At 39.6% G+C, this 230,686-nt stretch carries 208 protein-coding genes, 4 tRNA genes, 3 rRNA genes, 1 other RNA gene and 1 pseudogene (2 of these 217 only partly in view); 142 read left to right on the top strand and 75 right to left on the bottom strand.

Translation table 11 applies throughout. From position 1 onward, the window contains the following. The 25 genes in view from rplP to nusB are tightly spaced (at most 43 nt apart) and all read left to right on the top strand, a layout consistent with a single transcriptional unit that may run on beyond the window. Positions 1 to 13: the final stretch of a 50S ribosomal protein L16 gene (rplP, locus tag Arg41_RS02485; RefSeq protein WP_092342221.1), read on the top strand. The gene continues 413 nt to the left of window position 1, outside the view; only the last 13 of its 426 coding nucleotides appear in the window; its start codon lies off the left edge, out of view; its stop codon occupies positions 11 to 13. Continuing rightward, positions 3 to 194, top strand: a complete 192-nt coding sequence (rpmC, locus tag Arg41_RS02490; RefSeq protein WP_092342223.1) for a 50S ribosomal protein L29 — start codon at positions 3 to 5, stop codon at positions 192 to 194. The genes rplP and rpmC overlap by 11 nt, the downstream gene beginning before the upstream one ends. 16 nt (positions 195 to 210) lie before the next feature. Then, positions 211 to 480, top strand: a complete 270-nt coding sequence (gene rpsQ / locus Arg41_RS02495) for a 30S ribosomal protein S17 (RefSeq protein WP_092342345.1) — start codon at positions 211 to 213, stop codon at positions 478 to 480. A 22-nt stretch (positions 481 to 502) separates the two neighbouring features. After that, a complete protein-coding gene (gene rplN / locus Arg41_RS02500; RefSeq protein WP_092342225.1) occupies positions 503 to 871 on the top strand; it encodes a 50S ribosomal protein L14 in 369 nt (122 codons plus the stop codon). Between the two features lie 43 nt (positions 872 to 914). After that, positions 915 to 1,229 (top strand): 50S ribosomal protein L24, encoded by a 315-nt coding sequence (gene rplX, locus Arg41_RS02505; RefSeq protein ID WP_092342227.1) that lies wholly within the window; start codon positions 915 to 917, stop codon positions 1,227 to 1,229. 35 nt (positions 1,230 to 1,264) lie between these two features. Further along, positions 1,265 to 1,804 (top strand): 50S ribosomal protein L5, encoded by a 540-nt coding sequence (rplE, locus tag Arg41_RS02510; protein ID WP_092342347.1) that lies wholly within the window; start codon positions 1,265 to 1,267, stop codon positions 1,802 to 1,804. 5 nt (positions 1,805 to 1,809) lie between these two features. Continuing rightward, complete coding sequence (gene rpsN, locus Arg41_RS02515; RefSeq protein ID WP_092342229.1) at positions 1,810 to 2,115, top strand: 30S ribosomal protein S14; 306 nt, start codon at positions 1,810 to 1,812, stop codon at positions 2,113 to 2,115. Positions 2,116 to 2,132: 17 nt separating this feature from the next. Continuing rightward, entirely contained in the window at positions 2,133 to 2,531 is a 399-nt protein-coding gene (rpsH, locus tag Arg41_RS02520; RefSeq protein WP_092342231.1) for a 30S ribosomal protein S8, read from the top strand. A gap of 31 nt (positions 2,532 to 2,562) precedes the next feature. Next, positions 2,563 to 3,096 (top strand): 50S ribosomal protein L6, encoded by a 534-nt coding sequence (rplF, locus tag Arg41_RS02525; RefSeq protein WP_092342233.1) that lies wholly within the window; start codon positions 2,563 to 2,565, stop codon positions 3,094 to 3,096. A gap of 39 nt (positions 3,097 to 3,135) precedes the next feature. Then, the gene (rplR, locus tag Arg41_RS02530) at positions 3,136 to 3,489 is read left to right on the top strand and encodes a 50S ribosomal protein L18 (protein ID WP_092342349.1); all 354 of its coding nucleotides are present in this window, start codon (positions 3,136 to 3,138) and stop codon (positions 3,487 to 3,489) included. A 15-nt stretch (positions 3,490 to 3,504) separates the two neighbouring features. Further along, the gene (gene rpsE, locus Arg41_RS02535; RefSeq protein WP_092342235.1) at positions 3,505 to 4,029 is read left to right on the top strand and encodes a 30S ribosomal protein S5; all 525 of its coding nucleotides are present in this window, start codon (positions 3,505 to 3,507) and stop codon (positions 4,027 to 4,029) included. A gap of 5 nt (positions 4,030 to 4,034) precedes the next feature. Continuing rightward, positions 4,035 to 4,232, top strand: coding sequence for a 50S ribosomal protein L30 (gene rpmD / locus Arg41_RS02540; RefSeq protein ID WP_092342237.1), 198 nt, complete (start codon positions 4,035 to 4,037; stop codon positions 4,230 to 4,232). A gap of 5 nt (positions 4,233 to 4,237) precedes the next feature. Then, positions 4,238 to 4,666: a 50S ribosomal protein L15 gene (gene rplO / locus Arg41_RS02545; protein ID WP_092342240.1), complete on the top strand. Its 429-nt coding sequence runs from the start codon at positions 4,238 to 4,240 to the stop codon at positions 4,664 to 4,666. A 31-nt stretch (positions 4,667 to 4,697) separates the two neighbouring features. Beyond that, entirely contained in the window at positions 4,698 to 5,996 is a 1,299-nt protein-coding gene (gene secY, locus Arg41_RS02550) for a preprotein translocase subunit SecY (protein ID WP_092342242.1), read from the top strand. 7 nt (positions 5,997 to 6,003) lie between these two features. After that, positions 6,004 to 6,222, top strand: coding sequence for a translation initiation factor IF-1 (infA, locus tag Arg41_RS02555; RefSeq protein WP_092342244.1), 219 nt, complete (start codon positions 6,004 to 6,006; stop codon positions 6,220 to 6,222). A gap of 29 nt (positions 6,223 to 6,251) precedes the next feature. Beyond that, positions 6,252 to 6,365, top strand: coding sequence for a 50S ribosomal protein L36 (gene rpmJ, locus Arg41_RS02560; protein WP_092342246.1), 114 nt, complete (start codon positions 6,252 to 6,254; stop codon positions 6,363 to 6,365). Between the two features lie 15 nt (positions 6,366 to 6,380). Beyond that, positions 6,381 to 6,737, top strand: coding sequence for a 30S ribosomal protein S13 (gene rpsM / locus Arg41_RS02565; protein WP_092342248.1), 357 nt, complete (start codon positions 6,381 to 6,383; stop codon positions 6,735 to 6,737). Positions 6,738 to 6,766: 29 nt separating this feature from the next. Then, positions 6,767 to 7,162: a 30S ribosomal protein S11 gene (gene rpsK, locus Arg41_RS02570; protein WP_092342250.1), complete on the top strand. Its 396-nt coding sequence runs from the start codon at positions 6,767 to 6,769 to the stop codon at positions 7,160 to 7,162. A gap of 14 nt (positions 7,163 to 7,176) precedes the next feature. Next, complete coding sequence (gene rpsD, locus Arg41_RS02575; RefSeq protein ID WP_092342252.1) at positions 7,177 to 7,803, top strand: 30S ribosomal protein S4; 627 nt, start codon at positions 7,177 to 7,179, stop codon at positions 7,801 to 7,803. Between the two features lie 33 nt (positions 7,804 to 7,836). Next, on the top strand, positions 7,837 to 8,817 hold the full coding sequence (locus Arg41_RS02580) for a DNA-directed RNA polymerase subunit alpha (RefSeq protein ID WP_092342254.1): 981 nt from the start codon (positions 7,837 to 7,839) through the stop codon (positions 8,815 to 8,817). A 28-nt stretch (positions 8,818 to 8,845) separates the two neighbouring features. Continuing rightward, a complete protein-coding gene (gene rplQ / locus Arg41_RS02585) occupies positions 8,846 to 9,217 on the top strand; it encodes a 50S ribosomal protein L17 (protein ID WP_092342256.1) in 372 nt (123 codons plus the stop codon). A 42-nt stretch (positions 9,218 to 9,259) separates the two neighbouring features. Continuing rightward, entirely contained in the window at positions 9,260 to 9,904 is a 645-nt protein-coding gene (locus tag Arg41_RS02590; RefSeq protein WP_092490450.1) for a riboflavin synthase, read from the top strand. Beyond that, entirely contained in the window at positions 9,904 to 10,920 is a 1,017-nt protein-coding gene (gene ribB / locus Arg41_RS02595; protein ID WP_092342260.1) for a 3,4-dihydroxy-2-butanone-4-phosphate synthase, read from the top strand. The genes Arg41_RS02590 and ribB overlap by 1 nt, the downstream gene beginning before the upstream one ends. Then, complete coding sequence (gene ribH, locus Arg41_RS02600) at positions 10,892 to 11,434, top strand: 6,7-dimethyl-8-ribityllumazine synthase (protein WP_092342262.1); 543 nt, start codon at positions 10,892 to 10,894, stop codon at positions 11,432 to 11,434. The genes ribB and ribH overlap by 29 nt, the downstream gene beginning before the upstream one ends. A gap of 10 nt (positions 11,435 to 11,444) precedes the next feature. Continuing rightward, positions 11,445 to 11,918, top strand: a complete 474-nt coding sequence (nusB, locus tag Arg41_RS02605) for a transcription antitermination factor NusB (RefSeq protein ID WP_092490451.1) — start codon at positions 11,445 to 11,447, stop codon at positions 11,916 to 11,918. 11 nt (positions 11,919 to 11,929) lie between these two features. Here nusB and ffh read toward each other — a convergent pair whose 3' ends face one another. Together ffh and Arg41_RS02615 are read right to left on the bottom strand one after the other, a co-directional pair. Beyond that, complete coding sequence (ffh, locus tag Arg41_RS02610; protein WP_092342266.1) at positions 11,930 to 13,276, bottom strand: signal recognition particle protein; 1,347 nt, start codon at positions 13,274 to 13,276, stop codon at positions 11,930 to 11,932. A gap of 35 nt (positions 13,277 to 13,311) precedes the next feature. Beyond that, positions 13,312 to 14,451, bottom strand: a complete 1,140-nt coding sequence (locus Arg41_RS02615) for a class I SAM-dependent methyltransferase (RefSeq protein ID WP_092342268.1) — start codon at positions 14,449 to 14,451, stop codon at positions 13,312 to 13,314. A gap of 23 nt (positions 14,452 to 14,474) precedes the next feature. Between Arg41_RS02615 and ttcA the strand changes: the two genes are divergently transcribed. From ttcA to Arg41_RS02645, 6 genes are read left to right on the top strand one after another with little or no spacing between them, the layout of a single operon-like run. Then, entirely contained in the window at positions 14,475 to 15,332 is an 858-nt protein-coding gene (ttcA, locus tag Arg41_RS02620; protein ID WP_092342270.1) for a tRNA 2-thiocytidine(32) synthetase TtcA, read from the top strand. 25 nt (positions 15,333 to 15,357) lie between these two features. Next, positions 15,358 to 16,533 carry an efflux RND transporter periplasmic adaptor subunit gene (locus tag Arg41_RS02625; RefSeq protein ID WP_092342272.1) on the top strand — a complete coding sequence of 392 codons (1,176 nt, stop codon included), beginning with the start codon at positions 15,358 to 15,360 and terminating at the stop codon, positions 16,531 to 16,533. Between the two features lie 2 nt (positions 16,534 to 16,535). Then, positions 16,536 to 19,649, top strand: coding sequence for an efflux RND transporter permease subunit (locus Arg41_RS02630; protein ID WP_092342275.1), 3,114 nt, complete (start codon positions 16,536 to 16,538; stop codon positions 19,647 to 19,649). Positions 19,650 to 19,667: 18 nt separating this feature from the next. Next, positions 19,668 to 20,327 carry a protein-L-isoaspartate O-methyltransferase family protein gene (locus Arg41_RS02635; RefSeq protein ID WP_092342277.1) on the top strand — a complete coding sequence of 220 codons (660 nt, stop codon included), beginning with the start codon at positions 19,668 to 19,670 and terminating at the stop codon, positions 20,325 to 20,327. A gap of 15 nt (positions 20,328 to 20,342) precedes the next feature. Continuing rightward, the gene (locus tag Arg41_RS02640) at positions 20,343 to 20,669 is read left to right on the top strand and encodes a rhodanese-like domain-containing protein (RefSeq protein ID WP_092342279.1); all 327 of its coding nucleotides are present in this window, start codon (positions 20,343 to 20,345) and stop codon (positions 20,667 to 20,669) included. After that, the gene (locus Arg41_RS02645; RefSeq protein ID WP_092486822.1) at positions 20,666 to 22,063 is read left to right on the top strand and encodes a TolC family protein; all 1,398 of its coding nucleotides are present in this window, start codon (positions 20,666 to 20,668) and stop codon (positions 22,061 to 22,063) included. The genes Arg41_RS02640 and Arg41_RS02645 overlap by 4 nt, the downstream gene beginning before the upstream one ends. Before the next feature lie 26 nt (positions 22,064 to 22,089). Here the strand turns inward: Arg41_RS02645 and Arg41_RS02650 are convergent, their stop codons facing one another. The 8 genes from Arg41_RS02650 to Arg41_RS02685 all read right to left on the bottom strand — a co-directional run bounded on the left by Arg41_RS02650 (position 22,090) and on the right by Arg41_RS02685 (position 31,090). Then, positions 22,090 to 22,863, bottom strand: a complete 774-nt coding sequence (locus Arg41_RS02650; protein ID WP_092342283.1) for a hypothetical protein — start codon at positions 22,861 to 22,863, stop codon at positions 22,090 to 22,092. A gap of 1,851 nt (positions 22,864 to 24,714) precedes the next feature. Then, on the bottom strand, positions 24,715 to 25,224 hold the full coding sequence (locus tag Arg41_RS02655; RefSeq protein WP_092342285.1) for a hypothetical protein: 510 nt from the start codon (positions 25,222 to 25,224) through the stop codon (positions 24,715 to 24,717). Positions 25,225 to 26,111: 887 nt separating this feature from the next. Next, positions 26,112 to 26,657 (bottom strand): hypothetical protein, encoded by a 546-nt coding sequence (locus Arg41_RS02660; protein ID WP_092490452.1) that lies wholly within the window; start codon positions 26,655 to 26,657, stop codon positions 26,112 to 26,114. Between the two features lie 305 nt (positions 26,658 to 26,962). After that, positions 26,963 to 27,556 carry a hypothetical protein gene (locus Arg41_RS02665; protein WP_092342290.1) on the bottom strand — a complete coding sequence of 198 codons (594 nt, stop codon included), beginning with the start codon at positions 27,554 to 27,556 and terminating at the stop codon, positions 26,963 to 26,965. A gap of 197 nt (positions 27,557 to 27,753) precedes the next feature. Continuing rightward, positions 27,754 to 28,197, bottom strand: a complete 444-nt coding sequence (locus tag Arg41_RS02670; RefSeq protein ID WP_092490453.1) for a hypothetical protein — start codon at positions 28,195 to 28,197, stop codon at positions 27,754 to 27,756. 246 nt (positions 28,198 to 28,443) lie between these two features. Further along, positions 28,444 to 29,034 (bottom strand): hypothetical protein, encoded by a 591-nt coding sequence (locus Arg41_RS02675; RefSeq protein WP_092342294.1) that lies wholly within the window; start codon positions 29,032 to 29,034, stop codon positions 28,444 to 28,446. Between the two features lie 647 nt (positions 29,035 to 29,681). Then, complete coding sequence (locus Arg41_RS02680; protein WP_092490454.1) at positions 29,682 to 30,296, bottom strand: hypothetical protein; 615 nt, start codon at positions 30,294 to 30,296, stop codon at positions 29,682 to 29,684. Between the two features lie 245 nt (positions 30,297 to 30,541). After that, positions 30,542 to 31,090 (bottom strand): hypothetical protein, encoded by a 549-nt coding sequence (locus Arg41_RS02685; RefSeq protein ID WP_092342318.1) that lies wholly within the window; start codon positions 31,088 to 31,090, stop codon positions 30,542 to 30,544. A 159-nt stretch (positions 31,091 to 31,249) separates the two neighbouring features. On the opposite strand from Arg41_RS02685, the gene Arg41_RS02690 reads away from it, so the two are divergent. Next, complete coding sequence (locus tag Arg41_RS02690; protein WP_092342320.1) at positions 31,250 to 31,474, top strand: hypothetical protein; 225 nt, start codon at positions 31,250 to 31,252, stop codon at positions 31,472 to 31,474. Positions 31,475 to 31,620: 146 nt separating this feature from the next. On the opposite strand, the gene gshB is transcribed toward Arg41_RS02690, so the two are convergent. From gshB to Arg41_RS02715, 5 genes are all read right to left on the bottom strand, one after another. Beyond that, the gene (gene gshB, locus Arg41_RS02695; protein WP_092342322.1) at positions 31,621 to 32,553 is read right to left on the bottom strand and encodes a glutathione synthase; all 933 of its coding nucleotides are present in this window, start codon (positions 32,551 to 32,553) and stop codon (positions 31,621 to 31,623) included. 2 nt (positions 32,554 to 32,555) lie between these two features. Then, entirely contained in the window at positions 32,556 to 33,236 is a 681-nt protein-coding gene (locus Arg41_RS02700; RefSeq protein WP_092342324.1) for a tetratricopeptide repeat protein, read from the bottom strand. 94 nt (positions 33,237 to 33,330) lie between these two features. Continuing rightward, the gene (ccsB, locus tag Arg41_RS02705; protein ID WP_092342326.1) at positions 33,331 to 34,467 is read right to left on the bottom strand and encodes a c-type cytochrome biogenesis protein CcsB; all 1,137 of its coding nucleotides are present in this window, start codon (positions 34,465 to 34,467) and stop codon (positions 33,331 to 33,333) included. Then, entirely contained in the window at positions 34,455 to 36,431 is a 1,977-nt protein-coding gene (locus tag Arg41_RS02710) for a cytochrome c biogenesis ResB family protein (protein WP_092342328.1), read from the bottom strand. Before Arg41_RS02710 ends, ccsB begins: the two co-directional genes overlap by 13 nt. Before the next feature lie 66 nt (positions 36,432 to 36,497). Next, the gene (locus Arg41_RS02715) at positions 36,498 to 37,202 is read right to left on the bottom strand and encodes a c-type cytochrome (RefSeq protein WP_092342330.1); all 705 of its coding nucleotides are present in this window, start codon (positions 37,200 to 37,202) and stop codon (positions 36,498 to 36,500) included. A gap of 114 nt (positions 37,203 to 37,316) precedes the next feature. Between Arg41_RS02715 and yihA the strand changes: the two genes are divergently transcribed. Together yihA and hemB are read left to right on the top strand one after the other, a co-directional pair. Continuing rightward, entirely contained in the window at positions 37,317 to 37,910 is a 594-nt protein-coding gene (gene yihA / locus Arg41_RS02720) for a ribosome biogenesis GTP-binding protein YihA/YsxC (RefSeq protein WP_157722242.1), read from the top strand. 15 nt (positions 37,911 to 37,925) lie between these two features. Continuing rightward, on the top strand, positions 37,926 to 38,942 hold the full coding sequence (hemB, locus tag Arg41_RS02725; RefSeq protein WP_092342333.1) for a porphobilinogen synthase: 1,017 nt from the start codon (positions 37,926 to 37,928) through the stop codon (positions 38,940 to 38,942). Here the strand turns inward: hemB and Arg41_RS02730 are convergent. Further along, a complete protein-coding gene (locus Arg41_RS02730; RefSeq protein WP_092342335.1) occupies positions 38,900 to 40,039 on the bottom strand; it encodes an anhydro-N-acetylmuramic acid kinase in 1,140 nt (379 codons plus the stop codon). The two genes, hemB and Arg41_RS02730, sit on opposite strands and share 43 nt — an antisense overlap. 29 nt (positions 40,040 to 40,068) lie before the next feature. Here Arg41_RS02730 and tyrS point away from each other — a divergent pair, with 29 nt between their 5' ends. After that, positions 40,069 to 41,274 (top strand): tyrosine--tRNA ligase, encoded by a 1,206-nt coding sequence (gene tyrS / locus Arg41_RS02735; protein WP_242641378.1) that lies wholly within the window; start codon positions 40,069 to 40,071, stop codon positions 41,272 to 41,274. 26 nt (positions 41,275 to 41,300) lie between these two features. Further along, complete coding sequence (gene dusA, locus Arg41_RS02740; RefSeq protein ID WP_092342337.1) at positions 41,301 to 42,293, top strand: tRNA dihydrouridine(20/20a) synthase DusA; 993 nt, start codon at positions 41,301 to 41,303, stop codon at positions 42,291 to 42,293. On the opposite strand, the gene Arg41_RS02745 is transcribed toward dusA, so the two are convergent. The 3 genes from Arg41_RS02745 to glyQ are packed head-to-tail and all read right to left on the bottom strand — an operon-like array spanning position 42,285 to position 46,022. Continuing rightward, positions 42,285 to 43,040: a lysophospholipid acyltransferase family protein gene (locus Arg41_RS02745; RefSeq protein WP_092342339.1), complete on the bottom strand. Its 756-nt coding sequence runs from the start codon at positions 43,038 to 43,040 to the stop codon at positions 42,285 to 42,287. The two genes, dusA and Arg41_RS02745, sit on opposite strands and share 9 nt — an antisense overlap. Before the next feature lie 16 nt (positions 43,041 to 43,056). After that, on the bottom strand, positions 43,057 to 45,120 hold the full coding sequence (gene glyS / locus Arg41_RS02750) for a glycine--tRNA ligase subunit beta (protein WP_092342341.1): 2,064 nt from the start codon (positions 45,118 to 45,120) through the stop codon (positions 43,057 to 43,059). 2 nt (positions 45,121 to 45,122) lie between these two features. Next, positions 45,123 to 46,022 (bottom strand): glycine--tRNA ligase subunit alpha, encoded by a 900-nt coding sequence (gene glyQ, locus Arg41_RS02755; protein WP_092342343.1) that lies wholly within the window; start codon positions 46,020 to 46,022, stop codon positions 45,123 to 45,125. Positions 46,023 to 46,452: 430 nt separating this feature from the next. Here glyQ and Arg41_RS02760 point away from each other — a divergent pair. The 11 genes from Arg41_RS02760 (at position 46,453) to Arg41_RS02805 (ending at position 60,178) form a co-directional block, all read left to right on the top strand. Continuing rightward, a 16S ribosomal RNA gene (locus Arg41_RS02760) occupies positions 46,453 to 47,991 on the top strand. 82 nt (positions 47,992 to 48,073) lie between these two features. Then, a tRNA-Ile gene (locus Arg41_RS02765) sits at positions 48,074 to 48,150 on the top strand. Then, positions 48,115 to 48,273: a hypothetical protein gene (locus Arg41_RS07870; protein WP_157722243.1), complete on the top strand. Its 159-nt coding sequence runs from the start codon at positions 48,115 to 48,117 to the stop codon at positions 48,271 to 48,273. The genes Arg41_RS02765 and Arg41_RS07870 overlap by 36 nt, the downstream gene beginning before the upstream one ends. A 68-nt stretch (positions 48,274 to 48,341) precedes the next feature. Continuing rightward, a 23S ribosomal RNA gene (locus tag Arg41_RS02770) occupies positions 48,342 to 51,234 on the top strand. Between the two features lie 66 nt (positions 51,235 to 51,300). Beyond that, a 5S ribosomal RNA gene (gene rrf, locus Arg41_RS02775) occupies positions 51,301 to 51,413 on the top strand. The 16S, 23S and 5S rRNA genes sit together here with 1 tRNA gene alongside, the layout of an rRNA operon. Positions 51,414 to 51,715: 302 nt before the next feature. Then, a complete protein-coding gene (locus Arg41_RS02780) occupies positions 51,716 to 54,136 on the top strand; it encodes an acyl-CoA dehydrogenase (RefSeq protein WP_092490455.1) in 2,421 nt (806 codons plus the stop codon). A 24-nt stretch (positions 54,137 to 54,160) separates the two neighbouring features. Beyond that, entirely contained in the window at positions 54,161 to 55,447 is a 1,287-nt protein-coding gene (locus Arg41_RS02785; protein WP_092342841.1) for an acetyl-CoA C-acetyltransferase, read from the top strand. Beyond that, entirely contained in the window at positions 55,444 to 57,414 is a 1,971-nt protein-coding gene (locus tag Arg41_RS02790; protein WP_092490456.1) for a 3-hydroxyacyl-CoA dehydrogenase NAD-binding domain-containing protein, read from the top strand. The genes Arg41_RS02785 and Arg41_RS02790 overlap by 4 nt, the downstream gene beginning before the upstream one ends. 32 nt (positions 57,415 to 57,446) lie before the next feature. Then, entirely contained in the window at positions 57,447 to 58,895 is a 1,449-nt protein-coding gene (locus tag Arg41_RS02795; protein WP_092342843.1) for an OmpP1/FadL family transporter, read from the top strand. Beyond that, positions 58,885 to 59,337, top strand: a complete 453-nt coding sequence (locus Arg41_RS02800) for a rhodanese-like domain-containing protein (protein ID WP_242641379.1) — start codon at positions 58,885 to 58,887, stop codon at positions 59,335 to 59,337. Before Arg41_RS02795 ends, Arg41_RS02800 begins: the two co-directional genes overlap by 11 nt. Beyond that, entirely contained in the window at positions 59,330 to 60,178 is an 849-nt protein-coding gene (locus Arg41_RS02805; RefSeq protein ID WP_242641380.1) for a 3-hydroxyacyl-CoA dehydrogenase NAD-binding domain-containing protein, read from the top strand. The genes Arg41_RS02800 and Arg41_RS02805 overlap by 8 nt, the downstream gene beginning before the upstream one ends. Before the next feature lie 6 nt (positions 60,179 to 60,184). On the opposite strand, the gene Arg41_RS02810 is transcribed toward Arg41_RS02805, so the two are convergent. Further along, positions 60,185 to 60,261, bottom strand: a tRNA-Met gene (locus Arg41_RS02810). A 47-nt stretch (positions 60,262 to 60,308) separates the two neighbouring features. Next, positions 60,309 to 60,400, bottom strand: a tRNA-Ser gene (locus Arg41_RS02815). A 64-nt stretch (positions 60,401 to 60,464) separates the two neighbouring features. Here Arg41_RS02815 and Arg41_RS02820 point away from each other — a divergent pair. Then, the gene (locus Arg41_RS02820; protein WP_092342845.1) at positions 60,465 to 61,469 is read left to right on the top strand and encodes a threonine ammonia-lyase; all 1,005 of its coding nucleotides are present in this window, start codon (positions 60,465 to 60,467) and stop codon (positions 61,467 to 61,469) included. Here the strand turns inward: Arg41_RS02820 and glnA are convergent. Beyond that, a complete protein-coding gene (gene glnA, locus Arg41_RS02825) occupies positions 61,417 to 62,829 on the bottom strand; it encodes a type I glutamate--ammonia ligase (RefSeq protein ID WP_092342846.1) in 1,413 nt (470 codons plus the stop codon). The two genes, Arg41_RS02820 and glnA, sit on opposite strands and share 53 nt — an antisense overlap. Before the next feature lie 234 nt (positions 62,830 to 63,063). Between glnA and Arg41_RS02830 the strand changes: the two genes are divergently transcribed. Then, complete coding sequence (locus Arg41_RS02830) at positions 63,064 to 64,248, top strand: hypothetical protein (RefSeq protein WP_092490458.1); 1,185 nt, start codon at positions 63,064 to 63,066, stop codon at positions 64,246 to 64,248. Between the two features lie 4 nt (positions 64,249 to 64,252). Here the strand turns inward: Arg41_RS02830 and Arg41_RS02835 are convergent, their stop codons facing one another. From Arg41_RS02835 to Arg41_RS02865, 7 genes are all read right to left on the bottom strand, one after another. Next, positions 64,253 to 65,188 (bottom strand): type IV secretion system protein, encoded by a 936-nt coding sequence (locus Arg41_RS02835; RefSeq protein WP_092342848.1) that lies wholly within the window; start codon positions 65,186 to 65,188, stop codon positions 64,253 to 64,255. Next, complete coding sequence (locus tag Arg41_RS02840; protein WP_092342849.1) at positions 65,185 to 65,994, bottom strand: hypothetical protein; 810 nt, start codon at positions 65,992 to 65,994, stop codon at positions 65,185 to 65,187. The genes Arg41_RS02835 and Arg41_RS02840 overlap by 4 nt, the downstream gene beginning before the upstream one ends. Next, positions 65,976 to 68,501: a VirB4 family type IV secretion system protein gene (locus Arg41_RS02845; protein WP_092342850.1), complete on the bottom strand. Its 2,526-nt coding sequence runs from the start codon at positions 68,499 to 68,501 to the stop codon at positions 65,976 to 65,978. Before Arg41_RS02845 ends, Arg41_RS02840 begins: the two co-directional genes overlap by 19 nt. After that, positions 68,495 to 68,806, bottom strand: coding sequence for a VirB3 family type IV secretion system protein (locus Arg41_RS08500; protein WP_092342851.1), 312 nt, complete (start codon positions 68,804 to 68,806; stop codon positions 68,495 to 68,497). The genes Arg41_RS02845 and Arg41_RS08500 overlap by 7 nt, the downstream gene beginning before the upstream one ends. After that, a complete protein-coding gene (locus Arg41_RS02855; RefSeq protein WP_092342852.1) occupies positions 68,800 to 69,099 on the bottom strand; it encodes a hypothetical protein in 300 nt (99 codons plus the stop codon). The genes Arg41_RS08500 and Arg41_RS02855 overlap by 7 nt, the downstream gene beginning before the upstream one ends. A 139-nt stretch (positions 69,100 to 69,238) precedes the next feature. Continuing rightward, entirely contained in the window at positions 69,239 to 70,189 is a 951-nt protein-coding gene (locus Arg41_RS02860) for a CpaF/VirB11 family protein (RefSeq protein ID WP_092342853.1), read from the bottom strand. 46 nt (positions 70,190 to 70,235) lie between these two features. After that, positions 70,236 to 72,230, bottom strand: coding sequence for a bifunctional diguanylate cyclase/phosphodiesterase (locus tag Arg41_RS02865; protein WP_092486759.1), 1,995 nt, complete (start codon positions 72,228 to 72,230; stop codon positions 70,236 to 70,238). Positions 72,231 to 72,379: 149 nt separating this feature from the next. Between Arg41_RS02865 and dnaX the strand changes: the two genes are divergently transcribed. The 3 genes from dnaX (at position 72,380) to recR (ending at position 75,095) form a co-directional block, all read left to right on the top strand. Next, positions 72,380 to 73,981, top strand: coding sequence for a DNA polymerase III subunit gamma/tau (dnaX, locus tag Arg41_RS02870; RefSeq protein WP_092342855.1), 1,602 nt, complete (start codon positions 72,380 to 72,382; stop codon positions 73,979 to 73,981). Between the two features lie 104 nt (positions 73,982 to 74,085). Then, complete coding sequence (locus Arg41_RS02875) at positions 74,086 to 74,409, top strand: YbaB/EbfC family nucleoid-associated protein (protein ID WP_092342856.1); 324 nt, start codon at positions 74,086 to 74,088, stop codon at positions 74,407 to 74,409. A 35-nt stretch (positions 74,410 to 74,444) separates the two neighbouring features. Continuing rightward, positions 74,445 to 75,095, top strand: coding sequence for a recombination mediator RecR (gene recR / locus Arg41_RS02880; protein WP_092342857.1), 651 nt, complete (start codon positions 74,445 to 74,447; stop codon positions 75,093 to 75,095). Positions 75,096 to 75,111: 16 nt separating this feature from the next. Here recR and Arg41_RS02885 read toward each other — a convergent pair whose 3' ends face one another. Further along, positions 75,112 to 75,402 (bottom strand): hypothetical protein, encoded by a 291-nt coding sequence (locus Arg41_RS02885; protein WP_092342858.1) that lies wholly within the window; start codon positions 75,400 to 75,402, stop codon positions 75,112 to 75,114. A gap of 190 nt (positions 75,403 to 75,592) precedes the next feature. Here Arg41_RS02885 and rplM point away from each other — a divergent pair, with 190 nt between their 5' ends. The 4 genes from rplM to erpA are packed head-to-tail and all read left to right on the top strand — an operon-like array spanning position 75,593 to position 77,399. Next, positions 75,593 to 76,015, top strand: coding sequence for a 50S ribosomal protein L13 (gene rplM, locus Arg41_RS02890; protein ID WP_092342859.1), 423 nt, complete (start codon positions 75,593 to 75,595; stop codon positions 76,013 to 76,015). Positions 76,016 to 76,048: 33 nt separating this feature from the next. Next, a complete protein-coding gene (gene rpsI / locus Arg41_RS02895; RefSeq protein ID WP_092342860.1) occupies positions 76,049 to 76,441 on the top strand; it encodes a 30S ribosomal protein S9 in 393 nt (130 codons plus the stop codon). Then, positions 76,441 to 77,016 carry a hypothetical protein gene (locus Arg41_RS02900; protein WP_092342861.1) on the top strand — a complete coding sequence of 192 codons (576 nt, stop codon included), beginning with the start codon at positions 76,441 to 76,443 and terminating at the stop codon, positions 77,014 to 77,016. The genes rpsI and Arg41_RS02900 overlap by 1 nt, the downstream gene beginning before the upstream one ends. Positions 77,017 to 77,054: 38 nt before the next feature. Then, on the top strand, positions 77,055 to 77,399 hold the full coding sequence (gene erpA, locus Arg41_RS02905) for an iron-sulfur cluster insertion protein ErpA (protein ID WP_092342862.1): 345 nt from the start codon (positions 77,055 to 77,057) through the stop codon (positions 77,397 to 77,399). Here the strand turns inward: erpA and gshA are convergent. Then, on the bottom strand, positions 77,392 to 78,672 hold the full coding sequence (gene gshA / locus Arg41_RS02910) for a glutamate--cysteine ligase (protein ID WP_092490459.1): 1,281 nt from the start codon (positions 78,670 to 78,672) through the stop codon (positions 77,392 to 77,394). The genes erpA and gshA overlap by 8 nt on opposite strands. Before the next feature lie 79 nt (positions 78,673 to 78,751). Here gshA and Arg41_RS02915 point away from each other — a divergent pair, with 79 nt between their 5' ends. Then, complete coding sequence (locus tag Arg41_RS02915; RefSeq protein WP_242641381.1) at positions 78,752 to 80,356, top strand: ABC-F family ATPase; 1,605 nt, start codon at positions 78,752 to 78,754, stop codon at positions 80,354 to 80,356. 57 nt (positions 80,357 to 80,413) lie between these two features. Here Arg41_RS02915 and hslU read toward each other — a convergent pair whose 3' ends face one another. From hslU to rpiA, 6 genes are read right to left on the bottom strand one after another with little or no spacing between them, the layout of a single operon-like run. Continuing rightward, complete coding sequence (gene hslU / locus Arg41_RS02920; protein WP_092342864.1) at positions 80,414 to 81,751, bottom strand: ATP-dependent protease ATPase subunit HslU; 1,338 nt, start codon at positions 81,749 to 81,751, stop codon at positions 80,414 to 80,416. 38 nt (positions 81,752 to 81,789) lie between these two features. After that, positions 81,790 to 82,323, bottom strand: a complete 534-nt coding sequence (gene hslV, locus Arg41_RS02925; protein ID WP_092342865.1) for an ATP-dependent protease subunit HslV — start codon at positions 82,321 to 82,323, stop codon at positions 81,790 to 81,792. A 33-nt stretch (positions 82,324 to 82,356) separates the two neighbouring features. After that, a complete protein-coding gene (locus Arg41_RS02930; protein ID WP_092342866.1) occupies positions 82,357 to 83,256 on the bottom strand; it encodes a phosphoribosylaminoimidazolesuccinocarboxamide synthase in 900 nt (299 codons plus the stop codon). A 42-nt stretch (positions 83,257 to 83,298) separates the two neighbouring features. Further along, positions 83,299 to 84,330: a class II fructose-bisphosphate aldolase gene (fba, locus tag Arg41_RS02935; protein WP_242641382.1), complete on the bottom strand. Its 1,032-nt coding sequence runs from the start codon at positions 84,328 to 84,330 to the stop codon at positions 83,299 to 83,301. A 41-nt stretch (positions 84,331 to 84,371) separates the two neighbouring features. Next, positions 84,372 to 85,091 (bottom strand): phosphate signaling complex protein PhoU, encoded by a 720-nt coding sequence (gene phoU, locus Arg41_RS02940; RefSeq protein ID WP_092342867.1) that lies wholly within the window; start codon positions 85,089 to 85,091, stop codon positions 84,372 to 84,374. 30 nt (positions 85,092 to 85,121) lie between these two features. Beyond that, a complete protein-coding gene (rpiA, locus tag Arg41_RS02945; protein WP_092342970.1) occupies positions 85,122 to 85,790 on the bottom strand; it encodes a ribose-5-phosphate isomerase RpiA in 669 nt (222 codons plus the stop codon). 237 nt (positions 85,791 to 86,027) lie between these two features. Here rpiA and nadC point away from each other — a divergent pair, with 237 nt between their 5' ends. Both nadC and nadA read left to right on the top strand, forming a co-directional pair. Beyond that, positions 86,028 to 86,876 (top strand): carboxylating nicotinate-nucleotide diphosphorylase, encoded by an 849-nt coding sequence (gene nadC / locus Arg41_RS02950; protein ID WP_092342868.1) that lies wholly within the window; start codon positions 86,028 to 86,030, stop codon positions 86,874 to 86,876. 10 nt (positions 86,877 to 86,886) lie between these two features. Then, positions 86,887 to 87,903 (top strand): quinolinate synthase NadA, encoded by a 1,017-nt coding sequence (gene nadA, locus Arg41_RS02955; protein ID WP_092342869.1) that lies wholly within the window; start codon positions 86,887 to 86,889, stop codon positions 87,901 to 87,903. Here nadA and Arg41_RS02960 read toward each other — a convergent pair. Further along, on the bottom strand, positions 87,890 to 89,269 hold the full coding sequence (locus Arg41_RS02960) for a DNA recombination protein RmuC (protein ID WP_092342870.1): 1,380 nt from the start codon (positions 89,267 to 89,269) through the stop codon (positions 87,890 to 87,892). The two genes, nadA and Arg41_RS02960, sit on opposite strands and share 14 nt — an antisense overlap. A gap of 7 nt (positions 89,270 to 89,276) precedes the next feature. Here Arg41_RS02960 and rnpB point away from each other — a divergent pair. The 8 genes from rnpB (at position 89,277) to aspS (ending at position 97,777) form a co-directional block, all read left to right on the top strand. Then, positions 89,277 to 89,622: RNase P RNA component class A (gene rnpB / locus Arg41_RS02965), an RNA gene on the top strand. A 102-nt stretch (positions 89,623 to 89,724) separates the two neighbouring features. Next, entirely contained in the window at positions 89,725 to 90,987 is a 1,263-nt protein-coding gene (locus tag Arg41_RS02970) for a CNNM domain-containing protein (RefSeq protein WP_172792658.1), read from the top strand. Positions 90,988 to 91,055: 68 nt separating this feature from the next. Then, positions 91,056 to 92,756, top strand: coding sequence for a type IV-A pilus assembly ATPase PilB (pilB, locus tag Arg41_RS02975; RefSeq protein ID WP_092342872.1), 1,701 nt, complete (start codon positions 91,056 to 91,058; stop codon positions 92,754 to 92,756). Between the two features lie 28 nt (positions 92,757 to 92,784). Further along, entirely contained in the window at positions 92,785 to 94,005 is a 1,221-nt protein-coding gene (locus tag Arg41_RS02980) for a type II secretion system F family protein (protein WP_092342873.1), read from the top strand. Between the two features lie 2 nt (positions 94,006 to 94,007). Beyond that, positions 94,008 to 94,895 (top strand): prepilin peptidase, encoded by an 888-nt coding sequence (locus Arg41_RS02985; RefSeq protein WP_092342874.1) that lies wholly within the window; start codon positions 94,008 to 94,010, stop codon positions 94,893 to 94,895. A gap of 52 nt (positions 94,896 to 94,947) precedes the next feature. Continuing rightward, on the top strand, positions 94,948 to 95,316 hold the full coding sequence (locus Arg41_RS02990; RefSeq protein WP_092342875.1) for an FmdB family zinc ribbon protein: 369 nt from the start codon (positions 94,948 to 94,950) through the stop codon (positions 95,314 to 95,316). A gap of 29 nt (positions 95,317 to 95,345) precedes the next feature. Beyond that, complete coding sequence (locus Arg41_RS02995; protein ID WP_092342876.1) at positions 95,346 to 95,960, top strand: DUF502 domain-containing protein; 615 nt, start codon at positions 95,346 to 95,348, stop codon at positions 95,958 to 95,960. Positions 95,961 to 96,007: 47 nt separating this feature from the next. After that, on the top strand, positions 96,008 to 97,777 hold the full coding sequence (gene aspS, locus Arg41_RS03000; protein WP_092490460.1) for an aspartate--tRNA ligase: 1,770 nt from the start codon (positions 96,008 to 96,010) through the stop codon (positions 97,775 to 97,777). A 28-nt stretch (positions 97,778 to 97,805) separates the two neighbouring features. On the opposite strand, the gene lgt is transcribed toward aspS, so the two are convergent. After that, positions 97,806 to 98,606 (bottom strand): prolipoprotein diacylglyceryl transferase, encoded by an 801-nt coding sequence (lgt, locus tag Arg41_RS03005; protein WP_092342878.1) that lies wholly within the window; start codon positions 98,604 to 98,606, stop codon positions 97,806 to 97,808. 91 nt (positions 98,607 to 98,697) lie between these two features. Between lgt and Arg41_RS03010 the strand changes: the two genes are divergently transcribed. After that, positions 98,698 to 99,309 carry a glycerol-3-phosphate acyltransferase gene (locus tag Arg41_RS03010; protein ID WP_157722248.1) on the top strand — a complete coding sequence of 204 codons (612 nt, stop codon included), beginning with the start codon at positions 98,698 to 98,700 and terminating at the stop codon, positions 99,307 to 99,309. Between the two features lie 18 nt (positions 99,310 to 99,327). Here the strand turns inward: Arg41_RS03010 and Arg41_RS03015 are convergent, their stop codons facing one another. Both Arg41_RS03015 and Arg41_RS03020 read right to left on the bottom strand, forming a co-directional pair. Next, positions 99,328 to 101,865 (bottom strand): bifunctional diguanylate cyclase/phosphodiesterase, encoded by a 2,538-nt coding sequence (locus Arg41_RS03015; protein WP_172792659.1) that lies wholly within the window; start codon positions 101,863 to 101,865, stop codon positions 99,328 to 99,330. A 258-nt stretch (positions 101,866 to 102,123) separates the two neighbouring features. Then, a complete protein-coding gene (locus tag Arg41_RS03020) occupies positions 102,124 to 102,822 on the bottom strand; it encodes a bifunctional hydroxymethylpyrimidine kinase/phosphomethylpyrimidine kinase (protein WP_092342881.1) in 699 nt (232 codons plus the stop codon). A gap of 62 nt (positions 102,823 to 102,884) precedes the next feature. Here Arg41_RS03020 and Arg41_RS03025 point away from each other — a divergent pair, with 62 nt between their 5' ends. Genes Arg41_RS03025 through hemL form a run of 3 tightly spaced genes read left to right on the top strand, consistent with a single transcriptional unit; the run spans position 102,885 to position 107,410 of the window. Continuing rightward, the gene (locus Arg41_RS03025; RefSeq protein ID WP_092342882.1) at positions 102,885 to 103,865 is read left to right on the top strand and encodes an alcohol dehydrogenase catalytic domain-containing protein; all 981 of its coding nucleotides are present in this window, start codon (positions 102,885 to 102,887) and stop codon (positions 103,863 to 103,865) included. A gap of 14 nt (positions 103,866 to 103,879) precedes the next feature. Then, complete coding sequence (locus tag Arg41_RS03030; protein WP_092342883.1) at positions 103,880 to 106,078, top strand: RelA/SpoT family protein; 2,199 nt, start codon at positions 103,880 to 103,882, stop codon at positions 106,076 to 106,078. A gap of 54 nt (positions 106,079 to 106,132) precedes the next feature. Further along, positions 106,133 to 107,410: a glutamate-1-semialdehyde 2,1-aminomutase gene (hemL, locus tag Arg41_RS03035; RefSeq protein ID WP_242641384.1), complete on the top strand. Its 1,278-nt coding sequence runs from the start codon at positions 106,133 to 106,135 to the stop codon at positions 107,408 to 107,410. Here hemL and Arg41_RS03040 read toward each other — a convergent pair. The 3 genes from Arg41_RS03040 to cutA form a co-directional block, all read right to left on the bottom strand. Then, the gene (locus Arg41_RS03040) at positions 107,384 to 107,980 is read right to left on the bottom strand and encodes a hypothetical protein (RefSeq protein WP_092342885.1); all 597 of its coding nucleotides are present in this window, start codon (positions 107,978 to 107,980) and stop codon (positions 107,384 to 107,386) included. The genes hemL and Arg41_RS03040 overlap by 27 nt on opposite strands. Positions 107,981 to 108,147: 167 nt before the next feature. After that, positions 108,148 to 109,938, bottom strand: a complete 1,791-nt coding sequence (dsbD, locus tag Arg41_RS03045; protein WP_092342886.1) for a protein-disulfide reductase DsbD — start codon at positions 109,936 to 109,938, stop codon at positions 108,148 to 108,150. Further along, positions 109,935 to 110,645 carry a divalent cation tolerance protein CutA gene (gene cutA / locus Arg41_RS03050; protein ID WP_092342887.1) on the bottom strand — a complete coding sequence of 237 codons (711 nt, stop codon included), beginning with the start codon at positions 110,643 to 110,645 and terminating at the stop codon, positions 109,935 to 109,937. The genes dsbD and cutA overlap by 4 nt, the downstream gene beginning before the upstream one ends. Before the next feature lie 47 nt (positions 110,646 to 110,692). Here cutA and rsmH point away from each other — a divergent pair, with 47 nt between their 5' ends. The 15 genes from rsmH (at position 110,693) to Arg41_RS03125 (ending at position 127,968) form a co-directional block, all read left to right on the top strand. Continuing rightward, positions 110,693 to 111,616: a 16S rRNA (cytosine(1402)-N(4))-methyltransferase RsmH gene (gene rsmH / locus Arg41_RS03055; protein ID WP_157722249.1), complete on the top strand. Its 924-nt coding sequence runs from the start codon at positions 110,693 to 110,695 to the stop codon at positions 111,614 to 111,616. Between the two features lie 4 nt (positions 111,617 to 111,620). Next, on the top strand, positions 111,621 to 111,899 hold the full coding sequence (gene ftsL, locus Arg41_RS03060) for a cell division protein FtsL (protein WP_157722250.1): 279 nt from the start codon (positions 111,621 to 111,623) through the stop codon (positions 111,897 to 111,899). Positions 111,900 to 111,901: 2 nt separating this feature from the next. Continuing rightward, positions 111,902 to 113,626 (top strand): peptidoglycan D,D-transpeptidase FtsI family protein, encoded by a 1,725-nt coding sequence (locus tag Arg41_RS03065; protein WP_092342890.1) that lies wholly within the window; start codon positions 111,902 to 111,904, stop codon positions 113,624 to 113,626. A gap of 9 nt (positions 113,627 to 113,635) precedes the next feature. Continuing rightward, entirely contained in the window at positions 113,636 to 115,108 is a 1,473-nt protein-coding gene (locus Arg41_RS03070; RefSeq protein WP_092486404.1) for a UDP-N-acetylmuramoyl-L-alanyl-D-glutamate--2,6-diaminopimelate ligase, read from the top strand. Further along, a complete protein-coding gene (locus Arg41_RS03075; protein ID WP_092342892.1) occupies positions 115,108 to 116,487 on the top strand; it encodes a UDP-N-acetylmuramoyl-tripeptide--D-alanyl-D-alanine ligase in 1,380 nt (459 codons plus the stop codon). Before Arg41_RS03070 ends, Arg41_RS03075 begins: the two co-directional genes overlap by 1 nt. Further along, entirely contained in the window at positions 116,487 to 117,557 is a 1,071-nt protein-coding gene (mraY, locus tag Arg41_RS03080; protein ID WP_092490461.1) for a phospho-N-acetylmuramoyl-pentapeptide-transferase, read from the top strand. Before Arg41_RS03075 ends, mraY begins: the two co-directional genes overlap by 1 nt. Positions 117,558 to 117,569: 12 nt before the next feature. After that, on the top strand, positions 117,570 to 118,985 hold the full coding sequence (gene murD / locus Arg41_RS03085) for a UDP-N-acetylmuramoyl-L-alanine--D-glutamate ligase (protein ID WP_092342894.1): 1,416 nt from the start codon (positions 117,570 to 117,572) through the stop codon (positions 118,983 to 118,985). Further along, positions 118,969 to 120,126, top strand: coding sequence for a putative lipid II flippase FtsW (gene ftsW / locus Arg41_RS03090; protein WP_092342895.1), 1,158 nt, complete (start codon positions 118,969 to 118,971; stop codon positions 120,124 to 120,126). The genes murD and ftsW overlap by 17 nt, the downstream gene beginning before the upstream one ends. Beyond that, a complete protein-coding gene (gene murG / locus Arg41_RS03095) occupies positions 120,123 to 121,196 on the top strand; it encodes an undecaprenyldiphospho-muramoylpentapeptide beta-N-acetylglucosaminyltransferase (protein WP_157722251.1) in 1,074 nt (357 codons plus the stop codon). Before ftsW ends, murG begins: the two co-directional genes overlap by 4 nt. A gap of 365 nt (positions 121,197 to 121,561) precedes the next feature. Beyond that, positions 121,562 to 122,965, top strand: coding sequence for a UDP-N-acetylmuramate--L-alanine ligase (murC, locus tag Arg41_RS03100; protein WP_092342897.1), 1,404 nt, complete (start codon positions 121,562 to 121,564; stop codon positions 122,963 to 122,965). Beyond that, positions 122,952 to 123,890 (top strand): D-alanine--D-alanine ligase, encoded by a 939-nt coding sequence (locus Arg41_RS03105; protein WP_092342898.1) that lies wholly within the window; start codon positions 122,952 to 122,954, stop codon positions 123,888 to 123,890. The genes murC and Arg41_RS03105 overlap by 14 nt, the downstream gene beginning before the upstream one ends. After that, positions 123,880 to 124,620, top strand: a complete 741-nt coding sequence (locus Arg41_RS03110; RefSeq protein ID WP_092342899.1) for a cell division protein FtsQ/DivIB — start codon at positions 123,880 to 123,882, stop codon at positions 124,618 to 124,620. The genes Arg41_RS03105 and Arg41_RS03110 overlap by 11 nt, the downstream gene beginning before the upstream one ends. Next, on the top strand, positions 124,617 to 125,867 hold the full coding sequence (gene ftsA, locus Arg41_RS03115; RefSeq protein WP_092342900.1) for a cell division protein FtsA: 1,251 nt from the start codon (positions 124,617 to 124,619) through the stop codon (positions 125,865 to 125,867). The genes Arg41_RS03110 and ftsA overlap by 4 nt, the downstream gene beginning before the upstream one ends. A 22-nt stretch (positions 125,868 to 125,889) precedes the next feature. Further along, positions 125,890 to 127,056 (top strand): cell division protein FtsZ, encoded by a 1,167-nt coding sequence (gene ftsZ / locus Arg41_RS03120; protein ID WP_092342901.1) that lies wholly within the window; start codon positions 125,890 to 125,892, stop codon positions 127,054 to 127,056. Between the two features lie 45 nt (positions 127,057 to 127,101). Further along, positions 127,102 to 127,968 (top strand): methyltransferase domain-containing protein, encoded by an 867-nt coding sequence (locus Arg41_RS03125; protein WP_092342902.1) that lies wholly within the window; start codon positions 127,102 to 127,104, stop codon positions 127,966 to 127,968. Positions 127,969 to 127,992: 24 nt separating this feature from the next. Here the strand turns inward: Arg41_RS03125 and Arg41_RS03130 are convergent, their stop codons facing one another. After that, on the bottom strand, positions 127,993 to 128,556 hold the full coding sequence (locus Arg41_RS03130; RefSeq protein ID WP_092342903.1) for a hypothetical protein: 564 nt from the start codon (positions 128,554 to 128,556) through the stop codon (positions 127,993 to 127,995). Between the two features lie 68 nt (positions 128,557 to 128,624). Next, positions 128,625 to 129,398, bottom strand: a complete 774-nt coding sequence (locus tag Arg41_RS03135; protein ID WP_092342904.1) for an enoyl-CoA hydratase-related protein — start codon at positions 129,396 to 129,398, stop codon at positions 128,625 to 128,627. A gap of 280 nt (positions 129,399 to 129,678) precedes the next feature. Here Arg41_RS03135 and Arg41_RS03140 point away from each other — a divergent pair, with 280 nt between their 5' ends. Further along, positions 129,679 to 131,637, top strand: a complete 1,959-nt coding sequence (locus Arg41_RS03140; RefSeq protein ID WP_092342905.1) for a monovalent cation:proton antiporter family protein — start codon at positions 129,679 to 129,681, stop codon at positions 131,635 to 131,637. A 9-nt stretch (positions 131,638 to 131,646) separates the two neighbouring features. Here Arg41_RS03140 and Arg41_RS03145 read toward each other — a convergent pair whose 3' ends face one another. Further along, positions 131,647 to 133,698 (bottom strand): M3 family metallopeptidase, encoded by a 2,052-nt coding sequence (locus tag Arg41_RS03145; protein ID WP_092342906.1) that lies wholly within the window; start codon positions 133,696 to 133,698, stop codon positions 131,647 to 131,649. Between the two features lie 56 nt (positions 133,699 to 133,754). On the opposite strand from Arg41_RS03145, the gene rpe reads away from it, so the two are divergent. From rpe to coq7, 3 genes are all read left to right on the top strand, one after another. Next, positions 133,755 to 134,432, top strand: coding sequence for a ribulose-phosphate 3-epimerase (gene rpe, locus Arg41_RS03150; protein WP_092342907.1), 678 nt, complete (start codon positions 133,755 to 133,757; stop codon positions 134,430 to 134,432). A gap of 296 nt (positions 134,433 to 134,728) precedes the next feature. Next, positions 134,729 to 135,910 (top strand): porin, encoded by a 1,182-nt coding sequence (locus tag Arg41_RS03155; protein WP_092342908.1) that lies wholly within the window; start codon positions 134,729 to 134,731, stop codon positions 135,908 to 135,910. 63 nt (positions 135,911 to 135,973) lie between these two features. After that, on the top strand, positions 135,974 to 136,591 hold the full coding sequence (coq7, locus tag Arg41_RS03160) for a 2-polyprenyl-3-methyl-6-methoxy-1,4-benzoquinone monooxygenase (protein ID WP_092342909.1): 618 nt from the start codon (positions 135,974 to 135,976) through the stop codon (positions 136,589 to 136,591). Positions 136,592 to 136,593: 2 nt separating this feature from the next. Here coq7 and recJ read toward each other — a convergent pair whose 3' ends face one another. From recJ to purT, 5 genes are read right to left on the bottom strand one after another with little or no spacing between them, the layout of a single operon-like run. Continuing rightward, a complete protein-coding gene (recJ, locus tag Arg41_RS03165) occupies positions 136,594 to 138,285 on the bottom strand; it encodes a single-stranded-DNA-specific exonuclease RecJ (RefSeq protein ID WP_092342910.1) in 1,692 nt (563 codons plus the stop codon). Between the two features lie 17 nt (positions 138,286 to 138,302). Beyond that, the gene (locus Arg41_RS03170) at positions 138,303 to 139,232 is read right to left on the bottom strand and encodes a hypothetical protein (RefSeq protein ID WP_139057333.1); all 930 of its coding nucleotides are present in this window, start codon (positions 139,230 to 139,232) and stop codon (positions 138,303 to 138,305) included. Further along, entirely contained in the window at positions 139,222 to 139,899 is a 678-nt protein-coding gene (locus Arg41_RS03175) for an ABC transporter ATP-binding protein (RefSeq protein ID WP_092342912.1), read from the bottom strand. Before Arg41_RS03175 ends, Arg41_RS03170 begins: the two co-directional genes overlap by 11 nt. Positions 139,900 to 139,902: 3 nt before the next feature. After that, positions 139,903 to 141,183: a lipoprotein-releasing ABC transporter permease subunit gene (locus tag Arg41_RS03180; protein WP_092342913.1), complete on the bottom strand. Its 1,281-nt coding sequence runs from the start codon at positions 141,181 to 141,183 to the stop codon at positions 139,903 to 139,905. Positions 141,184 to 141,222: 39 nt separating this feature from the next. Beyond that, positions 141,223 to 142,416, bottom strand: a complete 1,194-nt coding sequence (purT, locus tag Arg41_RS03185) for a formate-dependent phosphoribosylglycinamide formyltransferase (protein ID WP_092342914.1) — start codon at positions 142,414 to 142,416, stop codon at positions 141,223 to 141,225. 371 nt (positions 142,417 to 142,787) lie between these two features. Between purT and Arg41_RS03195 the strand changes: the two genes are divergently transcribed. From Arg41_RS03195 to Arg41_RS03205, 3 genes are all read left to right on the top strand, one after another. Then, a complete protein-coding gene (locus Arg41_RS03195) occupies positions 142,788 to 144,608 on the top strand; it encodes an SGNH/GDSL hydrolase family protein (RefSeq protein ID WP_157722253.1) in 1,821 nt (606 codons plus the stop codon). Between the two features lie 5 nt (positions 144,609 to 144,613). Further along, complete coding sequence (locus Arg41_RS03200) at positions 144,614 to 145,243, top strand: alpha/beta hydrolase (RefSeq protein ID WP_092342917.1); 630 nt, start codon at positions 144,614 to 144,616, stop codon at positions 145,241 to 145,243. 165 nt (positions 145,244 to 145,408) lie between these two features. After that, positions 145,409 to 145,789 (top strand): hypothetical protein, encoded by a 381-nt coding sequence (locus Arg41_RS03205; protein WP_157722254.1) that lies wholly within the window; start codon positions 145,409 to 145,411, stop codon positions 145,787 to 145,789. Here Arg41_RS03205 and Arg41_RS03210 read toward each other — a convergent pair. Continuing rightward, entirely contained in the window at positions 145,770 to 146,621 is an 852-nt protein-coding gene (locus Arg41_RS03210) for a haloacid dehalogenase-like hydrolase (protein ID WP_092342919.1), read from the bottom strand. The two genes, Arg41_RS03205 and Arg41_RS03210, sit on opposite strands and share 20 nt — an antisense overlap. Before the next feature lie 137 nt (positions 146,622 to 146,758). Here Arg41_RS03210 and Arg41_RS03215 point away from each other — a divergent pair, with 137 nt between their 5' ends. The 6 genes from Arg41_RS03215 (at position 146,759) to Arg41_RS08320 (ending at position 151,608) form a co-directional block, all read left to right on the top strand. After that, the gene (locus tag Arg41_RS03215) at positions 146,759 to 147,688 is read left to right on the top strand and encodes a TrbG/VirB9 family P-type conjugative transfer protein (RefSeq protein WP_092342920.1); all 930 of its coding nucleotides are present in this window, start codon (positions 146,759 to 146,761) and stop codon (positions 147,686 to 147,688) included. Continuing rightward, positions 147,685 to 148,668 (top strand): TraB/TrbI/VirB10 family type IV secretion system protein, encoded by a 984-nt coding sequence (locus tag Arg41_RS03220; protein ID WP_092342921.1) that lies wholly within the window; start codon positions 147,685 to 147,687, stop codon positions 148,666 to 148,668. Before Arg41_RS03215 ends, Arg41_RS03220 begins: the two co-directional genes overlap by 4 nt. Positions 148,669 to 148,737: 69 nt before the next feature. Further along, positions 148,738 to 149,184 (top strand): type IV pilin protein, encoded by a 447-nt coding sequence (locus Arg41_RS03225; protein WP_092342922.1) that lies wholly within the window; start codon positions 148,738 to 148,740, stop codon positions 149,182 to 149,184. Between the two features lie 82 nt (positions 149,185 to 149,266). Continuing rightward, positions 149,267 to 149,905 (top strand): hypothetical protein, encoded by a 639-nt coding sequence (locus Arg41_RS03230; protein WP_092342923.1) that lies wholly within the window; start codon positions 149,267 to 149,269, stop codon positions 149,903 to 149,905. A 16-nt stretch (positions 149,906 to 149,921) separates the two neighbouring features. Further along, complete coding sequence (locus Arg41_RS03235; RefSeq protein ID WP_092486413.1) at positions 149,922 to 151,247, top strand: hypothetical protein; 1,326 nt, start codon at positions 149,922 to 149,924, stop codon at positions 151,245 to 151,247. Beyond that, positions 151,219 to 151,608: a hypothetical protein gene (locus tag Arg41_RS08320; RefSeq protein ID WP_092342925.1), complete on the top strand. Its 390-nt coding sequence runs from the start codon at positions 151,219 to 151,221 to the stop codon at positions 151,606 to 151,608. The genes Arg41_RS03235 and Arg41_RS08320 overlap by 29 nt, the downstream gene beginning before the upstream one ends. 65 nt (positions 151,609 to 151,673) lie before the next feature. Here the strand turns inward: Arg41_RS08320 and Arg41_RS08505 are convergent. After that, positions 151,674 to 151,754: pseudogene (locus tag Arg41_RS08505) on the bottom strand (type II secretion system protein); the annotation flags it as partial. Between the two features lie 117 nt (positions 151,755 to 151,871). Between Arg41_RS08505 and Arg41_RS03245 the strand changes: the two are divergent. After that, the gene (locus Arg41_RS03245; protein ID WP_092342926.1) at positions 151,872 to 152,576 is read left to right on the top strand and encodes a hypothetical protein; all 705 of its coding nucleotides are present in this window, start codon (positions 151,872 to 151,874) and stop codon (positions 152,574 to 152,576) included. A 10-nt stretch (positions 152,577 to 152,586) separates the two neighbouring features. Further along, complete coding sequence (locus Arg41_RS03250; RefSeq protein ID WP_092342927.1) at positions 152,587 to 153,732, top strand: hypothetical protein; 1,146 nt, start codon at positions 152,587 to 152,589, stop codon at positions 153,730 to 153,732. On the opposite strand, the gene Arg41_RS03255 is transcribed toward Arg41_RS03250, so the two are convergent. The 8 genes from Arg41_RS03255 to Arg41_RS03290 form a co-directional block, all read right to left on the bottom strand. Then, complete coding sequence (locus Arg41_RS03255) at positions 153,723 to 155,678, bottom strand: APC family permease (RefSeq protein ID WP_092342928.1); 1,956 nt, start codon at positions 155,676 to 155,678, stop codon at positions 153,723 to 153,725. The genes Arg41_RS03250 and Arg41_RS03255 overlap by 10 nt on opposite strands. A gap of 10 nt (positions 155,679 to 155,688) precedes the next feature. Continuing rightward, a complete protein-coding gene (ubiA, locus tag Arg41_RS03260) occupies positions 155,689 to 156,570 on the bottom strand; it encodes a 4-hydroxybenzoate octaprenyltransferase (protein WP_092342929.1) in 882 nt (293 codons plus the stop codon). Next, positions 156,552 to 158,615, bottom strand: a complete 2,064-nt coding sequence (gene recG / locus Arg41_RS03265) for an ATP-dependent DNA helicase RecG (protein ID WP_092486419.1) — start codon at positions 158,613 to 158,615, stop codon at positions 156,552 to 156,554. The genes ubiA and recG overlap by 19 nt, the downstream gene beginning before the upstream one ends. 32 nt (positions 158,616 to 158,647) lie before the next feature. Next, on the bottom strand, positions 158,648 to 159,025 hold the full coding sequence (locus Arg41_RS03270) for a RidA family protein (protein ID WP_092342931.1): 378 nt from the start codon (positions 159,023 to 159,025) through the stop codon (positions 158,648 to 158,650). Beyond that, positions 159,009 to 160,133 carry an RCC1 domain-containing protein gene (locus tag Arg41_RS03275; RefSeq protein WP_092342932.1) on the bottom strand — a complete coding sequence of 375 codons (1,125 nt, stop codon included), beginning with the start codon at positions 160,131 to 160,133 and terminating at the stop codon, positions 159,009 to 159,011. Before Arg41_RS03275 ends, Arg41_RS03270 begins: the two co-directional genes overlap by 17 nt. Before the next feature lie 66 nt (positions 160,134 to 160,199). Continuing rightward, positions 160,200 to 161,696: an L-aspartate oxidase gene (gene nadB, locus Arg41_RS03280; protein ID WP_242641386.1), complete on the bottom strand. Its 1,497-nt coding sequence runs from the start codon at positions 161,694 to 161,696 to the stop codon at positions 160,200 to 160,202. 42 nt (positions 161,697 to 161,738) lie between these two features. After that, a complete protein-coding gene (locus Arg41_RS03285; protein WP_141663174.1) occupies positions 161,739 to 162,725 on the bottom strand; it encodes a S49 family peptidase in 987 nt (328 codons plus the stop codon). Then, the gene (locus tag Arg41_RS03290; protein ID WP_092486426.1) at positions 162,706 to 163,704 is read right to left on the bottom strand and encodes an RluA family pseudouridine synthase; all 999 of its coding nucleotides are present in this window, start codon (positions 163,702 to 163,704) and stop codon (positions 162,706 to 162,708) included. Before Arg41_RS03290 ends, Arg41_RS03285 begins: the two co-directional genes overlap by 20 nt. Positions 163,705 to 163,902: 198 nt before the next feature. Between Arg41_RS03290 and Arg41_RS07880 the strand changes: the two genes are divergently transcribed. Beyond that, positions 163,903 to 164,187 (top strand): hypothetical protein, encoded by a 285-nt coding sequence (locus Arg41_RS07880; protein WP_141663175.1) that lies wholly within the window; start codon positions 163,903 to 163,905, stop codon positions 164,185 to 164,187. Beyond that, the gene (locus Arg41_RS03295) at positions 164,087 to 166,720 is read left to right on the top strand and encodes an Rne/Rng family ribonuclease (RefSeq protein ID WP_092490773.1); all 2,634 of its coding nucleotides are present in this window, start codon (positions 164,087 to 164,089) and stop codon (positions 166,718 to 166,720) included. Before Arg41_RS07880 ends, Arg41_RS03295 begins: the two co-directional genes overlap by 101 nt. 17 nt (positions 166,721 to 166,737) lie before the next feature. On the opposite strand, the gene Arg41_RS03300 is transcribed toward Arg41_RS03295, so the two are convergent. From Arg41_RS03300 to Arg41_RS03320, 5 genes are read right to left on the bottom strand one after another with little or no spacing between them, the layout of a single operon-like run. Further along, positions 166,738 to 167,475, bottom strand: a complete 738-nt coding sequence (locus Arg41_RS03300) for an ABC transporter ATP-binding protein (RefSeq protein WP_092342936.1) — start codon at positions 167,473 to 167,475, stop codon at positions 166,738 to 166,740. Next, a complete protein-coding gene (locus Arg41_RS03305) occupies positions 167,456 to 168,232 on the bottom strand; it encodes an ABC transporter ATP-binding protein (RefSeq protein WP_092342937.1) in 777 nt (258 codons plus the stop codon). Before Arg41_RS03305 ends, Arg41_RS03300 begins: the two co-directional genes overlap by 20 nt. Next, on the bottom strand, positions 168,229 to 169,311 hold the full coding sequence (locus tag Arg41_RS03310) for a branched-chain amino acid ABC transporter permease (RefSeq protein ID WP_092342938.1): 1,083 nt from the start codon (positions 169,309 to 169,311) through the stop codon (positions 168,229 to 168,231). The genes Arg41_RS03305 and Arg41_RS03310 overlap by 4 nt, the downstream gene beginning before the upstream one ends. Positions 169,312 to 169,313: 2 nt before the next feature. Continuing rightward, a complete protein-coding gene (locus tag Arg41_RS03315; RefSeq protein WP_092342939.1) occupies positions 169,314 to 170,243 on the bottom strand; it encodes a branched-chain amino acid ABC transporter permease in 930 nt (309 codons plus the stop codon). 14 nt (positions 170,244 to 170,257) lie between these two features. Then, positions 170,258 to 171,556 carry a branched-chain amino acid ABC transporter substrate-binding protein gene (locus tag Arg41_RS03320; protein WP_092490464.1) on the bottom strand — a complete coding sequence of 433 codons (1,299 nt, stop codon included), beginning with the start codon at positions 171,554 to 171,556 and terminating at the stop codon, positions 170,258 to 170,260. A gap of 106 nt (positions 171,557 to 171,662) precedes the next feature. Here Arg41_RS03320 and Arg41_RS03325 point away from each other — a divergent pair, with 106 nt between their 5' ends. The 15 genes from Arg41_RS03325 to Arg41_RS03395 all read left to right on the top strand — a co-directional run bounded on the left by Arg41_RS03325 (position 171,663) and on the right by Arg41_RS03395 (position 192,486). Then, on the top strand, positions 171,663 to 172,970 hold the full coding sequence (locus tag Arg41_RS03325) for a hypothetical protein (RefSeq protein ID WP_157722256.1): 1,308 nt from the start codon (positions 171,663 to 171,665) through the stop codon (positions 172,968 to 172,970). 21 nt (positions 172,971 to 172,991) lie between these two features. Further along, the gene (locus Arg41_RS03330; RefSeq protein ID WP_092342942.1) at positions 172,992 to 177,080 is read left to right on the top strand and encodes a YhdP family phospholipid transporter; all 4,089 of its coding nucleotides are present in this window, start codon (positions 172,992 to 172,994) and stop codon (positions 177,078 to 177,080) included. A 13-nt stretch (positions 177,081 to 177,093) separates the two neighbouring features. Beyond that, positions 177,094 to 177,885 carry a nitrilase-related carbon-nitrogen hydrolase gene (locus tag Arg41_RS03335; RefSeq protein ID WP_092342943.1) on the top strand — a complete coding sequence of 264 codons (792 nt, stop codon included), beginning with the start codon at positions 177,094 to 177,096 and terminating at the stop codon, positions 177,883 to 177,885. A gap of 42 nt (positions 177,886 to 177,927) precedes the next feature. Continuing rightward, on the top strand, positions 177,928 to 179,373 hold the full coding sequence (gene tldD / locus Arg41_RS03340) for a metalloprotease TldD (RefSeq protein ID WP_092342944.1): 1,446 nt from the start codon (positions 177,928 to 177,930) through the stop codon (positions 179,371 to 179,373). A gap of 188 nt (positions 179,374 to 179,561) precedes the next feature. Beyond that, the gene (locus tag Arg41_RS03345) at positions 179,562 to 179,855 is read left to right on the top strand and encodes a co-chaperone GroES (RefSeq protein WP_092342972.1); all 294 of its coding nucleotides are present in this window, start codon (positions 179,562 to 179,564) and stop codon (positions 179,853 to 179,855) included. Positions 179,856 to 179,893: 38 nt separating this feature from the next. After that, positions 179,894 to 181,564, top strand: a complete 1,671-nt coding sequence (gene groL / locus Arg41_RS03350; protein ID WP_092342945.1) for a chaperonin GroEL — start codon at positions 179,894 to 179,896, stop codon at positions 181,562 to 181,564. Positions 181,565 to 181,846: 282 nt separating this feature from the next. Beyond that, positions 181,847 to 181,919, top strand: a tRNA-Phe gene (locus Arg41_RS03355). Positions 181,920 to 182,000: 81 nt separating this feature from the next. After that, positions 182,001 to 183,173: an ADP-forming succinate--CoA ligase subunit beta gene (gene sucC, locus Arg41_RS03360; protein ID WP_092342946.1), complete on the top strand. Its 1,173-nt coding sequence runs from the start codon at positions 182,001 to 182,003 to the stop codon at positions 183,171 to 183,173. Positions 183,174 to 183,192: 19 nt separating this feature from the next. Continuing rightward, positions 183,193 to 184,074, top strand: coding sequence for a succinate--CoA ligase subunit alpha (gene sucD / locus Arg41_RS03365; RefSeq protein WP_092342947.1), 882 nt, complete (start codon positions 183,193 to 183,195; stop codon positions 184,072 to 184,074). A gap of 90 nt (positions 184,075 to 184,164) precedes the next feature. Then, positions 184,165 to 184,845 carry a YjbE family putative metal transport protein gene (locus tag Arg41_RS03370; RefSeq protein ID WP_092342948.1) on the top strand — a complete coding sequence of 227 codons (681 nt, stop codon included), beginning with the start codon at positions 184,165 to 184,167 and terminating at the stop codon, positions 184,843 to 184,845. A 15-nt stretch (positions 184,846 to 184,860) separates the two neighbouring features. Further along, the gene (locus Arg41_RS03375) at positions 184,861 to 185,649 is read left to right on the top strand and encodes an FHA domain-containing protein (RefSeq protein ID WP_092342949.1); all 789 of its coding nucleotides are present in this window, start codon (positions 184,861 to 184,863) and stop codon (positions 185,647 to 185,649) included. A gap of 76 nt (positions 185,650 to 185,725) precedes the next feature. Further along, complete coding sequence (gene grpE / locus Arg41_RS03380; RefSeq protein ID WP_157722257.1) at positions 185,726 to 186,253, top strand: nucleotide exchange factor GrpE; 528 nt, start codon at positions 185,726 to 185,728, stop codon at positions 186,251 to 186,253. A gap of 80 nt (positions 186,254 to 186,333) precedes the next feature. Further along, complete coding sequence (gene dnaK / locus Arg41_RS03385; RefSeq protein ID WP_092342951.1) at positions 186,334 to 188,289, top strand: molecular chaperone DnaK; 1,956 nt, start codon at positions 186,334 to 186,336, stop codon at positions 188,287 to 188,289. Positions 188,290 to 188,363: 74 nt separating this feature from the next. Further along, positions 188,364 to 189,488, top strand: coding sequence for a molecular chaperone DnaJ (gene dnaJ, locus Arg41_RS03390; protein WP_092342952.1), 1,125 nt, complete (start codon positions 188,364 to 188,366; stop codon positions 189,486 to 189,488). 106 nt (positions 189,489 to 189,594) lie between these two features. Beyond that, a complete protein-coding gene (locus Arg41_RS03395; protein WP_092342953.1) occupies positions 189,595 to 192,486 on the top strand; it encodes a hypothetical protein in 2,892 nt (963 codons plus the stop codon). A 42-nt stretch (positions 192,487 to 192,528) separates the two neighbouring features. Here the strand turns inward: Arg41_RS03395 and Arg41_RS03400 are convergent, their stop codons facing one another. Beyond that, a complete protein-coding gene (locus Arg41_RS03400) occupies positions 192,529 to 193,344 on the bottom strand; it encodes a UDP-2,3-diacylglucosamine diphosphatase (RefSeq protein WP_092342954.1) in 816 nt (271 codons plus the stop codon). Positions 193,345 to 193,626: 282 nt separating this feature from the next. On the opposite strand from Arg41_RS03400, the gene cysS reads away from it, so the two are divergent. The 3 genes from cysS to bktB are packed head-to-tail and all read left to right on the top strand — an operon-like array spanning position 193,627 to position 197,108. Continuing rightward, positions 193,627 to 195,006, top strand: a complete 1,380-nt coding sequence (cysS, locus tag Arg41_RS03405) for a cysteine--tRNA ligase (RefSeq protein WP_092342955.1) — start codon at positions 193,627 to 193,629, stop codon at positions 195,004 to 195,006. Beyond that, positions 195,003 to 195,908 (top strand): RsmB/NOP family class I SAM-dependent RNA methyltransferase, encoded by a 906-nt coding sequence (locus tag Arg41_RS03410; RefSeq protein WP_092342956.1) that lies wholly within the window; start codon positions 195,003 to 195,005, stop codon positions 195,906 to 195,908. Before cysS ends, Arg41_RS03410 begins: the two co-directional genes overlap by 4 nt. A 15-nt stretch (positions 195,909 to 195,923) precedes the next feature. Further along, positions 195,924 to 197,108: a beta-ketothiolase BktB gene (gene bktB, locus Arg41_RS03415; RefSeq protein ID WP_242641389.1), complete on the top strand. Its 1,185-nt coding sequence runs from the start codon at positions 195,924 to 195,926 to the stop codon at positions 197,106 to 197,108. On the opposite strand, the gene Arg41_RS03420 is transcribed toward bktB, so the two are convergent. The 4 genes from Arg41_RS03420 to Arg41_RS03435 are packed head-to-tail and all read right to left on the bottom strand — an operon-like array spanning position 197,089 to position 201,585. Further along, positions 197,089 to 198,546 carry an O-antigen ligase family protein gene (locus Arg41_RS03420; RefSeq protein ID WP_242641390.1) on the bottom strand — a complete coding sequence of 486 codons (1,458 nt, stop codon included), beginning with the start codon at positions 198,544 to 198,546 and terminating at the stop codon, positions 197,089 to 197,091. The two genes, bktB and Arg41_RS03420, sit on opposite strands and share 20 nt — an antisense overlap. A gap of 40 nt (positions 198,547 to 198,586) precedes the next feature. Beyond that, positions 198,587 to 199,354, bottom strand: coding sequence for a 16S rRNA (adenine(1518)-N(6)/adenine(1519)-N(6))-dimethyltransferase RsmA (rsmA, locus tag Arg41_RS03425; protein WP_092342958.1), 768 nt, complete (start codon positions 199,352 to 199,354; stop codon positions 198,587 to 198,589). After that, on the bottom strand, positions 199,341 to 200,330 hold the full coding sequence (pdxA, locus tag Arg41_RS03430) for a 4-hydroxythreonine-4-phosphate dehydrogenase PdxA (protein WP_092342959.1): 990 nt from the start codon (positions 200,328 to 200,330) through the stop codon (positions 199,341 to 199,343). The genes rsmA and pdxA overlap by 14 nt, the downstream gene beginning before the upstream one ends. Next, positions 200,323 to 201,585, bottom strand: a complete 1,263-nt coding sequence (locus Arg41_RS03435) for a peptidylprolyl isomerase (RefSeq protein WP_172792662.1) — start codon at positions 201,583 to 201,585, stop codon at positions 200,323 to 200,325. Before Arg41_RS03435 ends, pdxA begins: the two co-directional genes overlap by 8 nt. Before the next feature lie 311 nt (positions 201,586 to 201,896). On the opposite strand from Arg41_RS03435, the gene Arg41_RS03440 reads away from it, so the two are divergent. The 19 genes from Arg41_RS03440 to Arg41_RS03530 all read left to right on the top strand — a co-directional run bounded on the left by Arg41_RS03440 (position 201,897) and on the right by Arg41_RS03530 (position 223,277). Further along, the gene (locus tag Arg41_RS03440) at positions 201,897 to 202,766 is read left to right on the top strand and encodes a hypothetical protein (RefSeq protein ID WP_092342961.1); all 870 of its coding nucleotides are present in this window, start codon (positions 201,897 to 201,899) and stop codon (positions 202,764 to 202,766) included. 40 nt (positions 202,767 to 202,806) lie between these two features. Continuing rightward, positions 202,807 to 203,712: a hypothetical protein gene (locus Arg41_RS03445; protein ID WP_092486715.1), complete on the top strand. Its 906-nt coding sequence runs from the start codon at positions 202,807 to 202,809 to the stop codon at positions 203,710 to 203,712. Positions 203,713 to 204,470: 758 nt separating this feature from the next. After that, a complete protein-coding gene (locus Arg41_RS03450; protein ID WP_092342963.1) occupies positions 204,471 to 205,256 on the top strand; it encodes a hypothetical protein in 786 nt (261 codons plus the stop codon). A 156-nt stretch (positions 205,257 to 205,412) separates the two neighbouring features. After that, complete coding sequence (locus Arg41_RS03455; protein WP_092490467.1) at positions 205,413 to 205,733, top strand: hypothetical protein; 321 nt, start codon at positions 205,413 to 205,415, stop codon at positions 205,731 to 205,733. A gap of 241 nt (positions 205,734 to 205,974) precedes the next feature. Continuing rightward, the gene (locus Arg41_RS03460; protein WP_092490468.1) at positions 205,975 to 206,847 is read left to right on the top strand and encodes a hypothetical protein; all 873 of its coding nucleotides are present in this window, start codon (positions 205,975 to 205,977) and stop codon (positions 206,845 to 206,847) included. A gap of 356 nt (positions 206,848 to 207,203) precedes the next feature. Next, on the top strand, positions 207,204 to 207,455 hold the full coding sequence (locus Arg41_RS03465) for a hypothetical protein (protein WP_092490469.1): 252 nt from the start codon (positions 207,204 to 207,206) through the stop codon (positions 207,453 to 207,455). A gap of 241 nt (positions 207,456 to 207,696) precedes the next feature. Continuing rightward, complete coding sequence (locus Arg41_RS03470; protein ID WP_092490470.1) at positions 207,697 to 208,623, top strand: hypothetical protein; 927 nt, start codon at positions 207,697 to 207,699, stop codon at positions 208,621 to 208,623. Positions 208,624 to 208,806: 183 nt separating this feature from the next. Then, entirely contained in the window at positions 208,807 to 209,529 is a 723-nt protein-coding gene (locus Arg41_RS03475; RefSeq protein WP_092490471.1) for a hypothetical protein, read from the top strand. Positions 209,530 to 209,803: 274 nt separating this feature from the next. After that, positions 209,804 to 210,484 (top strand): hypothetical protein, encoded by a 681-nt coding sequence (locus Arg41_RS03480; RefSeq protein ID WP_092490472.1) that lies wholly within the window; start codon positions 209,804 to 209,806, stop codon positions 210,482 to 210,484. A gap of 961 nt (positions 210,485 to 211,445) precedes the next feature. Further along, a complete protein-coding gene (locus tag Arg41_RS03485; RefSeq protein WP_092490473.1) occupies positions 211,446 to 212,327 on the top strand; it encodes a hypothetical protein in 882 nt (293 codons plus the stop codon). Between the two features lie 137 nt (positions 212,328 to 212,464). Next, the gene (locus Arg41_RS03490; protein WP_092490474.1) at positions 212,465 to 213,295 is read left to right on the top strand and encodes a hypothetical protein; all 831 of its coding nucleotides are present in this window, start codon (positions 212,465 to 212,467) and stop codon (positions 213,293 to 213,295) included. Between the two features lie 680 nt (positions 213,296 to 213,975). Continuing rightward, complete coding sequence (locus Arg41_RS03495) at positions 213,976 to 214,896, top strand: hypothetical protein (protein WP_092490475.1); 921 nt, start codon at positions 213,976 to 213,978, stop codon at positions 214,894 to 214,896. 107 nt (positions 214,897 to 215,003) lie between these two features. Then, entirely contained in the window at positions 215,004 to 215,855 is an 852-nt protein-coding gene (locus Arg41_RS03500; RefSeq protein WP_092490476.1) for a hypothetical protein, read from the top strand. A gap of 606 nt (positions 215,856 to 216,461) precedes the next feature. After that, positions 216,462 to 216,647 (top strand): hypothetical protein, encoded by a 186-nt coding sequence (locus tag Arg41_RS03505; RefSeq protein ID WP_092343709.1) that lies wholly within the window; start codon positions 216,462 to 216,464, stop codon positions 216,645 to 216,647. A gap of 1,303 nt (positions 216,648 to 217,950) precedes the next feature. After that, positions 217,951 to 218,928, top strand: coding sequence for a hypothetical protein (locus Arg41_RS03510; RefSeq protein WP_092343710.1), 978 nt, complete (start codon positions 217,951 to 217,953; stop codon positions 218,926 to 218,928). Between the two features lie 55 nt (positions 218,929 to 218,983). After that, positions 218,984 to 219,919, top strand: a complete 936-nt coding sequence (locus Arg41_RS03515; RefSeq protein WP_092343711.1) for a hypothetical protein — start codon at positions 218,984 to 218,986, stop codon at positions 219,917 to 219,919. Positions 219,920 to 220,258: 339 nt separating this feature from the next. Beyond that, a complete protein-coding gene (locus tag Arg41_RS03520) occupies positions 220,259 to 221,272 on the top strand; it encodes an aminoglycoside phosphotransferase family protein (protein WP_092343712.1) in 1,014 nt (337 codons plus the stop codon). Between the two features lies 1 nt (position 221,273). Continuing rightward, positions 221,274 to 221,969, top strand: a complete 696-nt coding sequence (locus Arg41_RS03525; RefSeq protein ID WP_092343713.1) for a nucleotidyltransferase family protein — start codon at positions 221,274 to 221,276, stop codon at positions 221,967 to 221,969. 570 nt (positions 221,970 to 222,539) lie between these two features. Continuing rightward, on the top strand, positions 222,540 to 223,277 hold the full coding sequence (locus Arg41_RS03530) for a hypothetical protein (protein WP_092490477.1): 738 nt from the start codon (positions 222,540 to 222,542) through the stop codon (positions 223,275 to 223,277). Positions 223,278 to 223,325: 48 nt separating this feature from the next. Here Arg41_RS03530 and Arg41_RS03535 read toward each other — a convergent pair whose 3' ends face one another. Beyond that, positions 223,326 to 224,642, bottom strand: a complete 1,317-nt coding sequence (locus tag Arg41_RS03535) for a coiled-coil domain-containing protein (protein ID WP_092490478.1) — start codon at positions 224,640 to 224,642, stop codon at positions 223,326 to 223,328. A 1,280-nt stretch (positions 224,643 to 225,922) separates the two neighbouring features. On the opposite strand from Arg41_RS03535, the gene Arg41_RS03540 reads away from it, so the two are divergent. After that, positions 225,923 to 226,249, top strand: a complete 327-nt coding sequence (locus Arg41_RS03540) for a hypothetical protein (RefSeq protein ID WP_092490479.1) — start codon at positions 225,923 to 225,925, stop codon at positions 226,247 to 226,249. Between the two features lie 990 nt (positions 226,250 to 227,239). Next, the gene (locus Arg41_RS03545; RefSeq protein ID WP_092490480.1) at positions 227,240 to 229,057 is read left to right on the top strand and encodes a hypothetical protein; all 1,818 of its coding nucleotides are present in this window, start codon (positions 227,240 to 227,242) and stop codon (positions 229,055 to 229,057) included. Between the two features lie 708 nt (positions 229,058 to 229,765). Here Arg41_RS03545 and Arg41_RS03550 read toward each other — a convergent pair. Together Arg41_RS03550 and Arg41_RS03555 are read right to left on the bottom strand one after the other, a co-directional pair. After that, entirely contained in the window at positions 229,766 to 230,431 is a 666-nt protein-coding gene (locus Arg41_RS03550; protein ID WP_092490481.1) for a hypothetical protein, read from the bottom strand. Between the two features lie 151 nt (positions 230,432 to 230,582). Beyond that, a protein-coding gene (locus Arg41_RS03555) for a hypothetical protein (protein ID WP_092490482.1) crosses the window boundary here: on the bottom strand, positions 230,583 to 230,686 show its final stretch. 784 nt of this gene lie beyond the right edge of the window; only the last 104 of its 888 coding nucleotides appear in the window; its start codon lies beyond the right edge, outside the window; it ends in the stop codon at positions 230,583 to 230,585.

Consider the following 230,686-nt stretch of genomic DNA (forward strand, 5'->3'; position numbering starts at 1 on the left):
AAGTGAGGGCTAGTGAGTTGCGTGAGAAGACAGAGGAAGAATTGCGGGAAGAGCTGGAGTCTCTGTTCAAGCTTCTTTTGTCTTTGAATATGAAGAAAGCTTTGGGATATTCTGGTTCTTTAGATGTTAGAACTGTTAGATGTGATATTGCTAGGGTTAAGTTAGTTTTGTCCGAGAGGGGAATTTCCGTTTAGGGGGTAGATTGTGTCTATGGAAAGTGTTGCTGTTTCTCCTACGGCTCGTTCCTTGATTGGTCGAGTTGTTAGTGACAAGATGATGAAGACTGTTATTGTTCTTGTGGAGCGTCGTGTTCGTCACGTTGTGTATGGCAAGATCGTTACTCGTTCCAAAAAGTACCATGTTAGGGATGATAGTTTTTCGGCAAAAGAAGGCGATGTTGTTGAGATATCTGAGTGTCGTCCTCTTGCAAAGACGGTTTCTTGGCGGGTTACTCGCTTGTTGGGTAAAGCTAGGCGGTAGTTTTGATTTATGGGGTTTTTTTATGATTCAGTCTGAGTCGTTGCTTGGTGTTGCTGACAACACGGGGGCAAAGAAGGTTCTTTGCATAAAGGTTCTTGGCGGTTCTAAGCGTCGCTATGCTCGTGTTGGTGATATCATTAAGGTTAGTGTGAAGGATGCTGCTCCTCGCGGTCGTGTTAGCAAGGGTGATGTTTGTTTTGCGGTTGTCGTTCGTACTTCTCAGGCAGTGAGGCGCAATGATGGTTCATCGATTCGTTTTGATGATAATGCAGCTGTTTTGTTGAACTCCAAGTTGGAGCCCATAGGCACTCGTATATTTGGTCCGGTGACTAGAGAATTAAGAACGGAAAAGTTTATGAAGATAGTTTCTTTGGCTCCTGAAGTTATATAGATTAGATGTTATATAGATTTGGATTCCAGAGCGGAGATTTTTTGTGAGAAAAATTATTAAGGGTGACACGGTTGTGGTAATATCTGGTTCCGCTAAGGGACGTAGGGGTGAGGTTTTGGCTGTGTTGGATGGCAAGAAGGTTTTGGTTCAAGGGGTTAATGTTTGTAAAAAACACATGAAGCCCAATCCTGCTAAGAATGAAATGGGTGGGATTATTTCTAAAGAGATGCCGATAGACATTTCCAACGTTGCTCTTTTTTGTGAGCGAGACGGTCGTTCTTACCCTGTTGGTTTCGTTTTCTCTGAAGGTAAGAAAAAGAGAGTTTTCAAGATAGCTGGAGAACGTTTGCCAGTTTAAATTTTTTGGAGTTGGATTTTTTTGGGGTTTTTGATATGTCTAGATTGATGAGACATTACAGGGAGGAAGTTGTTCCGGCGCTTGTGAAGAAATTTTCTTACTCTGGAGTGATGGAAGTTCCGAGGATCGTCAAAATTACGCTGAACATGGGTGTTTCCGAGGCGGTTGCTGATAAGAAGGTTATTGAACATGCGGTTGGTGACATGTCCCGCATTGCTGGTCAGAAGCCTGTGGTTACGAAGGCAAAAAAATCCATAGCGACCTACAAGATAAGGCAAGGTCAGCCTATAGGTTGTATGGTTACTCTGCGTGGTTGTCGGATGTATGAATTTTTGGATCGTTTGGTGAGTGTTGCGTTGCCACGTGTTCGTGATTTTCGTGGGTTAAGTTCTCGCTCTTTTGATGGTCGGGGTAATTATTCTTTGGGTGTTAGGGAGCAGATCGTTTTTCCTGAAATTGAGTATGATAAGATCGATGCGCTTAGGGGACTTGATATTTGCATTACTACTACGGCCAAGAGTGATGAAGAAGCTAGGGCTCTTCTAGATTGTTTTAACTTTCCTTTTAGGTCTTGATAGAAATGGCAAAATTGTCTTTGAAAAATCGTGAGAAAAAACGTTCGGCTGTTGTTTCTCGCTACCTTGAAAAACGTCGTCTTTTGGCATCTCGTATTTCCGATCAAGCTTTGTCTTTGGAAGAGAGAATGCAAGCTCGATTGCAGCTTCAATCTTTACCTCGCAATTCTAGTCCTGTTAGGTTGAGACGGCGTTGTTTTTTGACTGGGCGTCCCCGTGGTGTTTTTCGTAAATTTGGTTTGTGTCGTAACAAATTGAGAGAAATGGCAGCTAGGGGTGAAATACCTGGTCTTGTTAAGGCTAGTTGGTAATTCTCTGGGGGATGATGATGAGTTTAAGTGATCCTGTTGCGGATATGTTGACGAGGATTCGTAATGCCCATATGGCTAAGAAGTTGAGCGTTGAGGTAGTGTCTTCTCGTTTGATTAAGAGTATCGCCTCTGTTCTACTGGGAGATGGCTATATCGAGTCCTATGAGGCTTTTTCTCCCCGTAAGGGTGTTGAGTACCTGAGGATATTTTTGAAGTACTACGCAGGATTTCCGGTTATTAGTACGATATCTCGTGTTTCTCGCCCTGGTTTGCGGGCTTATGCTTCCAAGAGTTCTTTACCTGACGTGGTTAATGGGTTGGGTGTAGCTATAATGACTACTTCTAGTGGTGTTATGACTAACAAGGAAGCGAAAAAGAGAGGCATTGGTGGTGAAGTCATTTGCTTTGTTTCGTAGTTTATTTTCGATTTATTAGGGTTGGGATTTCATGTCGAGGGTTGCTAAGAGTCCTATTAAGTTGCCTGCCGGAGTTTCGGTTGAATTGACTGCCGGGAGTGTAGAGGTTAGGGGACCAGGTGGTGTGCTTAGGTTTTCCAGGTCTCATCTTGTTGAGGTTGTCTTGGAGGATGGGGTTCTAAGATTTAGGCCCTTGGGTGCTAGCAAGTTTGCTATCGCTCTGTCTGGTACCACCAGGGCTATTGTGAATAACATGGTGATAGGTACCACAAAAGGTTTTGAGAAAAAGCTCGTTTTGTTCGGTACGGGGTATCGTGTATCCCTTCAGGGGAGTGCGTTGAATCTTTCTTTGGGCTATTCCCATCCTGTTATTTATGAAATTCCCCAGGGGATAGTTGCTAAGGTTTTGACGCCTACAGAGCTGATTGTTTCAGGAATAGATAAGCAGTTAGTTGGCTTGACGGCTGCTAATATTCGTTCTTTTCGATCTCCTGATCCTTATAAAGGCAAGGGTGTTCGTTATGCTGATGAAGTAGTTGTTTTGAAAGAAGTTAAGAAGAAGTGATGGTGTTTGTGTGTTTTGCTTAGAGGGTTTTCTATGGTCCTGAACAAGAGTAAAAGGCGGTTGGTGCGAGCTAGAGCTACTCGTGTTAGAATTGTTCTCTCAGGTATGCCTCGGTTGAGTGTTTTTCGCTCCAACAAGCATATTTATGCTCAGCTTATATCTTCCTGCGGTACTTCAACTATAGCTAGTGCTTCTTCTTTGGATAAGTCTTTTAAGGATCGTTCTCCTGCTGCTTCTGGGATTGGGTCTGCGTCTCTGGTTGGTGTGCTCATTGCTGAGAAAGCTGTGGCAGCGGGTGTTACTGTGGTTGCGTTTGATCGCTCGGGTTACAAGTATCATGGTAAGGTTAAGGCTTTGGCTGATGCGGCCCGTTCTGCTGGTTTGACTTTTTGATTGGAGCTGGTTTGTATGGCGGTTAGAGATAAGGGGCATAAAAAGTCCTCTGATGATAAGTCTGATTCTTTTCGTGAGAAGATGATTTCTGTCAATAGAGTTACTAAAGTTGTCAAAGGTGGTCGTATATTGAGTTTTGCTGCGCTTACCGTTGTTGGAGATGGGGACGGTGGTGTTGGTATTGGTAAAGGCAAAGCTAGGGAAGTTCCAGTTGCTGTCCAAAAAGCTATAAATGAAGCAAAAAGAAGCATGGTCAGGGTCCCTTTGAAAGATGGTACTTTGCAGCATGTTTTGAAGGGTAAGTATTGTGCTTCTCGTGTTGTTATGTTGCCTGCTCCGCAGGGATCTGGTGTTATTGCCGGTGGTGCTATGAGAGCTGTTTTTGAGGTGATGGGAGTTACAAATGTCATAGCTAAGTGCTATGGTTCCACCAATCCTTATAATGTAGTTCGTGCTACTGTTAACGCGTTAATCAATATGACTACTCCCTATGAAGTTGCGGCTAAGCGGGGAAAAACTGTTGAAGAGATATTGGAGTAGGTGGTATGAGCACCAAAGAAAAGAAGTTATTGGTGAGGTTGGTTAGAAGTTTGATAGGTGTACGTTCTTCTCACAGGAGCACTGTTCGCTGTTTGGGCTTGAATAAGTTGGGTTCTTCTCGTGAGTTTTTGGATACCCCGACAGTTAGGGGTATGGTTGATCGTGTTTCTTATTTAGTTGACTGTAGCGAGTTTGAGGGTTAGTTAAAATGTTTTTAAATCAGTTGAAGCCTGGCTGTGGTTCCAGGTCAGCTAAGAGGCGCGTTGGGCGTGGCATTGGTTCTGGTCTCGGTAAAACTTGTGGGCGTGGCCATAAAGGTCAGCATGCTAGGGCTGGTGGTTATCACAAAGTTGGGTTTGAGGGGGGGCAGATGCCTTTGCAGAGAAGGCTTCCCAAAAGAGGATTTAGGTCCCCGCAGTATTCTGCTAGGTTTCATGCTAGCTTACGCTTAACTCAGTTGGTGGCTTTTGCTGGAAGTGTTGTTGATATAAATTTTCTGAAGGAAGCTGGATTGATTTCTCCTTTGGTTAAGACGGTGAAGGTGTTTTTGGATGCTCCTGTCGGAGAGTATATCCAGTGCGATGGTCTTTTGTTGACAAGCGGTGTTCGTGCACATTTGGATTCTTTGAAGACTTAGTTACTATTGTTGAATTTTTTTGGGATGTACCATGGATGGCGTTCGTCGCTATGCTGATCTTAGGGGCAGGATACTTTTCTTGTTAGGTGCTTTGATTGTCTACAGGATAGGTGCTCATGTTCCTGTTCCCGGTATTGATGTTGCCAGGTTGTCTCATCTTTTCAAGAGTCAATCCCATGGTTTGTTGGCGATGTTTAATGTTTTTTCTGGAGGAGCTCTTCAGAGGTTTACGGTTTTTGCCTTGGGTATAGTTCCATACATATCGGCTTCTATTATTGTTCAGCTGTTGAGTGTTGCTGTTCCTCACCTTGATGCATTGAGGAAGGAAGGTGAGGTTGGTCGTCGGAAGATTACGCAGTACACCAGGTTTGCTACTGTTGGTTTGGGTTTTTTTCAGGGCGTAGGTATAGCAGTTGCCTTGGATGCTAATAATCTTTCTTTGAGGCCTGGTTTGTCTTTCGTTTTGATGACAGCGCTCACTCTGGTTTCTGGGACCATGTTTTTGATGTGGTTGGGAGAGCAGATAACCGAGAGGGGTTTGGGTAACGGTGTTTCCATAATTATTTTTGCTGGTATAGCATCGGGTCTTCCTAACTCGCTCAGCAAGTTGTTAACTATGGTACGTTTGGGGCAAATTTCTCCTCTTTTTGCTCTTTTTATCTGCTTCTTGGTATTTTTTGTAACTGCTGTTGTTGTTTTTGTCGAGCGTGGTCAAAGGCGTATTCCGGTTCAGTATGCTAAGAGGCAGTCGTCTGGTCAGGTCTATTCTGCCCAGTCTTCGCACTTGCCACTGAAGGTGAATATGAGTGGGGTGGTTCCGCCGTTGTTTGCTTCATCGGTGATTCTTTTTCCAACTACTTTGATATCTTGGTTTAGTTCTAGCCGGCATATTTACTGGTTGAGGGATTTGGCTTCGTCTCTCTCTCCTGGCCAGCCTTTACATTTCGTGGTTTATGGTGTTGCTGTTGTGTTTTTTTGTTTTTTTTACACGGCTCTTGTTTTTGATCCTAAGGAGACAGCTGACAATTTGAAAAGGGGGGGGGCTTTTGTTCCGGGGATTCGTCCTGGAGAGCACACAGCGCAGTATTTTGAGAAAGTGATTCTAAGGTTGACTCTTGTTGGCTCTGTGTACATTACTTTGGTTTGTTTGTTGCCTGAGTTTCTGAATATTAAGTGGGGAATTCCGTTTTATTTCGGAGGGACTTCTCTTTTGATAGTGGTTGTTGTGACCATGGATTTCATAGCTCAGCTTCAGGCCTATTTAATGACGCATCATTACGAGAGTTTGTTGAAAAAGTCTAATTTTAAGGGCGGCGCTTACATGCGTTAGTTTGTGAATGGCTAAGGAAGATTTTATAGAGATGCAAGGCGAAGTTATTGAAACTTTGCCCAACGCAACCTTCAGGGTTAAGCTGGAGAATGGTCACGTTGTTTTGGGCCATATTTCCGGGAAGATGAGGATGCACTACATAAGGATTCTTCCTGGGGACAAAGTTACTGTTCAACTTACTCCGTATGACTTGACTCGTGCTAGAATTGTATTTCGTGTCAAGTAGTTGTATGGGGTTACTCTTGGGAGTTGTTTATGAAGGTTAGAGCTTCTGTTAAGGCTATGTGTCGTCACTGTAAGTTTGTTAGACGGCGTGGTGTTTTGCGAATTATTTGTAAAGATGCTCGCCACAAGCAGCGTCAGGGTTGATGTTAGGATATTAGTATGGCACGTATAGCAGGGATTAATATACCGGGTAATAAGCATGTTTTTATTGCCTTGACTTCTATTTATGGGGTTGGTGTTTCCAGGGCTCGTTTGTTGTGTAGTTTGGCTGGAATTGATGAGTCTAAGAAAGTAAAAGACTTGATGGAGCACGAGCTCGGTAGTATACGGGAGCAATTGTCTAAATTTACAATTGAGGGAAGCTTGCGTCGAGAGGTTTCCATGAACATCAAGAGGTTGATGGATCTTTCGTGCTATCGAGGGTTGCGTCACAGGAAAGGTCTTCCCGTTCGAGGTCAAAGAACAAGGACGAATGCTAGGACTCGTAAGGGGCCTCGTCGTCAGATGCAGAAGTAATATAATGTATGTGATCGGAATGTATCTATATGGTTAAGACAAGTGGTTCTTCAAAGGTTAAGAGGAAGGTTAAGAAAGCAGTTACGGACGGTATAGTTCACGTGCATGCTTCTTTTAATAACACAATTATTACTGTTGCTGATCGTCAGGGGAATGTTTTGAGTTGGTGTTCTTCTGGTGGGTCGGGTTTTAAGGGTTCTCGTAAGAGTACTCCTTTTGCTGCTCAGGTAGCTGCGGAGAAGGCAGGTCGTCAAGCCCAAGAGTTTGGTTTGAAAAATGTAGAAGTTCGGGTAAAAGGGCCTGGGCCTGGTAGAGAATCTGCTGTCAGGGCTTTGAATGCTGTTGGTTACAAGATTACTGCGATTTCTGACGTGACTCCTATTCCTCATAATGGTTGTCGTCCGACGAAGCGTCGCAGAATTTAGTCAGGGAGTTGGATGTGGCTAGGTATATAGGTCCTAAATGTCGCTTGTCTCGTAGGGAAGGCAAGGACTTGTTTCTTAAGAGTGCTCGTAGGTCTCTCGATAGCAAGTGTAAAAAGTTGGATGTTCGTCCAGGGCAGCATGGCTCTAAGCCTTCTCGACTTTCTGACTATGCATTGCAATTGAGGGAGAAGCAAAAGCTTCGTCGCATGTATTGTGTTCGTGAGAAGCAGTTCCGTAGGTATTTTGAGATGGCGCATGGTAAAAAGGGGAACACCGGCGAGCATTTGATCTCTTTTTTGGAATCTCGTTTAGATAATGTGGTTTACAGAATGGGGTTTGCCTCGACTCGTGTTGAGGCACGTCAAGTGGTTTCCCATAAGGCGATTCTTGTTAATGGTAAGTCCGTTAATGTTCCTTCCTATCAAGTTAAGCCAAATGATGTTGTTTCGGTGCGTGATAAAGCCCGTAAGCAGGCTCGTATACATGAATCTATGGAGCTGTTGCTTTCTGGTGGGGGGATTCCTGAGTGGGTCTCAGTTGATGCCAAGAAGTTTGAGGGGATTTTTAAGTCTACTCCTGACAGGTCAGATATTTTGGCTGATGTTAATGAGCAGTTAGTTGTTGAGTTGTACTCAAGGTAGATTACTTCGATTGGTTGTGTCTAAGGAGTTTCCATGCAAGATAGTGGTTTGCTGAAGCCAAGGATTGTGGAGGTGGTGATGCTCTCACCTACTAAGGGTAGAGTCACCATGGAGCCGTTTGAGCGGGGTTACGGCCATACTTTGGGCAATGCTCTTCGGCGAGTTCTTATTTCGTCTATGACGGGTTTTGCAGCTACGGAGGTTTCTATTTCGGGGGTATTACACGAGTATTCGACCATTGACGGTGTTCGTGAAGATGTCATTGACATATTGCTGAATTTGAAGGAAGTGGTTTTTAAGCTCCATTCTCGTAATGAGGCTGTCCTTTCAATTCGTAAGTCTGGGGAAGGTTATGTCACGGCATCTGACATAGAGCTTAGTCATGATGTAACTGTGGTTAATAAGGACGCTGTTATCGCTAGCTTGAGTGCTGGTGGTAAATTAGAGATGCAGGTAAAGGTTGAGCGTGGTCGAGGTTACGTTCCCGCTTCTTTGCGTCGTCAGAAAGAAGAGGCTAAGAGGGTTGGAAAAATTTTGCTGGATGCCTCTTTTAGTCCTGTTAAAAAAGTTTCTTACTCTGTTGAGGCAGCGCGTGTCGAGCAGCGTACCGACCTCGACAAATTGATTCTTGAGATTGAGACCAATGGATCTATTAATCCCGACCAGGCTGTTCGTGAGGCGGCAAGAGTTCTTATTGATCAGTTGGCCACTTTTGCTGATTTAGAGGGTGCCAAGTCGGTTATGGAGGTTCCAAAAGTTCCGGCAATTGATCCTTTGTTGTTGCGTCCTGTGGATGATCTTGAACTGACGGTTCGTTCGGCTAATTGTTTGAAGGCTGAAAATATTTATTATATTGGTGATCTTGTTCAGAGAAGTGAGAATGAGCTTTTGCGCACTCCTAACCTGGGACGTAAGTCTCTTATGGAGATTAAGGAAGTTCTTGCCGATTATGGTCTGTCGCTAGGTATGAAGGTGGAGGCGTGGCCCCCGGTTGGCGTTAATAAGAGTGTATAGCTAATGTTTTGTCGGAGGGTGATTTTTTATGCGGCACTGTAAGTCTAACAAGAAGTTGAATCGGACTAGTAGTCACAGGCGTGCGATGTTTCGCAATATGGCTTCTTCGCTACTTAATCATGAGCGTTTGGTAACAACTTTACCTAAAGCTAAGGAGCTTCGTAGAGTTGTAGAGCCTTTGATTACCAGGGGTAAGAAGGATACCTTGGGTAATCGTAGGTTGGTTTTTGACCGCCTTCGTGATCGTGATGTTGTCTGTAAGCTTTTTGGTGTGTTGGGACCTCGTTATCTTGATCGCCCTGGTGGGTATGTGAGAGTTTTAAAAAGAGGTTTTCGTAAAGGAGACGGGGCTCCTATGGCCTATGTTGAGCTTGTTGATTCTTCTGTTTCAGCCTCCTAGATTTTGCATTCCACTGCAATGTTTTCCTTCTGAGGGGTGTCTATGTTTACCGGTATAATATCCGGGGTTGGACGTGTGATTAGTGTTTGTCCAAAATCCTCAGGGGCTTCTGTATTCGTTGAATTATGCCGGGATCGTAGCTCCGGTTTTGATCTTTCCCTTGTTTCTGTCGGGGATAGTGTGTGTGTTTCTGGTGTTTGTTTGACCGTTGTTTCTGTTACAGATGCTGGCTGTGGTTTTGATGTGTCAGCGGAGACTTTGTCGTGCACCTGCTTACTTGATGTGACCGGAGCGTTGGTTAATTTGGAAACCTCGTTGAGGCCCTCTTCGCTTGTAGGGGGGCATTTTGTTTATGGCCATGTCGATTGCGTTGGTAAGATAGTTGTGTGGCGCTCCGTTTGTGACTCCCAAGAAATGGTTGTTTCAATCCCCCCTTTATTTGCACCTTACATTGCTAGGAAGTGTTCCATTGCTGTCGATGGAATCAGTTTGACTGTGAATGGTGTTGAGGATGGTGTTGAGGATGTACGTTTCAGTGTAAACTTGATTCCTCATACTCTTTCTCATACAACGTCATCTAATTTTGATCTCTCTACGTCTGTTAATGTAGAAGTTGATATGATGGCTAGGTATGCCTCGCGTTGTGCTGAGGTATTTTTGAACTGTTCAAGAAATAACGGTGTTTGATGCCAGTTTCTTCTATTCAGGAAGTTCTGTCTGATTTTTCTGCAGGAAAGATGGTCATCATAGTGGACGATATGTTCCGCGAAAATGAGGGTGATCTTGTTGTTGCAGCAGACTATGTTACTCCTGAAATAATTAATTTTATGGCTACTTATGGTAAGGGTTTGATTTGTATGCCTTTATCTGCCAGTATTTGTGATCGATTGAATTTTTATCCTATGGTTGAGACAGCTCCCCGGGGGCTGACTGCTTTTACTGTGACTATAGATGCAGCAGAGGGAATTACTACCGGAGTGTCTGCTTATGATAGAGCAATAACTGCGTCTAAGGTTGTCGATGTCAATGCCGTTCCGGAGGACTTTAGACGCCCCGGACATATGTTTCCGTTGCGTGCTCATAGAGGTGGCGTTCTTATGCGTTCGGGACATACTGAGGCAAGTGTTGATTTGTGTTGCGCTGCTGGATTGACTTCCGCGGCGGTTATTTGTGAAATCCTAAATGATGATGGCTCCATGTCTAGGTTGCCTGAACTGGAGGAGCTTTCAAGTTTTCATGGCCTTAAAATAGGATTTGTTGAAGATTTGGTGGATTTTAGATTAAAAAATGAGGAAATTTTGTGTTTTGCTGGAGAGATTTCTCTGGGAGATGGTATTTGTGTAAGACAGTATAGCGATGAAGTTGATGGGTGTGTCTGGTGCCTGGTATATCGAGATTTCCAGAAGTCTAATTCTTTGACTATTGATAAGAATTTCTTTGGGGAAATTTTTTGTGATGGTGATGTTCGTGGCACTATTGTAAATTGCATGAAAAATTCTTCTCCAGAGCCAGGAATGGTTGGTGTTTTTCGTTTGATTGTTGCTGTAAAAGGTGGTTTGGCCTTTAAGGATTTAGTGATGATGTCATCCTTTCAGGTTGTTTTTAAGAGAACAGTTACTGCTTTGTCTTTTATTGCTACTGATATTGGGACTGTTGCTCCATGTTTGTCTATTGATGACTGGAAATCGTGCTTCGGTTTTTGATGAATTTAACTTGATTCTTGCTTTTTGCTGGAGGTTTATGTCGGAGCGTAATTTTATTCGCGCTGAGGTTCCGTTTGATGTTTCTGATCTTAATTTGGTTGTCGGCGTGGTTACCAGTCGCTTCAATTCTGATATTACTTTGCCACTTAGAGATAAGTGTGTAGATAGACTGCTCTCTAGAGGTGTTTCGACATCCTGCCTGGTTCATGCCGATGTTCCCGGATCGCTGGAGATTTCTTATGCCCTTTCATTGATCGCTGCTCGTCAATTTCCTCTAGATGTTATGGTGGCTATAGGGTGCGTTATTCGTGGAGATACTTTTCATTTTGATGTTGTAGCTATGCAGAGTTCTTCTTCTATTTACCGTGTCCAGGAAGCTCAGGGAGTTCCTGTTGTGAATGGCATTTTGACTACTGATAACTTTCAGCAGGCTTCCGATAGAATTTCCCGTGGTGATGATTTTGCTGATTGTGCCATAGAAATGGCTTTTCTTCGTCGCTTCTTTAGTTCTTAGGTACAGACTTATGTCAGAATCGTCGTCGACTGCTGCTCCAAGACCAAGGAAACCAGGATTGTCCGGTAGGTCTCGTTCACGGGTGTGCGTGATGAAGTGCTTTTATCAGTACTTTCTAGGTGAGGATTCTTTTAAGGGAAATTATTCTGATCTGAGGAGCTTTTTGGATAGTGATATTGATTATTTGAGATGTAATAAGGACTACTTTGAAGTTTTGTTTTCAGGTGTTTGTGATCACCTAGAAAAAATTTTGGAATGCCTGATCAAATATCTTGATCGGCCCGTGTCTTCTGTTACACCAATAGAGATTTCCATATTGGTCGTGTCAGTCTTTGAGCTCTTATATGAAAGAAATGTTCCTGCTCCGGTAGTGATAAATGAAGGCATAGAATTGGCAAAGGTTTATGGCGGTACCGATGGCTACAAGTACGTCAATAACGTACTGGACAAAGTCTTTTCAGATGTGAAGGCCGGTCTAATGTAGCAAATTTACGCTTATCTGTTGAATTTTTTTATTCCCCCCATAAGCCTCTCTAGTCCATTTTCTCCTCCTTTTTTGATTTGTTTGAATACCTTTTGCGTTTTCTCAAACTGGGACAAGAGTTTGTTTACTTCTTGGACTGTGGTTCCTGCACCGGATGCAATTCTCCTTTTTCTGGATGATTTTAATATTTCCGGTGTTTTTCGTTCTTGTGCTGTCATGGAATCAATGATTCCCAAGGATATTTTGACAGTTTTGGCCGTTTGCGGGATTTGTTGCGCCGCTATAGAGGATATTTCTTTGGGGAGTTTATCAATAAACCCAGGAACAGAACTTATGGTTCGTATTTGCTCTAGCTGAGCACGAAAATCTGTCATGTCAAACCTTTTCTTAGATTTTTTGGGTGTGTTTTTTTTCTCCAGGCGACTTTTTTCTGCTTTGCGCGCGTATTCAACAAGAGAGACTACATCACCCATCCCAAGAATGCGGGAAGCCATTCTCTCTGGATAAAATTCTTCCAATCCGTCTAATTTTTCCGAAGTCCCGCAAAACTTTATAGGAACACCAACCGTATCCCATACCGATAAAGCCGCTCCCCCTCTGGTATCTCCATCCAATTTTGTGACGATAGCTCCTGTAATTTTTACTGCTTCCTTAAAGGCGAGAGATGTGCTAACTGCATCCTGACCTAACATGCTGTCAATCACAATAAACGTTTCGACCGGTGAAAGAATTTCTTCTAGCTCGGTTAGTTCATTGAGCATAGGTTTATCTACGGAAGTTCTTCCTGCTGTATCGAAAATTATCAGATCGTATGCTTTTTTATTCGCGTGAGTAAGCGCAGATCTTGCTATATTTTGCGGTGATTTTTCTGAAGATTCATAGAAATCTACAGAAAGCTGTTCTGCTAAAATTCTTAACTGATCTATTGCTGCCGGTCGATAAACGTCTCCACTCGAAATTAGAACTTTCTTCTTGCTTGAGTCCTGGATAAATTTTGCTAATTTTCCTGCTGTGGTGGTTTTTCCAGAGCCTTGGAGCCCAGTAAGAAGGACGGTTGCCGGAGGCGGTGCGTTAAGATTAAGTTCAGATTTTGCACTTCCAAAAAGGTCTGTGAGCTCCTTATGTACTATGCCGATGAAGGCTTGGGCAGGAGTCAAACTGGAAATTACGCGCTCACCAATGGACTTCGTCTTGACACTGTCTATAAATTTTTTCAGTGTAACTAAGGAAACGTCGGCGTCCACCAATGCTACCCGAACCTCGCGGAGAGCATCTTCTATGTTTTTTTCTGATATTTTGGCCTGGCCACTCAGAGTTTTATGGATCTCGTGAAAACGGGAAATAAGTTGGTCAAACATGATTTGCAACCCCCTAGATGATTTGGGAACCTATCCTACAGTCTATATGATCTATCTCCAGCTGAAAATGATGGGAGGTCAAGGTCCAAATTTTTTTCCCATGTTATTATTTTAAATAACTCACCCATTTCATGGGGGCTGGTTAAAATTTGCAGGCATTGTGCGTCTTTTGGGTTATTTATGCTGAAGATGTTAGCGCTAGATTGCAACAAATTTACTAGAAATTGACCTTGGGATATGTATCCGCATAGGGTTAATCCTAGTCGGTGTGCTGTTTGTGCAAGTAAGGAAAAATTTACATGACAAGAGATGTCTTGTGATCCTACGTTGGCAAGCAAGTTGTCGTGTGCAAGATGTTGGTGATGGCACATTAAGGTTCCACGTGAACGTGAGGGCATGTAGTAAACAGATGCCTCAAAACCGTAATCTATCAACTGTAGTATGCCCTTATCTAGGTGTTCGGCGACTTTTTCAAAAAATAACTGTGCTTGAGGGTGGATTTCACTTTCGTAAGGCAAGCTTTCCTGTTCTTTTAGGTAGGCGTGTATTTCATTTGCTTGTTGTTGCAGCAGTTTATCAGGACCTGAGTGATCTAGTAGACGCCATTTGAACACAAGTTGGTTGTTATGGTCGATTGTAATGCCGGAACGCCATATCTGATCATTTGTCCACCTAAGTAGTTCGCAGGGAATAGCATCAATGATTTCATTGCCAAAAATTATGCCCTGCGAGCAAGATGGGGGGAGAGAGTCTATCCATTTTATTTGTGACGCCATATTATTACTCAGTCGGTTTTTTATGTTTTTTTCCTGTATGTTTTTTAGATGAGGTGATATTTCATATATCTTGTAGTTTCTCAGAGGGATTCCTCTACGTTCTATTTCACTGCAAATTGTGCAGGCAAGTGATCCATCTCCAGCACCTAGTTCTGTGATGTCGCAGGTTTCACTGCGAAGAAGGGGTTCCCATTGAGTTATTAGTGCTTGGCCTAGATGACAGGATAGAGTTGGAGCAGTGAAAAAATCCCCTGTTTTTCCGAATGGTTGGATAGTTTGGGAGTTGTAGTACCCCAATCCATTCTCATAAAGTGCCATTTCCATGAAAGTGGAAAAAGGTATCCAAATATCGGAATTGTTTTTGATGGTCGATATTATCTTTTTAACCAAAGGATTCATGAGATTAAATTAGAAGAGGTGGTATGAGTGAATTATTATGTAAGCAAAAACGAGAGCATATTAAACTTGAAAAAAGAATTCGTCGCCAGATCGGACAGGCGATAAATGACTTTTCCATGATCGAAAACGGTGATCGTGTCATGGTATGTCTTTCAGGAGGAAAAGACAGCTACACTTTGCTCGATATTCTGTTGAAGCTTTCTCATATATCACCTATCAAATTCGATATTATAGCTGTAAATGTTGATCAAGGTCATCCAGGTTTTCCAAAAGATACTTTGCCTAACTATGTTGCTTCCCTGGGAGTGCCTTTTCACTGTGAGTACCAGAACACACTTGATGTTGTTAATCGTGTCCTACGACCACAAGATACTAAATGCTCACTGTGTTCGCGATTGCGTAGAGGTATCTTGTACCGCTTAGCAGATGAGCTGGAAGTTAATAAAATCGCTCTCGGGCATCATCGGGATGACATTATAGAAACCTTTTTTCTGAATCTTTTTTTTGGAGGGGCATTGAAAGCTATGCCTCCAAGGTTAGTGTCTGATGATGGGTCACATGTTGTTATTCGACCGTTGGCTTACGTGGCAGAAGAGGATACTATCCGCTGGTCTGAGCACCGGAAATTTCCGATCATTCCATGTAATTTGTGTGGTAGTCAGGAAAATATGCAGCGAGCACAAATTAAGTCTATGCTTTCTCTATGGAGGAGTAAGCATCCAGGACGGATACAGACTATTTTTAGAAGCCTGTTCAAAATAGTGCCGTCACATTTGCTGGATCTAAGATTAGCTGAGTATGAAAATTTGCGATCGTCTGACCACGTTATCTGTAATGATTCATCAGATGTGCCCGTAAGTCCTATACAATGGGTGCTGTGATAGCAAGCGTTGGCGAGCCGTTATTATGCAACATGGGGTGATATATAGTCTGCTGTACGTAGTTCGACGACTTAGGGTTGTTCCTTTTGCGTTACCCCTTCTGTTTATGGCGTCCTGTGTTTCCGATGAGGCACATAAAGTTAATCATGAGCTCAGGCCAGGGTACAGTACGGAGTATCCAGTTGAATTCCTCAGGGATGATTTGGATTATGTCGATTATCGTGACGTAGGCGATTATATCCCAGTTATTGGTTCAATCATATCATCTAATAAAATAGATCTTTCTACTGAGCAACCAGGGACCCTGTTCAAAGTGGTTTTTAAAAAGGGAGATTTTGTACATAAGGGAAGTTTGCTAGCATCACTGGATAAGGGAGTGTTGCTTCATAAGCGAGATCAGGCGAGTAGTCAGTATGACGTTGGTGTTTCCATGCTTAGTCTTGCCCAAAAGGACTTTTTCAACTCTCAACAATTGCATCAGAAGGGTTTTGTTTCTGATTTGGAATTTGAAACAGCTAAAGCTGGTTTGCAACAGAAAAAAGCACAATTAGCCCTCTATAAAGCCCAGTATGAGGAGATAATAGATCAATTGAAAGATGCGGATTTATACTCCCCTATTACTGGTTACGTATCAGAGGCGTACGTTAATACTGGTCAGAGCGTGGTAGCAGGTCAGAAACTGTGTTCTCTCTTGGATCTTAGTCATCTCGAAGCTAGTTTGATGATTCCTACCGAGAAAATTTTGCATGTTCATGTCAAAACACCAGTGAAATTATTTGTGGGGGATCAGAAAGTTCCCATCAATTCATTCGTTTCTAGGATATCACCAGAATCTAGCGCTGATTCTCATACATTTATAGTGTTTTCTCCTGTGCCGAACCAAAATGATGTATTTAAGGTTGGTATGTTTGTAAAGGGATTTTTGGTAACATCTGTTCACCGCAAAGTGATAGCTGTTCCTGAAGCCGCGATCCGTGAAGATTCAAACCGAAAATTTGTTTATTTGATTCGTGACAATAAGATAATTAAGCAATACGTTGATGTTGGGCTTATAGATAAAGTTTATGGATATTTTGAGGTTTTGTCTGGACTACGCAAAGGCGATACGATAGTTATGAAGAATTTCGGTTCTTTGGCCCAAGGAACTCACGTAAAAGTTGTGGACCTTATTAAAAATCAAACAGACCAAAGCGTGAGATAGCTGTGTTAATAACCAGAGTTAGTGTTAGCAATCACGTTTTTGCAACCATGATGATGATTGCCCTGATGATTTTGGGTTTGTTCTCTCTTTCAAGATTGCCAGTGCAGCAGTACCCAAATATTAATTTTCCAGTTGTTTCCGTAAAAACACTGTTTCCTGGTGCTTCGCCTGAAGTTGTGGAATCAGAGGTTTCTGAGCGCATAGAAAAGGCGGTTAATACCGTCTCTGGATTAAAAGAGATTTTTTCTCATTCGTATCCCGGAGTATCAATTGTAACCGCAACTTTTTCTTTGGGGACGGATGTAAATTTGGCGGCTAACGATGTGCGTGAAAAGGTAGCTTCTGCTCGTACCTTTTTTTCTAGTGAAGTTAAAACACCTGAGGTTTCTAGGTTTAATCTAAACAGTACCCCAATTGCTACTATTGCTATTCGTTCTGATTCAAGATCTGTGGAGTACCTGACTGAGCTTGCAGATAAAGTCATTATTCCTCAATTGCAGACAATCAAGGGTGTCGGTATGGTTGAGCCCCTTGGAGAGCAGCAAAAACAAATTGTAGTTTCAGTAAAGCCCGAGTTGTTGACGTCGTTTGGTGTTGGCGTGGAAAGTCTTTTGAGTGTAATAAGTTCAGATAATCGTGATCTACCAGTGGGATCTTTTATAACTACCGGAGGTCGTGAGCCTAGTGTTGAGGTTAAGAATCACGCAGTAAACCCACTAGATTTTGAATCATTCTACATTACTAAGGGAGTTCAACTTCGTGATGTTGCAACTGTTTCTACTGGTCAGCAGGAGTTGCAAAGTTTGGCCTTGATGAATGCTAAACCAGTTATTGGTTTGGAGGTAGTAAAAACAGATGATGCGAATCTTATTGCGACGGCTAATCGCATCCGTAAGACTGTCGATCAAATTAACAGAAAATTATCTGGTGATGTCAAACTGGAAGTAATACGTGATTCATCGAGAATTGTTAATGTTGCAGTGGATAATTTTGTTCGTACCATTCTTGAAGGTGTAGTTCTGACGATTTTGACGGTATTTTTATTTTTGGGGTCGTGGCGCTCCACTGTAATTACAGGGCTCACATTGCCTATAACCTTGCTTAGCTCTTTTACCATTATGTATATAATGGATTTCTCTATTAATTTTTTGACTCTAATGGCACTATCTCTTAGCGTGGGTTTTTTAATAGACGATGCTATTGTAGTTCGCGAAAATATTGTTCGTCACCTTGAAATGGGTAAAAACCCAGTTAAGGCAGCTTTAGAGGGAACGGAAGAAATAGGATTGGCAGTGATTGCGACCACACTTACAGTTGTTGCCGTTTTCCTTCCGGTAGGGTTTATGGGTGGAATAATCGGGCAGTTTTTCAAAGAGTTTGGTATAACGGTTGCATTTATTGTAATGGTTTCATTGTTCGTTAGTTTTACCTTGGATCCTATGATGTCATCTATATGGCATGATCCGGATGTAGGTAGTGGATCTTCTTCCAACGTTTTTCTTGCACCTATAGTTAGCACGATTAATGGCGTACAAAAAGCACTAAGTTTTCTATATGTAGGCATAGTTAGGTGGTGTCTTAATCATCGTCTTATAGTAGTGGCTTTTTCTGTTCTTGTTCTAATTTTTAGCGTTTACACGGTTCGATTTTTAGGTGTTGATTTTATTCCCGACGGAGATTACAGCGAAATAGTGATAGATTTTCAAGTGACGCCTGGATCGTCTATAGATGTTACCGCTGAAAAATCTAAACAGATAAACGGTATTTTGTATTCTTTTTCGGAAGTTAATCAAATTCTTACTACTATTAATTCTCAGTCATCTAGTAGGCGAGGTAAAACAATAGGACGGGTTTATGTTCAATTGATTCCTGATAATCAGAGACTACGGTCCGTATCCGACCTAGTCCCTGTAATCCGTGATAAATTGTCACGAATAGGGGGAATTAAAATAAACTCCGTGGGAGTTCAGGGTGCTACAGGCGAGAGAAAACCGATAGAAATTAGCATATTGGGGGACAACTATGATGAGCTTAATCGATTGGCGAGTATCTTGCTAGAAAAAATGCATGTGTCAAACTTCTTTACCGATCCTAATATTAGTTCAGCCTCTGTTCAACCAACTATTGAGTTGCAGGTTGATACCGATAAAGCTAGGAGTATGGGTTTGAGCGTATCCTATTTGGCAAATGTGCTGAGGATTCTAGTCGGCGGAGATACATCCGAGTCCTGGCAATCACCGGATGGTACCAGATATACCGTGTTGTTGCGTATTGCGTCTGGTGATTTGAGGTCAGTTCATGATATGTCACATCTTTATATTGCTGTGCCTAACAATGATCCTACAATTAAGAGCAGGAAAAGTTTGGTTCCCATATCAGAGTTAGTGTCCATAAAGGAAACCTTGACCAGTAATGTGCGCGAACATATCAATTTGATGAAGGCAGTTAAAATTACTACCGGTGTTAAGCTTGGTCAAAGTTTGAGTGAAGCAACAAAATTTGTTGACTCCCTAATAAAGAAACTGCCAATACCAAATAGCTATCAAGTAGTAATTACTGGTAATAGTGAAGATATGCAAGAGTCTTTCCATTATGCCAAGGAAGCTTTGTTACTTGCTGTGGCTTTTATTTATATGATCCTTGCTTCCCAGTTTCGCAGTTTTTTGGATCCGGTTATCATTATGACGGCATTGCCATTTTCAATTATCGGTGTAGTGGGAGCATTAATCCTTTTTAGATCTTCGTTTAATTTATTTTCTATGATAGGAACCATCATGTTGATGGGATTGGTTACAAAGAATGGAATCTTGTTAGTAGATTTCGCAAACCAGTCTACTCGCAAGGGGACCTCTGCCTATGATGCTGTATTATCCGCAGCCTTTGTTCGTCTTCGTCCTATTCTTATGACTACAGTTTCTATTGTTGCTGGTATGATACCCGCTGCATTTAGTGTAGGGGAGGGATCGGAATCCAGCGCTCCTATGGCTCAGGCGGTTGCCGGTGGTGTTGTGACTTCCTCAATACTAACTCTTATTGTTGTGCCAGTTGTATATACACTGTTAGATGATTTAAAGCGGTATTTTGGTTTTTACCCACGAGATAAAGTGGATGTGTGATGATCTTAAGGGATAGGTATGGATTTTGATGTTCTTCGAGAGACTATGTTTGATACACAGTTGCGAACCTGGTCTGTTTCCAATGAAAAAGTTTTTGATATTTTGCGGGAAGTTAAGCGGGAGAATTTTGTTTCCACGGAATGTAAGAATCAGGCTTTGTTTGATGTTGAGTTACCTTTGCTAGACACGGGGGAAATAATGTTTTCTCCTAAAGTAGAGGCCAGATTGTTGAGCGTCCTATGTGATAGGGCGGCCAGTTCGTCGTCCGTTGTCATAGGTTCTGGTAGTGGTTATTTCGCTGCTTTGTTGTCCCGTATTTCAACTAGTGTATATTGTTTGGAGATTCATGGTAGATTAGCATCTTTCTCCAGGAGTAATTTTGCTAACTCAGGTATAGATAATGTTGATGTCATGACTGGTGATGCTTTTTTGCACGATTTTTCATCAAGAAAATTTGATACGATTGTTATTTGTGGTTCTGTTCCTAAAGTTTCCGATAAATTTTTTTCCATTGCAGCTTCGTGTACTTATATTGTTGGATTTGAAGGTGTATTTCCTGCTGTAACTGCCGTTTGCTATAGTCGTGATGGAGTTGATAACCGCTGGGATAAGTCTGCGCTTTTTGATTACTACGTACCGCCACTTATTGATCCCGACCGGGACTTATTCGAGTTCTAGCTTATTTTGGTGTATATGAAGCAATTATTACCTAGGCAGCTCAAAAATTGGTTGGATGATCCCAATGTTGAGAAGCCGATTTTGATCGATATCCGTTCCGCAGAGGAGTTTGAGCTGTGCTCGATTCCAAATTCTATCTCTGTTCCTGATGACAGTATTTATGATTTCTACCACTCTCTAGATCCCTATTTGCCAATGGTGGTTGTTTGTCACGGGTTTGACCGTAGCGTGTCAGTGGCGCTCTTTTTGGAAAGGAAAGGGTTTTTAAACGTTTCCGTTCTAATTGGTGGAATTGATGCCTGGGCTATGAGAGTTGATCAAACTATGCCACGATACAAATGAGTAATAAGAGGATATCTTTAGGCGAGTTAGCGAGGAAAAATATGCTTCTGGGATGCCGGTTTGGTGTTTGGTGTTTTTTGGGTTTGTGTTATTTGGCACCTCAGTCTCTTATGGCTATGACACTTTATGAGGCTTATCATTTGTCTAGGAGTAGGGATCCTTCGTACCTTTCTGCTCAGGCAAATCGAAAGGTGGCTGATGCTTTGGTTAGACAGTCTTTGTCTGGGTATATGCCATCAGTTGTTGCAGTTGCAGAGGTGAATAGTAGTTACCCCTCTCCTCCTGTTGCGCCAGTTTCAGCTCAGGAGCCTTTGCCTAAAAAATGGTACACCGATGACGCATTTTCTATTTCTGCTAAAGAATCCTTGTTCGACGCAAAGGTGTCGAAAGCTGTAAGTTCAGCTCGTCTGCGTGCTCAGGCGTATGCCTATAAGGTACAAGGATCAGAATATGATTTGGTTACGCGTCTCGTAGATGCATATTTTTCTGTACTTGGTGCACATGAGAAATTGGAAAGTCTTTCCGCTCGTCGTAGAGTTATTCTTGAGCAAATGCGTCAAGCTCAAAAGCGATTTGAGGCAGGGTCAGCTACTATTGCAGATGTGCAGTATAGTCAGGCCCAATATTCTTTATCCACCGCTGATATAGTGTCTGCTCAGGCAGTTGAGAGATCGTCTCAGGCTGCTTTGCGCATTTTTGTGGGACAAGAATTTGATAAAATTGATTCTCTATCACTTGATGATTTGGGGCCTTTGAGTATAAAGGCTATCAATTATCCCTTGGCTTACTGGACTTCTACCGCTCGTTTGAAGTCCCCATTAATACGCTCTCAAGAATTGCTCTTGATGGCGGCAAAGAATGATATAAGTCTACAAAAGGCCGGTCATTTTCCTACATTGGAAGTAACAGTATCCTCCAGATATGATAGTGTTGGCCTAACTTCTGCCGGAGTTGGTGAGTCACAACCTGATATGTTTGTTGGTGTAAAGGTTACCCTTCCCTTGTTTTTAGGGGGATCTATAGCAGCAAAAGTTGATGAGTATATCCATAAGTCAGTTGCTGTGTATGAGGATTATAGAAAAACGTATAATCAGGTTAGCTTGATGACAGAGCAGAGCTATCTAAATTTCAGAAATGGTCTAAACCATATTAACGCATTGAAAACAGCCATGGCGTCAGCAAGGACTTCACTGTCTGCTAACCAACTTGGGTATCGCACTGGAACAAGAATCTTACTAGATGTTCTGACAGCTGAGAACCAAGTTTATAACCTAAGTTCTCAATTGGTAGATGAAATTATTTCTACTCTCAAGGCGTACATAAACCTGAAAATTTACGCTGGTGTATTCTCAGATGAAGATCTGAAATTTGTTGATTCTTGCTTAGTTGACTAGACACTAAGATTTGTGGTGCATCCGACTCATTTTCTACCTCTAGAGCTATGCTGTGGGGTTGTGCAGTAAATGGTTGTATGAAATATAAGTGCCATTACTCCTACGGATATATTTAAAGCTAGTAAAACGTAACTGACATATTTTTGATCCTGGCTAGGATAACATAATAAGGGATATCCTAAGAATGTAATTACAGAGATAATAGATATTACCCACATGTTGACTTTAGCATGACAAAGATTGGCCTCACGTATCTTGTTGTAATATCTAGGTTCTCGGATTATATCATATTCTTCAGCAATAATAGTTTCTTTTTCTGCAAGTTCTTCTGTAACTCTTTCTTCGTCAGATGTGCGTTTTGATCTTGATGCGTTTAGAACATATTTTGTTCCAGTAGCAGCCAGTGCACATTTTGCTCTAGTGGTGGCAAGCATGTATCTTGCTTCGGTGGCGGTTAACTCGTATCTTTCTTTGACCATATTTAGCACATTTTTCGTTTTAGTGGATGCTATAGCAACTTTTTCTTTAGCAGATTGAAGCATACATTCTGATTTAGTGGGTACCACGGTAGGAGATTCCTCTAGTAATGAATCTGGCACTTCGACCAATGTTTCTTGCGCGCATACAGTAATTTTTCCTAATCTTTCGTAGCAAACGGCACTGCATACTTTTCTCAAAGGAGGAGTGGTATTTTTTTCAACTGTGCTGGATGACACCAAAGACAGCACAGTATCTTCCGTTGTTTCGTTATATGCACAAACTTCTGTTGATTCTATGCATTTGGAACTTTTTGCTACCATGGAGGTACTCCTCTAATTTTGTAAAGCTATGCTCTTAACGCCGTAACATAGAGTAATTCGCAGCGATAATTGTAGCATCTGATAACAGTTTAATATAAGCAGATGTACACGTGCAGTACGTTATTGTTTTTAATATTTGGTACACAATATATTATTAACATATATTTTATTGTGATCTCAATAGTTAATTCCTGTGTTGTTAAACATGCATTTCACATAACCGTATTTTCTAGCAAGTACCTTTATGGTCTTGATTATACTAAATTGTATGAATTTTGGCAGCTGTTAGGAAGCTGTTAGTATATGACTTAATATGATTTAAAAGTGCAATTTTATTTGAAAGGTAGGAATTATTGATTTCATATCAATGGTTAAAAGAGTAATGGTATGCGTGACTCAGAGTATCTTAATTTTCATAACTAACATCGATCCATATATAGTATGTTAATAATGTAAGTGTACGATAATTGATGTTTTAGTCATGTTTGATCTCAGCAGGATTAAGATTTATTTTATATAGCTAGAGCTCGCAAGATTCAGATTTTGGCTGATCTTAGGTTATTCAGTAACAAGATTTTTTCTTCGTCAGGTGCTATCGCTAATTTGCAACTTTTGCTTTAGTTGCGTCTATTTTGATCTTTTGGTTTACTTATTTTTTAATATAAAGAAGTCTAAGCTTTGTCTTCTTGCTCACATACAGTAATTTTATCTGATTTTTCTTGACTATACCTCGGTATTTTTTTCTTAGTGTAGGGGTTGTCTTTTCTATTAATTCAGATGATGAAATATTAATTCCTTACCTGTACAAATTTCTACTCACTCTGTGCAATTAGAACTCTTTACCATTACTTATTTGACTCCATGTTACTAAGCACTGCGATACACATTAATTTGCTGTTTGAATTGTGCTGCCTAATAATAATTTAAGGTAATCAGATATATGTTTCGTCCTGTATGTAAACGGGAGTATTATCTAGGGCTATTTTAGGGAGAAGAGTTGAAATTTATAGGTTGTTAGTTTGTTCAGTAATTATTTATTCACTTTCCTTTGTTTCATTTATATATAAATAGGGCTGCAAGACACAGAAGTCTGCAAGACACAGAAAAGTAATCCCCGTGATAAAATCAAAGCCAATATTACTGTTCTACAAAATTTATTTTCCGAGCAACCTGTATAAAAAACACCAGAAAGTGTACACAGAATGGCAGTGATGTAACGCAGCTACAAGATTTAACGTACCTGCGGTTGATTTTGTAGAGATGAGCATTTCTTCGACATAGGGGTGCCTTCAGCATCATCGTTAGTTATGCTTGTTTGTGAGAATAGGGAAACAGTAATGATTCAACTGCTGTGACTGTGCTTTCGTTTGGCCCCTATTATCAACGATTTTGTCCAACTCTGGGGTAATGCAGCAACTGAGATACTTGATATTATCATAGAATTATTTCTGATAAATACCTGTTTGCATAGACTAACACCATGCGGATATGGAGGTAGGTAAGGATAGTTTCTCAAAATTAGTTCTGACCCATATTTAGTAGTCCTACTCTTTTTATTGTTTTATCATCAAAAAGCAAGGCGTATTTGTGCCAATGGTAATTTATCAAAAGGGTGGTAACCATGGAGCATGAACTAGTGGGATGATTTTTTATTCAGAGTTTAGTTTTTCTGCTGCATTATTTTGGTTTTCTTCAATAGGGATTTTCTCCCGTTAATAGTTTATAGTTAAGCAGTACGGTAGTTTGCTGCGGGGTTATGTTTTCCTTAGGTGTATGATGGTACTCCTAGTTTTATAAGGTGCTCGAATGCTTTGATCATTGTTCTTTGTTGTTTTCTTTAATGCTTGTGTTTTATGCATGGTTGACCAGAATGTTGAAGTCACTTATATCAAATCTTTCTAAGCAATAAAAATATATTTGGAATATGGAGGAAAGGACTAATCCGAAGAAAATGGAAATGAAAACCATTCCTTTGTGTTCTTCTGTTTGACAATAAGGGTACACTGCTATTATAGCTAAAGAGATGTATAACATTGTGCATAAAAGAATGATACTTCGGTATCTGAGGAATTTAATAGCATTCTTGTTTCTACGTGCTGTGTTGTACTCTAGGTCTGCAATGGTACGGTGTTCATTATGGAGTTCTGATCTGTCGATATTTATTGTTCGGGTAGTAAATGCAGATGGTATAATATTTTCATTCGATTCTTCCTTCCATTCCTGCATCTGAGTTTCTTCCAGCTCGCCGTGATAAAGGATAATACTTTCATCTTCAGAGCGATCGTCGATTTCACTTTGTATGTAGTCTATGCTCCCTAACATGTCGTAGTTAACAGCAACGCAGTTATTTTCCGATATCATAAATTTATGTTCCTAGCCCAAATATACGTGTTCGTAATTGTAACCACAATTAAATGGTAGAGATTCATAATTTATCAGTTAGTTAATAATAATTGCTCAATTATTACTACGGAAAAAGATGATATTCGGGTAAAAGTATACTCTTTTACCCCCGAGCATAAATTTTGCAATTACTCAAATCTAATAGATTTGTTTGCTGATATTTATATTACATTTTCATTTTTTATCTTACCAAGAAAAAGTTGGCGAGCAGATACGATATGCTATTATTACAACCATGGCTATATGATTTATAAACCTTGATGATTGTTCCGCTATATCGATGCATTGAAGGTTGTTTTAAGGTACCCTGTTTATTTAGTTACTAACGAATTTTATATATGCAGTAGCAAATAGTTGATCAGCAAAGTTGTGTTTCTACCGTCAATTTATATATTGTGCAGGGTAGAGTGATATTATTATTAAGGTAGTAGTCGGTGTTCTATGGATACGGTACTTCGGTTAGTGTTTATTTTTTATGGTTAGACTTTTCTTTTTGGCACACGCAGTTTTGATTGCGGATGTTTGGTGCAGCAGCAACCTGTATTCAATGTACTATCATGGGAGGTAGTGACTTCCAGTGAGAAACATTGGATTTATGCTTTTTTGTTCTGCTTTGCTACTTACTGCCTGAGGGCTAGGTTTCATACAAATTAGTAGAGATTCTTATATGCGCACCTGTTTATTACTGCTTGAGTTAACTTGTTGTTTTGCTTAGTTACATACTGAAGAGTTATAGGAGGAGGAAGGTTAAATATGGCTAAGTTTTACTTAGGTATTGTTTTCTCTTATTAGATTGTGAGCCGAACCTATAAATTACGCTGAGGTTTTTGTATAAAGTTTGATGTTTATCTCATCTGAATTTGGAGGAGCTTTATTTCAGATTTTTCTGAGAAGAACAGGTAGGTGTGAAATAAAAAACAGATTGGCAATACCGTTGAAAAAATGAAACGCAATGCTATATTTTCACATTTCCCAGATTCTTTTTCTGATCCACAGATAAAGTGCTCAGCGATTATTGATGCAGATATCAATAAAATTGTCCAAAAAATGGTACGAAAATGGCGTCTAAGGTAGTAACGTCTGAGGGTGTTTTTATTTAACCTAACTTGATCCTCAGCAAAGTGTTCTTCTCTGGGGGCATTGACGACTAACGAGGGTCTCCTGCTCCTAGGTAGTTCTTCTTCTGTCTCATTGATTCCACGTAGTGCGGGGCAATCCACAGCCATGTGTCTGCTATTTAGTAGGGGTTCAGTTTTACTCTGGTTTGATGTTATTGGGAGCAATAACGAAGATGCAAGCTCAGTTTCAAGAGGCACTTCCTTTCCTTGAAGTGTATCCATCTCGATTAATGTGCTGCAACCAGCTTCGATACAGTTATTCTCTGCTATCATAATTTTTTGTATTCCATGTTATGACTCGATAATCTACAAACAGAATCTATTTTATCAACAAATTATGGCTTAATATAAGTAAATCTGTATCGGCAGGTAAGGTGTTATTTTTCCTACATCACTTTTTGTGTTGACGAAAAAAGGCCAAGACGAAGAAACTCAACAACGGTCATTAGGTTATTATTTTTACGATCTCATTAGTAATTGTCTGAAGTTGTGTTTTGCTTTCATATGTGGGTTAAATTACTTCACCCGTATCACAATTATAAACTCTACTGTAATTAAAAAAGCAACTTAACTGTGTGTTACAAATTTTGTTGATTGCGAGCTCTTTCACGTCTCCGTCTTCTATTTCTTTCTGAGAAATGTAAGTATATATTAAATAAAAACATAACTGGTAATGATGAGCAAACTAAACTGAACATCATGTTGTCACACTCTTTTGCCTTTGTTCCTTTCGCGAGGCAAACTGGTTTTATAACGAGTACAACGAAAAATATGAACATAAGTGCAGATAAAAAGACACATCGATGATACATGACGATGGAATTGGGAATGCATTCCCAGTTTTCGCTAGGTTCATATACGTCATATTCAAAGAGAGACCCCTCTTCGCTGGGTAAGGCAGGAACCATTTCCTCCTGCAGGGGTAATATAGGTACAATCTCTGTTTCAGGTAGTTTCCTTGATTCTTCGGTTGTGCTACAACTGACAGCTGCGTCTGGTGTGTGGCCCTGAACATTTCTGCTGGCGGTAAGTGCGGTTGAAAGAAAAGGACGCATCGTTTGGTGGCTAGTCTCTGGTTCTTCGATTTCACAAGGTACAATTTCTTCTAATTCGCAGCAGTCGATGGCAGCGCATCCATTATTTGTTAGTGCAAATTTATTATCCCCAACCATTGCATATATATCCCTGTATACACATAAAACCTACGGCCTCATTATGTAGGAGGTTGATAGTTTAGTCTAAGTAACTTTGCATGTGCAGGTATGTAATTATTGTTTATGTTGCAATTGATACTATGGCTTACCCAGTTGGTGGCTATTACTGCCCGACTTTAAGTTCATACAGTGTGGCAAGATAACCGGACGGCAAACTATCCTTCGAGTTTTTTTCTTTCACCTCCTCCCGGGATGCGCAAGCCAATTTGTACAAGGAACAAAAAAAGCAATGCTGACAAGACAGAACCAAAAATTACTCTTCCGCATTCAGGTAGTTTGGAATCTTTCCCATAGCAAAACGGATGTATGATAACCGCTATTACAAATGCGTACAATGTTACTGTCAAGTAAACTAGGCAGCAATATCCGAAGTAGCAATTTCTACCTCTACCTTCAGGTATGCTGTTTTCCGATACTACGGCACAGTTAGAGTCTGCGGCTGCATGATTTTTGTCGGCTAGGATTTCTTTATTTACAGGAATCGCTCCTGGCGGTTGAGGGGATAGCATTATGGTTTCCGCTGACACTTCTTCTTCTTCTTCCACAATCAAGTCCAAGGCGTTGGGACTAATAACCACGCAGCCATTTCCTACCAACATAAATCTGTGTTCCCAATTTTTAATATATGCACTTATTCTACTACAATTTGATAAAATTCACGTGAATTCCGTCAGATAATGATCTTGTATAATCTGAATAATTTATTATATTTACATATATTATTCATCGTGGTTTGTGGTTGACGACAATTTTAGGGTCATATGAGTCTATTTAGACATAAGTAACAGGACGGATAATCATAGGTAACTCAAATTCAATAGTACGGTTTACGTTAATTTTACTTTTTAATCTTCTTCTAATCGTCTCCTTTGAATTGATTCTAAGCCACATAATGCAATTTGCACGAAGAATAGAAATGATAACAGTGAAAAAATTGAACCGAACATTACCTTCCAACAATGAGCAGCTTCTGAATTTTCTTCATTGCTACATTTTGGGTACACCAAAATCATTGTAAAGAATAAAGACAGTATCATGAGCAGGTAAACCATCCTTCGGTATGTATGGCAGTGACGAGCATTTCTATATATGGGGGTCAATCTTTCTCGAGAAATTCCTTCTTCATACACGAGTTCTCTGGCTGCATGCATTGCATTTGTGCGGTTTGTTCTGACGGAATCAAGGGATGTAGGCGATAAAGTTGTTTGTACAGCTTCAACTTTTGTTTCTTCCTTTTCTTCGACATTGTCTAATATTTCACAGTTATAAACAGCGCTATCTTTTTGTTGAGGATCGGAATCATTCGAGGCAAGTTGGCCTAACGACGACGAGATCATTCTAGATTCATCTACTACATCTACTACTGTTTCTTCAATGTCTTCAACGATGGTGTTGGGTAAATCACTAATGTCAATGCATCCATTTCCTATTGCCATAAACCCACCTTTCCCAGAGTATACCACTGTTAAATCCATCATGTTGAGAAAGAAAGGTATTATGACTAGGAAAAATAAAGGTCTCCATATTTAAGAAATGAAATAAATTATAGGAGCATAGGTTAGTATAATTAATATAAGATCAAATTCGTATTGACCGACTTAGTAGTTGATATTTCTCGACAGAACATGACCGGTATTTTTTTGAAGATTATTTGGTAGTAATTTGGTAGTAATAAAATTTATGAGTAACATTTCTATTAATATTATAATATTCCAAAGATGATTTTTTTAAACAGTATACCAATGTATGCATTGCGCTCATCAGCGAGTGTCTAGTATCGGAAATGATGCAGTAATTTTTTATGTGCTCAGATATTAAATAATTTTGTAGATTTATTGTTAAATCTACTATGCTAAGGCAAAGAGGGTGTAAGAAGGAAATATAAAGGTCTATTGTGTGCTTCAGAGGTAACATAAGTTATGTGATCATAAGTTTGTGTAATGTTGTCGGTCAATAAGCGAACAAATTATATCTCAATCCAAGTAAATATTCATCAATGCATGGTTTTGTTTCGCATGCTTATCTAGTTTGATTTAGACTGTTATAGGTTTGATTCGGAAAAAAACTATAAGATGATGTAGTTCTATCGGTGCTGAATTTGTGGTTGTGGATACATTCTAAGGATGATTTTTTTTAAACAATATAAAAATGTAATAATCACAAGAGTGAATGCCATTAACCCCGCAAAGGCGACTAAAAACGAGTTTCTGCAGGGATCCCTATTCAATTTCCCTGCTGATGGGTTTGACCGTTCTTTACAATAGGTACTCATAGGAAAGATACTAATAGAAAATGCTGTTACAGGCACAAGCAATACAAGAAATAAAGAAAACGTTTTAATCAATTCATCCATATGATAGGAAGTGATATTCCTAATCCAGATATTATAGTTCGGGTTGAAGGCTGGTCGGTATACATTGCGATTGTTGATAGGTGGTTCTCGGGGTGGTTCTCGAAGGAGATTTGGGTTGGCTCTCACTCTCTCAATTTTTTTCGGTATGCTGGAATCTTTTTGAGCAATATCGGTACAAGCGTCTACTCCGGATTCACAGGGGATCAGCGCACTCAATTGCGATGGTCCTGTTTCAGGCTCGGTTGGGTCATTTATTTCTGTAGTGACCTCGTATGATGCTTCTGGATCAACATCTATGGAGACGATTTCTTCTGGTTCAACAACTGCGCAGTTACTAACTTGCATTACGCTTTCTCCCCTCTACATACATCAATATAACAGGGACATTGCGCTCATCAGCGAGTGTCATCGTATTCTGAAATCGAAAGAGATGCAGTAATTTTTTATGTGCTCAGATATTAAATAATTTTGTAGGTTTATTGTTAATATCTACCATTCTAAGGCAAAGAGGGTGTAAGAAGGAAATATAAAGGTCTATTATTTAAACGGGTGCGAGGTTACTTCGGAAAAACTATTACGTGATGTAAACCTTACTGGTTGGGCTCTCGTCTATTAGGTTCGATGGGGTATTTTCTAAAGATAACCTTTTTTAAACAGTATAAAAATGTGTGTACTACAAAAAGTAATGCCACTAAAACTAGAATGCCACCCAAAAAAAACTTTCTGCACATCCTTGTTGGGGCAGTTCCTAGTCTTGCACAAGAGATGCTCATAAAAATCACCTCTGCAGCTACAAGTGACATAATAATGGAAAAAGATACCTTGTGCCATCTGTTTATTGAATGGGAGCACTCATCTCTAATCCATCTGTTGCGCGCTATATCTAAATTGACCTGGTCTACATGGCGAGCTACTTCGTTGACAGGGCGTTCTTCTTGAAGTGAAGCCGTGTCGGCTGTTCTTTCTTCTTCTCTCTTTGGTGTGCCTGGTACTGAGTTATCAGCAGGAGGAGTACATGCACCTATTGCAGATTCGGATTCACAATGGGTTAGTTCACTTAATTGAGAAGCATTTGTTTCCGCAACAATTACGTCTGATGTTTCTAGATCAACAGTTATGAAATCACTACTATTCATCATATTATTTTCTTCTCCTTGTTAATTAACCATACACACTTCCGACTTAGCGGTTAAAACGGGCTGGCGGACTCTCTGCCGCGACCAAATTGCACCCATATTATTTTTAAATTAATAATACTACAGTAATTTTTTCGAGCTTATTGATGTAAATAATTTTTTATGTTTGATGTAGATTTTTTGGAATTAGATGGAAAGATGTTTTCCGTAACATCAGTTCCTACTTTCTTGCAAGTTCAGATTCGTACGGTGCCTGCGGTTAATGGTGGTGATTGCTTTTCAGATAGGGGATTGCGGTTTAATGTGCCCTCTTTTGTTCCAGTATTAATAGCTATGCAACTTTTACTTAACTTTTATTGCATATTCTCTACATTTGATCATAATTAACGTACCCGTTTTTTCTTTTTGATGTCCGCCAAGTAGCAATGTTGTCGGTCAATAAATGAATAAATTATATTTCGATCTGAGTAAATGAGCATGGTTTTGTTTCGCATGCTTAATGCAATGGTAAAAGCTGTTTGATTAGTCTGAGTTTATGTTTGTTTTTGGATGAATTTATCTGCCAAATTGAGCGTGAAGTCAGTTCCTTCTTCGATTTGTTTAAGACAAGAGGGGCAGGTGATATTTATCTCATTAAGATAACCGTCAATAATGTCAAGTCCAATCATTACTAGCGGTTTTTTGGCAAAAAATCCGGAAACTTTTTCTCCAATTTTTTTCTCTTTCTCCGATAGAGGTTTGACCTGTCCAATTCCCCCTGCAGCAATGTTAGACCTAAAGTCATTTTTTTGAGGAAGTCGTTTTAGCCCAAACGGGATGACTTCACCTCGGACAACTATAACTCTTGTGTCCCCCACGTCATTTATTTGAGGTAGGAATTTCTGTAGCATGATCTTTTCAGTAAAGTGTTTGGTAAGAGTATCCAGAAGTAGGACCTTGTTTTTATCGTCCTCTCTTATTACGAACACCGCATCACCACCCATTCCGTTCAATTTTTTAGCAACTGTCACATTATGATGTAGAGAGAAGTTATACAATTGTTGCCGATTAGAACTTACGATCGTGGGGGCTATATCTTCAGGAAAATAGAAAATGGACATCTTTTCATTAATTTTTTGAAGATGTTCCGGATCGTTGTGTACTGCTACCTTAGATTTGTTCTGCAGTAGCTGAAGAAGAACAGTGAGGTTGAGGTAATTCTGATCAAATGGGGGTTCTTTTCGAACGAAAATTTGGTCAAACTTGCGTAATAGAACCTCAGACGACATAGATACTATTCTGGCCGGTTCAAAGGCACTGATCTGACGACATACCGTCAGCAATTCATTGTCTACAAAAGATATGTCTTCTATCTGGCAGAATGATACAGAATGGCCATTTTTGAATGCTTGACGCATTATAAACAAAGAGGTATCTCGATCAAAAATGAGCCGTTCTGTTGGATCAATTATAAAGAGTAGGTTCATGGTTATGACAGTGATGACAAGGCTTCTTTTGCTTCCCGTTTGCGACCTTCATCACCAATAGTATGAGATTTTCTAATGGGTAGGCTTAGTACTTCCTTAAATTTTTGACGAGCAAGAGTTTTATTTTTCTTTGCTATATAGTAGCTTGCAAGGTAGAAATTTGCATCAATATTTTTTGGATTTTGTGCTATAGCTTTGTCAATCATTTCCTTTGCTTTTTTCTTGTCTCCAAATCCTAGGGGCCAAGATGGAACTCTTAGGTATAGGGCACCAAGAGTTATGTAAGCATAACCATCTAGAGCGCCAGGATCATTAGATGAAATTACCTCTAATAGTAATTTACGTGCTTTTTTTGCTAAAGATAGTCCTCCCAAACCACCATTTTCTTTGGCTAGGAACGATAGTACTGCTGCATAAACAGTCTTATTAGCCGGCGACTGGTTATTTTTTAAGATAGCTTCCAATCTGGACGCAAGGGCTTCTGCCGATTTTTTTCTGTTGGAAGTTTGTATGTATCTTATTTTATTCATTTCTTCTAGCGCAGAGATAGCATCTTCAGATTGAGATGTTGACACAGCCATAGCGGGAGTACCTGGTGTGTTTTCAGCTATTGCAGGTGAAGTTAGTGTTGCAGTAGCTAAAATCAGGCACAAGCAGACGGAACAAGGAAGAATACGTTTCATGATATCCCTTAGAAGATTTGAGTATGTAATAAGATAATATATTTTTGTGCTTAATGCGATAAAGTAACAGATTAGTCCGGTATTTCTTTATACTCTATAGCTGTCCGTAGGAGTGTAATCCTGATAGGAAGATGTTTACCCCTAGGAATGCGAATAGTGTTATTACTAAGCCGATTACTGTCCACCACGCCATAACTTTGTAGTTAAATTTGTGTATAAACCTGGCATGTAGCCATGCAGCATAGTTTAGCCATACAATTAGTGCCCATGTTTCTTTGGGGTCCCATTGCCAGTATGAGCCCCATGCGTCTGCCGCCCATAAGGCTCCTAGTATTGTTGCCAAGGTGAAGAACATAAACCCAGATGAAATGAGTTGATAGATGAGAGTTTCCAATGTTAGCAGGGGGGGGAGTGATTTTATTAAGTTTTTTTCTTTTAAAATCCAGGCACATCCTACCATAGCCGCCGCAGAGAAACATCCGTAACCGATAAAATTTGCCGGAACATGTATTTTCATCCAATAAGACTGTAGTGCAGGTACCAGTGGTGCTATTAGGTATGATTTACGGGTTGCTCCATACCAAATCATGAATAATCCCGCAATTACAACTATCGGAATAATTATAGCTCCTAAATTTGGTATCGATAATTTTCTCTCATACCAAAGAGAAACTAGAGCTGTTACAACCATAAACAGAATGAATACTTCATATAAGTTGGAAAAAGGTATGTGGCCAATATCATTTCCCATGATGTAGGATTCGTACCATCGTACAAGTAGGCCTGATAATCCACATCCTACTGCTAACCAGGTAAGCTTAGTTCTAGATGTGTCTGGGCGCTTAACTAGGTCTATCCAGTGCGCTATCATTGCCATGAAGAATATGATAAACATCCATCCGATTAAGCATTGGCTGGAAATGAAGTACTTAAGCCAAAATGAATGGTCAATGTTTTCGAGTTGATTTTGGTAGAGATTGCAGGCAAATGTAGCAGTTACAACGGACAGATTGATGGTTATGAATAACTCAGTCCAAAAAAAGTAGGACAGCAAAAATAGAGCTAAAACTATGCTGCCAACAGCGATTGTAGGTAGAGTTGGTGGATAAATCGCTTGGCTGTGTAAAAAATGGGATAGAAAAACAGATGTGAGAAAAAAGTTTAGGCAAAATAACACCAATATCCATAGATCTTGTTTAACCATGTGGCGTAGCTTGTTCATTCTGACCATGCTTCAATTTCCTTAATAAGTTTTTCGATTATTTGCTCCAAATCGTCGTGCTGGTCGTTTTTTTTGGCTATGAGAACTTCATTCAGGCCGAATTCTCTATGTTGTACAAGAACGAATACTTTTTGTTCACGGATGTATAACATAATTATCACACCTGCAATTAGGAATATAGAGCCAAAGTAAATGAAGAATAGTCCTGGAGATTTTGTGATTTCTAGGATACTGACAGTTGCAGATTTGTATTCAGACAATAGTGTGATGAATGTAGATGTATATTCAAATCCGTCTGAAATTGATAAAAGATGGTCCCAGAAGCGAGAGGTATCGCTTTGTCCTAGGTAATGTTGCCAGACAAAGAAGCATAATTTTTCGAATATCTTGATTAAATTTTCCTGGTCCTTGGATAGGGTTTTTTGCGTACTTGTTATATGAATAATATCAAATATTCCCCTAAATCCATGTTCCGAGAAGGATGATAGCATTTTGCTTAATAATACTGATACATGAATCTTATTTTCTGTGGAAGCAGTACTTTGTTTCAAGAAAGAGGAGATGATTTCTGGTCTGTAGCGTTGATTTATGAGGTGATTGCGGAAGTTGAAAAAGGTTCTTAGGTCACCATTAGCATTAGTTGGTATTTTCCAGTAGCTAAAATTATCATCTAAATTTTTGCGTACGCCCAGAAATATCCAAAAACGATCCTGTACTTTTATCGGGTGAGCAAAATTGTGATACTCAATAATTTTTCCACTTGGGCTCATAATCGTGTAAGTGAAGCTGGGTCCTAGATCGGTAAACTTCTGCGATGATAAAGTTCCAGCGGAAGAAAAAAAGCGAGTTATAGGAGATGTGTTGGAGGGTTTGTTTATTTTTCCATCTATAAATAACGTATTTTCAATATTTTTTTCCTTAAAGCTGGTTATTTCCATTATGTTTCCGTGTTGCAGTGGTATTTTTTGTCCGACTTTCAATTGGATACGGTTTTTAGTTTCGGTTTGTACTTTGGTTAAAGGTAATAAAGATATTGTTAAACTAGTGCTTTCATTGGAGAAGCTAGACTGGTAAATGCTGAAGTCTTTGTAGCGTAATGGGTGGTTTACAGAAATATTTCTTTCAAAAATTTTGTGAGAAAATTTATCTTTAATCCAAATTGAACTGCTAAATTGCCTGGGTGTTCCGTTTGGATACCAATCGATATCGAAGCTTTTTATACCAATGAAGAAGGGTAACTTTTGTATTATTGTTCCCCCGTTAATATTTACAATTCCACCGTCGATTACGGTGTTGGGGGCTAGAAATGCCTGGGCACGGTAGCTAATAGAGCTATCATAGATTATATTTTTATAAGTGTATTTTGTTTCCGTGGCATCTAGTGGTTTCTTGTTTTCTATGCTCATTTTAAGAACTAGGGGAAGGTGGCCATCTATCATTGCTCCCAAGCATATAGTAATAATGGCGGAGTGGGCTAGAAAATAGCCAATGAAGCGCCATGACTTTTTTTTCCCAACTATGTAGGTTAAGCTTTTTTTTTCATCCGGGGTTGAAACTACGAGATAACCATTTTTTTTTAGGTAGTTTACGATGGCTAGGTTCAGGGAATCTGGTGGGATTTTGTATGATCCTTTGGATTCAGCCGTACGGATAAGATTCTTCGGAAATTTGAAATTTTTCCATCCCTTCATAGCCGATGGGATTTGACGGTACAGACAGAATGATATCGATGTTATTAGCACGGCTATGATGGTAATGTACCAAACAGAGTTGTATACGTTGTAGAGTCCTAAATATTTGAAAAATGGAAACCAAAATACCCCAAACTGCCTGACATAGTTGGCCTCTGGTTGATCTTGCTGGAGTACCGTTCCTATTACCGATGCCGCAGACAAAATTATCAACAGGCTGACAGCAAACCCCATTGATGAAAGCAGGGAGCGCCAACGGAGGATGGAGGGGGGCAGTTTCATCTGTGTTGTTCTCTTCTTACCGTACCAATAGATTCCCAAAACATCAGATTTAGATGCTGCTGTAGGTCATTGTTTTCCAGTTAGGAAGTCTGAGTCTGGATTAAAGTCCAGACCAGAGGCATACACAGAAACGGCCATCATGTCTTCATCTGTTAATCGGGATGCTATGGTTTTCATCATGTCCGCTGGTCCTCCAGGGCGCTTTCCGTCACGAAATTTTTTCAGTTGCTTGTCCAAGTATTGTGCTTGTTGTCCACCCAGTCTAGGGAACAATTTTGGTATGCCTTGACCAACTACCCCGTGACAGGCAGAACAAGCTGGTACGTGAGATTCGTGAATTCCTTCGTGCCAAATTTTTTCTCCCCTTTTTAGCAAGTCTGGGACTGCTTTTATGGGTGTTATTCTGGTTTTGTATCCATGGTACATGCTGCCAAAATTAACCATAGAGGTATCATCCAGTACATCTGCCAAGGGAGACATGTAGATAGCGTAACGCTTGTATACATAATTGCCCTTTGAATCGAGAACAGGCTTATTATCTTTGTCAGTAATATGTGCAAAATTCCGCAGTTGTTCGGTAATGTACTCCGGAATTTGCCCAGCAATTGATGGCCCTATTAGCCAATTTCCTTTGTCATCGCGCCCGTTGCCGTCTGTCCCGTGGCATTGAGCACAGTTCCTGTTTACAGTGGGTTGCTGTTCAGATGCCCAGCAAAGATTGCATGCCAAAACGAGGAGTAGATAAAAAACTACCCTAAATGGTCTAAACATGATGTACTCCAAATACTATTTGCAAGAGAATTGGTACACTAGGGGAAAAGGTTATCTATCTAATCTGAGCTACCTATGTGCCAGTTTAGTCTCAAAAATTACCACAGGATCTATATGATACACGGCATAGACTATTTTAGCACTGTTGTGCGTCGAGAAGACCTTCCTCGTTCTTTATTGCCGGAAGTTGCTATTGTTGGGCGTTCTAATTGTGGTAAATCTACACTTATAAATTTATTGGCGTCCAAACGACGTTTGGCTTATTCTAGCAAGACCCCAGGATGTACTCGTACTCTCAACTTTTTTTTGATACCCGAACGAGGTTTTTTGGTGGATCTGCCTGGATATGGATTTTCTAAGGTTGCTAGATCAGAAAAAAATTTGTGGGCTGGGTTTATTGAGGACTATTTGCTGACGAGATCGAATTTATCTGGCTTGATTTTGCTCCTCGATATAAGACGCGAAGTTACATCTTTGGATGAAAAATTTATTTTATGGTTTTCTCAGACTGGTGTTCCCATCCACATTGTGTTGAGTAAATCTGATAAATTTTCGGAAAGTCAGTGCCGACGTGTGTCAGATAGCGTAAGAAATTATGTTACTACCAGATTAGTCGGGGCAAACATATTGCCAGTGTTTAGCTTGATTTCTAGCCTCCGTAGGACAGGGATAGATTCATTGACGAATGTAATAAAAAGTTGGTTCTAAGGTGAGTTGGTCTTTATGAGAGCGTATTTTTCACATAGGTCTTTTCCTGCTACGCGCTTGCGTCGACTCAGGAAAAACTGGTTTTCTCGGGCATTAGTTCAGGAATCTTCTTTGAGCGTTGGTGACATGATTCTTCCCGTTTTTATATGTGAGGGAGAAAGCGTGGAGAGCAGTGTTCCCTGTATGCCTAATGTTTTTTGCTATTCCCTGGACAGATTGATGTTTTATCTGGAGAAGGTCGTTACTGCGGGTATTCCGGCGATTGAGCTTTTTCCAAGAATTAATTCAGATGTTAAGGATCTTACTGGATCTCAAGCACTGATGGAAGACGATATAGTTTGCAAAGCCGTACGTGCAATTAAGGGTAATTTCCCTGATTTAGGAGTTATGACCGATGTGGCACTAGATCCTTATACTTCTAATGGCCAGGATGGCATTGTGGATGAGTTTGGATACGTTATAAATGACGCTACTAATGATATTCTCGTTAAGCAGGCATTGAATCATGTGTGCGCAGGTGCAGATATGGTTTCCCCATCTGATATGATGGATGGTAGGGTTTTATGTATACGCCAGGCTCTTGAGTTGAATAATTTTCACAATGCAATTATAGTCGCACACTCTGCAAAATATGCTTCTGCGCTGTATGGCCCGTTTCGTTATGCTGTTGGGAGTTCCGTCAATTTGGGGCGTGCTACAAAGGAAACGTATCAGCTGGATCCAGCTAACCGCAGCGAAGCTTTAAGCGAAGCTTGTCTGGATCTAACTGAAGGAGCAGATGTGGTTTTGGTCAAGCCGGGGTTGCCATATCTTGATGTTTTGTATGCTATTAAAGATCTTCTTGGTGCGCCCACCTTTGTTTATCATGTTAGTGGTGAATACTCTATGATTAAATCTGCGGCGCAAGCTGGATTTATAGACGAAAAAAAGGTTGTACTAGAGTCGTTGTTGGCTTTTAAGCGTGCGGGGGCAGATGCGATATTGACTTATTATGCTCTTGATGTTGCCAATTGGCTCTGCGAGGCAGGGTAGAGAGCGCCCAAAATTTTGGAAACGGGGTTGCTTCCTGTTACCTGATGGGTTGCTACGGGCTCACCTAGTATGTGTTTTACTGCCAGCCATCCCATAAGACAACATTCCACGTATTCTGGTTTTATTCCTAAGGCTTCTACCGACAATACTTTGCGGCGTTTATTTAGTTCTGATATTCTCTTCCTTAGATAACCATTCTTTGTTCCACCTCCGCAAAGATATATGGCTTCTGTGTTTGGAGCGAACGTATCTACGGTTTGTTTGCATAGCGTAGCCGTGAGTTCGGCCAGCGTGTTTTGCACGTCCAAGGGGCATATTCCAGGGTGTTTGTTGATCTTATCCTTTAGCCAGTTCATATTAAATACCTCTTGTCCGGTGCTTTTGGGGGGCGGGTAACTAAAGAAGGCGTCCTTTAGCAGGGATGCCAAAAATTCTTTGTTTAGGTGTCCTTGTTGCGCCCAATTACCGTCAATGTCGAAAGATCCATTTTTATGCTCTCTGTACCAGCTATCCATTAGCGTCATTCCCGGTCCCATATCCCATCCTCGTGAAGTATCCGATAGCACCGTGATATTGGCAATGCCCCCAAGGTTAATTATGGCCCTTTTTTCCTCCGGAGACAGGAAAGCGGCGCTGTGGAATATCGGTGCAAGTGGAGCCCCAGTCCCTCCATTAGCAATATCTGCGTTTCTAATATCACCAACTACGGAAATTCCAGTGAGGTGTGCAAGTCGGGCATAGTTGCAAATTTGAAGTGAGTAGAGCGGTGGTTGATGCCAAAGTGTTTGTCCGTGAGCCCCTATGATGTTAACTTCCCGCTTAAGTTGGTGGGATTGATCAATTAAGGTACTGCATACTAGCAGGTACTCGTCGGCAATTTTTGTTGATAGTTCGCAAAAATCTGCTAAGGATACTTTACCGGATTGCCGAATGTTATCTATCCTATTGCGCAGCTGATCGCTGAATGCTGTAGATGCTTGTGCTAGAATCTGGAACTTGTTTTCATATGCCATCAAAACGCCGTCTACACCGTCTAAACTGCTTCCTGACATGAGGCCGATTGAAGTAATAGTGTATTTATCATCGCGAGTTAACATGAATTTTCCGAGAAAACAAGGTTTATGCTATGCACCAAATGCTAAATGAGCACATGTTGTGTCTTGCCCCTAAGGCAAAGGAGTTTATAGCTGACGAACACCTATTAAAGAAGCTTAATCTAGGGTGTCCTCTTAATGTTAAAGCTGGTTTTGACCCAACCGCTCCCGATTTGCACTTGGGTCACACGATTGTACTGGATCAGCTGAAAATATTCCAAGACCAAGGCCACAAAGTAATCGTTGTTATAGGTGATTTTACAGCAAAGATAGGTGATCCGACTGGGAAAAATGCTACTCGTCCTGCCTTGAGTGATGAGTTAATTAACTTTAATACCGTGACTTACTGTGATCAAGCCTTCAAAATTCTTGATAAAGACAAAACTCAGATAGTTTTTAATAGTCAATGGTTGGATAAGCTTGGTGCTTCAGGATTGATAAACCTATCATCTCAGTACACAGTTGCAAGGATGCTTGAACGGGACGATTTTCAAAAGAGATTTTCCTCAAATAAGTCCATTGCTATTCATGAATTTTTATATCCGTTACTTCAGGGTTATGATTCTGTTGCTTTGGAAGCGGACGTTGAAGTAGGGGGTATAGATCAGAAATTTAATTTATTGATGGGCAGAGAATTGCAGAGAACTTACTCTCAGATACCACAAAGTATAATAATGTTGCCCCTATTGGAGGGGTTAGATGGAGTTAATAAGATGTCAAAATCTTTGGGTAACTACATTGGTATTACTGATGATTCGAAGCAGATGTTTGGCAAAGTGATGTCAATTTCAGATGACCTTATGTGGCGTTACTTTGAAATGCTTTCAACCTGTTCAAATGACGAACTCTTGGATAGTAAAAATGCTGTTTCCTCGGGTGATAAAAACCCTAGGGATCTGAAGGTGTCATTGGCCAAGGAATTGGTTTGTCGCTACTGGTCACATGATCATGCTTTTCAGGCCGAGCAATCTTTTTTTCGTCAATTTAGTGCGAATGAAGTTCCAGATGATGTTCCGGAAATGGAAATTGCTGCTGGTGATGGTTGTGCTATTTCTGTGGTTAAGGTTCTGAAACTGTCCGGGTTAGTTGATAGTCATAGTGAGGCTTCGCGTATGATTCAGCAAGGAGCCGTAAGGTGTAATAAAGATCGAGTGTTGGACAAGGATTTGTTATTGCCCTTGGGTAAATTTTTGATTCAGGTTGGAAAAAGGAAATTTTGTTGGGTTACTGTTTCCTGATGCCAATGCTTTAGTTTTGGGTGAATATGTTGACGAGAGATATTTTTTCTGTTGCGCCTATGGTGGATTACACAGATAGACATGCTAGGGTTTTTCATCGTCTATTGAGCAAGCATGCGTGTTTGTACACCGAGATGCTTACAACTAACTCCATTATTCACTCCAAGCGCGATCTTCTTTATCATCCGGATGATCTGGGTAGGGTTGTTTTGCAGTTGGGGGGCAATGTTCCTAGTGATTTATCACTCTGTTCTCAAAAAGGTGAGATGGCCGGATATTCAGCTATTAATCTTAATTGTGGGTGTCCTAGCAGTAGAGTTATTGATGGTGGATTTGGTGTAGGGATGATGAAAGATACTAAAGTTGTGGTTTCTTGTTTGAAGGCCATGATGGATTCTGTTTCTATAGATGTGACCATAAAGCACAGATTAGGGATAGATTATACTTTTTGCTATTCCATGTTTCGAGATTTTGTTGGTGCTGTTGCAGAGTCTGGGGTACGTACCTTCATTATTCACGCTCGCAATGCTATCTTGGAGAAGAAAGTGTCTCCCAAGATTAATTTGTCTGCGTTGACGTTGAGATATGATCTTGTATACCGAATTAAGGATGATTTTCCGGACCTTTGCATCGTTATCAATGGACATATTCTTAATTTCGATGATGTTGTGGTGCATTTGAAGAAAGTTGATGGGGTAATGCTGGGTAGGAAGGTTCTCAATGATCCATGGTTTTTACGCCGAGTAGATTCTTTGTACGGTGATTCTGTAGAAGGAGAGGAAGTTACCAGGAGAGCAATTGTTCGCAAATTTGTGGAGTATGCGCTCATGCAAGAAAAACAACGAGATGGCATAGGTGCTTATCGCCTTATGAAATATATTGTAAATATAATGAATGGCACCCACGGGGCTTGTCGTTGGAGGAGGATTATCTCCAGTGTCAGAAAAAACAGTGATATGGCACACGTATTGGATTTTATTGAGAATAAAGCTGAAGAGAAGGAGACCTGTTTAGTCTAGTGTGCTACGTTCCGTGTATATCCAATCTTCCAATTCTCCGGTAAGTTCCTCTACTGTCTTTCCCTTCGGATAAATGGCTTTTCCGAACGACATGGTTACGTCCCCGGTTTTGGTAAAAATTACTCCTGTCCATATTTTTATGCTGTTTACCGCTATTGGAATTATGGGGGTGTTTGTTTCCAAGGCAAGGCGTGCGGCTCCTTTTTTGAAAGGGGCCCTGCTACCATCTCTTATTCTTGTTCCTTGGCTGTAAAATAGGACACTGTTGCCTTTTTTGAGCTCGTTTTTACCTTTTTCTAAGACTATTTGCTTATCTTTGCGCTTCCATCCAAATAATCCAGAATCAACTTTTATTACAGGAGTAAGGGCAATTGTCCATCCAGCAAAGGGTATGAAAAGTATGTATCTCTTGATCGTGAAGACTGTTGGTTGAAGAATTACTGGCATGGTGATAGCGTCCCAGTATGACTCATGATTGGAGGAGAAAATTACGGGGCCTTTAATTTGATCTAGGTTCTCCTTGCCCTTAAAGATAATTTTTCCGATCATAAAATCATGCATGGCATAGCTAAGCCATTTTACTATCGACATGATTATTTTCAAGCGGGTAGTAGAGTCTCTGTGCAAAGAAAAGACGCCGGCGAAAAAAGCGACAATTGATGAAGCAATAATTACCACAATTATTATTATGGCACGGATGATCTGTCCCAGAATACCGTTGCCTAAAAAGCGCAAGTGAATTTTCATCTGTGTTTCTCTATTCCTACAGTTCAGCTAGTGGGTATTTGCAATCAAAAATCCTCTTAGCCTGATTTAACAGTGCTATTCTATTGTTTCTTATGGAGATATTGCTGTCATTAATCATAACACGCTCAAATAATATCTCCACGCAGCATGCCAATTTATTTAACTGTGACACACAGTCATGTGATGAATCAAATCTATTAATTTTTTCCCAAAGCTCCATTTCTTCTTTTCTAGTCATAAGGGCAGTGTTGCAACAGGTTAAGGCATTACTATTTTTTGTTATGTTCTCAATTCTTTTCCTTACTTCTATGATTCCAGACATCGAGCCATCATTTATCCAGCTTTGCAGTTCTTCATGCCGAATTTTGATGTATGGTATGTCATCTATGTTTTTGAGAACACAGGAAGTTAATTTTTTGTCGTAATGCAATACGTGGACAGCATAATTTTTTGCTCGTTCCATAATAAAATAGGACAGTTTTTCGTACAATTCTGATTTTTCTGTAGATATATTATGCACTTCTTGTGCAATAGATATTGCTTTTGACAGTGTTGGAAGGGACTTGTATTTAATGTACGCTCTTACAATTCCCAGTGCTTTTCTTCGGAGTGCGAAAGGGTCCTTCTCTCCCGTAGGAATTTCGTCGATCGAGAAAAAACCGACAAGAGACTCTAGTTTTTCGCTTATGTTTAGGTATATTGCGGGGTTGCCAATATCACTTTCGTCAAACGAGTAATCATATTGATGATATAGTGCTTTTACTATTTCCTGTGGCTTGTTTTCATGCTTAGCGTAGTAGCTACCCATGATTCCCTGTAGTTCTGGAAATTCTTGAACCATTAACGTAAGCAGGTCCACTTTAGATAATCTACATGATTCCTGTAAATGTAGGTGCTCCTCTTCTGATAGTTTTCCCAATTGAGCCATTTTTTTTGCGATATCAAGGATGCGATTGGTTCTGTCTTGTTGGGTACCAAGTTTAGTGTGGTAAATTACATACGGCAATTTCTGTGCGTATTCATCCAGGGAGTGCTTTAGATCTTGATTCCAGAAAAATTCTGCATCTGCCAGTCTAGCTTTGAGTACTCTTTCATTTCCTTGAATAATACACTTTGGGTCTTGTGGTGCGTTGTTGGACACCATAATAAATTTGTTGATGATTTTCTTATCGTTGTCTTTGAGTATTACATATTTTTGATTTAGCCTCATTGTCAATTCAAGACACTCTGGCGGAAGTTGCAGAAATTGAGTCGGAAATGTTCCGCAATAACTCTTTGGATATTCAACCATGTTGCTTACTTCATGTATTAATTCTTTGTTTACACTATCCTCAATGGGATTGTGCACATTCTCTATTTTGGCTATTTCCATAATCTGCTGAGAGATTTTTTCTATACGTTCCTCATTTCTAACTACAACAAACCCTTCTTCTTTCATCTGTTTTTCGTAGGTGTCGGCGCTTTTTATAGATATATTTTTTGCGCAAAGAACACGATGCCCTCGGACTGTATTAGCAGATTTCACCTCTGCTATTTGGGCAGGTATGGTTTTTTCTCCATGCATAATTAGCAAAGTTCTTATTGGGCGAACGAAAGGCAGTGATTGATCAGTTAACCACTTCATTTCTTTTAGTGATGGTATTTTATGCAGAGAGCCAAAAATAATTTTTTCTATGATCATTTCTAGGTCAATATTAGTTGATGGTTTTTTCCAAACAACCCACAGTCTCTCGTTTTCAATAGTTATAGAAGATAGGTCTTCTAGCACAGGTTTGGGATCCATACGCTGTAATTTTTTTATCAGAGCTTCTGTAGGTTTTCCTTCTGCTGTGTAAGCGATATCACTGGGCATGATCTTGGTTACAGGAGATTGTTTGTTGGAATAATATGGTATTTGCTGTGCTATAAAAGCAATCCGGCGAGGAGTTGTGTAGCAGTAGGTATTAGGACTTATAAATCCGTTTTTTTCTAGTTCCTCAGTAATTTTTTCGGCAATGTATTTGCGAATAATGGTTACATCTTTGGCCGGTATCTCTTCTGTGCCAATCTCTATAAGGAGGGTTTGTTGTAAGCCACTCATATTTATGTCCCTGTATGTTTATGCAGTAACGGGAAATTTTGCTCTTCCCTTTGTTTTAGATACAGAAGGGCAATTTGGTGAGACATGCTACGAATGCGCTTGATGAAAGCAACTCGTTCTGTATCGGATATTGCTTTACTTGCATCTAGTACGTTGAATATATGAGAGCATTGTATAGCCATATCATAGCTAGGTATTGGTAATTCTTTTTCTACTAATCGGTAGGATTCTTTTTCAAATAGCTCAAAAAGTTGCAACAGTGCATCCGGGTTGGCATCTTCGAAATTATAACTTGATTGTTGAATTTCATTTTCACGCCAAATATCTCCGTACGTTAAAGATTGATTATTTTGGTTCTCGTTCCAAATCAGATCAAATACGTTATCTATTTTTTGCAGGTACATAGAGAGCCGTTCTAGGCCATATGTGATTTCTGCCAAAATAGATTGACATTTTATCCCCGCAATTTCTTGGAAATATGTTATCTGAGAGATTTCCATTCCGTCTAACCATACCTCCCACCCTAAGCCCCATGCGCCTAGTGTTGGAGAGTGCCAGTTATCTTCTACAAATCTAATATCGTGATTACGTTCATCTAGTCCTAGTTCTGATAGGCTAGCGAGGTAAACTTCCTGAAGATCTTTGGGGGCTGGTTTGATAACAGTTTGGAATTGATAGTAACGCTGCAAGCGGTTCGGATTTTCCGCATAACGTCCGTCTGCAGGTCTTCTGGATGGTTGTACGTAGCAAGCAGACCAAGGCTCAGGGCCTAACGATCTTAAGAATGTTCCGTAGTGGAACGTACCTGCGCCAACTGCGGCATCCAAAGGCTGTAGTAATGAGCAACCGTAATTTGTCCAGTATCTTTGCAAACTCAAGATGACTGATTGAAATGTTTTCATAGTCGAAGTTGACAGGGCTAAGGAACGAGAAAGCAGTATACCTCAGTATGCACTGCCATTTTATATTTTTTATTTTACGGCAAATACAGGTTGATTTAAGTATATTTGTTTTTTTTACCAAATTTGTTTGACAGAAAGTCAATTTTCTAGAACAATCTCGACCCTCAGTTGTTGTTTTATCTCTTCTTTCTGAGGGGGGATGTTTGAGACGGTTTAAGGGTTCTTTAAAAAACAGGTAGACAGCAGATAGTTGTGAGCGGGTAGAGGGAAGTGCGAAAGCACAAAGGAAGAAATTAAAGAAATAAAGTAAAGAGTTTGATCCTGGCTCAGATTGAACGCTGGCGGTGTTCTTTAAAAAACAGGTAGACAGCAGATAGTTGTGAGCGGGTAGAGGGAAGTGCGAAAGCACAAAGGAAGAAATTAAAGAAATAAAGTAAAGAGTTTGATCCTGGCTCAGATTGAACGCTGGCGGTATGCTTTACACATGCAAGTCGAACGGCAGCACGTTCTAGGCAACTAGGATGGTGGCGAGTGGCGGACGGGTGAGTAATACATCGGAACGTACCCAGTCGAGGGGGATAACCTAGCGAAAGTTAGGCTAATACCGCGTAAGCTCGAGAGAGGAAAGCAGGGGATCGTAAAAGACCTTGCGCGATAGGAGCGGCCGATGACCGATTAGCTAGTTGGTGGGGTAAAGGCCTACCAAGGCGACGATCGGTAGCTGGTCTGAGAGGATGATCAGCCACACTGGGAATGAGAGACGGCCCAGACTCCTACGGGAGGCAGCAGTGGGGAATTTTGGACAATGGGCGGAAGCCTGATCCAGCAATACCGCGTGGGTGAAGAAGGCCTTAGGGTTGTAAAGCCCTTTCAGCGGGGAAGAAAAGGTATGCGTGAATATCGCATATTGATGACGGTACCCGCAGAAGAAGCACCGGCAAACTACGTGCCAGCAGCCGCGGTAACACGTAGGGTGCGAGCGTTAATCGGAATTATTGGGCGTAAAGAGTGCGCAGGCGGATAGGTAAGTCAGGTGTGAAATTCCCGGGCTCAACTTGGGGACAGCACTTGAAACTACGTATCTAGAGTGGGGCAGAGGGAGGTGGAATTCCACGTGTAGCAGTGAAATGCGTAGAGATGTGGAGGAACATCGATGGCGAAGGCAGCCTCCTGGGCCATCACTGACGCTCATGTACGAAAGCGTGGGTAGCAAACAGGATTAGATACCCTGGTAGTCCACGCCCTAAACGATGTCGACTAGTTGTTGGGGAAGTAGTTTCTCAGTAACGCAGCTAACGCGAGAAGTCGACCGCCTGGGGAGTACGATCGCAAGATTAAAACTCAAAGGAATTGACGGGGACCCGCACAAGCGGTGGATGATGTGGATTAATTCGATGCAACGCGAAGAACCTTACCTACCCTTGACATGTGCGGAACGTGAGAGAGATTTCACGGTGCCTGAAAGGGAACCGCAACACAGGTGCTGCATGGCTGTCGTCAGCTCGTGTCGTGAGATGTTGGGTTAAGTCCCGCAACGAGCGCAACCCTTGTCATCATTTGCTACGAAAGGGCACTCTGGTGAGACTGCCGGTGACAAACCGGAGGAAGGTGGGGACGACGTCAAGTCATCATGGCCCTTATGGGTAGGGCTTCACACGTCATACAATGGTCGGTACAGAGGGTAGCCAACCCGCGAGGGGGAGCCAATCCCAGAAAGCCGATCGTAGTCCGGATTGCAGTCTGCAACTCGACTGCATGAAGTCGGAATCGCTAGTAATCGTGGATCAGAATGCCGCGGTGAATACGTTCCCGGGTCTTGTACACACCGCCCGTCACACCATGGGAGTGGGATTAACCAGAAGCAGGTAGCCTAACCGCGAGGAGGGCGTTTGCCACGGTGAGTTTCATGACTGGGGTGAAGTCGTAACAAGGTAGCCGTATCGGAAGGTGCGGCTGGATCACCTCCTTTCTAGAGAAAACACCCTTTACTCCGTTCACAACTATAAGTTGTCTATCTTTGACTGTATCTGATGGTGTTGAGGATGATTTTAGGGTCTATAGCTCAGCTGGTCAGAGCACACGCTTGATAAGCGTGGGGTCGTTGGTTCAAGTCCAACTAGACCCACCACATGTTTTTCCTCGCTTCAGCGGTATACGAGGTTTTGTGGTTTTCTGGTACGGTTGTGGTGATGATTTTTTTGAAGCAAGTGGAGTAAAGAGATCTGTAAAAAAGAGGAAGAGAAGTAGGTAGAAAAGCAAGGATAATTAAAAAAACAAAGAGGAAAAAAAGCAAAGCACAGAGAGATACTAAAGCTATAGGATCAAGAGGAATAAGTGCACGAGGTGGATGCCTTGGCGATCACAGGCGAAGAAGGACGTGGAAGGCTGCGAAAAGCCCTGACAAGCTGTCAACGAGCGTTAAAGTCAGGGATGTCCGAATGGGGGAACCCGGCGTGCGAAGAGTGCGTCACCGTATGCTGAATAAAATAGGCATAAGGAGCGAACCTGGGGAACTGAAACATCTAAGTACCCGGAGGAAAAGAAATCAACCGAGATTCCCTTAGTAGTGGCGAGCGAAAGGGGAGGAGCCTGTACGAGTTAGCGCGATCGAGAGTAGAACTATCTGGGAAGGTAGACGGAACAGGGTGAAAGTCCCGTATACGGAAGCGATTGAGTGGGACTAAGCGTACGAAAAGTAGGGCGGGGCACGAGGAACCCTGTCTGAAGAAGGGGGGACCATCCTCCAAGGCTAAATACTAGTGATCGACCGATAGAGGACAAGTACCGTGAGGGAAAGGTGAAAAGAACCCCGGGAGGGGAGTGAAATAGAATCTGAAACGGCGTGCATACATAACAGTGGGAGCCGCAAGGTGACTGCGTACCTTTTGTATAATGGGTCAGCGAGTTACATTTACTGGCAAGCTTAACCGAATAGGGGAGGCGAAGCGAAAGCGAGTTTTAATAGAGCGAATAGTCTGTAGATGTAGACCCGAAACCGGATGATCTATGCATGACCAGGGTGAAGGTTGGGTAAAACCAACTGGAGGCCCGAACCCACTACTGTTGCAAAAGTAGGGGATGAGTTGTGGATAGGGGTGAAAGGCCAAACAAATCCGGAGATAGCTGGTTCTCCCCGAAAACTATTGAGGTAGTGCCTTGTAAAGTGATTACCTGGGGTAGAGCACTGTAATGGTTGTGGGGGTCATTGCGACTTACTTCGCCATAGCAAACTCCGAATACAGGTAATTTGATTACAGGAGACAGTCCTAGGGTGCTAACGTTCTAGGACAAGAGGGAAACAACCCAGACCGCCAGCTAAGGTCCCAAAGTAAGGTTAAGTGTGAAACGAAGTGGGAAGGCGAAGACAGCCAGGAGGTTGGCTTAGAAGCAGCCATCCTTTGAAGAAAGCGTAATAGCTCACTGGTCGAGTCGTCCTGCGCGGAAGATGTAAGGGGGCTCAAACCGTACACCGAAGCTGCGGGTGTGTAAGAGAGATTTTACACGCGGTAGGGGAGCGTTCTGTAGGCTGAAGAAGGTGTGTCGAGAGGCATGCTGGAGGTATCAGAAGTGCGAATGCTGACATGAGTAGCGATAAAGGGGGTGAGAAGCCTCCTCGCCGAAAACCCAAGGTTTCCTGCGCAACGTTAATCGACGCAGGGTGAGTCGGTCCCTAAGGCGAGGCTGAGAAGCGTAGTCGATGGGAAACGGGTTAATATTCCCGTACCGGAGTTAACTGTGAAGTGGGGACGGAGAAAGCTAGGCCATCCGGGTGTTGGAAGTCCCGGTTTAAGCAAGAAGGCTAACTGGTCAGGGAAAACCGGCCGGAGGTGCTGAGATGTGAATACGAGCTACTGAGAGGTAGTGAAGTGGTTGATGCTATGCTTCCAGGAAAAGCCACTAAACGTAGGTTAATTTCGACCGTACCGCAAACCGACACAGGTGGGTGGGAAGAGAATTCTAAGGCGCTTGAGAGAACTCAGGAGAAGGAACTAGGCAAAATGACACCGTAACTTCGGGAGAAGGTGTACCTCAATAAGGTGAAGGTTGAACAACTGGAGCCGTAAGAGGTTGAAAAAACCAGGTGGCTGCGACTGTTTAATAAAAACATAGCACTCTGCAAACACGAAAGTGGAAGTATAGGGTGTGACGCCTGCCCGGTGCCGGAAGGTTAAATGAGGAGGTGAGAGCTTCTGATTGAAGCCCCGGTAAACGGCGGCCGTAACTATAACGGTCCTAAGGTAGCGAAATTCCTTGTCGGGTAAGTTCCGACCTGCACGAATGGCGTAACGATGGCCGCACTGTCTCCTTCTGAGACTCAGCGAAATTGAAATGGTTGTGAAGATGCAATCTACCTGCGGCTAGACGGAAAGACCCCATGAACCTTTACTGTAGCTTTGTACTGGGCTTTGATCAGATCTGTGTAGGATAGGTGGGAGGCGAAGAAGGGATCACGCTAGTGATTCTGGAGCCGACGTTGAAATACCACTCTGATGTGTTTGAGGTTCTAACCTAGGTCACGAGACGTGGCTGGGGACAGTGCATGGTGGGCAGTTTGACTGGGGCGGTCTCCTCCTAAAGGGTAACGGAGGAGTGCGAAGGTACGCTTGGCACGGTCGGAAATCGTGCCTAAAGTGCAAGGGCGGAAGCGTGCTTAACTGCGAGACGTACATGTCGAGCAGATGCGAAAGCAGGTCCTAGTGATCCGGTGGTACTGAATGGAAGGGCCATCGCTCAACGGATAAAAGGTACTCTGGGGATAACAGGCTAATTCCGCCCAAGAGTTCATATCGACGGCGGAGTTTGGCACCTCGATGTCGGCTCATCACATCCTGGGGCTGAAGCAGGTCCCAAGGGTATGGCTGTTCGCCATTTAAAGTGGTACGTGAGCTGGGTTTAAAACGTCGTGAGACAGTTTGGTCCCTATCTGCCGTAGGCGAAGGAAGTTTGAGAGGAGCTGCTCCTAGTACGAGAGGACCGGAGTGGACGTACCGCTGGTGCGCCGGTTGTATCGCCAGATGCATAGCCGGGTAGCTAAGTACGGAAGGGATAACCGCTGAAAGCATCTAAGCGGGAAGCCTGCCTCAAGATTAGACATCCCAGGGAGAGAAACCCTCTGAAGGGTCGTTTTAGACTAAGACGTTGATAGGCTGGGTGTGTAAGCGCAGTAATGCGTTGAGCTAACCAGTACTAATTGCCCGTGAGACTTGATCCTATAGAATTAGTGTCTAGCTCTGTGTGAATCTACTTCTCTTTTTTGATCTCTTTTTGATTTTTATAGTCTCGTGGCCATAGCTCGGTGGAACCACCCCTTCCCATCCCGAACAGGACCGTGAAATGCCGACGCGCCGATGATAGTTACTTAACTGTAGCGAAAGTAGGTTGCTGCGAGACTTTTGATATACTTTATGGGGGCCGTGTGGCCCCTTTTTTTTACCCTTCCCATCCCGAACAGGACCGTGAAATGCCGACGCGCCGATGATAGTTACTTAACTGTAGCGAAAGTAGGTTGCTGCGAGACTTTTGATATACTTTATGGGGGCCGTGTGGCCCCTTTTTTTTAACTTACGAATTTGCTACTTGTTGTAAGAGTTAAATTATCGTCATTTTTTGCTTGTGTATAACCAACCTATTGACCTTAAAAGAGAGTATATTTTAGCTCGTGCTTTTCTCGTTTCTTTTCATGGAGATCTGGTATGGCGTTAGAATTATTAACCGTGTTTTTCTTGCTCGGGTTTTTTTTGTTGTCGGCGTTGTTTCCTGGATCTTCGCTTGCTTTTCTTGTATTTGGATCAGCGGTTTCCTACCTTGCGTATTTATTGAACTTTACAGGAACTCAATTAAGTTTTTTTGTTGGTTCCTACTTTTCTATTTGGTTTTTGCTGTCATTTTCACCTTTGCGTCGTTCATTTATAACGAACCGAATTTTTAATATTTTTAAGCGGGTTATGCCGCCTATTTCCGCTACTGAAAAGGATGCTATCGAGGCGGGAACTATATGGTGGGATGCACAAATTTTTTCTGGTAAACCAAGCCTCAAACTTTTATCTTCTTTTAAGGAACCGACTTTAACGCAAGAGGAGAAAAATTTTCTTGATGAGGATGTCGAGGAGTTATGCTCTCTTTTTACCGAATGGGATACTTTTAAACATCGAGATTTGCCTGCACACGTGTGGTCATTTATACGTGAGAGAGGGTTTCTTGGAATTGCTATTCCAAAGGAGTTTGGAGGCAAGGGGTTTTCTCCCTATGCGCATGGTGTTATTCTGCAAAAGATATCTTCTCACTGTTGTGCAGCAGTGATACACGTCATGGTTCCCAATTCTTTGGGACCAGCGGAGTTGTTGATTAATTATGGGACAGAAGAGCAAAGAAATAAATACCTATCTCGTTTGGCGCAAGGGATAGAAGTTCCGGCCTTCGCTTTGACATCTCCAGAGGCCGGTTCAGATGCATCTTCAATCCCTGATTATGGAATCGTTTGCCGAGGTGAGTGGGAAGGTGAAGAGATAATCGGCATGAGGCTAACCTGGAATAAGCGTTATATCACCATGGGACCTATTTGTACTTTGCTAGGGTTAGCATTTAAATTATACGATCCTGACCATTTGATAGGAGACAAGGAAGATATAGGTATTACATGTGCCATAATTCCGTCTGATCTTCCTGGCATAGAGATTGGACGTAGGCACTATCCTGTTGATGCAGTTTTTCAAAATGGTCCTAATTCGGCTAAAGATTTGTTTATTCCCCTGAGCTTTGTTATTGGGGGTGTTGATATGGTTGGACAAGGATGGAAGATGTTAATGGAATCTTTGTCTGAAGGTAGGGGAGTGTCTTTGCCCAATACCGCTTTGGGTTCATCAAAATTAGGTTTATTTTCTACTACTGCATATGCTTTTGTTCGTAGGCAGTTTTCTTCTCCAATATGCTTTTTTGAAGGGGTACAGCTTCCAATAGCTAGAATGACAGCTTTTGTCTACATCATGGAGTCAATGTGGCGTTTGAATGCTATAGCTCTTAATTTGGGAGAAAAGCCGTCTGTTATTTCTGCAATTTGCAAGTACCATATTACTGAAATGCAGCGGAAGGTTTTATCAGATGCTATGGATATTCAGGCGGGCAAGGCTATTTGTTCAGGACCTAACAACTATATTGCTAGGGCGTATTCGCAGACTCCTGTTGCTATGACGGTGGAGGGGGCTAATATTTTGACACGCTGCCTAATTATTTTTGGTCAAGGTGCTATACGTTGTCATCCTTTTGTTTTGCGAGAAATGTTGGCAGTTGCTTCAACTGATAAGAAAGCTATAAAAGAATTTGATAAGGCACTGTTTGGGCACATAGCTTTTATCATACGCAATACGATAGTTTCTTTTTGGCACGGAATCACTTCTTCACGTCTTGTTTGTATCTGCGGCATGAATTCTCCTAAAAAATGGAGGCCATATATACGTCATTTCCTTCGTTTTAGTGCTGCTTTTGCCATGGTTTCTGATTTCTCAATGTTGATAGTTGGTGGAAAATTAAAACGGAAGGAAGGACTTTCTGCCCGATTAGGTGATATTTTAAGTTACCTCTTTATGATTTCTGCTGTTATTAAGCGCTATGATTTTTCTAATTTTCGTGATGAAGATGAAGCTGTTGTGGCTTGGTCGCTAAATTATCTGTTTGTAGAGATGCAAAGGGCATTCTACGAGTTTTTTGATAACTTTCCTTTGAAGATTTTTTCCAAAATTTTAAAAAGGCTAGTTTTTCCTTGGGGGCCTATTTTTAAAAGTCCTACGGACGAGTTGAGCATCAAGTTATCTAATATAGTTACCTCACCCTCTGTTATTAGAGATTCTTACTTGGAAAACATGTTCTTATCCAAAGATCCATTAAATCCCTTGGCTCGATTAAACAAGGCCTTTCGGATGGCTGATCGTGCAAATGAGATTAGCAAAAAAATCCGTAAAATTGCCTTAGATCCGTGGATTGATGCTAGGCAGGGGGCTCGTCATGCCCTTGGTAAGGGTTTGATTAAGGATGAGGAGTATGAATTTTATTTGGGGTACTTGGATTTATATGATGATGTGATAAAAGTGGATGATTTTTCTAAAGACCTTGAAATTTAATCAAAAAGGAGTATTGATAAGTTTATGTCTCATGTTCCTGTTTATCTTGTTGATGGTTTACGAACACCTTTTCTGAAGTCAAGGAATGTTCCTGGACCTTTTTCAGCGTCTGATTTAGCTGTGTTTTCTGGGCGTTCTTTGCTGATGAAGCAGCCTTTTCTTTCTTCTCAACTGTCTGAAGTGATAGTTGGCTGTGCTATTCCTGCCCCAACTGAGCCCAATATAGGTAGATATATAGCTTTGCGCTTGGGGTGTGGTTACAAAGTTCCTGGGTGGACAGTTATGCGTAATTGCGCTTCTGGATTGCAGTCAATCGATTCAGCTTTTTCTAATGTTTTGCTCGGGCGTAGCGATATTGTTTTGGCAGGAGGAACAGATGCATTATCTAGGGCTCCTCTTATTTTTAACCGTGATATGACATTGTTATTTTCTCGGCTTGCATTGGCTAAGACTTTAAAGAATTATTTGGTTTTGCTCTCTAAGTTTCGTTTATCTTTTTTAAAGCCAATAATTGCCCTAATGGAAGGTTTAACAGAACCTACTACTGGTGAGATGATGGGGCAAACAGCTGAAAATTTAGCCCATAAGTTTGGTATTAGTCGTCAACAGATGGATGAGTACTCCGTTCGTTCCAATCTCAGAGCTTTTTCTGCACAAGAAACTGGATTTTTCGCATCAGAAATTACTCCAATTTTTGACCAAGAAGGGATAGTGTACGAGCGAGACGATGGTATTCGTTCTGACTCATCCGTTGAGAAGCTAGCCAAGCTTAAGCCAGTATTCGATAGAAAGTATGGGCAGGTGACGGCAGCTAACAGTTCCCAGGTTACTGATGGTGCTGCTTTTGTTCTTATTGCATCAGAGGAATCTGTTGAAAAATTTTCTTTGTCTCCTTTGGCAAGAATTGTTGGCATTGAATGGTCTGCTTTGGATCCATCATTGATGGGTTTGGGGCCTCTGTATTCTATAGCTAATCTTCTTAGAAAATATCGTCTTTCTTTAAGTGATATTGGTGCGTGGGAGATAAATGAAGCCTTTGCTGCTCAAGTTATTGCTTGTCTGGAAGCTGCCAAAGACAGTGATTTTTGCTCAAATGAACGATTGTGGGAAGGTGCTTTGGGCACTATTCCAGAGGATAGACTAAATATCGATGGCGGTTCAATTTCTCTTGGGCATCCTGTTGGAGCTTCTGGAGCACGTATAACGTTGCATTTAGCTAATGTTATGCATCGTTTGGATGTGCGTTATGGGGTTGCATCTATTTGTATTGGTGGTGGTATGGGTGGATCTGTGTTACTGGAGAAAGTATGATGTTAGATCATGATCAGCATATTTTTGGTCCGTGGAAGCTTTCACTCGATCGAAACGGAGTGGCGAATCTTGTTTTGTGTGTTCCTGACAGTACAGTTAATGCTTTGTCGCGTCATGTTATTAGAACATTAAATGATGCTTTAGATACTCTTTCTAAGATAGATCATAGGGGGATAATATTTTCCTCTGGGGCTTCTAATTTTAGCGTTGGTGCTGATGTTCACGAAATGTTGTCAATTACTAGGCTCGAAGAAGTAAAAGATTTTATTGTAGAAGGTTGGAATGTGCTGATGCGCATAGCTGATTGGCCAGAAATTACAGTTGCTAAAATACATGGGTTTTGTTTGGGTGGCGGGTTGGAATTGGCGCTAGCTTGTAATTTTCGTGTAGCATCGAATTCTTTGGCGACCAAATTTGCTCTGCCAGAGGTGAAATTGGGAATCTTTCCTCTTTGGGGAGGGGTTATGCGCCTTCCTCAGTTAATTGGTGCTGTGAAAGCTTTTGATTTAATTCTATCTGGGCGTACTGTGACGGCTAAGGCGGCTAGTAAGATGGGTTTGGTTGATCTTTCAGTTCCGTTGCGTGTATTGGACATAGCTGCTAATTCTTGTTTTAGTGCCGATCCTAAGTTAGCACCGAAGAAAAAAGCTTTGGGTTTTGTTGATAAACTTTTGACTAATACGCCTTTAAGGTTGATAACGTTGAGTTTAGCGCGTAGGCAGTTGCGTGCTAAGGTTATGTTTGAGCATTATCCGACGCCATATTTAATTTTAGATGTCTGGAAGAGATTTTGGGGTAATCCTCTGCTGATTCCAGAAAATGATTCTTCCTCAATTTCAAATTTTCTTCGATCTACAACTGCAGTTAGTTTGTTTCGTGTTTTTTCTTTGCAAGAAAGATTGAAGTCTTTTGGCAAAAGTGATCTTGTTTCTCCTGTAACTCATATACATGTTATTGGTGCTGGTATCATGGGAGGGGATGTTGCGGCCTGGTGTGCCTCGAAGGGCATTAGAGTTACTCTTCAGGATTTGTCTACGCAAAATATCGGCTCAGCTTTAAAGAGAGCCTATGTTTGGTATAACAAAAAATTGAAAGATCCCATTTTAGTACAGAAAGCAATTGATCTGTTGGTGCCTGATGTTCATGGATATGGCATTTCTAGGGCTGATATTATTTTTGAAGCTGTTGTTGAGGATATTGAAGTTAAAAGAAAAATTTTTAGCGAGATTGAGCTGCGTGCTCGTTCTGACGCGCTTTTGGTAACTAATACCTCAAGCATAACTATAGAAAGTTTGGCAAAGTCGCTGTCTTCTTCTAAACGTATTGCGGGATTGCACTTTTTTAATCCTGTTCCTATGATGCCCCTGGTAGAGATTGTTAGAGGAGAGCAAACTGAAGATAGTGTTATAGAGAGACTGTTATGCTTTGTGCGGCAAATCGACAAGCTTCCTTTAGCAGTTAAGAGTGTTCCTGGATTTTTAGTGAATCGTGTTTTAGGGCCCTATATTTTGGGAGCGTTGATACTGATAGAGACAGATAATTTGTTGCCTGAAGCTGTTGATGATGGAGCAAGACGTTTTGGTATGCCTATGGGGCCGGTTGAGTTAGCTGATTATGTAGGATTAGATGTTTGCCTTGATTCTGGTAAATCTATGGGAATGTCTGCTAAGGTTCCTGAAACATTGAATCGATTAGTTTCAGAGAAAAAGTTAGGGAGAAAATCTAGGGCAGGGTACTACTCGTATGATCACAAGTTGAGTCCAGTTAAATCTAAAAATTTTTCCCCGATCGATGAGGCTACAGTAGATCGTATTATGAAGCCTATTTATGACTGGACTAAGCGTTGTGTTGAAGAGGGTGTTGTCGAAGATGAAGATCTTGCTGATGCTGGTATGATTTTTGGGGCTGGTTTTGCACCATTTTTGGGAGGACCGATGTTTGATTCGAAGAGACGTAGTGTTAAGTAGATTATCAAGATAAATTTTAGGGTGTGTTTTGTATGATTTATATTAAGAGGTTTGCTTCTGCTGTTTTTCTTTTGTTGATTTGTTTTGTTTATGCTGAGCGGTACGGGTATGCATCAGGATTTTCCTTATACGAGAATACTTCTACTTTGGAAGGTATGGCAATTGCCGGTGTTGCTGCTGTTCCCGATGTGGGGGTCGTTTTTTTTAATCCAGCCGCAGCGTCTTTTCTTCCCAAATCTAAGCAAAAAGAGATAGCAATAGGCGGACATTATATTCGGTTAAACTTATTGTTTAAAAACGATGGTTCTAAGCAGCCTGGGTTTCCTCCAATTTCTCCTCTACCTACTGAATCTGAAGGTGCTGAATCTTCTTCTTCTGCTTTTATTCCCAACATCTCTGTGAGTTTTCCCTTATCGAAGGATATGGTAGGTGGGATTTTTCTAGGAGTTCCATTTGGTTTGTCGACGGATTATGGTGATCGTTGGGTCGGTAGGTACTATGCTACTCTTTCTGATGTTAAGTCGTTTTTGTTTAATCCGTTTTTGTCTTTGCGAGTTAATCCTCACTTGTCTTTTGCTTTGGGATTCAATGTCCTGTACTTTCAGCCTGATTTAGAGCAGCAGATAAATTTATCTGAAGCTATTGCTCAATCTTTAAGCAAGCAAGTGGGTCGTACCTTATCTTCTCTATGTACCTCAGCGTTGCCTTCTCAGTACAAACGTCTTCAGACCTACGTAGATCTGGTTTGCACAGGAAGAGGTAATGCCAAATCTAGTTTCTCAGGTAGTGTCTTTAGTACAGGCTGGAATGCTGGGGTTATGTACCAGCCTGTGGATAGTTGGCGTTTTGGTTTGAGTTATAGACAGGGTTATTCATTGCAGGTAAATGGTGTGATTGGGATCACAGATTTCGATCCCAATTTTGCCATATTTCAGGGGTTGTCTCCAGCTGATGGACCAGCTAGTTTGAAGAGTCGTTCTGGTAAAGCTCACATAGATTTACCAAACCTATTGGATATCAGTGCCTTTCATAAAATTAACGATCGTTTTGATATTTCTCTTGATATTCGTCGACAAGGATGGTCAAAGACAAAGTACTTGGTTCTTAGTGATTCCATAGGTGATGTGAGGTCTGTTTTTTTGGACGCCCGCACGACATGGGGAGTTCATGTTGGGGGGCAATATCTATATTCTGATAACGTGACTCTCAGGAGCGGGTTATTTCTAGAGCAGGGCTTTTCGTCTAGAGACGAACGCTATTTGTTGCCACGATTGCCTGATACTGATCGTTTAGGTTTGGCTTGTGGTGCTACTTACTCTGTTTCTCCTGCGAGCAATTTATCGGTGAGTATGTTGTATGTGACATCTATTAGTTCTGCAAAGATTGCAGCTGATGTAGATCGTATTTCATTTGGAATACTGAAGGGTAGTTTTGATGCTCATGCATGGGCTTTTAGCGCTCAGTATATCTATGATTTTTGATAATGATAAGTTAGGGGGGCTTGTGGATTGGTCAATTTTAGATGGGTTGCGGGAGAAACATCAATCTGAAGCGGGTGTTCCTTTTCTTGATGCAAAAGAAGCTTATTGGGTGCTAAATGTCCAAAATGAAAGAAAATTTATTTTGGTAGATGTGAGAACTGATGGTGAGTTGCTGCTATCAGGCACGCCAAAAGGTAGTGTTAACATTGTTTGGGCTGTTCGTGGGGAAGAAAACGTTAATTTCATCAATGAGCTTGCTAGTTTAGTTCCGTCTAAATCGCAAAATATTATATTTATGTGCCGTAGTGGTGTTCGTTCTATGTGTGCGGCAGAAGCTGCTTTGGGTGCCGGTTACGAAAATGTATATAATTTGAATGGTGGTTTTAACGCAATTTCAGTAACTACTCCAGATTGGGTTGATGAGTGGGAGTTGCATGGATAGGTCTATGAAAGTTGCTGTGTTTGGTTCGGGAACGATGGGTAGTGGCATTGCTCAGGTTGTTGCCGCTGCTGGTTTTTCCGTCGTTGTCGTTGATTTGGATACGTCTTCATTAGATAGGTCGAGGGTTTCAGTAGAAAACAGTCTTGATCGGTTAATCAAGAAGGGTTTGATTTCCTCTTCTGATAAAGTGGATGCACTGTCACGCATAAGCTGGGAAATTTCTGCCGATGGTATTGATTCCTTGTCTCTAGTTATTGAAGCTATTCCGGAGGAAGTTTCTTTAAAGGCTGATCTTATTCAACGCGTCAGTGATAATTACCCCGATGTTTTATTTGCTTCTAATACTTCCTCTATTTCTTTGTCTCGTTTGGCTAGTTTTTCTTCATCTCCAGAGAATGTTATTGGTTTGCATTTCTTTAATCCCGTTCCTGTCATGAAGTTAGTTGAAGTAATTCGTGCTCTACAAACTAGCGATAGTACTTTTGAGAGAGCTTTGTCTTTTACCAAAGAGCTTGGCAAGACTCCAATTTGTGTCGCCAATAAGCCAGGTTTTGCAGTTAACCGCATATTGTTGGTTATGCTTAATGAGGCATTTTTTGCGTACTCCGAAGGAGTTGCTAGTGTTGAGGATATTGATGAAGCAATGAAGCTCGGATGTAATCACCCCATAGGACCATTAGCCTTAGCTGATATGATAGGGCTGGACGTATGTTTGATGGTCTGTGAGCAATTTTACGAACAATTCTGTGACTCAAAGTACAGACCATGTCCGCTGTTGAGGGAAATGGTAGAGGCGGGATTTATTGGCAAGAAATCAGGAAGAGGATTCTACAGGTACTGAAAATTATGGTGGCGAATCAGGGACTCGAACCCCGGACCTGCGGATTATGATTCCGTCGCTCTAACCGCCTGAGCTAATTCGCCAAATCAGCATTATAGCACACATAAATAGGTAAAGTCTCCCCCTTTTTTGGCGGAGACGGTGGGATTCGAACCCACGAAACGGTTTAAGCCGTTTACTACATTTCCAGTGTAGCCCCTTCGGCCGCTCGGACACGTCTCCGTCCGGAGAAATTGTAGCACATAATGCAGCGGCTTTTGTTTCTTTGCTTGTAGGGATGTGATTTATGGATTTTGATTTGTACTTTCAACATATTTTGGCAGCTGATGTTTCTCGTTTTGCACTTAGTACTCCTATTGACTATCTTTCTGCTATTAGCAATAGATTGGGGTGTCGTGTTTTTTCAAAACGAGAAGATCTCCAACCAGTACATTCATTTAAGATTAGAGGGGTAAGTTATAAGCTGTCACAATTGCTTAAGTGTAAATTAGGTGGGGTTTTGGTTGCTCCTTCTACCGGTAATCATGCAGTGAGTGTTTCGTATTGTGCACAAACCTTAGGATATGAAGTGGTGGTGGTTATGCCTCAGCAGACACCACGAATTAAAATAGATACTGCTTCTAAGTTGTGTAAGGAGGTTATTATATCTGGTGAAAATTGTCAGCAATCCTGTCGTTTTGCTGAGGATTTAGCCGCACAAATTGGTGCTGTTCTTGTTCATCCTTATGATGATCCTGATATTATTGTTGGTCATGCTACTATGGCTAGGGAAATTGTTTCTCAACTTAATTATCAACAAATAAAAGCTATTTTTGTACCTATAGGTGGTGGTGCGCTGATTTCTTCTGTGGCTCTCTATATGAGGAGAATGATGCCGAAAACAAAAATTATTGGTGTACAGTATGATGGGTGTGATGGGATGAGACTTTCTTTGCGAGCAGGAAAGGTAATTGTTCATAAGCCATTGAGTTCCTTTGCTTCTGCTATTGCAACAGAGAAAGTAGGAGAAGAGACGTTTCGGATCTGCAACAAACTAATAGATGATGTTATGGTGGTAGGTTACGAGGCTGTTGTTGCAGCAATAGATGATTTTTACCGGCACTGCCGAATAGTGTTGGAGCCGGCAGGGGCCATCTCGTTAGCAGCACTCAAAGAATGGTGCCCAAAGAACAGCTACGGCTCTACTGATGTTATGGTCACATTGGCGTGTGGGTCCAACGCCGATCTTTCATTACTGTTCAACAATCATAGTACAATTCAAACTCAGCAGGATGTATGTACGAGCGAGTAAGTTGGGACTCCAGCGATTTGGTTCCTATGTATGCATCAATGAAGTCATGGCTTAATATACCCGGGGCAACAAGAAAATCTCGATCTAAATCCAGTTCTTTTAATGCTTCGTCAATCGATTCCGAGAACTGAGGGATCGACAGTATGTCTTTGTTGTTGGCTATGTTGTAAAGATTTTTGTCCACCGGTTCTCCTGGATCGATCTGATTAATAATCCCGTCTAAACCAGCCATTAAAAGAGCAGCTTGAGCTAGATACGGATTTGCAGAAGGATCGGGAAACCGTACTTCAATTCGACGAGATGAGTCGGAGGAGGAATACGGTATGCGAATGGCGGCAGATCTGTTTTTGGCCGAATAAGTAATTCTTACTGGCGCTTCATACCCAGCTATCAGCCTTCGATAAGAGTTTATTGTAGGATTAGTGAATGCATTGAGGGCACGAGCATGTTTCAAAATTCCACCAATGTAAAAAAGCGCCGTCTGTGAAAGTCCAATTTTGTCATTTCCAGCGAATATATTTTTGCCATTTTTCCAGATAGACTGGTGACAGTGCATTCCGGATCCATTATCTCCTATTATTGGTTTGGGCATGAACGTTACCGTTTTGTTGAATCTAGATGCTGCATTTTTTATTACATACTTAACCAGTTGTACCCAATCAGACCGTTGTACCAAAGTAGAAAATTTAGTTCCGATTTCACATTGCCCGAAAGATCCAACTTCATGGTGATGAATTTCAACGGGGACGCCAACACTTTCCAATAAGCAACTGACCCATGATCGGAAATCATGGAAACTGTCAGTAGGAGGTAGTGCCATGTACCCACCCTTTAATTTTGGGTAGTGGCCAGTATTACAGGTATTGGCAGATGAAATATTAGCTTCACAGGATTCTATTTTATAGAAACAGTCAGCTTGTTCACATCCCCATGAAACTTTGTCAAAAATGAAAAATTCGAGCTCAGGACCAAAAAAGGCACTGTCACCTATTCCAGATGATTTTAGATAATTTTCAGCACGTTGGGCGATAGTTCTAGGATCCCTGTCGTAACCTTTTCCATCAGCTGGGTCCACGACGTTACAGAAGAAAAAAAGAGTTTTCTCTTGGAAAAAGGGATCAAGCATAGCGGTATCTAGATCAGGCAGCAAAACCATATCTGACATGTGAATGCTTTTCCAGGCAGGGAAAGAAGAACCGTCTATGGTTTGTCCTTCAAAAATTTGCTCTTCAGAAATGGTTGAGGCTGGTACTGTTAGGTGGCAATGGCGGCCAAAAATGTCTGAAAATCTATAATCCAGGAAGCGGATATTTTCATTCTTAATACGAGAAACAATATCAGAAGGTTTACTGCTGGCCATAAAGCTAATCTCTCTTCGATTATTAAAGTTCCTACTACAGTGGTGAATTATCTCATATAAAAGTTTTTTGTTTATATATTTTTACCCTTTTTGTGACGATAGGGCCACTTGAATTAATAATAAAAATATATATTGCTACTTTCTATGTGAAAGAGTTTGACTATCAACGGCAAATGTTAGTAAAACGGAAAATAGTTTCATCACTTCCCAATCTTTTGGTTATAGGGTAAAAAAATGAGAATAAGTTTTATTGCTGTATTGATTGTTAGTTTTTTTGCTAGCTTTGCCCAATCAGAGTCACTTTCATATGCTTGGATTGAGGTGGTTCCAGGCACCGATCGTCCGTTGGAGTTGCGTGCTGTAGTGAATAAGACGCAGCGATGTCCTATTACTACAGTAGATGATAATAAACGCACAATGGTAGCTAGAAGAGTTTTTTTCTCTCATAAGCTTTGTTACTTGTCTCTAAGGGGGACAGAAAATGTTGTTATGGGTTCTTACCATTGGAGGTTAAAAGAGGTTAATCGTGTATTGGTAGTTCCTTCCTGGGCTGATGTGTCGGTTAAGGATCGACGTAATTTGGTTATGTTGGCACAACACCAAAAGCCTGATTTGGTTGTTTTTATGGGTGATTATGTTGCACCTAAAGAACTTAATCTAGGATGGAAATCTTGGACTAGGAACTTCTTGGACGAGTGGCAGATGCTTTTCTCTTCTGTGCCAGTTTTGTTTGCTAGGGGTCGGTATGAGGATTGTCGTCCTGCTGCGTATGATTTGTGGCATATTTTGTTACGGCCTATCATGAGCTCATTTAAATGTTCTCGTGGGAGTGGTACGTGGTTTGCTCGCTGGTCAAATTTTTATGCACTAGTGCTTGATGATGCTATAGTTTCAGACCATTATGGTGGTGGACGCAAGTTATTGGCGGACGTAGAACGCCATCATGGGCCTACCCTTAATCCGCATCCTTGGGTTATTAGTCCTCACCCTATTTTCTGCGAGCAAAGTGTATTCAAAAATGTTCCTACTTGCAAAGATGATAAGTTGCGCTTGTACCTGGAAAGTTGGCTTATTCGGCATACAAGCTTGGTTATAGCTAAAGATGAGTATGTTTCTCGAATGGAGCATTTTGATGGCCTACCACTACAGGCAGTTTTGGGTAGACGTAATTACTATCTGAGCTCGGTTGATTTTTCCCCGGAGGGAATAAAGGATGTGGATACGAACAAAGTATATGCTTCTCCTGAAGCAAGTTTGGCCGTCTTTGATTATCACGACCATTTGGTTAAGAACAGCCATTGGGATATGCGCTGGTTTGATCAAGCACTTAATATTTTAGAGACCTGTTTTTTGGAAGTAAGGAAAGTCAACTGCTCTGGAAAATTTTCGTATAAAATTTTTCCACAAAAAAAACATTAGTGCATTAGCGTTTTTTATACCGAAGAGATTCCTTCAGGGACATAGTTCTTTCCTCCGGTGGTGAGTCAGGATATTTAGACATGTTACGAATGTCAAGGTGTTGTCTAAGATGATGAGATGATATATTCATCCCCCCGCTGATAATGCCTCGGCATATGTCTGGTATTTGCCAAAAAAGAGTCAGAAAAATAAAGCATATAATCATTATTAAAATTAATATAGTTTGATCTGGTGATATATACCCCGGGATTAGAGTTTTATGTAATTGATCTAAATGTTTTATGCTGGCCCGACATATGTATGACATGGATGATCCTACTATTTGATAAAGGGATGCACTAATGGTGAATTTTAACCAGCCTTGAAATATAAACTGACAAGGTTTTATCAGTAGCCAGGGAAACAAAATGGGACCTAGCATGAGGCTGACTGATAACAGTACTCCTCCCATGTAGAGAACTATTACGTACGCCGCCATCGTCAGTATTATTGCCAGCTCTGTTGCTGTTTTTAGTATAACGGCAGCAAAATTGCCAAGTGTTGCCGCAACTATTTTTTCTGGAGTAAGAGCAATATCACTAAGGAAAGAGCGCTCATTTATGCTGTTAAGTAAATCGAAAAAAATGTTTAATGTTGAGTCCTGTTCAGTTGGGCTGATTTTTTTTGCTAGCAGATTAATATTATTAAAAAAGAAGTGCGCTATAAATGAATCCCAATTTGTTAAAATGAAGAAGATTATGCTCGCTATTAGAATATTTTTGAGCATTTCCACCAAAAATTGTTGATTATCTCCAATTACCATAGCCCATAATTGGTAGCCGATGGTGATTCCGAATAGTGTCCATGTTAGATCCTTGCCCTCATTTAAAAAAACGCCATTGAGCTGTTGGCTAGAATGCATAATTGTTTCACAAATGTTCTGAATAATTTGGCCGTTCATGTAGTATCTCTTTCAGAGAGGGAATTATTTATTGATAGATAATTCCACGATGATGTTAAGTTTTGCTTCTTTAGGTCACGGTCACGTTGATCGCGTTTTTTCTGAATATCTAGTGAGTTCTTTAATATGGTTTGTATGTATGCTTTTTGTTGATTTTTGGTATGACTAATTGTTGATTTGTTTATATCTTGATAGAGAAGTATTTTTTCTAAGTTTCTAATGTGGTGATTTAGATTTTCTAGCTGAGTACTAAGAATTTGCAATCCTTGTGTTGGTCCATTAATGCGTTCTATTGCCGAGATACTGTCAGCTAATGACGATGATTTTTTATCCAATAATTTTATTATGGCAATGTCATCATCTATTGTTCTTTTGTAAATTCCTCCCAATTCATTTGATAAATTTATTTCTTCTTCTATGTATTTTTTTTCATCTATTTTTAGTGCAGAAATTTCTCTAGATCTCCTAGCGATCATATCTTCATAACGCTTAAAATAGGTGCCAAAATTGCTTATTTCAATTAGAAATTTGTCTATTAACAGAGATTTATTTACTAAATTTTTAATTTGATTAGGGTCGATAGTTGATGCTTGAGCTTGGGCAAGTAGATATTGATTAATTGCTACTTTTTTCATTTTTTGTTGTTCTATAACAAGGGAAGAGATTTTTTCAATTTCTCTTAACAAGGCTTCATGATTTAGTATTTGTGTGTATTCTGTTGCCTCAACTCCTGGCATGGCATAGGCATTGAAAATATGAGAAGTAAAAATGGATAGCAATGTAATAATTATGTATCGTGATGGCATAGATATAAATCCTTCCAGTTGTCTTTGTTTGTTTCTCGGCAGAGCTCTAGATGTTGGATCCGCTTTATCTCGGAAGACAAAATAGCCGCTAAATCTTTATCAATAACTAGAGACGCGCGATAAGATGACTTTCCTTGAATTACAAGTAGATCTTTTTGTGGTTGAGAATCATTTATATAAGCCACCTCTTCTTCGTTAAGCCCAAATTCTTTCATATATATGGTTTTTAATGAATTAGACGATGCTTTGTGATTTGGAAAGAATACTCGGGAAGCTATGTTATCTCTTATGCTGGGAAAGATCCCCGACAAAAATAAATCTTCAATTGATTGTGTATCCATCCATACCGAACATAAATATTTTCTAAAAGTTTTGAGCCATGTTGATATCCGATTCATTAGTAGGGGATGAGATAAAAAATTCCAGCACTCAGCAATATAAACAATTGATGGAGTTACATGATCTAGGGGTGTTTTTTGTGAAAGATGACGTTCTATGCGATAAAATATATACTCTATTATTGGGTACAGATTTGGTGAGCTATGTATTAGTGATTTCATTTCAAAGCCTATGATTGGATTTTTTCCCATAGACAGATCAAAAATATCTACTCCTGTTCCAATCCATTTCCCGTAAAATTCTTTATTTATCCACTCTTGAAGTCTAATTTTTAAAGGATCAGAAGTAATATGTAAGTATAATGTCTTTATGTGCCAATTGATTTTATCTAGACAAGACATTGATTCTATAATTAGTTCTACTTCATGGGCATAGTTGTTTTTTAATGAATTGTCTGAATCTCCTATTAGATGAAAAATCCAATCTCTTATCCACGGCCATGATGTTCTGTCATGCAGTAATGAAAACGGATTGAGATTAATTTTTTCATTATTAGAATCACTCAAATCGATATATATGCCGCCTTGGAGTAGAATCGGAACTTTGGATGAATTATCGTAGTCTAGAACAAATATTTTTGTTCCTTGGTACTTTCTAAACTGACTCATTTGGAAATTGGCGAATAACGATTTTCCAGAACCAGTTGGTCCAACTATAAAGCAATGTCCATTATTGCCAACGTAAGGTTGGAATGGTATTTTTTGTTGATGCTCTCCAGATAGGAAGCTTATAGGATGCTTGTTGGTTATTTTTGATAAATATGGGGATGGTTGGCAATATTCGTCTTGATAATATGTAATTGGCAGATTATCTGCCACATTGGCGCTTGATAGAATGCTCCACCTGCAGCAACCGTGGCTCATTCCGGGATTTGTTGCCATCCATGAAGAAAGGCAATGGTCTGTTTCTTCGATAAAAATGAAATTGGTTTTGTTCAGCCAATCAAATAGTAGCTTTTTTTTCTTAGATAATGATTGAATGTCATTTTCATATATCATTATTGTGGTATTGCAATGTCCCATAGTGGTATTAGATGAATCTATTTGGTACTGGAGATCATCACATTGATCAAAAAGTTGTTTTTTGCTTCTGATCGAAGATGATTCTCCAAGACTAGATTGCAATAAAGCTGCAGACAAGTATGTTTTCCAAGAATACATTTGATAGCTGTACCAACGCTTCATGTTGCGTATGTGTTGTGACGATTGCTTAGTAGATAGGATACGAAAACAGAAAGATAGATTCATTTCTGTTGGTATTGATAGGATATTATTTATTCCTGTTTCGGGAGATGTAAATTTTAGTCCTCCATTTTTTGTTGCTATTTTTACTGTAATTGCAGATGCGTATTTTGCTGAATTATTTTTTCCTGCGAATAAAAGGTGATTATCGTTGACTGATATCTTATTATCAGTAATAAAACTGTCTATCATCCAATTTTCTGTAGGTATTGCTACTGTTCTTTTGTGGTGACAAGGATTGGCTGATGAATACAGAAATTCTCCTAATGAACCATTGTCATTAGTTAAGCGTTGAATCTGAAAATCATGAAGGCATGATATAAATTTGTCAATTAGACACTCAAAATGAGCTATCTCATCATACATTTCTTGTTCTAGATAGGGGAAAAGGGAATTTTCCCCAAAATAGCAAAAGATGGATTTCGTTAAAGAAGTTGCTAGTGATAGCTCTTTTTTTTTGTAAAAAAATTGAAATAGATGTAAAAACTTATTTATGCCTATGTTAGGGTGCAAAATAATTGAGCAGTAGTGATCAATTTTGTAATGAGGGTTAAGAGCAAAGAAATTTTTTCTATTGTCGTCAATGAATGCGCTAATCTCATCAGGAAATTTGTGCTCAGGGTAATCATTGTCAAGGTGTTTATGAAAATTCCACCAGATCGATATATTGGTGTCACGGAAGGTGTCTATAGCTTTTTGGTGAGAAGTTGCAATAATGTTTCTCTTCTCCATAGTTAAGGTGTCTGAACATGCAGTTTTAATCTTGATGCATGCCATTAATCCACCATCTTTATTTACAACTATTTTGTTATTGGCCAAAAATAGCCACGGAAGAAGTTCTGCCGATGATCCAGTTGACTCTAGCATAGAGTATTACGCCCAAATCCATACGGTCGTTTATTAATAATTAGATTCTTTTTTATCCACGGTATATATTGTTTGCGATGTTTCCTCGTTTTTAACATGATTTCGAAGAATTGGGGATCGTGCCGTGTTAAAAATACAGCTAGCATGTGAGATATGAATAAAAAAATAATTGCAGATGGAAATCTTAATCCTACAATTGGAGTTATCCAAACAGATACATTGGCTAAGAAGGATTTCTTGCTAGCTCCAAATATAGTTATGTCATCTACAATGAACTTATAAACTAAGTTAAGTCTCTCTAACATACAAAACGTTGCCCAGTCAAAACACTTACAATGTTATCCAAATTTACTATTGCAATAGCAGCAATACTTACTCTCAAGATTCTGCTCTTAATTTGGTTTCCTCCTTCATCAAGAGCTATAGCGAGTAATAGTCCTCCAAGGCCAGCAGCGATAGCAATTCCGTAGAACGATGCATCAAATATATTTTTATACGCAGAACATATTTGATCAGACAATATTCCAGCTCGAACATTTACAGGTGTCGCTAGTAAAGTAATAACTACATATAAAGTAATAGAGGAACGATTTTTCATGATAATTTGCTTAATATGGATTGAGGGGCTATTGTCAAATTCTATACATCTAACTTAAATTAATGGCTAGAATCAATTCACGCAAAAGATAAAAATTTTTGGGCACGATTGAAAATTTTTCTATGAGTAGCGACGAACGTTAGGGTGCGGTAGATATATTTTGCAACACTAAATTGGTTGCTATGAATCTATCATTTGTTCCTTCAACATGAATAATTTCATTAATAATGGGGAATGGAACCCCCCTTTTCATATGGACAATGTAATCAATGTTGCTGTAAATCATTTTTTTTACCATGCTTAATGACCAGTGATTCGTTTCTTCTGCTTGGTAAAGGAGAGTTTCAAGACGGTAGAGAGTATCCCGTGCTGAGTTTGCATGAACCGTTGTGATGTTTCCTCGGTGGCCAGTGTTGCATGACTCCAGAAAAGCATATATTTCTGATCCACGTATTTCACCCACAATTATGCGATTGGGGTAGCAGCGAAGAGAAAAAGGTATGAGCTGTTTTAGTGTTATTTTTTTATTTGTCATTAAAAATATGGCACTGGGCAAAATATCAATTATTTCAGCTGTGTCCTGTACAAATACGATCCGCTCATGAGGATGAAAAAAGTTAGTAAGCGATCGTAGTAACGAAGTTTTGCCACTTCCAGTTTCTCCAGAAATTACTATGTTGTTACGATCGAGTATGATTTTTTTGAAAAAATGAAATTTAGTATCAGCATATAATTTTTTCTCCGATGTTTTTGGGTCGAGGCCAGAATAAGTGAAGTTATCCAATGATGGACATTCTTTTCTATGCTTACGTATGACCATTATTTCTCGTTTCCATGAAATAGGAGGGTGAGCAATGGAAATTCGTAAATCATCAAAATCAAAGCAGTCTATGTGCTGAATAGGTTGTTGTCTTTGTGCAGATAGCAGAGATGATATGGCGTATATGGAACGAAGTGGCAGTGTATAGTCAAAATAGTGCCATTCATTTTTTTTGCAAAACCAAATTGATTGGTCGTTGTTTACGGCTATGTCAGCTATGTCAGGGTCTTCCAAAAGAGATTTAAGTGGGCGAAGATACTCTATAATCATAAAAAATGACACGGATGGTATGTTATTTTCTATGATGTATCATTTATTAATTTAGTAGAAGTTTTTTATTAAATTTCTTTTCTATTTTAGATACTAGGTTTCCTTGTACAATATTTATGCCACAAGATTTTACCATAGCTAATTTATCTTCATGATCTATATTGTCAGCAATGATTTTTATGTCAAGGGATCGTGCTATTTTTATTATGCTAAGCATGAGGTCTTGAGCATTTTTGTGCACAGTTTGTTGAATTGTTGATCCAGAAATTTTTACGTAAGATATTGGGATATCAGAGATAATGGAGAAAAATTCGGCACTTAGATGAGCGTTATCTAAGCCAATTTTATTCGGGATATTGTTTTTTTTAAGTTCATCGGTAAATTCAAGAATTTTGTTTTTGTTTTTTATGAAGAGAGATTCCGTAAAATCGAAGCATATTTCGCCACTATATTTACTTGTTGATTTAAGTAGCAAAATGATTTTGTTCATATTTTCCGGGCTTTCTAAAATAGCTGAAGACATGTTGACGTGGAATTTTTTTTCATGGTGTACGGTGTCCTGCCAAAACTCTTCTATTGATGCGATAGATTTTTCTACTACAATGTAATCAATGTCGAACAGTTTGTTGTTGTTTTTTGCTATACGAAATAGCTCAGACGGGAATATAGTCTTGTCTTCCAGGGTAGCACGGCAAAAAATCTCGTAGGCAATAATTTTTTTTCTTTCTTGGGCAATTTCAACTATTGGTTGATTTTCAAGGTATATTAGCTTGTTTTTGATAATAAATGATAGTTCATCTGTGTTTATTACATCATTGATTTCGTTTTGATCACATGGGTTGCGGTAGTAAATTATTTCTCCGAATGATAGGTTTTCAGTTGAAACTTTTTGGGAAAAGTTTTCAGTGCTTTGTTCTAAAAAAGTTGGAAATGGAATGTGCTGTTTCCAATGAGTAATAGCGATTGTTATCTGTGGGAGAATAGTGGTGTTTTGGGTGGTAAATTCACTTGTGAATGCTTTTTTCATGCTTTTACCAAGATTTTCAATTTGTGGGTCATATATGACCACAGCCAATTGTGCATTGTGTGGCCGTCCGTGGAGACATAGTTTTTTGTGACAACAACAATTTTTTATTATTCTGTGAATGGTGACTATGAGCTCATCAGTTTGTTTGACACTGGTAGCTTTGTTGAATTCTTTGAGATTTTTAATGTTTACTATGATTAGGTACCAGTTTTCTTTGTCGTCGCATTCACTTACGAGTCTTTCTATTTCCTCTTCCATTCCCACTTTATTGTATGCGCCGGTTAGATGGTCTATGTATATTTGTTTCTGAAAATATCTGGATAGCAAGACTTCGGCAGCTATAATGGTTTGCAATTTTTCTGATAGATTATTTACTGATTGTATTATTTTCTTTAGTTCGGTGGTATTGATTTGGTCGTTTATTTTAACGAATTGAGGTGTTCCGATGGCATCGATGCGGGTATAAAGCTCGTTTAACGGACTCAAGAGTTTGTGGAGTAATACCCTCAAAAAAATAAAGCAAAATACGTATGCTACACACAGGCTGCTTACGCAGGAAATGAATAGATACCATAGGTATCTGTAGGCAAATAGTGGATATGCCAGAACTTCTACGTTAAATCCTTTTATTGTGAGTTGATTGTGTTGAGCTTGTGATTTATCACTTTTGGGAGATTGTCTTAAGCTGTTTATAAACCATTGCGGAATTCCGGGAGTTTTGACATTGGTGTGTTGCGATATGATTATATTGCCGTCGTGGTCAAAAATAGTGATGTTACGGTAGAGTCCAGTTTCCAGTAGGGCTTTGGTAATGGTGGCTATTCTTTCCTTGTCATTGGATCGCAGGATTTCTCCCAGTGTGTTTTGTAAAATTAGCAAGCTTTCCTGAGAAGTTCTGCCAATTTCCTTTTGTGCACCCTCAGAAGCGGTGTATACAAGAGCGGAAAACAGGAAAATCATAATAACAAAAAACAGTATGGAGCAGCTTACCATTACCTGTTTCGTCAGAGTCATGATAGTACCCCTGGCGTTTTTTCTTTTGTTTACAAAAGCAGTTCTATACAATAATCGTTGTCCTATGTTCTCATGGGGATACAGCAGGATGCCTGACAACCTTACTATTATTAGTGCTTAAGTTTATTCATGTTTTTGAGGAGACAACTATGGTATTGGCACGTAAATACCGTCCCCGCTCGTTTAATGATGTTGTTGGTCAAGAGCATGTTCTATTGGCATTGCGTAATAGTCTAAAGCAGAACCGAATTCATCAAGCGTATTTATTTACAGGCACCAGAGGTGTTGGCAAAACGACTTTAGCCAGAATTTTGGCAAAGTCGCTGAATTGTGATAGCGGAATTACGGACGAGCCTTGCGGTTGTTGTTCCTCTTGTGAGGCTATTGATGCAGGTTCATTTGTAGATCTTATGGAGCTGGATGCAGCTACGCATACTAAAGTTGATGATATGCGTAGGTTACTTGATAAGGTAGTTTATCCCCCTTTCTCTGGGCGTTTTAAGGTGTATGTTATTGATGAAGTACATATGCTGTCTAATTCAGCCTTTAATGCCATGTTGAAAACATTGGAGGAACCACCACAGCATGCCAAATTTATCTTAGCTACTACTGATCCGCAGAAAATTCCTCTTGCAGTTTTGTCGCGTTGTTTAAATTTTCCCTTGCGGTGTTTATCTAGGCAGCAGATACAATTACGTATGCAGATTATCCTTCATGCGGAGTCGATACCATATGATGATGGAGGTTTATCGGTTATTTCTTCATCAGCGGCAGGTAGTTTGCGAGATGCTCTATCCATTTTGGATCAAGCAATTGCGTACGGTGGTGGTACTGTTTCTAAGGAATCAGTTCTTGCTATGCTGGGTGTGGCTGATTTCGGCAGAATTATTGAGCTGGTGGAGATGCTAGCTAGTTCGAATATCGAGGGCGCGCTGTCCTATGGCAGAGAAATTTTGATTCAAGGAGCATTGTTGAGCAATATTTACTCCTGGTTAATGAAACTCTTTCATCAAATGGCTGTCCTTCATGTTGTTCCGTGTGACGAGACCATAGATAGTGTCTATCGGGATCGAATATTGGCTTTGGTGGGTCTATATGGACCAGAAGATGTGCAATTGTTCTACCAAATTGTTTCTTTAGCTTATCAGGGTCTGGATTTGTCTGCAGATCCTGCTATTTTGCTGGATATGTTGTTGATTAGGCTGTATGCGTTTGCTCCTCAGCGTACTGAGAGTAACGGGTGTGATATTTTGTCTGTACCGATATTGGAGAATAGAGATTTCCCTAATAACGAGGATTTGTCACTTGTCGGGAGCAATATTTCTCGTCATGATTTTCCCGGAGATCCGGTTTCTCAATCTGATTGGGAGTCCCTTCGTTCTGCTATTAACTTTGAGGGGATGATTCGTCAGTTTGTGGACAACTGTACCTGGTGTTTCTCTAACGGGAATGATTGGTTTGTCAGGCCCAATGCTGTTTCCAAGGCTTTGTTTGTTTTTGTGCAAAAAAGGTTGGACCGTGATATCTCTGAGTTCTTCGGGAGACCTATTAAGGTTTTGTTGCAGGAGGAAAGTGATACTACCGATGGTACTTTTGATGGTTCTGTGGCGCATCAACTGAAAGAGAAGAGGGATAGGGGTTATCAGGAAGCTGTTGATTTGGTGCGTCGTGACGAAAATGTTATGGAAATCATCAATTCTCTGGATGGCGAAGTTGATGTAGCTAGTATTAAGGTAGATGGACTGGTTTGATCTTTTTATAGGATCAACCGGTGATTGCTATCTTGAGTCTTGTTTATTTCGTCTTAGCTTGTGTTGTATTAAAGGCATTTTAATTTTCCAAAGGGAGAAAGAACATGAAGGGACAGTTAGCTGTTCTTATGGAACAAGCCCAACAGATGCAAGAAAACTTAAAGAATATGCAGGATGAGTTGGGAAGTGTTGAGGTTAGTGGTGAGGCAGGTGAAGGGTTGGTCAAGGTTGTTATGACTTGTCGTTATACCATGAAGAGTATCCGCATTAAAAAGAGAGCATTGGTAGATGTTGATGTGTTAGAGTCTCTTATTTTGTCGGCCTATCATGATGCTTTTAAGAAAATTGAGAAGGCTGTGCAAGAAAAAATGGGGGCATTGACAGCTGGGGTTCAACTTCCGACAGATGTTTTCAAGATGTCTTTGTAAGAAGAGGACACAGCTTGTAAGCTGGAGCGTTCTTGATGTCGAGTGTTGTTGGCGATTTGGTTGCTGCTTTTCGTGCTCTTCCAGGGGTCAGTGCGAGGTCTGCGAGGCGTTTTGCCTACTATTTGCTGCAGCAGGATAGGGGTGCTGCTCGTCGCATATCTTCCGCTTTATCTCAAGCTTTGGATCTTGTTGGTTTTTGTTCTTTATGTAATGCGCTTGCTGAGTCTGACATCTGTTCTGTTTGCCGTTCTCCAGAGCGGGATTGTACGAAGATATGTGTTGTATCCTCGACGTCTGATATGTGTTCCATTGAGCAGACTCGTGTTTACGACGGGCTCTATTTTGTTCTCTCCGGGTGTATTTCACCATTGGATGGAGTCTTTCCTCAGCAAGTTTGTTTCGATAAATTTTTGGATCGACTATCGTCCGGAGATCGTAGCGTGGTTGAGGTGATTTTAGCCACTAGTTTTACCCCAGAGGGTGAGGCTACGGCTTTTTTTGTTACACAGGCAGCCTTGGATGCCGGTGCTGTTGTTTCTCGGATCGCCAGGGGGCTCCCTGCGGGTAGCGAGATAGAGTACGCGGACCCGTTGGCTATCGGCCAATCTTTCTTGGACAGAGTAACCATTTACTCTCCTTCGTCATCAACGGATGAACTCAGCTCTTGTTCTAGCAATCCTCTATGAAAATAGATTTTTCTTTTTAAATGATCCTATCTCCAAGTATCGTTTTGATTTTTTTCTCTATTGCTGTTGTTAGAGCACTGCGTATAAACGATTGCATCGACAGTGGTGTATTAGCTGAAATAAAGCGAAGCTTTTCGAGCTCGCACTCCGATAGCCGAAGGTTGAACTGCTCTGTTTTTTTGTCCGTTCTCTTACCCTCCCAAGGAAGACGAGTTTTCCTTGAGGCTCTCTGTTGGGTGCAGAGAATGCGAAGGTTGTCTCTGTTTGTCCTTCTGATACTGGTTGTGGAGGAGATCTTCTTTTTCATCTAAGTTTCCGGATGTTCTCCTGACGGTTTCAGATAACGAGCATACTAATACAATGATACCATTTTTCAGCTAATGTTAGGGGCAATGGATAACAAGGTTGTTTTTATTTAAAAAAAACAGCCATAATTTGTTGACTCGGTGCTGCTAATGCTGTGTAATCTCACATTTTGCGGTCCGCGTGGGTGAGTTATGAAGACCTGTTCTGCTAAATTAAGTGAGATTAAACGTCGGTGGATTTTGATTGATGCCTCCGGTAAGGTGCTGGGTCGCTTGGCCAGTGATTGTGCTGGTATTTTGAGAGGTAAGAACCGAGTTGAGTATACACCTCACATTGATACCGGTGATTTTTTGGTGATAGTTAACGCCAGCAAAATTATTTTGACGGGCAATAAGATGTCTCAGAAGAAGTATTATCGACACTCTGGATATCCTGGTGGTTTATACGAGAGAACTTTTTCTGAGATGGTGGATAAAGATGCTAGCAAGGTTATTTTTTTGGCAATTCGTGGTATGTTGCCCAAAGGTCCTCTTGGTAGAGATATGTTGCGCAAATGTAAGATTTATAACGGTTGTGATCATCCTCATGCGGCACAGCAGCCGCAGCCTTTGTGAGGGTGTGTTATTTTTGGAGGTGTGGTGAGATAAATGATAGGTGATTACTATTATGGTACGGGTCGTCGTAAGACCTCCGTCGCTCGTGTCTTTTTGAAGTTGGGGTCGGGTAAGGTAGAAGTTAACGGCTTGCCTCTCGATAGGTATTTTTCTCGTGAAACCGGTAGGATGGTTGTTTGTCAGCCGTTGGTATTGGTTGGAGTTTCCGATTCTGTCGATATTAAAGTTAACGTTCACGGTGGTGGTGAGTCTGGTCAGGCGGGTGCTATTCGTCATGGTCTATCTCGTGCTTTGGTGGAATATGATCCGTCTTTGAAGCCTCAATTATCTGCTGCTGGTTTTATCACCAGGGATGCACGCAAGGTTGAGCGCAAGAAGGTTGGTTTGCACAAGGCTAGAAGGCGTAAGCAGTTTTCGAAACGGTAATGAGAAATACCTGGTGGCGGAAGTTTTTTCTGGTTCTTTTCGTCAGTTGCTTTTTGTTCATTTCTTACAGTTTTGTAGTGTCCTCTCGTTGCCATTTTGGTGAGGACTATTCGTCGTCGGAGAGGTCCTATTTTATTAGTGCCTTGATGAGGAGGCTGGATGCTTTGGAGAAAGAGAATCTGGAATTAAAAGAAAGGATAGAATCTTATTCCATATTAGGTGGTGTTTCTTCGCGTCGTTCTTCCTTTATTGACGTTTCTAATTTTCGTGTTAGCTATGATGGTTCCTATTATTCCTACTACGCTTTGGTTTCTGTTGGTAGGGGAGTTAAGGAAAGACAGTTTTCTTTAAACTTCTTTGTTGAGTGTGATTGGCAATCTCAGAGCGGTTTGCGATCTCGTTCTGTGTGCTCTCCTTCAGGATCCTTGAGTTTCCGTTATTTTTCCGAGATCCATGGAAGATTAGCTTTCGGCAGCGATCACACTCATGACCGGCTTTTGCGTGTAACTCTTACGGTTAAGGATAGGAATTCTTCGGCTAAGAAAACGAGCGTTTTTGATTATAGTTCTTCCTAGAATAGAGTCTTTTTGCTCGAGTAGAAGGAGTGTAGATAATGGGTGAACTCTTTGTCCCTGTTATAAATTTTTCTGATTCTGCTGTTACCAGAGTTAAGGACCTTATGAATGAAGAAGGGAATCCAAGCCTGAAGTTGCGTGTTTTTATCACCGGCGGTGGTTGTTCTGGTTTTCAGTATGGATTTACCTTTGATGAAGTGATCAACGATGACGACTTTGTCCTCGAAAAGGGCGATGTGGTACTTTTGGTTGACTCAATGAGCTATCAATATCTTCAGGGCGCTGACATAGATTACGTTGATGATCTTGAGGGAGCACAGTTTACTATTAAAAATCCAAATGCCAAAACTACATGCGGTTGCGGTTCTTCATTCTCTATATGATTTCTGCTTCTATGTATTCTTTGGGTATTTTTTCTTCAACTGTGGCGATAATTGCCAGTCTAGCTGGAATGCTCAGAGTGTACAGATGTGGCTTATTGTTGTCATATTCCAACGGTATGAAAGCTGATCCTACCGAATTTAGGTTTTCTCGGACATTTTTTTTGCTATGTGCTCTGATGAATCCACCTACAATTTTGTCGCGTATAGCATAAAACGTGTGTTCCGCTGTGTTGTTTTCAAATTTCTCAATAGTTGATATTCCCTCTTGTATAATGAAATTTTTTGGAGCAGAGTTTCCTTTTATACTCATTAATTTCTTTCTCTTTCCTCGATTTAGATTTATTATTTCCTGATCGTCGTTGACGCTTACTACGCCCATTCCATATGTTCCTGGGTCTGTTTTGATAATTATGAATGCCTGATCGACAATGTTTCTTTTTTGGTACTCAATGTTGGTTTTGCTGAGTATTTTGCTGGCTTTTGTGGCCATTGCCTCTCGTACTTCATCATTTTGGGCTACATTGCCGGGTGGGCAGCTGTCTATTTCACTTGTCAGATGCCATGGATCCACGCCTATGTCACGACAAAATGAACTGGCAACTAAATTGTAATTTACTAAGTGATTGTACTTGCTCCTGTTAAACCAACCTGCACATATAGGTGGAGTTATTTTCTTTCCCTTTGCAAAGTTAATTAACAAATTCGATGGTTTTTCCGATAAATCATTATTAAGTAATATAAAACATGAGCTAAGGGATGATGCAACACTGGCAACTTGTAATGGTTCTATTGAAAACTGATTTTCTTCGCTAATCTGTATGTTAATTTTAGTGCTTTGATCAGGAGATATGGAGCCAATGTATGTGTTGAAACCGGCAGTATCTATCAGTTGTTTCAGTAGGTATATATTTTTCAAGTAAGCAGTGTTTCTGGTATGATCCTCCGGGATGATGAGAATCGATCTTTGTCCCTCCGTTTCGTCTTCTAGGGCGGATTTTAGTGTGCTCACGCATAGAGGCCAGTTGTTATGATGAAGGTTGTTGAACCCTGCCGGAAATAAATTTGTATCGATGGCGGTAATTTTATATCCTGAGTGTCGTATATCTACAGAACAGTATATGGGTAGTTCCTCTTTCGGTGTGTTTGCGGTGAACCATTCATCTATGAGTTCCCTTTTTTCTAAAAGGAGTTGCTGTATGGGGGATAATGATAATTCTCTGGTATTTGATGCCATGGACCATCCTGTAAAATAACTGTCACACAAGGATATCATTGCTGTTGCTTCCTTGTTGTAAGATTGGTTCTTGTATTGTTTTTTCTCATTGGTTTATGGTTAATGAAAGGTGTTGGTTGTGCCACTGATTGCGTCTGGTGTGACAGTTCAGTTTGGGTCTAAGCCTCTTTTTGAAAACGTCTCTGTCAAGTTTGGAGAAGGTAATCGCTATGGATTGATTGGCGCTAATGGGGCTGGTAAGTCTACTTTTATGAAAGTTTTGGGTGGAGGTCTTGATCCATTGCGCGGCGAGGTGTCTCACGGTCGGCATGAGCGTGTGAGTGTTCTACGTCAGGATCAGTTTGGCTTTGAAGAACAGGTCGTTATCGATGTTGTTTTGCAGGGCCATGAGGAAATGTGGGCGGTACTGAAAGAAAAAGATGCTATATATGCTTCTCTTGAGGCTACTGAGGACGATTATATACGTGCCGGAAACCTGGAGGCCAGGTTTTCTGAACTTGACGGTTATACAGCTAATGCACGTGCAGCTGAGTTATTGTGTGGCGTTGGCATCTTAACAGATGATCATAATAAGAAGATGAGTGAGATTGCGCCGGGGTTCAAGTTGAGGGTTTTGTTGGCACAAGCCCTATTTGCTGACCCCGATATTATGTTATTGGATGAGCCAACTAATAATTTAGATATCTATACCATTAAGTGGTTGGAAGATATGTTAAATACGCGTCAATCTACAATGATTATTATTTCCCATGATCGACATTTCTTGAATGCTGTTTGTACTCACATTGCTGATTTGGATTATTGTACTTTGAAGGTGTATCCGGGAAATTATGATGAATACATGGAAGCATCGACTTTGGCACGAACACGACAATTGTCAGAGCAGGCACGTGCCAAGGAGAAAGTTGCTCAATTGCAAGATTTTGTTAGAAGGTTTTCTGCCAACAAATCAAAGTCAAAACAGGCTACTTCGCGTTTGAAGCAAATTGAAAAGATTAAAGTTGAGGATGTGAAGCCTTCGTCGAGACAGAATCCTTTTATCCGCTTTGATATCGATAAGAAAATGCATCGTACTGTTTTGGAGATTAAGTCTTTAGCTAAAAGTTTTCCTGATAATCATCTATTTAGTTCCTTCTGGGGCAATGTTCAGGCTGGAGAAAAGATAGCAGTTGTGGGTGCAAATGGGGTTGGCAAGAGTACATTGCTGAAGCTGCTCATGGCTATTTGCGAGCCTGATGCTGGTGGAACTGTATCTTGGTCATCCCAGGCTAGTTTGGGGTATTACCCACAGGATCATGGTGATATTTTTCAGCAAGATATTTCTCTTTTCGATTGGATGATGGCGTATAAGCCAGAGAAGGAAGATGATCAGGTTGTGCGGGCAACTTTGGGTAAATTATTGTTTTCCGGTGATGATGTTTACAAAAAGGTTAGTGTTCTGTCTGGTGGGGAGAGAGGGAGAGCTTTGTACGGAAGGTTGATGTTGGAAAAGCCAAATGTTTTGGTTATGGATGAGCCAACCAATCATATGGATATGGAATCGATAGAATCTCTGAACTACGCACTAGAGCTTTATCCCGGTACCGTTATCTTCGTTTCCCATGACCGCCAGTTTGTTTCTTCTGTGGCGCAGCGGATCTGGGCAGTGTCAGAGGGTAAAATAACTGATTATCTGGGAACGTACGACGAATACCTGGAATCTCTGGAGAAGAAGCCAAGCTGAAAAAAAAAGCACCCCGTGTAGGTTGTAACCGTAATGGGGTGTTTTTTGTCGCTATCTCTAGAGAACGTATTGCTGAAAGTCCTCTCCTTCTTTTAGGTCTGATAGATGTTCCAGCACATACTGGGCATTGATTATCTGGCTCTTTTGCGGGCTTTCTGATCCAAGGAATGATATTTCTTCAAGCATTTTTTCCATCACTGTGTACAGGCGACGTGCCCCAATATTTTCTACTGATTCATTCATGTCACATGCCATCTCAGAAATTTTCCGTACCCCATCGTCAGTAAATTGAAGATCAATATCCTCGGTTTTTAGTAAGGCTTCGTATTGTTTTGTAAGGCAATGATTGGTTTTAGACAAAATCTGAACAAAATCATCAACCGTTAACTTTTCTAGTTCAACTTGTACAGGAAAACGTCCTTGTAGTTCTGGGATCATGTCCGATGGTTTTGATAGATGAAATGCTCCGCTAGCTATAAACAGAATATGGTCGGTTTTAATCATGCCATACTTAGTAGTTACGATAGTTCCTTCTACCAACGGCAGAAGGTCACGTTGAACCCCTTGTCTTGAAACGTCAGCGTTCTGTGTAGTGTTGCGTATAGTTATTTTATCAATTTCATCTATGAACACGATACCATTGTGCTCAACATTATAGAGGGCATCTTTTTTAACTTCTTCTTCATTGACGAGACGGCTGGCTTCCTCCTCAACTAACAACTTGCGCGCTTCCCCTACTTTCATTTTTCTGCGTTTTTTTTGCTGACTTACTACGGACTGAAACATGCTTTGAATTTGTCCAGTCAATTCCTCCATTCCTGGGGGAGCAAATATCTCCATGGCTTGATTATTTCCAGAAAGCTCAAGCTCAATTTCTTCGTTGTCTAATTCGTTGTTCCGTAGTTTATCGAGCCACTGTTTTTCAAGCAGATCGTCTTGCTCAATGTTATCGTCAAAGTTATCTAGGTCATAGCTTCTTCCAGATGCTAATAGAATAGATAGTATCTTCTTCTCCGCTGCTTCTGTTGCGCGAATACTATTTTTAACGATAGTGTGTTCACGTTCTTGCTTAATCGCAACCTCAACTAGGTCACGGATGATGGTTTCTACATCTCGACCAACATAACCTACTTCCGTAAACTTTGTTGCTTCAACTTTAATAAATGGAGCTCCAGACATTCTAGCCAAACGCCGCGCAATCTCAGTTTTACCAACACCGGTAGGCCCAATCATAAGGATGTTCTTGGGAGTAACTTCTTGGCGAAGAGGTTCAGGAATTTGTTGCCTGCGCCAGCGTGACCGTAAAGCCACGGCGACAGCATGCTTGGCCTTTTGTTGACCAACTATGTGTTTGTCCAACTCACGAACAATCTCGCTTGGTTTCATTGAAGACATAGATAGGTCCTATTTTCAAGTATGGTTTATGAGTTCGTTTAAAGTGTTTCTATGCTGTGATGCTGGTTAGTGTATATACACAAATCACCTGCTATTTTTAGAGAAACTTCAACTATTTTCTCTGGTGGATAATCAGTGTGATCTAGCAAAGCGCGAGCCGCGGAGTGGGCAAAGTTACCACCGCTACCTATGGCTATGATGCCATACTCTGGTTCAAGAACATCTCCATTACCAGTGATAATGATTGAATTATCACGGTCAGCAATCGCTAACATCGCTTCTAACTTGCGCAAACTACCATCACTGCGCCAATCTTTGGCCATTTGCACGGCAGAGCGCATAAGGTGTCCCTGATGCTTTTTCAACATCGCCTCAAAGTGCTCAAATAAAGTAAAAGCATCCGCAGTTGCCCCAGCAAAACCAGCCAGTACCTTACCTTGATATAAGCGGCGGATTTTTTTTGCAGATCCCTTAATTACACTGTGTCCTAAAGTGACCTGACCATCTCCTCCGATACATACATTATTTCCTCTGCGCACAGAGACGATAGTTGTTCCATGAAATTGTTCCATAGCAACCTTTACGAATAAATTTTTAGGGTTCAATTAAGTAATAACACGGTGACCCGATATTATGTCATATAACGTTTCATAGCGGTGACTAAGCTCACTAATGACGTGATTCGGCACATCTGGGAGCCCTAAGCACGACTGATCATACGACATTTTTATCCAATAGTCGCGTATATACTGCTTATCTAAGGAAAAAGGTGAACTATTTTCAACTAAGCTGTCACGAAGCCAGTATCTTGATGAATCAGGTGTTAGTAGTTCGTCCATTATGTAAAGAGAGTGATTTTCATCCAGACCGAATTCCATTTTGGTGTCAGCTATTATTAGTCCTTTTGCTAGTGCGTAATCGCATGCCAGGTTGTAAATGTCTATGGAGATGCTACGAATCTTTTCAGCGATCTCCTGGCCAATAATATTGGCAACGTCGGCAAATGAACAACTTTGATCGTGACCACCATGATAGACTTTGATTGATGGGGTCCAAATAGGTTCTGGTAGTTTCTCTGTTTGCTTAATGTTTGCCGGCAAAGAGACGCCACTTACAGCCCCAGTTTTTATGTATTCTTCCAACCCACCTCCAGCTAAATATCCCCTGACTACAGATTCTATGGCTATAGGCTGTAATTTTTTGACTACAACAGAGCGATTGCGAACTATTTTCTTATCATCTTCTGAAGAAACTACCGATTCTGGATCTAACGAAAGTAAGTGATTAGGTACTATGTGGATTATTTTATTGAACCAAAACGTTGATAAAGCGGTTAAAATTTTCCCTTTGTTTGGTATGGGCTTTTGAAAAATATGATCGAATGCAGACAAGCGATCACTTGTTACCATCAGTAACGAGCTGTCGTCAATTCTATACAAGTCCCTTACTTTGCCGCGTGAAGCAAGGTGAACACTCGATAGATTTGTTTCAAATACTAGATCCACGGAAAAAGTTTCCTCCGTTATATTACAAATAATATTTGGCAACTAGTAGCTTGCTGCTACTTTCTCAAAGGATACGTATTTTACCTTGTCTGCCATGCCAGCACACCCAAATGCTTCATAACGGTCACAGCATATCTTTTCAGCCCCAGCCATTGCTTCTTTTAAATAAACTCTGGGATCAAAAACGTCAGGATTTTTTGTGAGAATTGATCGAATGCGAGCAGTCATAGCAAGACGAATGTCAGTGTCTATATTGATTTTACGTACACCGTCCTTTATTGCAGCAACAATATGTTCTACTGGTACCCCATAGGTTTCGGGGATGCTTCCACCAAAAGCACGAATTTCTTCCAATAGTTCTTGAGGGACTGACGATGAACCATGCATGACCAAATGGGTATTAGGGATACTTCTGTGAATTGCTCTGACTCGCTCTATGTCCAGAATATCATTTGTTGGTTTGCGGGTAAATTTATACGCGCCGTGTGAGGTGCCAATAGCTATGGCAAGGGCATCTATATTCGTTTTTTCGACAAAATCAGCAGCTTGATCAGGATCAGTAAGTAGATCGTCTCTGCTGACAATTCCTTCTGCACCAATTCCGTCTTCACTTCCGGCTGTGCCAGTTTCTAAGGATCCAAGACAACCTAATTCTCCCTCAACGGTTACACCAACGGCATGAGAAAACTCTACGACTTTTTTAGTTACAGAAATATTGTAATTATAGTTAGAAGGAGTCTTGCCATCTTCAAGCAAGGATCCGTCCATCATTACAGAGCTAAACCCTAGACGTATGGCACTCATGCATACGGCGGGGGTTTGTCCATGGTCTTGGTGGATAGCTATAGGTATTGTTCTGTAGGCTTGGATGGCGGATTCAAATAGATGTTTTAGGAATATCTCTCCTGCATATTTGCGAGCACCGGCAGATGCCTGCAAAATCACGGGGCTGTTGGTTTTAACTGCTGCGCGCATTATCGCATGTATCTGCTCCAGATTGTTTACGTTAAATGCGGGGATGCCATACTGATACTCTGCTGCATGGTCAAGTAACACCTTCATGGGCAACAACATAGTGACAAACTCCTATCGAAATAGTAATGCAATAAATTTTTTTAACTCATGTCGTCAAGCTCAATCTCATCGTCTGGCTCAATTATAGGAACATGCCTAATATCTCTGCCTTCTACTATGTAAATTATATATTCAGCCATGTTTTTGGCATGGTCTCCTATTCGTTCTATAGCTTTTGCTATAAGTAGTATTTCCATAGCATTAGAAATATTACGAGGATCTTCTAACATGAACGTCATTAATTGCCTAATTACTCCTCTAAATTCACGATCCACACGCTGATCTTCCCGTGCAATGGTAAAGACCATTTTCGTGTCAAGACAAGCAAATGCCTGCATTGCTAAGGCTATCATTCCCAGTGCAATTTCTGCTGAAGGGCGCAGTCCAACTTTTGGTAGCGGAAGCTGACGATCTGATTGTCGAACTCGAACGAGGCGCGCCTTGAGTGCAATTTTCTTGGCTTCATCTCCTATTCTTTCTAAATCTGTGACCATTTTTGCTGCTGCCATTACATAACGTAAATCGCTAGCTTGTGGTTGACGACGTGAAATAATTTGGCTGCATTCTTCATCTATTTCTACGTGTATGTTATTTACGACTGCATCCGTTTCTACTACGTGGTCAAGTTTTTTTAAGTCAGTATCAACAAAGCCAGCAATAGCATCAGAAATTTGTTTTTGCACCAATCCCCCCATTTCCAGGATTCTTTGGCGCAGCTGGGTTAGTTCGGCATCGAATTGTTTGTTAACATGATTATCCATGGGCAGTCGGTCATTCTGTTGTAATGTAAGTTAAGTGTGGATTATGTCGACGTTATCTTGATATGACAAGACAATGATATTTGCTTTGTTCTTGGCAAAAATTCCGCAACATACTACTCCCACAATTTGTGACAACTTATGTTCCCAAGACAGAGCGCTATCAATGGGTAAATCAAACACGTCTATAAGGTCATTGCCATAATCCGTTTTTTCCTTTTCTCTCCAACGAGGAGTTCCTCCCATTTTGACTACTTCTCGGGATACATACGAGCGAGCAATGGATATTACCTCGAGCGTTACCGGAGAATTACCTCTTCCTAAAAAGGATACTTTTTTTGAGCAATCAGCAATGCAAATAAAGGTGCGGGCCAGTTGGGATACTATTTTTTCTCCTGTCAAAGCGCCACCGCCTCCCTTGAGCATGAACCCGTTTTCCATGATCTCATCAGCGCCGTCCACATAGTAATCCAAGTCCGATACACTATTGGAACTGATAACGGGAATTTGGGTACGCAGTAGGCTTTCTTGTGTTCTTAGAGAGCTTGGAACTACGCCATTTATACGTAATCCCGACTTCCGTATCTGATCAATAAAAAAATCAACAGTAGATCCAGTCCCAACTCCAATAAGACTATCTTCCTTAATTAGACTTAAGGCTGCTGTTGCTGCTCGTTGTTTGAGGTAACCTTTATCACTCAAGGTTCTGTTCCGAATCTCCAAAACACCGCATCCGATTGTAGCATGGTATTGTTTGCCGAATGAGGACTTTTATGTCCTTTGGTGTAGATATATGCTGTTTGTTTAATTTTTTAATGCTTTCGCTGTTGTTATGCAACAATAGATTATGCAATGCTATCTAATCATTAACCATCAAAAAATTGGGGGTCATAGGAATGGTTTGGCCAGTTGTCGTATTCAATTTAGGACGATGCTATTATGGATGGGCTGCCTTTTTCTCATGTTATACATCATCAAGTTTCATCGGCATTGATGGAAGATTGGGGTATAGAAGGGGATTTAACCTCGTTTTTGGTGCCTGTTGACGTTTTTGTCAATGCAAAGCTTGTTGTTCGCGAATCTGCCGTTTTATGTGGTCAGAGATGGTTCGATAGTGCTTTTTTTCAAGTTGATCAATCTACCGATGTCAGGTGGTTTTTTTCTGATGGCGATGTTTTGTCTCCTGGTTCTGTTGTTGCAGAGATTTCTGGGTGCGCGCGTTCTATTTTTTCTGCGGAACGAGTTGCTTTGAATTTTTTGCAAATGTTAAGTGGTGTTGCTACTCGTACATCAAGCTTTGTTTCCCTTATCAAGCATACGGAGTGTCAGATATACGACTCTAGGAAGACTTTACCTGGGCTTAGATTAGCGCAAAAGTATGCTGTTTTGTGTGGTGGGGGTAAAAATCACCGATTTGGACTATATGATATGGCGTTAATAAAGGACAATCATATTGCGGCAGTAGGTGGTGTTTCTGAGGCTTGTGACCGAATGAAGGAGATACTTAGTCGTTCTGATAGTCATATTCCCATCATGGTTGAGGTTGAAACTTTAGATCAAATGAGGGAAGCATTGGATTGCGGTATAAACATGATTATGTTAGACAATATGCTTCCTTCGTTAGTTAGAGAAGCGGTAAAAGTTAACAAAGGAAGGGCGATTCTTGAAGTATCTGGGGGTATTGCTGAGGATACGGTGTGTTTGTACGCAGAAACTGGGGTTGGGCGCATATCGGTAGGTGTTTTGACGAAATCGCTTTTCTCCACAGATTTTTCTTTACAAGTTTGAGGATAAATTTATGTCGATTTTGTTGCGGCGGTGTGATTCCCCTCAGCAGAGTGACAATGAGGCGTTGAGGGAGCACTGTCGGGATTTGCTAAAAAAGAGCAATGCTGTTTTGATTGCTCATTACTATGTTGATGGTGAATTGCAGGATTTGGCAGAAGAAACAGGAGGATGTGTTTCTGATTCGCTGGAAATGGCTCGTTTCGGGCGAGATCATCCAGCCGATACTTTGGTTGTGGCCGGGGTTCGGTTTATGGCAGAGACAGCCAAGATTTTGTCATACAAAAAGAGGATTTTAACGCTCAGTCGAGAGGCTACATGCAGCCTAGATGAGGGTTGCAAGCCGGATGAGTTCAAGTTGTTTTGCAATCAATACGAAGACCATACCGTCGTGTGTTATACCAACACCAGTGCAGCAGTAAAGTCTATGTGTGACTGGACCGTTACGTCATCTATTGCTATGCCTGTGATACAGCACTTACATTCACAAAACAAGAACATTATTTTTGCTCCCGATTGGCATCTAGGGCGAAATATTTCTGTACGTACTGGTATCAAGATGGTGTTGTGGCATGCTTCGTGTATTGTTCATGATGAATTTCAGGCATCTGAGTTAAAGAAGATAAAAGATGAAGATTCCTCTGTAAAGATTTTGGTGCACCCAGAGTCTCCAACAGCGGTTGTGGCTTTAGCTGATTGTGTGGGATCCACAACGCAGTTATTGCGTTTTGCGAGAGAGACAGAGGCCAAGAAGATGATTGTGGCCACTGATATGGGTTTGTTACACAAAATGAGAGCACAGAATCCAGATAAAGTTTTTACCCCAGGACCTACATCTAGGGATGGCCGTCCTTGTACTGTATGTGCGCATTGTCCGTGGATGGCTATGAATAGTCTTTCGTTATTGGCTAAAGCTTTAGAAACAGGTCAGCCAGAAGTCTTCTTGGATGAAGAAATAGCCAATAGGGCAATTGTTCCGATAGAGAGAATGTTGTGTTTTGGCAGGGAAATAGGGGTTATTTCTCGCTGATTTGCTCTGTTGAACAACGGGTCCTTACAGATTGCGATGGAGTTTTCCTCGGTTCTACTCCCATTTCTTTCATTTTTTCTATGTGACGAAGTAGGTTTCCTTTTCCTTTGTACAGACGATTGCTTGTTGTTTCATAACATTTTGATAATGATTGTATTTTTTGTCCTATTTCCTCAAGAGATTCAATAAAATTGGTGCATTTATCGTAAAGCTGAGCCCCGTGTTGTGCAATTTCCAAGGCGTTTTTATTCTGTTGGTCATGTTTCCATAACAAGTTTACAGTTTTGAGTATGGGCATTAGTGTTGAAGGGCTGGCAATGGCAATTCTTTTTTGTGATGCACTGTCCAATATAGTTACATCCTCCGACAGTGCTGCTATGAATGCTGGCTCTATGGGAATGAATAGGATAACGAAGCTTAGTGTATCAATATCTTTGAGACTATCGTAGTGTTTTTGGGATAGCTCTTTTATGTGTTGCTTAATGCACAATGTGTGTTGTTTGAGAAATTGAGAGCTATTTTCTGTTTCTTCCGTATATTTTTGGTAATCTCGCAGAGATACTTTTGAGTCAATAATTATGTGTTTATTGTCAGGAAGATATACTACAACGTCAGGTCGTAGGTAGTTGTTTTCCTCATCCTTTAGTGTCACTTGCGTTTTGTACTCGTGATCCTTTCGGAGACCTGATGATGATAGGACTCTTTCCAGAATCATTTCCCCCCAATTGCCTTGTATTTTGCTACTACCCTTAAGTGCAGTAGCGAGATTTTGAGCATCCTTGCTTACTGTTAGGGTAGCTTCAAATAATCTTTTAACCTCTTGTTTTAGAGTGCAGCGTTGTTGATTTTCTTGATGATATACTTCGCTTATATATTGTTCAAATGCAGTTATTTTTTGTTGCAGAGGATGAACGTATTCAAGCATGTTTTTTTCGTGAGCTGCGGATAACTCCTGACGAGACTCTTTAATAACATCATGGGCCACAAGTGCCATGTGGTCCTGCAGGAACTTTTTGGTCATTGATATAACTGAGTCAGTGTTTTCTGACAGCTTATGATGATACTTTGCCTCAGCCTCTAAGCGTACATTGTTATGTAGAAGTTGTTGTTCTTTGGTAATGTGGTGATTGATTTCTTCCCTTGAAGAGCATAACTCTTTCTCAAGCCTCGTGATCTGGGTTTGCAGATGTGCAATTTCCTGATCTCGGGTTACGTATCCTGCACGGTAAAATTTTTTCTGTGCGTAGAACATGACGGAAGTGGTTATTGTAAGCAATAATATGGAAACAATTACTATCATAGAATTTTTCCATGAAAAAATAAGGTTTAAGGCATTGGTTGATATTCTATCATTTGATAAACTCATAGCGGGAGGAGATGGCTAGGCAATCGCTCTTGTGAAGATAGCTGAGAGAGGAAAGTCCGGGCTCCGTAGAGTAAAGAGCCGGTTAATAGCCGGGCGCTGTGAGGCGACGGAAAGTGCAGCAGAAAATATACCGCCTCTTTTTTAGAGGTAAGGGTGAAATGGTGAGGTAAGAGCTCACCGCCTTGGTGGTAACACTCAAGGGCATGGAAAACCCCTCTTGGAGCAAGACCAAATAGGCAAGCGTTGAGGTGACTCGCTGAGCTTGCGGGTAGGTTGCTTGAGGTGGCCAGTAATGGTCATCCCAGATGTATGATTGTCCTAGACAGAACCCGGCTTATAGGCTGTCTTTTCCCCGATAATTAGTAAATTTGCAGTAAGTGGTTTTTTTCTGATGATTCAAATCTTGATCTCGGTTCTATCTCCAGAAGAGTGACATGTTCTCTAATTGCTACGGGATGCAGGTTTTTTTCCTTGTTGTCCTAATACTGATTTCTGGTTTTTTTTCTATGGCAGAAACTAGCATGATGGCGGTAAATCGGTACATGCTGGAGGCTTTGTCTGAGAGAGGGAATAGGGCTGCTATTCGTACGTTAAAGCTTCTTTCTCAGGTTGACTATTTGTTGGGTGCCATATTGTTGGGAAATAATTTGGCAAACGCAGCTGTGGCAACATTGATGGCTAAGTTGAGTCTTGCTGCTTTTGGTCAAGGAGAGACTGTTTTAGGTGTAACTACGATTTTTTCTGCCTTTTTGATTTTGGTGTTTGCGGAGGTTATTCCTAAGATTATAGGCAATCGTTTTGCAAACTATATTGCAGTTAGAATCAGTATATTTATTCGTATTTTCTTCATATTATTTTTTCCTGTTATTCACTTAACTAGAATGATTTCCAAAAGTTTCTTATCCGTGTTTGATTTGCCAATTTTCAAGCGTTATCTCAGAGACTCACATAGCAGCAAGAAGATGGAGGTTGGTGCGCTTAAGGTTTTTCTGATGGAGTATTCAAATCTTATTGTATCTGAGCACAGGGACATGTTGCTCAATTTGGCAAGTCTAAGAGATGTTACGGTTGAGGATTTAATGGTTCCTCGTAGGAATATTGAAGACATTGATATTTCTCATCCTATAGATTCTATTATGGAAAAGATTGCTACAGCGCGTCATTCTCGTATGCCTGTGTATAGCAATGATTATCAAGAAATAATTGGAGTTTTGTCCATTAAGAGAGTTTTTGGTTCTTGGCCAAGAATGGACATAAGCTTAGAGGAAATTAGGTCTTTGACAGTAAAAGCTATTTTTGTTCCTGGAAGTAATTCTGCTTTGGAGCAATTGCGGGTTTTTATCGAAAGACATGAGCGTTTTGCTATAGTTGTGGATGAGTATGGAGAAGTGCTGGGTATTATAACCGCTGATGATATTGTCGATGAAGTTATCGGTAAATTGAGTGTTAATCCCATGCCGTTGGGTCAGCCAGTAACTTGGGGCGATGATAATTCTGTTATTCTGGACGGCGCGGTTCGCTTGAGAGAGATTAATCGGCGGCTGTCGGTGTCTTTTCCTCTGGATGGTGCGAAGACCCTGAACGGATGGATTTTGTCCCAATTGATGGAGCTTCCTGAGGGTGATGTTTCTATACGTGTTGGTAATGTTGTTGTCGAAACAGTTCAGGTTTCAGATAAATATGTCAGGTTGGCGCGATTGAGGCGAATTTGCGATTGAGTAGATAAGAGAAGCATAAACTTGTTGTGATGCAACTTGTTAAGTAAAAAAAGAAGAAATGGTGATGTATGGATGGATTATCTGGTTTGGCTAAAAGTTTTATTAAGAACGGTATTATTGAGCAATCAGAAGCGGTGGCTGCTACTAAGAAAGCCAATGAAAACGGAAATTCCTTTATTGAGCAAGTTTTGTCTTCAAATGCTGTTTCATCTCCAAGGGTTGCTTTGTTTCTTTCGAATCTTCTGGGATACCCTCTTTTCGATATCGGTAGTTTTGATAAGAGTGGGTCGGAAGAAGTTTTTTCCCTTCAGTGCTTTCAAGATCAGAGAAAGTGTTATCCATTGATGGTGAGAGACAAGAAGTTATTGTTGGCAGTTTATGATCCCACCGATCATCAGTTTATTAAGGATATATCTTTTCAAACTACCTATCGTGTGTATGTGGTGGTAGTTGAGTACAAAAAATTACAGGTCTTTTTTGATAATGTTGCTCGCAGTTCTGGTCCCGTAGTTTCAAATGAAGAAGAGATAGCTATGCTTTCTCAGGTTTCATCTGAATCTTCTAGTGTTGAGAGTGGTGATATTTCCTCTGCATCTGTTGAAGTTGATGAAGCCCCAATTGTTCGGTTTATTCAAAAGGTTATTACTAATGCTATTTCGCAGGGTGTTTCGGATATTCATTTTGAACCTTACGAGCAGTTTTATCGAGTTAGATTTCGTATTGATGGGGTATTAAAAGAAGTTGCTACGCCGCCTTTTGCTGTCAAAGAGTCAATTTCATCGAGAATCAAAGTAGTTTCTAGGTTGGATATCTCAGAAAAACGTTTGCCTCAGGATGGTCGATCAAAGATTCGTTTAAGTGATTCTAAGGAAGTGGATATTCGTGTAAGTGTATTGCCTACATTACATGGTGAAAAAATAGTGATTCGTATCCTTGATTCCTCAAGTGCCATGATGGGAATTGAAGCTCTAGGATATGAGCCTGAGCAAAAGGATTTATTACTAAACGCTGTGCAGAGACCATATGGTATGGTTTTGGTCACGGGTCCTACCGGTAGTGGTAAGACAGTTTCTTTATATACGTGCCTTAATATTTTGAATAAAGAAGATGTTAACATCTCCACGGCTGAAGATCCTGCTGAGATTAATCTCAAAGGGATCAATCAGGTCAATGTAAATTCTAAGATAGGGTTAACTTTTTCCTCAGCGTTGAAAGCTTTTTTGCGCCAAGATCCTGATATCATTATGGTTGGTGAGATTAGGGATATTGATACGGCTGAAGTTGCCATTAAAGCTGCTCAGACTGGTCACTTGGTGTTGTCTACTCTTCATACTAATGATGCTCCCAGTACCTTAACCAGGTTAATTAACATAGGTGTGCCTGCTTATAATATCGTAGCAACCGTCCATATGATAACAGCTCAAAGATTAGTTAGACGCCTTTGTAAATGTCGTAAACAAGTTGAAATTCCAAATGATGTTTTACTGACCGCGGGATTTTTTGAATCGGAGATTTCATCTTTAGATCTATATGCTCCTAACGGTTGTGATCAATGTGATGGCTCAGGTTATAAAGGAAGGACGGGTGTTTACCAAGTTATGCCAATTTCTTCTGCTATTGAGAGCATTATTTTGAAGGGCGGAGGATCTTCTGAGATTGCTGCACAGGCTAGGGCGGATGGGGTGAATGATTTACGTCGTTCAGGGTTGATTAAAGTTGCTCGCGGTGAAACATCGCTAGAGGAAATTTTAAGCTCTACTAATATTTAAAACCTAAAAATTAAGATGGGCAGGTATTATGGCTACGAACCCTAAGTCTACCAAGAGTCTTCTTTTTTCGTGGAAGGCAAAAGATAAAACAGGTGAGGTTGTTTCCGGGAAATTAAGGAGTTCGTCGCGAGCAGAGGTGATAGATAACCTAAAAAGTCAAGGTTATTCAGTAAATTCTGTTGTTTTGGTTAATGAAAATAGGTCTTCCGGCAGGGTAAAAAAAACAGACATAGTTTCTTTTACTAGTCAGTTGGCAACTATGCTTAAAGCAGGGGTTCCTCTATTGCAAAGTTTGGATATGATCTCTAGTGCTCAAAAGAAGAAGGTTATGGCTGATGTCGTGAGTAACTTGGCTCAAGAAGTGCGAAAAGGATCGAGCTTTAGCAAGTCTCTGAAAAAATTCCCAGAAATTTTTGATGATTTATTTGTAAGCATGGTAGCTGCAGGTGAGCAATCTGGTATGTTGGACCAATTGCTGGATCGATTGTCTGGGTACCTAGAAAAGTCCATGAAATTGCGATCCCAAATAAAAACGGCATTAATTTATCCAATATCCGTTATGGCTATAGCAATGGCTGTAGTGATAATGATGATGCTTTGGGTTATCCCTTCTTTTAAGGAGATTTTTGATAATGTTGGAGCAGAGTTGCCAGCTCTTACCCAGATGCTTGTCGATGCCTCTTCTTTCTTGATTAATCATGGAGTGAAATTGGTAGTATCGTTGGCGATAATTGTCTTTGTTGTGTTCAGAATTTACAAAGGAAGCAAGTCTATGCAGAGGTCTTTTCATAGAAAAATTTCCAAATTACCAATTGTTGGTAGCATTATTACCTTAGCAACCCTGTCTCGATGGGCACGTACTATGACGACTATGGTGAAAGCAGGTATGCCTTTGGTAGATGCATTAGAATTTAGTGGTCGTTCGTCGGATAATATTTTGGTTTTTGAGGATACTTCTAATGTTGTACGCCAAGTTCGTTCAGGGGTGTCTTTGAGTGTTGCTATGAGGACATGTACCGTATTTCCAGAATTGATGATCCAATTTGTTACCATCGGAGAAGAGTCGGGTCGACTGGAGGAGATGTTGTATAAGGTGGCGGATATTTATGAGGAAGAAGTTGATGTGATGGTCAGGAACCTTTCTTCTTTGTTGGAGCCAATTATTATTTTTGTCTTGGGTGGTACTGTGGCTTTTATTATTACCGCTATGTATATGCCGATATTCAAGATGGGTGAGGCTGTTTCTTAAGTATGATAGACATTCATTGTGATGTAGGTGTAATTTGGTTTTTTGTGGTTATCTTGGGGTTGATTCTTGGTAGTTTAACTAATGCCGTGGTTTATAGGCTTCCTAAACAATTGATGGCTGGTTGGCGTGAAGAAGCTGTTTCCTTATTAAAGTTGGGCAAGTCTTCAGAGGAGAGGGCTGATTGGAGCTTGTTTTCTCGTTCTCAGTGCCCTAAGTGTTTACACCAGATTAGCTGGTGGCAGAATGTGCCGCTCTTGAGCTACATATTCCTTAGGGGGCGTTGTTTTTTCTGCAAGCAAAGTATTTCTTTGCGTTATCCGGTTGTGGAATTGTTGGGAGTTGTGATCATGTCCGTGGCTTTTTTTCGCTTCGGACTTACTGTTAGGTTTTTGTTTGCCATTATTTTTGGTTTCTACCTACTCATAGCCGCACTTATAGATTTTGATACGCAGCTTTTGCCTGATGATATAACTTGGCCTCTGCTTATGGTGGGGTTGGTTGCTGGTCAATTTTCTGTTTTTGTTTCCATGCGGGATGCTGTCTGGGGAGCAGTTGTTGGATACTATTGCTTATGGACAGTTTATTGGATTTTTTTCTTGACGACTAGAAAGCATGGTTTCGGTTTTGGTGATTTCAAATTTATGTGTGCGTTAGGGGCTTGGTTGGGATGGCACTCTATTCCGATGATAGTTTTGGGATCTTGCATAGCTGCTTTGGGGTTTTCCGTGGTATGTTTCTTGTTGTCGCACAAACCAGGATGTTCTCAGACGGAGGGTGGGTTTTTCCACTGGCAGATTCCGTTTGGTCCTTACTTAGCGTTAATGGGGTGGGTTGCAATGTTTTTAGTAGATAAGCGTTATCTTTATTCGTATCTTCTCCCTGTTCACTGATGGGATCGACTGCTATATTCTATATAAGTTTCTTAACTTCTACAGTGTCCCGATGCCTACTTACTCATATTATTGCAAAAGTTGTGGGTACGAGAGTACTCATTGGCAAAAAATTTCTGATCCTCATATCGTTGAGTGTCCGTCTTGTTCGAGCAAAAGTTATTGTCGTCGAATTTCTGCGCCTTCATTTAGTTTGAAAGGATCTGGTTGGTATGCGACGGATTTTCGTGCGCCCGCTACCGCTGCGGACAAGAACTCAGAGCTAAAATCTTGTTCTGGGGGTGAAAATAATAAACCTACGTTGAATAAAGACACGTCATCAGTGGTAGCTCCGATTGGTTTTAAACAGGAAGGAAGCAGTGATTCTAAACATGATGGAAGCAGTAGTTCCAAACATGATGGAAACAGTGATTCGAAGTAGTTTTTTACGAGTACGTACCGATTTATGGGATGACTATGCAGCTAAAAAAAATTTTTTTTACCGGATTGCTTATTTGGACGCCAGTCATTGTAACGGTATGGATTATAAAGATTGTGGTTATGACTCTGGATGGGTTTATTTCATATCTTCCTGCGGCTTGGCAACCTACACATATATTTGGAGCAAAATTTGTAGGTATAGGCTTTATGTTTAGTGTCGTTGTGCTTTTTCTTACAGGAGTGTTGGGTTCAAATTATGTTGGTCGGCGTCTTGTGGATTGGGGAGAATCCATAATATGTAAAATTCCTATAGTTAGTCGTATTTACTCGAATGTGAAGCAAGTGAGTGATACTTTACTTCTTGACTCTAATAGTTCTTTTGGACAAGTTGTGCTGGTTGATTTCTTTGGTAGTAAGTCGATTGCTTTTGTAACCGGGCAGTCATCTTTTCTCGTTACTAGCCATTTGAATAGAGGTGATGTGGAGTATTTGAATGTATTTGTTCCAACAACTCCTAATCCTACATCTGGGTACATGTTAATAGTTCCCTCTTCAGCTGTTGTTTTTTTATCGCTAAGTGTTGAACAGGCGCTTAAGCACGTTATTTCAATGGGTTCTGTTAATCCAGAAACTCCAGAAAATTGATGAAGCAATAGGTAGTATTGTAAAGCTTTGTTTGTAAGGAGGTATGAGTGCGATCTCATTACTGTGGTCTTGTGTCTTTGGATGATGTTGGATCAACGATTTCATTGTGCGGCTGGGTGCATGGTGTGCGTGATCATGGTGGAGTTTTGTTCGTTTCTTTACGTGATCGTGAGGGGTTGATTCAGGTCGTTTTTCACCCGCAGGATGAGAAGTTGTTCGAAGAAGCTAGTACTTTGAGGGGCGAGTGTGTTGTGGGAATTTTGGGCACAGTGATTCGTCGGGAGCCAGAAACAGTCAATCTTCATTTGGCAACGGGATCTGTGGAGGTTCATGCTTCTCAGTTGACTATTTTTAATTTTTCCTTGACTCCTCCATTTCATTTCGATGACAAGGTTTCAGATGTTGTCCGACTTAGTCATCGCGTTGTTGATTTGCGTCGTCCTACTATGCAGAACAATCTAAAGACACGATATTTAGTTACTCGTTCTTTTCGATCTTTTTTTGACCAAAATGGTTTTATGGAAATTGAAACTCCATTGTTGACGCGTTCAACTCCAGAGGGTGCTCGCGATTACTTGGTTCCATCTCGAGTTTATCCTGGACAATTTTTTGCCTTACCGCAATCACCTCAACTATTTAAACAGATGTTGATGGTGGCTGGTTTTGATCGATACTACCAGGTAACTAGGTGTTTTCGTGATGAAGATTTACGTGCGGATCGTCAGCCTGAATTTACTCAAGTTGATGTTGAGATGTCATTTTGTTCTCAGGATAAGATTCGTGAGTTAATGGAATCTTGCGTGCGTCAAGTTTTTAATTCAGTTGATATTGAACTACCTTCTTTTCCTGTTATTAGTTACCAAGAAGCTATGGCTAAGTATGGATCAGATAAACCTGATTTGCGATCGCCGTTAGTTTTGACGGAGCTAACAGATATATCAAAAAATGTTGATTTCAAAGTTTTTTCTTCGGCAGCTAATATGAACAAAGGTCTGGTTTCTGCTTTGCGAGTACCGGCACGGGCCGCTTTAAGTCGCAGTGAGATTGATTCATATACAGGATTTGTTAGTCAATTTGGTGCTAAGGGTTTGGCTTGGATTCGGTTTAATAATGTTTCTTCGTTTTTGTCAAGCGGGTCACGTGAGGGGTTGCAGTCGCCAATAGTAAAAAATTTAAGCGATTCTTTCATTAGAATATTAATTGATAGATCTGGTGTTGTTGATGGAGATTTGGTGTTTTTTGGTGCCGATCGTAGTGATATAGTTTGTGGGGCAATGGGGGCTTTGAGGGTACAAGTATCAAAGGATAAGGGATTGATGAGTGATGGCTGGTATCCTTTGTGGGTTATTGATTTTCCGCTATTTGATCGAGATCCCAATACGGGTCGTTTGTTATCTTTGCATCATCCTTTTACAGCACCGACCAGAGACGAAGATTTAGATACTCCAGATTTATGTATTGCTCAGGCCTATGATTTGGTTCTGAATGGTACTGAGATAGGAGGAGGATCGATTCGTATTCATAAACCCTCCACCCAGGAAAAAGTGTTTTCTCTATTGGGATTAAGTTCGGAAGAATTTGACGATAAGTTTGGATTTTTCTTAAATGTTCTGCGCAACGGAGCTCCTCCACATGGAGGGATTGCTTTCGGACTAGATAGAATTTCTGCTTTGATTTGCGGTGAGGATTCAATTAGGGATGTTATAGCTTTTCCCAAAACACAAAAATCACAATGCCTACTAACCGGGTCTCCAAGTACGGTTAAAGATGATCAGCTGTTAGAGTTGGGCCTGTTACTTGCCAAACCGAAAGATTAATCACCACAGCGATCAGTCACCACAGTGATTAATCACCACAGCGGCTTTGTGACAAGTAGGAGTAAGATAGCATGCCAACACCGCAGATGAACAGAGGGATACAGTAGTACTGCCCCATGGATATTGTTACTCCTAGGCTTTTTATCGTCATAGTTCCATCAGGCACCCGGAACATCTCTGTGAATGATCTAGTCAGGGAGTAACCTATGAGATACAAACCGGATGTCGCACATCTGGGGCGGGGTCGCAGTGTAAACACCCACATCATTATGAATAAGAGCACACCGTCAATACCTGCCTGGTAAATTTGTGATGGATGGCGGGGAATATCGTCTACGCGTGGAAATATTACTGCCCAAGGTACGTCTGTTGCGCGACCTACAAGTTCGGAATTAATGAAGTTGCCGATTCTTCCCATGGCATATCCGGGAATGACTGATGGAGCAACGAATTCTATTGTTTTGATGAATTCGAGATTATGTCTATAACTCATGATAAGTACAGAAATGACTACACCTGCTAGTCCACCATGGAAGGACATTCCTCCATGCCACACTTTTATTATCTCGTATGGGTGATGCCAGTAGTAAAACGGACGGTACAACACTATTTCCCCTAATCGACCGCCTATTATTACACCTAAAACCCCGTACAATACCATCGTGTCTATCAGTTCAGTGGTTACCCATTGATAATGAGGAAGTTTTCTTCTGTAATAAGATAAAAACATGAAGCACAGAAACCCTAGAAAATACATGATTCCGTACCAATAAACTCTAACTGGACCTAAGTGTAGGGCAACAGGGTCTATGTTGGGATGAACAAACATTATCTCGTTCCATAGTAGTAGAGGTGTCTACAATTATAGAATGTTAAGGTAGTATTCGTCTCATTATTTTCTAATAATGGAGATTATATTTATGGATTGCTCGCAGAAGCTATTGTTTTTTTTTGCAATATCATACTTAGTAGGTTCATTTTCCTTTGCTGTTGTATTAAGCGAATTATTCGGTTTGCCTGATCCCAGGGCCTACGGTTCGTTAAATGCTGGTACGACCAACGTTTTTAGGGTAAGCAAGTTTGTTGCTGCTCTAACTCTATGTGGTGATTTAGCAAAATCTTATTTTGTTATGGTTCTTCCTAGGGCTGTTTGCTCGTATTGCAATGTGGCGGTATGTCCGTATGATCTTTCAGCTTTACTATTGGGAGTGGTTATTGGGCATATTTTTTCTGTATATAATTCTTTTAGTGGTGGAAAGGGAGTTGCTTGTATGGTAGGTGCAACTATGGCAGTTGATCCTTTGACAGCTGTTATAGGATCATTAGCAATGGTTGTTGTGGTAATTATTACGCGTTATTCCTTTTTATCGACTTTGTCTGGTCTTATGTTAATGGCCATTCTTTTGGCAAACAAATTTCCGACCGGCATTATAGTCGTATCCTATATCTGTGCTCTCGTTTTAGTGATAGCCAAGCATCATGCCAACATTTACAGATTTTTTAGGAAAGAAGAAAATAAGTTGCGCTTTTAGTAACAGTATAGTCTAGTCCTATTTTTTCATGTACTCGTCAAACTTTATCCAAGTACCGTCAGGTCGAAAATCGGTTTTTAGCAGATTCATAAATTCGTCCAGAGGTAGCGGTTTGGAGATGATGTATCCCTGTATTTCATCGACGGCCCACGATTTCATGAGAGCTACCTGCTCCATGGACTCAACCCCTTCAGCGATGACTCTTAGTTTGAGTGAATGGCCTAAGGCACATATAGCATTGGAAATGGCGCAGTCTTCTTGGTTATTTGGTAGTCCTCTGACAAATGATTGATCAATTTTTATGAAATCCAGGGGGAAACGCTTGAGATAAGCGAGGGAAGAATATCCCGTGCCGAAATCGTCTAAAGCTATTGATACCCCGATAGATTTTATATTATTCATTGCCTCCGTTGCTTCTTCTGGATTTTTCATGGCAGCGCTTTCTGTTATTTCAAGCTCCAGTGCATGTGTTGGCAAGTTTTTTGATGCTACAATACTGGTGATGGTTTCAATCAATGATTTGGGTGCGAACTGTTTCGCAGATATATTTACTGCTAGGGATATTTGGTGGCCTGCCATTCGCCATTTTGCCGCTTCTGAGCATGATTTTTCTAGCGATACTTTTCCTAACTCTTCTATAATGCCCTGTTCTTCCGCTACTTCTATGAATTCATTAGGTGATACAATTCCTTTTTTAGGATGGTTCCAGCGCATCAATGCTTCTGCCCCTACGATTCTTAGATTTTCTAGTTCTATGCGTGGTTGATAGAACATAAGGAATTCATCGTTTGCTATTCCTCTTCGTATTTCTTCCGCTAAGATTGCTTTTTTAGCCGCTATTTCAGACATTTCGGGGAGGTAAAATTGAATGATGTTTCTACCTAGATCTTTTGCTCTAACTGTTGCCAGATCGGCATTTCTTAGAATAGAGGTGCATCCTATGTTTTTTTCAGCGAAGGCAATCCCTATACTTGCGGTTATGTGGTATTCGCGACCTTCAATTGTGATTGGTTTTCTTATGGAGAGAAGAAGACGTTCAGCTATGTGTTTAGCACTTTCCGGAGTGGCAACCTGGGTCATAAACAGTATGAATTCATCGCCATTTAGTCTAGATAAAATATCCCCTGATCTTTTTAGTTCTGATAATCTCTCAGCAATAGTTTTTAGAAATATGTCTCCTACCGTATGTCCTAAGGAATCGTTTATTGATTTGAATTTGTCGAGATCAATGAAAATTATACCTATTGGCCACTGAGTAAGTGGGCTATTCATAGTTTTATTTATTATGTCTTCTATACAAGCTCTATTGCGTAATCCAGTTAAAGAGTCTTTGAAAGCAAAGTTTTTAATTTTTTCCTCTATTTTTTTGTAATCGCTTATATCAAGAATTACTCCTTTTAATCCTTCTGCATTGCCATGTTTATCATGTACAGATTGGAGTTTTGCACGTACCCAACGACTTTCTTCTGTATGCATGATGCGAAATTCCAAATCAAAAGTTTTTTCTTTTTTGGTGTCCTCTGTTTTTGTGAGAACTTTTCGTACTTTTTCTCGATCAGCAGGGTCTACTAGTTCTAATATGTTTTCTAGGCGAGGAGTGGGTGGTTTGATTCCAAATATGGAGAACATTTCGTCACTCCAACTAACTTTATTAGTTTTGTAGTATATTGCCAGGTTTCCTACGTGTGCAATAGCTTGTGCCTCGCGGAGTATTTCTTCACTAACTCTTAGTTTGTCAGTTATTTTTTTTGCAATGTTTTTTGCAATGTTTTTTGTTTTAGTTATCGAGTGAATTAGTAACGAAACTAAGGAAGAAATTAAAACTCCAAATATCAATACCCAGTAACTAGTATTTTTATTATCTACGGGCAATACAAAGAAACGGAGAATAAATTTTTTTCCAATATTTAAGTAGGAATCATAAGTATAGTATCCATCATCTTTTAGGTGATAATAATCTAGAATTTTTTTGTTTTTTGAATCTTCTAAATCTATTTCGACTGATACGGGGTTATTTTCTCTGTTTGTATTAAGAAGTGAGTCTAGACTAAATATAGTTACCAGTGTTCCTTTTTTTTTTAATGGAGAAAGGACAGCTATTAGGCCATTACGAGGGTTAAGCGCTAGTATTTGTTCTTTCTCTTTTTCGTTTAGTAATGCATTGTTTATAATGTTTTTTTGTTTGGAGGATAAATTGATGGGATGGTATGGTATGGTCCAGGATAGACGTTTGTTCTTGAAAAGAGATACAGAATTTAGTCCCGTCAAGTCTTTTTGGTAATTATAAATGCGAAGAGTTTTTTTTATTTCCTTAGATTGATAGTGATTGTAGGTTTCAATAAATTTCTTTATGAAGGTAATAAGGTGAAAATGATTACTTAAATGTTGGCGTACTTGATTTTTGAAATCATTTATTCTTTGTAGACTTTCTATACGTACTTTTATTTTTTCTTGATGTTCAAAGAAGCAGAAGTTTGCGTAAGCAGCTGCAGTTCCAAGCATAAAAACTATGACAGAAATACGTACCTTGCTAAGAAATGGCAGATTTTTCAACACAATTCTATTGATGAGTGTTTGCACAGTAATATATTTGTACCGTAAAAGGAATATTCTAAGGTTATGTTGCTGTGTTTTTGACAAGGGGAGGATGTGAGTATAGTTTTAGGCGTGGTGTGGGTGCTTAGGATGGTGTAACCAATTTTGGTTACATCTGCCATTTCCAAGTCATGTCACTAAAGTGATTGGGTTTTTCTTAACCACACAAACTACGTAACTTAGCAGTAACGTAGTTTTGTTTTTGTGTAATCCAGTTCTTTAATCTGGGTAAATTGACAATCTCTGAAGCGATTGCATGGGATCAATGCCTTGCGCAATGCAACATGACAAGGTTGTTGCTATTTCCTGCTCACACATACGGGTAGTGCTATTTTGAGACATCTGAATACACTGTCCATCATGAAATAGGTTGTACGTAGCCTTGTTGTCACTATTGCTGATTAATAGCAAATATTTGCATCCATACTGGATTATTTTCTCCAATTGTTTGCTTGTTTCAATTATATTAGGACATAGGTGAGTTGCTAAGCTTGGAAGATTATCTTGATCTATGACCAAAATAAGTGTCATTTTTAGAATAGATTGACAAAATTTTCTGACTTTTTGAGAGTCAAGAAACTTCTTCCCGTTAGGTATCAGTGCACGTCCATCAATGACGATAGGTACATCAGCAAACATTTTCTGCAGCTTTTGTCCTATCAGTAGACCTATCTCCTGAAAATTTAGTAATCCCAGCCTTATAGCACATATGTTGCAATCTTTCAGAAGTTCTAGTTGTTGAAGAACCTGGTAGGTGTCTAGGCAATAGTGCAGGATTGGTTTGTCCGAGTGAATTCCAGTAAGAACGCTTATGGTGTGGCATTTTTGCTGAGTTGTTATGCGAAGATCGAATCCCAGGCCGGTTTCATGAGTAGGATTTAGGTCCGTAATAATTAATAAAGTTTTATTTTGAGTCATTTTCCTTTTAACCTGGCAAAATTTAATTCCAACAATACTAGACAATCTACAAGGAAATTTCTATGTGGTATGTGAATCATTCGTCGATGGGCAAAATGATCTTGTCCAAAACAGAAATAATTTATCCCCAAAAACATCAACTTCGTATTCGTGTTGCTTATGCAGGGATAAATCGTACGGATGTTTACCAATTGCAGGGATTATATCGTCCACCAAAAAATGCTAACCCAGTTTTGGGTTTGGAGGTTTCTGGCTTTGTTGATGCTGTAGGGGATGATGTTCCTAAAGAATTGCTTGGTAAGCGTGTGTGTGCTTTGGTTAACGGGGGCGGGTATTCTGAATATGTGGTTTGTTTCCTTGGATCTTGTTTGATTATTCCAGATGAAGTTTTGCTGTCGGTTGCTGCTGGAATTCCTGAAGCATGGTTTACCGCTGCGTTGTTTTTACACTATATTCGGCCTCTCTCCAGAGGTGATCGTGTCATTATCCATAGTATTTTAGCTAATGTGAGCCGTGCTGCTGCTATGTTGTCCCAGTGGGTTGGATCATCTGTTTGGGGTACAGTTGGTTCTGCCAAAAAGGTTGACATTTCACCAATTTTGCCTAAGGAAAACGTTTTCTGCCGTGACCTAGAAGATTGGGATCAATCTTTAATTAAAGCCAGTAACGGTGGAGTGGACGTTATTTTTGATGTTGTAGGAGCGGCCACTTTTAGTGCTAACTCCAGAGTTATAGGTATGAATGGGACCTGGCTAATGGTTGGTTTTTTATCTGGAGCACAGTTGTCTAAGGCTAGTTTAGCCCCTATATTACTTAAGCAGGTAACCCTGCGTGGAGCCACTATGAGGTCTCAGCCCAAGGACGTGGTTGGGACTATACGAAACTGGCTCGATACTCAGTGGAAATCCGGGCTTCAACTGCCAGATACTGTGTGGTTGAATCACATATTTGAATTTAATCAAGCAAATGAAGCACATGAGAAACTTATGGGATCTGAAACCGTGGGCAAGATAGTATTACAGATATCTTCCGATGAAAAGTAGGGAGTATAATTATCATGTCAGTTGTAGCAGACAAGAAGAAGAGTTTTTTTGATATTGACATGTTGCAGTCGATGGTCTTCAGTTCATTATCTGATGAAGATCATGAAACGTTTAGGGCTATTGAGCGTCTGGCGAGTTCTTTTCTGTCGGGTAGGTGTTGTCCTTCACACGGCGAGGATTCTCTGCACCATGCCTACGGTGTTTCTGCAATTATTTCCCAGCTAGGGTTCGGGAAGGAATCTGTTTATGCCTCCCTTTTGTTCCTTATTCCGATTTTATCAGATGACTATGAGCTTTCCTTGAAGAAATTGAGTGAGTTAGTTGATCCTGATACTTTTTCTTTGCTTAAAGGAGTTGCAAAAGTTTTTCGTATTAAGTTTTTTCGTTACGAAGATATACAAATATATAGTAGCCAAAGAATGAATGCTGAGTCTTTTCGGCAAATGATATTGGCACTAGTAGAAGATATTAGGGTTGTAGTTATTGTATTGTCATCTCATTTACAGATATTGCGTTATTTGACGACAGTTGAGTTGGGTCCTTTTCATCAGCAATTCGCTCAAGTAGTTTTGAACATTTTTGCTCCGCTGGCTAATCGTCTTGGGGTCTGCCGTATTAAGTGGGAGCTCGAGGATTTAGCTTTTAGATTTTATAAGCCAGAATTGTATAAGTCCATTGTTCAGAAGCTCTGTGCCAAACGTAAGGAACGAGAATTGTTTATTCAGCAATGCATGGACAGTTTAAGTGCATCGTTGGATGATGAAAATATCAACCACAAGATCTATGGACGGCCTAAAAACATATATAGCATATACAATAAGATGAATTATAAAAATATTGGTTTTTCAGATTTGTATGATATACATGCCATACGTATATTAGTTCAGTCAGTTCGTGATTGCTATGTTGTTCTAGGAATTGTTCATGGCTTGTGGGCTCCGTTGCCTAAGGAATTTGATGATTATATTCTCCAGCCTAAGAGCAATTTATATCAATCTTTGCATACTGTTGTTCAAGTAATGTCTGGTAGAAATTTAGAGGTTCAGATTAGAACGTTTGACATGCACCAACACGCAGAACTTGGGGTTGCTTCTCACTGGCGCTATAAGGAACGGTCTAGTGTATCATCATATGACTATAAGATATCGTTGCTTAGGAGGTTGCTAGTTTGGCGCGATGATTTGGCCCAAAATCTAACATGGGCAGATTGTACTCAACGTGCCCAATTGAATCAAACGATATATGTTTTTACACCACAAGGACAAGTTGTTGCGTTGCCTAGGGGGGCTACTCCTATTGATTTTGCATATTCACTACATACCGAAATTGGACATTCTTGTAGGGGCGCAAAAGTTAATGGAGCTATAGTTCCGTTGGATACGTCTTTGGATACGGGACAACGGATTGAAATCCTGACATCAAAGCATGGTGTGCCATCTCGTGATTGGATAGGGTGTTCTCCGGTTTATGCCGTTACCAATCGAGCGCGTTCAAAAATTAGGCAGTATCTTCACCAAATTGATGATGTTAAAGATGATGTTTTCCTTAAAGGAAAACAGATGTTATCTAAAAAAATAGCGCAGATAAAATGTTCCAGTGTTGCTGTCGAGGAAGTTGCCACCAAATTTGGTTTTGTCGATGTTAAATCCCTGTATAGAGCTGTGTACAACGGAGATATATCTGCCAAAATGTGGCGATCTTTGCGTAGAGATAGCCTAGGGGCAGATGTTTCCACTCCAAATGTGTCATCACTGCCATTTATATCATCGACTGATTTTTCAGTGATGGGTGTGTCTGGGTTGTCAACTCGTTTATCTAATTGTTGCCACCCTATTCCTTCAGATGAAATGATGGGGTTTGTGACATCAGATCATTGCATTTCTATTCATAGAAATGATTGTCCTAATTTGCAGAGAATTTTAAAGAAAAGACCAGAACGAGCAGTGACTGTTCAGTGGAATCAAATTATGAGGTCTATAGGGTCATCATGGCTTTATAGCTTCAAAATAGAACTTTTAGACTCAAAGGATGGGATTAAATCAGTTATGGATGTTTTTGCTCGTCAGTCCGGTAGGATGATAAAACTGCTCTCTAGCTTGCATCGTGATATTTTAGTGGTACACGTAGTTTGGGAGACTGATCCTGATAGATATGAAGATTTGATTATGTCATTGCGTAGAATTGCTGGATTTATTAGGATCTATCGTGTTTAGATACAATGTGGCAGTATTGTTTGTTGAAGGAGTGTTTTCATTACACACGATAGCTTGTGGGTCAGGGCACAAAAGGTTATACCGGGAGGAGTTAACTCTCCAGTTCGTGCGTTTAAAGGGGTTGGTGGTGAACCACTATTTTTTGACCATGGTCTGGGTTGTAGGCTGTGGAGCGAAGACGGTGTTGAGTACATTGACTACGTTTGTTCCTGGGGGGCAATGATTCTGGGGCATGCTGATTGTGATGTGCAGCGTGCTGTCAATGATGTGGTTGCGAAGGGGTTTTCCTTTGGTGCTCCTACTGTCAGAGAAGTGGAGTTGGCAGAGTTTCTGTGTTCCTACGTTCCATCTATGGAGATGGTTCGTTTGACCAATTCAGGAACTGAAGCAAATATGGCTGCTGTAAGGTTGGCTCGCGGATATACCGGTAGAAATTTAATAATAAAGTTTGCCGGGTGTTACCATGGCCATTTGGATTGTCTCCTGGTTAGTGCTGGTTCCGGTTTGCTAACTTTTGGTACACCTAGTTCTGCAGGTGTGACGGATAAGTGTTCATCAGAGACTATAGTTGTGCCATATAATGATGTTCCTGCGATACAAACCGTATTCGATAGTCTTGGTTCGGGCATTGCCTGTTGCATTGTAGAGGCTATTGCTGGGAATATGAATCTTATTATTCCTTCGTTGGAATGGGTCCGGTGTTTGCGTTCTCTTTGCACTAAATATGGCTCCGTCTTAATTTTTGACGAGGTAATGACGGGTTTTCGTTCCCACCAAAAAGGGGCCCAGGGTTTTTTTGGTGTTGAGGCAGATCTTGTTACCCTTGGTAAGGTGGTGGGAGGTGGGTATCCATTGGCTGCTTGTGGTGGTTCCTATGAGATAATGAAAAATTTTAGCCCCTTAGGTCCGGTGTATCAGGCTGGTACTTTGTCAGGCAATCCAAGCGCTGTTTCGGCTGGCTTATCTACTTTGAAAAAGATTTTTTCCATCTCCGATTTTTTCGATGTTTTATCGTTAACAGCATCGCGGTTTGTCGATTTGATGATTAAAGCTGCTAGTGATGCTGGCTATAAGAATTTTTCAGGACAGAGTGCGGGGGGAATGTTTGGATTATATTTCCGTTCATCGGTTCCTACATCCCTGGATGAGGTTAAGACATGTAATGAAGATGATTTTAGAAAGTTTTTCCATCTCATGCTGAAGAGAGGTGTTTATTTTGCTCCATCTGCCTATGAAGCCGGATTTATTTCTGCGGCTCATAACGACGATGAGGTGCTTAGATTGACTTATGACGCCGCGTGTGAGTCATTTGATGAATTGGTTAAAAGTTAGCGTAGAAATGTTTTCAGACAAGCAAGTAGGCAGTGGGGAGCAGTCTATTGCCATCGAATGCGCGATAGCAAATGCTGCGGTGGCCACATCGTAAGAGTCGTGACTGATGAACAAGGATACTCTGTTATTTTCGGCAATTCTGAGAGCAGACAATCCGAGGACAAAGAAAGATGATGCTATTGACTCCGCGGTGATTGATAGAGTGTTATCAATTCTTATAGTACCAGTAAGTAGGGAATGTGGAGCGATGATTACTCGTTTGGATGACCAAATGCCGGCATTTTTTGATGGGATAAAAATCATTTTTGCTAGAGTTGGTGATTTTTGCTTTTCCTTGGTGTTGCTGTCAGGGTCATCTTCTTCATATTTTGTTTCATTCTCGCCTTCGCTATCCTGAGAAAAACCATCCAACGCGAATATTCCCACGGACGGAGATGTGTAGAAGGGGGAAGGAGAAAATGAAATTTTCCTAGGGTTGGCTTTTCTCCACAGTTTTTCCAGGGTGCACGGATTTGATCGAGGGTATACAGGTTGCATGACCATATTTGGGATAAGGACTGTAGTAAGCATTAAAATCTCTCCATTTGCAGCACCACCCAATCCAGGTATTCATTGATACACATATATTACTCTTCACATGCTAAGTGCACAAGAACAATCGTATTCCACCGCTCGGCGTTATCATATAAGGAAAGTCATTTACGTATAACTACCATGCTCTGCTCGAAAAAAATGTTCTAGCTCTTCACGTCTTTCAATGCCTTTAAGAGATCGTCACTGCTCTGAAAGCCAATCAATTTTTTGTACTTACTTTCTTCTTTGTTGCCGTATATTATTATTGCTGGAGGCCCAAATACTTCATACTTTTTCATCAATTTGCGATTGCTGGAATTATTTTCAGAAACGTCAATAATAAATCTATCGAAATTTTTGAGCTTATCGACGACATCTGGGTTAACGAACGTTGATTTCTCCATTTTGTTGCATGAAGAGCACCATTTTGCAGTTATCTTGATTAGTACGGGTAACTGTCGGTGACTTAATATACGATTTAATTGCTTAGTTGATTCAATCTGGTTGAATGAGAGTTTTTGCCTCTCTGCTGATGTAACACTGCCCCCGGTAAGTGACGGCTCACAGTGATTAGACGTACATTGCGTTGATAAGTTGGAACCAATATGAACACCCAACAGTAAGCAGATCAACCCTATAAATCTTATAGGGGCAGTTGTTCCTACTTCGAAGAATCCACTCCAAACACAGCATGCTAGCAGCAAAAGCGTGTAGGACAGAGATGCTATTTGTTGCGGAATAACTGGAGATACAATATGCACGGCCAGACCTAGTAGCGAAAAACCACATATTTGCTTAATCTTTTCCATCCATGCGCCAGCTTTAGGAAGTATTTTGTCAGCTGACAGACCAACTATTACTATAGGAATCCCCATCCCTAATGCCAGCATGAACAGTGCTGTTCCCCCGAGAACTACATTACCCGTCTTAGCTATGTATAGCAGTGTCCCTGCAAGGGGGGGGGCTACACAAGGCCCGATTATTAGGGCTGATAGAACACCCATTACAAATGTTCCACCCATGGAGGCATTGTCTTCAAACCGACCGCTGAGGGTTGATATCTTGGTAGATAAGCTAGAAGGAAGCCCGATTTCAAAGGCCCCAAACAGGGATAGCGCCAATGCCGATATGATTGTAGCAAAGGTGAAGAGAACAAACGGATTTTGCAGCCAAGCAGATAACAAGGTTCCGCTTAGGGCAGAGACAATGCCTACAATGGTGTAAGTTAGACACATTCCCATCGTGTAAGCTAGCGATAAAAAGAAACTGTGAAATTTGGACAGTTTCTTCTGTCCGATAAGAATGGAGGAAATTATTGGTATCATGGGGAAAACGCAAGGGGTAAACGTCAACATGATCCCCAATCCTAAAAACAAAAGAAGGGTGGATAATTTGTTACGTATGTTCAGTTTTTCGAAGAAAGGGTCAGAGTTGTCACTTCCATCGGTTTGTTGAGCTTTAGTTTTATTAACTTTGTTTGGTGACGGCAAAGTGATTGTGTATTTTTGTGGTGGGTAGCAAACCCCAGCTGATGAACACCCTCTTAACGCAACTGAGATTGTTATTGGATTATGAGATGGTTTGAGAAAATTAAAAGAGATATCCACTGGTGAGTCATATACTTCTACAGAGCCATCTTGATCATCTGCTTTGATTTTTGCTGAGGGGAAGTGAATCTGACCTACTTTAGTGCCATTTTTGGGGTTGATTGTTGTTATAGAGATGCTTTTTTTGTAAACGTATACGCCTGTAGCCGGCTCAATGTGGACACTTACACGACTGCCTTTTCTGTGGGCCTGAACTTTGAATGCTTCATCAGGTGACATGATTTTTTGTGCCGAGTTACCACTGCTGAAGCTTATATTATCCAGGGAGTTTGAACCAAAGGAGAAATTACTAAGCATCAGAAGGAAAGAAAACGACAAAAAAGCCACTAACCCAAAATTCTTTCTCATTGAAAAACCTTTACTGTTTCACGTACCCAATTTAAATAACTTTCTAATCCACCTGAAACAGGTTGTACGGTTATTTCAGGCACTATGTCCGGGTGCTTTCTCTCGATTTCGGCTGCGATCGGGTTAATTGCACCGGCAACTGTTTTAAGTTCAAACGGAAAAATAGTATGCGTGTGCATCTTATTTTCCCAAACGTAGCTAGTGACAGCTGAATGCAGTAAATTACCGCAAGCCGCCAGTTTGCATTCTACAAGGCACTGGATTATATCTGTTGCTAACTCCGCACTTGGTGCATGGGATTTCACTACCACCACATCTTTTGAGCAATTTATCACACTTTCTGGCGCAATAGCTAGGTTCGACCTTGTTTTGAATAGATCTACACCAACGCTTTCTATGCACTCTACTGGGCGTTCCTTAAATACTTGTAGGTGAACAGACTCAATTAGTTGATACTCAAACAGGTAAGCCATTAGGCGTTGAGCCATACTTTCCAGTAATAAAAATTTCTCATTATTTATTATATTATTGATTCCAAATATAATATCATCGTAGTCAATTTCTGGTTTCGAGTCGGTAGGGGAGTGAGGTTTTATGGGCAAGTGCAAAGTTGCATTGATGGATATAGTTTGTTTTTGGTATTGCTCATAGGCATAAACGCCTACAAATGCTTTTTTAACCAAGTTTCGTAGGATAATTTTGCTCATTACTTTACCTGTTAGTCTAATTTCATGAATATTGGAGATCCTCGATCTTGGCTGATAAATATACGCATAATTCAGTTTTGTGTCATTTGGTTATTTCTCATTTGTCGAAGCATCCTGCTTCCATGGTTGTGGATGCTACGTTTGGTAGGGGGGGTCATAGCAGGGCTATTTTATCAGTATTGCCTGCTGATGGTCGTTTGTGGGCATTCGACCGAGATCCATTTGCGGCTGAATCCGCTAGTCTTATCGATGATGGCAGATTTGTTTTCATTCACTCTAGGTTTAGTCAATTGCGTCAACAGTTGTTAGCCTTGGGAGTGAACAGTGTGTCAGATATTGTAATGGACTTGGGAGTGAGTAGTCCGCAGATTGATGATCCTGATCGTGGTTTTAGTTTTCTTCGAAATGGTCCGTTGGATATGCGTATGGATTGTTGTGGTCAAAGTGCATCGGAATGGATTTCAACGGCATCGATTCTTGAAATGTCCTCAGTATTTAAGAGCTATGGTGAAGAGCGTTTTGCAAAAAGGATAGCTGCGGAAATAGATTGTGAGCGCAAGAAAAATCCGATAACGACTACGGGACAACTTGCCAGTTTGATCTCCCGGGTGGTTCCTTTTACTGAGAAAGGAAAGCATCCAGCAACGCGTGTTTTTCAATCTATTCGTATACACATAAATAATGAATTGGAAGAGCTAGAATCAGCTCTGCAGCAATCATGCAGTTTGTTGGTTAGGGGTGGACGTCTAATAGTGATAAGCTTTCATTCGTTGGAGGATAGAATAGTTAAGCAGTTTATCAGATCTATGTCTAAGCCGAATGTTGCCAGAAACCTCCCTTTACGGGAGAGTGATATGCCGAGTCCGTCTATGAAAATTATCGGCAAATTTCGTCCCGATGACGATGAGATAGGTGGAAATAGGCGGTCTCGTAGTGCTATTTTACGTGTGGCAGAAAAAATATGGGAGTGATTGTGTGCGCTTGGGGCGGCTGGATGTGCTGTTGGTTATTATTTTGCTTGCAACGTCAATGGGGCTAGTTTTTTCGCGTTATCAAGCACGTAAGTTGTATTTTTCCATAACCCAGCAACAGTCTATTGCTAGGGAGTTGGATGTTAAATTCTCGCAGCTACAGTTGGAGGAGACAGCTTACAGTATGCGATTTCGTCTACAAGGCATTGCTAGTCGTAGGTTGGGGTTGGTTGCTCCCAAAAATACTAGGGTTGTGCGCTTATCATCACGATCGGCAAATTAATTATGATTAAGGTTTATTTTAAGAATTACAAAAGGGGAGCCGGGTACTTGTCCCGTTGGCGCACTAATTTCGTACATGGTTGTTTTTTTTTAGGTTTTTCTATATTGCTGTTGCGGGCCATTTATTTGCAAGCTGTTCTTGATCATTACTTACTTAAGAAAGGCCAGGCGATTAGCAGTCATGTTGTTGATATACCTGCTAGCCGTGGACGTATACTGGATAGATCCGGGGTTGTTTTAGCAATGAGTGTTCCCGTGCGTTCTGTATGGTTATCCCCGTCAGATTTTTCGTTGGGACGTTTCAAAGATGATGCGGATCGACAACGACGATTCTATTCTCTGAAAAAATTATTGAATGTCAAAGATTCATTTTTCCAAGATAAGATTCATTCGCATTCAGATTGGGTATGCGTAAAAAAAAATGTACCCCCTAGGATTGCCCACCAAATTGCTGATCTTGATGTTCCTGGTATTTATCTACAACGAGACTACAAAAGATACTATCCCGCACGAGAAAGTGCTGCTCAGCTGGTAGGTATAAATGACGTTAATGATTTAGGTCAAAGTGGAGTAGAACGACTTTTTGAGAATGTTCTTCGTGGTACATCTGGATCTCGGCGTGTTTTGCGCGACAGAAAGGGCCGAGCAGTTGATGATGTTGAGGCAATTAGAGTTCCAGTACAGGGCAAGGATGTGGTGTTGTCTATTGACCATAATCTGCAAGAGGAGACATATAATGCGTTGTTGGAAAAAGTTAAAGAAACTGGGGCTGCAGCAGGTTCAGCTATGGTAGTTGATACATTAACCGGTGAAATTTTAGCACTGGTTAATGTTCCTTCACTGAACCCAAATAACCGTCGCTACTTTAGGTGGTCTAATTTTCGTAATCGTGCTTTTACTGATATGTTCGAACCTGGGTCAACGATGAAACCTTTTGCCGTATCATTGGCTCTTGAACAGCATAAAGTGATCCCGGGCACAGTTATAAATACTGAAGGGGGACATTTTAGAGTCGGGACATCCCGAATTTCTGATATGCATCCAACTGATCATCTTACGGTTACTCAGATTGTACAGAAGTCAAGTAACATAGGTATGTCTAAGATTGCTTTGATGCTAAGTTGTGCTTCCATGTGGAGAGTGTTGCACCAATTGGGATTTGGGCAACTTACCGAATTGGGTTTTGGCGGTGAAGCTGCAGGTATTCTTAAGCCGGGTTCTAAGTGGAGAAAAATTGAACAGGTAACTATTTCTTACGGTCAGGGAATTTCCGTTACGCTTGCACAGCTAGTTCGTGCTTATACTGTTTTTGCTAGGCAAGGGCAGGTTATTCCTCTGACAATTCTAAAGACTGACAAAATTGCTGTTGGTTCTCGTGTTTTTTCGCCTGAAACAATGAGCATGATGATTAATATTTTGGCTACTGTTGTTGAGAATGGTGGTACGGCGTTGCGAGCGAAGATTGATGGCTACCGTGTTGGAGGAAAGACTGGTACGGCATATAAGGTACGCGGTGGCCGTTATGTCCACCGATACGTTGCTTCGTTTGTGGGCTTGGCTCCTCTCTCACATCCACGTTTCGTAGTTGGCGTTATGATTGACGATCCCAAGGGAGTTAATCATTATGGTGGCAGTGTTGCTGCTCCTGTTTTTCATACAATAATGTTGTCTGCGTTGCGTAGGTTTATTATTTCTCCCGACCGAGATGAGCCAGATGTTTTCCATTGAGTAGTATTAATGAATGTTGCTGCTATTTTTGAGAAATTGCTCTGCCAAGGTTTGGCATCTGTGGAGAGTATAAGTTCGGACTCACGAGAAGTTCAGGTTGGTGATGTTTTTTTAGCATATCCAGGTATATCTTCAGATGGACGTCGTTACATACGTGAAGCAGTGTTTCGTGGCTGTGCCGCTGTTATTTATGAAAGTGGTGATAATTTTGTTTGGTCAGAGGATATTATATGTCCTCACATAGGGTGTTCAAATATTGTTGAATACTTAGGTGAAATAGCTCAGTATGTGTATCACCACCCCTCGTCTCGGTTGCACGTTACGGCTGTTACCGGAACTAATGGAAAAACAACCGCTGTATCATGGTTGTCTTTCCTATACGATCGGTGCAACTATTCTGGTGCTTCTATCGGTACTTTGGGTTGGGGGAAGTGCGGTGATTTAAGGCCTCATGGTTTGACTACACCGAATACAGTATCTCTACATAGCTATTTGTCGCATTTTGAAAAACATGGAGTTACTCATGTGGCATTGGAGGCGTCATCTATTGGGTTGGAACAATCGAGACTTCAAGGCATAGATGTTGATGTAGTTGTGTTAACCAATTTGCAGACTGATCATTTGGACTATCATAAAACTAATGATAATTATGCTCGCTCCAAAGAAATGTTATTTCAGCGGGATTTCAGTTGTGCAGTGGTTAATAGTGACGATCCATTTGGTAGGTTTCTTAATTCTTCATACAACAGCGGCCGTAGTAGTTGGGTAACGTTTGGGATAGACCCAGAATTTAGTCATGATGTTACAGCCTCTGATATAACTACAAGTGAGTCTGGGATTGTCTGTAAGATATCTGTGTTTGGTGAAGAAATGCAAATTTCATTGCCAATATATGGTTTGCACAGTCTCTCGAATTTTTTAGCTGTTTTATCGGTGCTAGTGGTTCAGGGGGCGCAATGGAAAGAATCATTGTTCTATGCTAGGAGTTTGCCTGGATTGCCTGGACGATTGGAACCTATTCATGGAGAAGGTGATGATTGTTTTGTTTGGGTAGATTATGCGCATACTCCAGATGCTATGGCTGCTGTTTTGAGTACATTGAGAAGCTGGATGAATATTGATCAGAGATTGGTTTGTATTTTTGGTTGTGGTGGTGATAGAGATCGATCAAAACGCCCTCAAATGGGCGCCGTAGCCTGTTCATATGCTGATCAAGTTATTTTGACGGAAGACAATCCTAGGGGTGAAGAGTCAGCGCGGATTATACGTGATATTTTGCCAGGATGTCATGATGCTCCGTTTGTTTATGTGATTTATGATAGATATGATGCCATTGTTAGTACCATCTTGTCGGTTAGAGCGGGTGATGTTGTGGTCATAATGGGAAAAGGGCATGAAGATTATCAAGAAATAGATTCTGTTAGACATCTATTTTCGGATAGGGTAATAGCTAGCGAAGCATTAGCGAGGAGGAAAAGGTAATGATTAAAATGAAATTGTCTCGTTTGGCTGCTGTATTGGGCGGTGAGCACTATGGTGAAGATTTAACCTTTCATGGTGTCGAGACTGATACGCGCAGTCTATCTGAAGACTCTTCTTTAGTATTGTTTGTTGCCCTGAAAGGTTCTCGTTTTGATGGGCATAATTTTTTGGAAATGGCAGAGAAAAAGGGTGTTCTTGCCTTTCTAGTTTCATCGCCAGAGTTATTGCCGACTAATGCATCTGCTGTAGTGGTTCCAGATACCACTAAAGCATTGTTATTGATGGCAGCTCAGTGGCGTAACAATTTTTCTATTCCTGTGGTGTGTATAGCCGGAAGTAATGGTAAAACTACGGTGCGTTCTATGATTTCCACTATTCTCGAGGAGGCGTTTGGGGCAGGTAATTATCTGGATACAATTGGCAATTTTAATAATCATATAGGAGTTCCCAAGAGCTTATTTAATCTTAACTCAAGACATCGAGTTGCTGTTGTCGAGGTTGGGATGAATCATCCTGGGGAGATGTGTTCTCTTCTTACAGCAGTTAAACCTACTATTTCCGTGGTTACAAATACGTTTCGGGAGCATATTGGATTTATGAAATCCTTGGAGGCTATTGCAAGGGAGAATGGGGAGGCTTACAGTCTTACTTCAGAGTCTGGTGTTTGCATTATTAATCACGACGATGGATTTTTCCCTTGGTATGTGCAGCAATCATCTTCTCGTCGTCAAATTTGGTTTGGGCATCGCTACAACAGTCATGTTTCTGCTGTTGCACATACACGTAGTAATGGGCAAGTGGTTGAGATATTTTATAAAAATAGGAGTTATAGGTTCCATTTATCATTGTTTGGTGCACATAATGTCATGAATGCCATGGCTGCTTTTTCTGTGGGGGTGACTTTAGGTATTTCCGGTGATGTTATTGCTTATGCTTTATCCAAATTTTCCGCTATCAGTGGTCGCTTGAATTATCTGAAAGGTATTTTGGGATGTGAGCTAATAGATGATACTTATAATGCTAATCCTGATTCTACCCGTTTTGCTATTGATGCTCTTGTCTCTTCCTTTTCTAAACGAAGGAAATTTTTGGTTATGGGTGATATGGCGGAAATGGGTTCATTTTCACCGAAAGTTCATCAAGAAATTGTTCGTTATGCTCGTTACAATGGGGTTAGCAAACTATTTTTAATAGGTAGTGATGCTACTTCTATGGCTCCATTTTTTGGTAAGGAAGCTATTTGTTGTCGTACCGTAGAGCAGCTGGTTGCTTCTTTAAAATTGTGTATTGCTGCTGATGTGATTGTTTTGGTTAAAGGTTCCCGTTTTATGCGGATGGAACAAGTGGTGGCGGAATTGGTTGAAAAAGGAGAGGGCTGATGGTTCTGTTGCCATTATTGCCCTGTTCTAGCTCCACCCTTTTTATTCGTAGTTTTGCCTCATTTATGACCAGTTTTTTGGCAGCACTAATTTTGGGCAAGCCTTTCATAGGATTTCTGCAGAGACATAATATAGATCAGAGTATTCGTGAGTTTGGTCCATCATCTCATTACTCCAAAGAAGGAACACCATCTATGGGTGGTGTTTTAGTCATTTTTTTGGTTACCGTTTCTTGCTCAATTTGGACAAAGATTGCCAATCGCTTCGTAATCACATTGCTTTTTGTTATGTGGTCGTACGGAGGAATTGGGTTTTGGGACGACTATAGGAAGATGACCGGTAGATCGTACCACGGACTGTCGGCGATTCATAAATATTTTTTGCAATCATTGTTGGCTGTTGTGGTCATTGTTTTTTTGCTTTGCTTGTCTAGAAGTATACCGGTTGATATCTTTTCTTATTTGTCTATTCCTTATCATGGTTTCGTTCGTTACCCAGCGGGGGTTGTAGGATTTTGTGTTCTTAGTTATTTCGTTTTGGTTGGATCGGCTAATGCCGTTAACCTTACTGATGGTCTAGATGGTTTAGCAATTTTTCCTGTTATTTTGTCTGTTTCTTTTTTTGCTTTACTAGCAGCTCTTATGACGCATGTTCACAAAGCTGAGCTCGATTTTTTATCATTAGCTGCTGGGATCAATGAAGTTTTGGTATTTTGTACTGCTCTAATTGGGTCAGGATTAGGTTTTTTATGGTTTAACGTTCATCCTGCTCGTATTTTCATGGGTGATGTTGGTTCTTTGTCTTTGGGTGCTGTTTTGGGTGCTTTGGCCATTATTTTTCGCCAAGAGATCGTTTTTTTTGTTCTTTCTTTAATTTTTGTGTCTGAAACTTTGTCTGTAATTGTTCAGGTTCTCTCGAGACGCTTATTCAAGAAAAAGGTATTTCTTATGGCTCCGTTTCATCATCATTTCGAGCTAAATGGTTGTTCTGAAACGACTATAGTGGTGAGATTTTGGATTTTGGCTATGGTGTTTTTTGTGGCTGCCGTGTTTTTATTTTTTAACTCATGATTTTATCCATATATGTCTCGTGATTTTAAAGAAGATATTTTTTTTCAAAGTGACTTTTTGGTGCGCCTGGTTGATAAGCGCGTTGTTGTTATGGGGCTTGGATTATCTGGTTTTTCCATGGTCAAGTTTTTGTATCCATATGTGAGATCAATTAGTGTAGTTGATGATCGTGTTTGTCCTCCCTATTATGCAGAGTGTCAGCGTCAGTTTCCTGAATTGCCAGTTCAATGTGGATCATTATTTGTAGACAGCAGTTCATTTGACTGTGTGTGTTTATCTTCTGGTTTATCTCGTAGTCGTGATGAGATACGTCCGTTTGTAGAAGCTGGTATTCCTGTTTTTGGGGAGATAGAACTTTTTGCCCAGCTTAATCCTAGTAAGTTTTCTAAGGTTATTGCTATCACAGGCTCTAATGGAAAGACTACTACGGTTTCACTTGTTGCTCATTTGCTCCAATTTTTAGGATACAGCGCTGTTACTATAGGTAATATTGGATATCCTGTTTTAGATTTTTACTCTTCAATGATAAGTTGGCCGGATTTTTTAGTCTTGGAGCTATCTAGTTTTCAGCTTGAAAATACTTTTAGTTTGCGCAAGGATGTGAGTACATTTCTCAATATTGTTTCTGACCACATAGACTACCACGGTGATTTTGTCTCCTATCGAAATGCCAAGTATAGAGTTCACGATTGTTCATCGATGTTGGTGATTAATGATGATGATGAGTTTTTACATGAGCTTATATCTTGTGACGCTCCTTCTATTCATTATTCGTTGCATGAAGATGATAGTGATTTTACTATCAAAGATAATAGTATTTTTTATCATCAATCTATAATTGGGAGTTTGGATTCATTTTCTCTGTTTGGGGTTGCTAATCGCTATAATATGTTGGCAGCGCTGTCAGTTTGTTATGCAATGGTCGGGGATGAGATTTTTAATTCGACACCGTCTTGGTCGAAATTTGAACCATTACCTCATAGAAATACTTATGTTGCTACCTACGGAGGAGTTAGTTTTTACAATGACTCAAAGGCAACTAATGTTGGCGCAACAACTGTTTCATTGCAGAATTTCTATGGTCGTGTCATTCTTCTCCTTGGTGGTATTGCCAAGGGTCAAGATTTTTCGTCTTTACGCGGGGTCGTTGCTCATCGCGTCAAGATGGTATTTGTTTTTGGGCAAGATGCTTTTGCTATTATCAAGAGTATATATGGTGCTGTTCCTATTGTTCGCGTTGATAATTTAAAGGAAGCTGTCGACGCTTCATTTTCTTGTGCGCTCCCGGGGGATACGGTGTTGCTGTCACCATCTTGTTCTAGTTTTGACCAATTTCGCGATTTTCAGGCTAGAGGGAATTTATTTTGCCAATATGTTTGCAATTTGGTAGCTTCTCCAAAAAGAGGTAGTGATGGGGTATCAGCATAAAAATAATAGCCTATTCTCTATACCCATTGATAAAACGCTGTTATTGGTGGTTTTTTCATTGGCATTGTGGGGTTTGGTTATGGTGTACTCAGCCAGTATCTTTGTTGCTGATGCCGAGACCAATGGCGCAAATCCTCATCACTATGCTGTTCGTCATTTATTGTACTTGTTATATGCGTCATTAATCGGATTCTTGTCCTTTCATGTTCCTTCTCGGTGGTGGCAAAAATCAGCTCCGATGATGTTTTTTATCGGTCTTATATTTTTGGTGGTTGTCTTGTTTCCTCATATAGGTTACTCAGTTAATGGTTCACGGCGATGGATTCATATGAAATTCTTGTCTGTTCAGCCATCGGAATTTATGAAGTTGTTGGCAATTTTTTACGCTGCAGATTATACGGTGCGTCGCGCTGCTATGATGCACAGCTTTAGATCAGGTTTTCTGCCGATGGTAATTGTAATGGTCATTGTTGGGGCACTATTGTTGAGAGAACCTGATTTTGGTGCTTTTGTTGTTATTGTTGTTACTGCAATGGCAATTTTGTTCTTAGGGGGGATCAATCCTCGTATATTTATTGTGCTTATGATTGTCCTTGCTTTGTCTTTTGCTTGCATAATTATTTTTTCTCAGTACCGTCGCCAGCGCTTATTTAACTTTATTGATCCGTGGGCGGATGAATTAGGTAAAGGTTATCAATTGGTTCATGCTTTAATCGCTTTTGGTAGAGGGGGTGTGTTTGGTACTGGATTGGGAGGTTCAATCGAGAAGTTATTTTATTTGCCAGAGGCATATAGTGATTTTTTGGTGGCGGTTATTGCCGAAGAACTTGGATTCATTGGTGTTTTTGTCTTGATTACGTTACTGGCGTTTTTAACTTACCGTGCTCTAGACATAGGGTGGCAATCGATTGCTTTGGGTAGGTCTTTTTCCGGCATGATGGCTCAGGGTATTGGTGTGTGCTTGGGGTTTCAGAGCATAGTAAGTCTTGGCGTTAATATGGGTCTCTTACCTACAAAAGGACTTACTTTGCCGCTAATGAGTTATGGTGGTTCAGCTCTACTGAGTAATGGTATCGCTCTGGGGATTCTTTTTCGTGTTGATTGGGAGAATCGTTGTTTGATGAGGGGGATAACACAGTGAGCCGTATTTGCATTATTGCTGGAGGTACCGGTGGTCATATTTTTCCTGGCTTAGTGTTAGCTAATGTTTTTTTGCAAAAAGGGGAAAAAGTATTTTGGTTGGGAAATGATTTTGGTATGGAGTATAAAATTGTTTCGGAAAATAATATTCCTTTTTTGTCAGTAAATTTTCGTGCTGTCCGTAATAGTGGTATTTTTAGTTGGCTTAAATTGCCTATAACGTTATCTTGTTCTTTGTATAGATCTCTGAGCTTTTTGCGCCGAGTTTGTCCAGATTTTGTTTTAGGCATGGGTGGTTATGTTTGTTTTCCTGTATACCTAGCTGCGTTTTTATTGCGAATACCATTTGTTATTCATGAACAGAATGCAATTGCTGGTATGGCTAACAGGGTTTGTTCGCCGCTGGCTCGGCTTCGTTTTTGCGCTTTTCCAAAAGTTTTACCAAATAGTTTTTATGTTGGCAATCCTGTGCGACCGGAGTTTTTAAGAGAGCAGGAGCCATATGTTCGTTTTAAAGGTCGTAATGGCTCACTTAGAGTGCTAGTTTTGGGTGGGTCAAAAGGCGCTGTAGTTCTTAACCAAATTGTTCCTAAAGCGGTTAATCTTTTGCCATTGACAAATAGGCCTGTTATCTATCATCAAACTGGATTCGGAAGAGAAAGTAGTGTTAGGGATGCTTACGGTACTTATGAGACGGTAAAGGTATTTGAATTTACAAGTGATATTATTGAAATATATAGGGATGTTGATTTTGTGATTTGCCGTGCTGGAGCTATGACGGTGACGGAGTTAACTGTGCTCGGTTTGGCTGCTCTGTTTATTCCATACCCTTATGCTGTTGATAATCATCAAATGCTGAATGCACAGTTTTGTGTGTCGGCGGGGTCGGCTTATGTTTTATGTCAAGATAATTTGACTGCTGAGTGGTTATCTGATTTTTTGTCGTCTCTTACTCGTGGTAGATGCCTGGAAATGGCTGAAAGGGCACGCAGTATATCAAAGACTCAAGCGGCACGAGAAATAGTTGAAGAGTGTTATCAGGTTCTTTTGTCTAAGTATAAAACATCATAATACGATTCTATTGGTGTTTTTTGTTATGCAAAAAATATTTCGTTAGTTACTTTACCTATTTTGGAAAGGCTTGTTGATTTTTGTATAAATTTGAATACTAAGAATAATAAATTGCCGCTAATTTAATCTTTCCGTAGAAATATAGGACAGTGTTTTGTAGTAGGTACTGCACAGAAAGCCATAGCTCAATGCTGTAGTGAAAATTTTCCAAAAAGATAAATAACTGTTGAGTAGTGTTTTGTAAAAAGCAGTTGAAGTATTAATAGTATGTCATAGAGGTATTTTGGTTTGTAGTTTTAGAAATAAGTTAGTGGCTACTGAAAAGTTATATAGTTTGTTATTACTAGAGACGTGTGGTATAGGTGATGAAACGCAAAATTAATCATGTTCATTTTGTTGGTATTGGCGGTTCCGGTATGAGTGGGATTGCGGAAGTTCTAATGGAATTGGGATACACAGTTTCTGGTTCTGATATTACTCCTACAGAGGTTACCGATCGGCTTTTTAGACTAGGGGCAGTTATATTTATTGGGCACGATGCTAGCAATATAGGGAATTCTCAAATTATTGTGCAATCTTCTGCTATCAGTATTGATAATGTTGAGATAGTTGAAGGTCTTAGAAGATCGATTCCTGTTATTCCTCGCGCAAAAATGTTATCTGATTTAATGAGACTCAAAAGAGGTATTGCAGTTGCTGGAACTCATGGAAAAACTACTACAACTAGTTTGATTGTAGAGATTTTATGTTGTTCTGGTCGAGATCCAACGTTTGTTATTGGAGGTTGTTTAGGTGATCACAACCACGGGGCTTCCTTAGGTAAAGGGGAAGATATTGTGGTTGAGGCTGATGAATCTGATAGAACTTTTTTATTGTTTCGTCCCGTAATAAATGTTGTGACGAATATAGATTCAGATCATATGCAAACTTATGATCATGACTTCAATAGGTTGCTACAGGCCTTTTTAGAGTTTATTGACAGTATTCCTTTTTATGGATTTTCTTTTTTATGTAATGACGATCCGAATATTAAATTTTTGTTGCCTAGTGTAACAAGGCCATTTTTTAAATACGGATTTTCATCCACAAGTGATATTAGAGCTAAGAATTGTTCTATCAATTTGTCTGGCTCATCCTTTATTGTTGAGCAGGATGGGTTTCCGTCTCTTTCAGTTGATACTCCATTGATCGGCGAACATAATGTACTTAATTGTTTGGCAGCAATTGGTGTTTGTAGACAACTTGAGGTAGATGATAAATTTATTCGAAAGGCCTTGCTTAATTTTTCAGGAATTTCTCGGCGATTACAGAGATACGATAATGTTTGTTTGTACGGATGTTTATGTAGTTTGGTTGATGATTATGGACATCACCCTGTAGAGATTGCTGTTACTACTAAAGCTATTAGACAAGTATTAAAAAATAGGAGGATTATCCTAGTTTTTCAGCCGCATCGAGTAACTCGAACAATAGATTTATTTCAGGAATTTGTTACTGTTTTGTCCAGTGTGGACGAGTTGATTATGTTGCCTGTTTATACTGCTGGTGAGGAGATAATACAAGAGGAGTGTTTGTCAAAAAAATTGATAGAAGCAATGTTTGCCAATGGAGCTACTGTTTCTCCTTATTTTGTTGAAAGCTTGGATGATGCTTACAGTGTCATAGGAGATATAGTATGTAACGGTGATGTTATTTTAATTATGGGAGCTGGGTCTATTAGTAAGTTGAAGTCTATTATTTTTTCCAGAGCGGGTTATGAAAGAAAATAATGATTTGATTATTCGTTCCCGTAATCTTGGGCGAGTTGCAGTTTTGGTTGGCGGTGATTCCCATGAAAGAGAAATTTCATTAATGAGTCTTGATCAGGTTGCTGCGCTTATGACCAACCTAGAGATGATTTTTGATGTAGTAGATATTGGAACTGATAGAGTTTTTGATCTTAGGGCAGAAGGGTTTTCTCGTGCCCTGATTATAGCTCACGGTAAAAATGGTGAGGACGGACGTATTCAGGGATTATTGGATTTAATGAAAATTCCTTATACCGGGTCTGGAGCTTTGGCTGCTACTCAAGGTTTTAATAAGTGGTTGAGTAAGTTAGTTTGGCAGAGTGTGGGTTTATCTGTTCCAAGAGGGAGATTAGTTTCAAACTATAGGGAGTGTGTAGATTTTTTTCATCAACTGGGTGCTCAGTTAATTATTAAACCTATGCGGGGTGGCTCGACAAATGGTGTGTACACAATCAGTGACGAATCTGATTTGCTAGCTGCATATGATGAAGCTAAGAAACTTGATGATTATTTGATATTAGAAGAGTTTATTGATGGTTATGAGCTCACTTGCGGTATTTATTATGATGATGCACTTCCGGTGATTCGTATTGATCATCCAGGAACAGTATATGATTACTACGAAAAGTATTTTGGTAATCGTACTAAGTATTACTGTCCATCTGATATTCCAGTCCATCTGGATGATGAGTTTAGGTCTGCTACTGTTTCAGCGGCTAAGTCTATAGGCTGTCACTTTTGGGGACGTGTTGATGCTATTGCTAGAGAAGATAAGGTGTATCTTTTGGAAATGAATATTGCTCCAGGATTAACTCCCCATTCTTTGTATCCGATGGCTTTGCGGGCAGCTAATATTACTCTAGAGGAATTTTTGGTGAATTTGTTGGAGAATTGTCGTGTGGGATAAGCCGTCTTGGTTAAATCAGATATCTGCTGTTTTAATTGTTTTAAGTTTTATTACTTACTTAACAGCGGCATGGTCATGGGTAAAGCGGCAATCATCTTTTTCTATAGATCAGGTTTTAATTCAGGGTTATTGGCATCATATTGATTTGAATCAGCTAAGGGAAGTGGCAATAAATTCTATATGCGGAAATTTTTTTGGGATTGATTTGGATAGGTTGCGATATTCATTTGAATTAATTCCGTGGGTATCACACGCAACGGTTAAGCGTTTGTGGCCCTGGCGTATTTTTATAACTCTTTATGAGCATGTGCCAGTAGTGAGGTGGGGAAAGGATAGGTTGATAAGTAGGGAGGGTGTTTTATTTTCTGGTACGGTGGATGGTAATTTTCCTGTTTTATTTGGGCCAGAAGGAACTCACCAGGAAATGATATTAGCATATAGACAATTGGAAGAAATTTTGAATCCTATTCATCTTAGTATTAGTAAAATTAATCTATCACCAACTTATTCTTGGGAAATTGTCCTGAAAAGCGGCATGGTTATAAGAGTTGGGTCAGACTTCAAACAAGATCGTGCAATTGGCAGAGTACAGCGATTTGCTGAAAGTTATAAGATTTTGAATGTTGATAAAAATGAAATTAGGTCTGTAGATTTGCGTTATCCGAATGGTTTTTCTGTGAGTTTTAGTGAGAAGTATGGTCGAATGTTATTAAAAAGGGGCTACGGATGAGCCGCAATCGGGATTTGAATGGCATTGTTGTTGGGATTGACATTGGTACCTCAAAGGTAGCGTGCGCTGTTGCTGAAATATCTTCCATTGATTCCTCTCCTCGTGTTATTGGTTTTGGTTTGTGTCCTTCTCACGGACTGAAGAAGGGAGTGGTTGTTAATATTGAATCAACTGTTTATGCTATTCAGCAGGTAGTCAAAGATGCTGAGAACATGGCCAATACTCAAGTATCATTGGTTTGTGCTGGTATTACTGGTGGGCATGTCAGAGGGATGAATTCACACGGTATGGTAGCAATAAAAGATCGTGAGGTTCAGCGCGGTGACATAGACCGCGTTATTGAAACAGCACGTGCTGTGCTAATCCCAGCAGATCAGGATGTTTTGCATATTTTGACACAAGAGTTTACAGTTGACGGGCAAAGTGGTGTAAAAGATCCATTGGGTATGAGTGGTGTTCGTCTGGAAGTTAATGTCCATATCGTTTCTGGCGCAATTTCTGCTGCCCAAAATATAATCAAGTGTGTGCGAAGATGTAATTTAGAGATAGAAGATCTTGTTGTTCAGCCTTTTGCTTCAAGTCAGTCTACTTTGACCTCTGATGAAAAAGATCTTGGTGTTTGCTTAATAGATATCGGTGCTGGTACGACAGACTTGATGGTTTTTGTTGGGGGTGCTGTGCGTTATACTTCTGTTATTCCCATTGCTGGTAGTCAAGTGACTAGCGATATTGCTATTGCTTTGCATACGCCGATGAAAGATGCTGAGGCAATAAAGTGTCAGTATGGCTGTGCCCTTTGTGAGTTAGTTTCGGATGATGAACAAATTTCAGTTCCTAGTATAGGAGATCGTGCTGATAAATGTTTTTCCGCTGCTGTTCTTGCTGGTGTAATACAGCCGCGGCTAGAGGAGTTATTCGAGCTTATTCGCGATGAATTGATATATCATGGATTTGAGGATGTTTTATCTTCGGGTATTGTTATCACTGGGGGGACTGCTGAAATGACGGGTATTGAGGTATTGGCAGAGAGAATTTTCAGAATTCCAGTTAGGATTGGTCGCCCACGATACATTGGTCCGTTGTCTGATAAAGTGTGTTCACCCTCTTTGTCAACTCTTTACGGTTTGTTGATAGAGGCTCGTGATCAGTGTTACATGGAGCAGAGTGACCCTAAGAAGACTGCAATTTTTGCACCCATTTTGGGTTTTTTTTCAGGCATCCAGACTTGGTTTAAGGAAAATTTTTAGAATTTTATTCCCGGAGGAGGAAATGGTTTACTTAGAAGAGAAGCGAGAAAATACCATTATTCGTGTAATTGGTGTTGGTGGTGCCGGTGGGAATGCAGTAAGCCATATGATTAATCAGGGCATACAGGGTGTGGATTTCATTTGCGCTAATACTGATGCGCAAGTTTTGGCTCGTACCGGGGCTTCTGTCCTGATTCAGCTCGGTGAAACGGGTTTAGGTGCTGGTGCTAATCCTACTGTTGGTAGGGAGGCGGCGTTAAGTGATCGAGAAAGAATTGCAGATGCCATTCGCGGTGCTCACATGGTTTTTGTGACGGCAGGTATGGGTGGAGGAACGGGTACTGGTGCTGCTCCAGTTATTGCTGAAGTTGCTCGTGAAATGGGTATCTTGACCGTTGGTGTTGTTACCAAACCGTTTGAGTTCGAGGGTATGAAGAGGATGCGTGTGGCCTCTCAGGGGATTGAAGAGCTATCTTCGTCTGTGGACTCTATGATAGTTGTTTTGAACGAGAGACTTCAGGAAGTATTGGGTGAAGATATTACACAGAAGGAAGCTTTTAGAGCGGCTGATACTATTCTTTGCAATGCTGTTGCAGGTATTGCTGAGATTATTAATTCTCCAGGGATGATAAATGTTGACTTTCAGGATGTGTGTACGGTGATGAGCGAAAATGGTCGCGCCATGATGGGATCTTCGGTTGCTTCAGGACCAGATAGGGCTCGCGTTGCAGCTGAGAGAGCTATTTCTTGTCCGCTGTTGGAGGGGATCAACTTGTCTGGTGCTCGTGGTTTGCTAGTTAATATTACGTCATCCGAGTTGTCACTGAAGCTGAGAGAGCCGAAGGAAGTAATGAACATTATACGTTCTTATGCGGCGGAAGATGCAACGATTATTTACGGTGCTGTTTATGATAGTGAAATAGGTGATGATTTGCGAGTGACAGTGGTAGCAACAGGTTTGTCGGAAGTTGCTCCTACAGTGGATCCTAATCTTGCTGACAGGCGTCAGGTGGTTTCTTTGTCTTCATCATCTGGTCAAATAGATTATGATAATTTTGATGCTCCTGCTGTAATTCGTAGAAGAGAGCAGAGGGTAACTTCATCTGGATCAATTCATGATAGATCTGGTAGAGGAGGCGGGGTAGAGGTTTTGGATATTCCTTCTTTTTTGCGAAGGTCAGTTGAATGAGGTGTGAGTTTTGTTTTGTCTTAGTTTTTACGATGTTTTAGGCATATGGGATTGTTTGGCAGAGTTGATGTTGATTTGGGTCTTTATCGTCTGGTGGCTCAGTCTTTGTGTGATCGTCTTCAGGGTATTCGCAAACCGTCTTCTCCTTTAATCCTGGATCTTGCTTCGGGTCCGGGGGGTGCTTTCCCTGTTTTTTATCCTGTGTTTAATAACGGTCACTGGATACTTGTGGATTTAGTGGAGCGGTTTTTGCGGGAAGCAAGGTCACTTTATCGTCCTTCTTTTATTAAGTCGTACTTTAAAAACTATCGTTTAGACTGTATTAATGCTGATGTTAAAAAATTACCTCTGGCATCACGTTCTGTAGATGTTATGATTGCCAACCTAGTTTTGCCGTGCATAGTTGATCGACGAGCTGTTTTTCGTGAGTGGAGGCGGGTATTAAAGCCAGATGGTGTTTTTTTGTTCTCATTGCTAGGTCCGGATACTTTTCGTGAAATTCGGTGGGTATTTTCTTTTGCTGATTCGCATGCACATACCGAGCTGTTTCCTGATATGCATGATATTGCCGATGAACTTGTTCAAGCCGGTTTCCAAGATGTTGTGGTTGATGTAGATATAAGACAGACAATATATAGCGACTTCATTAGTCTTTGCAAAGATCTGAAAAAAATAGGAGTATTTCACGTTACTACCAACGGCAAGAGACAAGGGTTATTGTCGAGGGCGGCGTGGAAAATAGCAGTTGATAAGTATGAAACAATACGTCATGACAAAGGACTACCACTGACATGGGAATTAATTTTCGGTCATGCTTGGGGAGGGGGAGAAAAAGCCCCTCCCAGCAGGTCAGGCGAAGACTACGGCGTTGTAAGATTCTTCAGAAACAAGAAGGATGCAAGCCCGGTCTAAAATTTCTTCGCGAATGAAGGCATCCTACTTCTTATGGTGAGTATTTCCTTGCCCCGGGTTGGGAGTGACAACAGCGTGGGCTGGTTCTGTAACATGGGCAGCAAAAGCTGAGCGTACAGCTTCTATGCCCTGGCGTGAGGACTGAATTATCCAGTTACATGAATCCATCCAGAACGACAAAGCTTGTTTTCCAGAAGCACTCCACATATCCCCTTGCGGAGGAACCATTTGTTTGGATTGTTCGTCTATCATGCTATTTGCTACTTTTCCTACCTCAAGAAGATTTTTTTCTGCGGCACGTGTAGAATCCTCTGCTATTCCTAGTGTGGCATCGCAATTTTCTCGTGCAACGCCTAGCAATTTTCTCATTGTCGGTTGTAGCTCTTGAGCTTGGCTGGAAAAGCAGGAGCAAATACCCTCACTTTTTACAGCTGATCCCATATCAGACACAACTTCGGCCATGTAGTGGTTACTGTTTGAAACGGCATTATTTAACCGCTCGCCAGACTGTCTTAGCAAGTCAGCATTATTTTCAGCGATCTTTTTGGACGATTCCTGAAACTCAGACCAAACATTTTTTGTAGACATAATCCCAGTCCTTTCAAAAGGAATAACCTATCTTGCAGAGCAATAACTACAGTTGTCAATAATTTTTTTTACTCATTGTGGAATTCCGGTGATCTTTTCTCCAAAAAAGCAGACATCCCTTCCTTCTGGTCATGGGTTGAGAAACAAGAATAGAAAAGCTGTCTTTCCAAGTGAGTGCCAGCGAACAAAGAAGTTTCATATGAATTTATGACCGAAGATTTAATTTTCATTAATACTGGCAATGATAACGATCCGAGTTTTTGTGCTATTTCTTCGGCTTCAGTAATTAAATCTTTATCAGGGATAACCCTGCTTACCAATCCAGCAATGTCAGCCTCTTCAGCTGTTAGTATGCGAGCACTCATGCACATATCCATTGTTTTTGCTTTGCCGATGCTTCTTCCCAATCTTTGTGTTCCTCCTGCACCAGGTATTATTCCTAGATTAACTTCGGGTTGGCCAAATCGAGCACTATCAGCGGCTAGTATGATGTCGCACATTAAGGCTAATTCGCAGCCAGCACCAAGTGCATATCCGGAAACAGCCGCAATCAAAGGTTTGCGGAAACTGGATATAGGATCAAAATCACTAATGAAGTTCGATAGAAAAGACTCTGAGTGTGACAGAGATCTCATCATTTCTATGTCGGCGCCACTTGCAAAAAATTTTTCATGGCCGGTCAAAATTGCGCAATGTAACTTACTATCATTCTCTATGGTTAATAGATGAGACGATAGTTCCTGTAAAAGTTCACTATTTAGCGCATTACGAGTTTCTGGCCTATTTAGACGCAATATTGCATATTTTTCTCTTTTATCAAAAAGGACTAAATTTTCTGTCACTGGTTTCTCCAAATTCTATACCAAGATTAATAATAGTTAATGATGCATCAGGCTGGCATTCTACTATAATCGAATCTTGAGGTGTTCTTTTCCCAGTTTTGTTAAAAGCAAGTAGTGCAGGAAGATATTATTTACTTATAATAACTTTGACTTTGAAATGTGACTGTTTGGACTTTCAAGATCTTTTAGTTATATTTTTTTGAGCATGTTGAGTGTAGGGGGATGTATTGTTTTACACTGACTGCACTAGGATTAAATTAGTAATTAACGGGATGACGTAATGGTTGGTTTGGGTTTTTTTGTTTCGATCGTAGGTGGGTTAGTTGTTTCAGTAACGCTCGCCAGACGATTTAATTTACCAGCTATGATTGGATACCTAATCGTAGGTATTTTGCTGTCCGGAATTTTGAAGATAAGTTTGGCAGATGCAAATGTACTAAAGGAACTAGCAGAGTTTGGCATTGCATTGCTGTTGTTCACAATGGGACTAGAATTTAGTCTCGAAAAGCTTCGAGCTATCCAGAGGTTAGTATTTCAGGTTGGACTAACCCAAGTTCTTCTAGTAGCAGTTCTTACTTTTTGTCTTTGTTTTGTGATTCTTCATTTATCTTGGCAATCGTCTTTATTGATGAGTTTTATGTTTTCTATGTCGTCTACGGCTATTGTCGGGAAGATGTTGGTGGAAAGGGGTGTTGTTCATTCTGCTCATGGTTATGAAGTTTTGGGGATAGCATTATTTCAGGACATTGCTATCGTTCCTATGCTGATTATTTTGTCAGCTTTAGGTGAGTCAGGTTCTTCTCTTGCGGTTACTATTGCCTTGGCCATGGCTAAATCAGTATTTGTTTTAGCAGTTGTTTTAAGGTGGGGCAGACCCGTAATGCACAAGTGGTTTGATATAGTGTCCCGTGGGCAGTCCCATGAGCTGTTCCTGCTCAATATATTTTTTGTAAGCATGGGTTTGTCCTATTTGATGATATTTATGAATTTGCCAATGGAGTTAGGAGCTTTTTTGGCAGGGATGTTATTGTCAGATACCGAGTATCAATGCCAGGTAGAGGAGGATATTAGTCCATTCCGCGATATATTGCTGGGGATATTTTTTGTAACATTGGGCATGAACCTTGACCTGTCCATACTATTGCATAATTTTCCTATTGTTCTGGCAATAGTTATTACACTTATGGTTTTAAAGGGTATTGTAACCGCATTAGTGAGTTATATATTCAGCCGCGATTTGCTCACGGCTAGCAAAACCGGAGTATGGCTGTGTTCTGCAGGCGAGTTTAGCTTTGTTATGTTGGCAATTGGACAAAGTACAAGTTTGGTTGACCCTGATCTCGAAAAAATTTTAATTGTTTCTATGGTTTTATCCATGATCTTAGTGACCATACTTATCCAGTATAGTCACAGGTTTATGGATGCCAATTTCCGTGTTGCTATAAATATTCGTGAAAATTATCTTGCTGGAATCATAGAAAAATCACAATCTCAAAACAAGCATGTAATAGTTATTGGGTTTGGGCAGCACGGTCAATTTATATGCCGTGTATTTGAAGAAGAGTCGGTTCCGTATACAGTGATTGATATTAATGAGGATGTTGTTCGTTCAGCGAATACCTACAGTGGTTTGGTGATTCACGGTGAACCGTCAATAGATTTGTTACAGGCAGTTGGGTTAGATAGGGCTAGTGCTTTAGTCATAGCTTTTCCTGGTTGTGCAGAAGCGCGGCGTATCATTGAGGATGTTAGGAAACATAATGAAGAAATTCCCATTGTATCTAGAGTTTCCCTTATGATTGACATATCACGTATTTTGGAAGCAGGTGCTAGTGAGGTTGTTCCGGAAGTGTTAGAGACTAGCTTGCTACTGTTGACTCATGCTATGACGTTCAGTGGTTTGCCTATGTTTAGGGTACGTAAGATGGTGAATCGTGTGCGAGCTAAAAATTACGCATTGATTTATTCGTTTTTCGGAGGTTATTCTGGCGATGGTGAAGAACCTCTTTCTTGGTGGCAGTGCTCTCTTCCCGAGGGATCACCATCCATTGGTTTATCCCTAGATGAATTGGGGTTTTTTAAAGGAGGTATATCCGTTAGAAGTATACAAAGAGGGACTGATCGTATAATGTCCCCCGAAAAGGATTTTAGACTCCAGGCTAATGATGTTATGATTGTTCTAGGTCCAGAAAAAAATAGAGCCGACTATATTGATAAGGGTTTTTTGATTGACGTCTAGTTTGTTTTGTTAGATGCCGTTATGCCTTAGTAACGCATTTATTTCAGGTTCTCGCCCACGGAATACAAAGAACGATTCTTTCATGGGGCGGGAAGCTCCTCGAGAAATGATTTCCTTAAGGAATTTGTTCCCTATGTCCTTGTTAACTATTGTGCCGTTTTCCTCAAAGGCTGCGAATGCATCGGCAGAAAGAACCTCTGCCCATTTGTAACTATAGTAACCGGCAGCATAGTAAGAACAGGCAAAGATGTGGTCGAATGTCATTGGGAAGCGATTCCACTTAGGCGGTATAATAACTGCAACTTTATCTTGTACTTGCCAGAGTTCCTCCATGACACTTGTTCTTGGTTCTTTCGACCAATTTTTATGAAGTTGAAAATCAAAAATTGAAAACTCAATCTGTCTTAGCCACCTGAGACCAACTTGGAAGTTTTTAGCATCAATTATTTTTAGGTAAAGATCTTCCGGTAGCTGTGCAGTAGTTGTTTCATGAGAACTTAGACTGGTTAGAATGGTTTGGTCCCAAGCAAAATTTTCCATGAACTGTGATGGTAATTCTACTGCGTCCCATTCAACACCATTAAATCCGGCAATGCTGTGCAGTTCTACACTTGTCAACAATTGGTGTAATGCGTGACCAAATTCGTGGAATAAGGTCAAAATTTCATAATGAGACAAGTATGATGGTCGTGTGCTGGTACTATTGGGGAAGTTGCATACTATGTACGTTATGGGTGTATCAAGTTTTCCATTGGCGTTACGATGGCGTGTTCTACACGAGTCAACCCAAGCTCCAGATCTTTTGTTTTCACGAGCGAAAAGGTCAAGGTAGAAATGACCAATGATGTTTTTTTGGGTTTTGTCTGTTAATTGATATACCATAACATCATGATGGTAGACGGGAACCTCTATTTTCTCTATCGAAATGTCATAAAGCTCTTCTGCTAATAGGAACAAACCCTGTATTACTTTTTCACAGGGGAAATATTTTCTAATTTCTTCATCGTCTATTTGGAATTTAGAAAGTTTTAGTTGTTCCGATGCGTATCCAATGTCCCAGGGCTGTAGTTGATCTATTCCTAGAGTATCCTTAGAAAATTTTTGCAATTCTTGTTTTTCTTTTTCTCCAACTTGTTTGACGCGAAGAAGTAAGTTGTTTAGAAAGTTTGTTACCTCATCAGTAGTGTCAGCCATTTTAAGTGCTAAGGAATATTCAGCAAAATTGGAAAAACCCAATAATTTTGCTTTTTCCAGTCTTAGGTCCATTATATCGTTTATGTTCTGACTGTTGTCCCAAAGCTTGGATCCACCGGCATATGATGGAAATAATTCTGACGCTTGCGTTTTGTAGGCTTTATAAAGTTTTTCACGAAGGGTTGAGCTTTTTGCGTAACTCATAACTGGACCAAGACAAGGTTCCTGCAGGGTTAGTATCCATCCTAATTTTGTAGGATTTTGTTTTTCTGCAAGCTCGCGAGCTCTATCTTTTACTGACTCTGGAATGCCATCTAGTTCCTTTTCGTCTTCTACGTGGAGCTTAAAAAAATTGGTGCTGTCTAAATGGTTTTCAGCAAAGTTGTTCATTAGTTGCGCCAATTTTGTTACAACTGCGAAGAGGTGCTGTTTTTTTTCTTCTTGTAATCCTACTCCAGAAAGTTCAAAATTTCTTATTGATAGTTCTACCACCCTTTTTTGTTCTGGGCTAAAATTTTTGTAATCAGGTGATTTTTTTATGGATACATACCTCTCATAAAGTCTAGTGTCTTGTTGCAATTTGGTAAAGTATTCTACTATGAGCGGGTGTGATTGATTGAATGCTTCCCTCCATTCATCTGTGTTCATGACTGCGTTGAGATGGCTTACTGGAGACCAAAAAGCCTCTATCGTCTGGGCAATGTCCTCCATAGGAAGGGCAAAATTTTCCCACGAAGGAGGTGTGCTATTATTTGCTATACCATTAACAATGATAGTTGTTCTGTTGAGCAGTTCTTTTGTTTGGTCACGTATGTGTTGAGGTGAGAGGGTGCTAAATATTTCCCATTGATAGTGACTCGTAGTCATAGGTGTTACTCCTTTTACTAGGGTGTAGGGTTATAACTGTTTGTATGGAGTATTCTATGTCAGGTGTTCGTATCGCGCCCAGCATTTTATCAGCTGATTTTTCTCGCTTAGGGGAAGAGGTGAGGGCGATAGAAGATGCTGGTGCAGATTGGGTTCACTTTGATGTTATGGATGGTCATTACGTTCCTAATATGACAGTTGGTCCTTGTGTTTGTAAAGCTATACATTCAAGTACTGCTATGCCCATAGATGTTCACCTTATGGTGAATCGTGCCGATGATTTCATAGCGATGTTTGCCAAGAGTGGTGCGAGAATTATAACCATTCATCCTGAATCAACTAATCACCTCAATCGTTCGTTATCACTGATTCGTGAGTGTGGATGTTTGGCTGGTGTGGCACTAAATCCGGCTACGCCATGTTGTGTTCTTGATTATGTTCTTGATAGCGTAGATCTTGTGCTGGTTATGTTGGTGAATCCAGGATTTGCTGGACAGAAAATGATTCATAGTGTGTTGCCAAAGATAAATAGTTTAAAGTATCGTTTGGATCTTTATTACGCAAAAACGAGTAGACGAATTAATATTGAAGTGGATGGGGGGGTATCAGTTTGTAATGTTTGCGAGTTGGCTCAGCGTGGGGCTGACATTTTTGTTATGGGGTCGGCTTTTTTTGGACAATCTGAGTCCTATGTGGAGACGGTGCAGAAGTTTAGGAGTGTCTTAATGGATTAAATGTAAATGAAAATATTATTCGCAAAATTGCGCCATTTACATTTAATATCTGAGTGCAAGGTGAAAGATATCTTTGCTCCAAGTGGTGTCTCTCTTCACTTTTTAGTTTAATTATTGATTATTCAATTCTTCGTTGCTAAAAAGCTACGTATTTTGGAGCTTATCTTATCTTTGGTTGTTTATTGTTGTTCATTTTGGGAGAATACGCATTGCGCACGCCTGAAGATAATGCGTGTATGTGCGTTTTTGGGTAGTGCCGGGTTGTCCGGTAGTTAATTTCTCTGAGGGGAGCTTTGATGCAGAAGAAGATACTTGTTGCCGCTATTGCTGTGTTTGCTGCGGCTCCGGTTTTTGCTGATTTGACAATCTATGGTACTGCTGACGTAGGTTTTGAGTATGTTGATCTAGGTCTTGATGCCGATGGTAATTCAAAGAGTGTTAGTCATTTCACCTCTGGTATTTTGAATCCTTCTGTTTTGGGTATAAAGGGAGAGCAGAAGCTCAGTAACGGGTTGAAGGCCGGTTTTCAATTGGAGTCGGGGTTTATATTTGAGAGGGGGCTACTACTTGACTCTTCGAGTAATATTAATCAGACGGTTTATATCCCTGGCGCTACAAGGAATCCCCTTTGGAATCGTATTGCGCGGGTTTATTTGGCAACCAAGTATGGTGAGTTCTCATTTGGTAGGCAATACTCCCCTATTGCTTATGTAGAATGTAATCTCGAACCTACTTGTGGTGGTTTGGGGTTCACCGTTGATAATTATTGGTCTATTCCTGATCGGTTGGATAACTCTGTTAAGTTTACTACCCTTAACCGGGGCGGGTTTATGGCGCAGTTTTCATATTCTGCGGGTGATCAGAATATGACTAAAAATGATTTTGTCGATCCTGTCAAGCCTGTTAGTGGTGGTGTTTCATACGGTGCTAGTGCTCAGTATGCTAACGGTCCGGTGTATGTTGGTTTTGGCTATGATCAACTTTATTCCAGCATGACGGCCCCTAATTTTTTCAGGCCGGTTAGATCAGTCGGGTACGTTTTTGGTGCTTCCTACTCTTTGAGTAAGGTTAAGACTTTTGCTAGTTTCAGAAATTATAGGACTGTACTTTTCCCGGCCGTAAATTTCGAAGTAGATGGGTATAAGAGAAACATCTTTACTATTGGTGCTTCAGTGTTGATTGGTCGAGGTACTCTTGTTACCAACTTCTCATTCTTGTCAGATAAGACTGACTATGCTTCGTTGGCTAAACTTGGAATTAATGGTGATACTTCTGATTCTCACTTGTTTGGTTTAGCTTATCTTTACCAGCTTAGTAAGGATATTACCGTGTATCTATCAGGGTCTAAAATGAGCAATGATATAAATGGTAGTCACTCTGCTTACACGATTAATACTGCTTCTTTGCCTGGTCCTATGCCTCCCGTACTGGGAAATAATCTTTCAGAGATTGCCTTTGGTGTTCGCTATAATTTTTAGTAGTTACCTCGTTTCGGAAAAGGAGCATGAAATTTGCTCCTTTTTTTTGTAAGAGTAGTTTTTATGGAACGTTTAATTATATCTGTGGATGCTTTTCTGCGGTCAATGACTGGTACCGTATTTTCCGCGCGGCCCGTACCCCTTCCAGAAGGTGATGTTTATCCTATCTCTGATCATCAGAGAAAAAAAAGTGTGAGTTTGCTTCGTATTAATCATGTTGGTGAAGTGTGTGCCCAGGGTCTGTATCAGGGACAGATTTTGTCATCTGTTAATTTAGCCCTACAAAAACAGTTATTTCGTGCGGCTGTTGAAGAATTTGATCACCTTTATTGGTGCTTGAGCCGACTGCGGGAATTGGACGCATCGCCGAGTAAATTATTACCAATTTGGTATATTTCATCTTTTTTAATAGGATTTTTTGCTGGTTCTTGCGGTGATCAGTGGAGTTTGGGTTTTCTTGAAGAAACAGAAAAGCAGGTTGTCCGACATCTGGAGGAACATTTGGAAGTTTTGGCAGATGAAGATCCTAAAAGTTATGCTATTTTCTCCGTTATGAAAAAAGAAGAACAACAACACCAAAATCATGCTAATTTATCTGGAGCAAGGAAACTCCCAACTCCAATTAGGAACGCTATGTGGTTTATGTCTAGGGTCATGGCGTTTGTTAGTCCAAAGATATGATATTAATCGTTTTCCCACGCAGTTATTATTAGCGATGGTTCTCTTTGACCAAATCTGCCAGATTTTAATTGATAAATAGCGCGCCCAGGGCTATCTGGAATGGTTTTGCGGTTCCATTGCATGGCTGGGAAAGTATATGCTCCATGTTTTATCCTGAACGAGATGTGTTTGCTGTGAATAATTTTAATATTTTTAATTTCAAATTGATTACAAAAAACCGGTTCGCTAAAATCTTTTCCCCATACAGTTCCTTCAATTTCATCTATTAATCCCATGTTTATATCGTTCGGATTTAACGATCCATCTGTAAATACTTCTTCAGAGATGATGGCGTTTTTGATCTCCTGATTAACAACTTGTTCAAAGGCACCCATAAAATCTGATAAATTTTTTTCATCCAAAGTTAATCCTGCGGCTGATGAATGGCCACCATACTGGAGAATTACTTTTGGATAATGGCTGTCTATGATGTCAAACACCTTCTTGAGGTTGATTGTTGAGGTTGACCTTCCAGACCCACGTAATAACCCATCTCCACAATTGGAAAAGGCGATTGTCGGACGTTGTGACGCGTCCTTAATTCTACTAGCAACTAGTCCGACTAATCCAGGATGCCAGTTGCTGTCGTATAGAACCACAGTTTTTTTGTCGATGGGTATGTCCGCTAATTTAGACATGGCTTGATCGCGCATAGCAACTTCCATAACTCTTCTTTTATTGTTAAAACTGTTTAATATCTTTGCTAGATCGTAGGCCTCAGTTTCTGATGAGGCTAGAAGACAGTTGATGCCTGCTTTCATGTCTGAAAGACGACCGGCAGCATTGATGCGAGGTGCTATCAAGAAGCTTATGTCGTGAGTAGTTGCATTTCTATAATCCTTTCTTGCTACCTTGAAAAGGGCAATGACTCCAGGATGAGCAACTCCTCTTCTAATGCGGTTCATTCCTTCGCGAACTAGAATACGGTTGTTTCTGTCTAGTGGTACCATGTCAGCAATGGTTCCAATAGCGACCAAGTCTAACAGATGGGCGAAGTTGGGTTGTGATTCAATAGATAGTATTTTTTGGTCGCGCATATATTGACGAACTGCCAGCATAAAGTAGAACATAACGCCAACGCCAGATAAGTATTTACTAGGAAAGTAACAACCTGGCTGATTGGGATTAATAATAGCATCTGCTTCAGGAAGTTCGTTTCCAGCCAAATGGTGGTCAGTGATTATGACTCCTATGTTTTTCTCCTTGGCGTAACGTGTGCCATCGATGCTTGATATGCCATTGTCTACAGTTATGATCCAATCAGGGCGACTCTTTTCTGTTAGAGCTTCTACAGCTTTTGGGCTTAATCCATAACCCATCGTAATTCGATCTGGAATAAAATAGCCGATGTCAGCGCCAAGTTTATACAATGCTTCATGACCTAGGGCACAACCAGTTGCTCCATCACAATCATAATCTGACAGTATTATTATTTTTTCCTTCCTAAGTATTGCATGGGTTATTATTTCAGCTGCTTGTGCAATTCCTTTCATCGAAAAAGGGGGTATTAAATTGTTAAACGATTCCTGTATGTCTTCATTGGTTTCTATGCCACGAGCGGCAAAAATGCGAGCCAGAATGGGGTTAAGGCCAGAATTTATAAGATTTCTGACAACCTGATGATCAAACGGTCGTTCTTGTATTATGAGACTCATGACGCAATCCAGTTGATCTATTTGTTAACTTGTTGAAATATATAACTCTGATTATTTCTCCAGAATTTGTAGCGATCAAGGTAATTCAGGGAAAGGCTTATACTACTACTTTTATTGATGGCATCCAAATGAAGATCTATCGAACCTAGGTTTATTTTTTTGGTGTTGATAATTCTTCTTAGTTCCTCATTCCACGGAAAATATGGTAATTGATCATCAATGAGAAACGGTCCTGTCATGTCGTTAGTTATCTTTGGGTAACAATCATCTAATGGGTATACTGCTTTGTTTTGATAGCGACAAAGATCTTGTATCCAGTGATCATTTGTCCAAATGTGCTTAAAGTTGTTTGGTGGAGTTGTCCATGATGTTTCTACAGGACCATTAGCAACCATTTTTATCCCATTTATGGTTGGGCGGTTATTATCTTCCAACTTCTTGTTGATGGGAGAGTTGTGAAGAGCTATTTCCCATTCCGTTAGTTTTTTTTTCCATGTAACGGATGTTTTGGGGTCTGATGGATCATGGTTACCTTCAGCGTAGATATTTGGTGGTTCATCTACTAGGCAAAACCAGCGATTGGCATTTGTTGCTTCCCATTTATGTGTGTTGTCGATAGATGATAGTTGTTGAATAAAACCTGATAATTCTTCGTTGGATATAGATAAATTGTTACCACAAATGAAGGAGTTATATTTCCATCCAACCCGAATATGAACTGGTTCGAATAAGATCCACCATTTTTTTTCTTGTTTTGGAATTTTATCGACCAATAAATAAAAAAATCCCCTATCTTGAGGTGATAGGTTAAGCATGATATTTCTTGTTTCATCCACCGAAATATCATGTTTTCTAACCTGAGCTCGATAAAAACTAGGTGGTATGTTCTTTGTTTTAAAACAAGAGAAAAAATTGCGAATTAGAATTACTATTCGTCTATTCATCACGTTTAAGATATCCCTGTGTAAGGGTATAATTTGTAGGCATTTTTTTTGCCAATTCCAAATTATGAGTTACCAAGACTAGAGCAATATTGTGCTTGTGACTTAGTTCTTGCAAAAGAGTAAAAATATTTAGTGCCGTTTTGTGGTCCAAATTTCCTGTTGGTTCGTCAGCGAGTATGCAGTTTGGTAGCCCACAAAGCGCCCTTGCAATTCCAGTGCGCTGCCGTTCTCCCCCAGAAAGTTGCTGAGGGGAGTGGTTGTAGCGGTGTTCTAATCCTACTTTTTGTAGCCACATCTTAGCTTGTTCTTTAGCTACAGAAATTTTTTCTCCTCTGATCATGAGAGGTAAAGCAACATTTTCTAAGGCAGTAAATTCATCCAGCAGATTGTGAGATTGATAGACAAATCCAATGTGACTATTTCTTCGTTTTGTTCGTTGATGTTGAGACAGTTCCCAGATATTTTCTTCAGACCATTTGATTATTCCTGATGATGGGCATAATAATCCACCCATCAACTGCAATAAAGTGCTCTTCCCTGATCCCGAGTCCCCCAGTATAGCTAATTGTTCCCCAGTATCTACTTTTATTGTAACTTCTTTAAATACAAGTACTTGAGATAGGTTAGTTCGGTAGTACTTGGTAATTGAGTCCATCGAAATAGCTGCCATATTCTAATCTCTAAGTATAGTTGCTGGGTCAACCTGTGTTGCTTTCCAACTTGGATAGAGTGTGGCGGAGATCGACAAAACAAAGGTTATGATAATAATCGTTACAACGTCGCTAGGATGTATGCTAGATGGAACTTTGGATAGAAGGTAGATCTCTTTGTTGATGATTTGAATGTGTAAAATGTTCTCGATAACAGCAACTATGGTGCCTATGTTTTTTGCTAATAAAATTCCAGCTCCTGTTCCAATTCCTATTCCAAGCATTGATGCTAATAGTCCATGCCAAAGGAATATGCACATAATCGACAACGGTGTAACTCCCATAGTGCTTAGTACAGCTATATCGCGTTGTTTTTCTATGACTAGCATTATTAGAGAAGAAATTATGTTGAATGTTGCTACAGCAACAATAAGCGTTAAAATAACGAACATGACCCTCTTTTCCATGTCAAGGGCGCTAAATAAACTAGAATGCTCATCTTGCCAATCAGATATGTGGTACTGCTCATTTGGTGAAGTTAAAGAACGATAAATGTCCTCTTTAGTTTGGTACAGATTAGATAAATTTGCTACCGATACACTTATCCCAGATATATCACTGGATAGTTGATAAAGTTTCTGCGCATCATCAAGTCTGATGTATGCAAGGTTCGCATCATACTCATACATACCCACGTTAAATGTGCCCACAACATGGAATTTTTTCAGTCTAGGCAAGCTGTCAAACAGTCCTGGAGAAGTTTGGGGTACTATTATTACTACGTCACTTCCTGAACTTATTCCCGCCCGACGTGCTAATTCTGATCCCAGTACTATACCAAAATGGGTTTTATCAAGAGCATCAAGTGATGTTTCAAGAGAATGATTGGTAATGTTGAGAATTCCTTTCTCCAAATTCGGATCGACTCCACGTATAACAAGCCCACTTGTAGCTAAGTCCGATTTTAGCAACGCTCTACCACCTACAAAAGGTGCGGATGATCTCACATTACGAATGGCATCAACTTTTTTTCTTACCAGCTTCCAGTTGGATACAGAAACACCATCTTGGTTTAAAATCTGTAGGTGGGCTGAAATCCCCAGTATGCGCCTGCGTAATTCCTCCTGGAATCCGTTCATAACGGACAAGACCACAATCAGCGCAGACACGCCAAGGGCAATTCCGATGATAGATGCAATAGAGACAAACTTACTGCTATTTTTTCCAGCGGCGTAGCGTAAGCTGATTACCAACTGATAAGGAAACATCAAACCTCTTCTGTTACCGAACAAGAGACGCCACATCGAGAAATAATATGGTAAAAGTTTGATACAATCAATAGGTTATTCAGTGGATTTTTTTATCTCAATTGATTTAGCTGATTTCATTGCAGCAAATCGGGCCTCGTCGGTGTTTTTGCCAGTAGCTAGTGCAATTCCTATACATTTACCGATGCAACTCCGTGGCTCACCAAAAATTATGATATTGGTTTTTGGATAAGAAAGCGCTGTGTAAATATTGTCGTATACAACATCCTCCGCTTCCACTGGGCTAACTATTGCATGACTGGCTCCAGGTTCTCGAAGTTGCAAGTCAACGGGTAGGCTGAGTGCAGCGCGCACATGTAGATCAAACTCGCTTTGGTATTGTGAGCAGAGCGTTACTAGACCGGAATTGTGAGGGCTCGGTCTAACCTCTGAGAACCACACCTCCTCACCTCTAACGAAAAATTCAACACCAAACAACCCTATACCCCCTAATCTATCCACTATTAGACGTGCAAAGTGATGTGTTCGTTCTAGCGCTTTGGGACTTATATCGGCCGGTTGCCATGACTCATGGAAATTTCCATTATGTTTGATTTGCCCTACAGGATCGCAAAATCCAACATCAAATTGTCCATTCGGTAGTTGGTGGCGGATAGTTAGTACAGTAATTTCGTTGTCAACCTCGAGAAATGATTCCACTATGACGCTAGAACTGCTCTGAGATTTGGACCATGCTAGCAGCAAATCTTCCTCAGAGCTGACTACTGTCTGGTCAGTTCCTGAGAATGAAGTCGTGGGCTTTATAATGCAAGGATATCCAATTTTGTTTTTGACAACTTCCAGTAACTCATCATAGCTGTTGGCGAAATCATATGCTGATGTTACCAATCCCAGCTCTTCCACAGCTAGTTTACGCATTTTTTCGCGGTTAGTTGTTATATCTAGAGCCTGAGAAGATGGAATGACTCTTGATAGGCCTACTTTTTCTATGTGTGAAAGAACTTCATAGGCAATTGATCCTAATTCGCTAACAATAATGATGTCCGGTTTTTCTTGATGAACTATATGAAGTAATTGATCCGGATCGCTAAGGTCTGCCGTAATACTTTTTTGAGCGGTTTGCTGAGCAGGTGCTTTCGGGTAAGAGCTAGCAGCAGTGACTTCACAGCCAAGTCGTTGTAGTGAAAAAACAATTTCTTTCCCTATTTCCCCAGAACCAAGCAGCAACACCCGTAGTGAAGATTTAGTGAAAGGCGTCCCTATTATCATCTTTCCTCTTTTTGACCGATGTCTACTCGATGCATACGTGAGACATTGTACCCTAAAAAGTACACTAAAGCTTTTGACGGTGTTAGCTTAGTTTTTTCACAGATGGAATTGATTTATGTTTTCTCATCGGTTAATTTTTTGCACAAGTATAACAAAATATTATGCCAATTTTATGGTAGGGTGACACAAGTGTTGCAAGTGATAATATCATCCTTGTTTCTGCTTGATTGAGAAATTAGCTTGCGTTAGTAGTTGTATCTAAAAGGCATGATGAGCAATTTCATAAATATGAAAGGTGCGGTTGGAGCTTTAGGTATAACTGGTGATTGTGCTTGTTTGCCCATTCTAGGACAATGAATAAGGGGGTAATTGTGGTGGGTAGGTTCCGTGTATTTTTTGCTGTGGTGGCTTTTTTTATTGCTAGCTCTTGTTGTTTTGCTGATGATGATGGCATGTGGTCATTTACTTTTTTTGGTGATAGTTTGGTTGCGCAGGACGGAGGCATAGGGGGCAGACCTTTTACTTCTATAGGCTACCCTATGTGGACTGAACTTTTTGGAAGACATTTTGGAGACGAAGTTTATCCGGCTAGCGCTGGCGGTACCAATTTTGCTGTTCCCGGTGCAGAGACGGAAAATGTTCTTGATTCCGTTAAGAATTGGACAAATTCAATCCATAAGAAAGGCGGGATTGTTTTTTTCGATGGTGGGGGGAATGATATCTTTCATCAGATTAGTAAACACTTTCTAGATCCTGATTTAGAAAAGTACATACTGATGGCTGTGGAATCCGCTGTTGTTAACACTAAAAAAATTGTAGAGGTTATTTCTAGTGATGGAGCTTCCCTTCAAATATTGACTGATCTTCCTTTGCTAGGGATTACTCCAGCTGCACACGCTTTTCACAAGGAAGCTGAACTCAACGCAGTTACAGCTTATTTTAATGCTAAGCTGCAGGCCACAGTATCTGACCTCAATCGTGGAGGGAATGGTGTCAACTTACTGGTTCTCGACTGGGCCACTTTAATGTCTGAAATTTTGTCTAACTATGAGGATTATGGTTTCAAGAACGTAACGGATTCGGGTTGTACAGATTCAGTTTTTTCTACCGCTGGTCCTTGTGCCGTTGATCATTGGAAGCGTAGGGATGCTCCATCGTACTACTTTTTTATGGACGGTAAGCACCCTGGGGGAGCTGCAGAAAAAATAATTTCAGACTATTCTCAGTCGGTTCTTGAGGCTCCTATTTTAATGGGGGTCCTTCCGCGCATTCCTGCTGCTATGGTTCTTTCTCACAAGGCTTCAGTAGATAACGTGTTGGCGGGCATTCGTGCTGGAGTACATAATGCCGGTGATTGGATTTTTTCTGGCACACTTGCCCACGGCAACTATGACATAAATGTTGTATCCCCTGTCATTCCTCCTTCCCCTCAAGACAATAGTTTGGCTATAAGCTGGACGTATGTACATCCAGATGCTACTTCCTATAGCGGCTTTACGACATTTTTCTCTGATAATTATGGTTACTTTAATGGAGATAGGTCTTCTTATCTTATGAATTGGTTCGGAATTACTACATATCACCAAAGATTTTTCAAGAATTGGTTGTTGACGGCTAAGATTGGAGGGATTGGAATTATTTATCCGTTTATAAATAGAGAGATTCCTATGGGTATCTCTTTTAGGAATGAAACTTCTCGTACCAATGGATATGGAGCTTGGGGAGAAATTAGTGCTTTTTACCCTTGGAAATCGTTTTCTTCCTTAACCTATGGGCCTGTACTTGATGCTATATATCGTTACACTTTTATCCGAGGTTTTTCTGAAACAGCTAGAAATTCCACTTCCATGAGGTTTTTTGACCAGAAACTGAATTCTTTTCGTACTAGCATAGGGTGGTTGGTTAAGGGTAATTTTTCCTGGTCAGGTCACGCTCTTAGTCCATTTGTGACGCTTTGGCTTACTAGGGAGAACGTTACTAGCAAGAGGTATGTTTACGCTAGTCTGATTACTTTTCCCTCCGTGTTTCATTTGCCTGTCTACGTGCCGGGAAAATATTCTTCCGATATTGAAACGGGACTTAGTGGGAACTTTGATGGGTACATGTGGTCACTTGGTGCAACGGGTAGTGTTTATTCGAAGGCTGCGCGGCAATTTTCCGTCAATTTGTCTATTTCTAGGAAATTTTTGTAGAATTTATGGGCATATATACAGAGAAGTTTTTAATTAATGGCCCTTCTGGTGCTATAGAGGTTTTGGTGGAAGAGCCTGCTGATAAAAAATCTGCAGGTTGGGGTATTGTGCTACATCCTCATCCTCTAATGGGGGGGTCTATGACCCATAAAGTTCCATATATATTGTCTAGAGCTCTGCTGGACATGGGTTACTGCTCGGTTCGTTTTAATTTTCGCGGTGTTGGTCAGTCTTGCGGCCATTACGATGATGGACACGGCGAAATAGATGATGCCTTGTGTGTTAAAAAGTGGTGTGATGATCGATACTCTGATACTGGTAAGACTGCGCTTTTCTCTTTTTCTTTTGGTTCTTTCGTTGGTGCTCATTTAGCCAATTCATGTTCTTTTGACCATATTGTTTTGTCAGGATTGCCAGTTTCTAGGTTTGATTGTCCGACGGTGCCATCTCACTCCATAGTTATCCATGGAGAACTCGATGAACTTATCCCGCTGGAGTCAGTATATTTATGGGCTGAACCTCAAAGTATACCCGTGGTTGTTTTTCCTCGAACAAGCCATTTTTTTGATCGCAAGTTGATTGCCCTTAAGGATTTTATTTTATTGGTGATTTGTCCTACATTGTCTTGCAGGTAATTTCCTGTCTCAGATCATTTCCTATATCAAACTGGTGAAATTTTTCTTGCAGTTGAGCTTTGTCTTATTACTCTAAATACACTAATGTGATGCTGGTTTTGGGCTAATGTTTAAGGAAGAACTTTATGATCGTGAATGTGTTTTTATGCCATTGCGGAGGTTGAAGTGTTAAAGTACTTTGTAGCATTAGCGATGATTATGGTGTCAACGTGTTCTTTTTCTGCCATATTTAAGTGTGATGATGGAAAAAGTATTACTTATACCAGCACTAAGAAGGACGGATGTTTGGAGTTGGAAAATAATATAGGTGTTTATTCGAATGACGATGATGGGTCGAGAACAGTGAAATCCCAATTGCCATCTAATTCTTTTTCCACTAAAAAGGTTATGGCTAAAGATCTTGAAAAAGAGAAGCAAGTGGCTTCTGAAATTAAGTTACAGATGAAATCCTCACGTGGTCTATCAGTTAAAGACATAGAAGCAATGCGGCAGCAACTTAGAGTTCATAACGACAATATACGAGATATTAGTCATCATTTATCATAGCCTTAACCATGGTTTGTGAAGTCGCTATTTGATGTATAGAATCTAGAAGCAATTCGTGCAGAGGGCTGTTAGGTCTGTAGTCTGCTAGTACTGATCTGGTTACTCTTCCTTCTTTAATGAGAATTGCCGCTTTGTTTTCACCAATTTCTTCTTCCCCACCGTATACGCATATTGATTTCCCCCCAAATTTTTTTACTACGGAGAAACAAGGAATGTCGGTGTAGCCGTCACCAATGAAAATAATATTTTCGAATGGTATTTTTCTGTTTTTGTTAGGTATGTATTCATTCACGGCAAATGGTTGATTTTTAAATCTGTTGCCAACGATTCCTTTGTGTATTTGAAATAGGAATTTAGTTTTCTCAGTGAAGCTGACAATGTTTTTTATGAAAATAGGGTTTCCTTCGGCATCAAATAGAAGGTTGGTAGACCAAATGTCAGTAAACTCATTACTTATGGCACAATTTTCAATTATCGTTCCGATTCCACTGGAAATAATATAAAACTCGACATTAATTTTATTATCAGCTCTTATACTCGCTACGTATGATCTTATGTGACCGAAAATTTCCTTAACCCCGGGGAAAAATTTCACCTTCTTCGAAAATGATTTAAGTGACTCTAATGTTAGTAGGTTAGGGTTAAATTTCCTATGATTCATTATGACGTATATCCATGCGAGAGCAAAGTCCCAATTGCGATCTACAAGCTTTTGCACTTCTTGCTTCCAAAAAGTGGAAGGAGAGACTCCATGAAGACGAAGATAGTTCGATGTGCTGTCATTTGCCAGCGTATCGTCGAAGTCAAATACTATTGCTATTGTTTTATCCATTTACTCCAATCCTTGACGAAAGCGAAATATCTTAAATTATTTCTTTGTTTTTAATTCCGATAAAAAAGTATTTCATATAAATTAAAAGCTAGCTTTATTATATCGGACATATTTGTTTTCTTGAATGATTGTGTTAGATGAGACGGATCATAATACTATGCTTTGCTTTTTTATCGATAGATAGTTTTTTTATCGGCCCCAGTTATACATTTGCTGCTGAATCTGGACATAATAAGGGTTTTCGTCTGCGTTGTGATGATTACCTTCTTGAACACTTTCATATTTGTCATCCACCAGAACATACTTTGAGTGATGATGATTCTGATCCAGCAATTGCTATTTTTGATTACAGGGATGATAGAACATATGTTGTCTATACCCACGTTGGTATAATGACTGATATTTCTTTTCCTGCAGATGAACTATTGAAAGGTGTTTTTCTTTCTGATACTTCTAGGTGGGTTCATGCTATTAGCCAAAGCAAGCAGGATATATTTTTTAAACCTACCAAGAGTCATCTCATAAATCCAATAACTATTTTGACTAGTAAGCGGCGTTACCAGGTGTGGTTAGTGTCTGTAGATGATAACCACTACTGGTATCATCGTGTTTCTTGGAGAAGTATTCATAATGGTGATGTTTCTGGTTTTTCAGCTATGGAGGTAAGTTTGTCGCACACAGATAATAATTCTTCGGCAACTGATAATGTACCTTCTTATGATCAAGTTGATGTAGGGCAGTTGAATTTTGACTATGTTATATCTTCAAACGGTTCTTCAGTCGCCTTTATGCCGGATGCCGTTTTCGATGATCGTACTCATGTATGGATCAGAATGCCAGTAAGTTTGAGTTACTGGCCGGCACTGTTCGTTGCCGATCGTGATGGTAAACTTATGGTAGAAGAATATATTGTTCAGGGACGTTATTATAAGGTTGCTCACGTTCATTATTGCGTTATCCTTAAGTCTGGTCGCAAAATGGTTCGGGTGTGTAAAAGGGAACCTTTTTCTATTAGAAAAATAATACACAATGTATTTCATCCATCATTTTTGCAGCGGCATTTATGAGAGCAAATTTTGTTCGCCGATTGTCGTGGTTATTGCTGTGGTTTTGTCTGTTGAGCACAATGCTGGGTTATGTTTTGAGGCACCGTCGGGATGTGCAAGATAAGCGCTTAGTTGAAGATAGAAGACTAGCTGCGATTTCAAGGCAAAAACCTAGTGTTGATATTGTTAAAGATGTTCTGGATAAACAGATGATATTACCGCAAGGTGGACACCATGATCGCGGTGGACATATTGAGACCAGGCACAAAGATCTTGTTCGGCGCGCTTTTATCTACCAACGAGATAAAGAGCTTGTTTCTGCTTTTATGAGTCCGATGATCGCATATCAGGATGATGAAGTAGTACCAGGACGTGAAGGAATATCATCTCCTTGCCTATTGATTAAGGGGGCATCGATTCCTGTGGTGTTGATGATGAGTGTGGTTTCCCCTCCCGATGGTATTGTTCGGGCACAAGTTACTGCCAATGTCTACGATTCTGTTTCTTTATCACGTGTCGTTATACCAGTTGGAAGCAAGTTTATTGGGCACATTGATAGAAAGAGTTCAGTTTTTGCAGGTAAATTGTTAATTCAGTTTGATCAATTTGTATTGCCAAACGGAAAGATATTGACGGGTAATGACTTCTACAGTGCAGATTATGACGGTTCAACCGGAAATTCAGCTACTGTAGACCACCATTTTTGGCAAAATTTTTCTCCACGATTTGTTTTATCTGGAATGTCGGTAGTAGGATCTTTGTTGTCAGGTGTATCTGCAGGGAGAAATGATCCTTATTCACCTGCCAATGTTAACATTAATGATGAAAATGATTTTCCGGATGTCTCGATTAATAACGTACTGGGAAATGTTTCTGACCATATTAATGGTGGTGAAAAGAAATATCCAGTTACCATCCGTTTAGATTTGGGTCAGAGTTTTATTATTATTAACCAAAAAACAGTTAATTTTCGTTGTCCGGTTTTTTTAAATCCACGTTGATAACCCATATATAAGCTGATTTGTTGTGTTTTTTTTTAATCTATCCCTAAGGTGTGTTTAGGGTCATGTATGGCTTACCGAATTGTTGTTGCTAAGTTTGGATTTACTCTTCCAGAACTTTTGGTATCTATTGTCATAATAGCGATGCTGATCGGTTCCTCTGTTACTTTTTATGGAGGATATAGGATACGTGCTGATTTGTCAGAGGCTAACTCACATTTGTTGCATGCTCAGGTTTTAGCGCGTAAGTACTTTACTAGTGCACATACGTATATAGGGTTTTGTGCTACATATCCTGAATTTTCATCTGTCATGACCAGTAAGTTACGCTTTACTTGTTCAGAGGATCGAAACTGTTTTCGTGTGCGGATTATCGGTTCAGGAAGTTTTTCTTTGCTTAAGTCACTGGTTTCGGAGACAGGGGTTCGTACAATTTCTGTACCAACAGGTTGGACTATGCCAACCAATGCTTCTAAATGTTTGATTGCAACAAAAAAAGGCGACTGCGTATCATAATTTAATTAGTTATTTTTTAAAGTTTAAGTTCATGTTTAGAGCAAGGTACCATCCTTATAGTAGTTATTTAGGCTTCACTTTTATGGAGCTTCTGGTTGCTCTATTAATTTTTTCCTTGATGATGAGCTTGGCTGTTCCGGTTCTTAAGGTTAGGTTGGCAAATGATGCTGCATCTCGTTATGCCCGATCAGTTAAATCTAGAATAGAGGAGGCTGTTTCTATGTGCTTACCTCATCTATATAGGGGCTGTATGCTTGCTCTTTCTCCCGACCTTATTAATACCAGCACCCTGAGAACTATATCGTCTAGTGCTAGTAGATTGCCCTATCAAGTTAATAGCGGTGATATCAATTATGTAGAAGTTTTGCTTGATCTCCCCTACGCTAATGATGCCCGCAAATCTGTTAATTCATCTTTTTACTCAAGGGACGATATTTCTAATTACCAAAGTGATTTTTACAGGATTCGTGCTATTGGCACGCAGGAAGGTAGGTACTATACAAAATTCTTTGTATCTATTGTAGACGGAACTTTTGGTGATTTTAGAAGCAGAGATAACGATATATATGTTTATCCAGTTATGGCATCCAGTGATAGTGAATTTTCGTATGCAAGGATATACAAGTTGAAGCTGACTGGATCTAGGGTGTTGCTATGCGAAATTAGTTTTTCTGATTGTCCAAGTGTAGAATGGGACGATGTTAGATTATGCAGATGCTAACTAATGAGGATAATGGATGAAGAGTAGGGGATTTTCTCTAGCTGAAGCAGTCATAGGTGTTGTTATTTCTACTGCCGTTATTTTGGTCATATTACAAGCGGCAAGTTTAGTCAAGAAAGGGATTAATAATAAGGCGTATGTAAGTGCATACAAAGAAGCTTTTGCTGCTTCGTCCATGATTCGTGAAATGATTTCTAAGAGTGGGGTTTTATTTGAATCTCTGAAAATTCCGCAGTGTTTATTGACATTTCGTAATCCTGTTAATGGCACTATTTCTATTCCCTTCGGTCCTGTAGCTATTTTTAAGCCAGCTCAGACACCTGATATAAATTCTGCACAATTGGCGATAGTGTGGAATACCGTGCCATTGTACGAAAGTAGTTTTTTTCGTGCCCGAACACCGTTAGAAGGTGGAGCATCAGGCGTATCTACTCTCGCTGCTTTTTCGGATACAACTTTTACTTTAGGTGTTTACAATACCTTGCCTGTCTTTGCTTTCAAATATGCTTTTTTATTTCGATTTAGAGATTCTATTATTCCAAGTAAATATCCTCCTTTTTGTCAATTGGCAGCTGTATCTAGCGGGGGAGGAGGGGTACTTAAAATTTTATCGGCTACTTCAAGTGGCGGAATGAATTTTTATGAAAATCAGTCTGTTTTTGTTAGTAGTGGTAATAATTTTTCTTGGTTGTACGGGGGGGCTGCTGCAAATGGAGCACCTTCCGGTGGAACGATGAAAAATAATGTTAGGACGGCCAGAGATGCAACTACAGGAGGCATTGAATTTTTAAATGATGACGAAGTTTCTTCTACCGGTACTCCTGTGGAATATATACCCTCTGCACCATATTTTGAGTACAGTGTGGATGGTGTTTATTCCCCGTCATATGGAATGTTGAGTGTTGGTTCTGCTCATGTTGATAGTGTTTATGTCGATGTTAATAATTCTGGTGGACTGTATGTAGGCAATTTAATTTCTGGAGTTACAAGACGTGTTGCTCCATCTGTGGTTTCTTTGCAAGCACAGTACGGAATAGTATCTTCACCAGGAAATCTGGATTGGTATGCCCCTACGTCTTTTAATACCCTGTTGCGTAGCCCACTTCTTAAGGTTGGTAGTGTTGATTTAGTTCGTTTTGCTGTGCTGGTTAGAGCTAATTATGATCCTACCTTTAATTCTCCGGTACCACGGTGGATGGGTGGTAATTTTCCTATGTCTAATTTTCCATCTGAGGTGGGTGATCGAGCAAACTGGAGGCATTGGCGTTATGTAGTAGCAGAAATGGTTGTTCCAATTAGAAATAGATATGTTCATGCTGGTTATCTTGCTAGGGATAACTAGGTTTTACGGAGTAGGGATAAAACCAGAAGATTTTCTTATGCAGCTTAGGTCTAGATTTCCTACAATGCAATCTTCTATTGTGGTTGATGTTGGCGGTGGATCAAATTTGGTAATTATTGTTCCTGATAGATATGTTCTCATAACAAGATTTGGTCCCGTGTTCGATAGCTCGTACTTTATGCCAGCTAGTGATTTTTTTCCTGTTACGATAATGGAAATATTTCTTCCTGACTCTGAACATAATACTGTGTACGTATCAGATGAAGTTGATAATTTGCTGTCAGAGTATATATGTGAACATGGAGATCCATACATTCTTCCTCTAGTGCTTCCGACCCTGAATATGTTAATGCTGGCGTAAGCCATCTTTGTTATTTGGTTGCCTATTGAGTAGGATGAGATAAAACTATTGCTGGCAATAAATAAAGCTACGCTTATAGATAAGACTAAAATAAGTTCTATTAAAGTGAACCCAGTGTGTTTATAGTGTGGTTCTTTTGTTTTCATTATCTTAAGGTTAATTTTTTATAATCCCAAACACATTATCTCGATAATGTGTTCCGACAGTTAAACAGGTAGTGATTATATAATTAATTATAGATCCTACAACAGAACCACTAGACCATGAAAAGTTATTATCGCCTGCCCTTAAAAGAAAAAGGATCTTTTCTTATTGAGACCTTGGTTGCTGTTGCTATTTTAACCGGGTCGGTACTGGGGGTTTTTAAAGTAATTTCGATAAATGATTATGCAGAATATGATTACATACAACGTGTCGTAATTTCAACGGAGATCTATAATTATTACTCAATTTGTTCTGTTTTGTTGTCAAGAAAGTTTTCTCAGAATTTTAATCAAATAAAAATCCATTTTCCAGATTTAAGTACCACAGCATCTGTGGCTAGTAATTGTAATACTGGTGCTAGTGAAGCGGATTTTGTACCAACATTAGCTGGAAATGGGTATAAAGATCAAAGGGACTTATGGTTAAGCAACGTGCTTAGAAATCATTCTCTTCCCCTCATAAATTCTAAAGTTGCTATCGGAATTGTTGCTATTAATCGCCTAGGTTCACAAAGAGCAGTGTTTACTGCATATGCTTGCTTTAAGTCACTTAATATGAAGGAAAATCACTATTCATTTTCTGGCGCATTGCCGTTAACTGATATCCATAGCGTAAATATAGACGGTCAGCCAATTGAGGATATTGTTTGGTGCCAATTGGATAGTATTCCCGATGCTGCTTGCAGATTTTTCTATGAAAATGGTAGGCCACGCCCATATGTAGTTAATTATAAATTGCCCTATACTGTTGACAGAAAAGAATAAGGGTTACTATATGATAATAAAAAGATTACATAAAGGAAATGTTCTAATACTTACTATTTTTGTAGCTATGAGTATTTCTGCTTCGTTGGTTTTTTTTGTGCGTTCAAAGGATTCTAGTATAAAAATTTTTGATTCATATGTAACAATGAATGAACACATAATGTTGTCATCGTCATGGCCATCATATTGGAAGTCTGAGTTATCACGGAGTATGGGAAATTACAATGATAGCGATAGAGCTACAAGGGGGATATATCAGAGAGATTGGTCTCCTGGTTGGATCTCCAGTTACACCGTTCCCAGAGCGGAATATTTAGGTAAACAAATATTTGGTCTTTCACCTGTAGGTGCCAATTCTACTATATCTCTTCCAGATTATACCGTTAATTACACAACTAGTGACTCTAGATTGGTGCGTTCTTGTTCTACTGGAAGAGCGTCGTCATGTTTACGCTTTGGATATGGACCTGGTGATACTAGTCCTGGTAATCTTCTACGGTACAATTCTTATGAACGTTTTTATGACAGAGATGGCAATGTCTCATATTTCCTGAATGATATGTACCTTTCTTATTTTTCAAAATCACCTCTTATATTGTTTTTAAACCAAGCAATGCCGCTTCTGAAGCCTTTGTTGCAAATAGCTAATGACCCACTAAATGCCAACGGAATAAATGGAGGAGCCGTAAAATGTAAGTATATATATAAGCATTTTGCAGGTTCCTTGGTTTATAATCCTTTTCCTAGAAAAGGAAGTTGTGGTTTGGTTATTTCACCCGTTTTGAATGGTGTAACTGATCCTATTGTTGGTAATTCTTATCTTAAAGACTATGTTCGGCGTTATGCTATTTTCCAGGAAAGTTCTGAAGCAAAATCAAGAAGATATGGGGTTCGTCCTTACATTATGGGATTGTTGTTTTTTTTGCCGGCAGGTAATGTCATAGCTGGTGGTAGAGAATTGATGTTGTTGCTGGATGTTGTTGTTCATAGTAATACTGCAGAAGCAAGGGGACCGCAGTATTTTGCTCCACTTGTTGATGTTAGGTGCTACACTTACGGTTCTTTTGTTAGAGGATGTAATGAGTTTGCAGCCGGTGAAGTTTCCGATTTCTTTCTGTCAATGGTAAAGAAAATGAAAGATAACTACTACACTTGAATAGGTAGTATAACCATGTTCATTCCCACAGAATGCATTTTCTTCTGCAGGACAAACGGTGTGTTGCTATGTAAAATTCGTGTGGTCCAGTTCTCGTCCTTCGATGTTATGTGAGAACTGAAGAACATAACGTTGCTAAATTCTGTCTCAACGCGTTCAGCCAGCTTGAATATTTCCTCTATTGTATCAATTCCAAATCCTGTGTACTGTTTGGCTGATAGGCCGTGACTATTACAGAAATTGACAAAGTAAGTGGTTCTTACCATGGCTTCCTGACGAAGTTTTTTGAGTTCCAGTTCACCACCATATGAGTTTGCATCCACAGTTTCTACGTTTATAAAAAGAAAATTTTTAAAATGATTGGGAAACATTTTTTGCACCCAACGTAAGTTGTGCATACCAATGCCGCGAGAACTACCAATAATGAAAGCCGCTGTTGGTTCGTTTGGAGAAATGTCAATTTGGTCAGTGCGTGTACCATAAGGAAGATGCGCAAAGGATTCATCAATAAGTAAAATTTTTTCCTCTAATTGATAATAGTGCTTTCTGATCCATATGCAGCCCAGAATAACTGTACTTGTTATCACAAGAGTAACCCAACCCCCATCTGAGAATTTAACAAATGATGTAACCACAAGGATGCTGGCTGTTAGCAAAAACGAGCTAAAAGCCAACAAAAATCGTGCTGCCCAATTTTTTTGGGTACTCTTTTGTCGCCACCAGTGGCGGCAGAGACCTGCTAATGTTAGAGAGAATGTTAAGAATACGTTAATAGAGTATAATATGATCAAGAAACTAACGCGCCCTTGAGACAAAAGGATTATAAATAACGCGCTTATTCCCATCATAAAAATACCATTTTGAGTTACCAGGCGGTTGGATAGATGACGAAACTGACGGGGTACCCAAAAATCCCTAGCCATGTTAGAAAGTACTGACGGTCCAGCCAGAAATCCGGTATTTGCAGCAACAAACAATAATAAGGCTTCTAAAAGTAAAATTATGGCTAGTGTCGAGTGCGCAAGCCACCCATGAATTCCAATTTCATTCAAAATCATTCTAAAAGTGACGGCATTTAGGGTCATGCCTTTAACATGATTTGCATTCCAAAGTAGGTATAGAAGAATGGTTCCTCCCGCCATGAATGATAGAGAAAGTGCTATGTACAGCATGGTCAAGCGCCCAGTTTTTAGGCGAGGTTCTGCTAGTGATTGAACATTATTCGATACCGCCTCAATTCCAGTATATGTTCCACCTCCAAGTGAATAAGCGCGAAGCAATAGCCCTACTGTAGCTGACCATCCTATGGATGATTGCATGCGATTGGTTTCTTCTATCGTAGTTGGGATAAGATTCCCTAGCTTGTCGGCATGCAATAGTACGCCAACTACAATCAGAGCAAAGTGTGTTACTACGAAGCCTATAAATATAGGCAACAGAAAACGTATGGACTCTTTTAGTCCTCTGAGGTTGATTAGTATCAACCCAAATACACTTACGCACTCAAAAAATAGCCGAAATTTTTCCCAATACTGTGGCAGTATAGAAAATAGTGCATCTGTGCCACTAGCAATTGAAATAGATATAGTTAAAACGTAGTCAACCAATAAGGAACAACCACATATCAGTCCTAGATGATCTCCAAGAAGGGTGGTTGTTACTCGGTACCCCCCTCCACCATTGGGGAAGAGTTCAATAACCTGGGTATATGCAAATGAGATGAAAAATACGGTAACTGCTGTCATTACAGCAAGATAGAGTGCTAAGTGAGTTGCTTGTCCTAATGCCAAAAATGCTTCTTCAGGACCATAACAGGCCGAAGATAGTCCATCTGCCCCCAGTCCTACCCAAGCTAGAAAAGACACCAACGCAATTTGATGGCGAACTTTCTTGTTTAACGGGTCCAGAGGCTTTCCCAGAATTAATCTTCTTATCTTATTCCACATTCAATTCCTTCTAGGGGCTTATAATTTTTGAGTTAGGAAGGTTAAAATTTGCTACTGTACTAACGAATATAACCAATCCAATCCAGTGATTCTGAGTGAAGGCATACATGCATGAAGATCGATCACGATTCCTGATTTTAGCGAAAAAGTATATCATCACCGCAGCAGATATAATTAAACCCATGTAAAATAGTGGTCCCGTGCCTATGCAATAACCAGTTAACGCCCACATTATTATGCTCAAAATTCCCCAAAATTTGATAAAAAACAAATCTAATGATCCTAAAAATAAAGCAGATGAATTTATTCCTATATTTATGTCATCATCTCGGTCAACCATTGCATATATGGTATCGTAGGAGAGAGTCCATAATAGATTTGCGAGCCACATAATCATGCAAACCCCAGGTATGCGATGTTGTACCGCTTCATAGGCCATGGGTATCCCAAACCCAAAGCATATACCCAGGTAGGCTTGCGGTACTTTTAAGAATCTTTTGGTTAGTGGGTAAGTAATCATCAGTAATATTGCTATTATTGCCATGATCCAAACTCTCAATGGTAACCATGCAATGGTTAAAGAAGATAGTATTAGTAATGCGATCGCACACCATGTGGCTTGTTGTCTGGACAAACACCCTGATACCAGCGGTCGGTTACGTGTGCGCCGTACTTTACTGTCAAAATTCTGGTCTGAGATGTCATTAAAACAACATCCAGCTGATCTGCACAAAATTGCGCCTAATGTAAATGTTAAAACCATTTTAATATCGGGGTGGCCACCAGCGGCAAACCATAGTGCCGTTAGTGTGGGCCATAGTAACAGCAGGGTTCCTGTGGGTTTGTCTAAGCGGGTCAGTTTCGAAAAGTATGTTAAGCGTTGACGTAGCATGCAGTATCCGATAGCCAAAATTTATAATGTCGGTCCGCGATGTTATACCAATTTTTAAGTAATTGCTGTGCACATAAGTACGATTTCCCAGATATTTCCAGATCTTTTTGTAAATCAGAGAATTTTAGTTGAGGTAAGCCACTTTGTCGTGGACCGAATATTTGCCCAGGTCCGCGAATTTCTAGGTCTTTCTCTGCTAACAAGAAGCCATCTTGTGTTTTGTGCAAAGATAGTAAACGATTTTTTCCAATATTAGAAATATTAGGGTGATAAATGAGCAAGCAGTAGCTTTTTTGGGCTCCACGACCCACACGTCCCCTGAGTTGGTGCAGCTGTGCTAGCCCAAATCTTTCTGCGTGTTCGATGATAATCATTGTTGCATTAGGAACATCGATCCCAACTTCGATTACGGTTGTTGTCACTAGTAGGTCTATTTTATGGGCAAGGAAGTTTTTCATTACGTCTGCTTTTTCAGAGCTTTTCATTTTTCCATGTAGAAGGCCAATACGGTAATTAGGGAGAATTTGTTGAATAATTTCATGTGATTTTAATACAGAGCTTAATTCCATCTTCTCTGAATCTTCAATCAATGGGCACACCCAGTATGCTTGTTGGCCTGAGATTAAGTGTTCAGATATTTTTTCTATTATTATTTCCTTTTTAGATAGTTGAAAAAGATGGGTATCAATTGGCTGTCTTCCCTTTGGTAGATGTTTTATGGTTGATATTTGCAAATAAGGCGAGTACGTCATTGCTAAAGTTCGTGGAATTGGTGTCGCACTCATTAGTAATTGGTGCGGAAAATTACCTTTATTCCATAGGGAAAGTCTCTGTTCTACACCAAATCGGTGCTGTTCATCCGTGATTACTAGTGCCAAACGAGAAAATTGCACATCTTTTTGGATTAAAGCATGAGTTCCTATTATAAGTGGCAGTGTTCCTGAGGATAGATCGCTCAGAATTTGCCTTCTTTTCTTCAATGTTGTTGATGATAATAGTATTTCTAAACGAACTCCCAGTTTGTCCAGCCAATTTGATATCTTAATGTAATGTTGTTCTGCTAGGATTTCTGTTGGTGCCATGAATGCAACTTGATACCCAGATTCAATGGCCATTAGGGCAGCTAGGATTGCAATTACTGTTTTACCACTTCCGACGTCCCCCTGCAGGAGGCGGTACATACTTTTTGCATGACATAGATCATTTTGTATCTCTTCCCAGACCGATTTTTGGTCATCGGTCAGATCAAATGATATTTCTTTTACGAATTTACTTATCAGTTTAGTGCTTTTTGTCAGGGCATATGTTTTTTGATGTTGAGATCTGTTTTTTTCAGCAATGATTAAAGCTATGTGGTAGGACAGCAGTTCATCAAACTTCAGCCTTTGCCAACAGATGTGAGTTCGGTCTAGTATGCTATCGATTTGTTTGTATACGTCAGGTGGTGGAAAATGAATGGTCATAAGTGATTCTTGAATGGAGCCCAGATCATATTGAGTAATAATTTCTTGAGGTAGGATGTCTATCCAAGGCTTTTCCTCTATGGCCGCGTGGATTATCTTCCTAATTAATTTTTGCGACAGTCCAGCTGTTGATGGGTAGATGGCAGTAAGGCTTTGTGGCAATGGATCATCTTTTTGTATTGTCTTATATTCAGGGTGCAGTATATGTTTTCCTAACGTACTGTTGATTTTAAATTCACCGAAGGAACGGATGCGAGTTCCCAAAGGAAAGTCATTTTTTTGTGAAGGATATGAATTTATAAAGCTTATCTTGAATATACAGTCGTCGTCGTCCATTAGTGTGACTAGTAATTTGTTTTTTCTTTTACCAGTTGGTCTGGAATCAACCGAAATAACTGTACCCTCGACGACGCAATAGTCGCCCGCAGCAACGCTGCGCACGGGGGTAACAACCGTTTGGTTGGTGTACCGTAGAGGGATGTGAAATACTAAATCCTTGGGACAGAACAGACCCATGCGTCGTAGCTTATCCTGCGTGCGCTGCCCCAATTTTGAAAAACCGTTCTTCTTAGTAGTGAACATCGGCAATAATATAAAGTATGTATACGACTGCGCTATTTTTTTGCGGCAATTGCCTCAATTTCAACCAATGCATTTAGAGGTAACTGTGATACTACTATCGTGGTGCGTGCTGGATAAGGTTTTGGTAGTGCCTTAGTCATAATTTCATTCAAACTGGCATAATTTTTCATATCTACCAGATAAATGGTAAGTTTCACAATTTGGGATAAATCGCTGTTGGCAGTTCTTAATATAGAATCTAAATTTTTAAATATAGCATCGGCTTGATCATCAAAAGTTTCTTTCAGTTTCATATCTTTTGGATCTAACCCGATCTGGCCTGATGTGTAGATAAGATTACCTGTAACTCGTCCTTGAGAGTAAGGTCCTATGGCGCTGGGTGCTTGATCAGTTTCAATAACGCTCATCATGTACGTGTTCCTCATTGTCGAGAAGTTTGTCGAATCCATGTGATGATAACGCATATCCTAAACCAAGTTCACCTTTTTTGTTGGATCCGCTTGCGTATATGTAATTGTTTGTATCGATAAAAATGCTACCGTTTGCTGTGGCTGCAATATCTGCTACTTCTGATGCGCCATGAGTGAAGTGAGATTGAATGTCGGGTTGTTCAAACCCAAGTTGTCCCTCATGGTTATCTCCTGCAACTAGCATTTCCCCGTTATTTGCTAACAAGATGCTGTGCTGATTTCCTAGGGCTATTTTTTTTATACTTAATTTTATCGGTACTTGGGTGAATACTTTTCTTGGTATAGTGTCCCCTAATCCTAGTTGTCCTCTGGTGTTATTTCCCGAAACAAAAAGGACATTGTTGCCTAACATTGCGAAGCTGAAGTTAGGTCCGGCTGCAGCATCAAGCACATATTGTTGAAATATTGTGGTAGGCACCATGATATTGGTGCGTCCATTCATTCCAAGTTGTCCAAATTCATTGCTACCATTTCCTAGTAGATCCCCTGCTTGATTTATGCTAAGTAAAAATTGATCACCAGCGCTTATGTGAGTTATGGCATGTCCCACTATTACGAATATTGAGCGATCAACATAGTCTCCCGTTCCTAATTGTCCCTTGTTATTATGTCCTGATACCATAAGTGTGCCGTCTTTTCTGAGTACAGCGATGAAATCTATTCCAGCCGCTACATCACTTACATATTCAGCAATAGGTTGAAATTTATCCAATTTTTTTGTATCACCAATGCCAAATTGACCCCATTTATTTTCTCCTACAGCGTAGAGTTGGTTGTTGTTTGTGAGAATGAGAGAGAATGTAGGGCGTAAGATAATTTTTGATATATTTCGCGGTTCAGGCATTGGATGCATGAACCGCAGGATTAATTTATCTGGTAAACCCATCTGCCCTTTAGTATTGTCGCCGGTTAGGAGCACGAATGAAGATAGAGGTTCTATTATTCCCGATGCATAGTGACCCGCAAAAACGTGCTGTGCCTTTAAGGGGATGTGATCTTTATGCTCTGGATTGTCTTTTTTATCCTTTATTCCAAAACACCCACTCATGAGTATAGTGCTTGCCAGCAATGAAATTAAAATTTTAGTAGTGTGCTTAATCACTTATGGTCCTTTTTAAGGGAATAGATATGTGGGATGAAAAACTGATGTATTTGTTTTGAAGTCTTTGTTGTAGTAACAGCCGTAGTTGTTTTTGCGTTGTTGAGAAGACATAACTATCAGTTGAGCACACATATGAATACTATGTGCGTCTGTGTTTTCATTTGGGCATACAATTGAAGACAGTTTATCCGCGGCGATGCGTAGATTGTTTGTACTCCTAACAATTCCGACATATTGGGACATGATGTTTTGTATGGTTGCTATTACGTTCTGTTCGGGTTTCGTTGGCGAAGCTGAGATCGACATCTCACTTCTAATTGTTACTGGAGAGGCTTCTTTGCTTAGTATGCTTTTTGCACATCGTCGTCCCATTACTATACACTCAAGAAGGGAGTTGCTTGCCAGACGGTTGGCTCCGTGGAGGCCTGTGTATGCCATTTCTCCAATTGCCCAAAGACTTTTGATGTCAGTTTCTCCGTGGTAATTGGTTTTTACACCTCCGCAGCAGTAGTGAGCAGATGGTATAACTGGAATATAGTCCTGGGTTATATCTATATCGTAATTTCTGCAGCATCTATAAAGGTTTGGAAAGTTTTTCTTTAAGAAAGATGGTGTTTTGTGGGTTGCATCAAGGTAGACGCAATTTTCTTCCGGGTGTTCTTGCAAGTAACAGGAAATAGCACGAGATACGGTATCTCTAGGTGCTAAGTCCCCTCTTTTGTCAAAATCTTTTATGAAATTGTATCCGTTTTTGTTGCATATTTTTCCCCCTTCACCGCGAAGTGCCTCAGTAACTAAAAAAGGAGTTCCCTTTGGTGTATAGAATCCAGTGGGGTGAAATTGAATGAATTCCAGGTTTACTACTGCACATCCAGTTTTCCAAGCTAACGCTATTCCGTCGCCTGTGTTAGTTGAGGGGTTGGTGGAGTGGCTGTAAACCTGTCCAAGGCCACCACAGGCGAGAACCACGTGACTGGTGTCATAGGAGGTTATTTTTTGCTGATCAGTGTTAAATAATTGTATTCCGGTGCATTTCTTATCTTTATGAAAAATGTTTAATGCACGTGTGTTCTCCATCAAATGAATACGGGGGTGGTTTTTAGCCATAGAGTATAGTGCCTCTACTATGGCAGCTCCAGTTATGTCTTTGCAGTGGACTATACGTCTCCTACAGTGTCCTCCCTCTTGTGCAAGATGAACGCCAAGATTATTAATTTTTGTACAGGAAAAGCCATGCGAAAAAAGCCACTCAACAGACTCTCTGCCTCGTTCGATTATACTGTACGCACTACCACGATCAGATGTATTGCCGCTGGCAACAAACGTGTCACGAAGGTGGTCTTGGGAAGAATCATCACTGGACCAGGAGCAGGCTATACCACCCTGAGCCCAGTAGCTAGAGGATGCGTTATAAGAAGATTTAGACACCAGGTACACATCACGGTACTGAGCTAACTCTATAGACAATACCAAACCAGATATTCCAGCACCGACGACAAAGATACTCACCAAACCGTTTCTCTACGACTCAATGACGTCATCCTATAACAATTATTTCATATGAGCGACCAAATATTGACTAACAATGTTGCCAGTAAATTCATAATCAATCTTTTTAAGCAATGACTGTGGCCACTCATCAATATTTTGATAAACTACCGTACTGTTTGGAAATTCTTTCTTAGTAATTGAATCAATATCTCCTAGCTCGTCAACTAAACCAAGATGAACAGCATCTATTCCTAACCACACTTTGCCTGAAAACAATTCTCCATTGCTTCCTTTTAGTTTGTTATAACGTCCAATTTTTACATCGTTAATAAAGACATTCATGGATTTTTTGATTATATCTTTGGCTATTTTTACGTGCTCAGGGTTTATTTCAGCGAATGGATCCAAGAAATCCTTATTCTTACCGGAGGCGATGGTTCTGTTCTCTATGCCCAATTTTTTTATCAGTTCTACCATCCCGAAACCCTGCATGATTACACCAATTGATCCCAATATGCTTACAGGGCTGGAAATAATTTTATTTGCTGCCGATGCTATGTAGTAACAACCTGATGCACATATGTCATCTACAACAGCATAAATTGGTTTATTAGGGTACTTTTCTCGTAATCTCATGACGCTATCGTAGATGCGTTTAGCCTGAACAGGTGATCCGCCAGGCGAGTTTAACAGCATAATGAGAGCTTTTGTAAGTGGATCGGATAGGGCGTTTTCCATTGTATTGATAGTATCATGGGCATTGAACGGAGACTTATCAGATATGATGCCGTTTAGTCTCGCAACGAAAACATGTTTGCTGTGGTCTCTGTGGTAAGCATGCCACGAACTCGGTAGAAAAATGAAAGCCAGTATTAATAAAGCAACTGTTCTGAAAGCAATACGCCATCTTCTAGCGGCTCTGACTTCCTTTATTGCTAACAGAGAAACATCCTTCAGTGCTGATATACACTGATTATCATCGGTAGTATTGGATGGCATAGTTTGGTCTTCGATTAGTTCCAAATTTTCATTGTCGCACTGATTCAATCATATCGACAAGTTGTTGTGTCGAAAGGAGGGCTCTGTGGTCAATATTGGTAAACATTTTTAGGTGATTTTTTTTTGCGCACATAATGAATTTTTTTGGAATAGGACTTGATAGAGTGATTGTTTGATTAGTTAGTGGATGAAGGAACGATATTCTGTGTGCGTGCAAGAGCAATTTTTTAGTAGTAAGTGTAGGATTGTATTTTTTGTCACCTAAAATTGGATGGCCGATTGTAGACAAGTGAATTCTTATTTGATGTGTACGTCCGGACAGCGGGTGTGCTTCGATAAGGGAATAATCGTTGCCACGGAGCAATAGAAATACTTCAGTAATTGATTCTTTGCCATTTATTTTATCAATAAAAGCTTTTTTTTCGTTGTTGTGGATTTTCGTGCTTAGTGGTAGGTTTATCCTTTGATAGGAATTTCTGAATTTCCCCTCAATAATGGCCAGATACCTCTTGTCAATTTCGTGATCACGGAATAAAGTGTGGAGTGCAATCAGTGTGCTCTTTTTCTTTGCTATTAGAACTATGCCTGATGTGTCTCGGTCTAGCCTGTGTGCTAGCTCTAAGAACTTTTGCTGTGGTCGTAGGATTCTGAGGTGCTCGATTAGCCCTAGGGAAATACCGCTGCCACCGTGGCAGGCTAATCCTGATGGTTTGTTTATTGCAAGTAGGCTGTTGTCTTCGTAGATGATATCTTTGAAAAATTGTGCTACGATAGCTGGGTGAGGGTTATGTTTTTGTTGCTCTTTGGCGAAGAAGGGCGGAATTCTAACCCTGTCCCCTGCGGTTAGTTTTGTTGAAGCGGAGCATCTGCCCTGGTTAACTCGGACCTCCCCCGATCTGATCATGTGGTGAATTCTCGATCTCGGGAGTTGTCTCTTAGTGACTCGAGAAAGATAGTTATCTAGGCGCTGCCCTGAACCCTCTTCTTGAACAGTGAGGGTTTTGCTGGGGTGTTTTATTTTGTTCATAGGATACTGGAGGCTGCATGTTTGAGCCTGATATAAGTACTAAGTACACATTATACAGTATGGTTGGAATGTTTTCTGTAGAAAAAAGTTAGTCACCTGTAAATAAAGGGGGTATTTTGGGTGGTTCTGTATTTTTCTCTTTATGATTTTTAAATTTTATTTGCAACGAGCGGCGTGTCCCTCTTTTTATGTAGCGTGATGGAAGTCAGCAATCTACAATCCGTGTATGACATTATAGAGCAAATGGTCGGTTACCTCAGTGGAGTGGTTTTTGTTTGTCTGAAAAATGTCAATTTTTCTGGATTTTTTTCTATCGTGGATCGATTTCTTGTACATTCTTTGGGGCTCTGCGTGCGCTGTTTGGTTGCGCGGGGAATATTTCATGAAAAGGATGTTGTTCAATGCAGCTCAACCAGAGGAGCTGCGTGTTGCCATTGTAGAAGGTCAGAAGTTACTGGATCTGGACATAGAGTCTTCCCATAGGGAAAAAAGGAAGAGCAATATATATGTTGGTGTTGTCACTAGGGTTGAACCCAGTTTAGATGCGGCCTTCGTTGATTACGGGTTTGAGCGCCATGGATTTTTGCCTTTTAAGGAGATAGAGTCTTCTCTTTATGATGTGGGGTCTGGTGCTCGTAGAGGCCATATTTCACTTAGCGAAGGCCAAGAAATTTTGGTTCAAGTTGATAAGGAGGAGCGTGGCTCAAAGGGAGCTGCATTAACTACATATATCTCTTTGGCAGGTCGTTATTTGGTTTTGATGCCGAATAATCCTAAAGGCGGTGGTGTTTCTCGCCGTGTTGAGGGAGATGAACGTGCGGAATTAAAGACCTTGATGGAGGGTTTGTCTGTTCCTTCCGGCATGGGTATCATTGGTCGTACGGCAGCTATTGGTCGCTCTTTTGAAGAGTTGCAGTGGGATTTGGAGTATTTGCTTAAATTATGGGAAGCTATTTTTGATGCTTCACGACCGCAGTACAAGAACTCTGTAGGTGATGTTGTTTATGAAGAGACCAAGGAACGTATTAATCCTCCGGCATTTTTGATATATGAAGAGTCGTCGATTATTATTAGGGCGATTAGGGATTACTACCAGCCTGATATAAAGGAGATTCTGATCGATTCTCCAGATATATATGAGCAGGCACGGCAGTTTATGAACCATGTTATGCCCCATAATGTCTCCATAGTTAAAAAATATTCTGATTCAGTTCCTCTATTTTCTCGTTTTCAGATTGAGCGTCAGATTGAGACGGCTTGTTCTCGTACGGTTGTTTTGCCCTCAGGTGGTTCGATAGTTTTTGACCACTCTGAAGCTTTGGTTGCCGTTGATGTTAATTCTTCTCGTGCTACCGGTGGGGCTGATATTGAGGAGACTGCTTTTCAAACTAACTTAGAGGCAGCTGAGGAAATAGGGAGACAGCTTCGCTTGCGTGATTTGGGTGGATTGATAGTTATAGACTTTATAGATATGGAATCCAACAAGAGTCAACGTACTGTCGAGCAAAGATTGCGTGAAGCATTACAGTACGACCGTGCTCGTGTTCAAATGGGAAAGATATCTCGTTTTGGATTGTTGGAACTGTCTCGCCAAAGATTGCGCTCTCCATTGGGAGAGCTTAGTCACGTCGTTTGTCCCCGTTGTTCTGGTACTGGTTTTATTCGCAATATAGAATCATCAGGTTTGCATATACTGCGTGTTTTGCAAGAAGAGGTTATGAAGGAAAATATCTCTTCAGTTCATGTTTATTTGCCAGTTGATGTTGCGACATTTCTTTTGAATGAAAAGCGCGGCCAAATTTTGAGTATAGAGAACCATTCGCATGTTAATGTGTTGATAATTCCAAGTATTCATTTGGATACCCCAGCTTATCGTATTCAGTTGGTGCACATTGATCAGGCTAGTGATACTGATACTACTATGAGCTACAGAATGATAGATGTTCGCGATGAGAACGCTTATGAATCATCTTCTCGGCATGTTTCCTATGCTTCTGATAAATCTAGAACATCTGCCAGGATGAAACCTCTTGTCAAGACTTCAGCTATTTTGCCTTCAATTGATCGCACATCAAGTGCATCGAGACGTAGTATTTTGGACAGAGTTTGGGGTTGGATTAAGAATAAGTCTGAATTGTCCCCAGATGAAGGGGTGTTGGATCATCCTGTTTCTGATTCTGTTCCTGAACCAGATGTTTCTTTGTTGCCATCTCCTGCTGAAAATCGTCCTGTTTCCACTGGAAGATACAATAAAACGTCTCAGCGTCGTATTTCGCAGCATCGCTCTTCTTCGGAAGGAGGGTACTCTTCTGTTCGTCGTCAAATTTCAAACTCCGATGGAAGAAGAGTAATATCGGCAGCAGGTGCTTCGGATAGTTTGTCTGATGCCAATGCTGGAACTCAATCCAGACGTAGAGGTCCATCCCGTCAAAGATTTAGGTCTAACACTAATAATCAAGTTCAGCCAGTTTCTGATTTGAATGAAGTTTCTAAAACTGAGGATGTTTGCGGTTCAACAGAAGAAAATTTGCATTCAACTGATACGCTGGCTACTACTACCGGTGGGTATACTGGTAGGAGTGGTGTTCGTAGTCCAAATCGTCGTCGTGGTCCCAGTAATCGCAGAGATAATAAGAATTCTCGCCATCTTTCTCAAGATTCAGCAAGTGTTGTGGATGCTGTAATTTCAGCTGAGGAAATGATATCTGATGATCAAGTACAATTGCACTACGAACCTAAAAAAGATCCTGCTTCTGAGAAAGATCCTGCTTCTGAGGCTGTCGAAAGATCTATTGTTCATGAAAAAGCAAAGAGAGAATTGCCTGATGGTTTGATTTTGATAGAAACTAAGAAAATAGATTGCCAAATTGTTGAAAATAATTGCGCGGTGACTGATTCTGATTTGTCGATTTCACCCCCGCGTTTTCCAAACAAATCTGCTGTAGAGTCAACATTGCCTGATGATGGTAGTAATGGGTTGGTTCAGGTGGAAACAAAAAAGAAAACGGTTGTGTGATGGTCTGATGCTCTTGGCTATGGTGCTATCCCAAGGTATTTTGATTTTATGTAGGGACTGTCTTTTATGTCGTGGGAGTTTACTTCTGCCTGTATTTTTCCTCCCTCCAATACAATTGTTTTGTGAGAGTGGTGTATGGCTAGGTTGATGTTTTGTTCCACCAATACTATTGTGGTTCCTTGCTTTGATATGCTGTCTATGGCTTCGAATATCTTTTTTACTATTGGTGGGGACAGCCCCATGCTTGGTTCGTCCAACATGAGCAGTTTGGGATTGTTAGCAATAGCTCTTCCTATTGCAACCATCTGTTGCTCTCCACCAGATAAATGACCTGCTAATTGTTTTTTTCTTTCCTCCAGAAGCGGAAACAGTTCGTATATTTTCTTTATTGTTTTTGAAAGCGATTTCTTGGGATGACTTATATGTCCACATGTAATATTTTCTTCAACCGTGAGTTTTGTAAATAGTTGCCTTCCCTCCGGAACTAACACTAGTCCAGCTCTGCTTTTTCTGTAAGTAGGGTAGTGTGATATATCATTACCTCTGTATACTATTTTTCCAGATTTGAGTGGAACCAAACCCGCTATAGCATTGAGCAGAGAGGATTTCCCCGCCCCATTTGGCCCGACTACTGAAAGGGTGGTTCCTTCTATAACCTCAAGATTAATATTTTCAAGTGAACATATTTTTCCGTAACAAACGCAAAGATTAGTTACTTTTAGTAAGGTGTTGGTATTATTTTTGAGTGTCGTCATAATCATTTCCTAGATAGACACTAATAAAATCACTGTTGGTTATAACCTTCTGTGGAATGTCATCGATGATTTTTTTGCCGAAATTTAAAACTGCTATACGGTCACATAGATTAACTACTAAATCAATATCGTGCTCAATAATAAGGACAGTTGTTCCATCGTTTCTTATTTTTTTTACCAACGAGATTAGAGTTTCTCTTTCTACAGAATTTACTCCTGCAGCTGGTTCGTCTAAGGCTATGATTACAGGTTGTGTGGCAAGAGCTCTTGCAATTTCTAATTTTCTTTGATCCCCATACGATAGGCTGTCTGCCAGTAACGACGATTTATCCAATTTTATGCCAACATATGACATAAGGTCATAGCACTTGTCAATTACACTCTTTTGTCCATAACCAAAAAAACACTTTACCAGTGACAGTTGTGTAAGGGTTCGGTGGAAACCAACCAGGATGTTTTCTAAGACAGTTAATTTTTTAAACAACCTGATATTCTGAAAAGTTCTTGCTATTCCTTGAGATACGGTGTGTTCGGGATCATTGTTTCTAAGCTTTTTACCGCTTAAGAAGAAATTACCACCAGTATGCTCTCCAAAACCGGTTAAACAATTGAAAAGAGTAGTTTTACCAGCGCCGTTGGGTCCAATGATGCCAAAAATTTCTTCTTTGTTGATTACGAACGATACCCTACTGAGAACGTTCATTGTCCCGAAACTTTTACAAATGTTTTTAGCTTCTAGAATGACGTTATGACTCATTTTAGTAGCTTTCTTTTGTCAGAGAATATTCCATTTGGACGAAAAGTAGCCATCAACACAATTGCAATTCCTATAATTGATTGCCTTATTACCTCTGGGTCAAATAAATTTCTGATCCATGAAGGTGATTGACTCTCAGTGCTTATTAATTGCTCAACAACCGGAAGCCAAGATCTCAGCAGCTCTGGAACAGATAGCATAAATACGCAAGATGCTATGATTCCTACCATGCTTTCACTTCCGCCCAAAATTACAATGGTCAAAATATTGAATGACTCTAGTAGGTTGAAACTACTGGGGCTGACAAAGCCTTGAAGTTCTGCGAATAGAGCTCCACCTACACCAGAGCAAAAGGCACCTAAGAAAAATGATAACATCTTGTAGCGGTACGGCTTAATCCCGCAAGCTCTAGCTGCAATTTCATTTTCACGAATGGCCATAAACGCTCTTCCAACATAGTTGTTCTTAAGTAGATGACACACATAAATCAAAGCGATAATTATGGTCAGAAATAGATAATAGTGCAGTTGCAATGATGATAAGTGTATTTTTCCCATTACTAAAGGCAATGAAAAATCTATTCCTAAAATTTTAAACGGATCAATGCTGAGAATTCCTTGTGGTCCATTAGTAATATTTACTGGGTGATTGAGATTATTTATTAGATCAATGAAAACCTGGCCGAAACCAATAGTTAACAAAGCAAAGTAGTCACCCTTGAGCCGTAGGGCAGGAGCACCAACTATAAGGCCTAAAATTGCAGCAACTAAACCACTTATCGGTAAAACAACTAAGGCAGGTAAGTGTATCCCAAGGTGAGGGGATGCAAGCAGTGCATAGCAATATGCCCCACACCCATAGAAGGCAGCAAATCCCAGGTTTAGCAGACCGGTATATCCCAAAATGATGTTGAGTCCGATAGCTTGTATTATGTACAGTAAAATGAAATCCAAGTTTCGTTCCCAAGTTTGACCTATAGTGCCAGCCATGAGCGGTAGGGATAAACAAAGGATGATGGCTATTGTTGGCTTCATGTTACATGCCAATTTGCGAATCCTTAATGGAATGGAAATTGACATTTTTACGCCCTATCAGGATTGTTGGTTCCGAAGAGACCATTAGGACGCACTAGCAAGACTACTACCAGTATCACAAAAGAAAAAACATTCTGATAATTTGAATTTAGAATTCCATTTGTCCAGGTTGCAATGTACCCAGTGCTTAGTGATTCAATAACACCTAACAAGATTCCCCCTATCATGCTACCAGGTATGCTTCCTATTCCTCCTAGAACAGCTGCCGTGAATGCTTTTACCCCAGGCATGAACCCCATGTTGTAGTGTGCTATTCCGTAATTGCTTGATAACATAATTCCACTTACAGCGGCCAACGCTGATCCAATGATGAAGGTTACGGATATTACCTCATTACTGTTAATTCCCATAAGCTCAGCAATTTTTGACTTTTCTGATACAGCACGTATGGACAACCCCATTCGTGTTTTTCGCACGAATATCCACAGCATAACCATGATGATAGCAGCTGTAACTATGGTTACAAGCTGAGAGAATTGGGCGGATAATCCTAAAAAATTAACATTTTCCATTGAAATGTATTGCGGAAATTTAAAATAATCACGTCCCCAAATAATCATAGCAATAGACTGCAGGATTATTGATGTTCCTATAGCTGTTGACAGACAGACAAGGCTTGATGCTTCCCGAACGCGTCTATAAGCTAAAAGCTCAACTATTGCTCCGATTGCCCCAGATACAATCATGGATATCAATATCGAGATGGTCAAGTTTGCTCCATGAGGCATACTTGGAAAGACTTTGCTGATGGTTTGTATGGTTGAATAGCAAACCAGCGTTCCAAGCATTAATACGTCGCCGTGTGCGAAGTTTATGAGGCCTAAAACTCCGTAAACCATCGAGTATCCCAGAGCTAGTAGAGCATATGTGCTCCCCACAAATAGGCCGTGAACTATCAACGCGATGAAAAATTCCATGGCTAACCTACTTTCTATTTCTTTTTGATGGATTCATGTCTACTCCTAGTGCAGGAAAAATAATCTTTGGAGTAAATTTTTTGCACTTGAAACTTTCCCCCCGATATCATGAATACTGTAATATTTGGATACTTAGGATCACCATTTCTCTTGAACGCTATTTTGCCAGTTAGTCCGGTGAATTCTTCTTTGTGCAGGTATGAGATCAGTTTTTCTTTATTGAGGCTCCCAGTTTTGATGATAGTTTCACCGATTATTTTAGCAGCATCGTAGCTGAATACGGCATATGGTTGCATAGGTACGGAAAAAGTGCTTTCGTAACGCTTTCTGAACTCAACTACACGTTGAACTTCATCAAATGGCAATGAATTTCTAGAGCAAATGGTTCCTTCGGTATTTTTTCCCGCCAGTAGGACAAAACGGGGAGTACAAGCCATATCACCTGTAAAAAAAATCATTTTTGGATTCATAATCCGTTCTTGGGAGATGATGCTGGCAGCCTGTGTGTCTGTCCCAGAGAAAAATAACACATTTGCCTTAGTCTTGTTTATACGAGCTAAAATTGCTGCATAGTCAACCTTGTCACGATACGTATACTCATGGGCAATTAACTCAATTCCCTTATTTTTCAGCCAATATTCAACCTGGTTGGAAAGGTTTTGTCCATAGGAGCTACCATCGTCGATGATTGCAACGGATGGGTTGGTAACCGTTTCCGTTACGTATTTTGCTATGGCTTCACCTTGAAGGGTGTCGGGAGACATCATCCTTAGAGTATTGTCAAACCCCTGCTGTGTGTATTTCTGATTCGACACTGATGGTGCAATTTGGATAATATTGGCTTTGTGGTATATGCTTGAAGAAGCTATGGTGCACCCAGAATCCACGTGGCCGATTACGGCTATGATGTTTTTATCTACCAGGAATGAGGCGGCAGTGGTTGCGGTGCGAGGGTCTCCTCTGTCGTTTTGGGATAGCAAACGAAAAACCAACGGATGTCCGTCTATACTTGGGTTTTCTTTGTTCATATCACTAATGGCAAGATTTATCCCGTTTTGGTAATCCGCACCTATGTGGGCAGCGTTACCCGTCAGAGGTCCAGAAAATCCAATTAGAACCACTGTTTTCTGAAGATCTTTTTCTTTCCTTATTGAATCAAGCGATGGGGAGTTGCAAGCGGCAAAAAGTAATAGTAAAGCCAGACTCGCCAGCGCGTAGCATTTGTTAGCTGTGAGCGAAGAGTCAGGGGATGAAAATGTAAAGCCCATGGAGTGTCCTAGGTTAATATGTGATGATGCGGTTTCACGGGACATTGAACAACAACCTTATCCTATATCTATCGAGGGAAAAATGAAATATTTTCTGGTCGTTTTTGTCCTCAGTAAAGTTTTTGGGATAATTCGTATACAATGAGCACGGTTGTTAGCAATTACTATCGTAATTGTTGTCAGTTGTGAGCAGCTTGTTTTTGTTGGAGAACTAAGGTTGCCTTTTCCGGGAAAAGAAGGTTTATACCAGGAGTTGTCTGATAGGCTCTCTGGTCGTGTTCTTGACGGTCTTACCCAGTCCGATTCCGGGTTTTACCAGACTAATCGCTTGACGGTTGTTGCTGACACGCAAAAATTTACGGAGTCGCAGTGGTCGGCAGTGTTGCAAAATTATGGCGATTCTCCTCTAAAGGCCCTTTCTGGAGCTGGGCATGGGATTCTGTCGTTGTTTTTCGGCCAGTATCTCAGGACTAGTTGGGTACAACTGCTAAAGCTGAGGTTTTTTTTTAACGGCAAGTCCCGTGGTGACGGCCAGTTTAGGTCGGCTGTATTTCAGATAAGTTTTCATCTAGGTTATGTACTGCAGTCTTTGCTGTCTTTTCGTCACGTTCGGGACGAAGAGCGGTTTGAGTCTGTAGCTAAGCACATCGTGGCTATACACTCCCTAGTTTTGTCGTTATCAAATACCTTGAACGATGTTTTTTATGACGTTGTTTTTCAGCGGCTGGTAATGCACGTGTACACGATATCGTATGAAGAGAAGTCAGTGGACTGGTTTCTGTCGATTATTACTATACTGTCACAAAAGAATGTGTTGAAGATTATCAACTCAGTGCAGAAAATATCACAAGGAGATCCGAGGTGTGCTGGTTTGGGGTTTGAGTTGTTGAAAGGAATTTCTGCTACTATCTCTAGGATTGTTCTGTCGCGATTGCACTCTTTTTCTACTGATGATTTGAGGATATTTACTAATCTTCCAGGCTCTTTGAGTGTTTCTGTTCTTAATGCGCAAGGTAAAGAAGAAAGAATTCATGTTCTTAGTGCTGTTATTAACGAGATTTACGGTAGGTTAGATTATTCCGGGTGGTTTTTGAGTGCTTATGAAAGTAAACGTGTTGCTGTTATTGATTTTTTTGAAAAATTAATGGAAGCGGTTTTGCGATCAGAAGACGAGTTTCGTTCTGTTTACTGGGGCCTAGTTAATTTTTTAGGACAACTTAAGGAAGAAATAGGTTGTTCTGTTGTTGGTGCATTGGAAACTTCACTAATGCGCTTGAAAGCTAAACTTTTGGAATCAGTTACAGATGTTTACAGTGAGAAGCAACTTGCACATCTTCTTCACTCGTGTAAAAAGGATATGTTGCTTTGGTTTTTACAAACTTCTGGGTCAGGTAGTCTCTTTTATTCGTATGTAAAATCCGTGATAGAGTCTCGATACGGGATTAGGTCGTTTGATTGACGTATAGTATGTGGAACCGTTGTGAACAGTTACTTTTGGAATAATAAAAAATTATTTGTAGTTGTGTCGGTTTTCGTTTGTTTGTTGACTCTTGTTATTGCTGGTTGGTTAGCACGCAGTAAGGTGGAGAGTATAGAGTCAACCTGGGGTAATAAGTCTATTGTTCTTGGTGGCTATAAGTTTTCTTTTTCTTCACTAAATTTGTCTCTGTTAGCAGTATCTCCGTATTTGACTGTTAGCGGTGTTTCTATTTCTTCCAATGTTGATAAATTAAAGAGAATATATATTCCCGAGGCTGTTGTTTATGTTTCTTGGTGGAATTTATTGCGAGGAAAGTTTTTTCCTAATTCCGTGGATGTGGCAAATATATCCCTGGATGTCATTCATAAAGGTGATGTCTTTATTATAAACAATTTTGTTTTGGATGATGTTCTTTCTGTTCTGGGTAATTCGTCCTCACTTGTTGATGGTGATGTATTTCAGTCCATTAGAGAGTTTTCATTGCGCGGATTGAATATTTCATGGTTGGAGGGGGGGAGGAAGAAAGCAATTAAACTTGTCGATGTTGCATTTAGGGCCTTGCGTGTTTCTTCCAACAGGATCAGGTTCGTTGTTAATTCGTTGCAACCCACAGAATATTACCGAGCTGCTTTTGTTTCTGGGTATGTGTTTTATGGAAACCATAAAATTAAATTGGATAGTCACATTGATTTCTCATTGGAGAGACTAGACATCAAGGTTTGTCGTTTAGTTTTTCCTTATGTGTTGACTAGCATGGGTTACTCTGGGTCGGTGGATTTTTTTGGTCAGATCATTATTGGGGAAAATGTACCTAAGGCTGTGAAAGGAAAGATAGTAGTTCACAACATCAAACTTACAGATCAGCATGCTTATTGGTTTGCGCCCTACTTGTCAATGGATGTTGACCTTTCTTGGGGTGATGTTTTTTCTGGATTGAAGATTAGCAATATTCGTGATCAGAGGGTGTCCTTTGATAGGCTTTATTCGAATTCACAGGTTAGTGTTAAGTGGGCTCAACCCTTCTCGCTGGATAATATTCGTGACCTGGAGGTTTCTTCCGCGCGAGTATCGATTTATCCACTAAAAAATATACTTTTGTTGATTAGCCGAAATTTTTTTCCTGAGTATGACTCAGTTATTCATAAGTTTCCCAATGGAGTTATTAACGATTTTACCTTTGATTGGCGGCGGCCTTATGGCCGTAGTGTCAGACCATTTTGGCAAGTTAAGGCTACTGTAAGTGGATCTTCGTCTGGGGGCTTTTTTTGGGTGCGTCGCTTCAAAAAGTACAAAGCTACTATTACTGGAAATCAAGATTATGGTCACCTAGACTTTGACGATGCTGTTATACAGTTGGATCTCCATACTTTTTTGCGACATGTGCGTAAGTGGAAAACTACTGCTTCAGGGCGGTTTTTTTGGAAATTTTACCCAGATAAAAATAAAACGTGTTTGGGTGCTGAGTCTCTTTACCTAAAGACATTGCCAGTAAAATTTGAAGGACACTTTGAGTCCTGTCCACTAAAAAATAACGATGTTTACTCCACTAAATTTGTTGGAAAGATTTTTCCAAAATCCTTGGTATTTTTCAGGGACCATCTTCCGGATGTTGTTTCTCCTAATGTTCGTCGTTGGATTGCGAAATCATTTATAGCAGGCAGTATTCCTTCTGCAGATATTAACTTTTCAGGTGATTTTGATTTAGGGGGAATTTTTTTTCGTGTTTCAAATTGGTCACTGGGTATTAATCTAAGTGATACTCACCTTTCCTTAGGAGAGGGCTTAGATTTTTTACATATTAATGGCGTGGCCAGTGTTAATAACCGTACCTTGGAGGCTAGTGGCTCAGGGATTTTTGGAACAGTTCCTATCAAGGGGTTTCACTTATTAATAAATGATTTTCATGCTGACGATTTTAATAGTAATGTCCTACTTCAAGCAAAAACAGCAGAGAGCAATGTCTCTGCCTATGCTGATGCTCTATTGCGATTGTCTAAAGTTTTTACTATATCTCCGGCATTTCTGGAAAACTTTAATTCACCCGATTTTTTGGGTAAGTTGAGGATCCAGAACATGATGCTGTCTATTCCGCTGTGGTCTAGCGCCGATCGTATTTCTTATGCTGTTTATCTAGTTGGGGAGGATTTGCGGAAGAATTTCACCTACAGAGGTAGCGTTTATCATCTTGTTGCAGACAATGCTTATGCTGGTGTTTGCAATGGAAGCTATTTTGTAAATTTTGATTCCCTACTTGCTTCTCCAAAATTTTCTGGTAAGGGGTATATTCAGGGGGACTCGACGGGTGATTTTTCTTTTTCTGCTGTTAGTAAGGATGATATTCATAGCTTGCTCAAAGATGTTCTTGATATTAATTTGCCTTCCGTATACTTAAATGGGGTTTTTAAAGCGAATATTGATGGATATGTAGCTGATAAAGTTTGGAATGTTCATATCGGTAGTGATATGGCGGGAATATTTTCATCTTTACCGAAGCCGTTTTATAAGAAAGTTAGGGATGCTAAATGGCCTGTTTCTATCTCATATACTAAGGATAGTCAGCAGTCCTTGCTTGATGTTTTTTTGGAGCGAGCAGATACTAGGCTGATGATGAGATACGGAAATTCGAGTTCTATTTACTCCCAGCTTGATGACCAGCTTGCTGCTGATAAGGTTTCCAAAGTTACTTCCGTTTACAGTCAGCATACACAGGGTAAGGGTAATTTTTCTGTTCCTAGTGGTTCCTCTGTAAAATCTAAGTTTGATAGTAATTTATCAGGGGATATTGCTGGCAAGTTGCCTCATGATTTAGGCAATGACAATCATGATGTCGGCTCAGTATCTTTATTGGGTAGGGAAGGGGTAGGTAAATCAAGTAATGATCATAATTTTTCCTACTCTAAGGATAGTGACCGGGATCACTTGGTATGGATTGTTTCTATAGATACGCCTTTGATTGATGAGAACAAATGGATTTCTTTAGTTCATGCCGGTGTTTTCGGACATTCTTTGAGAGGAGTACCCTCTCAACTTTCCATTGTAAGCAAACGTGTTAAGTTTGGTTTCCTTTCCATAGATGACGTAGTCGCTCACATAGTTAGTGATGGCAAGAAAATTATATCTCAGATTATTTCTCCAAATTTGTCCGGGGTGGTAAAATGGAACAAGGATGAACACCAGCTTTCTATTCGCCTGGATTCCGCTTCTGTGTTTGATGGTGTTGATCACGAATCAGATAATGTAGATCAGGCCATATTTGGATGGCCTAACATTGATTTGTCTATTCAATCTTTCAAGTTTAGGGGTATACCCATTGGTAGTGTTAAGCTGCAGATGGTGAATCAGGATAATACTTCTGACATCCAGCTTTTTGCTATCCAAAATGAAGATGCTTTGATCGAAGTTAAGGGTCAGTTGAAAATGTTGAACGGGGTTCAGGTTAACAAAGTTACTTTTCAAAGTATATTTTATAACATGGGTAATTTATTATCTTTGTGGAAGCAGAAACCGATTATTGATGGTGGTTCAGGTGTTCTCCACGGATCACTCGATTGGGAAGGTTCTCTTTTGTTCTGGCGCAGCCCAGTAATTTCTGGTGTGATTAATTTAGACCTTTCAAAAGGAGAGTTTAGACAAGTAAATCCAGGGGTTGGTCGTTTGCTGGGGCTGTTTAGTTTGCAGGCATTGCCCCGTAGGGTTTTATTGGATTTTCATGATGTTTTTTCTTCTGGATTTTCATTTGATTCTCTTAAGGGCTTAGTTCAGGTTAATAATGGTATACTCACGATTCAGGACATGGATGTTCGAGGTCCGTCAAGCCAAGTTGTTGTATCCGGTGTGACGAGTCTTCTTGATCATACCTTTGACATGGATTTTTGTGTTTTTCCTCAGGTTAGCAATACATTTTCTGTGGCAAGTGTGCTTGCCGGTTTCCCGGTTGCTGGTGTGATTAGCTGGGTAGCGCAGAGTATTTTTCGGGATCCCATAGGTAATTTGTTAACCAGGAGCTATAAGGTTGTTGGTAATTGGTCTGATCCTGTTATCGAGAAGGTGGGTGAACGATGTTCTGTATCACAAACTTTGAGGAGATAGTGGGGGAGGAATTATGCGGGAAGGTAAAAGCGGTTTTGTTGCTTCCGCTATTCAGGTCGAGAGAAGTTCTTCTATTCAGTCGCTTCCTAGTTTCTTGGAGCGTGTCGAATCGCTAGTTTCTGAGGCTGTTTCCCGCGGATCATCTCTGGTTGTTTTGCCAGAGTTTTTTGCGGCAGATTATGTTTCACCTGAGCCTCTTTACAAAGGAGATTTTCAGATCTTTCTTGGGGGTTTGGCTGCTAAGTATGGTTGTTGGTTGGTTGGTGGTTCTTTGTCGGTGATTCGTGACGAAGGTGGAAATCCTTATAACACACTGGTTTTTTACGGACCTTCCGGAAGTATATTGTCGTACTACCATAAAAGAAATTTGTTCTATGCCCACTTTTCCGATGGAATTGTGAGTGAGGTTGACCAATTTTCTCCTGGTAGTAGCATGCCTGTTCCATATGATACTCCTTTTGGTAGTTTAGGCTTTGCGATCTGCTATGATCTTCGTTTTCCTGAGTTGTTCATATCTCAGAAGGCTGATATTTTTGTTGTCCCTGCTGCTTTTCGTTATCAAACAGGCAAGGACCATTGGGAGGTGTTGTTACGAGCAAGGGCTATCGAAAATCAATCTTTTTTGGTGGCTGCTAATTGTTCTGGTCGGACTGATCAGGCTCACTTTGGCGGTAGATCGATGATAATTGACCCTTGGGGTAGAATTTTGAGTGACTGTCCTGCTGAAGGTGAGTTTATTGTTACTTCTTTTGTTGATATGGAATTGCTTTCTTCACTGAGAAACAAGTTACCAATGAATCGTTAGTGGTTGCTGTGTTCCGTGAAAAATCAGAATAAGGATTTTATTATGCCAGATGATTCTGCAGTGTCTTTGGCGGAGCGGGTTTTGCTTGAGCCTTTTGATTTGTCTAGGTCCTCAGTTTTTTCGGCTCTTTATGCTCTTGCTGATACTAAAGTTGATGATGCAGATGTTTATTTCCAGGCTAGACAAGCTGAAAGCTGGGGTATAGAGGAAGGGATAGTTAAGTCAGGAAGTTTTAGTATTGACCAAGGGTTTGGGGTGAGAGTTGTCCGCGATGATAAATCTTTCTTGGCTCATTCTGATGTTATTTCATTGAAAGCACTTAATGAATCATTAAGTGCTGTTAAGTCTATTGGTCGCCAAGGTATTTCAGTGGTTGGTGCTGTATCTCCAAAGGTCCGCCCCCGGGTATTGTATTCCGCAAATAATCCGCTTTTATCTCTTTCTGATCATGCAAAGGTAGAGATCTTGCGCCAAGTAGATATTTTGGCACGTGCTAAAGATAGAAGAATAGTAGAGGTTATGGCTTCCTTGGTTTCGTCTTACGAGGTCATCTTGATAGCTCGTTTGGATGGTTTATATGTGGCCGATGTTCGTCCTTTGGTTCGGTTGTCAGTACGTGTAGTGGCACAAGAGGGAGGTCGCCGAGAACAAGGTAGTTCAGGGGGAGGTGGTAGGTACGATTGTACCTGTTTTTCTGGGCAATTGATCAACTATTACGTAGATTCTGCTGTTTCTCAGGCATTGGTTAATTTATCTGCTCGTCCAGCTCCGGCAGGTTCTATGACTGTTGTTCTGGGGTCAGGTTGGCCAGGCATATTATTGCACGAAGCAATAGGGCATTGTCTTGAAGGTGATTTTAATCGTAAAGGTAGCTCTGCTTTTTCTGGTCTTATGGGGCAAAGGGTTGCAGCTCCTGGTGTTACCGTTTTAGATGACGGTACTGTGGCTAATCGTCGAGGTTCACTAAACATAGATGACGAAGGAACTCCAACTCAGGCTACTGTTTTGATCGAGGATGGTATCCTTAGGGGATATATGCATGATCGAATGAATGCTCGCCTTATGAATACTTGTTCGACTGGGAATGGTCGTCGTGAATCGTATTCTTGTCTTCCTATGCCACGTATGACCAATACTTACATGGTTAATGGCACTTACTCTCCGGAGGAGATTATTGCTTCAGTTAAACGGGGAGTGTACGCAAAGTATTTTGAAGGAGGTCAGGTTGATATTACCAGCGGAAAGTTTGTATTTTCAGCATCTCAAGCTTATTGGGTTGAGAATGGAAAAATTTGTTATCCAGTGAAGGGAGCAACCCTTATTGGCAGTGGCCCAGAGGTTTTGAAAAAAGTGTCTATGATTGGTCATGATATGGCTTTTGATGATGGTGTAGGTACCTGCGGTAAAGATGGACAAAGTGTTCCTGTTGGGGTTGGGCAGCCTACATTGAGATTAGATCAGATTGTAGTCGGAGGCGTTTCTTCGTGACGCAGGTATGTTTTTCTTTTTTACCGATGTAGAATTTTTTAATCCTTTTTTCTGCCCTTGAAAAAGTGCTGATCAGTCATTACCATTATCACTCGATGAGTGAGATTAGTAACGTGTGGTCTGCGTAAGTTTCTCGCTCTAGTTGTTAAGTTTGCTATCAGTAATTAAGAAAGGTCTGTCTTATGTCTTTGAGAATGAAACCATTGGGTGATCGTGTTGTCGTTCGTCGTGTTGAGGAAGAGCGCAAAACGGCTTCGGGCATAGTGATTCCTGATACAGCTGCTGAGAAGCCTGACCAAGGGTTGGTGATTGCCGTAGGTGATGGGAAGATTGGTGAAGATGGTAATCTTCTTCCAATGTCTCTAAAGGTTGGTGATCGTATTTTGTTTGGAAAATACTCAGGCCAGGCTGTGAAGATAGATGGAGAAGAATTGTTGGTTATGCGCGAAGAAGATGCTATGTGCATGATGGTGGAAGGTTAATTGAATTGAAGTTTTAGGTTTTATCATAGGAGTTTGTTATGGCTGCTAAGCAAGTTGGGTTTGGTCAGGATTGTCGCTCTAAGATGGTTGAAGGTATTAACGTCTTAGCTAATGCGGTGAAAGTGACTTTGGGTCCAAAAGGAAGAAATGTTGTTATAGAACGTTCATTTGGAGCTCCTACTGTGACAAAGGATGGGGTTTCAGTGGCAAAGGAGATAGAACTTAAAGATCGTTTCATGAACATGGGCGCGCAGATGGTAAAAGAGGTTGCCTCTAAAACTTCTGATGTTGCCGGAGATGGGACAACAACGGCTACTGTTTTGGCTCAATCCATAGTTCATGAAGGAATGAAATATGTTATTGCTGGCATGAATCCTATGGATTTGAAGCGAGGCATTGATAAGGCAGTAGCTGCGGCTGTTGAGGAATTGAAGAAAGGTTCGAAAAATTGCTCAACTTCGAAAGAAATTGCTCAGGTTGGATCCATTTCTGCTAACTCAGACGAAGCTGTTGGCGCGATTATTGCTGAGGCTATGGATAAGGTTGGACAAGAGGGAGTAATTTCTGTCGAGGATGGTAAATCTCTAGAGAACGAATTAGATATAGTCGAAGGTATGCAGTTCGACCGTGGGTATTTGTCTCCTTATTTTGTAAACAATGCAGATAAGCAGATGGCTATCCTTGAAAATCCATACATACTTTTGTACGACAAAAAGATTTCTGCAATTCGTGATTTGTTGCCCATCCTAGAGCAAGTTGCAAAGTCTAGCCGTCCTTTGTTGATTATTACTGAAGATATGGATGGTGATGCATTAGCTACTTTGGTTGTTAATAATCTCCGTGGTAGCTTGAAAACTTGTGCTGTTAAAGCTCCTGGTTTCGGTGATCGTCGTAAGGCTATGTTGGAGGATATAGCTGTTTTGACCGGGGGTGTTGTTATTTCGGCTGATGCTGGTATGTCGCTTGACAAAGCTACTTTGGATTCTTTAGGTCAAGCCAAGCGTGTTGAGGTAGCAAAAGAAAACACCACTATTATTGATGGTTATGGACAGGCTTCTGACATACAGAATCGTGTAAAAATAATTTGTGCACAGATCGAAGAGTCAACTTCTGACTACGACCGTGAGAAATTGCAGGAGAGGAAAGCTAAGCTTGCTGGTGGTGTAGCATTGATTCGTGTAGGTGCTGCGACTGAGTTGGCGATGAAAGAGAAAAAAGCACGTGTTGAAGATGCTTTGCATGCTACACGTGCCGCTGTTGAAGAGGGTGTTGTTGCTGGTGGAGGTGTTGCCCTGCTTCGTGCTAAGCAGGCTATTGAAAGTTTGTGTGGCGCCAACAGTGACCAAAATGCCGGAATCCGCATAGTGCTTCGTGCCATGGAAGAGCCTCTCCGTCAGATTGTTTATAATTCTGGAGAAGAGCCTTCTGTCATTATTGCTAATGTTCTTGAAGGAAAAGGTAATTTTGGGTACAACGCTTCTTCTGGGGATTACGGAGATATGGTGTCGATGGGGGTTTTGGATCCTACTAAAGTAACACGTACGGCTCTGCAGAACGCCGCGTCTATTGCTGGTTTAATGTTGACTACCGAATGCATGGTAGCAGAATTGCCAGATGAAAAAGCTTCAGCTGCTGCAGGTGGTATGGGCGGCGGCATGGGAGGTATGGGTGGCATGGGAGGTATGGGTGGTATGGGAATGGATATGTAATTTTCCATTGATCACAACCAGTTAGTATTTTTCTATGGACCCTCTGTAAAAATTATAGAGGGTCTTTTTTTTGTAAAGGGTTAATTTAATTCAATTAAATTTCATGGTTAGTCATGGTTAGTTTATTAACTGCTTTGATGTGAATGTGGAATCCACAACACTTAGAAAAAATTGTACTGTAATAATGATTATTTTTTTCGGCCATGGGTAACTTTTAACTTTTTTTGTTTGTTCTCTGGTTGACGTCTGGCACATGGATACCTACAATCGGTAGTTCGCTATGGCCGGGTAGCTCAGTCGGTAGAGCAGAGGACTGAAAATCCTTGTGTCGGCAGTTCGATTCTGCCCCTGGCCACCTTGTGTCTTGTCTTGTTTCGGGCTTTGATTTTTTTCTGCCTGTTGTTGCGTTGGCTTTAAGAGTTGGGGGTTGCTTATAATGAAAATTCATGAATACCAAGCCAAGCAAATTTTTCGTCAATTTGCTGTTCCCGTTCCAGCTGGTTTTCCTTGCTTTTCGGTAGAAGAATGTGTTGACCTTGCAAGAACTAAGTTGTCAGGTCCTGTGTATGTGGTTAAGGCACAGATTCATGCAGGTGGGCGCGGCAAGGCTGGTGGCGTTAAGGTTTCACGATCGATTGATGAGGTTCAATCTAATGCTTCTAGCATATTGGGTATGAATTTGATTACTCATCAGACTTCTTCGCATGGACAGTTGGTTAGGCGCCTTTTGATCGAAGAGGGCGTTGATATTAGTCATGAATATTATTTTAGTTTGGTTGTTGATCGTGTTTCGCAGAAGATTTGCATGATTGCCTCATCTCAAGGAGGTATGGATATCGAGGAAGTTGCTAGTTCTCAGCCGGATGCCATTCACCGTCTTTTGATTGACCCATATTTGCCTTTTCCTGAAGAGGATGTTTTGCAGTTGTGCCATCGTTTGGGGTTTACTGACGGTATTGATAAAAAAGCAGTTGAGGTTTTTGGTAACTTGTTTCGTTTGTTCCGTGAGAAGGATGCTTCCTTGGTTGAGGTCAACCCTTTGGTACTAACAGGTTCAGGGTTATTATTGGCTTTAGATGCGAAGCTTGATTTTGACGACAACGCATTGTACCGTCACCCAGATATTTCTGAGCTTCGCGATCTTGATGAAGAGAATCCGGACGAAGTTGCTGCTTCCCGTTTTGGGTTGTCATATATTGCCTTGGATGGCAACATTGGTTGTCTTGTGAATGGTGCTGGCTTGGCTATGGCTACTATGGACGTTATAAAGTTGTACGGTGCTAGTCCGGCAAACTTTTTGGATGTTGGTGGTGGAGCAACTTGCGAGAAGGTTACAGAGGCTTTTAGGATTATGTTGCTCAACAGTTCTGTTAAGGGCATTTTAGTCAATATATTCGGCGGCATTATGCGCTGTGATACGATTGCGGAAGGGCTCGTTGCAGCATCCCGTGAGTTGTCATTGTCGGTTCCGTTAGTTGTGAGAATGAGTGGGACCAACGAAGAATTAGGACGTAAGATTCTATCTGATTCTGGCTTGCCAGTAGTTTTAGCTCATACTATGTCTGAGGCAGCGGAGAGGATAGTGGCCTCTGTTTCTCTAGCAAGGTAATAAATGTGGGGAGTATTGCGTGTCTATTTTAATTAATGCTCGAACCAAGGTAATGACGCAGGGGATGACGGGTAAGACCGGGTCTTTTCATACTAGGTTATGCCGCGAGTATGCGAATGGTAAAGATTGTTTTGTTGCTGGTGTGCATCCTAAGAAGAGCGGTCAGAATTTCGAAGGTTGTCCTATATTTGGTACTGTTATTGATGCTAAGAATCAAACTGGTGCGACTGTTTCAGTGATTTATGTTCCTCCGGCAGCAGCGGCAGATGCTATTTTGGAGGCCGTTGAGGCTGATTTAGATTTAGTTATTTGTATCACTGAAGGTATTCCTGTGCAGGATATGCTTATGGTGAGAAGCGCAATGAATCATCTGGGGTCGCGTACTCTTCTTGTTGGTCCTAACTGTCCTGGTGTAATTACTCCCGATGAAATTAAAATAGGAATAATGCCTGGTCATATTCATACCAAGGGCCGTATAGGTGTTTTGTCTCGATCAGGAACCCTGACTTATGAGGCTGTTGCTCAGTTGACGGCTTTGGGTATTGGGCAATCTACTGCAGTTGGTATTGGCGGTGATCCTATTAATGGTCTTAAACACAAGGATGTTTTGGCTTTGTTTAACGATGATCCCGATACTGATGCTGTGGTTATGATTGGTGAGATTGGTGGGACTGATGAAGAAGATGCCGCTTTGTGGGTCAAAGATAATATGAAGAAGCCCGTTATTGGATTTATAGCTGGTGTTACAGCTCCGCCCGGTCGTCGTATGGGACATGCAGGAGCTATAGTTTCCGGAGGTCAAGGTACAGCTCAATCAAAGATTGATTGTATGGAGGGTTGTGGAATTAAGACAACTAAGAATCCTGCTGAAATTGGTGTTTTGTTGAAGTCAGTTATCTAAAATCCAAAGACATTGTTTGTGTCTAAGATGTTCCTATGGTATTGGTACCCCATTATACAATGAGAGCAATTATGTGTTGGTTGCTCCTATATGTCGTATTTTCTTTCTGTAATGGAGATCCTTTTCATAGACATTCTTTTGTCTGGGGATAATGCTGCCATTATTGCTATGTCGTCCCGGCACCTTCCCCCGAAGCAGCGAGTTTTGTGTGTTCGCATAGGTGTGTTTTTGGCGCTGGCGATGCGTATAGTATCCCTCTTTTTAGTAGGTTCAGTTCTATCTCGTCCAGGTTTTAGCGTAGTTGGTGGGTTGGTTCTATTTGCCGTTGGTTTATCTTTTTCCCCTTCTAAAAAGGCAGTTGCACTACCAAAAGATTCATCTGCTGATGATGATAAATTGGGGTTTTATATGGTTCTGAAAAAAATAGTTATAACAGATTTTGTGATGAGTATTGACAACGTTATGGGAATTGCATCTGTTGCTAAGGATGATAAATTTCTGCTCGTTTTTGGTGTAGTGGCAAGTATTCCAATGTTGTTATTCTTTAGCGATTTTTTAGGGCGTTTATTGGATAAGTACAGTTTTGTTTTTTGGTTGGGAGTTGGTTTCATAGGATTTGTAGGTGGTCGTCTTATTATGGGTGATATTTTGTTTGAAAAAATAAAGTATCAACATCTATTAGGTTGGGGTGTTTCTATTGTTGCGGGATTGTTGTTGGTGGCTGTTCGTTATTTGATGATGTTTTTTATTCGAAAAGAAGAAAAGAAATGATTGGGAGGTTGCTCTATGACAATGATTATTCTCGAAAAGAACGGAGTAGCAGTTAGGTCGATTTTGATTAATAAAGATTGTATTAGGATCGGTCGTCGTCAGGGTAATGATTGCATTTTGAGTGATCATAGTGTTAGTGGATATCATGCTGAGATTCATTCCACAAAGTCTGGATATTACATAAAAGATTTAAGTAGTACTAACGGTACTTTTGTTAACGATCAATTAATATCTTTTGCTAAAATAAATCCAAATGACATTATTCGGTTGGGCAGTAGTGCAATTCGTTTAGAATTTCCAAATTCGGTGAGGAATCAACAAAAAATAGAATTGCCAGAGTGTTATGAGCCGGAACTGCCGATTTCTAAGCTTAATCCAAATATTTCAGGTAAGGATTGGCTAAATTCTTTATCTCTTTCTTTGTCTGACTCCAATGTTGAAGACTGCAGCAATAATGATGTTTGTGGGTACAATGAAAATGATGTTCTAGAACTAAGTGAAGGTGATGAATGGGTTGCTGGTACCGATGATAATTGGGCAACGTTGGTTGTTAAGTCCCTAACAGGAGTGGGGACAGAAAGAAGACTTTCTCTTAATAAACCATGTATTAAGATAGGAGCTGCCAGTAGATGTGTTATTTCTATTACCTACGATTCTTCTGGATATTGGCTGGAATGCCTAAAAGGTCCTGAGCTTCCTTTGCTTAACGGTGCCGTGTGCAAATTAGGCGAACCATATAGATTATTTGACGGTGACTGCTTGGCAGTACACTCGGCAATAATGTTTTTTTCTTGGGATAGGTAGTTTTTTCTCTTGAAAATTCATAATTCCGCATTACATTAACCTCATGTAGATGGTTTTTGTAGTTGCTGGGAGGGTTATGGATTCGTCGACCAAGGATCTCGATGATGAGATCGTTAATGCGTCTGCGTTAGAAGAAGATGATTCTTCTTCTAACGAAGATGTTGGTTTTTCCGTTGATGTGGATGATTTAAAAGATAAGTACCTACGTGCCCAAGCTGAGGTCGAGAATGTTCGCCGACGTTCTCAAGATGAACTGGCAAAGGTGAGATTGTTTGGCGCTGAGAAGATAGTTCGTTCTTTATTGCCCATTTGCGATAGCTTAGAAATGGCTCTGGGAGTTGAGTCTCAGACTCTTGAGACCCTTCATAGTGGTGTAGAAATGACTCACAGGCAGTTTCAGAAGCTTTTTTCTGAAATGTCTATTTCAGTTATTGATCCCCTTAATGACAAGTTTGATCCTAATTGCCATCAGGCTATATCTACCGAAGTTTCGGATGATGTTCCTCCTAATCATGTATTGCGTGTTTTGCAGAAGGGCTATCGTTTGCATGACAGGGTTGTTAGGGCTGCGTTGGTTGTTGTTTCAAAGGAGAAAGAGGAGTAGTCCTCTGCTTTTCCCATGAGGCTATGTTTTTGGATTGTGTAAACATGAATTGTAGAGTCTATCGTTTATAGGTGCGGATTATGTCGAAATCAAACAAAATTATTGGTATTGACCTTGGAACAACTAACTCCTGTGTTGCGGTTATGGAGGGAGGCAAGGTTAAGGTGATTGAGAATGCAGAGGGTTCTCGTACAACCCCATCTGTTATTTCATATATGCCGGATGGAGAAATTTTAGTTGGTGTTCCTGCTAAACGCCAATCAGTTACTAATCCTAAGAATACCATTTTTGCAGCGAAGCGTTTAATAGGTAGAAGATTTCAGGATAACGAGGTTCAGCGCGATATTGAGTTGATGCCTTATCGTATTGTTGCTGCTGATAATGGAGATGCTTGGGTTGCTGTCGGTGATAAAAATTTTGCTCCTCCTCAGATTTCTGCTGAGGTGTTGAGGAAAATGAAAAAGGCAGCTGAAGATTATTTGGGTGAGGAAGTTTCGGAGGCTGTTATTACGGTTCCGGCCTACTTTAATGATGCTCAACGTCAAGCAACTAAGGATTCTGGTCGTATTGCGGGGTTGAATGTTAAGCGAATCATTAATGAGCCTACTGCCGCCGCTTTGGCGTTCGGTTTGGACAAGAAGGATTCTGCTCGTTCCGGTGATCGTAGAATTGCTGTTTACGACTTGGGTGGTGGTACTTTTGACGTTTCCATTATCGATATTGCAGAAGTGGAAGGTGAATATCAGTTTGAAGTTCTTTCCACCAATGGTGATACTTTTCTTGGTGGGGAAGACTTTGATCAGCGTTTGATTGATCATTTGGTGGAAGAATTTAAGAAAGATCAAGCTGTTGATTTGAAAAAAGATGTTATGGCATTGCAAAGATTAAAAGAAGCTGCAGAAAAAGCTAAGATAGAGCTTTCTTCTTCCCAGCAGACAGAGATTAATTTGCCATACATAACTATGGATAGTACTGGGCCGAAACATATGGCTATCAAGATTACTAGAGCTAAACTTGAGGCTCTTGTTTCTGAATTGATTGAAAGAACTGTTGAGCCATGCCGTGTGGCACTGAAGGATGCTAATTTGTCTGTTGGTGATATTTCAGATGTAATTTTGGTCGGTGGTCAGACCAGGATGCCTAAGGTTCAAGAGGTAGTTAAAGAATTTTTTAAATCTGAACCACGGCGCGATGTTAATCCTGATGAAGCGGTTGCTGTTGGTGCCGCCATTCAGGGTGCAGTTTTGCGTGGAGATATTAGGGATGTTTTGCTCTTAGATGTAACCCCACTTTCTCTTGGCATAGAGACAATGGGTGGCGTTATGACTAAATTAATAATGAAAAATACGACAATTCCTACGCGTGCATCACAGGTTTTTTCTACGGCAGATGATAATCAGCCTGCTGTTACCATTAAGGTTCTTCAGGGTGAGCGTGATATGGCATCTTCGAATAAGTTGTTGGGTGAATTTAATTTGGAAGGAATTCCTCCTTCGCCGCGTGGTGTTCCTCAAATTGAGGTTACTTTGGATGTGGATGCTAATGGTATCTTGAATGTTTCTGCCAAAGATAAAGTTACGGGTAAAGAGAATAAGATTACTATTCAAGCTAATTCTGGGTTGTCTGATGAAGAAGTTGATCGCATGATCAAAGATGCAGAGGCTAATGCTGATGAAGATAAGCGTTTGCTAGATTTGGTTAAGGCTCGTAATGGTTTGGATGGACTTGTTCACACGGTTAAGAAATCATTGTCTGAGTATGGGGATAAGGTTTCAGAAGAAGAAAGGAAAAATATTGAATCCGAATTGAAGAAGTCTGAAGAGCTTTCTAAATCCGGCACTGTGGAAGCTATTAATGCTCAGATTGAAGTTCTTAGTAAGGCAGCTCAGAAATTGGGTGAGATGGTTTATGCAGAACAAAAGGCTAATGCGGCTGGGGCAACATCTTCTGATGCATCGGATACTAAGGATGAGGGTGATAATGTTGTTGATGCACAGTTCAGTGAGGTGGATCCTTCAGCCAAGGATAAAGAATAGTTTTTTAAATGTCGTCAATAAATTTGGAAGTGCGATTGGAGTCGCATGTCTTTTTACGCAGTTGATTGGGTATCATGACGAAAAGAGATTACTATGAGGTTTTGGATGTCCCTCGAAATGCATCTGAAGCGGAAATTAAAAAGGCCTATCGCCGTTTGGCAATGAAGTATCACCCAGATCGTAATCCGGATGATAAGACTGTTGAGGAGCGCTTTAAAGAGTTGAAAGAAGCTTATGAGGTTCTTTCTGACTCTAGTAAGAGAGCGGCCTATGATCAATTTGGTCATGCAGGTGTGGGTGCTGGGCCTGGTGGGTCTCAGTTTGCTAATGCTGGCGGTGGATTCGATTCTTTTGCCGATGCTTTTGGTGATATTTTCGGAGATATTTTTGGTTCGCGCGGGGGTGGTGATCGAGCCCCTCGTGGTTCGGATTTGCAATACAGTATGACGATTACCTTGGAAGAGTCTGCTCGCGGTGTGAAAAAAGAGGTAGTTTTGCCCATAACTAGCAAGTGTGATACTTGTAGCGGAAGCGGGGCAGCGCCAGGAAGTGATAAAAAAACATGTCAGCATTGTATGGGTTCTGGTCAGATTCGTATGTCTCAGGGCTTCTTTACTGTCCAGCAGACTTGTCCCCACTGTCATGGGGATGGGTTTTTTATCTCTAACCCTTGCCGTTCTTGTCATGGTCAGGGCCGGGTTCGTAAGAAAAAAACAATTTCTATCGATATACCGGCAGGTATCAATCATAAGGATCAAATTCGTCTATCAGGACAAGGTGAGGCAGGTCCCCATGGTTCTTCTCCTGGTGATTTGTATGTGAAGGTTAATTTAGCCCCTCACCAGATTTTTAAGCGCGATGGTGATGATTTGCACTGTGAAATGCCGATAACTATTGCGGTAGCTGCCTTGGGTGGTGAAATTGAAATACCAATCCTGGGTGGATCGGCCATGCTTAAAATTCCATCAGAGACTCAGTCTGGTCAGGTTTTTCGTCTTCGATCAAAAGGAATTAAGGGGGTAAATAGCTTGGTTCCAGGGGATTTGCATTGCCATGTGTATATTGAGACACCAGTTGATTTAACCGATCGGCAGAAAGAATTGTTGAGAGAATTCGATGAGATTAGTACTAAGGATTCCAAGAGACACATGCCCAAGTCTACTTCCTGGTTTAGCAAGGTGAAAGATTTTTTTTCCTGATTGAGTAATTTGTCAATTCCTTCCCATAGACATGACTAACTTCAAGAACGATTAGTTTTAAGTCACAATTATCTCCTCTGCTTCGCTCTTATGACGGGGTTTCTCTATGGGATCCACCAAGCTCTTTGGTGTTCGTCAGGTTGTTAATATGGATTTTGGCGACTCACCACTGGGGGAATTAGGGGATAGAACTGCTCGTAGCGGTGATGTCTCCATTCCAAGTGAGTTTGACACCAGTTACTTCTTGAGTATTGCTTCTTCAAAAAATATTCTTAGTGATCGTGTGAGTTTTATCCGCGAATTGTCTAAGTTTTTTTCTCAGTTCAGTTCGGTGCTGGGGAATTTGTTTGGCGCATGTTTTCCAGATGATGCGGGTGATTATAGCGATGAATTAATACTCCACTATTTGACTAATGCACGTGGTATCTTCTCTCCGTTTAAGGTGGAGGGTGTTTCAAGTGCCGAGGTAATTTCTCAAAGATGCTTTGTTCATTGGAGGAAGCTTTCTCTCCGTGATCTGCTTCTGGTAGGTGCAGGATTGTACCGAGTCAAGTTGAAACTATTTGAATGGCAACTTAAGCAAGACAATTTGCCACTAATGGTATTTTATAGGCACATCTTTAATTCGTGGATAGATTTTTTTTACCAGTTTTACAGTTTTATTGAAGAAAGTAAGTCAAAAAATGATGAATGGGAAGCTTTGTTAGGGAAATTACCCATTTCTTCTTTAGTGATATTATTGGACGCTACAAACCGATTTTCTGGTAAAAATGATGAAAAATCGAAGTTTTTTAGTAATGTTCACCGGTTTTTATTGCTATCATCTATAGAAATAGTAAAAAATTCTACCTCTTCTTTAGGTATTGAGTATCAAAAAATAACAGATGTGGCCAGCCTACACGATTTAATTATTCGCACAGATTCTAAAGTTCGTCATGTTTGTGATGATCTGATTCCAGACAAAATTACTCATGACACTGTAGTTGCAATAGTGTTCTTTGATATTTTTATTTCTCTTCCCGAAGATTCAGCGATAAAGGAACATTTTTTGGAGGTAATACCTGTATCTGCTTTGGGGAAAATGCTTTTTTTAGCAAATCATAATGCGTATTATTCTTTATCCGATCGTGATCTCATCTTAGAAAATTTGGTAGCCACTATTTTCTCAGGGATATATCCAAAGTTTCTATTTTATTGTGATAAGGAATTTTGGGTATCACTCTCAAAACAGCTGAAATCTTTTGATTTTAAGTGCTTTATATCCGATAGAAAAGATAATTTTACTGCAGGTATTATTGATAGCTGTGACAAAGGATTTTCCAGCATTATTAATGCAGATACTTTGACAATTGATAGTTATTTCTTTACCAAACTATCGGCAGTTTATTATTATAATAATATAATATCAATGATTTATGGTAAAGATTTTCCTGATAGCATTAGAAAAAAGAAAGAACAGTTGTTGTACCATATAGACACTCTCTCAGCAGAAATGAAGTTCTACCAATCAGTTGGGGTTTCAGACTTACGAGTCATGGGGTTGATGTGTAATGATATAGGCGCTGATTTTTTGCTAAGAGCTTTGGATAGGGAAATAAAATATCGTAATGATTTAATAAATGATCATATATTTCATAGAAGGGCTTGCGAATTATTTGATAAGTTTCTGTCACTACTAATTTTTCATTTTGACAGGGATAAAGTTAACAAACTAGATACTGAAATGATATTGAAAGACTTTGATAATATTTTTGTTAATACAATGGGCACCAATTCGCCGCACGAGTTCATAAAAAAAATTTTTTTCCTTCTGTTTTTGGAACGATTGGATGACAAAATAAGGCAAGATGTTATTAGTGGGTCTGATCTAGATGTGTTAAATTGGAAGAGAAGTTTCCGTGGTGTTAAGTACTTGCCTAATGGTTTAGATGGATTTTTCAGTATAATGATTGTACTGTGTGGTGATCTGATTAATTACGACAAGATAAATGAGGAGACACTATCATTTTGGAATTATTTTAATAATCGTGTTTTGTCAATTTCAGTAAGAATAAGTGCAAATACAGAAATTTTGTTTAATGATAGTTATAAAAAAATTAGCAAGTATTTGTCGGTGTTAAATCTAATCTTTAATGGAAATGCTGATGATGAATCTTTTAAAGAATGCATGGATACAGTTAAATCATGCTGTCAGGTAATAGATGAAGTTGAGAAGTATTCATTTAGAACTGGTAATGCCTTACCAGATTTTATTTGTGACGAGATTAATAAATTGCGCTCAGGTAGTTTTGTTGTTAATCCAGAATTTTTTTCAAACATGCCACTTAATATCCTAGTAGAACTGATTATTGATTCTAAAAAGTATAGTATTAGCTTTATTTTAGAACAATCACTAGGAGAGATTTACCGGCGTCAAAGGGTATTGTTTGATGAATCTAATAGTACTATAGGTAATGCAATTAGATTCTTGTCTCAGAATAGAGTTCTAGAGTTTGTTAAGTTATCAGTTATGGTTATGGATATATTGAAAAGATCGTACTCTTTCTATAGCTTAGTTTCTAAAATAATCTCGTCAGATACCAACATAGGATTTAAAGAGTTTGTGACTAAGTTTGTTTCTGATAATTTTCATAAAAAAGATGACGTTCATATGAAAAATGCAGCTGTAGTTTTTTATGGTGAAGATTTTTATGATATTAGATCTTTGGTAAGAAAAGTGTATCTTGATACTAAGGAGGAAAAAAGGGGTAGTCCTTCTATGCAAAAAATTTATTTCGTGTTTTTTGTATTTTGGAAGACAATTGACGACCTTATGGTTGATCAAGGGTTTGTCCAGGAAACTGATATGAGTGAAATGAAATTCTTCTACGATGATGTTAAATTTGACCATGTCTATCTTTTTAGCAATTGTTTTGATTTTGATCTAAGGAAACACTGTAGAAACTTTTTTGATATGCATCGCAGAGAGTTAGAGCGTAAAAAAAGGGATATTTGTTAACGGTAATTAACTAGCTCCTACCTGATTGTTTGAACATCCATACTACACCGCAGCTTCGTTGATCTCAGTATTTTTGTCAGAAAAATTGAAGCCATAACATTCTTTCTCTGATACTATTAGCACCCCTGCGTTTGATGCCCCACCTACCCTGTCCCAATTTTGTAAAACCCAGCGTCTTACAACTCTGCCTTCGAGAATGTGGTTGTGTATGCCCGGTTTGTTGGTGTATCCGTGAATGATTCTTTGTGCCTTGGTCTCAGATAGAATCTCAAATATCGTATTTTGGTTAACATCAAGATACTCTTCCGGTTTTCTCCTTATTGCATTGTCATGATGAGTTCTGAGTTGCTTATTAATGGCACGCCGAATCATACTTGGTTGGCTTAAAAACTCACGCTTCCAGCTAGATTGGCGAATACGATTGCGAAATATTTGGTACTCTATGTCATCGGTGCATAGTGAATCGCCATGGGTTATCAGAGTTTTTACTCCATATAAATCAATACATTGTGGATCAGACAACAGTGTGGCACCTACAGCGTTGCAAAATTCCTTGCCAAGCAAAAAGTCGTGATTACCAACCATTATATTTACAGAGATATTACGCGATGAAATCATTGCCAGCATGTGTGCAACTTTTGCTGGCCAGGAGTTTCTCAAGTCATCGTCTCCGATCCACATGTTGAATAAATTTCCAAGGATAAATATCTTCTCCGCGTTTTTTGGTAGATCAGAGTTCATGAAACGCATGAAGAGCTTCCAAATCTCAGGTCGAGATTCACAGAGATTGATGTCGGACAAAAAAATACTATACGACTTGTTTTGCAGATATTTATTTATCGACTGTTCTGATTGCATAATTGCTGTATTCTTTGTGATAGTACAACGTGGTTTGTGAAATTTTATTTCTTTTCCTATGAGTATTATTTGTACATACTCATAGGACTTATCAGATATTAAGAGCAATAAATAATTGCAGCAAAATATTCAAATATTTCTTACTTTAAGTGTAAGATAATTAGCATAAATTAGTTTTATAGGCAACTGAAATTTGAATAATTAACCCGTATTTTTAACATTGTTAACCTGGTAGAATATGTTGTTTAACAATCAACAAGCCAACTTTTATGAGGCTGATGGATGCATAGAGGTCTGCATATTTACAACACTCTATCTCGTTGTGTGGAGGCCTTTTACCCACAACGAGAAAATAGTGTTGAGCTTTATGTTTGTGGTATGACTGTTTACGATTACTGCCATTTGGGTCATGCACGTGTGTTCATGGTCTTTGATATGGTTGTGCGTTGGTTGCGTCATTTATCGTACGATGTTTATTTTATTCGTAACATTACCGATATAGACGATAAAATTATAACTCGTGCTAGTGAACGTGGTTGTTCGGTAGAGGAATTGACATCTATTTTTATAGATGCAATGCATAATGATTGTGAAGGTCTGGGTATAATTCCACCTTCTGTTGAACCACAGGCTACCCTTTTTGTTCCTGTTATGGTAAAGATGATTGGCGATCTCTTTGAAAAGGGAGCTGCTTATGTTACACCGGCTGGTGATGTGTGTTTTTCTGTTGCTTCTTTTCCAGAGTATGGGTGCTTGTCAGGTCATACGATAGAACAGCTTCGTTCAGGTCATCGCGTTGAAGCAGACAAGTATAAAAAAGATTCGTGCGACTTTGTGTTGTGGAAAAGGGCTAAGCCAGGTGAGCCATCATGGGATTCACCTTGGGGTCCAGGTAGGCCTGGTTGGCATATAGAGTGTTCTGCTATGAGTTCACACTACCTTGGTGATACATTCGATATTCATGGAGGTGGGGCAGATCTTCAGTTTCCTCATCATGAGAACGAGATTGCCCAGTCTCGTACCGCATCTTCCGGTGGTTTTGCTCGTTATTGGATGCATAATGGTTTTATACGTGTTTCTCAGCAGAAAATGTCAAAGTCTCTGGGTAATTTCTATACTATTCGTGATCTCCTTGAAAAATATGAGGCCGAGGTTATCAGGTTCTTTTTGCTGAGGTCTCACTACAGAAGCTCAATTGACTACAATGATTCATCTTTGTTGGAGGCTAGGGAAGCCTTGTCCAGACTGTATCGGGCACTTCATTCTTGTCCGCCTGACAATCAAGGATTTCTGGATGAACATAATAATTATGTCAAGCTTTTTGTTGCTGCTATGAATAATGATTTTTCTACTCCGGAGGCTTTTTCAGTATTGTTTGAATTGGCTAATGAGGTTAATCGTTCCTCCAGTTGTGAGCTATCTTGGGTACTGAAGTGTTTGGGTCAAACTTTGGGTTTGCTTAATCATGATCCTGAGGAATTTTTGGGGTACCTATCTTCAAAAAATGATGATCTTGTTGTCGAAGATCTCATAGAAAAACGTTCAATTGCTAGATCAAACAAAGATTGGGTTGAGGCAGATCGTATTCGCAATGAATTACTCTCCCTGGGGGTTATCTTGGAGGATAGTTCCTCTAAGACGGTTTGGCGTCGACTAAAATGACGGAGAAGTGTTCCTTTTGGAATCAACTTTCTTTGGTTTTTCCTGAATGTTATGAGTCTGTCCGCCAAACTTTTATTGATGATAAAAGGGTTTGTTTTCGTCTTAACACCATTAAATCATTATCCTGGGATGAGGTTTGTTTGCCACAGGGGATTGAATATAGACCCGTTCCAGGTTGTCCTGATACTTTATCCGTGTCATCTGATAATCGTGCTCTTATAACTCATTCAGATGCTGCAGTGACCGGAAAAATATATGTGCAAAATCCTAGTAGTATTTTATTGGCACGGGCGTTGCCGTTACAAGAAAGCGATCGAGTGCTTGATTTAGCAGCTGCACCAGGAGGTAAAACTAGTATTCTTGCAATTGCTAAATCTGAGCTTTGGGCAGTGGATTGTAGCAAATCTAGATTTTTTAGGTTACGCGATAACATGGAGCGGCTGGGAGTTTCTTCCGTAAAATTTTTATGTGCAGACGGGCGTAAGTTGGGAAGAAAATTTTTTCAGTACTTTGATAAAATATTACTTGATGCTCCATGTTCTGGTGATGCCCGTTTTAGAGCATCTACACCTGATTCGGCATGGGTGTCATCTTCTAGGTTGTGCTACTACAAGCAGACAGCTTTGTCAGCTGCAGCATGGCAGATGTTGCGTCCCGGTGGGTTGTTGCTCTACGTTACCTGCGCTCTTTCACCACTTGAGAATGAGGCAGTTGTTTCTCATTTACTGAAAAGAAAAGACGATGCACGTGTTTTGCCTTTGGTGTTGTCAACCGCAGTGCAGCCAGGTTTATCTTCTTGGGGTAAAAATAAAGTCCACGATGACTTGCGGTTTGCTGTGCGTATTGTTCCAACCAATGAGTATGATGGCTTGTTCGCATGTTTGATCAAAAAATTTAGTTGATCCAAAGGGGGGATTGTGTCCGAAAATATTAATGTTTGGATTGTTAGTTGTGTTCGTACAGCAATTGGTTCTTTTGGAGGGTCATTAAAGTCTGTTCCTCCTACCGTTTTAGCTACGGAAGTTATTCGTGAAGCCATTAACCGTGTTCCAGTGGACCCAAGCATTGTTCAGCAAGTTGTAATGGGACATGTAATTTTGACAGAGCCTAAGGATGTATATTTGTCACGTTATGCCGCTATTTCTGCTGGTTTATCCCACAGTTCTACGGCTATTACCCTGAATCGTCTTTGTGGATCAGGATTGCATGCTATTTCTACTGCTGCCTTACATATTCGAGCTAAAGATGTTTCGATCAGCGTTGCTGGTGGTTCAGAATCAATGAGCCGTGGTGGTTTTTTGCTCCCAGCATTGCGTTGGGGGCAGCGGATGGGAAGTACATCGGCAGATGATGTAATGTTGGCAGCATTGCATGATCCGTTTAAGAGTGTTCATATGGGAGTTACAGCTGAGAATTTAGTTAGTCGTTACAATCTTACCCGGGAAGAGCAGGATGAGTATGCCTTGGAAAGTAACCGTAGAGCATCTAATGCGCAGCGTAGCGGTTATTTTGAAGCACAGATTGTTCCCATAAATGTAAAAGAAGGTCGTCAAACTAATGTTTTTAAGGAAGATGAACGTATTAGGCATGATCTTGATATGGATAGTTTATCAAAGTTGAAACCTATTTTTGATAATGAGGGCACAGTTACTGCCGGCAACTCATCAGGTCTAAATGATGGTGCAGCAGCTGTTTTACTCATGTCAGATCAAGCGTTAAAAGATCACAAAATTGATCCTATGTTGAGAATAGTTTCTGTTGCTCATGCAGGTGTTGATCCCGATTATATGGGAATTGGTCCGGTGCAGGCAGTTAAGATTGCTCTTTCTCGTGCAGGCTTATCTCTGAAAGACATTGATGTCATAGAGTCTAATGAAGCATTTGCAGCACAATGTATCTGTGTTGCGCGCGATTTGGATTTTGATTCACAAAAAACAAATCCTAATGGGGGAGCTATTGCTCTTGGGCATCCAGTTGCTGCTACTGGTGCTATGTTACTGGTTAAAATGGCATACGAGCTTAAGCGTATTAATGGGCGTTACGGGTTGTTAACTATGTGTATAGGTGGGGGGCAGGGTATTGCTATGATTGTTGAATCGTGAATTCAGCTACTGACCACATGCGAGGTGATCTAAGCGGATCGCATTCGCTGCGGTGGTTAACGCAGTACGCAGATAATTTTTGGTCTATGTTTTTTGCTTCTGGCCAAATTCCTTGAAGTACTGATGCTGTTGCCGTCAGTATTATTATTATCATTAGTACTTTAGGTACTAGTACAGTGTTTTTATGATATATGGAAGTGCTCAGGTGAATGTTGTTAGCGTAGGCCCATCCCAATGTCAGAAAAAACCAGGTTTGTCCCATAGGGTAGATGAAAGCACCAGATAGCATCGAGTACATCAAGGAAGCTATGACAGCTGCCATGGTGCTTACATGTCGAATTGGAAGAGTTGATTCTCTACGACTTACTTTTATCTCTGTAAATAATGCTTGAAAAATAATCCATATGGTTAGAGCTGCTGCTGGTATGCCCATTTCTGTTGCTATTTGCAGGATGAAGTTGTGGGGATGTCCATTGATTCCATATTTTTTTAGACTGAGTTCCATCGGCCCAATACCAAACCATGGATGTTTCCTGATTAATGTTAGACATATATTCCAAAGATCTAAACGTTGTTCTTTTTGGCCTATTTTCCAAAAATTTTCATTATTTATGCCATTGTGATGATATATGTTTGGTATGATGTGACCCATAAAAACGTATAAAACAAGGCCCAACATTAGTATCGATAGACTTTTTTTGACCCATTTGATAGATTTCTGCCGGTATATTAAGTGAATTATAAAAATTGACAGGACCCAACTTATCATGGCACCTCTTCCATGTGTCATTAGCAGTAGAGCGAGCCATGCACCGGCCAAAATAGTTAGTAAATTTTTGGCTAATTTTTGACGAATTATAGATATAATTAGCGGGAAAAAGCATAGTGTTATTACTTGAACGGAATTCAGAAAGCGGGGGTTAGAATATCCGCTCGTGAGATCAAAAGGTGTTAACTTGCTACTATAATCTTGTGCTAGCCAGTTAATGTATGCTCCCAGTGAATGTTTTATGGTAATAGAGGTGCTGATGACAATTATAGCAGCTATCCACAAAAGTGAGTCACGAGAGTGTAGTGGGAAAAAGTAGTAGGCACTATTGGATAGAATAAGAAGGCAGCTTGTAATCATGCCAATTTCCAGAACGGCTGATCTTGGGTGGGGGGATGAAAGAGCAGATATCGTTGCTAGTACTGACAAAGCTACAATGGGAGTGAATAGATTTTTGGCAATGAATGTGTTCTTGTTTACGTGCTTAAATATGACAAATGGCAGAAAGCTAGCCATGATTATTAGTTGAGCTATTCTTTGAGCATCAACCGAATATTGAGTTAGAAAAAAGTATTTCAGAAAGGGAGCGGCAATGAAAAATGACGAGAGAAAAATTATGGGTATTATTCTGGATATGTAAAAAACAAACAAAAAAATCTGCACGATCATTATTGATCTACAAGACAAATAAATCATAATTATGACATATTTAACGTTTTTTACCAATTTGACAATAAAATGAAGACATGATCTCGTATTCGTTCCTGCTGATTTGTTGCGCCCTTTTATCGGCGTTTATTCCCATTTTGATGAAATCGTCATCAGAAAAAAAAGAAGATAAGCTGTTTCTAATCATCTTCCTGCGCTTAGAAAATGCTCCTTTAATAATTTCGTAACAAGTTTGATTAATTGGAGTAGGCTTAGATTTTGTTATTAATCTTATAAAGCTTGACTTAACCGAAGGTACAGGAGAAAAACATGTGGGCTCAATACTAATAATGTGTTCGGCATCAAAATATGATTGAACAAATAAGGAAAGGCGGGAAAAATTTTTGTCTCCAGGTTTGCTTAATACCCTGTCAGCTACCTCCTTTTGGAGCATGATGTGAACGTCTACTAAGTAATGATGATTATTACAGAATAGCTCTAAAAGCTCTGAAGAAATGTAATACGGAATATTTCCTACAACTCGTTTTTTATCTCTGAATAGCAGTGACCAGTTTGTGGACAATATATTTTGATTGAAAACTACAACCTTAGGGTACGTTTTTCTTAGTAAACTCACACAATCCGGATCAATTTCGATGGCCGTAATGCTTTTCGCCCGATCTACAAGGTGTTTTGTTAGTGCTCCCAGACCTGGACCTATCTCCAAGAAATGGTCCTCTCTTTGTGGACATATAGCGTTTGTAATGGTGATGATTGTTCCTAAATCACAAAGAAAATTTTGTCCCCATTTTTTTTTAGCCCTGAACATAGTTTTTTTTCGATATACAGAATTGTATGGCACGTTGCACAGAAATTTCTAATGATCTGGAGGAAATTCTTCCCTGCCCAGCTTTTTCTATGGCAGTTCCATGATCTACAGATGTGCGAATTATAGGCAAACCAAAGGTTACGTTTGTTCCAGTGAATGCATTGGCCAATTTGAATGGTGCCAATCCCTGATCGTGGTAACTGGCTAATATGACGTCGAACTGTTGACGTTGTTCGTCACAAAAGGCGGTGTCTCCTGACAATGGTCCTAAGCAAATTATTCCATTATCCTGAGCATCAAGAATTGCGGGTGATATTACTTCTATTTCTTCTCGTCCGATATGACCATCCTCTCCTGCATGTGGATTTAGTCCGCATACACCAATTTTTGGTTTTTTTCCTAGGTATAACGAAAAGTCATGATCTATAATCGATAGGGTCCGAGAAACATGTTCAACTGATAGTGAGCGGCTAACGTCTTTTATTGGAATATGTGTTGTCATAAGTGCTACACACCACTTACGGTTGCCGAAAAGAGCCATAACTACCTGTTTAGATTTACATTTTTTTCTTAAATATGAAGTGTGGTCAACAAATGGTAGGTTTGCCTCCATTATGGTGGCTTTGTTTACGGGATTAGTTACCATGGCGTTGAATTCACCATTCTGGCAACCATGAATGGCACGGTCAATGCTTTCAAGCAGAGCCGGTGAGTTTCTGGGATCCAATTTTCCAGGTACCACCGGTTCTGGGTACTTGATCGGCAATATTTCCACCTTTCCAGTTGGGTCTTGGTCTGTATTGTACAGAACCGTTTTTAATTCCAAATGAAGCTGGTGTGCCCGACTTTCAAGTACATACGGATCAGCGATCACGATAAGACGTGTTTCCCTTGGACACGGACGCTGAGCAAGCATCACACAGAGATCAGGGCCAATTCCGGCAGGTTCACCAGCGGTGATTATGATCTTATCCATCTTTTGTAAAATTAGGCATAATTTTTATGTAGCTACCTTTGCGACGAGAAGCCATCCAATTAACAAATTCTTGATCCCCTTGCTGATCCATAATCATCTGCGTTGCTATGATCTGTTGCTTTGTTAAGGGTAGGCCCTCATTCTTGCTGTCAGTAATTTTTAAAATGTACCATTGTCCATTATCAGATATAACTTCGCTTATATGACCTGTGTCGGTGTTGATTGCCGCGTTTCTTATAGCAGACGGCAATTCGTCTACATCTATCCATTTGTCTTTAAAGTTGATGTTATCTTGGTCTGATGAGTACATTTTTACTGCATCAGAAAATGATAATTTTCCAGCAATAATTTTTTTGCGAATATCTTCCAGTTGTGCACCTGTAGCATCATTTAGTTCTATAAGCTGTATTTTTTTTTGAACCCTAGGGGAAAATGGAGAGTTCACCTCACGTTTGTTTTTAATCAAGATAATTTCTATTCCAACTGGTGTTTCTATGGGTGTTGCGATATCACCGACCTTGACATTGATAAGATTTTTTTTGAGCTCAAGCGGGAATGTGCTCAGGTATCTCCATCCCATGTACCCACCACTAGATACATCCGGAGCTTTAGAGAACTGAACCACCAAGCTTTCGAAGGTATGTCCGGAATGGAACAGATTGACTATCTTTTGCGTTAATTCATGGGCTGTTTTTTTCTGATCAGGGGATTTGTCTACCGGAATTAGTATATGTTGTAATTCAATTTGTGGTTCTTTTTCATCTTTGTGTTGAGCAATAAAACTGGCAATTTGATCTGGAGTTATATGAATTACATCTCTAAGGACAGTCTGTTTCAGTTTTGCTAGCAATATTTGCCGCTTGATTTCTTGTTTAAACTCAGATTTTGGAGCTCCAGTGGAAACCCATTGTCTTTCTAGGTTATCAGGGGATGTTTTTCTCTCTCTGGCGGTGTCATTAACGGTATCTTGTATTTCTTTGTCAGTTACAGATAAATTAAGTTCTAGGGCATAATTTATCCCAACTTGCTCATCAATCATGATTTCTAGAGTTCGTTTCCTAATCTCTTCTGCCGATATTCCGTTTGAATTATGCGGTAGCATCTGTCGAACTTGCAAGATTCTCCAATTGAGCTCCTGACTAGTTATGGGATCCTTTTCAACAATAGCTACTATGTGACCTTTGTCAACTAGTTCTTTGTCAGGATAAGAATTGTTAATTTCTGCCCATGAGAATGAGCTAACAATCCACAGCATAAAAAACATAAACCTCATACATTTCAACATATTATAATGATTGCTGGCTGTTAGTGATATCTCATTATACGATGTAAAATATCTATTAGTGATAGTTTTTAACGATCAAGAGCAGTTATTTTATTTATCTGACCTGTAATAGGTTAGTAACGAGAATTTATTATACACAGAATGATTAATAAATCTACGATACAGCTGTGATAGGAATCGGTGAAATATTATGTACATAACTTGCTAAGCTATAGTATTTGAGGTAATTGATAATTTGCAGATGCTATTAGATTAGTAATGTGGGATAGGGTTGGTGGGATATGCAAGTAGGGGGTGCTGGGGCTAGTGGTAGTTGGGAGTGTAGTTGTGATGTTTGTCTTGGTTATTCTGGAGAAATTGCGCCTCATAGGGCAGATCATGTTCATGAAATATGTACTGCTCTTTTTACTGATGATTCAGAAAGTATTGTTCCTGATGCTTATGCCTCTACTTTGAGGCAATCAAATAGCCAATATTTAGAAGAAGTTAGAGGAGCAGAGAACTTAGAATTTATTGATGGTGAGATTATACTCAGTAATCCTGTTTCTTGTTCAGAAAAATTTATGATTGCATTTGCAGTGTTGTTGGTTCTTCTTATAGTAGCCTTTGTAGTTTCTGCTATTGCTACATATAAAGGCGCTGTTATTCCCGGAATAAATATGGAGACTATGGTCAATGTTGTTATGTTGGTTGGAATTGGATTAAGCATAGTTTCTTTTGGATATTCACTGCTCTGGTTAGGTTGTTTAGTAGGATATGCGGCTGTAAGTAAAGCTAGAAAACGTGAAGATGTTCTTTCTACAGCTAAATCTAGACTAAAAAATGCAGCTAGGATTCAGAAAAGAATAGATGTTAGTCTAGATATATGTTTTGAGGTGTTGCAATCGCACGCATCTTATTTGAAATTAGCAGTTGCTGAATCTGATAGGCTTAAGGCTAGGCCTCTGTTAGCGCTATTGGGAAGGCATCTTTGTGTTAGCACTCTGTATAGAGAGCTTAACTTAGGAGTTGAGGCTATGAATTCAGAAATAGAAAGGCTCAGAGAATTTAATGAGAGAAAAAAAGAGGAATCTATTGTTCTTGTTGGCATAAACTCAGAGCTCTCGGATGAGAACGATGCTCTTCTGTGTAGATTGCTTTCAAGGGAATAGTGATACTCGATTAAGTTTCTGGTTACCTTTTATTTGAGTTATGAAGAAGTTTTTTATTTGTGATCTCGTATTTTTATTGAAAAAAATCGGAGTGTGGGTTGGCATGGAAATGGGATTTAACATTTTTCCGGTAAACGCAGATCGCTGTGGTTGTACTGTTTGTTATAGCCGTAACGTCCGGAATGCACTGAACATAATAGATTGTCTCTCTGAAGAAGCAAAAAATATTTTTACTAACGATATTGTTAATGTTGATCCAAGTACATATACGTCTCTTTTAAGATTATCAGATAACCGTATTTTAGAAGAAATTACGGATGATAATAATTACTCATCCAAGTTTATGATCGTACTTGTGGTATTGATGCTTCTTATAACAATTTGCGCCATTTTTTTGATTATTGTATACAAAGGTATTATCATTGTGCCCGGAATGAGTACGGAAATGATGACCAATGTTGTTAAGTGTTCGGGGGCAGTGTTAGGCGTAGCCTTTTTTTCTTGTTTATTTGGTTTGGGTTATTTGACGGGATGTAAGGTTGGCAGTAACGATAGAAGATATAAATCTGTTGATGCTTTTGATAGATTTATTCTAACAGAATCAGCTGTTCATCAGAAAGAAGGATGGGATTATCTAGATAAAGTTCATAGGGAGTTGCAAGCCAAATCTTATTCTTTGACGAAAGATGTTATCGGGGCAGCCTATAAAAACGTTGATCGAAATGGTGATCGTTTTCTTAGAATGAGAAGAGAGTTTGTTCATGCTGGAGATGAATTTAGTCGGCTCAATGAAAGACGTATGTTGGTTTTAGCTACTCTTTCTAATCTTAGGTGTACTAAAGAAGAACTAATTTGTGAATTTAATGCTGTTTCTAATCAAAACCTATCGCTTCGCGAGGAGAATGCTACTCTGAGAAGTAAGTTAGATAAGGAAGAAAATAATTAAGGTAATCGTAATTGTCATTGTAAAAAAGTATCTTCCTTATGTAAGTTCTATTTTAATCGAAGATTTTATGTGATTTTTATCCATTCAATATGTAGAAAATGTTTATTAATAACTATTACGAATAAGAAAATTTTTCTCTAGCTTTTTGTAATTTAGCTTAACGTTGCCATCACTTCATTCTAGCTGCCTACCTTTTATTTTTTACAATATTTAATAGTTGTTTTTGTGGTGTGTGCAATTACGGTATGTAGAGCTAAGATAATCTAATCAAGGTATTTAGTGTTATTAATTTTACAAATGTTTGTTATATATTTTGTGATCTAATTATATATATTTTATTACTTTGTAGTTGGAGTTTTAATCTTATATGGTCACTTTTTTGATTTCGTATTTATATTATAAATCAGTGAATTAGTGCTCATATCTTGTGAATTATATGAGTATAATGGTATTTGCTGTAGGAATTTGTTTTGGGGTTTTGGGATATGTCGAGATCTGTTTCGTTGATAATTGACACTATTAATTTTGCTACAGGATGATAGTTGCGATTCTGGTATTAGTGGTACTGTTTTCGGTTTACGTAGTTACGGTAAATGAAAGTGTTGTAGGTAATGTAAGTCAGATAATGCTTATCAGTGTTATTAAAAATGTTGTCGAATGTGTATCAGTAAGTTTCTTCTTGTAGATACATTTTTATTGATATGGTACGCAAAAATGACAGCTGAAGGTTTTTTGCTACGGATAAGATTAGGGACTTAGTGCTGGAAAAGGTTGATGATATGGCTATGGGCGGATGTTTTTTTAATGGTGATTTTTCAGAAGATATAGATGGTCTCTGTGCTGTTTGTCGTGCTTCTGTTGACGAAAGTAATGATGGTTGTGCAGATGAAGTTCATGACATATGTAAGGATTTTTTTACCGATGTTGATTTGGGAGCTATAGACCCTGATGGGTATGTTTCTGTTTTGAGATCATCAAATTGTGCAGATTTAAAAGAAATTGAGGGAACTTCTGGTTTGGTGTTAGTTGATGATTTGGTTGTGTTCAAGCCTGCTATTTGTCCTCCAGAAAGACTTATGATTATATTTGCAGCATTGTTACTTGTGCTTCTAATCGCATTTATAGTTTTTGCTATTTTGGTAAATGAAGACTTGGTTCATATTCCTGGGATTAGCCCGGAGTTTTTGATTACGATTACCAAGTGGATTGGTGTGGGATTGTTAGCTACTTTAATGTTTCACTCACTGCTTGATTTAGGTTATTTGTTGGGGCGTGAGGATGATGCAAGAAATAAAAGATGTAGGGATGTTTTGTCCTCTTGTGAGTCTAAACTGAAAGATTTGGAAGGGGTTCAGAAAGAAATAGGTGAAGGTATGAGTGACTATGGGGAAGAACTTGGGTCTCGTGCATCTGCCTTAAGGTTAGTTAGTGTTATTCCAGAGTCTAAAAGAACTGGATGTTCGTGTTTAGAAACGTTATTGAGTAGTCGATGTTCGAGTGTTATCAAAAGTTGCGAGGCCATTAAATCGAAGCTTGAATCGTGATGGTTTTTAAACAAATAAAGATTAGTAAAGTGGTAAAGTGTTTTATTTATTGATAATAATAGATGTTGTTTGAGTGCGCGATGATACTCTGGAAAATATCTTTGTGCTAGGTATGTGAGATTTTTTGTTTGATGCATTGCTTGAGAGGCAAGGTCTATGAGTGAAGTTGTAGTTAATCGAGTTGTTGAGGGGGGGGATGAAGCTTGTTGCAATGGTGGTGCTGTTTGCGGTGAATCTCCCGAAAGTGTTCTTGGCCGTGTAAATGGTGTTGTTTCCGGTGCGCATGGATCTATTTTAAAATCCTCAGGTGATAGGAGATTAGAAAGTTTTGATGACGAAAGTTTCTCAGCTGATTCAATAAAATTATTGATTGCAATTGTGGCATTGTTGATCATTATTGCTATAGTTTGCATAGTTTTTGCGTTTCTTATATACAACGGCATTATTAATCTGTGCCGAATTATAGGACAAATGTAATTTTGTGTTTATAAAATTTGTGGAATAGTCACTGTTCTAGTGTTAGGTCAAGTTGTGTAGCTATTTAAACTAAGGCTTGAATTGTTCTTAGGAGTTAAATAACTAAAGGCTAGTAAAATGGTTACGTCAATTGATAGTAGATGTTACTTGAGTAAGTGGGATATTTTATCTGGAAGCAAGGTTCCGTGCCAGGGAAATAGAGTTTTTACTTGATATATTACTTGAAGAAGAGGTAAGTTCCATGAGTGAATGTATAGGTAGTAGTGACGTTGTTAGTTTAAATATAGATCCAGATCCAATTTTTTGTGGTTGTACTGTTTGCACTAATCCATATGTTAAAAGTGCTCTTAATGGCATAAGTGATTTATCTAAGGATGCTCACGCTTCCTTTACTGGTGGTGTTCGTGGCGTTGATCCAGGTACGTACAAATCTGTGTTAACACTCTCGGATGGTGAAATCTTGGAAGATGTTAATGGCGCAAATTGTTCATCGTCAGCTAAGATTATGGTCGCAGTTGCAGTATTGTTGGCGCTTATTGTTATAGTTTGCATGGTTTTTGTGGTTCTTGCACACAAAGGTGTTATTAACATTCCTGGTATAACTCCAGCCATGCTTAACACTATGGTTAAATGGGTTGGGCCCGTATTATGCGTAGCCTCCTTTTCCTATTTAATGCTTAGCTTAGGTTATGTGATGGGGGTTGGATGTAGTTACAAGGATAGAGAATGTAAGGCTATCCGTGCTCTTGGCAGGTCTATGCTAAGGAAAGTGGCTGTGGAGCAGAAAGAGGGTTGGGGTAGGCTAGATAAATGCCATACTGATTTTCAAGCTGAGGTCAAGTCCACTAAATTGGGTGTTACCAAATCAGCTTATGTGGGTGTTCCAGAGCTGATGAGATTGGAGCGAGAAGTTGCTAAGGCTGAAGCTGAAAGCATGGAACTTGGTTCTGAATATACGATGCTTCTCGTAGAGAAGAGGGAGTTAGAAGTTAGGTCTGAGGAGTATGAAGTGCTTCTTAAGAAAAACCAAGAACTTTCTGCTGATAATGCTGTTACCAGATCTGTAATGGTGGATATTGAATCAAGATTACGCAGTAACAGAAGTAAGAAATAGTTAATCTCTCTTCTATTTTTAAGAAATTGCTTTATAAACGTATTTGGTACTTGTTTCAGCCGTGGGAAATTTACTATGGATTTTAATTGCTGTTTTGCTGGTAGTTTAGATGTTTTTCCTGTTATTTGAGTGTAGCTTGATGCGTGTTTTTATTTTATAAATATTGTTCTTCAGTTGCTTTGTATTTGAGGTTTGATTAGGCAAGACGAGATAATAAAATTTATCTTGTGAATTAGTTAATTAGTGACCGTGTATTTAGTAGTGCTTAAGCAAAATGGTATTTGCTATTGTATAGATTGATGTTGCTTGTCTGATGTGTATTTGGGGATCAAGTAATAATGATGGGGTGATCTTATATGGATCGTATGTGGAGTAATTATGTAGAGCGGTGTTTTAGTGTTGTTGGTTCTGCTGATGGTAATCATCAGCGAGATGACGGTGTTGAGTCATTAATTGATCAGGGAGAAATTAATTGTGGTGGTGGTGTGTCATCATCTGAAGTTCTTACCACTTCTTCTTCTATATCTTTACCGGTTATTGTGTTTTCAGTATTGTTGACAATAATTTTTTTAATTGTTATTTCTCTTTTGCTAAAGAGGGTGTTTTAGATATTTACCGTAGGGATAGAGTTTTGGTGCCTGGTTGTTTTTTTGCATTTTTGAATATAATCAATGATGTTTCTTGTAGTTGATGACTGTAAAGCAAAATATGCTTATGTAATCTGGAAGGGATAGAGTGTAGTTTTGGGTAAAAGTAAATATTTATAAAAGTTGAATATGCCATCCGTGTTTTTTTGTGGTGATTTCATAGTTATGAATATCGTGCTTAATTTAGGAAAAGGTTAATACTATGCAAAAATGTTCTTCAGCTAGTGGTGCTTCAGTAGTTGATGCAGTAGGATGCGCTTGTGATGCCTGTCATTTTCTTCGCGAAGGTTCTGGTCCTGTAGGCACGGAATCTGATGGTTGGGTATCGGTTAGAGATTTTTTTTCCTATGATGATGAAGGTAATGATTCTGATACATATCTATCTCTTCTAAGGGAAGCAAATGGAATAGATTTAGATGAAGTTAAGAGTGCTGTGAATTTTAGTGAAGACGGTTTGGTTACCCTCAAGCCTGCTCTTTCTTCTTCGTCCAAGGTGATGATTGTTCTTGCAGTGTTGCTTGTTCTTCTTGTGATATCTTTTGTAGTTTTTGCTCTTCTATCATATACAGGTGTTATTTATGTTTCTCCTAATCTAATGTCCGATATTATTAGATGGGGTGGAGTTGGGGTGTGCTCGGCTCTTTTGGGTTATTCACTGCTTGGGTTAGGTTGTTTGCTTGGACATAGAGTTAAAGACAAGCGTGAAGGATTAGGAGCCATTCTTGAATCTTCTTGTGTTGCCAATCTAAAGGATTATGGTTCTGTTCAGGAAGCAATTGATTCTGATTTTGATAGATGTAATAGAGAATTTGAATCTGTTAGATCAAGATTGGTAATGATTTCTGATTTTGCTGCTTCTGTGAGGGGAAAACATATAGAAGATGCGATGAAACAAATTGATATTCTTGGCAATGATTGTGTTGAAATAGAAAGGAAAATCAAACTTGTTAGGGGAGAAATAAGGGCTCTTGGTAAATGTGGTAAAACGAAGACTGGAGATTTTGATTTTCTTGATAGGGATAATGCTCGGCTTGTAGCTGATAATGCTCGGCTTGTAGCTGATAATGCTCGGCTTAGATTAGAATTATCTGACCTGCTTTCGTCGTTAAGAGCTGAAGGAAAAAGTTAGTTGTGAGGATATAAGTTTTTACTTGGGTTGTATGTATCGGTTTTTGGAGTACTGTTGTCGGTCAGTAGCTATAGCTTATGTTGGGGGTTGATAATTATTACAATTGTTTTGCTCTGGCGTTGTATAACACAATTATTATAATGAGTTGAAATTCTAGATCTTACTTGGTAAAAGGGTGCTTTCATGCAAGGATGTCTTGTTGCTGGTGATGTTCTGGAAAATAAGTGGGAGTGTTATTGTGATGTTTGTTGTAGTTGTTTTGCCGAAAGGGTGATGCCTTCGGAATGCAATATCTGTGAAAGGGTTGGCAGTCTTTTCTCTTCTAGCGATGCAGATATTACTACGTATGTATCTGATTTAAAATTAGAAAATGACCAGGATTTAGAAATAATTAAAGAAATGGCAGGTTTAGAATTGCTTGGTAGTAATAGGGTTGTGCTTAAGTGCCCTATTTCTCCAGCAGACAAATTTATGGTCGCATTTGCACTATTTCTGGTTGTTGTGATAATAGTTTTTATGATTTTTGCTGTTTTGATGTGTAAGGGTGTTATTCATATTTCTGGCGTAAGTTCAGAAATGATGAGCAATATTACTAAGTGGGTTGGAGTTGGATTATGTATGGCTTCTCTTTCTTACTCAATGCTTGGGTTAGGGTATCTCATAAGAGGTAGAGTTGATAGCAATGAGAAGAGAGGTAAATCTAATCTTGATTGTTATGAATCTAAGCTGAAAAAATGTGCTGGTATTCAAAAAGAAGCAGATTCTGGAGTTCGTGCGTGTTTTGGGTTAATGAAATCAAGTATCTTGGCTTTGAGATTAGCATCCATTTTTTCAAATGAGCGGAGATATAAGCGTTTATCAAGCTTGCGTCAAAATCTTTGCCATATTAAAGAGGGTTGTCAGTAAACTCAATCTGAGATTGATTCTATTAAAGGTGAAATGGAAAGAATTAAAGAAGATAGTGGAATAAAGGTTTCTCTCTCCGCTGTTATTGAAAATCATAACAAAAGACTTTCCCAGGAGAATGAAGATCTAAGGTCTAATGGTAAGTAATTTTACGTATATGTTGTATGAGTAAAGTTATGGTAGTCGAGGACAGAAACACAGTGATGTTTTTTTCGTAAATAAATTTTTTGCATGAATTTTTCTATTTTATATATTACAAAAGAGTGGAGGGGTAATGCAAGGTGGTGGTATTGGTAGTAGTGCTTCTACAGGTGGGGGTTTCTGTTTTTGTACTGTTTGTTATGATGATAGAGTGCAAAAGGCATTGAGAGATGTAGACGTCTTGTGTGAAAAATCCACCAGTATTTTTAGTGATGCGCTGGATGGTGTTGATGGCGATGTGTATACATCTATGGTTGGTTTGTCGGATGACAAGATATTGGGAAATGTTGGCTCTACTTTATCAAGAAAAATTGCTATTACATTTTTGGTATTGACGCTTATTATTCTAATGGCATGTATAGCTTTTGTAATTCTTGCTCAGAAAGGTATTGTACATATTCCTGGGTTAAGTACAGGAGAGTTAGTTGGAATTGTGTTGGGTGCGACCTTTATTGCTTACATTTTTCCTTGTCTAGGTTATATGATGAGAAGTAGGATTAGTGGTGACGATGAGGATAAGTACGGTGCTATCCGTGTTATTGATAGGTCTAAGTTAAGAAAGTTAGCTTGTGATCAAAATAAAAGGTGGGATAGAATGAGGTGGGTTTTAAGCAAAATACAATCTAATCGGATGGATGCTAAAAGGTCTGTTATTGGTTCAGCCTTTAAAGATGTTGATGTTTTTTTGAAACTACAGAAAGATGTTGACGAAGCTAAAAGTAAGTATAAGGACCTCAGTTCTGATCATATATGAGTGCCATTTCAGCTATTGATGAAATGGAAGATGAACTTGTGAAAGTCAAACAATTATGCAGTGCTCTTAATCGTGAAAATGAGTTGCTTTTACGTGAGAATAAACGTCTGAAAAGCAAATAATGTGGTGATTACGTTTTTTTGTGCGCTGGTTAGTATGCATTTTATTTTTTCCCTATCTACTTAAGTACAAATAAAAAATAATGTAAGGCAGGAAAATATGTAATTTATATAAGTGAGTCTATATTAAATAAAGATAGGAAGTAAATTAGGTTAATGGCGGGTTATGATCAGTTAGTATTTGTGCTAATAATTGCTTTGCCTTAGTTGTAGATTTATGCATTACAAGTAATTTTGATAAATATTTTTAGCTAGGTTAGGCACATCTTTTTTGTGTTACTCGTCCTTGATTATCTAATCTGAAAAAATAGTATTGTTTAGTAAAAAATATATTCCTAGTTATACATGTTCCAGATGACTGCAAGTGTTTATGGACAATAGATTGTAATCGGCAGTTACTCCTTAACATAGTTCCTATTTCCCTTAGTATTTGATCAGTTCTTCGAGGTGGTTAGGGATACTGATTATTTATCATCTAATTTAGTTATTATATTCTCTTATTTCTTATCTATTATATTTTCATTAAGGGTGATACTACTATCATACTTTTTTTGAGTATCTATTAATGTAAATGTAAAAGAATAAACAAAATATATTGTTTATTGTCAATATAAGACAAAATAGGGTTTTCACAGTAAAGAAATAAATTTTTGTAAAGGTTAATCCTATTAATGCAATTGTTCTTGCCTAAAAAATATAATCAAGAACTTTATCAGATAAACAAGTTTATTCTTAGCAAGTAAATTCTCTTATTGCTACGCTTATTTTTATGCTTATAGCCTACGGGAAAACCCATGGTTTATTAATTCGTAAGTAATTTAATTAGAGAAAAGGGTAATGCCATGCAAGGATGTAGTAATAGCAATGGTGTTCTATTTGCTGAGGGTAAATGTAATTGTACTACTTGTTCTGTTTATTTTGTCGAAGAATGTACTATAGGTAGAATAGATGAAGTTCATGAAAGATGTTCAAGTCTTTTTACTGACACTAATAGTACTGATAATTATGAATCTATCTTAAAATTATCAAATACCAGCGACCTAAAAGAGATTGAAAGAGATATGGATTTAGAGTTGCTTGATAATAAAATCATACTAAATAATCCTATTTCTTTTCCGGTTAAATTTATGCTTGTATTAGCATTTTTTCTAGTCATTTTGCTCATAGTTTTTATAATTTTTTCCATTCTATCATATAACGGTCTTATCCATATTCCTGGGATTGATTCAGAATCACTGATTAATATTACTAAGTGGATAGGGGTTGGTCTCTGTATGTCTTCTTTATCTTACTTAGTGCTTGTTTTGGGTTACGCTATAGGATGCAGCTCTAGTGGTGATGGTAATAAATTTGTTATTGATGCCTGTAGATCTAGACTTAAGGATAGTGCTGCTGTTCAAAAAAAAATAGATACGGATTTAGCTGCATCTTTTAATGCACTGCAGTCATGTGAGGATAACTTAAGATTAGCGAGTGGTATTTCAGATGTTCTAATGGATCAACGTTTATCAAACTTGGAACGAGAATGCAGTTGTATTACTAACTGGGTTGAAGATCTTAAAAGTAGGATAGAGTCTGTTAATGTTGAAATAGAAGATCTGGAAAATGCTGAAAAGAATAATTCTGGTTCTGAAGGTCTTGATAATATTGCGGAGCAAAATAAAGAACTTACCAATAAAAATGATTTGTTGAGAATTAAATATTATTATTTATTGCAAATATAGATAGGAAATTTTACCGCGTCTATGAAAATTGATAACAAAGTTTACTTGAGGTTTTATTAATTTTTTCTTTAATCTAGGCCCCAGAAAATAAAATTTTTTACTTACGATATTACTAAATAATAAATAAGGAAAACTTCATGCTGCAAGGTACCAGTGGTAATGGAATTTCTGGAAATGAAAATCGTTGCTATTGCAATGTTTGTCTCAGCTCTAGTGTCCAGAAGGGGCTGGATAACCTAGATGATATATCTGAAAAAGCTAAAGATGATTTTCTGAGTGCTATGAATCGTGTTAATTTGAATGCTTATACATCTGTCAAGTTGTTGCCAGATAATAAAATCCGGAAAAATTTTAAGGGGGGTAATTTTTCTTCGGCCAATTTTATGATCGTGCTCACGGTATTGACTGCGCTAATTATAATAGCAGGTATAATTTTTCTAATTCTTATAAGCAAAAGTACTGTTCATATTCCCGGGATACCATTAAGTCATGTTTATAAGTGGATTGGGGTTGGGTTAGGCGTCACTTTTTTTTCATACTTGCTTCTTGGTTTGGGTTGTTTCATGGGTAGCAAGACTCTTGGAGATAAAAAATACAAAGTTATTAATGTTCTTGATAGGACTAATATAAGAAAGTTGGCTCTTGAGCAGCGTGAAAAATGGAATGATCTAGATACAGCTCATAGAATCTTACAACTAAAAGTTGTTGCTTTGAAGAGGTCTATTCCTCGACCAGCTGATCCTGACGTAGTTTCTAGGTCATTGATGCTGGAGGATCAACTTGCCAGAGTTAATGTTGAGTACAAAGCACTCAGTGCTACACATACAAGTGATTTTGCTAAGCTCATGAAATGTAGGGCTGCTAGTAGAGAAGTTAGTTCTGAATACAAGGTGCTTATTGCTCAAAGAGAAGAGCTTTGCCGAGAGAATAATATTTTGAGGGGAAAATTGGATAAACTGGAAAAATAAATTTAGTATCACAAGATCAATATGATTTATATTTTTTGAGACGATTATTTTTTTATGACTAAATTGTCTGCTTCAAGTTAGTTATCAAATAATAAAAATCCTAGGTAGGTGTTTGTGATCATAGGGAGGTGTTTGTAAAATTGTTTTACAGTAAGACATTTATTCTCCTCTATATCTTTTTCAGCATAAATTGTTTTTATCGCTGCTTTCCTGTTTTTACATAATGTATGCGCTCCTTTCTTTCCTTTACCATAAGGAAGAGGTTTTTTACGTTTTATTGATTAAAATGTGGGTAATGATAAATATTATCAATTTTTATAAGTATATTTTCTTTTAGTGACATCATATTTACAATATCTAGTAGTAACGCAATTACCCTTTTCTTATTTCTTATATATAAGTGGTATAAAATAAAAACTATATCTGTCATATTTTTATAATTGTTCATAGGTTTCATTTGCATGATGTCATGTGTGGAAGAAGAATATTAATTTTTTAAGTAATTTTATGTTAATCGTTACAGAAAATGGTAGGATATTTATTGGAGCTATTTAGAACCATATTTTTGTTGACTGTTTATTTATTATATATTACTTGGTGAGTGAACTTACTCATTGTTTATTTTTTATGTTTTATGGATATACTAATTAGTTATATTTAGTTAAGGGGTGGGTATCGCCATGCAAGGGTGCTTTGTTGATGGTAATATCCCAGAAGGTAGAGTAGGATGTTCTTGTGATGTTTGTCGTAGTTACTACGACGGAAGTCCTTCGCGTAGCATAGATGAAGTTAATGAAAGATGCAGAAACCTTTTTGTTGATGACATAGAAGCAGATGTTGCTGATACGTATGTGTCTCTTTTGAGATTTACAAATGATCAAGATTTAGAAAAGGTTAGAAGTGAAGTGATTTTAAGCACTGTTGATGATAAAATCATATTTGAGAGTTATTTCTCAGATAAGTTTATGGTTGCGACTGCATTGTTGTTCGCTCTTGTTTTGTTATCTTTTGTAATTTTTGCGTTCGCTATCACTATAGGTGAAGATGCTGCTCGTATTTATAGTGTGAGTTCAGTGGTTATTAGTAGCCTTACTACGAGTAGCCTTACTACTAGTAGCGCTACTACGTGGGTTGGTTTTGGGTTATGCTTGTCTTCTTTTGCTTACTCAATGCTTGGTTTAGGTTATTTGATCGGACGTAGATCAAATTTAAATAATAAAAGATGTAATTTCATCCTCGATTCTTGTGAATCTAAACTTAAAAGATACGCTACTATTCAGAAAAAAGCAGGTTTTGTTCTAGATAAGTTTCATAAAGTATTGCAATCTAGGGAGTCAGATTTGAAAATAGCGGCTGCTATTTCGAACATTATAAGGAGATCTCCTTTATCCAGATTGATGATAGAACATTATTCGATTAGCCTATCCCATAGGGAAATTAGATCTAAACTTGAGGCAGTTAACTCTGAAATAGCAAATATTAGGAATGATAATGAAACAAATACTCGTAAAATTTATCTCCTTTCTAAGGAAAATGAGTCTCTTTCTGAAGAGAATTATATTCTTAGATCTAAGTGGAGGCGTATTATTACTGTGACTTAGAGTAGAGTTTGCTAGTGATTGCTGTGTATTTTTCATGTTCATGAATGTTTGTTGTATAAAAATGGGTTTTTTTGATTGCAGTGATAATTTAAGTAAAAGGAAGTGTTATGCAGGTAGGTCCTGGTGGTGGTGGTTTTTTGGAAAATGAAAATCCTTGCCTTTGTACTGTTTGTTGTAGTGATAAGGTACAAAACTCTCTTAGAAGAGTAGATGCTGTATCTGAAGAAGCCAGGAGTATTTTTGCTAATGCCATTGATAGTGTTGATCCAGGTGCATATAAGGATCTAATAGAATTATCAGATAGTCGAAGTTTAGAAAAAGTCAGGGATACCTGTTGTTTTAAGAGTGCACTTGTGATACTGCTAGTCCTTGTAATATCTAGTGTAATTTTCGGAATTCTTGCTAACAGAGGTGATGTGCGTATTACTAGATTGCTTGGAGTTGGATTAAGCATGATTTTTCCTTCTTACTTGATTATTGTTTTGGGTTATTTGATGGGAAATAATTGTAATAGTGAAGATGACAAAGAAAATAAAGTTATCCGTGCTCTTGATAGATCTAGATTAAGAAAGTTGGCTATTGATCATAAGGAACGCTGGGATAGTCTTGTGACGTCTCACAATGAGTTGCAATATAAAGTGAATTGTTTGAAAAAATCTGTTACTGGTTCGGCCTACGATGGTATTGATCGTCTATCTAGAATGGAGAGAGAGCTTGCAAATGCTCAAGTTCAGTATAGTAGGCTTGGGTGCAACTATAATCTTGCTATTGTAGAACGTACGACTCTCAGGGATAATAGTGAAGAAATTAACTCCAGATATGATGAAATTTCTAGGAAAAATGAAAATCTTTCCATGGATAATATTATTATCAAAAGTAAATTGTATGATATATTATTTTTCAATTACCGCAAATTTGGTGAAAAGATGCCGATTTCTGTTTTCTTGCCTGATCGCTAATAGCGAGTTATGATTTTTTCCGATATGCGTACGGGGGCAATGTATCATTAAACGCGTTTTATTCTTTAACTACTATCTCATTCCTTTAGTTTACATCATCTTTTTCTGCTTTTGTTTATACTGCGGGGTGGTACCTGTTATTGTGATTGTTTAGCTTGCTAGTTTGATTGTCTGACTCATTCGAGGTGTAGCACACTAAAGTATAAGTTACACTGTCCATTTTGGCGTTCGTGGCGGTTATTGATTATCATTTCTTTTTCCTCATGCTTATGCTTTGTAGAATATTTGATATTGATAATTTGATCGGTGTACCATGTTGCTATGATCATGAATGGATTGAGTATAAATAATGGTTAATTTTTGGTATAGGTTAATATTTTAATCGGTGAGAATATAGTTTGTTCATATTTTTTGTTCATAAAAAGTAAATTCTGTATATGTGATATTTTATTTGACATAATTGGATTCTCAAGTAAGGAAGGGCGTGTGATGTTACGTCATAACTGAGTAGATTTAATCTCGTAAAGCAGTTGGTATATTACACCTTTATGTGTGCTGTACGAGCGCGCTGCATTTGTGTATTTGTTTTGGTAGGCATGGAATGCTATGAAAGGTTGTTCCATTGGCAGTAATTTTATAGAAGGAGATTTATACCATTGTGTTTTTTGTGACAGTTATTATGATAAAGGTAAGATTAGTATTATAGATAAAGCTCATAAAAAATATAATATCTCTTTATTGATGGTTAGTTCTGATGCGTGTGCGTCCAATGCTCCTATATTAAGCTCTTAATATTATAAAGATGGAGAAAAATTGTTGATGGTTTTTTCCATATTTTGTTGATAATAAAATTATACTTGAGTTTCCTCTTTCTACAAGCTTGTGGATGTGCTTGTAGTGTTGCTGTACCTTATCGTAGATACTTTTGTTGTTTTTGCAATTACTGCAATACGCAGTAGAGTTTTACCTGCTTTTGTTTTTCTCTATTAATTCTGAAGTTATTACTGGATTGACCTATAGTCGTGTAAGATTGCAGCTGTTAATGGATAGGGAATTTGCTGAGAATAAAGATCAGTATAGTAGATTATGGCTAATATTATGAAACTTAGTGCAAAATGTGTTGAGTTGAAAATAAAATCCTTCTGATTATTAAGTTATTGTTAAAGGTGAGTTGTGCAACATCCCCGTTGAGTGCTACTTTGATTGCACTTATTTTAATATAGTGATTTAAGATGATAATTTTTGTAACGATGAGTTATGGATGTTTTTATTGGTATAAATGATGTGACTATTTTTATTTTGGCATTTTCACTAATCGGTGGCTACTATAGAGAGTAGGTGGGGTATTTATTAATCAGATGTATTTTATAGGCATTGCTTAAATATTACCACTGTGCTTTATTGTGATTTGCTGCTCTGTTTTGTGCTGAGGTGAAATGCCGTTTTTATAATGTATATAGCATTTTTTGTTCATCAAAAATGATGCTTTTTAGGAAAAATTTTTTGATAAAGCTGTTTGATCGTTAATCGATATATTTATGGTAATTTTTTATAGGTTGCGTATAGAAGAAGTTGATCTGCTTGCATATTTACTTTTAGCCGTAAAGTTTTCTTCCAACCGGGATCGTATTTTTCGAGTTGTGAGGCGTAATTTTATGATTTAAAAATAATTATGATGATTAATAATAAATAAGATTGTGTTTCTATTTGTGAATTTTCAGTAAAACTATAAATCTAAATTATCATAAGCCCCTATGGGCACTTAGTTTGTGCTTTGGGGTGATACTACTATGTTAATTTCATAACTTTCAGTGTGATAATACTTATTTTTATAAATTTTGTGATTTGTGCTGTTATCTACTTTCAGTATTGATCAGTGAGGATGAAGTTATTGTTGTGAGGTTGTAGCTATATTGCTTATTGGTTCTGCAGTTTTTCCATGAACATCTTTTGCTTATCTGTATTGCAAAATTATAAAAGATAAAATAATACCTGATACTTATGTAAATATAAATAAGATAAAAAATTTTATGCACTTCATAAATAAATTTTGTGAAATCGGTAAAATAGCATTTACAGCTTCTTAGGGTAGTATATGCTTAATGGATATAGATTGATGGTGATTGTTAAGCTAGTAATATGCTGGAAGGACTATTTTATGCAAGTGGGGGGAAATTTTGTTGGTAATGATATTCCAGATAGTTGGAGGGGATGCTCTTGTGATGCTTGTTGCAGTTATTCTGGAGAAAGTGCAAGGCGTAGAGCTATTGATATTCATAAAAGATGTAATGGTCTTTTTATCAATGATGAGGTAGGTGATCGTTCTAGTGATTATGCATCTCTTCTAAGGTCATCTAATAAACGTGACTTGAAAGAGCTGAAGTCATTTAAAGTACTGGTGGGTTTGGAATTTGTCGATAATAATATTATTCTTAGAAACCCTATTTCTTGTTCAAGTAAATATTTTATTTCATTTGCATTATTGTCGTCTCTGCTTCTTGTAATTTTTGTAGTTTTTGCAATTATGGTATATAAAGGCGCTGTGCATATCACAGGTATTAGTTCGGAAATGCTGACAAATATTACCAAATTTGTTGGAGTTATTATATGTGCGCTTTCTTCATTTTATTCACTTCTTGTTTTAGGTTATATGCTTGGATGTAGATCAGAGAGTGATTATAAAAAATATGATAATGTTCTTAATTATTATGAATCTAATCTAAAAAGTTGTTCCGCCGTTCAAAAAAGAATAGGATTTGCACTAAATAGATGCCATAGGGGATTGCAGTCATGTGTATCTGATTTGAAGTTTGCTGTTGCAATATCTAATATTTCTAGAGATAGCACTTTATTAGGATTATTGAGTGAACATTTATATATTGGTAAGCTATGCGAAGAAGTTAGACTAAAAATAGAATCAGTTGATTATGAAATAACAAAACTCAGGAGTGATAATTTATTAAAGAGTCGTGAGGTCAATACTCTTGGTGAGAAAAATATGGAACTTTACAATGATAATGAAAGACTCAAATCTAAGTTGGATGATCTATTGTCAAGGTTATCTGAGCTATAAATAAGGTGCTTACCAAAATAAGTTTTTTTATTTGCCAGAGATTTAAGGGGTGTATATGCAAAGATGTATTGATAATACTGGTTTTTTATCAGCTGAAGGTAATTGCTATTGTACTGTTTGCTGCAGTTATTATGTACGTAGCGTACTTAGTGATATAGAAAATATATCAGAAGAATCCGGAAATATTTTTGCTAATGCTATTAGTCAAGTTAACCCAAGTACGTACACATCCCTTGTGGCATTGTCGGATGATAATATTTTAGAAAAAGTTGGAGGTGGTGATTTTTTATCATCCAGGTTTATGGCGGTACTTGCGGTGTTATTGGCTCTCCTTATAGTGGCTGGTATAGTTTTTGTAGTTCTTATGGCCAAGGGTGTTTTTCATATTCCTGGAATTAATTCAGAAATAACGAAGCATATTGCTAAGTCGGTTGGCATTGGATTGTGCATTTCTTCTTTTTCTTACTTGGTGCTTGGTTCAGGTTATCTGCTAGGATCTGAAACTGGTAGTGATAATGAAAAAGATAAAGCTATTAGTATAGTTAACAGATCTAGGGTAAGGAAATTAGCTGTCGATCAGAAGGAAATCTGGGATAATTTGGATGAAATTCATTCTGGACTGCAGTCAAGTGTGTTTGGCTTGGATAATTTTGTTACTGGATTAGCTTATAAAAATGTTGACCATTTATCTTCAATGAAGCACGAGGTTAGAGATGTTAATGATAAATTTATTATGCTTGATGGTGTTTTTAGTGCCGTTCTCATGGAATGTGCTGATCTCGTAGAGGACAACATAGCAATTAATTCTGAGTATGTTGTGCTCACTGATCAAAATACAGTGCTTTCAGATGAAAATACCGTTCTTAAATATAAGCGAGATGATTTGCAAGAAGTACTTCTTGTTAAACAGTATGGCTATCTTGGTTCCGATGTTCTGGATAGTTTGAGATCATTGCAAGTATTATTCGATAATACTCGATTGACTCTTTAAATATGGATATTATCTATCTTACTGATTTCTGTGTGATGTTTGACTATGTTTGCAGTATTGCTGTGTGTTTTATAGCCATATGTGATTGCTGTTTTTGGCAATGATTTTGAGATGTGTGCTCTAGTCGGGAAAATTCGTGGATGACATTTGTCATTAGTGGCGATTTTGTTTATGATGTTTAGAAAATTACCTGTATCATAAAAATAAACTTTGTATTTCAATTAGTTGTGATGGTTGCTTATGCTAATTTTTAGTTAGCAATGTTGGCTATTTATTATTGGTTTACTTCTTTGATATCATGTCCAGAAACGTAATACTGACTTTTTAAGTGTTAATTTTATGAATATGTGTGATATTGGAGATGATGATCGTGCAAGTGAAGCCTATTTTTGGGCAAAAGGTATCATGCCAAATGTTGAGACTATAGAAGTTGCCTCATTTGATGCTAGCTTCCGTCGGTATTTGAGATTGCGTACACTGTCTAATGAATCCTATATTGTTATGGATGCTCCCCCAAGTCGAGAAAGTGTAGATGAGTTCCTAGAAGTGGCAGAGATTTTTGAATCTGGTGATATTCGTGTTCCAAGTATATATGCTTATGATAAAACTCAAGGATTTATTTTGTTGGAAGATTTAGGTCAGCAAAGTTTCTTCGATCTAGTATCTTCGGCTTCTTCTTGCGAAGGGAGATTAGATTTATACAAGAATGCGATACAGGTTCTGTTTAAACTACGTAAAGTAAAAATTGGATTAAACACGTTGCCACTATATGACAATTTTATGCTAAAGAAAGAATTGTTGCTATTTACAGAGTGGTATACACCGTACATTGATGTTGACATAGAAGTTAATTGGTCGGCCCTGTTTGATGTTATAGTCGATGGTGTTCTGGATCATCCTGTAGTTCTTGTTCATAGGGATTTTCACAGTAGAAATATTATGATTAATTGCCAAGATATGGTTTTGATTGATTTTCAGGATGCTGTACGTGGTTCTGCTTACTATGACTTAGTATCACTTCTTAGAGATGCATATACTGAAGTTGATAAAAAGGAGGAGCTTGAGCTTTTAAAGTACTATTACGATGGTGTTCATTCTCAACGAGATAGTTTCGAGTCGTTTTTTCGTTGCTACCAATTGATTGGATTGCAGAGGCATCTTAAAGTATTGGGTATATTTGTTAGATTGTTTAAGAGAGACGGGAAGTCACAATACTTGTCATATTTGCCTCGGGTTCTGGATTACGCTACTAAAGCTGTTTTAGATCTTTTTGGTTGCGGAGCTTACAGTGATGCCTTAATTTCCTACCAGGATAGACAGGAACAAAAACTTATTGTTGCAGTAGGTGGTTAACGTGTCAAGGCAAGCAATGATATTGGCTGCTGGAAGAGGGCGTCGTCTTCGTCCGTTTACTGATAAAATTCCTAAACCTTTGATTTCCATAAAAGGAAAGCCGCTAATTATTCACCACATTTATCGTTTGGTTGATATGGGAGTGAAGTCAATCGTTATAAATACTGGATGGCTTGGTGATGTTTTAGAATCCAGTGTGGGATATGGCAGTCAGTGGGGTGTAACTATTACATATTCCAGAGAGAGGTGTAATGCTAGAGGCATTTTGGGAACAGCTGCTGGGATAAGGTTTGCCATCCAAAATAATTTGTTGACGGAGGATACATTTTTCGTTATCAATGCTGATGTTTGGACTGATTTTTGCCAATGGGATGAATGTGCATTGACTGAAAATAGTCGTGTAGTATCCCATTTATTATTGGTTCCAAAAAGCACCGATCGAGGAAAAGGTGATTTTTCCTTGAAGTCGTCCGGATTAATAGATTGTGATAATAGTAATCCCTATATTTTTTCTGGTATGGGATTTTATAGAAAAAGTGTTTTTCAAACGAAAGATCCTATTTTTAGGCATTTGGGTGATATGTTGAGATACTATGCTTACAAGGGTATGGTAAGTGGTTCGTTATATCCAGGTGTGTGGCAAGATATGGGAACTATAGAACGTATACGTGGTATTGATTCTTCTTTCGATATGTAGTTATCAATGAGGATAGGTTGTTTTTTTTGGCATGGACGATATAAATAAAAAATATCTTTTGATGTGGTTGACTGTAGTTGGAATACATCTGACAAGTAATAATAATACCTTTTTATGATTTAATAATTGTTACTCAATGCTAACATTATTGATTTATCGTTTTAATTGTTATGTTTGTTGGTTATATATAGTTAATATTTTTGTCAAATTGCTTCAATAGTTTGATTGTTTTTTAAATCAGCATAGCTACGGCTGAAGCGTGGGTTGCAGTGTACCTATTTTTTTGTTCTGCTATAAATTTTTACATTGTGTATTTGGGCTTTTTATCATAACCTCGAGTTTTATCATGTTATCTATACGGTTACATGAGATTACGGTTGTTATTTGGTGATCTCTTGATTAATTATCATGCAGGTCTTGTAGGTTTCAGTGATCATTATTATTCTTTATGTGGAGGTAGATTATGTGTGGTCTGCTTTGATTTTTGTGGTGTTACGCAATTCACAGTTTTGTGCTTTCTAGCAGTTATTATTTTTTTGCTGTTCCATAGGACTCGAGATAGGAAGTTAAATGCGTGTCATGGGTTCTTCATTCTCAGATTCAGTGGAGGTGTTTTCTGCCGTGCGTGATGATCATGAACAAATTACTAGTTGCGGTTATGGCGCGAACGAGGTTGTGGATGATATTTTTCAGGGCAGTGATGTATCTAGTTATTCTCTGTCTGGTGACTCTAGTTTACGGGAAAGCGGATGCTTATCAAATAATATGTTTTTGATCGGGTTTTTTTTCTTAGTGGCTTTGTATATTTTGGTAGTCGTCTGTTTGACTATTCAAAGTTTTAGTTTTGATAATATTGCAGCAGTAGTGATTGAGTTGGGATTGTTTGTAGGTGTTATTGCGGCACCAATGGTGATGTGCTTGTCTACTCAATGTAATGGTACAAATGGCAGGCTTTCAATCATGTCTTCTTCTACTGATTTGCAGCCGTCTGTTGATTTGCAACATATTGATGCAGATTGTGATGATACCGGTAACGATATTGATGCATTAGTTGCTAGTATAAGTGATTGTTTGCATAGAATCGAGGACAGTTGTGGCTGGGCAAATGATATTGTTGCATATGGTGATAATTCGGTGGATTTAGAAAATTATGTTTTGCATATGACTAATTGTCTTAATAGGATGGAAACACGCGCTGATAGATTGCTATTTTTTGATAGTGAAGAAATTCTGACTATGATCAATAGACTGGATTTACCGCAATTTCCTTCCAACAGTTTGATGGCGTTACTGACTTCGGATAAGTAGAGAATGAGGGGAAGCCTTACCTATTACTCCCCCTATGTAGCTGTGTTGCTATGGTTTTGGATGTTGCCCCTCTTGTGATTTTTGAATTGAATCTTTAAGTGACGAGAGCTTGCTTGTTTCCGATCTTAGATTAGCTGTTTTTACTGATAAATCTTTGCTTTTTTCTATTAATTCAGACAGAAGCACCTCTTTATCCAGAAGAAGTCTTTCTCTTCTCACAATGTCTTCGAGAAAATCATAAGCTGAACTAGAAATGTCAGACATGCTACTTTCAAACATGGATAGTTGAGACATCATATCTCTATATTCTTTTTTGCCGGGGGTGGATTTTTTCCCACCAGACCGATCTTTACCTTCTTCAACAGAAGCCGCGGATTCTTTGATTTTTTCGACAGAGGCACTAACGTTTTCAACGCATCTCTTCATGGTTTCTTCGCTTCTGAGGAGGCTACTGACTAATTCTTTGCGTGCTTTACTTGCTGCTTGTTCTTCAGTATGTAATCTATTTTCCGCAGACATAAGATTGAGCTGAAGCTCTTCCATTGTTGATGCAAGTGATTTCATCTTTTCTAATTCCACGACTTTAGATCTTACAAGCTCTTCTTTTCTTTCTAATTCTGTAGATAGTAACTGCATACTTTGCGCTCTATCATTTAGATCTGATTCTTTTTTTGATAGAGCTTCAAGTGCTCTACCCAACTCAGATGTTATTTCTTTTCTGCGCGCCTCTAGTAATTTGCGATTGTCTTCTATTGCCTTCATCTTATTGTTGACATGTGCTTCACAGGCTTCTACTGATTCACCAACGCATCTACTGCGTCCTAAATTTATTCCTTTCTTTTTTCCAATAATGAAGCACGAAATAGAGGATACGATAGAAGCAATTCCTATAACACTACAACCAATATATGAAATGAGGTCAGTAAGGCTTTTGTTATCCATTCCTGGTGCATGAATTAAGTACAATATTGACAGTATCGAAACAACTATATACACCATTATGATTATGGCTAATATCAAGCAAGCAGCAACGACAGCCTTATCTGATCTAGACATTTTTGGTGGGTTGATTTCTACACGAATACTTCGATCCTGATTATCCGTTAAACTTGAAATAGAGCCAGAAGAAGAATGATGCGATCCTGATTTTGTGTGTGCTTGATTTGGTACCACTAGGCCAGAGAGTATTGAGCTGCTTTCTGGTGAATTTTCACAAACATTACTATATTCTTCGTCATCGACATTCCTTGCTAAGATTCGTTCAATTTCACTATTTTCCAGAGACAGATCGGGGCTATTTCCCAGCGAGTCTTCGTGGTTCATTATCAAAGGTTGCTGTTCGGCACTTACACTAGAGGATGACACTACCAGTTCTCCTTATACAAGGCCAATTCATTAGGCGATCAATACAACATCAGTCTATCAGTACGCAATTCAGGCTACTTTTTTTGAAATAGTTTGACAAGACTTATTTTTCAAATAAACGGCATTTTTTATAAATTTTATAAAAATTCACCATTTTTCATAGTTAGAGGTAGAGGTAATTTTTTAGATAGGTATACAGTAAGTAGATGATTATTGCTTGTGGTTGTTCATGTGTAAAATTATCCACGATGAGGTTGTATTGCCTGCTTGTTGTAAATCGTGTTTTATTGCTTAATAAGACTTACTTTATGCTCACATATAATGCGTAACCTTTATCTAAGGTCAGTTAAATATATAAGAGGTCAAAGTATTGCTTTGGTTACTCAAAATGATGGCCAATGGATGAATATGTATTGTTCCTTAACGCTATTTGCTATGGATTTTTTAATATATTTATTTTGCTAATTTATAGTGAGTGCAAAACTAATTATATTGATTGCTATGGGATAATTTTTTATCGCTCAGTATTGATAATATATTGGGGTTTAGTTTATTCAATATCTATAGCATGGTAAAAGTGTGAATAAATATGTTAAATATTTTTAATACATATGTGCATATTAACCAATATTATTATCAATATTTTTAATTATTTATTGAAAATAATACGTCAATAATACGTGTTATTTTTGGCTCTAGTAGTGCGGTATTATTCATTTTTATATACCATCCTTTCAATAATACTGTGCTCTCAAATCAAAATTTTTAGCGAATTTTAGTTTTGATCCTAAATTTGACGTTGGATACTATGGTTTCTATATTATAACAATAAGAAGTTAACCAGAAATATTAAGTGTCATTTGATCATGTGTGCTTTTGGATGTAATTCTGTTAGTAAAAAGTTTACTGTAGTTTATAGTTATTTTTATTGGTTATGAAGAGCATCTAAAGAGATAATTCACTAAACCACTATTTGATTGCTGTTGAAAGCTGGATTGGTTCATACATATATTTTATTGATAATACTTTACTATGTGTGGTTGATGCTTAAGCAATTGTTATTGATGTTAGCAAAGTCTGCTTGTGGATCAATTAATTTTCATGTTGTCGTTGTGTAATATGCGATTTTTCCCACTTTTTTGTTTTTGCAATGAGAAACGTATCATAGTTGCGGTTATGTATTGTTTGTGTTTTTGGTAATGATAGTGCGTACTTATTTTCCTTGAGCTAGGGTTTAGGTGTTTAACTGCTGTGGTGCTTACTGATTAGGGGCTGTAGTCATGAATAATTTGAATTCGAAATGTTGCAAACCTGTGAATAGTTTTTGTTCTGATGGAAGTGAAGCTAGTTCTTCTTCCAGTGCTGCCAGTGCCGATGGTACATTACTCGCTTCTGGTATTAAGCAAGAGGATGTGTTAGATGGATGTGTAAACTTGAAGAAGATCGGTGAAGATGGTGGTGTGAGACCACCGTCCAAACGTCTTTGTGATCGTTTTCGTGGAAACCGTAGAGGTAATGTAGGGACATCTGGTTTTTCCATGTATAATCGGGATTCCTTTTGTATTGGGACAGTAGAAAAAAACAGGAATGATGCAAAAAATAAATAATAGTTAATTTAAGATTTTTATCAAAAATTTTCCAATTTAAGGACAACGATTTTTTATGATGCGAAATTAGGTCGGTGTTTATTGCGGTTTGGTTAATTATAATTATTGCCATTTATCAAATTACCCGTTGGGATTAATTTTCAGTTTTCTTGTTTCCTACTATAAGTTGAGTTGCATTCTGTGCATTGGCTGCTGATAGGATCATAGCAACTTTGATCCTATCAGTTTTTTGTTGCAGATTAAATGTGATTAATATTGTTAATGATTGCTTGATCAAAACTTTAGATTAGAACATATGACAATTAAATAATAATTTAGAAACATTGCCATGCCATGCATTAAAATTGGACTTTTTATGCTTTGTGTTTTTCCCCGCCATTATATTATGCCATAGTTATATTTGTGATCAATAAATGTATAGCTAGCACTTCTTTTATTAGGTTTAGGTATATTTTTCCCGAGTTTTTCATGATAAGTGGACTTATTAAAATAACAGCTATTATTTGGGTCTAAGTGTTATATTTTTATCAGGGTTTGCTCTTATTCTTTAATCTAGTTTTGGATATAGATATCTTATTCACATCTAAGTTTGTCTAAATAAGTTAAGCTACTGAAGTAGTAGTCATTATATAGGTTAGGTTTGGGCGCCATTATTATTAGGATTTTATCTTATTTTTTAATTTAATCATAACTATTTTGTGAATTGTGCAATATATTTAAGTGACTTTTTAAACAAAGTAGTGTTTGACCTAGTTTTATGATCTGTAATTTATAGTGTAAACATTTGTTTTGGTGTTAAGTCAGCTTGTATGAACTGCAAGGTGATTGTATTGAAGTAAATTATAACTATTGGTGTTTTTCTGGGTGTTGTTTTATGTGCTGTCTAGTTTATTCTTAAGTTTATTCTCTGATGGGATTGGATTTAACATAAAACTTTTGCTGCATATAAGAATACAAAAATAAAAATGGATGCGAAAAGGAGACGTGGTTATGAATCCATATGTAGGCGGGAGTTCTTCTTCTAATGTTGGTGGTGGTAGTTCAGATGGTAGGGGTGGGCACGGTGCATCCTCACGGTTGCGTTCTATTAGTACTTCTTCCAGTAGTTCTTCTGTCATGATGTCTGCAAGAAGAGCTGGTGCTAGTGCTCGTGTAGGTGCGATGGGTCCTATGGTTGGTGTGGGTGCTGCAGTTTTGAGTGCTGCTTATTCTCAATCACATAGTTCTTCTACTATGGCAGGTACCAATCAAGCATATCCTGGAGGAGCTAGACCACGTACACGTACTGTTTCTGGTTATCAGTATGGTTATCGTCCTGGAGGTGGGTCTCACCATGTTCAAGGTGTAGTTGCTAGCGGTGGACATAATACTGGCCAAGGATCTCGAGTTGTCACTAGACCTCGCGTGGGAAGTGTTTCCTCTTATCATCATAGGGGAGGGTATTCTTCAGCTCAATCTAGAGGTGGGTTCAGAGGGGGGGCATCATCATCAGGTGCTATGACTCGTATGGAAACTTTTGTTGGTCATCCTGCCGCTCAAGGTCAAGGTGTAGGTGGACCTCAATGGGGAAAATTAGGCGCTAGACCTCGTATGGGAACCAGTGCGGTTGGTCATCATTCGGATCAAGGTAGAGGTGGATCCCAAGGGGGGGCATTAGGCGCTAGACCTCGTATGGGAACCAGTGCGGTTGGTCATCATTCGGGTCAAGGTGTAGGTGGATTCCAAGGTGGTCAAGCATCTACTAGACATCGTGCTAAAAGTGATGCTAGTAATCTTCGAGGACAAGTCAATGATGGTAGTCTATGGATAAGTGAAGCTACTAATAGTGCCATGCATGGAAGTTTTTCTGGTACTCAATTGACGGGATCTCAGTCTTCTCTTTTTGCTGCGATATCTGGCTCTGGCCCAGAATATTCTGGAGAGGGTAATTCATCTAAGGGCAAAGTTGAATGTGGCTTTGGCGGTGCTTGCGGTGCCTCAGATTATCGTTGTGATGATGGTGGTTTTGGTGAGTATGAAGCTAGAATTAGAAGTAGTAGTTTAGCGGCGGGGTGTGCTGATAGAAGACCTATATTATTTGGTTCTAAATCTAAGGGTAGTTTCTTGGACAGGGGTGGTTGTAATCCTGATTATAGGCAGGGCGATGGGGATAAAGATTGGAGTCATCAGCAAAGAGTTAGGAGTCAAAGCGTTGCAGTTGGCTTAGGGAAAAAAGAGGATCTTCAAGGCACTGTCAGTAAGGGGGTTACTGGTGCAGTTGCAAATTCAAGTAAAGGTCTTGGTGGTGATTGGTTTTCACATAGAAGGGGCAGAAGTAAGAGTTTTGGATTAGGTATGATGAGTGAAGGATTATCTAAGTCTACGCGATGGGGATGGTTAGGTAATCCTTCAGTGGCGTATCCTGAATCAAAATATGGTAGAGAGTCACCTAGGCGTATTGACAGTGCTTCTTCCTTTTTTATGCCTCCAAAGGCTACTGAAGTAAGTAGTTTTGGTGGTAATTTTGTTAGTTGTAATGACTCGGTAATGGTTGTTGATAAGGAAGGTAAGGCTTCTTTTATTGATGGGAATAAACCTTTAATGATCGTTATGGGTGGTCGTATTACTAGTTTGGGACTTGGACATCCAGACAATAAGGAAGGAGATGATGTAGAAAAAGATAAGGGTGATGGCAGTAGTTGCGATGACGAATTACTTGTTTTATCCCCCGATAATGATGCCGAGGACGAAGTAGATAGTGGTGCAGATAAGGGAAAAAATGAAGGCAAAAAGAAAAAAGGCTTCTTTAAAAGATTTTTTTCTAAATAAAGATGCTTAGGTAGTTTTGATTGAATTTTTATGTTGGACTAAGTGGTTTTTTTGATGTGATATGTTTGACAACATTGGCCACGTAATTACACAGTTATAGTGGCTGATGTTGAGTTTTTTGTGTTGGCTTGAATTGCTTTGATGGTTACTATGTATGTTCTATTTTACTCCTTAATTGATTATTTTTATAAATAATAGTTAATGACTTGCATTTAATAATTTGTTTTTGCTATAAAGTGGAGATAGGCGCAGCTGATGATGTTATTTGTGATAATAAATTGATTGCCGCAAGTGAAGGAGGGGTTTTAATTTTTACACCGTAAATATTTTTATTTCTCAATAGCTTTGCTTATGCTTCACAAGCCCGTATTCTACATTCATTATTGATTATCGTTTTTTTGTCAGCAGGAGATGATTTTATCTTTCTATCATAATCTTGTGTGTTTTTGATAGTATAAATTTATAACAGTTGGGCAAGTTTATTATACAACCAGCAACTAAAGTCGTATTTTTTCTAGGTACAGGTATAGGTCGTGATTTATTTTACTAGCCATGCACTATATGCCATGGTAATTATAATTGATGTTTTCACAAAGTTGTAAGTTAAAATACGATTGAAGACAAATTATCACATTAGTTGACAACATAAGATGCTTTAATAAACTGAGTGTTCACAGCCAAAATTAGTAGAGGCATACCTGTTATTGTTTATTGGCCACCGTAAGAGAGGTCAATTTCACTAAGATTTCCATCAGCAAGAATGATAAGCCTTCCAAGTATTTCATCGTGAGCTGTGGCATCATCATCGTTATTTTCTTCGGTCAAGGCCAGTAATCTTTTACTTATCTCGTCCTCAGTAGGTATGGGTGTGCAGTCCACTGTTGGCACCAATTGACTACAACTATTTAGCGCAAGCAATCTGTTGCTCATGCTTTCATCTAATATTTGTTCTAATCTTTTTCCCTCAAGCATTTTAATTTTATCGCAATTAATTTTTTTACCTTCAGTACATTTTTTGCCATAACATAAAATAATGAACATGAGACTCATAGAAGATATACATAGTGCAGTTCCAACCAATGCAGTAATGGTACGTACCATTACTGGACTTACTTCAGTAATATTTATGATATTTCTATATATTAGGGTTGCAAAAACTATAAAAACTATTGTAAGAAACAATAATAGTACCACTAGTGAAATAAATACACAGTTGGGTGAATCATCAGGAATACTTACAATGCTATCCTGATCAATATTTTCTAATTCTTTAATTTGATTATCTACATCGTCACAGATGACATCTTCTCCGCAAATGTTACTTTCATAACACAATATTACATGATTATTGTTTGTGCGGTAAATATTATCCATTAAATGATGTTAATCCTAAGTAGAAATTGCGATGTTAGTGAGTGTATTGCTTGATGTTTTTAGCATATTATTTAATTTTTTAATTTAATTGGTGTGGCGACAAAATCCCCCACACCAATTATGTATTTGCTATGCTGCACCTTATATATTTTTAAAGTCTAACGTCATTAAGATTTCCTACTAATTCTTCTTTAGTTTTCGTACCAGCGCTAGACAGTAAATCCTGTAGTTGTTTTCCTGCTCCAGTTAATCTTG

This window comes from Candidatus Ichthyocystis hellenicum (genome assembly GCF_001460935.1).
Lineage (GTDB): Bacteria > Pseudomonadota > Gammaproteobacteria > Burkholderiales > 2013Ark19i > Ichthyocystis > Ichthyocystis hellenicum.

Bases quoted from the DNA above. Each gene is read 5' to 3' on its own strand.
- rpsQ (WP_092342345.1), top strand. From the start codon at position 211: ATGGAAAGTGTTGCTGTTTCTCCTACGGCTCGTTCCTTGATTGGTCGA.
- rplN (WP_092342225.1), top strand. From the start codon at position 503: ATGATTCAGTCTGAGTCGTTGCTTGGTGTTGCTGACAACACGGGGGCA.
- rplE (WP_092342347.1), top strand. From the start codon at position 1,265: ATGTCTAGATTGATGAGACATTACAGGGAGGAAGTTGTTCCGGCGCTT.
- rpsN (WP_092342229.1), top strand. From the start codon at position 1,810: ATGGCAAAATTGTCTTTGAAAAATCGTGAGAAAAAACGTTCGGCTGTT.
- rpsH (WP_092342231.1), top strand. From the start codon at position 2,133: ATGAGTTTAAGTGATCCTGTTGCGGATATGTTGACGAGGATTCGTAAT.
- rplF (WP_092342233.1), top strand. From the start codon at position 2,563: ATGTCGAGGGTTGCTAAGAGTCCTATTAAGTTGCCTGCCGGAGTTTCG.
- rpsE (WP_092342235.1), top strand. From the start codon at position 3,505: ATGGCGGTTAGAGATAAGGGGCATAAAAAGTCCTCTGATGATAAGTCT.
- rpmD (WP_092342237.1), top strand. From the start codon at position 4,035: ATGAGCACCAAAGAAAAGAAGTTATTGGTGAGGTTGGTTAGAAGTTTG.
- rplO (WP_092342240.1), top strand. From the start codon at position 4,238: ATGTTTTTAAATCAGTTGAAGCCTGGCTGTGGTTCCAGGTCAGCTAAG.
- secY (WP_092342242.1), top strand. From the start codon at position 4,698: ATGGATGGCGTTCGTCGCTATGCTGATCTTAGGGGCAGGATACTTTTC.
- infA (WP_092342244.1), top strand. From the start codon at position 6,004: ATGGCTAAGGAAGATTTTATAGAGATGCAAGGCGAAGTTATTGAAACT.
- rpmJ (WP_092342246.1), top strand. From the start codon at position 6,252: ATGAAGGTTAGAGCTTCTGTTAAGGCTATGTGTCGTCACTGTAAGTTT.
- rpsM (WP_092342248.1), top strand. From the start codon at position 6,381: ATGGCACGTATAGCAGGGATTAATATACCGGGTAATAAGCATGTTTTT.
- rpsK (WP_092342250.1), top strand. From the start codon at position 6,767: ATGGTTAAGACAAGTGGTTCTTCAAAGGTTAAGAGGAAGGTTAAGAAA.
- Arg41_RS02580 (WP_092342254.1), top strand. From the start codon at position 7,837: ATGCAAGATAGTGGTTTGCTGAAGCCAAGGATTGTGGAGGTGGTGATG.
- rplQ (WP_092342256.1), top strand. From the start codon at position 8,846: ATGCGGCACTGTAAGTCTAACAAGAAGTTGAATCGGACTAGTAGTCAC.
- Arg41_RS02590 (WP_092490450.1), top strand. From the start codon at position 9,260: ATGTTTACCGGTATAATATCCGGGGTTGGACGTGTGATTAGTGTTTGT.
- ribB (WP_092342260.1), top strand. From the start codon at position 9,904: ATGCCAGTTTCTTCTATTCAGGAAGTTCTGTCTGATTTTTCTGCAGGA.
- ribH (WP_092342262.1), top strand. From the start codon at position 10,892: ATGACTGGAAATCGTGCTTCGGTTTTTGATGAATTTAACTTGATTCTT.
- nusB (WP_092490451.1), top strand. From the start codon at position 11,445: ATGTCAGAATCGTCGTCGACTGCTGCTCCAAGACCAAGGAAACCAGGA.
- ffh (WP_092342266.1), bottom strand. From the start codon at position 13,276: ATGTTTGACCAACTTATTTCCCGTTTTCACGAGATCCATAAAACTCTG.
- Arg41_RS02615 (WP_092342268.1), bottom strand. From the start codon at position 14,451: ATGAATCCTTTGGTTAAAAAGATAATATCGACCATCAAAAACAATTCC.
- ttcA (WP_092342270.1), top strand. From the start codon at position 14,475: ATGAGTGAATTATTATGTAAGCAAAAACGAGAGCATATTAAACTTGAA.
- Arg41_RS02625 (WP_092342272.1), top strand. From the start codon at position 15,358: ATGCAACATGGGGTGATATATAGTCTGCTGTACGTAGTTCGACGACTT.
- Arg41_RS02635 (WP_092342277.1), top strand. From the start codon at position 19,668: ATGGATTTTGATGTTCTTCGAGAGACTATGTTTGATACACAGTTGCGA.
- Arg41_RS02640 (WP_092342279.1), top strand. From the start codon at position 20,343: ATGAAGCAATTATTACCTAGGCAGCTCAAAAATTGGTTGGATGATCCC.
- Arg41_RS02645 (WP_092486822.1), top strand. From the start codon at position 20,666: ATGAGTAATAAGAGGATATCTTTAGGCGAGTTAGCGAGGAAAAATATG.
- Arg41_RS02650 (WP_092342283.1), bottom strand. From the start codon at position 22,863: ATGGTAGCAAAAAGTTCCAAATGCATAGAATCAACAGAAGTTTGTGCA.
- Arg41_RS02655 (WP_092342285.1), bottom strand. From the start codon at position 25,224: ATGATATCGGAAAATAACTGCGTTGCTGTTAACTACGACATGTTAGGG.
- Arg41_RS02660 (WP_092490452.1), bottom strand. From the start codon at position 26,657: ATGATAGCAGAGAATAACTGTATCGAAGCTGGTTGCAGCACATTAATC.
- Arg41_RS02665 (WP_092342290.1), bottom strand. From the start codon at position 27,556: ATGGTTGGGGATAATAAATTTGCACTAACAAATAATGGATGCGCTGCC.
- Arg41_RS02670 (WP_092490453.1), bottom strand. From the start codon at position 28,197: ATGTTGGTAGGAAATGGCTGCGTGGTTATTAGTCCCAACGCCTTGGAC.
- Arg41_RS02675 (WP_092342294.1), bottom strand. From the start codon at position 29,034: ATGGCAATAGGAAATGGATGCATTGACATTAGTGATTTACCCAACACC.
- Arg41_RS02680 (WP_092490454.1), bottom strand. From the start codon at position 30,296: ATGCAAGTTAGTAACTGCGCAGTTGTTGAACCAGAAGAAATCGTCTCC.
- Arg41_RS02685 (WP_092342318.1), bottom strand. From the start codon at position 31,090: ATGATGAATAGTAGTGATTTCATAACTGTTGATCTAGAAACATCAGAC.
- Arg41_RS02690 (WP_092342320.1), top strand. From the start codon at position 31,250: ATGTTTGATGTAGATTTTTTGGAATTAGATGGAAAGATGTTTTCCGTA.
- gshB (WP_092342322.1), bottom strand. From the start codon at position 32,553: ATGAACCTACTCTTTATAATTGATCCAACAGAACGGCTCATTTTTGAT.
- Arg41_RS02700 (WP_092342324.1), bottom strand. From the start codon at position 33,236: ATGAAACGTATTCTTCCTTGTTCCGTCTGCTTGTGCCTGATTTTAGCT.
- ccsB (WP_092342326.1), bottom strand. From the start codon at position 34,467: ATGGTCAGAATGAACAAGCTACGCCACATGGTTAAACAAGATCTATGG.
- Arg41_RS02710 (WP_092342328.1), bottom strand. From the start codon at position 36,431: ATGAAACTGCCCCCCTCCATCCTCCGTTGGCGCTCCCTGCTTTCATCA.
- Arg41_RS02715 (WP_092342330.1), bottom strand. From the start codon at position 37,202: ATGTTTAGACCATTTAGGGTAGTTTTTTATCTACTCCTCGTTTTGGCA.
- yihA (WP_157722242.1), top strand. From the start codon at position 37,317: ATGATACACGGCATAGACTATTTTAGCACTGTTGTGCGTCGAGAAGAC.
- hemB (WP_092342333.1), top strand. From the start codon at position 37,926: ATGAGAGCGTATTTTTCACATAGGTCTTTTCCTGCTACGCGCTTGCGT.
- Arg41_RS02730 (WP_092342335.1), bottom strand. From the start codon at position 40,039: ATGTTAACTCGCGATGATAAATACACTATTACTTCAATCGGCCTCATG.
- tyrS (WP_242641378.1), top strand. From the start codon at position 40,069: ATGCACCAAATGCTAAATGAGCACATGTTGTGTCTTGCCCCTAAGGCA.
- dusA (WP_092342337.1), top strand. From the start codon at position 41,301: ATGTTGACGAGAGATATTTTTTCTGTTGCGCCTATGGTGGATTACACA.
- Arg41_RS02745 (WP_092342339.1), bottom strand. From the start codon at position 43,040: ATGAAAATTCACTTGCGCTTTTTAGGCAACGGTATTCTGGGACAGATC.
- glyS (WP_092342341.1), bottom strand. From the start codon at position 45,120: ATGAGTGGCTTACAACAAACCCTCCTTATAGAGATTGGCACAGAAGAG.
- glyQ (WP_092342343.1), bottom strand. From the start codon at position 46,022: ATGAAAACATTTCAATCAGTCATCTTGAGTTTGCAAAGATACTGGACA.
- Arg41_RS02780 (WP_092490455.1), top strand. From the start codon at position 51,716: ATGGCGTTAGAATTATTAACCGTGTTTTTCTTGCTCGGGTTTTTTTTG.
- Arg41_RS02785 (WP_092342841.1), top strand. From the start codon at position 54,161: ATGTCTCATGTTCCTGTTTATCTTGTTGATGGTTTACGAACACCTTTT.
- Arg41_RS02790 (WP_092490456.1), top strand. From the start codon at position 55,444: ATGATGTTAGATCATGATCAGCATATTTTTGGTCCGTGGAAGCTTTCA.
- Arg41_RS02795 (WP_092342843.1), top strand. From the start codon at position 57,447: ATGATTTATATTAAGAGGTTTGCTTCTGCTGTTTTTCTTTTGTTGATT.
- Arg41_RS02800 (WP_242641379.1), top strand. From the start codon at position 58,885: ATGATTTTTGATAATGATAAGTTAGGGGGGCTTGTGGATTGGTCAATT.
- Arg41_RS02805 (WP_242641380.1), top strand. From the start codon at position 59,330: ATGGATAGGTCTATGAAAGTTGCTGTGTTTGGTTCGGGAACGATGGGT.
- Arg41_RS02820 (WP_092342845.1), top strand. From the start codon at position 60,465: ATGGATTTTGATTTGTACTTTCAACATATTTTGGCAGCTGATGTTTCT.
- glnA (WP_092342846.1), bottom strand. From the start codon at position 62,829: ATGGCCAGCAGTAAACCTTCTGATATTGTTTCTCGTATTAAGAATGAA.
- Arg41_RS02830 (WP_092490458.1), top strand. From the start codon at position 63,064: ATGAGAATAAGTTTTATTGCTGTATTGATTGTTAGTTTTTTTGCTAGC.
- Arg41_RS02835 (WP_092342848.1), bottom strand. From the start codon at position 65,188: ATGAACGGCCAAATTATTCAGAACATTTGTGAAACAATTATGCATTCT.
- Arg41_RS02840 (WP_092342849.1), bottom strand. From the start codon at position 65,994: ATGCCATCACGATACATAATTATTACATTGCTATCCATTTTTACTTCT.
- Arg41_RS02845 (WP_092342850.1), bottom strand. From the start codon at position 68,501: ATGCTAGAGTCAACTGGATCATCGGCAGAACTTCTTCCGTGGCTATTT.
- Arg41_RS08500 (WP_092342851.1), bottom strand. From the start codon at position 68,806: ATGTTAGAGAGACTTAACTTAGTTTATAAGTTCATTGTAGATGACATA.
- Arg41_RS02855 (WP_092342852.1), bottom strand. From the start codon at position 69,099: ATGAAAAATCGTTCCTCTATTACTTTATATGTAGTTATTACTTTACTA.
- Arg41_RS02860 (WP_092342853.1), bottom strand. From the start codon at position 70,189: ATGATTATAGAGTATCTTCGCCCACTTAAATCTCTTTTGGAAGACCCT.
- Arg41_RS02865 (WP_092486759.1), bottom strand. From the start codon at position 72,230: ATGACTCTGACGAAACAGGTAATGGTAAGCTGCTCCATACTGTTTTTT.
- dnaX (WP_092342855.1), top strand. From the start codon at position 72,380: ATGGTATTGGCACGTAAATACCGTCCCCGCTCGTTTAATGATGTTGTT.
- Arg41_RS02875 (WP_092342856.1), top strand. From the start codon at position 74,086: ATGAAGGGACAGTTAGCTGTTCTTATGGAACAAGCCCAACAGATGCAA.
- recR (WP_092342857.1), top strand. From the start codon at position 74,445: ATGTCGAGTGTTGTTGGCGATTTGGTTGCTGCTTTTCGTGCTCTTCCA.
- Arg41_RS02885 (WP_092342858.1), bottom strand. From the start codon at position 75,402: ATGAAAAAGAAGATCTCCTCCACAACCAGTATCAGAAGGACAAACAGA.
- rplM (WP_092342859.1), top strand. From the start codon at position 75,593: ATGAAGACCTGTTCTGCTAAATTAAGTGAGATTAAACGTCGGTGGATT.
- rpsI (WP_092342860.1), top strand. From the start codon at position 76,049: ATGATAGGTGATTACTATTATGGTACGGGTCGTCGTAAGACCTCCGTC.
- Arg41_RS02900 (WP_092342861.1), top strand. From the start codon at position 76,441: ATGAGAAATACCTGGTGGCGGAAGTTTTTTCTGGTTCTTTTCGTCAGT.
- erpA (WP_092342862.1), top strand. From the start codon at position 77,055: ATGGGTGAACTCTTTGTCCCTGTTATAAATTTTTCTGATTCTGCTGTT.
- gshA (WP_092490459.1), bottom strand. From the start codon at position 78,672: ATGATATCCTTGTGTGACAGTTATTTTACAGGATGGTCCATGGCATCA.
- hslU (WP_092342864.1), bottom strand. From the start codon at position 81,751: ATGTCTTCAATGAAACCAAGCGAGATTGTTCGTGAGTTGGACAAACAC.
- hslV (WP_092342865.1), bottom strand. From the start codon at position 82,323: ATGGAACAATTTCATGGAACAACTATCGTCTCTGTGCGCAGAGGAAAT.
- fba (WP_242641382.1), bottom strand. From the start codon at position 84,330: ATGTTGTTGCCCATGAAGGTGTTACTTGACCATGCAGCAGAGTATCAG.
- phoU (WP_092342867.1), bottom strand. From the start codon at position 85,091: ATGGATAATCATGTTAACAAACAATTCGATGCCGAACTAACCCAGCTG.
- nadC (WP_092342868.1), top strand. From the start codon at position 86,028: ATGGATGGGCTGCCTTTTTCTCATGTTATACATCATCAAGTTTCATCG.
- nadA (WP_092342869.1), top strand. From the start codon at position 86,887: ATGTCGATTTTGTTGCGGCGGTGTGATTCCCCTCAGCAGAGTGACAAT.
- Arg41_RS02960 (WP_092342870.1), bottom strand. From the start codon at position 89,269: ATGAGTTTATCAAATGATAGAATATCAACCAATGCCTTAAACCTTATT.
- Arg41_RS02970 (WP_172792658.1), top strand. From the start codon at position 89,725: ATGCAGGTTTTTTTCCTTGTTGTCCTAATACTGATTTCTGGTTTTTTT.
- pilB (WP_092342872.1), top strand. From the start codon at position 91,056: ATGGATGGATTATCTGGTTTGGCTAAAAGTTTTATTAAGAACGGTATT.
- Arg41_RS02980 (WP_092342873.1), top strand. From the start codon at position 92,785: ATGGCTACGAACCCTAAGTCTACCAAGAGTCTTCTTTTTTCGTGGAAG.
- Arg41_RS02985 (WP_092342874.1), top strand. From the start codon at position 94,008: ATGATAGACATTCATTGTGATGTAGGTGTAATTTGGTTTTTTGTGGTT.
- Arg41_RS02990 (WP_092342875.1), top strand. From the start codon at position 94,948: ATGCCTACTTACTCATATTATTGCAAAAGTTGTGGGTACGAGAGTACT.
- Arg41_RS02995 (WP_092342876.1), top strand. From the start codon at position 95,346: ATGACTATGCAGCTAAAAAAAATTTTTTTTACCGGATTGCTTATTTGG.
- lgt (WP_092342878.1), bottom strand. From the start codon at position 98,606: ATGTTTGTTCATCCCAACATAGACCCTGTTGCCCTACACTTAGGTCCA.
- Arg41_RS03010 (WP_157722248.1), top strand. From the start codon at position 98,698: ATGGATTGCTCGCAGAAGCTATTGTTTTTTTTTGCAATATCATACTTA.
- Arg41_RS03020 (WP_092342881.1), bottom strand. From the start codon at position 102,822: ATGACTCAAAATAAAACTTTATTAATTATTACGGACCTAAATCCTACT.
- Arg41_RS03025 (WP_092342882.1), top strand. From the start codon at position 102,885: ATGTGGTATGTGAATCATTCGTCGATGGGCAAAATGATCTTGTCCAAA.
- Arg41_RS03030 (WP_092342883.1), top strand. From the start codon at position 103,880: ATGTCAGTTGTAGCAGACAAGAAGAAGAGTTTTTTTGATATTGACATG.
- Arg41_RS03040 (WP_092342885.1), bottom strand. From the start codon at position 107,980: ATGCTTACTACAGTCCTTATCCCAAATATGGTCATGCAACCTGTATAC.
- dsbD (WP_092342886.1), bottom strand. From the start codon at position 109,938: ATGAGAAAGAATTTTGGGTTAGTGGCTTTTTTGTCGTTTTCTTTCCTT.
- cutA (WP_092342887.1), bottom strand. From the start codon at position 110,645: ATGAGCAAAATTATCCTACGAAACTTGGTTAAAAAAGCATTTGTAGGC.
- Arg41_RS03065 (WP_092342890.1), top strand. From the start codon at position 111,902: ATGATTAAGGTTTATTTTAAGAATTACAAAAGGGGAGCCGGGTACTTG.
- Arg41_RS03070 (WP_092486404.1), top strand. From the start codon at position 113,636: ATGAATGTTGCTGCTATTTTTGAGAAATTGCTCTGCCAAGGTTTGGCA.
- Arg41_RS03075 (WP_092342892.1), top strand. From the start codon at position 115,108: ATGATTAAAATGAAATTGTCTCGTTTGGCTGCTGTATTGGGCGGTGAG.
- mraY (WP_092490461.1), top strand. From the start codon at position 116,487: ATGGTTCTGTTGCCATTATTGCCCTGTTCTAGCTCCACCCTTTTTATT.
- murD (WP_092342894.1), top strand. From the start codon at position 117,570: ATGTCTCGTGATTTTAAAGAAGATATTTTTTTTCAAAGTGACTTTTTG.
- ftsW (WP_092342895.1), top strand. From the start codon at position 118,969: ATGGGGTATCAGCATAAAAATAATAGCCTATTCTCTATACCCATTGAT.
- murC (WP_092342897.1), top strand. From the start codon at position 121,562: ATGAAACGCAAAATTAATCATGTTCATTTTGTTGGTATTGGCGGTTCC.
- Arg41_RS03105 (WP_092342898.1), top strand. From the start codon at position 122,952: ATGAAAGAAAATAATGATTTGATTATTCGTTCCCGTAATCTTGGGCGA.
- ftsA (WP_092342900.1), top strand. From the start codon at position 124,617: ATGAGCCGCAATCGGGATTTGAATGGCATTGTTGTTGGGATTGACATT.
- ftsZ (WP_092342901.1), top strand. From the start codon at position 125,890: ATGGTTTACTTAGAAGAGAAGCGAGAAAATACCATTATTCGTGTAATT.
- Arg41_RS03125 (WP_092342902.1), top strand. From the start codon at position 127,102: ATGGGATTGTTTGGCAGAGTTGATGTTGATTTGGGTCTTTATCGTCTG.
- Arg41_RS03130 (WP_092342903.1), bottom strand. From the start codon at position 128,556: ATGTCTACAAAAAATGTTTGGTCTGAGTTTCAGGAATCGTCCAAAAAG.
- Arg41_RS03140 (WP_092342905.1), top strand. From the start codon at position 129,679: ATGGTTGGTTTGGGTTTTTTTGTTTCGATCGTAGGTGGGTTAGTTGTT.
- Arg41_RS03145 (WP_092342906.1), bottom strand. From the start codon at position 133,698: ATGACTACGAGTCACTATCAATGGGAAATATTTAGCACCCTCTCACCT.
- rpe (WP_092342907.1), top strand. From the start codon at position 133,755: ATGTCAGGTGTTCGTATCGCGCCCAGCATTTTATCAGCTGATTTTTCT.
- Arg41_RS03155 (WP_092342908.1), top strand. From the start codon at position 134,729: ATGCAGAAGAAGATACTTGTTGCCGCTATTGCTGTGTTTGCTGCGGCT.
- coq7 (WP_092342909.1), top strand. From the start codon at position 135,974: ATGGAACGTTTAATTATATCTGTGGATGCTTTTCTGCGGTCAATGACT.
- recJ (WP_092342910.1), bottom strand. From the start codon at position 138,285: ATGAGTCTCATAATACAAGAACGACCGTTTGATCATCAGGTTGTCAGA.
- Arg41_RS03175 (WP_092342912.1), bottom strand. From the start codon at position 139,899: ATGGCAGCTATTTCGATGGACTCAATTACCAAGTACTACCGAACTAAC.
- Arg41_RS03180 (WP_092342913.1), bottom strand. From the start codon at position 141,183: ATGTGGCGTCTCTTGTTCGGTAACAGAAGAGGTTTGATGTTTCCTTAT.
- purT (WP_092342914.1), bottom strand. From the start codon at position 142,416: ATGATAATAGGGACGCCTTTCACTAAATCTTCACTACGGGTGTTGCTG.
- Arg41_RS03200 (WP_092342917.1), top strand. From the start codon at position 144,614: ATGGGCATATATACAGAGAAGTTTTTAATTAATGGCCCTTCTGGTGCT.
- Arg41_RS03210 (WP_092342919.1), bottom strand. From the start codon at position 146,621: ATGGATAAAACAATAGCAATAGTATTTGACTTCGACGATACGCTGGCA.
- Arg41_RS03215 (WP_092342920.1), top strand. From the start codon at position 146,759: ATGAGACGGATCATAATACTATGCTTTGCTTTTTTATCGATAGATAGT.
- Arg41_RS03220 (WP_092342921.1), top strand. From the start codon at position 147,685: ATGAGAGCAAATTTTGTTCGCCGATTGTCGTGGTTATTGCTGTGGTTT.
- Arg41_RS03225 (WP_092342922.1), top strand. From the start codon at position 148,738: ATGGCTTACCGAATTGTTGTTGCTAAGTTTGGATTTACTCTTCCAGAA.
- Arg41_RS03230 (WP_092342923.1), top strand. From the start codon at position 149,267: ATGGAGCTTCTGGTTGCTCTATTAATTTTTTCCTTGATGATGAGCTTG.
- Arg41_RS03235 (WP_092486413.1), top strand. From the start codon at position 149,922: ATGAAGAGTAGGGGATTTTCTCTAGCTGAAGCAGTCATAGGTGTTGTT.
- Arg41_RS08320 (WP_092342925.1), top strand. From the start codon at position 151,219: ATGCTGGTTATCTTGCTAGGGATAACTAGGTTTTACGGAGTAGGGATA.
- Arg41_RS03245 (WP_092342926.1), top strand. From the start codon at position 151,872: ATGAAAAGTTATTATCGCCTGCCCTTAAAAGAAAAAGGATCTTTTCTT.
- Arg41_RS03250 (WP_092342927.1), top strand. From the start codon at position 152,587: ATGATAATAAAAAGATTACATAAAGGAAATGTTCTAATACTTACTATT.
- Arg41_RS03255 (WP_092342928.1), bottom strand. From the start codon at position 155,678: ATGTGGAATAAGATAAGAAGATTAATTCTGGGAAAGCCTCTGGACCCG.
- ubiA (WP_092342929.1), bottom strand. From the start codon at position 156,570: ATGCTACGTCAACGCTTAACATACTTTTCGAAACTGACCCGCTTAGAC.
- recG (WP_092486419.1), bottom strand. From the start codon at position 158,615: ATGTTCACTACTAAGAAGAACGGTTTTTCAAAATTGGGGCAGCGCACG.
- Arg41_RS03270 (WP_092342931.1), bottom strand. From the start codon at position 159,025: ATGATGAGCGTTATTGAAACTGATCAAGCACCCAGCGCCATAGGACCT.
- Arg41_RS03275 (WP_092342932.1), bottom strand. From the start codon at position 160,133: ATGAGTGGGTGTTTTGGAATAAAGGATAAAAAAGACAATCCAGAGCAT.
- Arg41_RS03290 (WP_092486426.1), bottom strand. From the start codon at position 163,704: ATGAACAAAATAAAACACCCCAGCAAAACCCTCACTGTTCAAGAAGAG.
- Arg41_RS07880 (WP_141663175.1), top strand. From the start codon at position 163,903: ATGGAAGTCAGCAATCTACAATCCGTGTATGACATTATAGAGCAAATG.
- Arg41_RS03295 (WP_092490773.1), top strand. From the start codon at position 164,087: ATGAAAAGGATGTTGTTCAATGCAGCTCAACCAGAGGAGCTGCGTGTT.
- Arg41_RS03300 (WP_092342936.1), bottom strand. From the start codon at position 167,475: ATGACGACACTCAAAAATAATACCAACACCTTACTAAAAGTAACTAAT.
- Arg41_RS03305 (WP_092342937.1), bottom strand. From the start codon at position 168,232: ATGAGTCATAACGTCATTCTAGAAGCTAAAAACATTTGTAAAAGTTTC.
- Arg41_RS03310 (WP_092342938.1), bottom strand. From the start codon at position 169,311: ATGTCAATTTCCATTCCATTAAGGATTCGCAAATTGGCATGTAACATG.
- Arg41_RS03315 (WP_092342939.1), bottom strand. From the start codon at position 170,243: ATGGAATTTTTCATCGCGTTGATAGTTCACGGCCTATTTGTGGGGAGC.
- Arg41_RS03320 (WP_092490464.1), bottom strand. From the start codon at position 171,556: ATGTCCCGTGAAACCGCATCATCACATATTAACCTAGGACACTCCATG.
- Arg41_RS03335 (WP_092342943.1), top strand. From the start codon at position 177,094: ATGCGGGAAGGTAAAAGCGGTTTTGTTGCTTCCGCTATTCAGGTCGAG.
- tldD (WP_092342944.1), top strand. From the start codon at position 177,928: ATGCCAGATGATTCTGCAGTGTCTTTGGCGGAGCGGGTTTTGCTTGAG.
- groL (WP_092342945.1), top strand. From the start codon at position 179,894: ATGGCTGCTAAGCAAGTTGGGTTTGGTCAGGATTGTCGCTCTAAGATG.
- sucC (WP_092342946.1), top strand. From the start codon at position 182,001: ATGAAAATTCATGAATACCAAGCCAAGCAAATTTTTCGTCAATTTGCT.
- Arg41_RS03370 (WP_092342948.1), top strand. From the start codon at position 184,165: ATGTCGTATTTTCTTTCTGTAATGGAGATCCTTTTCATAGACATTCTT.
- Arg41_RS03375 (WP_092342949.1), top strand. From the start codon at position 184,861: ATGACAATGATTATTCTCGAAAAGAACGGAGTAGCAGTTAGGTCGATT.
- grpE (WP_157722257.1), top strand. From the start codon at position 185,726: ATGGATTCGTCGACCAAGGATCTCGATGATGAGATCGTTAATGCGTCT.
- dnaK (WP_092342951.1), top strand. From the start codon at position 186,334: ATGTCGAAATCAAACAAAATTATTGGTATTGACCTTGGAACAACTAAC.
- dnaJ (WP_092342952.1), top strand. From the start codon at position 188,364: ATGACGAAAAGAGATTACTATGAGGTTTTGGATGTCCCTCGAAATGCA.
- Arg41_RS03395 (WP_092342953.1), top strand. From the start codon at position 189,595: ATGGGATCCACCAAGCTCTTTGGTGTTCGTCAGGTTGTTAATATGGAT.
- Arg41_RS03400 (WP_092342954.1), bottom strand. From the start codon at position 193,344: ATGCAATCAGAACAGTCGATAAATAAATATCTGCAAAACAAGTCGTAT.
- cysS (WP_092342955.1), top strand. From the start codon at position 193,627: ATGCATAGAGGTCTGCATATTTACAACACTCTATCTCGTTGTGTGGAG.
- Arg41_RS03410 (WP_092342956.1), top strand. From the start codon at position 195,003: ATGACGGAGAAGTGTTCCTTTTGGAATCAACTTTCTTTGGTTTTTCCT.
- Arg41_RS03420 (WP_242641390.1), bottom strand. From the start codon at position 198,546: ATGATCGTGCAGATTTTTTTGTTTGTTTTTTACATATCCAGAATAATA.
- rsmA (WP_092342958.1), bottom strand. From the start codon at position 199,354: ATGTTCAGGGCTAAAAAAAAATGGGGACAAAATTTTCTTTGTGATTTA.
- pdxA (WP_092342959.1), bottom strand. From the start codon at position 200,330: ATGGATAAGATCATAATCACCGCTGGTGAACCTGCCGGAATTGGCCCT.
- Arg41_RS03435 (WP_172792662.1), bottom strand. From the start codon at position 201,585: ATGCTGTGGATTGTTAGCTCATTCTCATGGGCAGAAATTAACAATTCT.
- Arg41_RS03440 (WP_092342961.1), top strand. From the start codon at position 201,897: ATGCAAGTAGGGGGTGCTGGGGCTAGTGGTAGTTGGGAGTGTAGTTGT.
- Arg41_RS03445 (WP_092486715.1), top strand. From the start codon at position 202,807: ATGAAGAAGTTTTTTATTTGTGATCTCGTATTTTTATTGAAAAAAATC.
- Arg41_RS03455 (WP_092490467.1), top strand. From the start codon at position 205,413: ATGAGTGAAGTTGTAGTTAATCGAGTTGTTGAGGGGGGGGATGAAGCT.
- Arg41_RS03460 (WP_092490468.1), top strand. From the start codon at position 205,975: ATGAGTGAATGTATAGGTAGTAGTGACGTTGTTAGTTTAAATATAGAT.
- Arg41_RS03465 (WP_092490469.1), top strand. From the start codon at position 207,204: ATGGATCGTATGTGGAGTAATTATGTAGAGCGGTGTTTTAGTGTTGTT.
- Arg41_RS03470 (WP_092490470.1), top strand. From the start codon at position 207,697: ATGCAAAAATGTTCTTCAGCTAGTGGTGCTTCAGTAGTTGATGCAGTA.
- Arg41_RS03475 (WP_092490471.1), top strand. From the start codon at position 208,807: ATGCAAGGATGTCTTGTTGCTGGTGATGTTCTGGAAAATAAGTGGGAG.
- Arg41_RS03480 (WP_092490472.1), top strand. From the start codon at position 209,804: ATGCAAGGTGGTGGTATTGGTAGTAGTGCTTCTACAGGTGGGGGTTTC.
- Arg41_RS03485 (WP_092490473.1), top strand. From the start codon at position 211,446: ATGCAAGGATGTAGTAATAGCAATGGTGTTCTATTTGCTGAGGGTAAA.
- Arg41_RS03490 (WP_092490474.1), top strand. From the start codon at position 212,465: ATGCTGCAAGGTACCAGTGGTAATGGAATTTCTGGAAATGAAAATCGT.
- Arg41_RS03495 (WP_092490475.1), top strand. From the start codon at position 213,976: ATGCAAGGGTGCTTTGTTGATGGTAATATCCCAGAAGGTAGAGTAGGA.
- Arg41_RS03500 (WP_092490476.1), top strand. From the start codon at position 215,004: ATGCAGGTAGGTCCTGGTGGTGGTGGTTTTTTGGAAAATGAAAATCCT.
- Arg41_RS03505 (WP_092343709.1), top strand. From the start codon at position 216,462: ATGAAAGGTTGTTCCATTGGCAGTAATTTTATAGAAGGAGATTTATAC.
- Arg41_RS03510 (WP_092343710.1), top strand. From the start codon at position 217,951: ATGCTTAATGGATATAGATTGATGGTGATTGTTAAGCTAGTAATATGC.
- Arg41_RS03515 (WP_092343711.1), top strand. From the start codon at position 218,984: ATGCAAAGATGTATTGATAATACTGGTTTTTTATCAGCTGAAGGTAAT.
- Arg41_RS03520 (WP_092343712.1), top strand. From the start codon at position 220,259: ATGAATATGTGTGATATTGGAGATGATGATCGTGCAAGTGAAGCCTAT.
- Arg41_RS03530 (WP_092490477.1), top strand. From the start codon at position 222,540: ATGCGTGTCATGGGTTCTTCATTCTCAGATTCAGTGGAGGTGTTTTCT.
- Arg41_RS03540 (WP_092490479.1), top strand. From the start codon at position 225,923: ATGAATAATTTGAATTCGAAATGTTGCAAACCTGTGAATAGTTTTTGT.
- Arg41_RS03545 (WP_092490480.1), top strand. From the start codon at position 227,240: ATGAATCCATATGTAGGCGGGAGTTCTTCTTCTAATGTTGGTGGTGGT.
- Arg41_RS03550 (WP_092490481.1), bottom strand. From the start codon at position 230,431: ATGGATAATATTTACCGCACAAACAATAATCATGTAATATTGTGTTAT.